The sequence below is a fragment of the Bradyrhizobium sp. ORS 86 genome (assembly GCF_045571475.1).
Taxonomy (GTDB): domain Bacteria; phylum Pseudomonadota; class Alphaproteobacteria; order Rhizobiales; family Xanthobacteraceae; genus Bradyrhizobium.
Window position 1 is genome coordinate 115,344 of sequence record NZ_CP120699.1, and the last position, 224,573, is coordinate 339,916.

Below are 224,573 nucleotides of genomic sequence, written 5' to 3' on the forward strand. Positions count from 1 at the left end.
CGGTGGCCGCGACGGCCCGCTCCCATTGCGCGTCGTCGGTGACGTCGAGCTGGGCGAAGCCGGTCTTCACGCCGGCCTTGGCGATCTCGTTGGCGGTCGACCTGCCGGCCTCTTCGAGGATATCAGCGATCATGATCGCCGCCCCGGACTGCGCCAGGGCCTGCGCGATCGCAGCTCCAATTCCCCGGGCGCCGCCGGTGACCAGGGCCTTCCTGCCTTCAAGGCTCTTCCCACTCATGACGTACTCCTCCCTTGCTGTTGATTGTTGAGTGCTTGCTGCGATCGGCAGCGCATGCCCGACGACTGGTTACCTTGGCGGGGTGACAGTCAGATCCGGTGATCGGCGGAGCGCAGCTTTGGCTGCTCCGGCGGCGTAAATCCTCCCTGTTCGGCGTCTTGACGACTGTCCAAATTATTTCACCAAACCTCCGCCAGAAACTTGACACTTGTCAAGATGAAATTTGACAACTGTCTAAGAGAATGATTGTGAGGGGATGGAGCGCCATCGTCGGCGCGCTATAAGTCGTTGAAGGGACGGGAACGGAAGGAAGGCGGGAGATGGCGCGGCAGGCAACGGCCGAGCGGGTGGCGGTAGCGGCCGAAACGCTGCGCGACGAGAAGTTCAACGCGCGGCGGATCGAGCTTGCGGAAGCCGCGCTGGAAACGCTCGGCGAACTCGGCTTCGCGCGCACCAGCCTGCGTGAGATCGCGCAGAACTCCGCATTCACGCACGGCGTGTTTCATTACTACTTCAGCGACAAGCTCGACCTGATCTGCTGCTGCGTGCGGCACTACAAGGCAAAGTGCGTGACGCGCTATGACGAGGTCGTCGCGACCGCGAAGACGCGCAAGGAGCTGACGGACGGCTTTCTCGCCAAGCTTGCGGCCACACTGCGCGAGGACGCCCGCATGCACCGGCTGTGGTACGACCTGCGCTCGCAGGCGATGTTCGAGGCCGCGTTTCGCAAGGACGTGCTTGAGATCGACAAGAGCCTGGAAGCCATGATCTGGCGCGTCGCCTCGCGCTATGCCGAACTGGACGGCAAGCGGCTGGCAACATCGTCGGCCGCGCTGTACGCGCTGTTCGACGGCCTGTTCCAGAGCGCGCTGCTCAGGCATCTCGCCGACGACGAGACCGCGATCCCCGAATTCCTCGACGAGGTCAGGCGTGTGCTGCCGACGATTGCTTCGTGAGGATCGTTACGCCGCGCTTGCCGGCGGCAGCGCGAGCACCGAATAGATCGCTTGCGCGTCGCGCGAGGCGCGCAGCTTCTTGGCGACGTCCTGGTCGCGCAGCAGGCGGGCGATGCGCGCCAGCGCCTTGAGATGGTCGGCGCCGGCACCTTCGGGCGCCAGCAGCAGAAAGATCAGATCGACCGGCTGGCCGTCCATTGCCTCGAAATCGATCGGACGTTCGAGACGGGCGAACAAGCCGAACAGCTTCTCCAGCTTCGGCAGCTTGCCGTGCGGAATGGCGACGCCGTAGCCCACGGCGGTGGTGCCAAGCTTCTCGCGCTGCAGCAGCACCTCGAAGATCGCGCGTTCATTCTGCCCGGTCAGCGCCGAGGCACGCGCCGCGAGTTCCTGCAGCGCCTGCTTCTTGCTGATGACTTTCAAAGCCGGGAGAATCGCCTCGGGTGCGACCAAATCGGTAATCGGCATTGGGACGTTCCGAGGTGAATGAGACCGTCAGGTTGCGAAATAGGCGTTACAGCGGCGGCGTCAAGAAGGTGAGGTGGGATGCGGGCTTAGCCCCGGTCCTGGTTGGCAGGGCTTCTACTCCAACGCATCGGCGGTGCCAACACCTGCGGACCCTGTTCCGCCCCCTTATCCCTTGGGGCGGCGGACCATAAGCAGGGCTGGCTTCCGAGGTCAATGCCATCCCCCCAATATCTCAGGGCGTAACCGCCGGGGGATCGACCCAGCCGACATTGCCGTCCGTGCGGCGGTAAATGACGTTCACCCGCCCGCTGCCACCGTGCTGGAACACCAGGCAGGATGCGCCCGACAGGTCCAGCTCCATGACAGCTTCACTGACTGACAGCCGCTTCAAGGCGGTGGTTGCTTCCGCAATGATCACGGGGCTGTACTCGGCGACTTCGTCCTCGCTCTCGGGCGCCTCGATGACATAGCTCGGCGCATCGAGCCCTGCACCATTCAGCTCGGCGAGCGCGGCGGTGGCGGCATAGGCCTTGCGGGCCGAGCGGTCCTTCAATCGGCTCTTGTAGCGGCGCAGCCGCTTCTCGATCATCAGGAGCGCGGCATCGGCGCTGGCATAGGCATCGGCGGCGTTGGAATCGGCTTCAAGCGTAATGCCGGAATCCAGATGCAGCGCGCAATCGGTCCGGAATCCGAAGCCATCCTTGCTCAGCGTGATGTGACCGGAATAGTTGCCATCAAAGTACTTTCGCAGGACCTCGTCGGTGCGCTCGCTGACGCGCGCGCGAAGCGCTTCGCCGATGCTGATGCTCTTTCCCGAGATTCGAAGGGTCATTTGATGCCTCGATTGCTGGATGCCTCGATCACTCTGCCGGAGCATGATGGTTTTCTGGATTTCGGGCACCTTCCTTTCCGGGTTACGCCTGAAGGGGCAAGATGAGACTAGCGCGATTCGGCGCGAAGGCAATTATACTGCAGCCGTAGTATCGCGCGATCGATCGGAGGAGACGGGGGCCGAAAGGGCATTGCCGAGCATGCTCTGTTTGTCACGGCGGCGCTGGACCGAAGACGGTATCCGCATCGCCTCGCGGTACTTTGCGACGGTGCGGCGGGCAATATCAATGCCGGACGCGCGCAAACGTTCCACGATGGTGTCGTCGGACAGGATCGCCGATGGCGCCTCGCCGTCGATCAATTGCTTGATATGGTGACGCACCGCTTCCGCCGAATGCGCCTCGCCGCCGTCGGCGGATGCGATCGACGCGGTGAAGAAATACTTCAGTTCAAAACTGCCGCGATTGGTCGCCATGTACTTGTTGGCGGTGACGCGCGACACGGTGGATTCATGCATCTGGATCGCGTCGGCGACCGCCTTCAGGTTCAGCGGCCGCAAGTGCGCGACGCCATATGTGAAGAAGCCGTCCTGCTGGCGAACGATTTCGGTCGCGACCTTCAAGATGGTGCGGGCGCGTTGATCAAGCGCGCGCACCAGCCAGGTGGCGTTCTGCAGGCAATCGGAAAAGTACGACTTGTCGCCGTCCTTGCGGATCGTCTTCGACAGCTCAGCGTAGTAGGTCTGGTTGACCAGCACACGCGGCAGAGTGTCGCTGTTGAGCTCGACATGCCAGCCGCCGTCGGGCCCCGGCCGCACATAGACATCGGGCACCATGGTCTGCGCCCGCGACGTGCCGAACTTCAACCCCGGCTTCGGATCGAGCCTGCGGATCTCCGCGATCATGTCGGTGATGTCTTCGTCGTCGACGCCGCAGAGCTTCCGCAAGGCGGCGATGTCGCGCTTGGCGAGGAGGTCGAGATGCTCGACCAGCGCCTGCATCGCGGGATCGTAGCGGTTGAGCTCGCGCAACTGGATCGCCAGACACTCACTTAGGTTCCGCGCGCACACGCCTGGCGGATCGAACGTCTGCAGCGTCGCGACGATCTCGTCGACCGCGGCTTGCGAGGTGCCCAGTCGCTCGGCGGCCTGCCCGAGATCTGCCGGCAGGTAACCGGCCTCGTCGACCAGATCGATCAGGTACTGTCCGATCATGCGCTGCGCGGGCGCAGCGAAAGCCACCGCGAGCTGTTCGGCGAGGTGATCGGCCAGCGTCACCTCGGCGGCCACGAAGGCTTCAAGGTTATATTCGTCGTCACTGGAGGCGCCGCCGCCCCACTCGGTATAGACCGACGGCGGCGCGTCCTGCGCGGCGCGCGCGGCCGCTTCCGCAGGCTCCTCGGAAAATACGTTGTCGAGGCCGGTGTCCAGTGTCTGCTCGATCTCGGCGCGGGTGCCAAGATCGCGGTTCAGCCATTCCTCCTGGCCGGGCTCGAAAGCACCAGTGGAGCCCATGGCCATGTCGGCTGGGTCACTGCCATCATCGCCATCACTGCCGGAACCGTCGACGTCGCCATAGTCCGGCCGCTCGATGGCCGCCTCGCCGGCCACCGGCGGCTCAGGACCATCGCTCGCCCGCTCGAGCAACGGATTGCGTTCCAGCTCCTCCTCGACGAAGGCCGACAAGTCCAGGTTCGACAATTGCAGCAGCTTGATCGCCTGCATCAACTGCGGCGTCATGACCAGCGACTGCGACTGGCGGAACTCTAGTCTTTGGGTCAGTGCCATGGAGGCAAGAACAATCCAGAAAAGTTGGCTCGATTCTTGCTTATCTTAGACCGCTCAGGATGTACACGGCTTGACGCATTGGAATTTTGGAGTAAGCGCCGCCGGCGGACGGGGACGCTGCGATCTTGCGTCCGGCCGGCATCAAATTCCCTAAGCAGCGCATGACCTTAACATCAAATCGCTGCGCCGTCTGGCGGATCACAGGCTAAAGGCGGAATTCCTCGCCAAGGTAAAGCCGCCGTACATCGGGATCATTAACGATGTCTTCCGGACTGCCTTCGGTCAGGATTTCACCGGCATAGACGATATAGGCGCGGTCGGTGAGGCCGAGCGTCTCGCGGACATTGTGGTCGGTGATGAGAACACCGATGCCGCGATTGGTGAGATGACGCACGAGGTCCTGGATGTCGCCGACCGCGATCGGGTCGATGCCGGCGAACGGCTCGTCGAGCAGCATGTAATTGGGGCGCGTCGCCAGCGCCCGGGCGATTTCGACGCGGCGGCGCTCGCCGCCGGACAGCGCGATCGACGGGCTTTTCCGCAGGCGGGTGATGTTGAACTCGTCGAGCAGCGAATCCAGCTCGTGCTCGCGTTTCTTGCGCGACGGCTCGACCACCTCGAGCACCGCGCGGATGTTCTGCTCGACGGAGAGGCCGCGGAAGATAGAGGCTTCCTGCGGCAGATAGCCGATGCCGAGACGGGCGCGCTGGTACATCGGCAGCCTGGTGACGTCATGGCCATCGAGCTCGATCGCCCCGCGATCGGCCTTGATCAGCCCGGTGATCATGTAGAACACCGTGGTCTTGCCGGCGCCGTTCGGCCCCAGCAATCCGACCGCCTCGCCGCGACGGACATAGATGCTGACGCCGCGTACGACCTGCCGGCTGCCAAAACTCTTTTCCACGCTGTGCACAGCCAGATAGCCCGGCCGTTTGATCAGTTGCGGCGCGCCGGCAGCGCCGTTGCCCCGCGCAGGCCTGGCGCGCGGGGCCGCGGGTGCCGGCTGCGGCTGGGGCCGCGGCAGCTCCACGCCGGGCACCGGGGCGGCCCGCGCCATCGGCGGCGCGTCACGCACGGGGCTCGCCAGCATGTCGCCGAATGAATCGCCGAGCGCCGTGATGTCGTCGTGCGAGCGCGCGAATCCGCTGCTGCGCTTCGCAGGGCGCCGTCGGAACATGCCGAGAAAATCCACCATCCCCGCTTCGCTTCGGCCTCTTAGGGTGATCGCACGACTTCGCCGCAGATCAGTCGATTTGCACGCGAACCCGAGCATGGTCCGGACAACTGGGCACCGGCTTCCGGACGGTCCATGCTCAAACAACACGGCAAAGCGCGATGATCGCGCCTTGAATGATTGGATGCCCCGCGCCAAGCCAACGTCACCATCCCCCTCAAGCGCATGTCCGGGCCGGGCCGCTCCAGTAGATACAATCTCGCCCCGCGTGCTTCAACCTCAGGGGTCGAGAATATTATTTAACCTATTGATTTTACTTGGGCTTGCCTGGAAGGAGCTGGAGCGGCGACGGTGGTGCCGCACCGGGGGCGACCGGCGTCCCGCACTTGCCGTTCTGCCCACCCTGCGACTGGATGAACAGGCCCTGCACCTTGCCGTTGTCGGATTCCACCCGCGAGACGCCCGTGGTCATGTCGACCAGCAGGCGATCGCCGCGCAGCACATTCTGGCACTGGGTCAGCACCACCTGGCCGCCGCCGCCGCCGAGCATGGTGATCAGATTGGTCTTGGTGTCGAAGATCGCGGTCTCGCCGGTGACCACCTGATCCTTCTGGGTCACGACCACGTTGCCCCGCGCCTCCAGCCGCTTGATCGATGACGCGCCGCCGGGACCGGGGGTCGCCGACTGCATCGGCGCGGCCGAACCCTTCGCACCCTTGGCGCTGCCATTGGCCGGCGGCTGCTGCGATTGACCCGAGCTCGATTCGTAGAACACGACCAGAGTCTTCGAGGTCATGGTGGTGTCACCCTGCACCACCTTCACGTTGCCGGCGAAGGTCGCTTCCTTCTTCTTGTCGCGCATTTCGAGCGAGGCGGCTTCGATCTGGATCGGCTGATCGCGATTCTGCGAAAAGCCCTGCATGGCGTTTGGAACGCCGGTCATCGAGCCTTGCGCGCTCACAGCGCCCGCTGCGAAGAGCGAGAGCGCAAACGCCGCGATGGCCGTGCCGCGCGGAAAAAGTCTCATCATCAATGTCATTTCGGGTTGGCGGATCTGCGTGCCTTGGACGGCGGCGGCGGAGGTGGAGCGGGTTCAGCGGGCTGGCTCGCGGCATTGTTGTCGCCGAGCTTGTCGAGGTGCATCACGACGTTGCCCTCGAACCGCACAACTTCGCCGTTGTTGTAGATCCGCAGCTTGTCGGAGGTCAGCGTTCCGTCGAGCAGCTTGACGTCGACATGCTCGTCCGACGTCACGGTGCCCTTGTTCATGTCGACGAACGCCTGCGTCAGCCTCGCTTCATAGCCCGTCGACGATTGCAGGAAGATATCCTTGCGCAGGTCGAGGAGCTGCTGCTTGTTGTCGAAGAAACCGGTGCGCGCATCCATGGTCACCGTCGATTGGTCCTGCATCGCCACCTTGGCGCGGATCGTCTTCAGTTCGACGTGATCGGGATCGGTGACGTCCTGGATCGCGGCCTTGGCCCACATTTCGTAGGGCCGCCCATCGGTCGAGAAGCCGGACAGATGCGGCGATTCCATCGTGATCTTGGTCCCGGACACGACGAGATTATCCATCTCGAGGGGAACGTTGGGCATCAGGGCACGGAACGGATTGACGATCGAGACGAATATGATCGCGGCCATCGCCACCACCACCGTCGCGGGCACGGCGATGCGCAGGATCCGCACCATGCGGCTGTGCCGCGCGGCCGCGGCGAAGCGCGCCTCGAGGCTGGCACCATAGGCTGGATTCTGAACCGAACTCACCATTGCTCCAGAGGCGCGAAATTGCCGTCCATACTACCCGCGGCCGCGCAAATATGCAGCCCGGACCTCGCATCGCGCCCCCGAAAGCGACCTCGCGTGAACAGTTTGGCCGAAACGGGGCGGAACTGCCGTCCTCGGGGTGAAATTGTCGCCGTTCACGAATGGGCGAAGATGTCCTCGGCCTCCCAGCCATCGAGATCCAGCTTGGCGCGGGAGGGGAGGAATTCGAAGCAGGCCTTGGCGAGATCGGTCCGTCCCTCCCGCGCCAGCATGGCGTCGAGCTTGTCGCGCAATGCATGCAGGTGCAGCACGTCGGAGGCCGCGTAAGCGAGTTGCGCCTCGCTCAGGGTCGGCGCGCCCCAATCGCTCGACTGCTGCTGCTTCGACAGATCGACGTTCAGCACTTCGCGCACCAGATCCTTCAGGCCGTGGCGATCGGTGTAGGTGCGGGTGAGCCGCGAGGCGATCTTGGTGCAGTAGACCGGCTTCGGCATCACACCGAAGGTGTTGTAGAGCACGGCGACGTCGAACCGGGCAAAATGGAAAATCTTGGTGATGGCGGGATTGGCGAGCAGCGCCTTCAGATTCGGCGAATCGGTATGCCCCTTCGGAATCTGGATCACGTCGGCGGTGCCGTCGCCGTTCGACATCTGCACCACGCAGAGCCGGTCCCGATGCGGATGCAGCCCCATGGTCTCGGTATCGATCGCCACCGAATCGGTGTAGCGGGACAGATCGGGCAGATCGCCGCGGTGCAGGCGGATGGTCATGAAAACTTGCCTCAAGTTCCAAATGTCGATTCGGCGCGACACTACCCTCCAAAGGGCAGGGATGCGAGCGGATAGGCGATTGTCCGGCACCCCGCTCGCGCCTTCGACGGGGCGCTTGCCTGACCCCAATTAGAGCAGCGATCGCCACGAATCGAGCATTTTCCGCTCCAGTTCACCATTCGACAGCCGTTTGCCTTCGCCGGACTGGTGAAATTGCCCCGGCCCCACCCTATCTGTTGCCAACCCTTCGCCCGCTTGTGCTCCCAACGAAAAGAATGACATGACCGAACAGACCCTGGCAGCGCCGATCGACGACCCGAAGGAGCGCGGCTTCTCGCGCTACCAGTCGCTCCTGATCGCGCTGCTCGCGTTCACGCAATTCACCATCATCCTCGATTTCATCATCATGTCGCCGCTCGGCGCCATCCTGATGCCTTCGCTCAACATCACCGCCGGGCAATTCGGCGTGGCGGTTTCGGCCTATGCGTTCAGCGCCGGCATTTCCGGCATCCTCGCCGCCGGCTTTGCCGATCGCTTCGACCGCAAGCGCCTGCTGTTGTTCTTCTATGTCGGCTTCACGCTCGGCACCGCGCTTTGCGCGCTGGCGCAGGATTTCCACGTGCTGCTGCTCGGCCGGATCGTGACCGGATTATTCGGCGGCGTGATCGGCTCCGTGGTGCTCGCCATCATCACCGACCTGTTCCCGCTGCAGCAGCGCGGCCGCGTCATGGGGTTCGTGCAGACCGCGTTCGCTGCAAGCCAGGTGCTCGGCATTCCCGCCGGCCTGTTTCTCGCCAACCACTGGAATTGGCACGTCGCCTTCTTGGCGATAGTCGGCCTGTCGATCGCGGCGATCGCCGTCATCGCGCTCGTGATGCAGCCGGTCGATGAACATCTGCGGCTCAAGCAAGACACCAATCCGTTCAAGCACCTGGTCGCGACCGTCGGAGAGCCGCGCTATACGCTGGCCTTCTTGGTGACTACGCTGCTGGCGACCGGCGGCTTCATGCTGATGCCGTTCGGCAGCGCCTACACCGTGCACAATCTAGGCATCGACATCGTCCACCTTCCGACGATCTATCTCGTCTCCGGTCTGTTCAGCATCATCATGGGGCCGCTGGTCGGCCGTGCCAGCGACACCTTCGGCAAATATCCGACCTTCGTGTTCGGCAGCGTGGTGTCGGTCATCATGGTGCTGATCTACACCCATCTCGGTCAGGTCTCGCTGCTGACTGCGATCATTGTCAACGTGCTGATGTTCGTCGGCATCTTCTCGCGCATGATCCCCTCGCAGGCGCTGATGTCTGCGATCCCCGATGCGAGCCAGCGCGGCTCGTTCAGCGCGATCAGCGCTTCCGTGCAGCAGCTCTCGGGCGGGCTCGGCTCAGTCCTGGCGGCGGCGATCATCGCAGAGAGTCCGGACGGCTCGCTGCTGCACTTCGAGCGGATCGGATACGTCGTCGTGACGACCTCGTTCCTCTCGCTGATCGCAATGTATTTCGTGCAGAAGGCGGTCGCGAAGCGGAGCGGCAGGCACATGGTCTGAGGGCGGGCCACTTTCGTACGAGACCCAATCAAGGAGGCTTATCCATGCCGCTCGTCACCATCTCCCTGTTGAAGGGCAAGTCGAAGGACCACATCCGCGCCATCTCCGACGGCGTCCACCAGGCGCTGATCGACACCTACAACGTACCACCAGGCGATCGCTTCCAGTTCATCCGCCAGTATGAACCGGAGGAATTCATCTACGATCCCGACTATCTCGACATCCATCGCACCGACGACGTGGTGTTCATCCACATCGTCGCCGGCAACTGGCGCGACACCGCGACCAAGAAGGCGCTCTACAAGGCAATCGCCGACCGCCTCACCGAGAAGCCGGGCCTGCGGCGCGAGGATGTGCAGGTGATCCTGTCGCCCAATGCGCGCGACGAATGGTCATTCGGCAACGGGCTCGCCTCGTATCTGGAGGACACCGATCCGGCGTGAGGCGGCCCGTCGCGAACTGAGGCGTGTTACCTTCCGCAGCACGACGCCTGTCGAAACCGCGCCCGCAGGGCCTTTCAACGCCTCACAAACAGGCCGAGCCCGTTGCCGTTGAGATAGTCGATGGTCAATTCGCGCGCCGGCTCATCGCCGGCCCGTTTGAATGCGATCGACGACAGCGAACCGTCGGGCTGGTTCTCGCTGGAAGGGTTGACCGAAAACCGGTCACCGTCCCAGTGCGTCAGCGCGTATGGCCTGCCCAACGGGCCGATCTTCAGCTCCAGATGGCCCCTCACCTCGACGATCTCGGCGTCACCGAAGTAAGGATTGGCATAGGTCCCGACATAGGATGAAAGCTTTGCCGCCGGCGCTGGTGTGGCGGGCGGCGACTTGCCGACGAGATCGCCCGTCGGCGCCGTGAGCCCCGCCATCGCCGCGCTGTAGGCGGCAAACCAGTCCCGCGTGACGCTCCCGAACTGGACAATATCCATGAAAGAGGCGCCGAGCGCCTCCGCTGCACCGCCGGGCGTTGCGTTGGTCAGCACGACAATCCCGACACCGGCCGAAGGGATCATCGCGTAATGGGTCCCCGCACCCAACGCGAAGGCCCCGGAATGACTGATCATCGTCCGGCCCGCCGGCGTGATTCCAACGCCGAATCCGTATCCGTACAAGCTGGGCCTTGCGTCGGCCGAGAACGAGTGGATCGAAATGACCTCGGCCGTCACGGCCGGAAGCAGTGCATCGGCTGGAATGATCTGCCGACCTTCGAATTTGCCGCTTTGCAGAACCAACGCCAACCATCGCGCGACATCGTTTGCCGACGAACTGACGCCGCCTGCCGGCGACTGCGGGTCGGGCATACGTTGATATTTCGGCTGGAAGTCGTCGCCGACCCTCACATGTCCAACAGCACGATTGGACCGCTTTTCGAAATCGGCAAAACGTGAGCTGGTCGCAGTCATCCCGAGCGGCTTGTAAAGGACGTCCTCGGAAAGGGTCTCCCAGTCCTTGCCTGATGCGGCGGCGACCGCCTCCGCCGCCGCCGTCAGGCCGAAATTTGTGTAGGCATAGGTATCTCGGAAGCCGTGGAGCGGCAGTAGCCGCAGGCGCTCCAGCACGGTTCGCCTGTCATAGCCGAGGTCTTCCAGGTCGTCGCCGGCGTGCTCCGGTAAACCCGAGCGGTGGCTGAACATATCGGCGATGGTGACATGCTGCGTAACCCAGGGGTCCATCACCTTGAACCAGGGCAAGTGCGTTACGACGGGCGTATCCCACGCGACCACGCCCGCGCCGACCTGATGAGCCACGACACTGGCCGCGAGGGATTTCGAAAGCGACGCGAGCTGAAACACGGTGTCTGCATCGACAGGTTGGCTCTCGCCGATTTTCCGGACGCCAAAGCCCTTCGCATAGACCGTCTTGCCGTCCCGCACCACCGCGACCGCCATGCCCGGGATGCGGCTCCGCTTCATGATGTCGTTGGCGAGCGCGTCGAGGCTGGCGATAGCCTTGCCGATCTGGCCGTCGGATATCGGTACGCCGGCGGTCTGCGGCGGTGACGTGTCGGCAAGGACCGGCATCGGCGCGCTGGCCCAGACGAGACACAAGGCGACCAGCTTGGCGGGAATGATCCTCGTGATCGGGCGAAATGCTGCAACCGATTCCAGCAGGGACATGATGCGGCGGCACTCCGCTGTTGTAACGCCCAATTCAATGAACGGCGGTGACGACCCAATCGCTCCAGTGTAGTCGATCTCGCTAACAAACCTATAATTGCTGACCGGACAGGCGCGACCCTACCGGATGCGGGCGGCCGTCCTCGCGCGGACGCTGAAACTTAAGGAAACGGGAAGTCGGTTTTCCCTCGGAGGTGGGCCCATTCGACAGGTCATCGCGCGCCCTATCCCGGTTCTGAGACTGGCCGGCGGCCCGATCACGTAAGACCGAGCGATTTCAATCGCTTGAAAAGGGAGTGGTGCCCAGGAAAGGACTCGAACCTTCACGGCCGTGAAGCCACTGGCACCTGAAGCCAGCGCGTCTACCAATTCCGCCACCTGGGCACGTGGAGCGGCTTAGTAAGGATCGGTTGCGCGCTTGTCAAATTGCCAAATGCAAAATCAAATACTCTGTACAGGGTGGGCTCGATAGCGTATCGCCAAACGGCTAAATACCCCTAATAACTCTCGAATCCGGCAGGAACTGACCTCATGGCATCGAACCTCGACACGCTCGTCACTGTCTTCGGCGGATCGGGTTTTCTGGGGCGGAACGTGGTCCGGGCACTGTGCAAGCGCGACTATCGCGTCCGAGTCGCGGTGCGCCGGCCTGAGCTTGCCGGCCATTTGCAGCCGCTCGGCCGGGTCGGCCAGATTCACGCGGTTCAGACCAATGTACGCTACCCCGCCTCGGTCGAGACGGCGATGCGTGATTCGCACGTCGCCATCAACCTTGTGGGCATCCTGGCCCAGGGCGGCGGGCAAACCTTCGACGCCGTCCAGACCAAGGGAGCCGAGACGATTGCCAAGGCGGCGGCCGCCAGCGGCGCCCGGATGGTCCATGTCTCGGCGATCGGCGCCGACGAGAATTCGGTCTCCGGCTATTATCGCTCCAAGGCCGCCGGCGAGCAGGCGGTGCTGGCGGCGGCTCCCGCCGCCACCATCATCCGGCCGTCGCTGATGTTCGGGCCCGAGGATCAGTTCACCAACCGCTTCGCGGCGCTGGCACGGCTGTCGCCGGCGCTGCCGCTGGTCGGCGGCGGCGTCAACAAGTTGCAGCCGGCCTATGTCGCCGATGTCGCGCGGGCCGTGGCCGACGCCGTGGACGGCAAGACCAAGCTTGGTGCGACCTACGAACTCGGCGGGCCGGAAGTGCTGACCATGCGCGAGGTGATGGAGATCATCCTTAAAATCACCGAGCGTGACCGCATGCTGGCGCCACTGCCCTTCGGCCTCGCCAGGCTGATGTCGGTGTTCCTGCAGTTCGCCCCCGGCGCGCTCAAGCTGACGCCGGACCAGGTCGCGATGCTGCGCTCCGACAACGTGGTGTCGGACGCCGCGACCACAGCCGGCCTGACCTTCGCCGGCCTCGGCATCAGGCCCGATTCGATCGAAGGCGTCGCCCCGCAATATCTCTGGCGCTTCCGCGCCACCGGGCAATTCCAGAAGAAGAACGCTTAAGCGGCGCATCCGCGAAAGCACTCCGCCCTCTCTCCCGCTTGCGGGGGAGGGCTGGGGTGGGGGTGTTGCCACGAGCGATAACCATCGTGTGGAGAGAACCCCCACCCGTATTGCATCTTCGATGCAATACGACCTCCCCCGCAAGCGGGAGAGGTGAAGACTCGGCGTATCGTCGAAAGACTTGACTTACCGGCCCATCGCCAGCGCGATCAGGCCGAGCGTGCCGACGATCACGCGCCACCATGCGAAGAACGTGAAGCCGTGGCGGGTGACATAGTTGAGGAACGTCTTCACCACGATCATCGCAGTGATGAAGGACACCACGAAACCGATTGCGATGATGCCGAGACCGTCCGTCGTGAAGTCGGCGCGGTTCTTGTAGAAATCATAGGCGAACGCACCGACCATGGTCGGGATCGCGAGGAAGAACGAGAACTCCGCCGACGACCTCTTGTCGGCGCCGAGCAACATCGCCGCCACGATGCTGGCACCCGAGCGCGACACGCCCGGGATCATCGCCATGCACTGGGCAACGCCGATCCAGAAATACATCAGCAGCGGGAATTTGGTCGCGTCGTCTTCATAGACCTTGAGATCGAGCTGATCGACCCACAGCAGGATGGCGCCGCCGACGATCAGCGAGAAGCAGACCACCCACGGATTGAACAGGAATTCCTTGATATATTTGCCTGCAATCAAGCCGATCACCACAGCCGGCAAGAACGCCACCAGCACGCCGATGACGAAGCGCCGGTCCTCGGCATTGGTGAACATGCCGAGCGCGATGCGCCACAATTTGACGAAATAAAGGGCGACAATCGCCAGAATCGCGCCGAGCTGAATCAGGATTGCGAAGCTCTTCCAGAAGTCGCCTTCGCCGAGATTGAAGAAGCGCTCAGCAAGCAGAAGGTGACCCGTCGAAGAAACCGGCAGGAACTCCGTGACGCCCTCGACAATGCCGAGAATCACCGCCCGCAGCGTATCCGTCATCATGATGTGGCCTGCCCTTGTCTGGAAGAACCGCGTTCTTCTCGCCTATTCACCCCTATGCTGCAATCGCAAAAAAACGGCAAAGAGTTGTTGCCTGACGGATTTGCTGAGCTATAGCGTTTTTGTGACCCGCCCCCTCCGCGGGCCTGGCTACCGGCTCGCGTGATGACGCGACATACAGATGATCGAGGTTGGTTCGGCCAAGCCCCTTAAGTTCAGGTCACACAGGTTGATGGTTTCTTAAGCGCCGCGACACTACCAGGGACTGCATGTACACGCTGTATCACCATCCGTTCTGTCCGCACTCGCGCTTCATCCGCCTCGTGCTCGGCGAGTACGGCCTCGACCTGCGCCTCGTGGAGGAGCGGGTGTGGGAGCGGCGCGAAGCATTCCTTGCGCTCAATCCGGCGGCGACCACGCCGGTGCTGATCGCCGAGGGCTTTCCGCCGGTTCCGGGCGCTGCGATCATCGCCGAATATGTCGACGAGGCGCACGGCCTCAAGGCCGGCGAGCGGCGGCTGTTGCCGACATCGACGGCCGAGCGTGTCGAGGTGCGCCGGCTGATGGCGTGGTTCAACGAGAAGTTCTTCGAGGAAGCTTCCAACCCGCTGGTGACCGAGCGCATCTACAAGCGGTTCATGAGCGAGGACAATGGCGGCGGTCCGCCGGCCCCCGACATCATGCGCGCGGCCAAGGTCAATGTGCGTTATCATCTGAGCTATATCGGCTGGCTCGCCAAGACGCGGAACTATCTCGCCGGCGACCGGCTGACTTACGCGGATCTCGCCGCCGCAGCGCATCTTTCGGCGATCGACTATCTGGGCGACGTGCCATGGAGCGAGGACGACGCTGCAAAGTCGTGGTACGCGCGGGTGAAATCCCGCCCGTCGTTCCGCCCGCTGCTCAGCGAATGGCTGGCGGGGGTGCCGGCGTCGCGCACCTATGTGGACCTCGACTTCTGAACCCGGCGATCAGGCTTTCTCCTGATGATCTGAAGGCGGCGCTGACGCGCGAGGCGCGTGCGCTCGGCTTCGACGGCATCGGCATCACCGGTCCCGATGCGATCGCATCGGCCGGCAAGCATTTCCTCGCATTCCTCGAAGATGGCAGCCATGGCGACATGGACTGGCTCGCCGCCAATCCTGCGCGCCGCACCGATCCGCGCGGGCTGTGGCCCGGCGTGCGCTCGATCATCATGCTCGGCGTCAACTATGGACCCGACGAGGACCCGCTGAAGATTCTCGAGCGCCGCAACCGCGGCGCGATCTCGGTCTATGCGCAAGGCGACGACTATCACGACGTGATCAAGAAGCGCCTGAAAACGCTGGCGCGATGGCTCGCCGCCGAGACCGGCGACGAGGTGAAGGTGTTCATCGACACCGCCGCCGTGATGGAGAAGCCGTTGGCGCAGGCCGCCGGGATCGGCTGGCAGGGCAAGCACACCAATCTCGTCTCGCGCCAATTCGGCTCGTGGCTGTTTCTGGGCGCGATCTATTCCGCCACCGAGCTGCCGCGCGACGAGCCCGACACCGATCATTGCGGCAGTTGCCGCGCCTGCCAGGACATCTGCCCGACCGCGGCGTTTCCGGCTCCCTACAAGCTCGATGCGCGGCGCTGCATCTCGTATCTCACCATCGAGAACAAGGGGCCGATCCCGCACGAATTCCGCAAGAGCATCGGCAACCGCATCTATGGCTGCGACGATTGCCTCGCCGTGTGTCCGTGGAACAAGTTCGCGCAAGCCGGCCGCGAACAGAAGCTCGCCGCTCGTGATGCGCTGCGCGCGGCAAAGCTTGCCGATCTCGCGCGGCTCGACGATGCCGCCTTCCGGGCGCTGTTTGCGAAATCGCCGGTCAAGCGCATCGGCCGCGACCGCTTCATCCGCAATGTGCTGATCGCGATCGGCAATTCCGGCGAAGCTGCGCTGGCCGAGGAGGCGAGACGACTGCTCGACGATGCAAGCCCGCTGGTGCGCGGCGCGGCGGTGTGGGCGTTGTCGCAACTGATCGCGCGGGACGAGTTCGCGGCACTGGCATCACGTGCCGGCGGCGAGCCCGACGTCACTGTGCAGCAGGAGTGGCGTGCGGCTCGCGCTGCCTCTTGATTTCATCGCGCCGTTCCCGTCATGGTCGCGCGCCATGACAAACCAGCCCTTCTTCACCAGGTACGGTGCCGGCTTCATGCCGACATCAGTTGCGAACGGACCGTGGAGTCCGGAATCCCTGCACGGCCGCGTCGTGATCGGCCTGCTCGCTTTCGTCATCGAGGAGCGCCACGGCTCCGATGATTTCGTGCCGGCGCGGTTGACCGTCGACATGTTCCGGCTGCCCAACATCACGACACCGATCGAGGTGACGACAAGGCTGGTGCGCGACGGCCTGCGCATCAAGGTGATCGAGGCCGAATTTGTCTCCGGCGGCACCAGCATGGCGTGTGCTTCCTGCCAGTTGTTGCGCAGAACCGAAAATGCGCCCGGCAACGTCTGGTCGCCGCCGAACTGGGAGGTGCCGGCACCGTCGGACATTCCGAAGCCGACCGATCCGCGGCTCGGCATGAACGGCAAATGGGAAACCCGCCCGATCACAGGCCATATGGGTTCGCTCGGTGCGCGCCGGCTGTGGATGAGCGAAGTGCGCGAACTGGTCGAGGGCGTGCCGATGACGCCGTTCGTCCATGTCGCCACGGGCGCGGATTTCGCCAGCCCATTCGCCAATGCCGGCGACCAGGGGCTCGGCTACATCAACAGCGACGTCACGATCTATCTGCATCGCCTGCCGGTGACGCGGTGGATCGGCTTCGAGGTGGTGAACCACCACGCCACCGACGGCATCGCGATGGGCGAATGCTGGCTCTACGACGAGAAGGGACCGATCGGCACCTCCACGGTCGCGGCACTGGCACAGCGCCGGCCGATGACCAATCCGCCGCCGCCGTAAGTCTCTCTATCGTCAATCCGGGGCGATGCGCAGCATCGAACCCGGAATCTCGCGCCGCAATCTCCAGATTCCGGGTTCATCGCTGCGCGATGCCCCGGAATGACGGCATCAGGCCAAATGCCGCTTCATCTCCGGCCGCGCCTTGAGCGCGGCGCCCTGCTTGGCCACGATCTTGGCGATCCGCTCCGGCGCGAAATTCAGGTCGACGAAGGCCGGCGCGGTGTTGGCGACCTCGTGGTATTCAGCAATCTTGCCGTCGCGCAGCGTCATGATCGAGACGCCCTCGAACATCGCGCGGGCGCCGTTGGCTTCCGGCAAGCTCGATCGGTAGCTGAACGTGTAGCGCGCATAGAGCGTCTTGCCATCAGAGACGGGGTCGTGCGTGTCCCAGCGGAAATCGGTCGCGGTCCGGTAGAAGCAATCGTCGATCATCTCGGCGATCGCAGCGTGGCCCATGAACGCGCCGTAGAACACGTCGTGATAGACGCCGTCCTCGGTGAAGAGGCTTGCAAACGCGTTGCCGTCGCGCTGCTCGACCGCGCCGCAGAACGCGCGCAGCATTGTCGTCGTATCCATTGGCATCCCTCCCGGCCTTTTCGTCATGCCCGCGCAGGCGGGCATCCAGTATTCCAGAGCATTCGAAATGAATCGATAGGCCGCGGCGTACTGGATCATCCGCTTTCGCGGATGATGACAGCGGGATACGCCGGTGCGCTAGCCGATCTCCGCCACCGCGGCGATGATCCGCGCGATGTCCTGCGGCCGCGACAGACGATGGTCGCCGTCCTGGATCATGGTCAGCACCACGTCCTCCGCCGGCAGTCGGTGCACCAGCGCGAAGGCGTGCTTCCACGGCACGTCCGGATCCTGCGCGCCCTGCAGGATGCGCACCGGGCAGCCGACATCGATCTTGCTTCCCAGCAGCAGGTGGTTGCGGCCTTCCTCAATCAGATTGCGCGTGATCGGATAGGGCGTGCCGTCGCCATATTCTGACGGCCGGAGCCAGACGCCCTTGGTTTCGATCTCGGCGCGGATCTCGGGCGAAAACCCCTTCCACATCAGCTCCTCGGTGAAATCCGGCGCCGGCGCGATCAGCACGAGACCCGCGAGTTGTGCCTTTTCATTGCCGCGCCGGGCGATCTCGCGCGCCAGCAGAAGCGCCATCCAGCCGCCCATCGAGGAACCGATCACCACCTGCGGCCCGCGGCAGAATTCAGTGAACACCGCGACGCTCTCCTCGAGCCAGCGGCCGATCGTGCCATCGACGAATTGCCCCCCGGATTCGCCGTGGCCGGAATAATCGAACCTGACGCAACCGCGGCCGTGCTCGGTGGCCCACGCATCGAGCGCGATCGCCTTGGTGCCCTTCATGTCGGAATTGAAACCGCCGAGCCAGAACAGCCCTGGACTGCCCCCGGTGCGGGCGCGCACCGCGATCCGGCGCCGGCCACCGCCCTCGCCGACCTCGATAAAAGCGGGTTCCTGTTCGGGGGCGTCGGCTTGGCTCATGGTTCGGTCACTCACGTGTCAGATAGTTGGTTTTCAATGAGCAGACGGCATCGGTCAACGGCTGCGGTCCGCGCCTTGCGGAGCAGATGCAGCGGCCTTATGTGCCGGGCGTGGCTAAAATGCCTCGCAATTGGCAGTTTTGCCGGGTAGATGGCGAGTTCGCTTGCCCGTTGCAGCGTCTTGCTTCAAAATATCGGCCTTCCCTTTCACAACTTTGGAGAGTTACCCATTCGCCGTCCCAATAGAGCCCCGCCGACAGTCGCCAAAGACGGGCCGCGCACCAATGACGAGATCCGCAACGCACAGATCCAGCTAATTGATCAGGATGGTGTCAACAAAGGCACCGTCGAAACCGTGGTGGCCGTGCGCATGGCCATGGATGCCGGGATGGATCTGGTCGAGATTTCGCCGAATACCAATCCCCCCGTCTGCAAGATCATGGACTACGGGAAGTACAAGTATTCCGCGCAGAAGAAGGCCGCCGAAGCCCGCAAGAAGCAGAAGGTCGTCGAGATCAAGGAGATCAAGCTCCGCCCGATGATCGACGATCACGATTACGACGTGAAGATGCGCGCGATGCAGCGCTTCTTCGAGGAGGGCGACAAGGTCAAGATCACCTTGCGCTATCGCGGTCGTGAAATGGCGCACCAGGAGATCGGCACCAAGCTTCTCGACAAGGTGAAGGCCGACGTCGCCGAGTTCGCCAAGGTCGAGCAGGACGCGAAGTTCGAGGGCCGCCAGGTCGTGATGGTGCTGGCGCCGCGCTAATTCAAGTCAGTCGATTTCGGCGTTTGGAACGGCCCGCCAGGCGATCTGACGGGCTGTTTCATTTTCGTGGCCCGGATGGAGCGAAGCGCAATCCGGGGCCGCCCCTTTGCGCAATCCTGCCAACTTCCCCTTGAAGAGGAGAGATCGCTTTGCTCGCCAGAGCACAGCGGGCGGGGATCTTCTCTCCGCATCCGCCGGCGCCCGTGGCTGACCCCCCATCCCGTCCTTCCCCCTTTCAGGGGGAAGGGAAGATAGGTCGATCTATCGCCGGTTCCGCCGCTTCAAACGTTGCAAAATGGCCGATCCTCTGCCATAAGCCGGGCCTTCGCCGCCCGGCTGATCAAGGGCTGCCGTGGCGACGTGTCGTGCAGGGTCTTTCAATTCGGAAAGAATCCTAGCACTTTCAACGCTCTAACGAGCATTTTAGCCGGCAGAACGCCTCCTCGGGGCGGATTTCGTGCTTGGCCTGAAGGAGAGCCAAATGCCCAAGTTGAAGACCAAATCGGGCGCCAAAAAGCGCTTCAAGGTGACTGCCACCGGCAAAGTCGTGCATGCCCAGCGCGGCAAGCGCCACGGCATGATCAAGCGGACGAAGAAGCAGATCCGTCAGCTCCGCGGCACCCGCGTGCTGTTCAAGACCGACGGCGACAACGTCAAGAAGTACTTCTTGCCGAACGCCTGATCGCGCATCCGCTTGAACCCCGCCGCGCCCGGCGCGGCGAACCGTCACCTCTTCTAGATCTCAAGGATTTCCGTCATGTCTCGCGTCAAACGCGGTGTGACCGCTCACGCCAAGCACAAGAAAGTCTACAAGGCCGCCAAGGGCTATTACGGCCGCCGCAAGAACACGATTCGCATCGCCAAGCAGGCCGTCGAAAAGGCCGGCCAATACGCGTTCCGCGACCGCAAGCGCAAGAAGCGCACCTTCCGCGCGCTCTGGATCCAGCGCATCAATGCCGCCGTCCGTCCGTTTGGCATGACCTACAGCGTCTTTATCAACGGTCTCTCCAAGTCGGGCATCACGGTCGATCGCAAGGTGCTGTCGGATCTCGCGATCCACGAGCCCGCGGCGTTCCAGGCGATCGCCGAGAAGGCCAAGGCGGCGCTGGCTGCCTGATCCTAGCGGGCCTTCGGGCCCGCGGTCTTCAGCGCTTTCTGCGAGTAACGCTGGGCGACCTCCGCCCGGCAGAACGCTGTGAACGACATGTACATGGTACCGGATTCGTTCAGGTACTTGCGATCACAGGCGCGCAGCTCGCGCTGGTAGGCCTTTTTCCGCGACGCTCCGAGGCCGGACAGGAAGTCCGCCTCGCACCTCTGCTCGACCACGGCGCCGAACTGGACGTCTCCGCTGGCGCCGTATTCGCACGCCTCGAAGATCGTCATCGCGCGATTGCAGCTCGGCGCCGCCTTCAGCGCCGCGATGATGTCATCCATCTGGGTCGATTTGGCCGGACAGTCCGCCGTGGCGGCCCCTGCCGCGCCAAGAGCGATCAGCACCGTCAAGGCGGCCAGACAGGATCGCAAGAACATCGCGTGGTCTCCTCGTTACCCCCTTGGTGCCGCCCTCGCGCGAAGGGGTTCAATGCAGCCCGTCATCTGCCCGAAATGACCGGCTTTTTGCTTGACGTTACGGCCTTCGGGCGGCGACAACCCAGCCGAATTTTGCGGCGTGATCCGGAAAAGTGGATACCGGTTTTCCGACCAGATCATGCTCCGGCCAAAGTGCAGGGAATTGACCGTGTCCGACCTCGCTACGCTCGAAAAATCCATTCTCGACCAGATCGCCGCGGCGAACGACGAAGCCGCTCTCGAGGCGGTACGCGTCTCAGCCCTCGGCAAGAAGGGCTCGATCTCCGCGCTGCTCGCCACCCTCGGCAAGATGTCGCCGGAGGAGCGCAAGACGCAAGGTGCAGCCATCAACCTTGCCAAGGATGCGGTGACGCAGGCGCTCGCAACAAAGCGCGACGTACTGAAAGAGGCCGCGCTCGATGCACGCCTCGCCTCCGAGACCATCGATGTCACGCTGCCGCTGCGCGAGGCGCCGGCCGAGGCCGGCCGCATCCATCCGCTGACCCAGGTTTGGGACGAGCTCACCACCATTTTCGCCGACATGGGATTCTCGGTCGCCGAAGGGCCGGACATCGAGACCGACGACTACAACTTCACCAAGCTGAACTTCCCCGAAGGTCATCCGGCGCGGGAGATGCACGACACCTTCTTCTTCAATCCGAAGGAGGACGGCTCGCGCATGCTGTTGCGCACCCACACCTCGCCGGTGCAGGTGCGTACCATGCTGACGCAGAAGCCGCCGATCCGCGTGATCTGCCCCGGCCGCACCTACCGCATCGACTCGGACGCGACACATACGCCGCAATTCCACCAGGTCGAGGGCCTCGTCATCGACAAGGGCTCGCATCTCGGCCACCTCAAATGGATCCTGCACGAGTTCTGCAAGGCGTTCTTCGAGGTCGACCACATCAACATGCGGTTCCGGCCGTCGTTCTTCCCGTTCACCGAGCCGTCGCTCGAGGTCGACATCCAATGCCGCCGCGACAAGGGCGAGATCCGCTTCGGCGAGGGCGAGGACTGGCTGGAGATTCTCGGCTGCGGCATGGTGCATCCGAACGTGCTGCGTGCCTGCGGCCTCGATCCCGACGTCTACCAGGGCTTCGCCTGGGGCATGGGCATCGACCGCATCGCGATGCTGAAATACGGCATCGCCGATTTGCGCCAACTGTTCGACAGCGACGTCCGCTGGCTCAACCACTACGGCTTCAAGCCGCTCGACATCCCGGCGATCGCGGGAGGGTTGAGTTCGTGAGCACGGTTCTCCGATCCAGACCGACGGGGACTCCTTCCGCTCCCTCCCCCCTTGTGGGGGAGGGTCAGGGAGGGGGGTAGCCCCGGATGCCGCACGCAGTTGTCAGCGAACGTCAGCGCAACAGGGCGAAACGGCTTCGCCAGGCGATGACGCGCGCCGAAACGTTGCTCTGGCGCCACTTGAAGGCCAATCGAATGGACGGCATCGGATTTCGCCGTCAGACGCCGATCGGAAACTACATCGCGGACTTCGTCTGTTTCTCAGCAAACCTCATCATCGAGCTCGATGGCGAATCTCATGACTTCGAGGAGCGTCAGAAGGCCGATCATCGCCGCGATACTTTCTTCACTTCCGAAGGCTTTCGCGTTCTGCGCTTCACCAATGAGCAGGTGATGGCGAATCTTGAAGGCGTCGTGGAAGCAATCCGCGAGGCAACTCGGGTCGGAGCAAGCGGCTCACCCCCCTCCCTGCCCCTCCCCCACAAGGGGGGAGGGAACGGAGAGAGCGAACCAAATAGATCAGTGAACACCAATAAGAATCGAGGCATGCGGCCATGAAGTTCACCCTCTCCTGGCTGAAGGATCATCTCGAGACCGACGAGCCGCTGGAAAAGCTTGCTGACAGGCTCACCATGATCGGGCTCGAGGTCGAGAGCATCGAGGACAAGGCGAAGCAACTGGCACCGTTTACGATCGCGCGGGTGATCTCGGCCGAGCAGCATCCCAATGCGGATCGCCTGCGGGTGTGCATGGTCGACACCGGTGACGGGAGTGCGCCGGTACAGGTGGTGTGCGGCGCGCCGAATGCACGTGCCGGGCTGATCAGCGTGTTTTCGCCGCCCGGCACCTACATCCCCGGCAAGAACATCACGCTCGGCGTCGGCACGATCCGCGGCGTCGAGAGCCGCGGCATGCTGTGCTCGGCGGCCGAGTTGCAGATCTCTGAGGATCACGACGGCATCATGGAGCTGCCGGCCGACGCTCCCATCGGCAAGGGCTTTGCCGAATGGGCCGCGCTCGGCGATCCCGTCATCGAGATCAATCTGACGCCGAACCGGCAGGATTGCGCCGGCGTGCACGGCATCGCACGCGACCTCTCCGCCGCCGACATGGGCAAGCTCAAGGAGCCCGCGATCAAGCCGATCAAGGGTGAATTCCCCTGTCCGGTGCAGGTGACGGTAAAAGATCCCGATCTCTGCCCGGGCTTCGCGCTGCGCCTGGTGCGCGGGGTGAAGAACGGCCCGTCGCCGGAATGGTTGCAGAAGCGGCTGACCGCGATCGGGCTGCGCCCGATCAACGCGCTGGTCGACATCACCAACTTCATGACCTACGACCGCGCCCGTCCGCTGCACGTGTTCGATGCCAAGAAGGTGAAGGGCAATCTCACCGTCCGCCGCGCCAGGGACGGCGAGACCCTGCTCGCGCTCGACGGCCGCACCTATACGCTCGACAGCAATGTGTGCGTGATCGCCGACGAGCACGGCGTCGAATCGCTCGCCGGCATCATGGGCGGCGAAGCCTCGGGCTGCGATGAGAACACCACCGACGTGCTGATCGAATCGGCGCTGTGGAACGAGATCAACATCGCCCAGAGCGGCCGCAAGCTCGGCATCAATTCGGACGCACGCTATCGCTTCGAGCGCGGCGTCGATCCGGCCTTCATGGTGCCGGGGCTCGAGCTCGCGACCAGGATGGTGATGGATCTCTGCGGCGGCGCGCCGTCCGAGAACGTCGTGGTCGGCAATCGCTTCGGCGAAGATCGCGTGATCGATTTCCCTCTTAGCGAAGTCAAGCGCCTCGCGGGCATCGAGGTGCCGCTGGTCGAGGTGAAGCTGATCCTGAGCCGGCTCGGCTTCATGCTAGCCGGCAACGGCCCGGTCGTGAAGATCGCGATCCCGTCCTGGCGAACCGACGTTCACGGCAAGGCCGACATCGTCGAGGAGATCGTGCGCATCGTCGGCGTCGACAAGGTGCCGATGACGCCGTTCGATCGCGGCGAGGAGCCGCGCAAGCCGGTGCTGACGCCGATTCAGCTCCGCACCCGCCGCGCCAAGCGTGCGCTGGCCGCGCGCGGCATGGTGGAAGCCGTGACCTGGTCGTTCATCACCAACGACGCGGCCAGGATGTTCGGCGGCGGGCAGCCCGAGCTCGTGCTCGCCAACCCGATCGCGGCCGACCTCTCCGACATGCGGCCGAGCCTGCTGCCCGGCCTCGTCGCCGCGGCGCAATCCAACATCAATCGCGGCTATCCCGATGTCGCGTTGTTCGAGGTCGGCCAGGTGTTCCGCGGCGACCGTCCGGAGGACCAGTTTGTCGCCGCCTCCGGCGTACGCCACGGCTATGCCTCGGCGAAGGGCATCGGCCGCCACTGGACCGGCTCGTCGACTGCGGATACGTTCGACGCCAAAGCCGACGCCTTCGCCGTGCTGGCGGCCGCCGGTGCGCCGGTGCAGGCGCTGCAGATCGTGCCCGGCGGCCCGGCCTGGCTGCATCCGGGACGTTCCGGCACCATCCAGATGGGTCCGCAGAACGTGCTCGGCACTTTCGGCGAACTGCATCCGCGGGCTGCCGAGGCGCTCGGCGCCGACGGCCCGATGATCGTGTTCGAGGTGATCCTGGAGCGCATCCCGGAAGGCAAGCAGCGGACGACCCGCGCCAAGCCGCAGATCGAGCTGTCGGCATTCCAGCCGGTATCGCGCGACTTCGCCTTCATCGTTGATCGCAGCGTCAAGGCGGGCGACATCGTGCGGTCAGCACAGAACGTCGACAAGAAGCTGATCGCTGCTGTCACCGTGTTCGACGTCTATGAGGGCAAGGGCATCGATCCCGACAAGAAGTCGATCGCCATCGCCGTGACGATCCAGCCGCGCGAGAAGACGATGACCGATCAGGAGATCGACGCCGTCGCGGCGAAGGTCGTCGCCGAGGTGACCAAGAAGACCGGCGGCACGCTGCGGGGGTAATCGAACCGCGGGCGCCGCTTCGCCCCCTCTCCCGCTTGCGGGGGAGGGTTGGGGTGGGGGTCTCTCCGCGACGGGAATTTCAGTAAGAAGGTCGATCGCCTCAGCGATTGCACGCGCGAAGAAGCCGACGGTGCATCACCTTGAAGCCACCATTGTGGCGCGAGCCCCCACCCTAACCCTCCCCCGCAAGCGGGGGAGGGAATGGATGGATCGGAGCGCTCGCGTCGTTCACGCCGACCCTCCTTTCCCACGCTTCCCATGACTCCCCTCTCCCTGATCCCGTCCGACGTCAGCACCGCGGTCGCGCTCGCAATCTGTGCCATCGCGTTCGTCTCCGGCACGGCGCGCGGCTTTTCCGGCTTCGGCTCGGCGCTGATCTTCATGCCGCTGGCGAGCAGCATCGCGGCGCCGCGGCTGGTCGCGGCGCTGCTGCTCGTGATCGATTTCGTCGCAGCCACGCCGCTATTGCCGAATGCCTGGAAACATGCCGACCGAAGAGCGACCGCGGTGATGGTCGCGGGCGCGCTGGTCGGCGTTCCCATCGGCACTTATTTCCTCACCGTGCTCGATCCCGTCACCACGCGCTGGATCATCTCCTGCTTCGTCACCACCCTGCTGGTGCTGCTGCTGTCCGGCTGGCGCTATCGTGGCAAGGATCACGTCACGCTGTCGGTCGGCATTGGCGGCCTGTCCGGCTTCTGCAGCGGGCTCGCGCAGACCGGCGGTCCGCCGATCGTCGGCTACTGGCTCGGACGTCCGATCCCGTCGGCGATCTCGCGCGCCAACATCCTGCTGTTCTTCGGCGCCTCCGATTTCTTCTCGCTGGTCAGCTACTGGCTCTCCGGTCTCATCACTTTCGAATCGGTCAAGTTCTCGCTGATCGTCGGTCCGGTCTACGGTGTCGGCGTCTGGTTCGGCGCGTCGCTGTTCGGCAAGGCGAGCGAAGCCATGTTTCGTGCGATCTGCTACGCGCTGATCGCCGCCGCCGTCATCGCCGGCCTGCCGGCGCTTGATGGCATTTTGCGCGGCGGCTAGGCTCGGCTCAATCGAAGATGAGATTCAGGGAGGGACCCATGATCGACCGCCGCAACGCATTGAAGCTGGCGCTCGGCAGCGCCGCCGTGCTGGCCGCACCCGCCGTCCGCGCGCAAAACGCAAAGCCGCGGACGCGTATCGTTTTCCTCGGCACCAAGGGCGGGCCCCGCGTCGGCATCGGCGCCTCCAATCCCGCCAATCTTGTCGTCGTCGGCGACACGCCGTTCGTGATCGATTGCGGCATGGGCGTCAGCCGTCAGCTCGTCAACGCCGGCGTGCCGATCCCCTCGGTGAAGTACATCTTCATCAGCCACCACCATTCCGATCACAATCTCGAATACGGCAATCTGTTCTACAACGCCTGGGCCGCCGGCCTCACGACGCCGATCCATTCGTTCGGACCCAAGGGCATCGAGGCGATGACGAAGGAATATTGGGAGCTCAACAAGTTCGACGTCGAGACGCGGATCGTGGATGAGGGCCGTCCCGACCCGCGTAAGCTTCTGATCGCAAAAGACATCACCGAAGACGGCGTGGTGCTGAAGACGCCAGAGGTGGCCGTCACCGCGTTCCGCACGCCGCATCCGCCGATCACCGACAATTTCGCCTACAAATTCGAGACACCCGACGGCGTGATCGTGTTCTCCAGCGACACCAACTACAATCCGAAGCTCGCCGAGTTCGCCAAGGGCGCCGACGTGCTGGTGCATGAGTGCCTCTACATTCCCGCGGTCGATCGCTTGGTTGCGAAGACCAAGAACGGCGCAACGCTGAAGAAGCATCTGCTCGACAGCCACACCTCGACCGAAGATGTCGGCCGTATCGCCGCCGCCGCCAATGTGAAGGTGCTCGCGCTCAGCCACTTCGTGCCCGGCGACGATCCGCTCGTCACCGATGACGACTGGGCCAGGGACGTGAAGAAGCACTACTCCGGCCGCATCGTGGTCGCGAAGGATCTGATGGAGCTGAAGCTGCCGGTGTGAGCGTCGTCTCTCGTTCAGAGCGGAGACAGACAAACCTCGGACACGTCGTGTCGCGAGAACGCAGACGCGTGATCTGCGACGTATGATCGCAATGCCAGAACAAATTCGATGTCGTCCCTGCGAAAGCAGGGACCCATAACCACGAATGGTTGTTGTTGAACGATGCTGGAACGACGAGTCCGGCCTACAACTCCCGCCGCGGGGTATGGGTCCCTGCTTTCGCAGGGACGACGGCCGTGTGCGGTGGACCGCACGAGGCCGGGACGACATTGGATATGCGGCGCTTGCTGCAGCAAATCTACCTGTCACGTTCGAACGCGCTGGATTGATGGCCGCGGCTCAGCGCATCGGCGCGCGGCGCGACCGGCGCTTTGCCGCAGGTGTTGGCTGTTCCAGTGGCGTCTCCCTCGCCCCGCCGATCCGGCGCAAGGCGGCATCAGCGGCCCGCTCGCCACTCTCCCAGGCGCCATCGACGGTGCCCCACAGCGTCTCATGCGTGGCCTCGCCGGCAAGATAGAGGCAGCCGATCGGGTCGCTCAGGACCCTACGCGCGAACTGCGCGCCGGGCGCGGCAGCCGACATCGCGCCGAGCACGAAAGGCTGTGCGTTCCAGCGCGTGACAGCCGTCTTCTTCACGGCCGCCCCCACTTCGCTGCCATAGAGCTTGGTCAGCCATTCCACCGCGAAGGCCGACATCGCCTTCTCGCCCTGCGCGGACAGATCGCGTCCGAAGGAGCCCGCGACATCGACGGTGCACAAAGACGAGCCGCCAATGCTGCCGTAGAACAACGCCGTCCTGGTCGAATTGCTCTGCTCGATGATGGCGTCGTCGCGCGACAGCCCAAGCGGATTGCCGGGCATCTGCAGCGCGATACGATCGTAGCTGCCGAGACTGAGCTTTGCCGCGGCATCGAGCGCGCGTTTCGGGATGTCCGGGGCGAACCTGATGACGCCGCTCGTGAGCACGTTGCTCGACACGGTGATGATAGCGGCACGCGCGGTGATCTTGCCGGCGGGCGTCTCGATCATCACGTCGCGATTGCTCCACAAGATGCGCTGTGCCGGGGTCGACAGCGCCAGCGGAAGCTGCTCGCCAAGCTTTGCGACCAACGCACCCAGCCCCTGCCGGCAAGCGATCGCGGCATTGCGATCCTGCGCCCGGGCCTTGTCGACGACGGAGACCTCCTTGAGGTCCTTGCCGCTGAAGCTTGGGCCAAGCAGGAACTCCACGGCGCCGGCCCAATCGCCAAGGTCCTTCGGCAGCACCGCAGCGCAGGCGACATCGGCCTTGCGTGCGGCATCGTCGATGGCGCGGTTGGTGCGCACCTGCGCTGCAAGAAACTCCTCGGTCTCGCCGGGTCGGGCATAGCGCCGGCCGATGCGAATCTTCGGGCCCACGGGCGCGGTGATCATGTCGAGGCCGGCAGAGCGCGCCAGCCGGACCATCGGATTGGTCTCGGGATTATGCATCCAGCGCGCACCGCGATCGAACGGCACGTCGAAGGTCGACGCATCGGTCTGGCAGCGCCCGCCGATCCGGCCGGCGGCTTCGAGCACGATCACCTTGCGGTTTGCGGCGACGATCCGCCGCGCCGCGGCAATGCCCGCCGCGCCTGCGCCGATCACGACGATGTCGGCGTCGCGCGGCAGCGGCGCCGCAAGGACCCGGCCGCCCAGCGCAGGCGCCACTGCGAGCCCTGCGGACGCCGACAGGAAATCGCGGCGGGTCATTGTCATGGCATGGTTTCCGGGGACTTGCAGCAAAGGGGAACGCTTCGCGAACTGTGCCGCATCTCACCGACCGCAGCAACCATCATGGTGAATCAATCATGATTGATCCGCGCCATGCATGAACTAAATTGAAACGGCTGGCGACCATGATTATGTCGCAGCAAGCGGTCGCAGAACCGCTCGGGGGAGTTGATGGGCTTAATGCTCGATACGGTCGGCAAATGGATCGCGGGGTACCTGCAAAAGGAAATCCCGGGTTACGAGCCGTTCACGCCGAGCGAGCCGGATCAGTTGCGCGGCATCATCCAGCCCGGTGATGTGCTGCTGGTCGAAGGCAACAACCGGATTTCCGGCATCATCAAATACCTCACGCAGTCGACCTGGTCGCATGCCGCGCTCTATGTCGGCCCCGTCGATGGCGCGACTGAGCCGAATGGCGAGCAGCACGTGCTGATCGAGGCCAATGTCGGCGAAGGCGTGACGTCCGCACCGCTGTCGAAATATTTCACCTATCATACCCGCATCTGCCGGCCGGTCGGCTTGTCCTACGAGGACCGCACCACGGTGTGCCGTTACGCGATCAACCGCATCGGGTTCGGCTACGACACCAAGAACATCGTCGATCTCGCGCGCTACCTGTTTCCGCTGCCGGTCCCGCAGCGCTGGCGGCGGCGCATGATCGCGTTCGGCTCCGGCGATCCGACCAAGATCATCTGCTCGGCGCTGATCGCGCAGGCCTTCGACGCCGTGCGCTACCCGATCCTGCCCAAAATCACGCGCGCCGCCAGCCGCAAGGCGCGCCGCGAGATCCTGCATATCCGCGATTCCTCGCTCTACATGCCGCGCGACTTCGACATCTCGCCCTATTTCGAAATCGTCAAACCAACCATCGTGCACGGATTCGACTACACGGCCCTGCACTGGGCCGACAAGCAGAAGCCGCTCCAGGAGGTAGCGGGCGAATTCAGTGTGTTTCCAGAAGGCAGGTCGCCGCCGCTTACTCCTGAAGAGATTGACGAAGAGGCACCGGTTGCAGTTGCGGCTGCGCAAGTGACGATCTCGGCCGTGGAGCCGGTGTCGGGCTGAGAGGGTGTGCGCCTCTACGGGTCCGTCATTGCGAGTTCGGACCAGCGTGTCATGGCCCGCGCAGGCGGGCCATCCAGTACGCCGCGGCCTCTCGGTTCAAGCATCGGCCTCTCTGGAATACTGGATCACCCGCATGCGCGGGTGATGACACCGCGCTGCTTGACACGTGAGCTTGGAACTGCCCCTGTCATTGAAAAGGCTACGCCGCCTTCGCCTTGGTGCCACAGGGCAGGCCGGCGCGGGCGAGACCGCCGTACAGCGGCTCGTTCGGCATCTCGGATTTGAGGATCGTACGCACCGCGATCAGCCGGTCGAGATCGATGCCGGTCGGAAATCCCTTGCTTTCGCAGAGGAAGACGAGATCCTCGAACACGACATTGCCGGTCGCGCCCGGCGCGAACGGGCAGCCACCGAGCCCGCCGAGCGAGCCGTCGAGCGCGCGGGCGCCTTCGTCGAGCGCGGCGGAGGCGTTGGCGATGCCCATGCCGCGGGTGTCGTGCAGGTGAACGCAGACCGGCTTTGCGCCCGCGATCCTCACGGCCCCCTTGGTGAGCTCGCCGACTTGCCTCGGACCCGCATAGCCGACGGTGTCGGCGATCGCGACCATGTCGACGCCGATCTCGTAGAGCCTCTCGGTGAGCCGCAGCACCTCCTTTGGATCGACGGCACCGACGATCGAGCAGCCCAGGGCCATCGAGATCGCGGCATTCACCACCGGCTTGTGCGCGCTGGCATCGCGCAATTCGCAGAGGCGCTTGACGTTCTCGATCGCGGATTCGCGCGAGCGGTTGGCGTTGGCCTGGCTGTGCTCCTCGGTAGCAGATACCACCGAGGCGATCTCGGCCACGCCGGAGGCCAGCGCTTCGTTGACGCCGCGCTCGTTCAGCGCCAGCGCGACCCCGTGCGCGCCGGGCAGCGCGGCGACGGTCGCGGCGACGTCGCGGACATCGACGAACTGCGGGAAGGTCTTGGCGGGCAGGAACGAACCGACCTCGAAATGCCTGACGCCGGCGGCATATTCATCGCGCACCCAGCGCTGCTTCGCCGCCGTCGACGGGAACGTCTTCACCAGTTGCAGGCCGTCGCGCAGGCCGACTTCGCGCAGGCTCACTCTGTCATTGGGATAGATATCGTGGATACGGGTCATGACAGCCTCACGCAGCGTTTCCGGTTGATGAGAGTTTCTGTTGCTCGAGCTCGGCGCGCACGTCATCGGTATCGGCGCCGAGTACCGGCACTTTCAGGCCTTCGCCGATATTGCCACCATTCCACTCCACGGGGAGCGCGGGCACGCGGAACGGCTTGCCGTCGGCGTTGACGTTGCTGACGAGACCGCCGGGGCGCAGCACGTGCGGGTCCTGCAACAGATCCTCGGGCCGATTGATCGGCGAGAAGCAGATGTTGAGCGCATCGAGCTTCGCCGACAGGTCCGCGACGTTCCAGCGTTTGATCTCCTCGGCAACGCGCGGAATGATCCGGTCGCGGGCCATGATGCGGTCGGTGGTCGTGCGTAGCGTCGGATCCTCGGCAAATTCCTCGAGGCCGAACTCGCGGCAAAAGCTCTGCCAATGACCTTCGGTGACGACGCCGATGAAGATGCGATCGCCCCCCGCGGCATCGAAGATGTCGTAGATCGGCCAGGCATGCTCGCGCTCGGGCATCGAGCGCGGCTTGCGTCCGGTCATTTCGTACTCGACCATGTGCTGGGCGACCAGAAACAGGCAGTTCTCGAACAAGCCGATGCGGATGTCCGCGCCGCCTCCGTTGCCGCCGCGCTTCTGGTAGAGCGCGGCGAGGATCGCGATCACGCCGAACATGCCGCCCATGATGTCGTTGGCGGAAGAGCCGACCCGCTGCGGCTTGTCGCGCGTGCCGGTCATCGCCGCGAGCCCCGACATCATCTGCACGACTTCATCCAGCGCGGGACGATGGTCGTAGGGACCGGACAGAAAGCCCTTGTGGCCTGCAAGGATCAGATGCGGATGCTTCTTGCGCAGCTCGTCGACGCCGAGCCCCTGCTTCGCGAGCTGGCCGTCACGAAAATTCTCCAGGAACACGTCGGCGCTGGCGAGCAGCCGATCCATGGTCTCGCGGTCTTCAGGCTTCTCGAAGTCGAGAACCACGCTGCGCTTGCCGCGGTTGAACAGCGGGAAGAACGAGACGCCCATGCCGCCAAGGCTGCGGGTCTTGTCGCCGGCCGGCGGCTCGACCTTGATCACCTCGGCGCCGAGCTGGGCCAGGATCATGCCGCAGGTCGGGCCCATCACCATGTGGGTCATCTCGACAACCCTCACGCCGTCCAGCGGCAGCCCGCTTCCTGTCATCGGTTTGCTCCGTGCTCGTTTTGGTTACTTAAGGCAAACTAGGCTTCCGCACGCTATCTGAAAAATATAATCTGTCGAATAGTGTATTCGTGGTTCCAGAACGCAAGATCCGATGGACTCGCGCCAGCTCCGCTATTTCATCGCAGTTTACGAGCAGCGCAACCTGTCGCGGGCGGCGGATCAGGCCAACGTCGCGCAGTCCGCGTTGAGCCATCATATCGCGAACCTCGAGTCCGAATTCGCCACGCCGCTGTTCGAGCGCAAGCCGCGCGGCATGGAACCGACTGCGGCCGGCGAACGGCTCTACGAGCACGCCCGCATCATCCTCCGCGCGATGGCGGCGGCCGAGCGCGAGATCAAGGAAGGCGGCAGCGAAATCGCCGGCGACATCTCGATCGGCATGGCGAATTCGGGAATGAAGGCGATCGGCGTGCCTCTGATGCGCACCGTGCTGACGAAATATCCGAACCTGAAACTGTCACTGACCGAAAGCCTCTCCGGGGCAACGCTGCTGCATCTGATGAGCTCCGAAGTCGATCTCGCGCTGGTCTACAATCCGCCGTCGGACAAGGACCTGATCGCCGAGCCTGTGCTGGAAGAGCAGATGTTCTGCGTCGGCACGGAAAAGCTGGTCGGCAAGAAGGCACCGATCACCTTCGAAGAGGTGGCGCAGTTGCCATTGATCCTGCTCCGGCACGGGCTGTCGGCCCGGGCGCTGCTGGACGATCCCGTGCCGCTGAAACGGCTGGAGGCCGGTGCAATCCTCCATCTCAACTCGACCAGCGGCATGATCGGCGCCCTGACCGCGGGCTTGGGCTGCACCATCGCGACGACCCACTTCGTGAGCGAGCCGCTGAAGGCAAAGGCGCTGATCGCACGCGAGGTGATCGAACCTCAGCTCACGCGCACACTCTATCTCTGCCGCCTGCGCAACCGACCGATGACCTATGTCATGGAGGAAATGTGCCGGCTGATCCGCTCCCTGGTCGCTGAGCAAGTGGGGCGCGGCGCCTGGGAGGCGACCCTCCTGATCTGAAGCCCATTCGTGTGTCCCGCGCCATCGAAAATCTCGAACGATTCCTTCGATATGTTCGTCTGGATTTCTGGCTCCCGGCTGCCAAACATGGCGTCGATCGGCACGCCTGCGCAAGAGAGGCGGCCGTTGCACCATTTGGGGAGGACCAGCATGAGCGCCGTCGACGTCGGCTCAGTGACCGATCGTGCCAGCACGACAAGCGAGCCCGACGAGATCTCGCGGCGGCTCGAGGCGCTGCCCGCCTCCGCCTATGTCTGGCGGCTGGTGATCCTGCTGTCGCTCGGCGGCTGCTTCGAAATCTACGATCTGTTCTTTACCGGCTACATCGCGCCCGGCCTCAGCCGCAGCGGCTTGATGACCACGACGACCCAGGCCTTCTTCGGCTTCTCCGGCATCGGCGCCTTCGTCGCCGCGACCTTTGCCGGTTTGTTCGTCGGCACCTTCTTCCTCGGCTTCCTCGCCGATCGGTTCGGACGCAAGGCGGTCTTCACCTATTCGCTGCTGTTCTACAGCCTCGCTTCGGTGATCATGGCGTGCCAGACCACGCCCGGCGGCCTGCTGCTGTGGCGCTTCATCGCCGGAATCGGGATCGGCATCGAGGTCATCACCATCGACGCCTACATCACCGAGCTGGTGCCGAGCTGGATGCGCGGCCGCGCTTTTGCGATCAACCAGGCCGTGATGCTGTCGGCGGTGCCGATCGTCGCGGCGCTGTCGTGGTGGCTGGTGCCGCTTACGCCTTACGGTATCGACGGCTGGCGCTGGGTCGTGCTGATCGGCGCCGCCGCAAGCATGGTGATCTGGGTGCTGCGGCTCTATGTGCCGGAAAGTCCGCTCTGGCTGTCCCGCCATGGACGCGCCGGTGAGGCCGACAAGATCATGCAGACGCTCGAGGCCGCCGCAGGCGTAACTGCCGCGCGTCCCGCCGCAAGGGCTGCGATCGTGCCGGCGCGCGCGCCGATCAAGCCGGCCGGCTTTGCCGAGCTGTTCCGGCCGCCCTATGGCGCGCTGGTCGTGCTGTTCATGATCTTCAATCTCTGCCAGGCGTTCGGCGTCTACGGCTTCGCCAACTGGGTGCCCGCGCTGCTGGTCCAGAAGGGCATCACCGTCACCAAGAGCCTGCAATACTCCTTCATCATCGCCGTCGCCTACCCACTCGCGCCGCTGCTGGCCGCGACCTTCGCCGATCGCTTCGAGCGCAAGTGGATCATCTGCGGCGCCGCCGCGGCGATCTCAGTGTTCGGTCTCGCATTTTCGCTACTCACCGAGCCGGCGCTGTTGATTGCAAGCGGCGTGCTGGTGACCGGCGCCAACATGACGCTGTCTTACGCCTATCACGCCTATCAGACCGAGGTGTTCCCGACCGCGATCCGGGCCCGCGCGGCCGGCCTCGTCTATTCGATGAGCCGGCTCAGCGCGACCTTCTCCGGCTTCATCGTGGCTTTCATGCTGCGCGAAACCGGCGTCGGCGGCGTGTTCGGGCTGATCACCGCGGCAATGGTCATCGTGATCGTCGCGATCGGCGTCTGGGGACCCACGGTGCGCGGCAAGCCGCTCGATGCCTGAAGCTTCGCTCGAAAGTGCCCTAACCGCGACACAGCCGGCACTTGCCGAAGCCTGATCGGGTGTCTACCTCTCGCGAGAACTTCCGGAGAGGTAACCCAGTCATGTTGGACGCCGCCGTCAAGGCGCTTTCGCAGATCCTGTCACCGCCGATGCGCTCGATCTTGTGGCGCTCGATCGGGCTTGCGCTCGTGCTCATCACGGTGCTGGCAATCGGCTTGCAGCGTCTGCTGAGCTGGTTTGCCGACTATGGCGAAGTCTGGGCCGAGAGCATGCTCGGCCCGAACTTCCATTCCACGCTGCACGTGCTGTCCTGGATCATCTCGATCGCGGCGGGCCTTGGCGTCGTGCTTGGCGGCATCTTCCTGATGCCCGCAATCACCTCGCTGGTGGCGAGCCTGTTCGTCGACGACGTCGCCGACATCGTCGAGCGCGAACATTATCCGGCCGAGCGGCCCGGTGCGGCATTGCCGTTCGCGCTGGCGATGACCGAAGGCACCAAGACCGCGCTGCTGACGATCCTGGTCTACCTGGTCGCGCTGCCCTTCGTGCTGTTCGCGGGTGCCGGCTTCATCGTGTTCTTCATCGCAACCGCCTGGCTGCTGGGCCGGGAATATTTCGAGCTCGCCGCGATGCGCTTCCGTTCGCCGGCGGACGCCAAGGCGATGCGCCGCGACCACGCATCGACCATATTTGCCGCGGGCCTGTTCATCGCGGCCTTCGTCTCGATCCCGATCGTCAATCTGGCGACGCCGCTGTTCGGCATGGCCTTCATGGTCCACATGCACAAGCGGCTGTCCGGTTCACGGCCCGAATTGATCGAGCCGGCGCGGCAACGCAACGTGCCCATGGCTTAGGTGACATTGGCTTAGGTCAGATCCGACGGCGCCGCCACCAGTACGGGTGCCGGTTCGCGCGCGAAGGGCACCAGCAGAAGTCCCACGATCGCCACGCAGGCAAGCATCGCCCAGGCCTCGTTGACGCTGAGCGCGAGCGATGCCCGCTCGACCAATGGCCGGACGAACGCCACAGCGGCCTTGTCGGGCGGCCCCGGTGGCCGGTCGATCAGCAGCTTCGGATCGAGCCCGATCGCCTGCGCCGCCGTGACGTCGCCAGCCAGCAGACGGGCACGAAGCACCTCGCCATGGATCAAGCTTCGGCCGTAAAGAATCGTATCGATCAGGGCGATCCCGATCGCGCCGCCGAGATTACGCATCAGGTTGAACAGCGCACTGGCATCAGCCACCTCCGCTTCCGGCAGGGCGCCCAGCGCAATTCGCGTCGGCGGCAGCAGACAGAACATGATCCCGACCCCGCGCGCGATCTGCGGCCAGAACATCTCGTCGAAATCGGCGGTGCGCGGCTGGTGCGCGCTCAGGCCCAGGCCGAGCGCGAACAGCGCGAAGCCGGCACCTGTCAGCATCCGAGCGCCAAGGCGGCGCTCGAGAATCGCCGCAAGCGGCGCGGCCGCGAGCTGCGCGCTTCCCGTGACCAGCATAATGCTGCCGATCTCAAAGGCATCGTGACGCCGCACGAAGCCGAGAAACACCGGCATCAGATAGGTCGATCCATACAGGCCGATGCCGAGGCAGAAGCTGAGCGCGCAGCCGACCGCGAACGAACGCCGTCCGAACGTCGAAAGCCGCGCGATCGGGTGCGCCGCGCGCAGCGTGCGCCGGACGACGATCGCCATGCCGCCGGCGCTTCCGATCAGCAGGCTCACGCAAAGCGGCGATGTCCAGCCGCGCTGCGGCGCCTCCTTCAACCCGATCTCAAAGCTTGCGAGCGCGGCTGCGAGCAAGACAAGCGAGCATCTGTCGAGCTTTGCGAGGGCACGCAAATGAGTAACCTCGCGCGGCAGCAGGAATGGCGTAACGGAAGCGGCGATGAGTCCCGGAACGACATTGATCAAGAACAGCCACGGCCACGACCAGGTCTGCGTGATCCAGCCGCCGACGACGGGTCCCAGCGTGGGCGCCAACACCGCGACGGCGCCACCGATCGTGGTTGCCACCACATGACACCGCGGCGGGTACAGCATGAACACAGCAGAGAACACCGCCGGGATCAGGACGCCGCCGGAAAATCCCTGCAACACGCGGAAGATCAGCAGCACGGAAAAGCCGCCGCTGAAGGCGCAGCCGATCGACGCGATGCTGAACAGACTCACGGCCGTCACGAACAGCCACCGCAGCGACAGCGCTTGCGTCAGCAGCCCGGTCAGCGGGATCGTGATCACTTCCGCGATCAGATAGGCGGTCTGGATCCAGCTCATCGCGGCCGGCGAGATCGCCAGCGCACGCTGGATCGTCGGCAGCGAAGTCGCGACGATCTGGATGTCGAGGATCGCCATGAACATGCCGGAGCACATCAGGAGAAATCCGGCCCAGGTCGCAATCGATGGGCTGTCGGTTCGCTGCTCCGCCGGGCCGTTCATGGGCTCCTCTTAGGCAGCCGGCCGAAAGTGGAGAGCGCCCGCCCCTCGACACGAATGCGCAGTGCGAGCACCGCGAGGTTGAGGATGGTGAAGCTCAGCGCCGTCAGCGGCAGACCCAACGCGAGAGGAAGCAGCGCGATCTCACTGATCACGACCGCATAGTTCGGATGCGAGCAGAACCGGTAAGGCCCTGCAGCGACCAGCGGTTTGCCCGGCAGCACGATGATCCGCGTGGTCCAGCGCGGCCCGAGTGTGATGAGGGTCCACAGCCGAAGGCCCTGCAGCACCAGATAGGCCGCAAGCGCTGCGGGATTGACGTCTTGATCGCGGCCCCACACCCACAGTGCGAGCAGCCAAGCGGTATGGAGTGATACGATCAGTGGATAGTGACTTGCGCCGACTTCGACAGCGCCACACGCAAGAAGCCGCCGCGTGTTGTAACGCGACAGCATGAGCTCGCCCAGACGCTGCAGCGTGACCAGCGCGAGTATGATCGATGCGACGCTCACGCCGCGTGCCTCAGCGCGACGCAGCTCACTGTGAAACCGGGCCCCAGCGCCGTCAGCAGCGAACGCGGCGGCAGGCCCTTGGCCCAGGCGCGTTCGAGGACGAAGAGAACGGTCGGGGCCGACATGTTCCCGCAATCGGCGATGACGTCGCGCTCGTGATCGAGCGTCCCCTGCTCGAGCGCCAGCGCCCGCTCCAGCGCCGCGATGACCTTGGCGCCGCCGGGATGGCAAAGGAAGCGATCGATGTCATCGACCGTGAGCTGCATCCGCGCGAGGATTTCGGCAACGGCCGGCCCAAGATGATCGCGGACAAAATCGGGAATGGTACGTTGAAAAACCACGCCGAAGCCTTCCGGATCGACGGTCCACCCCATGATGTCGAGCGTATCCGGCCAGAGCTTTTCGCCGCTCGCCTCGACCCGCGTCGCACCGCCGTCGCCGGCGCGCAGCACGATTGCCGCAGCACCGTCGCCGAACAGACTGGCAGCAACGATGTTCGCCTTGGTGAGCTCGTCGTGCCGGACCGCGAGCGTGCAGAGCTCGAGTGAGACCAGCAGAACATTGGCGCCGGGCCGTGCTTCCGCGAGCTTTGATGCGATCGACAGGCCCGACACGCCGCCGGCGCAGCCGAGGCCGAACACCGGCACCCGCGACACGTCCGCCCGCAGGCCGAGCTGGCCGGCCACCCGCGCTTCCAGCGTCGGCGTCGCAATTCCGGTCGAGCACACCGTGACCACGACATCGATGTCGCTCCCGGAAAGGTCCGCGCGCGCAATCGCCTTGCGCGCGACATCGACATACAGCGACTCGGCGCCTTCAAGGAAAGCCTGCGTCCGCTCGGGCCAGCCGCGCCGCTCGATGTACCATTCGATCGGCTTGACCCCGTAACGGCGATGGATGCCAGTATTGGCGAACAGGCTCGAAAGCGTTTCGAATTGCGGATAGCGGTCGGCGAAGAGCTTACGCGCGGCCTGCAAAATCTGCTCCTGATGGAACAGATGCGGCGGAACCGAGGTCGCCACCGACACCAGCGCGGCCGTCTTCGTCATCCCAACTCACCCTCGTTCCGGTCCCCTGCTATGGAACCGCGCGATGAGCGAAATATTTCCAGGCGTGCCAGGGACCGGGCACACCGGAACCTTCACTATAAGTTGAAGGCTCTGACTAGCCGCGAGCCGAGGCGACCGTGACGCCGCATTTAAGTGCCCCCGCGCCAGGCGTGGCTCAATTGCGGGCCCGAGAGGTCGAACGAGTTACAACCTGATGATGTCGATCATGCCTCAGACGGTCTTTTCCGGCCACCGGCACAGGTCGTTGATCAGGCATACGTCGCAACGCGGCGAGCGCGCGAGGCAGGTGTAGCGGCCATGCAGGATCAGCCAATGATGCGCGTGTAGCATGAACTCCGGCGGGATCACTCGCTCCAGCGCCAGCTCAACCTCGAGCGGGTTCTTGCCGGGCGCCAGCCCCGTGCGATTTCCGACGCGAAACACATGGGTATCGACCGCCATCGTGTGCTCGCCGAATGCCATGTTGAGCACGACATTCGCGGTCTTGCGGCCGGCGCCGGGTAGCGACTCGATCTCGGCGCGGGTGCGCGGCACCTCGCCACCGAATTCGGCGATCAGCTTCTCGGATAGCGCAATGACGTTCTTCGCCTTGTTGCGATACAGCCCGACGGTCTTGATGTAGTCGCGCACCTTGTCCTCGCCGAGCGCTAGCATCTTCTCGGGCGTATCGGCGACCGCGAACAGCGCCCGCGTCGCCTTGTTGACGCCGGCGTCGGTCGCCTGCGCCGACAGCACCACCGCCACCAACAGGGTGTAGGGGTTGAGGTGCTCGAGCTCACCCTTGGGCTCGGGATTGGTTTTGCGGAACCGGCTGAAGGCCTCATAGACTTCCGCTTCGGTCCAGGGCTTCGATTTCACCGCCGTCTTGGCCGCGCGCTTAGGCAGCGGCTTTGCCGTTTTCGCGGGCTTCTTCCTCGGCCTCTCGGGCGCGGATCGAACGCTTGATGTCTTGGCGCGTTGAGAGCGGATGATTTTGGCCATGACCGGGATATACTGATACGTCATGACTGCAGGCAATGATTTTGATCCCGGGGATGATCTTGAGGCGATCGGCCGAGATACCGAGCCGACGCTGTTCTCGGCGTTGCTGACACCGCACCGTTCACTCAACCGGACCGGCTTCGCGGTGCTGATGACATCGGTCACCGCGATCAGCTTCGTCGCCGGCGCGGTGTTCTGGTGGATGGGTGCCTGGCCGATCTTCGGCTTCTTCGGCCTCGACGTGCTGGTGATTTATTGGGCGTTCAAGGTCAACTTCCGCACCGCCAAGGCGAGCGAGGAGATCACCGTGACATCATCGGAATTGCGGGTGCGCCGGATCAGCCATCGTGGCCACGTGGTGGAATGGGTGCTCAATCCGCTCTGGGTCCAGTTCGAGCAGAAATCGCATGAGGAGTTCGGCATCGAACGGCTTTACCTGATCTCCAGGGGTCGCCGGGTGAGCGTCGGGAGCTTTCTGAGCCCGGACGAAAAGGCCAGTTTTTCCAAAGCTTTGATGGCCGCGCTGAACGCCGCGAAGCGAGGCCCGACCTATAATCCCATTCATTAATTGGCTTGTCAGAAATCGGGTGGTTTGGATGCGCCATGGCTCCTAAATCAGAGACCATGATGACACTCGCTATACATGACCAGCGCCTGGCCAAGCCGGGCCTCCAGAACGCAGCGCTGCGCGACTATGATTCCGTGCGGCGCGCGATCGCGTTCATCTCGGAGCACTGGCGCACGCAGCCGACCATTGAGGCGGTCGCGGATGCCGCCGGTGCCACGCCGGATGAGCTCCATCATCTGTTCCGCCGCTGGGCGGGGCTGACGCCGAAAGCGTTCATGCAGGCGCTGACCCTGGACCACGCCAAGGGCCTGCTGCGCGACTCCGCCAGCGTGCTCGATGCGGCGCTGGACTCCGGCCTTTCGGGGCCGGGCCGGCTGCACGACCTGTTCGTGACTCACGAGGCCATGTCGCCCGGTGAATGGAAGAACGGCGGCGCCGGCATGACGCTGCGCTACGGCTTCCACCCCTCGCCGTTCGGCACCGCGATCGTGATCGCAACGGGCCGGGGGCTGGCGGGCCTCGCCTTCGCCGACCCCGGCGACGAGCCGATCGCCTTCGCCGATATGAAGCGGCGCTGGCCGAATGCGACCTATGTCGAGGACACCGACGGCACCACCATGCTGGCGCAGCGCATCTTCGACACGCGGTTGTGGCGGCCGGACCAGCCGCTGCGCGTGGTCCTGATCGGCACCGATTTCGAGGTGCGGGTCTGGGAGACGCTGTTGAAGATCCCGATGGGCCGCGCGGTCAGCTATTCCGACATCGCCAACAAGATCAGCAACCCGAAGGCGTCACGCGCCGTCGGTGCCGCGGTCGGCCGCAATCCGGTGTCGTTCGTCGTGCCGTGCCACCGCGCACTGGGCAAGAGCGGCGCGCTGACCGGCTATCACTGGGGCGTCACCCGCAAGCAGGCGATGCTGGGTTGGGAGGCCGGGCAGGTCGGATTGCATTGATCCATGGATCGCTGCCGTTCGCCCAGGAAGTAAGGTGGGCATAGGCGCAGCGCGCCGTGCCCAGCATCGCAAGCCGTGCATGAAGTGGTGGGCATGCTGCGCTTTGCCCACGCTGCCGGCACCAACTTCCGGTGACCACGCCGCTCAGTCGGCCAAATCAACCTTTGACGCCACGGTCGAATCGGCATTGAGCCGGTAGACCACCGGCGCGCCGGTCGCGAGTTCGCGCTTGAGGATCTGCTCGGGCGTCAACTTTTCCAGCACCATGATCAGCGCGCGTAGCGAATTGCCGTGGGCGGCAACCAGCGTGCGCTGGCCGCGCAGCACGCCGGGCAGAATCTCCTGCACATAGTAGGGCAAGGCGCGCGCCAATGTATCCTTCAGGCTTTCACCGCCAGGCGGCGGCACGTCGTAGGAGCGGCGCCAGATCAGCACCTGATCCTCACCCCATTTCTTGCGCGCATCGTCCTTGTTGAGCCCGGAAAGATCGCCGTAGTCGCGTTCGTTGAGCGCGAGATTCCTGGTCGTCGGCAGGCCGGTCTGGCCGATCTCGGCGAGCATCAGCTTCAGCGTGTGCTGGGCACGCGTCAGATCGGAGGTGAAGGCGACGTCGAACGACAGGTCCCGCGCCTTCAGCTTGCGGCCGGCTTCCTTGGCTTCGTTGATGCCCTGCTCGGTGAGGTCAGGATCCTTCCACCCGGTGAAGAGATTCTTCAGGTTCCAATCGCTCTGGCCGTGCCGCACGAGCACAAGAAGACGTTCGCTCATTCCAAGTTTCCGTTGTTGTTGCAGCTTGACTATTCACTCAGGCCGAGCACGTCAGCCATCGAGTACATGCCGGGCTTCTTGCCGTGTGCCCACAGCGCCGCCTTCAACGCGCCCTGTGCGAACAGCGCGCGATCCTCGGCATGATGCGAGAGCGTGATGCGCTCCGACGGACCGGCAAAGATCACGCTGTGATCGCCGGCGACCGTGCCACCGCGCAGCGAGGCAAAGCCGATGTCGCCGGCACGCCGTGCGCCGGTCAGACCATCGCGGCCTCGCGCTGAATGCTGCTCCAACGCGATCTTGCGGCCGGCGGCCGCGGCTTCGCCGAGCATCAAGGCCGTGCCCGATGGTGCATCGATCTTGGACTTGTGGTGCATCTCCAGAATTTCGATGTCGTAGTTCTGGTCGAGCGATTGCGCGACGCGCTTGACCAGCGCGGCGAGCAGATTGACGCCCAGGCTCATATTGCCCGACTTCACAACAACGGCGCGATTGGTGACGCTCCTGATCACGGCATCGTCAGATTGCGACAGGCCGGTGGTGCCGATGACGTGAACGAGGCCGCGCTCGGCCGCGATCGCGACATTGGCGATGGTCGCAGCCGGCACGGTGAAATCCAGGATGCCGTCGGCGTTGGCCGACATCGACCACAGATCGGCCGACAGCGCGACGCCGTTGGCCGGCAGGCCGGCCAGCACGCCGGCGTCCTTGCCCAGCAGATCCGAGCCCGGCGCTTCGAGCGCGCCCACCAGAACCGCCCCCGGGGTTTCGGAAATTACCCGCGTCAGTGTGCGGCCCATCCGGCCGCCGGCTCCCGCAACGATCAGACGCATATCAGCCATGGCTCACCTCTGAGGGCCGTATAAAGCATGATCCGGCAAAGTGGAAACCGGTTTTCCCGGCGCGACAAGCGCGGACGCGTTGGCGCCGGGATCATGCTCAACGGAGGCTATCGGAGGCTGTTCCGACCGCTGAATGGGGCGTCCGACACCCGGGAACTAGGGCCCGGCGAAACCTTCAATAATGATCAGGTCGGCGATCGAATGCGGTTGCCGTACCTTGATGTTGGCCTGGTATTCCGGCGAATTGTAACAGGCGAGCGCGGTCTCATAGTCGGGGAATTCGATCACGACATTGCGTGAGCGGCTCTGGCCCTCGACGCTGGTAAACTTGCCGCCGCGCACGACAAACTTGCCGCCGAATTTCTGGAAGATGGCCGGGTTGGCGGCCATGTAGGGCTTGTAGCCTTCCTCATTGTGAACGTCAACGCGTCCGATCCAGTAGCCCTTCGCCATTGCTTTCTCCCTTGTTGCCGTTCAGGCAAGCGCCTGCGCGATCTCAGCTTGAATGGCCTCTGCGGCGGCCTTGGGGTCGGCAGCTTCCATCACCGGCCGTCCCACCACCAGATAATCGGCGCCGGCGGCAATCGCACGGGCCGGGGTCATGATGCGCTTCTGGTCGCCGGTGGCCGATCCCGCCGGGCGGATCCCAGGCGTCACCAGGTGCATCTGAGAGCCGACGATCTTACGCAAGGCGGCTGCTTCTTCAGGTGAGCTCACCAGACCATCGACGCCAAGCGCCTGCGCCTGCCTGGCGCGCGCTTCGACGAGATCGGAGACGTTGAGGCGATAGCCCGCGGCATGAAGATCGTTGTCGTCGTAGGACGTCAGCACGGTGACGGCGAGGATCTTCAGGCCGGAGCCGGCGCGCGCCTCGACCGCGGCTTTCATGGTCTGCGGATAGGCATGCACGGTGAGGAAGGTTGCGCCGAGGCTCGCGATGCTCTCGACGCCGCGCGCCACGGTGTTGCCGATGTCATGCAGCTTGAGATCGATGAAGACCTTCTTGCCGCGGCTCGATAGCTGCTTGGCCAGCGACAGGCCGCCTGCATAGCCGAGTTGATAGCCGATCTTGTAGAACGTCACGCTGTCGCCGAGCCCGTCGATCATCGCCTCCGCCGCAGCGACGGACGGCAGATCGAGCGCTACAATCAACCGATCTCTCGAAGCGATCTTGGCTGCCTGCATGTCACCTCACATCATGCGTTGGGAATGGTCGATCAACTGCCGCGCCAGCGCCCGCATCGCCTCGATATCGGCGTGGTGCTTCAGACGATCCATGTCGTCATAAGCCTGCTCCGCGAATGACAGCGCAAGCTGGTTTGGAATCACGGTCGCGTGGCACGCCGTGAGGATCAGCCGCAGCGCCGCCAGCGCGCGCGTGCCGCCGAGCCGGTTCGGAGGCCGCGGCGATCGCGAAGACGCGGTCGCGGAACACCGCGCCGCGGGCCTCGTGCGGGTCCTGCACCCGGCTGACCCAGTCGATCGTGTTCTTCACCAGCGCCGGCACCGAGGAATTGTATTCGGGCGTGACGATCAGCACGCCATGATGGGCGCCGATCATCCGCTTGAGGTTGACCGCATTCAGCGGCACGCCAGACTTGGCCTGCAGGTCGCCGTCATAGATCGGCAACGGAAAATCGGCGAGCGAGATGCGGGTGACGTCGGCGCCCAGTTGCACCAGTTCAAGCGCGGCGACCGCTGCCAGCTTAACGTTGAGCGAGCCGGTGCGAAGCGATCCCGGGATCACGAGGATTTTCAGCGCGGACATTTTGAAATCGCAGGTCGGGCGAGCGCCGCGCGACGGCGCAGGTGAGCATTTTCTCTGAAAATGCTCTTAGCTAACATTCTGCGCGTATTCCATGCGCAAAACCGGTACCCGTTTTGGCGGAAATACCGCCTCAGCCCTTGCGGTACACCCAGACCCGCGCGGGCGGGATGTTCATCCAGATTCGCTCGGAAGCTTCCGTGGACACACCCGGCAGCGATTTCGGAATCGGGGGCACGACCGAATAGGTGAACTGGATGAAGGGAGCGCCCGGTGCGAGCGCTACGAAGGCCTCGCGGATCAGCTTAAGGCGCGTCAGCATCGGCTTGGTGACGAGCGGCAGGCCGGAGACCACCGCGGAGGCAGGAGACTTCAGAACCTCCCAGAGCGCGTCGCGCAGCGCATAGGCATCACCCTGGACGACCTTGGCCTGCGGATAGCGCTCCCGCAGCAATGCGCAGAAGCCCGGATTGTATTCGACCAGTACGAGCCGCTTCTGATCGACGCCTTGCTCGATCAGCGCGTTGGTGATCGCACCGGTCCCGGGTCCAAGTTCGACGACGGGACCTTCGGCATTCGCGTCAACGTATTGCGCCATCGTGCGGGCCAGCAGCCGTCCCGACGGCATCACCGCGCCCATATGCAGCGGCTTCTCAATCCATGAACGGAGAAAACGGACCTCGTCATCGAGACGGAGGGGCTTCTTCAACGCACGCGCGGACGATTGCAAGGGCATGTCGCTACCAGGCGGGACCGCACAATCGAGCGGTGTCAGAAAACAGTCACAAAGACGTATATGTCGAAGCCGTTACGGTCAAGCACGACGACTACTGCTGGGTGGCGCGGTTTCCGAAGAAGTCCTTGACCTTAGAGAAGAAACCCGCAGCCTCCGGCTGGGTTGCACCGGACGACAGCTTTTCGAACTCGGCCAGCAATTCTTGCTGCTTCTTGGTCAGATTTTGCGGCGTTTCGACCATAACCTGGACATACATGTCGCCGGTTTGGCGCGAGCGCAGCACCGGCATGCCCTTTGATGCGATGCGGAATCGCCGTCCGGACTGCGTGCCCGCGGGCACCTTCACCTTGGTCTTGCTCTTGTCGATGGTCGGCACCTCGAACTCGCCGCCGAGCGCAGCCGTCACCATTGAGATCGGCACGCGACAGTGCAGGTCGGCGCCGTCGCGCTGGAAGAACTGGTGGGTGGTGAGGGACAGGAAAATGTAGAGGTCTCCGGGCGGGCCACCGCGGATGCCGGCCTCGCCCTCGCCGGCGAGACGGATGCGCGTGCCGTCCTCGACGCCCGGCGGGATGTTGACCGACAGCGTCCGGTCGCGGGTCACCCGACCAGAGCCGCCGCAGGACGTGCAGGCGTCCTCGATCATCTGGCCGCGGCCCTGACAGCCGGGGCAAGTCCGCTCCAGTGTAAAGAAGCCCTGCGCCTGCCTGACGCGGCCGGCGCCGCCACAGGTCGAGCAGGTCTTCGGCTTGGTGCCGGCCTTGGCGCCGGTGCCCGAGCAGGATTCGCAGGTCACGGAGACCGGTATCTCGATCTGCGCGGTCTTGCCCTGGAAGGCTTCCTCGAGCGTGATCTCCATGTTGTAGCGCAGGTCGGCGCCGCGCTCGCGGCCGCCGCCGCGGCGTTGCCCGGCCATGCCGAACAGGTCCTCGAAGATGTCGGAGAAGGAGGAGGCGAAGCCTGCGCCGAAGCCGGGCGAGCTGCCGCCGCCCATACCGTGCTCGAACGCCGCGTGGCCGAAGCGGTCATAGGCGGCGCGTTTCTCGCCGTCCTTCAACACTTCATAGGCTTCGTTGATTTCCTTGAACCGGAGTTCGCTCGAGGCATCGCCTGGATTGCGGTCCGGATGCCACTTCATCGCGAGCTTGCGGAAAGCCGCTTTCAGCTTGGTCTCGTCCGCGTTCCGATCGACCTCGAGGGTCTCGTAGTAGCAGCGCTTAGTGGACATCCGTCAGTTCCGTTGGAAGTTCGTCGCCAGGGACCGCGCCTGTCGAAAAAAATGCCGCGATCGGCTTAACGAAAAATGACCCCCACCCCATCGAGACGCTCGGCGTGCTCTTTGGTGTGAGGGTCATCATCTCAAGCCCGCGCGTTAAGCAGACTTCTTGTTGTTCTTGTCGTCGTCGACCTCGGTGAACTCCGCGTCGACGACGTCATCCTTCGCAGCGTCCTTGGCCGCGTCGGCCTCGGCCTGCTGCTTGTACATGGCCTCGCCGAGCTTCATCGAAGCCTGCGCCAGTGTGTTGGTCTTGGCCTTGATCGCCTCGGCGTCATCGCCCTTCAGCGCTTCCTTCAGGTCGCTGACGGCATCCTCGATCGCGCGGCGCTCGGTGTCCGCAATCTTCGAGCCGTGCTCGGCCAAAGCCTTCTCGGTCGAGTGAACCAGGCCATCGGCATGATTCTTGGCGTCGACCGCCTCGCGGCGCTTCTTGTCCTCGGCCGCATTGGCCTCGGCGTCCTTCACCATCTTCTCGATGTCGGCATCGGACAGACCGCCGGACGCCTGGATCCGGATCTGCTGTTCCTTGCCGGTCGCCTTGTCCTTGGCCGAGACGTTGACGATGCCGTTGGCGTCGATGTCGAACGTCACCTCGATCTGCGGCATGCCGCGCGGAGCCGGCGGAATGCCCATCAGGTCGAACTGACCGAGCATCTTGTTGTCCGCCGCCATCTCACGCTCGCCCTGGAAGACCCGGATGGTAACGGCGTTCTGATTATCCTCGGCCGTCGAGAACACCTGGCTCTTCTTGGTCGGGATCGTGGTGTTGCGGTCGATGATGCGGGTGAACACGCCGCCCAGCGTCTCGATGCCCAGCGACAGCGGCGTCACGTCGAGCAGCAGCACGTCCTTGACGTCGCCCTGCAGCACGCCAGCCTGGATCGCAGCGCCGATCGCGACGACTTCGTCGGGATTGACGCCCTTGTGCGGCTCCTTGCCGAAGAACTGCTTCACGACCTCCTGGATCTTCGGCATGCGGGTCATGCCGCCGACCAGCACCACTTCGCCGACTTCACCGGCGGTGAGACCGGCATCCTTCAGCGCCTTGCGGCACGGCTCGATGGTCTTCTCGACGAGATCGGCCACCAGCGCCTCGAACTTGGCGCGGGTCAGCTTCATCGTCAGATGCTTCGGACCGGTCTGGTCAGCCGTGATGAACGGCAGGTTGATCTCGGTCTGCGTGGTCGACGACAGTTCGATCTTGGCCTTTTCGGCAGCTTCCTTCAGACGCTGCAAGGCCAGCTTGTCGTTGCGCAGGTTGATGCCCTGCTCCTTCTGGAACTCGTCGGCGAGATATCCGACCAAACGCATGTCGAAATCTTCACCGCCGAGGAAGGTGTCACCGTTGGTCGACTTCACCTCGAACACGCCGTCGCCGATCTCAAGGATCGAGACGTCGAAGGTGCCACCACCGAGGTCGTACACCGCGATCGTGCCGGCCTTCGACTTGTCGAGGCCGTAGGCGAGCGCGGCAGCCGTCGGCTCGTTGATGATGCGCAGCACTTCGAGGCCGGCGATCTTGCCGGCGTCCTTGGTGGCCTGACGCTGTGCGTCATTGAAATAAGCGGGAACCGTGATGACGGCCTGTTCGACCTTCTGGCCGAGATGCGCCTCAGCGGTCTCCTTCATCTTCTGCAGGATGAAGGCCGAGACCTGCGAGGGCGAATAGGTCTTGCCGTCGGCTTCGACCCAGGCGTCGCCGTTCGATGCCTTGACGATCTTGTAGGGAACGAGCTTCTTGTCCTTCTCGACCATTGGGTCGTCATAGCGGCGGCCGATGAGGCGCTTGACCGCAAAAAACGTACGCTCGGGATTGGTCACCGCCTGGCGCTTCGCCGGCTGGCCGACAAGCCGCTCACCATCATCAGTGAAGGCAACGATCGACGGCGTCGTCCGCATGCCTTCCGCGTTCTCGATCACCTTGGCGTTTTTGCCATCCATTACGGCAACGCACGAATTCGTGGTGCCGAGGTCGATCCCAATGACCTTACCCATGGTTTTCATATCCTTCTTGCTACGGCAGGTTGGTTGGGCCCTGACGGCGCTCCGTACCGAACCCCCAGACGTTCACATACTCGCGATATTGCGACGGTGAGCCTGATATAGGAGAGAGGGTCTGGCCCGCAAGGACTGGACGCAACGTTGAGGCCTGAAAAGACTGACGTTTGAAAGATTGTGTCAGCCCCGCCTTCGTGCTGGTTCAGCCCACGAAACATGTTAACAAATCGGCAATGATTGCGAGCGCAACCGACGGCGCCGCGGCGCTCTGCCAGTGGTCCGTTTGTTGAGTGAACGCTCACAACGGGCGCGCGCCGAAGAGCGGGAGGCGCGCTATTTGGCCGCTGACGGCATGCCGCTCGCGGGGCCTCTCCCTTGAAGGCGCCGGGAAAGGCGCAAAAGTGCCCGCTTATCCGGCAAAACGCGGCCGGAATCGGGGCCGTACCGCCGGAATGGCTAGATAGCGACCCTGTTGCAGAGCCATCAAAACCGCTAAAAGCGGGCCGACTGGGTGAGCTCCACCCAGCCCTGCATCGGGCCGTCGAGCGGCCGCCGAGCAAACCGGTAGATCCCCCATGACGCCTTTTCGCCTCCTCGCTGCGGTTGCCTTGCTGATCGCTGCCACGTGTTCTGCCTTCGCAGCCGACGTGGTGTTTCCGCCGGGCGCTCATGTCGGAATGAAGCCACTGGTCGGCCTTGTCCGCGCGAAGACCTTCATCGGTTTCGAGACCGAGGACCAGAGCGTGAGGGTGCTGATCGCGGATCTGCCCGCGGACGCCTATGGCGAGGTGGTCAGCGCTTTCAAGGCCAACCCCGGCGGCAGCGGCGGAATCAAGCCGGAAAGCCTCGAGACGCCGGCCGGGCTCGGCTACTACACCATCGAGAGTGCGCGGGACGGCGCGACCAATGTGCGGCGCTACTCCATGATCCTACCGGGCCCGACCTTCTCCGGCTATATCGCGGTGCAGGTGCCCGAGAATGCGGCCAAGATCTACACCGATGATGCCGTTCGGCAGATGTTCGCATCTGCCGTGATCCGCAACGAGGTGCCGGTCGACGAGCAGCTCGGCCTGATGCCGTTCAAGGTCACCGAGCTTGCCGACTTCAAGAACGTCCGCATGGTGGCACCGGGCGCGGCGCTGATCCTGGCCGACGGCGACGAGAAGAGCGGCTTTGAGGCCAAGCCCTTCATGATCCTTGGCGTCGTCGCCTCGACCGCGGCCTCGCCCGACGATCGCGGCCGGTTCGCCCAGCAGGTCGCCACCACGATCCCCGGCGTCCGCGACGGACGCATCACGATGTCCGAGCCCATCCGGATCGATGGCCAGCCCGGCTACGAGACACGGATCGACGCGACCAGCGGCAAGGACAATACGCCGGTGACCATCGTACAGTGGCTGCGGTTCGGTTCGCAGTCGTCCGTGCGCATCATCGGCAGCTCACCGCGCACGGACTGGGGGACGGCGTTCCCACGCTTCCGCGCGGTGCGCGACGGCATTGAGCCGCGCGGCTGATCCCGCGTCCCGCAAGACGCGCCGAAGAAAATCGGACTTTCGCCGGCAGACAGACGGAACTAGCCTCCTCGCGCGGGTTCACGCGAGCGGGGAGAGGAACGATGTTGGATCGACGACAGGTTGTTGCGGGTCTCGGCGCGGCGGCCCTGGCAGCCCTGGTTCCAGGCCGGCTTTGGGCGGCGACGATCCGGCCCGATGATGCCTCGGCGCTGCTGGTGATTGACGTCCAGAACTGCTTCCTGCCCGGCGGCAGTCTTGCGGTGAAGGACGGTGAGCAGGTGGTGCCTGTGATCAACAGGATCGCCAAGAGCTTCGCCAATGTGGTGATGACCCAGGATTGGCACACGCCTGGGCACGTCTCCTTCGCCTCAACCCATTCCGGCAAGAAGCCATTCGAGGTGATCGATCTTGCCTATGGCAAGCAAGTGCTGTGGCCGGACCATTGCGTGCAGGGCACCGATGGCGCCGCACTGTCGAAGGATCTCGCAATCCCGCAGGCCGAGCTGATCATCCGCAAGGGCTTCCACAGGGATGTCGACAGCTACTCCGCCTTCACCGAGGCCGACGGCAAGACCACCACCGGACTTGCCGCCTATCTGAAGGCACGCAACGTCACGCGCGTGTTCGTGGCCGGCCTCGCCACGGATTTCTGCGTGGCCTGGACGGCGCTCGACGCCCGTAAGGCCGGCTTCGAAACCTATGTGGTGGACGACGCCTGCCGCGGCATCGACACCCAGGGCTCGCTCGCCAAGGCGTGGGCCGACATGGACAAGGCCGGCGTCAAGCGCATCCAGTCGTCGGATATCGCCTAAGCAGATTGCGAGGTCGGACCCTCAGGCCGTGAAATCGGCAGCCGGGGCGGCCTTGGCGCCGCCCTTGGAAACGCCGACCAGCGCCGGACGCAGCACGCGCTCGCCGATCATGTAGCCGGCCTGCACGACCTGGACGACGGTGCCTGACGGCACCGACGGGTCCGGCACTTCGAACATCGCCTGCTGGAAGTTCGGATCGAACTTCTCGCCCATCGGATCGAATTTCTTCACGCCGTTCTTTTCCAGCGCGCTGAGCAGCGAGCGCTCGGTCAATTCGACGCCTTCGATCAGCGCCTTCAGGCCGGGATCGGCGGCTTCCTTGGCCTCGGCCGGAACGGCGTCGAGCGCGCGCTGCAGATTGTCGGCGATCTCGAGCACATCGCGGGCAAAGCCGGTAATGCCGTAGGTCTTGGCATCGGCGACCTCGCGGCGGGTGCGCTGACGGAGGTTCTCCATCTCGGCCAAGGTGCGCAGCGTCTTGTCGCGCGCCTCCGCCAGTTCCTTGGCCAACGCCTCGGCCGACCCGACCTCGGGATCATCAGGCATGACGTAGGGTTTGGAGACCACAGGCTCACCCGTCGGCGCCGGATTGTCGGTATTGTCATTCGTCCGGTTCGGATCGGTCATGGCTTGCCTTCTCGAAAACTCGCGTCGGTTCAAATCTTGGGGATTGGTCAGGCGGGATATCGTGCTTTGGCGGCGAAAATCAAGCGGTCCCTCCGGCTTCCGGTCAGCCGCCCAGGATCTTGCTCACGATGCGCGCGGCGTAATCGACCGTCGGGATCACCCTGGCGTAATTGAGCCGCGTCGGTCCGATCACGCCGAGAACGCCGACGACCCGGCCCTGGGCATCGCTGTAAGGCGCCATGATGGTTGAGGAACCCGACAACGAGAACAGCTTGTTCTCCGAACCGATGAAGATCCGCACCCCCTCGCCGCGTTCGGCACGGCCGAGCAGATCAATCACGCCCCGTTTGGTCTCGAGGTCGTCGAACAACGACTTGATGCGCTCGAGATCGTCGAGCGCATGCAGATTCTCGAGCAAATTGGCATGGCCGCGCACGATGAGCTGCCGATCCTCGTGCTCGCCGCCGGACCAGCTCGCGATTCCGGCCGCGACGACCTTCTGGGTGAGCTGGTCCAGTTCGGCCCGGCTCTGCGTCAACGCGGTCTCGAGCTCGAGGCGCGCTTCGGCCAGCGTCCGGCCACGAATCCGTGCATTGAGGAAATTGCTCGCTTCGGTCAGCGCCGAGGAGGGAACACCTGGTGGCAGCGCCAGAACGCGATTTTCGACCTGACCGTCTTCGCCGACCAGCACGACCAACGCCTTCTCGGGCTCCAGCCGGACGAATTCGATGTGCTTCAAGCGCGCGTTCGACTTCGGCGTCAGCACCACTGCCGCAGCGCGGGTCAGGCCCGACAGTCGCATCAGCGCTTCCTCGAGCGCAGCCTCGACCGTTTGCGCGCGACCGACCGAGGCAAGCTGGGTCCGGATCGACTGCCGCTCGTCCTCGGTGAGATCGCCGACTTGCATCAAGGCATCGACGAAGAAGCGCAGACCGAGCTCGGTCGGCAGCCGGCCGGCCGAGGTGTGCGGGGCATAGATCAGGCCGAGTTGCTCGAGGTCCGACATCACGTTGCGGACCGACGCCGGCGACAGCGGCAGGGCGATCAGGCGCGAAATGTTGCGCGAGCCGACCGGCTCGCCGGTCGCCAGATAGCTCTCGACGATTTGACGAAAAATGTCGCGCGAACGCTCATTGAGCTGAGCCAGCCCCGCATGCGGTGCGATCAAGCCTATCGGATCGTGGTGAGCCACACTCCAGTCCCTCACATTGCCCCTAATTTGTCGATCCGGGAGGCCGGTGACAAGCATGCATTCGGCCCCCAGAACCAGGGCCGAAAACCCTTGCCGCTGCTCCTTCCCCCTCCTACAAGCACGGCCAGCCACTTCTCTCGGATTTTTGGAGGACTTCATGCGGCCAAGCCGCCGTGCGCCCGATGAACTGCGTCCCGTGTCGCTGGAACGCGGCGTCGTCAAATATGCCGAGGGTTCCTGCATGGTGAAGTTCGGCGACACCCATGTGCTGGTGACGGCGACGCTGGAGGAGCGGTTGCCTCCCTGGCTCAAGGGTCAGGGCCGGGGCTGGGTCACCGCCGAATACGGCATGTTGCCGCGCGCCACCCTGGAGCGCACCCGACGCGAGGCCTCGGCCGGCAAGCAGGGCGGTCGCACAGTTGAAATCCAGCGGCTGATCGGCCGTTCGCTGCGCGCGGCCATCGATCTCGAAGCATTGGGCGAGCGCCAGATCACCGTCGATTGCGACGTGATCCAGGCCGATGGCGGCACCCGCACCGCCTCGATCACCGGCGCCTGGGTGGCGCTGGCCGACTGCATCAACTGGATGAAGACCCGCAACATGCTGAAGACCAACGTGCTGCGCGACAATGTGGCGGCGATCTCCTGCGGCATCTACCAGGGCACACCGGTGCTCGATCTCGATTATGCCGAGGATTCCGAAGCCGAGACCGACGCCAATTTCGTCATGACCGGCGATGGCCGCATCATCGAGGTGCAGGGCACCGCCGAGAAGACGCCGTTCTCGCAGGACGAATTCCTGGCGCTGATGGCACTGGCACGCAAAGGTGTCGCGCGTCTGGTCGACTTGCAAAAGATCGCGGTGGCGTAGTCAGATTGGTTATGCATCGCCGAATCACCGGAAGGCTCGTGATCGCCACCCACAATCCCGGCAAGCTTGCCGAGATGCGGGAGCTGCTGGCACCGTACGGTGTCGAAGCGGTATCCGCCGGTGAGCTCGGCCTCGCCGAGCCCGAAGAGACCGGCGATAACTTTCGCGCCAATGCGGCAATCAAGGCGATCGCGGCGGCCAAGGCGACGGGATTGCCAGCCTTTGCGGATGACTCCGGACTCGTGGTCGACGCGTTGGACGGGGCGCCGGGCATCTATTCGGCGCGCTGGGCCGGCGAGGGCAAGGACTTCATGGCCGCGATGACGCGGATCGAGCGCCTGCTGCAGGAGCGCGGCGCTACCACGCCGGACCGCCGAAGTGCACATTTCGTTTCCGCGCTGTGCGTGGCATGGCCGGACGATCATCTCGACGAGGTCGAGGCCCGCGTCGATGGAACCTTGGTCTGGCCGCCGCGCGGCACGGCCGGCTTCGGCTACGATCCGGCCTTCCTGCCTGACGGCCACGCGCGGACATTTGGCGAGATGACCAGCATCGAGAAACACGGCCTGCCGCCGCTCGGCCTTGGCCTGTCGCATCGCGCGCGCGCCTTCGTGAAGCTCGCGGAGATCTGCCTTGAGCCGCACTGAACGAGCAGCCTTCGGCGTCTACGTGCACTGGCCGTTCTGCCTGTCGAAATGCCCGTATTGCGATTTCAACAGTCATGTGCGGCATGCGCCGGTCGACGAAGAGCGCTTCGTGCGCGCGTTTGCTCGCGAGATCGAGACGACGGCGGCGCGCGTTCCGGGCCGCGAGGTCTCCTCGATCTTCCTCGGCGGCGGCACGCCCTCGTTGATGCAGCCGCAGACCGTCGGGGCGGTGCTCGACGCGATCGGCAAGCACTGGTCGGTGGCGCGCGATGTCGAGATCACGCTCGAGGCCAATCCGACCAGCGTGGAGGCGACGCGCTTTCGCGGCTATCGCGCAGCCGGCGTCAACCGCGTCTCGCTCGGCGTGCAGGCGCTCGACGACGCATCGCTGAAGGCGCTGGGGCGCCTGCACACGGCCCGCGAGGCGCTCGATGCGGTGGCGATCGCGCGCTCAGCGTTCGATCGTTATTCCTTCGACCTGATCTATGCCCGGCCCGAGCAGACGCCACAGATGTGGGCGAGCGAATTGAAGCAGGCGATCTCGGAGGCGGCCGAGCATTTGTCGCTCTATCAGCTCACGATCGAGGAAGGCACGCCGTTCTTCGGGCTGCATGCCGCCGGAAAGCTGCAGACGCCCGATGAAGCGGCCGCGCGCGCGCTCTACGACGTGACGCAGGAGGTCTGCGCGCGCGAGGGCTTGCCGGCCTACGAAATCTCCAATCACGCCCGCATCGGCGCCGAGTGCAGGCACAACCTCGTCTACTGGCGCGGCGAGGAATATGCCGGCATCGGCCCCGGCGCGCATGGCCGACTCGACATCGACGGTGTCAGGCACGCGACCGCCACGGAGCGACGCCCCGAGGCATGGCTGCTGAATGTCGAGGAGCGCGGTCACGGCGTCGTCACCGATGACAGCCTCAACAGCGAGGAGCGCGCCGACGAATTCCTGTTGATGGGGCTGCGGCTCGCCGAGGGCATCGATCCCGAACGCTATGCGGCGCTGTCGGGTCGCCAGCTCGACCCGCACCGCATCGCCGTGCTGCGCGAGGAAGGCGCCATCGCCGTCGATGCCGACGGTCGGCTGCGGGTGACGAAGTCGGGCTTCCCGGTGCTCGACGCGGTCGTTGCGGATTTGGCGGCTTAGGCGCACGCTGCCAAAATATCGAAAACAACCCCATGCAAAGGAGCTGGCGGGTGCCGGCGCTCGACCCGTCGGGCAAATCAGGGATGGCCAGCGCCTGACGAGAATTAGAGCGTTTTCGAGCGAAGTGGATACCGGTTCGCGTGAAGAAAACGCGTCAAAACAAGAATCTAGAGCTTCGGTTCTGATTCAATCAGAACCGAAATTTGCTCTAGGCGCCGAAGCTCTTTGGTGAGCCGGCGACGGCTGTGCTGCCACCCGATGCCACCTTCATGACGGCAAGGCCGCGTTCGTTGGTTCCGTCCGAGCGAAAGCGGAACAGGCCGTCAATGCCGGCAAAGCCGGAAGGGTTGGTCAGCGTTTCCGGTGCAAAGCGCTGCGCACCCTGCGTGCGCGCCAGCGCCGCGACCAGCGCAACGGCGTCATAGGCAAGTGTCGCGGTGCGTACCGGCTCGCCGCCGAACTTGGCGCGGTAGCGACCCGCAAAGCCGCGGAAGCCGGCCGGATCGGGCGCGGCATAGAGGCCGCCTTGCAAGACAGGGCTCGCGAACACGCGCGGATTGTCCCACAGCCCTGTACCAAGGAGCTGGATGTTGTGCAGATTGGCGCCGGCCGCGGTCAGCGCATCGGCGGTGGCGACGACCGAATCGCCGTCGTCGGCAAGCAGGAGTGCATCGGCCTGGCCGAGTGTCTGCGCCACATTCCGCGCCGGCGTTGCACGATCGGCGCCGTATTTCTCGAACACGACGAGGCGGCCGTTCTTGCGACTGACCACCTGCTTGAAGGCGGCCTCGACCACATTACCGTAGGCGTTATCAGGGACCATCGCTGCAAAGGAGCGCTTGCCGATACCGGACGCATAGTCGACGATGCGATTGATATCGGACTCCGGCAGGAAGCTCAGGAGATAGACGCCGCGTCCGGCGACGCTCGAGTCGGTCGAGAACGCGATCACGGAGATTCCGCGTTGCCGCGTCAGTTGCGCCGCGGCCGGCACTGAGCCCGCGAACAGCGGCCCCAGAATGATCTCGGCTCCCTCGGACAGCGCCTGCTGGGTTCCCTGCGCCGCGCCCTGTGCGCTGCCGCCATCGTCCTTGATCAGGAGCTGAATGTTCGGATTCTGAAATTCGGCGAGCGCCATTTCGGCGGCATTCCGCATCGACTGCGCGGCGACGCCCGCATTCCCCGCTGCCGACAGCGGTAGGACCAGCCCGACCTTGACCTGCCCCGTTCCGATCGCTTGCGGCTGTTGCGGCGGTCCTGAAGGGCCGGCCTCCGGGGTGGAGAATTGATTGAGCGTTTGCTGCACGCCCGAGCAGGCCGCCAGCAGTGGCGCGCCCACGATAAGGCCAAGCGCGGTCCGCCGGGTCGCGCCCGACAGCGGGGACTTGCGGTGATGGGGGCCTGTCATCGTCTCTCTTCTCTTGACCGACCATGATCGGCCAGGATTCCATCCAGCCCTGATCAGGCCGGTGGATTCAGGCATATTGTCGGCGAATAGTTAACCAAAACAAAAGGATTATGGCCGTGCCGGACGCTTGCCGGCAGGCTCTGGTTTCTTGGTTCGGCTGCGCTCAGCCAACACCGCTGCCGGTGTAGCGCAAGCACGGCCGTCCCTCTAGATTGTCATTATGCGCACAAAAGCCAGTTCCTTGTACGGCCCCGAGGCCACTGCGGGTACTTCGACCAGGACCTATTCCGTCGGTGGCCAGATACTGGCGGCCCCCAAGGCGGCGCCGGGGCTATATCTGGTAGCGACCCCGATCGGCAATCTCGCCGACATCACCCTGCGCGCGCTGGAAACGCTGGCCGGTGTCGACCTCATCGCCTGCGAGGACACCAGGATTACGCGCCGCCTGACCGAGCGTTACGCGATCGGCGCCGAACTGCAACCCTATCACGAGCACAACGCTGCGCAGGCGCGGCCGAGGATGCTGGCGCAATTGGCGCAAGGTGTCTCGATCGCACTGGTTTCGGATGCCGGCACTCCCTTGATATCAGATCCTGGCTTCAAGCTGGTGCGCGAGGTCTGCGCCGCCGGGCATCGGGTGATCGCAGTCCCCGGACCGTCGTCGGTGCTGACGGCATTGTCGGTCGCGGCGCTGCCGACCGACCGGTTTTTCTTTGAAGGATTCCTTCCAGCCAAAGAGCATGCGCGCCGATCGCGGCTCGGCGAGCTCGCCAGGATCGATTCGACCCTGGTGATGTTCGAATCCGGCAATCGCGTGCAGGAGAGCTTGCGCGATCTCGCCGCGGTCATGCCCGGGCGCGATGCTGCGATCTGCCGCGAGCTGACCAAGCTGCATGAGGACATCACGCGCGCACCACTCGCCGAGCTTGCAGCGGCCACCGATACTCTGGAAACGCGCGGCGAGTTCGTGCTGGTCGTCGGACCGCCGCCAGACGATGCCGGGGTGATGGATCAGGACGCGTTGGATGAGTTGTTGCGCGCCCAGCTCGCGCGCGGCAGCGTCAAGGATGCGGTTGCTCATGCCGTCGAACTTTCGGGCCGGCCGCGCCGCGAGGTCTATGCCCGCGCGCTCGAGCTCGCGAAGGACAACAGGGACGGCGATGGCGAAGACTGAAGGCGCTTCCCCCGAACGTGTCGTGGCATTCCGCACCGGCATCACCGCCGAAAGCCGCGCCGCCGCCTATCTGATGGCCAAGGGTTATCGCATCCTCGCCAAGCGCTTCCGGACCCCCTACGGCGAAATCGATCTGGTGGCGCGCCGGCGCAGCCTGTTGGCCTTCGTTGAGGTCAAGGCCCGCCCCAGCCTCGACGAGGCCGCCTACGCGGTGACGCCGCGCCAGCAGCAGCGCATCATCAATGCCGCCCAGGCCTGGCTGATGGCGCATCCCGAACATGCGGAATTTGACCTCAGATTCGATGCCGTGCTGATTGCGCCAAAGAGCCTGCCGCGCCATCTGTTAGCGGCATTCGACGCAAGCCCATAACGACCTCCAGACTCGCGGGATAAGCCCCATGAAATTGAACGTCGCCGTCCAGATGGATCCTATCGCGCGCATCAACGTCCGCGGCGATTCCACCTTTGCGCTGCTGCTCGAGGCGCAGAAGCGCGGCCACGGCATCTCCTATTACACGCCGGACAAGCTGTCGCTGCGCGGCGACGAGCTGGTGGCGCCGGTGCAGCTTCTCACCGTGCGTGACGAGGTCGGCAACCACTTCACGCTGGGCGAGCCGAAGCGGGAGCCGCTCAACGCTTTCGACGTGGTGCTGCTGCGGCAGGATCCGCCCTTCGACCTCGCTTACATCACCTCGACCCATCTGCTCGAGCGCATCCATCCGAAGACCCTGGTCGTCAACGACCCGGCGGCCGTGCGTAACGCACCGGAGAAGCTGTTTGTGATGAATTTCCCGCAGCTTATGCCGCCGACCCTAATCTCGCGCGACCTCGACGAGATCAATGCGTTCCGCGATCAGCACGGTGCCGTCGTCATGAAGCCGCTGCACGGCCATGGCGGCGCCGCGGTGTTCCGTGTCATGCCGCAGGATATGAATTTCGGGTCGCTGTTCGACATGTTCTCGGTCACCTTCAAGGAGCCGTGGGTAATCCAGCGCTTCCTTCCCGAGGTGAAGCATGGCGACAAGCGCATTATCCTGGTCGATGGCGAATTCGCCGGCGCCGTCAACCGCGTGCCGGCGACCGACGATCTGCGCTCGAACATGGTGCGCGGCGGCGCGGCTACGGCGACCGAGCTCTCGGACCGCGAGCGCGAGATCTGCACGACGCTGGGGCCTGCGCTCCGCAAGCACGGGCTGATGTTCGTCGGGATCGATGTGATCGACGGCAATCTCACCGAGATCAACGTTACGTCCCCGACCGGTATCCGCGCGATTCAGCGGCTCAACGGCCCCGACATCGCGGCAAAGATCTGGGATGTCATCGAGGCCAGGCGCGCCGCCAAATAAGCCTTCCTTATTAGATGCAAAATCCGGTTGCGCTTCGGACCGATCCCTGACGCGCACTCCATCGCCTTATTCTTCTTGCCAGCTTGCGCGGGCGAGCGCAGCATCCTGTTGCCTGCGTCAGGTCAAGCGGCGGGCCGTTGCGGGCGACAACGCGAAAATAATCATAAAGATTGTGGAGGAAGACGTATGACGCTCAATGTCTCACGACGATCCTTGCTCGCGCTCGGTGCCGGTCTTGGCGCCAGCACCATGCTCGGCGGCACCGCGATCGCGCGCGCGCCGAAGCTCGGCACCCAGACGCCCTATTGGCACCGCTTCGAGCTCGGCGATGCCGAGATCACCGTCGTATCGGACGGTCCGCTCCCGCTTGGCGATCCGTCCGGCACCTTCACCGGCGTGCCGAAGGAGCAAGTGAAGCAGATGCTCTCCGACAACTTCCTGTCGCCCGACAATGTCGTGCTCGAGCAGAACTCGCCGATCGTCAACACCGGCGACAAACTGATCCTGTTCGACACCGGCATGGGTACCTCGCATCTGTTCGGCCCAACCACCGGCCGGCAGCAGAAGAGCATGCAGGAAGCCGGCATCAAGCCGGAGGACATCGATGCTGTCGTGCTCTCGCACGCGCATATCGACCATATCGGTGGCATCGTCGATGCCAACAACAAGCCGCTGTTCCCCAACGCGCAGTACTATATCGCGCAAAGCGATCTCGATTTCTGGACCGACGAAGGCAAGCTGGGCGGCGCGCTGAAGGACTTCATCGTCCACGCCCGCAAGAACCTGCTGCCGGTGAGGGACCGCCTGGTGTTCTTCAAGGACGGCCAGGAATTCCTGCCCGGCGTGCAGGCGATCGCAGCGCCCGGCCACACCGTGGGCCACACCATCTTCATGGTGAGCTCGGGCGGCAAGTCCTTCGCCTTCCTCGGCGACCTCTCGCATCACGCGGTGCTGTTGCTGGAGAAGCCGCGGATGGAATTCTCCTACGACACCGATCCGAAACAGGCGGCGCAATCGCGGGTGAGGCTGTTGGAGATGCTGGCGGCCAACAAGACGCCGGTGATGTCCTATCACTTCGCCTGGCCGGGCTACGGCCACGTGGCCAAGGCCGGCGATGGCTTCCGGTACTATCCGGAGCCGATGCAGATGACACTGTAACGAACCTCTCGAGGATACATTCGGGGGCGATGATCGCCCCCGAATGGTCCCGTCGAACGAGGGTGCTCCAGATCGAGGCGTCCTGGTCTATTCGGCTGGCGCGAGGCGTTCTCCGGCGGGCGGCGCGACCTCTCGTCGCGAAGCGACGCGCGCTCGGCGTTTGCGCCACCAGATCACGACACCGGTCACCGACAGCGCCGCGACAACGAGCCCCATCAGCGAAATCAGGATGCGTCCGGGCAAGCCAGCGATGCGGCCGGAATGCAACGGAAACTGCATCTGCACGAAGACATCGGCTGCGGTGCCGACCCATGGCAGCCGCTCACCCAGCGGACGGCCGTCCTCGCTGTCGTAGTAAAGCTGGGCCGGGCCGACGCCCGCGGCGCCATGCTCGTCACCGGGCTCGAAGAACGCGACGGCATAGACCCCGTGCGCCGGGCCGTAATTGATCGAACCGATCGGCGTCGCCCAACCCCGCGCCTTGCCGTCGGCGGCGGCGCGCGCGGCGATCTCAGCATAGGTCATCTTCGGCTCGATCGGATCGTCGAGATGGCGGTACGGCCGCTGCTCATAGGGAGTCGGCGTATAGCTGGATACGGTCTTCATCAGCGGCGAGAACACCTCGAAATAGAGATTCAGCGAGAATGCCGTGAACGCGATCACGAACAACAGCGCCCAGGTCCACAGGCTGAAAGCGCGATGGATGTCGAAATTGATTCGATACGCGCTGCCCGAGGTCTTGATCTTCCAGGCCGGCGCCCAGCGAGCCCAGAAGCTCTTGCCGCGGCCCGCTGCCGCCGCGGCCTGTTGCAGCCTTACGCGACGGCGCGACGGCAGCGTCAGGTAGAAGCCGACGAAGCAATCGATGGTCCAGATCACCGCGATGATGCCGAGGAAGCGCATGCCCCAGCGATCGCTGCCCCAAAATTCGGGGATGTGCATCGTATAATGCAGCTTGTAGAGAAACGAGACGAAGTTCTCGCGGCTGATCGGCCAGACCGCGCCCCAGTAGCGTCGCCCCAGCTCGGCGCCGGTGTTCGGATCGAGGAACACCTGGTTGTAGTCGAGGGTGTAGCGCTTGCCGGTCGCCGGATCGATCCGGGGCAGCACGAAAAACCACAAGGATTCGCCCTTCTCGGCCGTCATGAACATATGGACGACGCGGGCACGCGGATCGCGCTGCTCGATCAGCTTGACCAGCTCGACCGATGGGATGGCCGGTCCCGAACTCGTCACCTCGAACAGCTTCCTGTTGAGGACGTCGTCGATCTCGTGATCCCACGAGATGATCGCACCCGTGACGCCCGAAAAAAACAGGAAGGCCGCCGTGAGGAGCCCCGCCCAGCGATGCAGCCGTCCGAGCATCGGTCTCATGACGATCACCATCGATAGGTCAGCTTCGCGATCGCCTTGCGGCCCTCGGCGTAGAAGCAGCTTGTGTCGCCGTAACAGGCGGCGACGTAGCGCGTATCGGCAAGGTTGGTGACGTTAAGCGAGAGGCGGTAATTGTCCCTGGTGTAGGCAACCAGCACATCGGCGACCGTGGAGGCCGGGACCTTGAAGGTGTTCGCGTCGTCGCCGAACGTCGATCCGACATAGCGGACACCGGCGCCAAACTGCACGCCGGCGAGCGGTCCACCCTGAACCGTGTAATCTCCCCACAGCGAGAAACGGTTAAGCGGCACGGTGGGCGGTGCCTTGCCGACGTTGACGGGATCCCTGGTGACGACCGCGTCGATGTAAGCGTAGCCGCCGCGGATATTGACGCCCTCAGCGAGCGTCGCGGTGCCTTCGAGCTCAATGCCGCGCGATCTGACTTCGCCGGTCTGCTCCGCGAAGTAGGATGGCGGCGCGTAGGTAACGACGTTCGATCGGGTCAAATCGAAGGCCGCCAACGTGATCAGCGCGTTGACGCCGACCGGCTGATATTTGACGCCGACTTCGTACTGCACTCCGGTTTCCGGCTTCAGCAGCTCGCCGGCGGCGTTGATGCTCAGCACCGGCAAGAACGATTCCGAATAGCTGAAATAGGGCGCGATCCCGTTGTCGAAATTGTACATGACGGCGGCTCGGCCGGTGAACGCTGACGCGTCCGTCGACGTCGACGTCCGCGCAAGGTTGTTGTCGAGGCCGGTGGTGACGAAATCCTGCCGCCCGCCGAGCAGAAAGGATAGCCGCCCAAGCTTGATCTGGTCCTGCAGATACAGGCCCGCCTGCGACTGCTTGATGCCGGTGTCGTCGTATGGACCGTTGTTGGTCCAGCTATTGGTGTAAACGGGCGCGAAGACGTTGATCTTGCCGGTGCTGAAGCTCGAGGCCATGTCGCGGAACGACGTGTTGCGATAGTCGATGCCGAACAGCGTCGTGTGACTCAGGATGCCGGTGACGAATTTGCCTTGCAACTGATTGTCGACCGCGAAGGAATTGATCGTCGAGGCGCCACCGGCACCACCGCGCGACAACAGGCCGGCGGCTTCGTCGGCGGCCGAGGCATAGCCGGTGCCGTAAAAGCTCTTCTGCTCGTTGTGCATCCACGAATAGCGCAGGTTCTGGCGGAAGGTCAGCGCGGCGTTGATGTCGTGCGACAGCATGTAGCCAGCGGAAGATTGCTCGGTATCGAACTGGTTGAAGCCAGGCTCGCCGACGAAACGCGTGTTCGGAATGAAGCGGCCGTTATTGGCCCAGACGGTGCCGGACGGCGGCAAGAACTGCAGACCCCAGCCCGTCCGCTCCTTCTGGTAGTTCGCCAGGAAGGTGATGGTGGTATCGTCGTTCGGCTTCACCGTGACGGCCGGCGCGACGAAGACGCGGCTGTCCTTGGTGTAGTCGACCTGGGTCTCGCCGTCGCGCGCCACACCGGTCAGGCGCCACAACACCGTACCTTCCTTGTTGGCGGGGCCGCCGACGTCGAATTCGCCCTGGTAGCGATTGAAGCTGCCGCCGGACAGCGACACTTCACCGAACTCGCGCGCGGTCGGAAGCTTGCTCACATAGTTGAGGATGCCGCCGGTGCCGCTGCCGCCGAACATCGCGGAGGATGGTCCCTTCAACACTTCGAGGCGCTCGGCGCCGTAAGGATCGAGCCCGAGGAAGTGCACGTAGTTGCTGCTGGGCAGCCGCAAGCCGTCGAGATAAAGGCCGGGCATCGTCATGTCGAAGCCGCGAATCTGCAAGCCGCCGAAGCGGATGTCCGAGCCGCCGTTGACGTCTCCACTGACTCCGGCGGTGTAACGCAATGCGGCGCCCACCGACTCTGCGCCCTGGTTCCTGATCTGGTCTGTCGTGACGACCGAGATCGATTGCGGCGTTTCGAGCAGCGGCGTGTCGGTCTTGGTCGCAGTCGCCGAACGCGTGGCGACGAAACCGACCACCGGACCGCCGGCGCGCTCTCCCGCGCCAGACCCGGCAACGGACGCAGGCGAGTTCGTCTCGCGCGGTGGCTGCGGTGCGCGATTGGGACGGCTCGCGCGCGCGGCCGCCGCGCGACGGCCGGGCTTTGCAGCGGTCGTGTTCGTGCGCGTCTGAGGCGCATCCACTGTCACCGGCGGCAATGCCGATTGCGCGTCGGCTTCTTCGATCGCCGCGCCGGTTACAAACGCGGCGGCGGTGCATAGACCGATCGTTCGCAAGACTGGATGTTGACGAATGGAATGCGAAACGAGTCTGTCGATCACGCGAAGGCGCCCCTGATGTCAGTCCGGATGTGAATTTGTGATCCGGCTCTACAGCGGAGAGCGCGCGAGTACAGATGTCGGTCATTGGAATAGGTCGAGACTGCGCGGCGCCAAACGTGGTGATTGCTGAAACAGAAGGGAAATCGGCGGCGCGCTGCGACAATGTGCCCGCGACGCGGCGGATGTTGTGGAGCGACTCCTGCGGACCTTCGTCGATGCGATCGATGGTCAGGGTCACACGTCGTTTGCATGACGATGCCGACACCATCGGCTCCGATCCGGAGTTGGTGTGACGGCGACGCATGGCGGCACCGGGCAGCAAACAGCAAACACTCCAGTCGTTCCCGTAATGTTCTTGCACTTGGTGCCGGGTTCCGCTACCTTCGATTGCGGAAGACAGGGGCAGCATGGTCCAACGCGTTTCTACCGTCGCTTTCGAGGGGATCGAGGCCCGCGCGGTCGACGTGCAGGTGCAGGTCGCGCCTGGTCTGCCGGCGTTCGCGATCGTCGGCCTGCCTGACAAGGCGGTCTCGGAGGCGCGCGAGAGGGTGCGCTCGGCGCTGATCGCCTCGGGCCTGGCGCTGCCGGCGCGCCGCATCACCGTCAACCTCGCGCCGGCCGACCTGCCCAAGGAAGGCAGCCACTACGACCTGCCGATCGCGCTCGGGCTGATGGCCGCGATCGGGGCGATCCCGCCGGACGCCCTCAACGGCTTTACCGTGCTTGGCGAACTCGGGCTCGATGGATCGATCGCGCCGGTCGCAGGAGTGCTGCCCGCCGCGATCGGCGCCAATTCGCGCGACGAGGGGCTGATCTGCCCGGCCGCTTGCGGCTCGGAAGCAGCATGGGCGAGCCCTGACATCCAGATCATCGCAGCGAACTCGCTGATTCAGATCGCCAATCATTTCAAGGGCACGCAGCTTCTGTCGCGTCCCCAGCCGAAAGTGCATGAGCGCGAGGAAGCGCTGCTCGACCTGCGTGATATCAAGGGCCAGGAGAGCGCCAAACGCGCGCTCGAGATTGCGGCCGCCGGCGGACATCACTTGTTGATGATGGGCTCGCCGGGCGCCGGCAAGTCGATGCTGGCGGCACGGCTGCCCTCGATTCTGCCGCCGCTGTCGCCGTCGGAGCTGCTTGAAGTCTCGATGATCGCCTCGGTCGCGGGCGAGATCCGCGACGGCGCGTTGACGGCGCGGCGTCCGTTCCGCAGTCCGCATCATTCCGCCAGCATGGCTGCGCTGACCGGCGGCGGCATGCGCGCAAAGCCCGGCGAGATCTCGCTCGCGCATCAGGGCGTGCTGTTCCTCGACGAACTGCCGGAGTTTGATCCGCGGGTGCTGGATTCGCTGCGCCAGCCGCTGGAAAACGGCGAGGTCGCGGTGAGCAGAGCCAATCATCGTGTCACCTATCCAGCGCGATTCATGCTGGTGGCGGCAATGAACCCGTGCCGTTGCGGCCATGCCTATGAGCCCGGCTATTCCTGCAAGCGCGGCCGGCTCGACCGCTGCACCGCGGACTACCAGATGCGGATCTCGGGTCCGCTGATGGATCGCATCGATCTGCGGATCGAGGTGCCGGCCGTGACCGCAGCGGATCTGATCCTGCCGCCGCCATCCGAAGGATCGGCCGAGGTTGCCGCACGCGTCGCGGCCGCACGCGACATCCAGCGCGCACGCTACGCCGCGGCCGGCATGCCGCACCTCCGCACCAATGCAGAGGCGCCGAGCTCGCTGCTCGATATCATCGCGCAACCCGATGCACACGGGCAGAAGCTGTTGCGGGAGGCCGCCGATAACATGCACCTCACGGCGCGAGGCTATCACCGCGTGTTGCGGGTGGCGCGCACGCTGGCCGACCTCGACGGCGCCGAGACGATCGGCCGCCTGCATCTCGCCGAAGCGCTGTCCTACCGGGCGCTCGCCGACGATCTGCGCCGCGCCGCCTGAGCTGTCCCGTTTCGCGCCGGACACCGCTCCGCGTCAACGCGGTGGTAACGAGTTTTATTTACGCTCCGCAAACCATAAGTCCCCGCAACCTGCGGGAGCTCCGGTCGAGCGAGTAGCGTCATGTTGCGTTTCAAGGTTCTGGCCTCGGTGGTCCCCCTGGCCGCGGCCGCAGTGTTTGCCCGCGCCGAGATCTTGCCCGGCTCTCGGCCCTGCATCGAAGTCGGCAGCGCCGCGCTGCAGATCGCTTCGATCCCTTGGCTGGCCCAGCTTCACGTCAGCTTTACCGACGATCCCCGCCTTGCCACCGTCAGGGTCCGGATCGCCGACAGTGCCGAGAATGCCGATTTCACCGTGATCGACGACGTCGACGACAGCGAGGCCGGCGCCTGCGCGAGCAGCGCCGTGCCGCAGTTGATTGCGATTTCCAGCGATCCGTCGCCGAGCGATCCGGTCATCTATCTTGCGCATGACGGCCCGTCCGACTATCGCGTCTTCGTGCAGTCGAAGACCTTCTCGGCGCGCGACGCCGCAGCGTTGATCGTCAGCGCGCACGGCAGCCACCGCAGCCTCGAGGCGGCGTCGCTCTGACGCGCCCCGAATTAACCCTTCGCTAACCCTGTTCGCGGGGCGGCAAGAAACCCTCGACGGCCTCAAGCACTTTGCAACGTCGCCGACGCATCGTGCCCGACGGATCAAGCTATCTCAGGGCCACCATTGATGGGGCGTTTCCTCAGGATCAAGTTGCGCCTGCGTCGTTTCCTGCGACGCCATTCCTGGATCACGTTGATCGTCCGCTCGTTTATGATTTTCTCCGCGGCGTTCGGCGGCGCCTTTGGATTCATCACCGGCATTCTTTCGGATAAAAGCTACGATCCTCACCTGTTCGCCATCGGCGTCAGCTTCCTGTTCGCGCTCGCCTGCCTCTGGATCGTCACGCAGGGCATCCGGCTGCGCCTCATGCGCAAGAAGCTGCGCACGATCGCCTTGCACAATGAGGCAATGGCCGATCGCAATTGGGAACTGCAGGAGGCGGAGCAGCGCGTCAGCAATCTGTTCGAGGCTCAGGGCGACCTGATCGTGCTGCGCGACTACGAGGGCCGCATTACCTACGCCAACGACGCCTATTGCGAGTTGGCGCAGGTTCCGCGCGACAGCCTGATCGGGAGCACGGTCTCGCTGAAGGTGCTCGAACAAGGCGACGTCGCGCTCGAACCCAACGGCACGCGCGTCTACGATCAGAGGATCGAGGGACCGCTCGGTGCGCGCTGGATCGCGTGGCGCGAAGGTTTCGTTCGCAACAACGCCGGAATGCCGGCGGAGGTGCAGAGCGTCGGCCGCGACGTCACCGATCGCACCGAGACCGAGCGCGCGCTCGGCGAAGCACGCGACCAGGCCGATGCCGCCAACCGGGCCAAGTCACGTTTCCTGGCGATGGCCAGCCACGAGATCCGCACGCCGCTGAACGGAATCATCGGCATGAGCGGACTGTTGATGGATACATCGCTGACGCAGGAGCAGACGACCTATGTCAAGGCGGTCAAGACGTCGGGCGACGCGCTGCTCGCGCTGATCGAGGAGTTGCTCGATTATTCCAAGGTCGAGGCCGGCAAAATCGATCTCGAGCATCGGCCCTTCGCGCTATCCGGCCTGATCGAGGACATCACCGAGTTGCTGGCGCCACGCGCGCAAGCCAAGGGCATCGAGATCGCGGCCTATGTCGATGAACGTCTGCCGCTGCAGGTGATCGGCGACGCCGCGCGGCTGCGGCAGGTGCTGCTCAACCTCGCCGGCAACGCCATCAAGTTCACTGCAACAGGTGGAGTTGCCCTGATCGTCGAGCCCGGCATCTCGCCGAGCGAGATCAGCTTCCTGGTGCGCGACACCGGAATCGGCATCGCGCCGGAAGCCCAGCAGCGGATTTTCCGCGAGTTCGAGCAAGCCGACGAACGCATTGCGCGCAGCTATGGCGGCACCGGCCTCGGCCTCTCCATCAGCGACCGCATCGTCAAGCGGATGGGCGGGCGGATCGGACTCGCGAGCACGCCCGGTTCCGGCTCGACATTCGAGGTGTCGATCCCGCTTGCCGCGGCCGAGACCGACGAGGCAAACACGTTCACTGCGCCAGATCTCTCGAACCAGTCGATCATGCTGATCGCGCCGCAGAGCATCGAGGTCGCGCTGATCTCGCGGCGGCTGCAGCGCTGGGGTGCACAGACCTCGATCGTATCCGATGCCGAGGTGGCCGAGGCGTTGTTGCCAGAGCGGAGCTGGCACGCGATCCTGATCGACCACGCGCTCGGTACCCCCGCGATGGAGGCGCTTGCCAATGCTGCCCGCAACCATGCGGTCCACCGGATCGTGATGTTCACGCCTGCGACGCGGCAGGAACTGCTGGCATCCTCGACGCCCGCCTTCACCGGCTACCTGGTCAAGCCGCTGCGTGCGTCGTCGCTCGTCGCGCGCCTGACCGCATCGCCTGAAGTCGCGGCGCCGAGCCTTGCGATGGAAGCGCTGGCCGAGCCTGCAGCCGCGGCGGCCCAACTGCCCGACAAGGGACTCTCGATCCTTGTCGCCGAAGACAATGAGATCAACGCGCTGTTGATGCGCTCGCTGCTCAGCCGTCTCGGCCACACCGCGCTCATCACCACCAACGGCGAGCAGGCCATGGAATCCTGGTTGTCGGCCAAGTCGGCCGGCACGCCATATGATCTCGTGCTGATGGATATCCAGATGCCGCGCCTCAACGGCATCGAAACCACCAAGCGCATCCGCGCGCACGAAGCCGGCGAGCCCGGGCGCCGGACGCCGATTCTGGCGCTCACCGCCAACACGCTGGTGGAAGACCGTTACGCCTGCTTCGAGGCCGGCATGGATGGCTTCCTGATCAAGCCGCTCGATCGCGACAAGCTGCAAGAGGCACTTGCGGGACTGGCCGCGTCGCGGCATCTCGCGGCGTAGACTTACCGAACCGCAGTGTCGTCCCGGCGAAGGCCGGGACCCATTACCACCGAATTTTGTTTTACGACGCGCTGAAGCCACAACCGCGCGAACCACAGACGCCTGTGGTTATGGGTCCCGGCTTTCGCCGGGACGACACCGATGATGTGGCAGCCTTGGCGATGCACTACAACCGCCGCAGCGCTACCGATTGCACCACGTGGTCGGCGCCCTTCTTCAGGATCAGCGTCGCGCGCGGCCGCGTCGGAAGAATGTTGTCCTCGAGGTTGGCGAGGTTGGTGCGCTCCCAGATCGCGATCGCGGTTGCCGTCGCTTCCTCGTCCGACAGCGGCGCATAACGGTGGAAGTAAGATCTGGGATCGGTGAACGCGGTGTCTCGCAGCGCGAGAAAGCGCGTGATGTACCATTGCCGCAATGCCGATTCATCGGCATCGATGTAGACAGAGAAATCGAAGAAGTCGGAGACGAACGGCACCGCCTTGCCGTCGCGCGGCAGCCTTCCGGTCTGCAGCACGTTGACGCCCTCGACGATCAGGATGTCGGGCTGGTCGATCTCGACCCACTTGTTCGGCACGATGTCGTAAGTCAGATGCGAATAGACCGGCGCACGCACACGACGCCGTCCGGCCTTGATGTCGCTGAGGAAGGACAGCAGCGTCGGCAGATCGTAGCTTTCCGGAAAGCCCTTCTTCTGCATGATGCCCTGCCGCTCGAGCACGGCATTCGGATAGAGAAAACCGTCGGTCGTGATCAGGTCGACCTTCGGCCGCGGCGACCAGCGCGCCAGCAGCGCCTGCAGCACGCGGGCGGTGGTGGATTTGCCGACGGCCACCGAACCGGCGACGCCGATGATGTAGGGCATCTTGCGATCGCGGATGCCGAGGAACTGACGCTGTGCGTAGTACAGCCGCTGCGTGGAATCGACGTAGATGGATAGCAGCCGCGAGAGCGGCAGGTAGATGTCTTCGACCTCCTGCAAATCGAGGCGATCGTGCATCGACCGCAGGCGATCGAATTCGCCGGGCTCCAGCGTCATCGGCGTGTCGTCGCGCAGACGCGCCCACTGCTCGCGCGTGAAGATACGATAGGGATTGTATTGCTGATCTGGTGCCCGGATATCCATGAGACCGTTCCTCGATCAATCGCGCTTGCGCGACGCCTTTTCTTCCAATCCGGACATCGACGTGCGCTTCTCCAGCGCCGCCTCGACATCCTCCAGCTTCACGCCACGGGACTTCAACAGAACCAGCAGGTGAAACACCAGATCGGCGCTCTCGGCGATGAGATGATCGCGATCGTTTTCGATCGCGGCGATCACGGTCTCGACTGCCTCCTCGCCTAGCTTCTTGGCGCAATGCGCCGTGCCCTTGTCGAGCAGCTTACGGGTATAGGACGCCTCGCCGCCCGCTGCAGCACGGGCATCAATGGTGGCGGCCAGATCGTGGACCGTGAAACGCGACATTGACTCAACTCAACCGTGAGCACTCGGCACCGTCCGAGGTGCACGCCCCAACTGGGCTTAGCATTTTTGTGACAAGGAGTCCTAGCTCATGCGCTAGGGATCGAGCCGCATCGGCAGCCCGGCGCGCATCATGTGATCCTTGGCTTGGCGGATGGTAAATTCCCCGAAGTGGAAGATCGAGGCAGCCAGCACGCCGGTGGCATGACCCTCACGGACGCCATCGACCAGATGGTCGAGATTGCCGACGCCGCCGGACGCGATGACCGGTACGGGAACACTGTCGGCAATCGCTCGGGTCAAAGGCAGGTCAAAGCCCTGCCGGGTGCCGTCCCGATCCATTGACGTCAGCAGGATTTCGCCGGCGCCGAGCGCGACGACCTCTTGGGCATATTCGATGGCGTCGATCCCGGTGGCATTGCGTCCACCATGGGTGAAGATCTCCCAACGGTCCGATCCGCCGGCGCGCTTGACCCGCTTGGCATCGATCGCGACCACGATGCACTGCTCGCCGAACTTCTCGGCCGCTTCCTTCACGAACTCACGCCGGCTGACGGCGGCCGAATTGATCGAGACCTTGTCGGCGCCGGATCGCAGCAGCGTCTTGATGTCGTCGACGGTGCGCACGCCGCCGCCGACGGTCAGCGGCATGAAGCAGGCTTCCGCCGTCCGCCGCACCACGTCCAGCATGATGCCGCGGTTCTCGTGGGTCGCCGTGATGTCAAGGAAAGTGAGCTCGTCGGCGCCGGCGGCGTCATAGGCGATCGCGGCCTCGACCGGATCGCCGGCATCGCGCAGGTCAACAAAATTGACGCCCTTCACCACGCGCCCGTCCTTGACGTCGAGGCAGGGGATCACGCGAACCTTGAACATGGTCTTCTCCTAGGCCGCAGTCCGAGCGCTCTTGATCAGCTCAAGCGCGGCGGCCGGATCGAGCCGTCCGTCGTAGAGCGCGCGGCCGACGATGGCGCCCGCGAGCTTTTTGGCGCGCGGCGCGAGCAGCGCCTTGACGTCGTCGATCGAGGCAAAGCCGCCGGAGGCAATCACTGGAATCGAAATGCGATCGGCGAGTGCGATCGTGGCGTCGAGGTTGAGCCCCTTGAGCAGGCCGTCGCGGGCGATGTCGGTGAAGATGATGGCGGCGACGCCGGCATCCTCGAAGCGCTGCGCGATCTCGAGCGCCGTCACATGCGAGGTCTCTGCCCAGCCTTCGACCGCGACCTTGCCGTCGCGCGCATCGAGGCCGACGGCCACGCGGCCGGGGAATTTCTTCGCCGCGCCCTTCACGAGCTCGGGATCGCGCACCGCGGCGGTGCCGATGATCACCCGGGTGATGCCCTTGTCGAGCCAGGCTTCGATAGTCTTGAGGTCGCGGATGCCACCGCCGAGCTGCACCGGCATGGTGACGGCCTTCAGCATTGCCTCCACGGCGTGCGCATTCATCGGCTTGCCGGCAAACGCACCGTCGAGATCGACGACATGCAAATATTCAAAGCCCTGCGCGGCAAAGGCGCGAGCCTGCGCCGCCGGATCAAGATTGAACACCGTGGCGCGCGCCATGTCGCCCTGCTCCAGGCGCACGCACTGGCCGTTCTTCAGATCAACCGCGGGAAAGAGGATCATGCTCTGTTGCCTGCTCCCTCCCCCCTTGTGGGGGAGGGTTGGGGTGGGGGGTAGCCGCGGACACGGTGCTTGTGGCTTACCCCCCTCCCGAATGCTTCGCATTCGACCTCCCCCACAAGGGGGGAGGTAGCTAGAGGTACGGCCATCACGGCTTCCACTTCAAGAAATTCGAGATCAAGGCGAGGCCGAAGCGCTGGCTCTTCTCGGGGTGAAACTGAGTGCCAATGGCGGTGTCCTTGGCCACGATCGCGGTGACCGGCCCGCCATAGTCGGCGCACGCCAGCACGTCGACTTCGTCGGCGGCGGCAAGGTGGTAAGAGTGCACGAAATAGGCGTGACGGCCCTTCGGACCAAGCGGTAATCGCTCCAGCACCGGGTGCTCGCGAGCGAGGTCGAGCGTGTTCCAGCCCATGTGCGGCACCTTGAGGCTTTCATCACGCGGCTCGATCTTGACGACGTCGCCGGCAATCCAGTTGAAGCCCTCGGTCGTGACATGCTCCTTGCCGCGCGTCGCCATGAGCTGCATGCCGACGCAAATGCCGAAGAACGGCCGCGCCTTGACCCGGACCGCCTCGGTGAGCGCTTCCAGCATGCCGTCGACAGCGTCGACGCCATGCCGGCAGTCGGCAAAGGCGCCGACACCAGGCAGCACGATACGATCAGCGCGATACACCGCATCGGGATCGCGCGTCACCTTGATCGCTTGCGGATCCTCCATGCTGCGCGCGGCGCGCTCGAACGCCTTTGCCGCGGAATGCAGATTCCCGGAGCCGTAGTCGATGATTGCAACGGTCATCGCGATCCTCCTGGCTCTGGAAATAATCCGATAATGCTGCCTTGCGGCGGCAGTGGTGGTTTTGAGAACGGCTGGCCCGGAATAGTCCGTGTCGGTGGCGGGCCGCCGCGGTCGACCGACCATTGATCGTTGACGATGCCGCGATGGCGAGCGGCCCAGCGCTCGAAGAAACGGCGCTCGGCGGCTTCCTCATCATCGGCCACGACGATGTCAAGCTGCCGCCATTTGCCCCGCGACAATGTCCAGCGTCGCAGGCTGGCCGCCTCGAATCCCATCAGCAGCATCAGCACCAGGTCGACGAAGAAGATCGCGCCGCGCCCAACGCCGAGCCTGGCCAGCCCGAAATCGATAGCGAAGCTGAGGATGATCCAGCCAACCAGCGCCAGCCACAGCCGGTTCCAGGCAAGCCAGATCACGCTCGCGACGGCGGCCCAGAAATGGAAACCATCGCGCACAAAAGTGAACTTGTCGGTCGCCGCAAGATCGGCGCTGTCAGCCACGGGGGCATGCACTGTGTAGACCGGCATCGAAAGCTCCGCCGAGGATAGTCCGTCTTCTTGAGCATGAACTGCCGGAAAACCGGTACCTGGTTTTTCCGGACTATGCTCCAGTATCAGCCGCCGAGCTGACCCTTCGTGGAGGGCACCTCGCCCTGATTGCGCGGATCGACCGCGACCGCCGTTCGCAGCGCCCTGGCCAAACCCTTGAAGCAGGATTCGGCGATATGGTGGCTGTTCTCGCCATATAAGGTCTCGACGTGCAGAGTCACACCGGCGTTCATCGCGAACGCGTTGAACCACTCGCGGACCAGCTCGGTGTCGAACTCGCCGATCTTGTCGCGCGGGAATTCGACCCTGAACACCAGCATCGGGCGGCCGGAAATGTCGATCACGACGCGCGACAGCGTCTCGTCCATCGGCATATGGATCGAGGCATAGCGGGTGATACCGGCCATGTTGCCGAGCGCCTGCTTCATGGCCTGTCCGAGCGCGATCCCGACGTCTTCGGTGGTGTGGTGGTAATCGACATGGAGATCGCCATCCGCCTTCACCGTGATGTCGATGCGCGAATGCCGGGCCAGGAGGTCGAGCATATGGTCGAAGAAGCCGATCCCGGTCGAAACCGTGGATACGCCTGCTCCGTCGAGGTTGACCGTCACCTCGATGTCGGTCTCCTTGGTCTTGCGCTTGATGGTTGCCGTGCGCATGAAAATGAGCTTTCCCGTGCCGAAAACGCCGGTCTTTTAACAGGCCGATGTCACCTTCGCTACTGCGGGATGACGTCGAATTGACCCGACTTCCGACCATGATGACCGGAATTTCTTGCCAAATCGTCCGATTGTAACCCCCTGTCCGACCGCCTAAATCTGCCCCAGAGAGAGGTAACCTATGCAACCATCCCCAAACGAGCTGCCGGTCTGGCATGGCACCACGATTTGCACGGTCCGCAAGGGCGGCAAGGTGGTGATCGGCGGCGACGGGCAGGTCTCGATCGGCCAGACCGTGATCAAGGCCAACGCCAAGAAGGTCCGGCGGATCGGCAAAGGCGACGTGATCGGCGGCTTTGCCGGCGCGACCGCCGATGCCTTCACCCTGTTCGAGCGGCTCGAGGGCAAGCTGGAACAATATCCGGGCCAATTGACCCGGGCGGCCGTCGAGCTCGCCAAGGATTGGCGCACCGACCGCTACCTGCGCCGCCTCGAAGCGATGATGATCGTCGCCGACAAGGACGTCTCCCTGGTGCTGACTGGCACCGGCGACGTGCTGGAGCCGGAGGCCGGAATCATGGCGATCGGCTCGGGCGGCAATTATGCGCTCGCTGCTGCGCGCGCCCTGATCGACACCGACAAGGACGCCGAGAGCATCGTGCGCCGCGCTCTCGATATCGCCGCCGACATCTGCGTCTTCACCAACCGGAACGTGACAATCGAAACTGTAGGCGGCTGAGCGTGGCCGGCGTCTACCACTTTCGCCCCATGACCTCGGCCGACCTGCCGCAGCTCGAGCGGTGGCTTGCGTTGCCGCACGTCCGGGAGTGGTGGGGCGACCCGGCCGAGCAATTCGCCCTGGTCAGCGGTGACCTCGACGAGCCCGCGATGGACCAGTTCATCGTCTCGGCCGACGATGGCGAATTCGGCTACATCCAGTGCTACGACGTGACGGCCTGGGAGTCCGGCTTCGGCCGGCAGCCGGACGGCACCCGCGGCATCGACCTCTTCATCGGCGAGCCGGGCATGATCGCGTGCGGCCATGGCTCGGCCTTGATTCGTGCCTTTGTCGACGAACGGCTGGCGCGGGAGACGCCGCGGGTGGTGACCGACCCCAGCCCGGCCAATGCACGCGCAGTACGCGCCTATGAAAAGGCGGGTTTCCGCAAGACGACCTTGATCAACACGCCCGACGGACCGGCACTGCTGATGATCCGCGACAGATGACGCCGACGTCGCAGCTCCTGAGCAGTGCTTGCCGAGAGAGTTCTTTCAACCTAGCTAGAGCCAATGACCGACTTCTCCCCCCGTGAAATTGTTTCTGAACTCGATCGCTTCATCGTCGGCCAGGCCGATGCCAAGCGTGCGGTGTCGATTGCACTGCGCAACCGCTGGCGGCGGCTACAGCTCGACGGTTCCCTGCGCGAGGAGGTTCTGCCGAAGAACATCCTGATGATCGGGCCGACCGGCGTCGGCAAGACGGAGATCGCACGGCGGCTGGCCAAGCTCGCCGGCGCGCCGTTCCTCAAGGTCGAGGCCACCAAGTTCACCGAGGTCGGCTATGTCGGCCGCGACGTCGAGCAGATCATCCGCGACCTGGTCGAGGTGGCGATCGCGCAAACCCGCGAGCGCAAGCGCAAGGATGTCCACGCCCGCGCCCAGCTCGCCGCCGAGGAACGCGTGCTGGATGCGCTGGTGGGTCCGGCCGCCAGTGCCGGAACGCGCGAGTCGTTCCGCAAGAAGCTGCGCGCCGGCGAGCTCAACGACAAGGAGATCGAGATCGAGGTACAGTCCAGCGGCGGCATGCCCATGTTCGAGATTCCCGGCATGCCCGGCGCCCAGATGGGCGCGATCTCGCTCGGCGATATCTTCGGCAAGATGGGCGGACGCAGCAAGACGCGCCGCCTGACCGTCGAAGGCTCGCACGAAATCCTGGTCAACGAGGAATCCGACAAGCTGCTCGACACCGACCAGTTGGTGCAGGAAGCGATCAGCGCGGTCGAGAACAACGGCATCGTCTTCCTCGACGAGATCGACAAGATCTGCGTGCGCGAGAACCGCGCCGGCGGCGGCGACGTGTCGCGCGAGGGCGTGCAGCGCGACCTGCTGCCGCTGATCGAAGGCACCACGGTCTCGACCAAGCACGGCGCGGTCAAGACCGACCACGTCCTGTTCATCGCCTCCGGCGCGTTCCACATCGCGAAGCCGTCCGACCTGCTGCCCGAGTTGCAGGGCCGCCTGCCGATCCGCGTCGAGCTGCAGGCACTCACCCGCGACGACATGCGCCGCATCCTGACCGAGCCCGAGGCGTCGCTGATCAAGCAGTATGTCGCGCTGATGAAGACCGAGGGTGTGACTCTGGACATCACCGACGCTGCGATCGACGCGCTGGCCGACGTCGCGGTCGCGGTCAACTCGACAGTCGAGAACATCGGCGCGCGGCGACTGCAGACCGTGATGGAGCGGGTGCTGGATGATATCTCCTTCACCGCGCCCGACCGCCACGGCGACACCATCCAGGTCGACGCCGACTACGTGACCAGGCACGTCGGCGATCTCGCCAAGAACGCGGATCTCAGCCGGTTTATTTTGTAGGCGTTACCGTTAAGATCGTCGTCCCTGCGAAAGCAGGGACCCATAACCACCGGCGACCATTGTCGAAACGAGTAGCAGCTCCAGCCCACCGCCAAGCGCATGGCTGTGGTTACGGGTCCCGGCTCGCGCTTCGCTTGGCCGGGACGACGATGAACCTGAATTCGGGACTGACGAAAAACCCCTGGCGCGTGATGCTTGGCGCCAACGCCGCCCTGCTGATCGGGCTATTCTTTTACAAGATCACGCTGCGGCCGTTCGTCCCCTACATCCACCTGCTGGTCGACTACCACTACGGCTTCACTAAGCGTGCGCTGATCGGCGCGATGGTCTCGCTGTTCACCGACAAGGTGCCGGTGTGGCTGGTGTTTGCGCTGGGTGGCGCGATCTGGCTGGTGACGCTTGGCCTGTTCGTCGAGCTGTTCCGCCGCACCTTCAGGCTCGACGACGCGCATTGGCCGCTGTTCGTCTTCACCGCGGGATCGCCGTTCTTCCTAAAGAACTTCATGTTCTCGCTCGGCCATTTCGACATCTATGGCTGCGCACTAACCATCGTGCTGCTGCTGATCCCGGCGCGCTCGATTTCCTATGTGCTGCTCGCCGCGCTGTTCTCGATCGTGCTGATCCTGATCCACCACATCTTCGTCCTGATGTATGTGCCGACCATCGCGGCCATCGTGGTGCTGCGCTTCTATCTGGTGCAGGGCGTGACATCGCGGAACGCAGCGACGGGCATCGCGGCGTTGGCCGCGGTCGGCATTCTCTTCCTGGCCGCGCAGTTTCTCGGCACCGTCGACGTGCCCTATGACGAATTCCTCCATCACCTGCGGAGCCGGATGGCCGATCCGTCACGAACCGACCTGCTTGAGTTCGGCTATATCTGGTACCAGCCGCTGGCCAAGGAGATTACCGATACCTGGGCGCGCATGCCCTCGAACATCCTGGGCGTTCCGGTGTTCGCGCTGCTGATCTGGCTGCACGCGCCGCTCTGGCGTTATTTCGCGCGCCTGATCGACGCGCTTGCAAGCGAGCTGCACCGCCGCATCGTGATCGCCGCGATCATCATGATCAGCGCCGGCTTCTTCGTCATGTTCGTGATGGTGTTCGATTACTCGCGCTGGATCTCGAACTGGGCGGTCTGCATGTTCCTGATGCTGCACGCCGTGAAGACGCTGCCCGCCTCGAAGGAGGTGCCGGTGATCGCCTCAGACGATCGCAGGACCACGACGCTCGGCTGGATCGTCACGGTAATCCCGCGCGTCGGGATCATCAGGCCGTTTTAGCCATCTTGGATCGAGCATGATCTCGGGCACACGCGTTCCGGGTCACGCCCTCGCGCGACGGACGCGGACATAGAGCGCGCCCTCGCCGCCATGGCCGATATGGGCCTCTTCGAAGCCGACGACCAGCGAGCGGAATTCCGGCAGGCTGAGCCATTCCGGCACGTGGCGCCGCAGCACGCCGCGCTCGGAGTCCGGGCCGCCGACCTTGCCCTTACCGGTGATGACCAGAACGAAGGTCAGCCCGTCGCTGTGAGCGCGCTGCAGGAAGGCGAGCAGCACCCGATGCGCGCGCATCTGCGTCATGCCGTGCAGGTCGAGCCGCGCGTCGATCTCCTGCTTGCCGCGCGACAGCTTTGCGCGCTCGCGGCGGCCGATTGGCGCGAGCGGCGGCAAATGCGGGCGCGGCGCCGGTGCGGCCTTCGCGGGCGCCGGCTTGACCGGAACAGGCTTTGCCGGAACGTGATGCGCGCCCGGGTCAGCGGCGACCGTGGGCGCTTTGGCGACGACCGGCCGCTTGCGCAGCGGCTTGACCTGTTTCGCCACGCTCTCCCAGAGCGCACGCTCCTCCTCGCTCAACGCGCGCTTGCGCCGCGACGGAGCGGAGAGGTCGAGGATCGGCGCGGGACGCTTCATTGATCGTCGCGATGGCGAGGGCGCCGCTTCTCCGGTTGCTGCGAGTTTCCAGACCGGGCTGCCGACAACGGCACCGGTTCTGCCACAGGCGCGGATTGCACGACGGGCGCTGTCACGCCCGTCGTCGCCGGAGGCGCAGTGGTTCTCATCGCAGCCGGACCCTTCGCCGGGTTGCTCGTGGCATTGCCAGTCGGGTCCTTCGCCGCACCCTTGGTCGCATCCTTGGCAACAGCCGCGTTCGCCGGTTTTGCGGCCGGTCTATCCTTCAGCGGATCGGTCTGTGGGAACTGCTTTGCGATCCGCGCCGACGGCCGAGCGTCGGGAACCGGCAGCTTGCGGCCGCGGGCGACCGGGTCAAGGCCCTTCGGGACCAGCATGACGAACTGCATGTTATTCCGCAGCCGACCCGACACCTTCCCGGCATCCGCGCCGGCGCCGAAATACAGATCGGCACGCGCGGGACCCACAATCGCAGAACCGGTATCCTGCGCGATCATCAGCCGATGGAACGGCGTTTTCGACTGCTCGGATTCGATCGGCAGCACGCCCTCGATGAAGAACGGCGTGCCGTAGACGTGCAACGCCTTGTCGACCGCGATCGAACGGCCCGGCGTCAGTGGGACACCCTGCGCACCGACCGCTTCATCCTTGTCGGAAAGCGGGACTTCGCGGAAGAAGATGTAGGAGCGATTCTGCCGGCGCAGCTCCTTGGCGCCATCGGGGTTCTGCTCCATCCATTCCCTGATCTTCTGCATCGACATCTGGTCCTTCGGGATGATGCCGCGATCGATCAGGATGCGTCCGACCGGCGTATAAGGATAACCGTTATGCGCATCATAATTGATGCGCAGCGTGGTGCCATCGGCCAGCTTGATCCGCGCCGAGCCCTGGATCTGCGCGAACAGAAGGTCGGTCTGGCTCTTCAGCCAGCAGATCTCCAGGCCGCGGCCGGCAATCGCGCCGTCCTCGATCTGGCCGCGATCGTAATAGGGCACGAGCTTGCGCCGGCCGATCTTGCGGTACACCGGGCCGCTGTTGGGCAGGCCGACCGAATCCTGCGTCTTGCCGCGCACGAACAGGTTGGATGGCCGGCGATAGACTGGAACGTTGTACACGTCGGTCTGCGTGCGGGAGCCCTCGAGCACCGGCTCGTAATAGCCGGTGACGAAGCCTGCGTCTTCGCCGAGCCGCGAGATGCGCAGCGGCACGAAGTTCTGCTCGAAGAACTCCTTTGCTCTGATGCTGTCGGTGGGCTCGAGCCGCTTGGCGATCCGGCAGGGATCGCGCAGCGAGCTGCCGAGCGCCTTCGATTCCGCAGGCAGCCCCTGCTGCGCCGCGATCGGCTTGCAACTCGTCCGAAATGCCTTGTAGGCGGCAAGATGGTCGTCGTCGTTCCAGCCGGGGATCGTGGCCCAGGTGAGCGGCTCATACTGGCTGCCGCTGACCTGGAGCGGCAATTCAAGCTTCGGATAGGGAATTTGGCGCGCCGGCTCGTGCCGCGGCGGCACGCGCCATTTCGATCTGTAGTGTGCGGCTATCGCTGCCGTGGAGCACAGAACCGCGAGCGCGCAGCTCGCAACGGCAAGGCGCCCATAGCCGAGATGTTTAGTGAGCGCTTCCAGTGCCAACCAGCTTCCAGTTCGGATCGCGGGACGTCGAGTCACGGGCGAAAGTCCAGACATCGGTGATGTCGGCCACCTTGTCCGGGCTGCCGTCGACAATCGTGCCCACCTTGTCACGCGTGACCGAAATCATCTGCGACACGAAGCGGACGGTCAGTTGCGCCGTACGATCGCGCGTTTCTGCGCTGACGATCTCGGCTTTGTCGATCGACACGAACCGCGTCTCGGTCTTTTGCTCGTGCTTCTCACGGTCCTTGATCGCGGCCTCGAAGCTTTCATAGACCTCGGTCGATAATAAATCCTTGAGGGCGCGCCGGTCGCCATTGGCGAAGGCCAGCACGATCATCTCGTAAGCCGAGCGGGCGCCCGAGAGGAAATGTCGCGGATCGAATGAGGAGTCCTGGGCAACGACCGCATCGAGACCCTGCGCCAGCGGCGTGCCGGGCTCGGCGATTCCCTTCCAGCGGTCGGTCGGTTCAGACGGCTCCACGCGCGCCGTGCTGGGCTGATCGATCACCGATCCCGGGATCGGAACGACGTTGTTATTGTCCTGGCCGCGTTGCACGACGTTGGGCGCGGCGCGATCATAGGGCGGCCGCTCGCTTCCGGTGCGCTGTCCAAGGACACTGCGCAGGCGCAGGAAGATGAACACAGCCAGCGCCAGGAAGATGATGGTGTAGATATCCACGTCGATTTCGCTTTCTGGTCTCTGCCGGCAACGGGCCGGCCGTAGAGCGTTCCCGATGCGGGAACGGCAGAGATTACATCACCGATTGAGTCCGCAGCATGTAGGCACGAAACTGTGCCCGGCCAATGGCGCTTTTTGGCACGGGCAATTGTAGCGCGTTTTACCGCCGGGGGGAAACCCGTTCCTGCCCAGAAATCACGCATATTCAATAATTTAGGAAGCCGTTAAGAGATTGGTGGATCGAATTCGCGGGCCGCGGCAGACAAATCGGCCGCAAGCGACGCGTCCTTTGCCTCGTCGTCCTTGTCGAGCGCGCCGGGCCTATGATAGCCACTCGCGCGGCATCGGATTTCCAACACTTTGACGCGTGCCGTCGGACATCCTGTCCATCGAGCGCCGCTTCAGGAGACATTTCATGACCAACGGCAACGGCGCACCCGTCGAGCAGGCCCCTCCCCAGCTCAACGTGCTGGCGCAATACACCAAGGATCTCTCGTTCGAAAACCCGAACGCGCCAGCCTCGCTCGGCCCGCAGCAGCAGCAGCCGGCGATCAACATTCAGATCAACGTCGCCGCCAATAACATCGCGGACAACGACTTCGAGGTGATCCTGTCGATCGAGGGCAAGGCTGAGAGCGCCGGCAAGGTGATGTTCAGCTTCGATCTGGCCTATGCCGGCGTGTTCCGTATCGTGAATGTTCCGCAGGAGAACCTGCACCCGCTGGTAATGATCGAGTGTCCGCGGCTGCTGTTCCCGTTCGCGCGCGAGATTGTCGCGACCTCCGTCCGCGACGGCGGCTTCCCGCCACTGATGCTCGATCCGGTTGATTTCGTCGGCCTCTACCGCCAGAACATGGAACGACAGGCCGCCGCACAGGCGGCGTCCGGCGTCAAGCCGAGCTGAGCCTGGCTTTCAGGCAAACCTAGCAGCCAGCAAATTCGGCTCTGATCCCAATCAGAGCCCAATTGCTTTCAGGCGGCCGGGGCAGCCACGGGTACGGGCGGCAAATAGTCGTTCCAGATCGGCTTGTCGCCCAGGGTGGCGACAAAGGCCCGGTGGATCTCGCGATCGGCATCACTGACCCGGGGTACAAGCGGAATCTCACGCTGCCGCCGTGGCGTATCGCCATAGCTGCCGACGCGTACATCCGACGTCTCCGACGCCAGGATGAGCTGCGACTGCCGCGCCCCGATCAGGTCGATATAGACTTCGGCAAGCAACTCGGCGTCGAGCAACGCACCGTGCTTGGTGCGGTGGGAATTGTCGATCGAGTAGCGTGAGCAGAGATCGTCGAGCCGGTTCGACACACCCGGATGCTTGCGCCGCGCCAGCAGCAAGGTGTCGACCAAGCGATCCTTCGGAATCGTTGCCCGTTTGATGCGATCGAGCTCGGCGTTGATGAAGCTGACGTCGAATGAGGCGTTGTGGATCACGAGCGGCGTGTCGCCGATGAACGCCAGGAACTCGTCAACCACCTCGGCAAACAGCGGCTTGCTGGCCAGGAACTCGGTCGAGAGGCCGTGCACGGCGAATGCCTCTGCCGGCATGTCGCGCTCGGGATTGATATAGACGTGGTAGGTCTGCCCGGTCGGCATGCGATTGAAGATCTCGACGCAGCCGATCTCGACCAGCCGGTCACCGCGCAGCGGATCGAGGCCAGTGGTTTCGGTATCGAGAACGATTTCGCGCATGACGTGAGGAATTCCGAAAAGCGGGCGAATCAGGCGCGCCGCTTCGGCATCTTAGCAACCTCGGCCAGAATGTCGCGGATGCGCCCCCGCACCGGGTCGAGCCCGTGCGAGGTATCCACCACGAAATCCGCCCGCCTGCGCTTTTCGGCGTCCGGCATCTGTTTGGCGATGATGGCATCGAGCTTGGCCGCATCCATCGTGCCGCGCGCCAGCACGCGCTCGCGCTGCAGCTCCGGCGATGTGGACACGACCACCACGGCATCGACGCGCTTTTCACCGCCGGTCTCGAACAACAGCGGCACATCAACGACCACCACGGGAGCGTCGGCGGCCTCCGCGTCGGCGAAGAATTTCTGCCGGGACGCACCGAGCATCGGATGCACGATCTGCTCGAGCTGCTTCATCGCCGCGGCATCGTGCACCACGCGTGCGGAGAGTTTTGCGCGGTCGACCTTGCCGTTGAAGGTGGTGCCGGGAAAGGCAGCCTCGATCGCCGGCGCCGCTTCCCCTTCGTACAACTGGTGCACGGCCGCATCGGCGTCGTATACCGGCACACCGGCTTCCGCGAACAGCTTTGCGGTTGTGGATTTTCCCATCCCGATCGAGCCGGTCAGTCCAAGGATCAACATCGGATCAGCATCTTTCCGTCGCCATGCCTGTCAACAGCGTCTCAGACCGCGAGCAGTCTCTCGCCGCGCAGGAACGCAAGCAACGACAATAGCGGCAGGCCGAGAATGGTGAAATGGTCACCCTCGATGCGCTCGAACAGATGCACGCCCAGACCCTCGAGCTGATAGGCACCGACGCTGGTCGTCACCGCGGTTCCGGCATGGTCGAGATAAGCATCGATCTCGCCTTCGCTGAGCCGCCGCATCGACATGCGCGCGACGCTCACATCGGCAAACAAGGTTTTTCCGTCACGCGCAACCGAGACAGCCGAGTGCAGTTCATGGACCTTGCCCGCCAGCAAGCCCAGTTGCTCGGCGGCCTGCGCCCGGCCAGCCGGTTTGCTGAACATCCGCTGTCCCAGCGCCAGCGTCTGGTCGGCGCCGACGACATAGCGTCCGGGCCTTTGGCGGGAGATGAACAAGGCCTTTTCGCGCGCCAGCAGCGAGGCGATCTCGCCCGGTGCTGACAGACCGGACTTCTTCTGCACCGCGCGCTCGTCGATATCGGCCGGCAAGGTCTCGACGTCGAGGCCGGCATTTTCGAGCAGCATTTTGCGCGCGCGGCTTTGCGAGGCCAGGATCAGCTTCTGTTGTCCGCGCCAGATGGTCATGACCTAACGATCATTCCGGCGGCCGTGCGCGCTGGCGGTCGGCATAGAGCTTCATCACCGCGGCCGCGGTCTCTTCGATCGAGCGGCGCGTCACGTCGAGCAAAGCCCAGTTGAACTTCGCGCTCAAGCGCCGCGCGAAAGCAACCTCATCGGCCACCGCCTGCTTGTCGATGTAGGTGTCGTTGTCGTGATCACCCATGCTGAGCAGGCGGTTCTGCCGCACCTGAATCAATCGCTCCGGCGTTGCGTGCAGGCTGACGACCAGCGGCTTCTTGATGGTTTCGAGTTGATGCGGCAGCGGAATGCCTGGCACCAGCGGTATGTTCGCCGTGCGAATGCCGCGATTGGCAAGATAGATCGAGGTCGGCGTCTTCGACGTGCGAGACACGCCGACGAGCACGACGTCAGCCTCCTCGAGGCCTTCGACATGCTGACCGTCGTCATGCATCATGGTGTAGTTCAGCGCATCGATCCGCCGGAAATATTCCGCGTTGAGCACGTGCTGCGCGCCGACCCGCCCCGTCGTTGCGGCACCTAGATACGCCTCGAACAATTGCATCACCGGCCCGATGATCGACAAGCTTGGAACATTGATCTCCTTGCACTTGTCTTCGAGACGGCCGACCAGATCCTTTTCCAGAAGTGTGAACAGCACGATGCCCGGCGATTCCTCGATCTCGTCGAGCACGCGATCAAGCTGCTTCTGGCTGCGCACCAGCGGATAGACATGCTCGACCGCGGTCACGTTGGCGTATTGCGCAGCGACCGCGCGCGCCACGGTGATCAGCGTCTCGCCGGTCGAATCGGACACCAGATGAAGATGGAAATAGTTGGAGTTCGTCGGCACCAAAACTCCTGTCTACTTTGTGAATCGCTGTGGAGACCGAGGAGGAGATTCCGGAGCCGCCGGCCGGCCTCGGGATATCTCATCCCTTTCTTCACAGCACCTCGCGAAAGGATAAGTCGATGTCATGGGAGTGATGATAGTGGGTAGGTGTGGATTTGTCTCTTCATAAGCTGACCACAGGTCCGCGCAAGCGATTGAGCCGGACCACCGAATCCCGGTGAGCATGCCGGCGCGCCAGAATGTTGAGGGATGTGAACAAGCCTGCAAGAACGACTGGATCGCGTTGCGTGAGTCAAATCCACCGTCATTCAGACTCAAACCTTAGATTCTAAAATTAATAGGTTTAGGAGAGGCGAGCTTGCGGATATGTATCCGTCCCTCGTTCGCAGAGCTTTGCTCGCAACGCTAAGACCACCCGAGCCGTTCCTTGAAAGGCAGCCCCGCCATGTATGAGTGGATCAAGGCCCTGCATATCATTGCCGTCATCTCGTGGATGGCGGGCATGCTCTATCTGCCGCGGCTGTTCGTCTACCATTGCGAAGCCCAGCCCGGCTCGAAGCAATCCGAGACGTTCAAGGTCATGGAGCGGCGGCTTTTGAAAGCGATCATCAACCCTGCGATGATCGTGACCTGGCTCGCCGGGCTTTATCTGGTCTGGTCCGGACATTGGTACCTTTCGGGTTGGTTTCAGGTCAAATTTACGCTGGTGCTGATCATGTCCGGCGTCCACGGCTTTTTGGCCCGCTGCGTCAAGGATTTCGCCGCGGACCGGAATCACCGCAGTCAGAAATTCTATCGTATTATCAATGAGGTACCGACGATCCTGATGATCTTCATCGTCATCATGGTGGTCGTCAAGCCGTTCTAGGGGCCGCAATGCCCAAGAAGCCGCTTCAGTCCTTCTTGCGGAGCTCGAATCGATTTTCTATATAGGCTTTATCCCACCCTACGCAGGCGGATGTGGTCGCGTTTCGGTTCGTTTTGGGCCGGCGCCGCATCAGGTTTGAAGCCCCAACGGCACTTTCCTGGCTGAGACCTGCGGACCTTCCTTTGGCGTCCGCTTTTTCCAAAGCCACCTCGCACCCCTTCCCCACTTACTTCCTCACAGGACGACCCCCATGCGGGAAATCAAACTCCAGGACCTCAAATCGAAAACGCCGGCTGAGCTCGTCTCGTTTGCGGAAGAGAACGGGGTCGAAAACGCCAGCACCATGCGCAAGCAGGAGCTGATGTTCGCCATCCTCAAGCAACTCGCGATCGCGGAGACCGATATCATCGGTGAAGGCGTCGTCGAGGTGCTGTCCGACGGCTTCGGCTTCCTTCGTTCGCCTGACGCGAACTATCTGCCGGGTCCCGACGACATCTATGTCTCGCCCTCGCAGATCCGCCGTTTCGGCCTGCGCACCGGTGACACCATCGAAGGCCACATCCGCAGCCCGAAGGAAGGCGAACGCTACTTCGCGCTCCTGAAGGTCAACACGCTGAATTTCGAAGACCCCGAGAAATCCAAGCACAAGGTCAATTTCGACAACCTCACGCCGCTGTTTCCCAATCAGCGCTTCCGCATGGAGCTCGAGGACTCCACCAAGAAGGACCTTTCTGCCCGTGTGATCGACATCGTCGCGCCGATCGGCAAGGGCCAGCGCGCCCTGATCGTGGCGCCGCCGCGTACCGGCAAGACGGTGCTGATGCAGAACATCGCGCACTCCATCACCGCCAATCATCCCGACTGCTATCTGATCGTGCTCCTGATCGACGAGCGTCCGGAAGAAGTCACCGACATGCAGCGCTCGGTAAAGGGCGAGGTGGTGTCGTCGACCTTCGACGAACCGGCAGTTCGTCACGTTCAGGTCGCCGAGATGGTGATCGAGAAGGCCAAGCGGCTCGTCGAGCACGGTCGCGACGTGGTCATCCTGCTGGACTCGATCACGCGCCTCGGCCGTGCCTACAACACGGTGGTGCCGTCATCCGGCAAGGTCTTGACCGGCGGTGTCGATGCCAATGCGTTGCAGCGTCCGAAGCGCTTCTTTGGCGCCGCCCGTAACATCGAGGAGGGCGGTTCGCTGACCATCATCGCGACCGCGCTGGTCGATACCGGCAGCCGCATGGACGAAGTCATTTTCGAAGAGTTCAAGGGCACCGGTAACTCCGAACTGATCCTGGACCGCAAGGTCTCGGACAAGCGGACGTTCCCCGCGATCGACATTGCCCGCTCCGGCACCCGCAAGGAGGAGCTCATCACCGATCCGCAAGTGCTCAAGAAGATGTACGTCCTGCGCCGCATCCTCAATCCGATGGGCACCATGGACGCGATCGACTTCCTGCTCGACAAACTCCGGAACACGAAGAACAACGCGGAGTTCTTCGACTCGATGAACACCTGAGGCTGCGGCCCGGAATGCAGAAAGGCGCTCCGTCCAAGCGGGGCGCCTTTTTCATGTTGCGGTCATGTTGCAACAAGCGTGCAGCACGAGCCAACAGGCGTTAGTGCTTCATTGACTATATAACATATTGATTTTATTTAATAATTTATAGCGCTAGGCGTTGCCGCGCTGTGGAAAGGCTGCTTTGCAGCAGAATTGCTGCGCGAATGCTGCAAGCGATATCGCAGTGCAGCATTTACTGATCAACATTGCCGAACGAAATCGCATTGGCTTTATAAGAGCCCGGGAACAAACAGGCGATGCATCTACGCGACCAAACCATTTTCGCGCTATCGTCGGGCCGAGCACCGAGTGCGATCGCGATCATCCGGGTCTCTGGGCCAATGGCCGAGTCGGTCATTGCAGGTCTTGTGGGCAAGACACCGACGCCGCGGATGGCGACCTGTGCGCTGCTCCGTGATTCCGACCGTCAGCCGATCGATGACGCGGTCGTGCTGTGGTTTCCGGCTCCGTCGAGCGCGACCGGCGAGGATGTCGCCGAATTTCACGTTCATGGTGGACGTGCGGTGCTGGCCGCGATGTTCGGCGCGCTGGCGGCCTTTGATGACGTCCGCCCGGCCGAGCCGGGCGAGTTTACGCGGCGGGCCTTTGAGAACGGCAAGCTCGATCTGACCGAAGCCGAAGGTCTCGATGATCTGATCCACGCCGACACGGACCGCCAGCGACGCCAGGCGCTGCGCCAGTTGAAGGGGCTGCTTGGCGATCGTGCACGCGACTGGCGTGAGCAGATCATTGCGGCGTCCGCACTGATCGAAGCCGGCATCGATTTCTCCGACGAAGGCGACGTGCCCGACGAGCTGATCGCGCCGGCGCTGGCGAAGATCAGATCGCTTTACGGCGAGATTCAGGAAGTCCTTGCGGCGCAGGGGCAGGGTGAACGGCTGCGTGACGGCCTGGTGGTGGCGATCGCTGGTCCGCCGAATGTCGGCAAGTCGACGCTGATCAACCAACTCGCACGGCGCGAGGTTGCGATCGTCTCGCCGCATGCCGGCACCACGCGCGATGTCATCGAGGTTCAGCTCGATCTCGACGGCTATCCGGTGACGGTCATCGATACGGCCGGCATCCGTGAGACCGAGGACCCGGTGGAGCAGGAGGGCGTCCGCCGCGCGCGGGCGCGAGCCGCGGAAGCCGATCTCGTCCTCTGGCTGACCGATGGCGCTGACAAGGCGGGGGCGCACGAAGATGCGACGCCGGTCTGGCTCGTACGCAACAAGGTCGATCTCGATGGTGCGCGATCAGGCGGACCGGGCGGGAGCCGACATCCGCAGTTCAGGATTTCCGCAGCTCGTGGCGATGGGATCCCCGAGCTGATCGCGGCGCTGGTTGGCTTCGCGCACGACTATTTCGGCACCAGCGAAGGCGGTTTGATCAGCCGGGCACGGCAACGCAAGTTGCTAGAGGAGACAACGCAGTCGCTTCGCCGCAGCCTCGAGGTGATCGGGCAGGGCGAAGAGTTGGCGGCCGAGGAGCTCCGCAGCGCGGCATTTTCCCTCGGCCGGCTGCTTGGTCGGGTCGATGTCGAAGACATTCTCGACTTCATCTTCCGCGACTTTTGCATTGGAAAGTAGGGCGGCCAGCCGGGTTGCGAGTAAATCGTTTCACGTGAAACGGCACTGACGCTGGTCGGCCGCCTCTAACGTTTCACGTGAAACAGACCACGCGCTGGAACCGTTTCGTTTCACGTGAAACAACGGGTCACGCAACTTCGTTCTTCCGGCATTCATGACTCCGCGATAGAAGTCCCGCCATGATTTCTCGGGCGGATACATTTGACGTCATCGTCATCGGCGGCGGCCATGCCGGCTGCGAGGCTGCAAGCGCGGCTGCCCGGATGGGCGCCAAGACTGCTCTGGTGACGCACCGCTTTTCGACTATCGGTGCAATGTCTTGCAATCCCGCCATCGGAGGCCTCGGTAAGGGGCACCTGGTGCGCGAGGTCGATGCGCTCGATGGTCTGATGGGCCGTGTCGCCGATGCCGGCGGCATCCAGTTCCGGATGCTCAATCGCCGCAAGGGGCCGGCGGTCCGTGGGCCGCGGGCTCAGGCGGATCGGAAGCTTTACGCTGCTGCGATGCAGGCTGCGATCACCGAGACCGCAAACCTGAGCGTGATTGAAGGTGAAGCTGACGAACTAATTACTTCCGACGGGCGCGTGACCGGCATTCGGCTGGCTGACGGCCGGACGTTTTCGACCGGCGCCGTTGTGATTACGACCGGAACCTTTCTGCGCGGTCTGATCCACCTCGGCGAAAAGAACTGGCCCGCCGGCCGAGTCGGTGAGGCGCCGGCGATGGGGCTCTCCGCGTCCTTCGAACGGATCGGCTTTACCCTCGGACGGCTCAAGACCGGAACCCCGCCACGGCTGGATGGCAGCACGATCGACTGGTCCGCGGTCGAAATGCAGCCCGGAGACGACCCACCCGAGCCGTTTTCGGTGATGACCGACCGGATCACGACGCCGCAGATCCAGTGCGGCATCACCCGGACCACGCCGGCGACTCACGAGGTGATCCGGGCCAATGTCCATCGCTCGCCGATGTATTCCGGCCAGATCAAGAGCACCGGACCACGTTATTGTCCCTCCATCGAGGACAAGATTGTCCGTTTTGGCGATCGCGACGGCCACCAGGTCTTCCTGGAACCGGAAGGGCTCGACGACAGCACGGTCTATCCTAATGGTATTTCCACCTCGCTGCCGGAAGAGGTCCAACTCGCGATCCTCGCTAGCATTCCGGGTCTCGAGCGGGTGAAGATGGTCCGGCCCGGCTATGCGATCGAGTACGATCATGTCGATCCGCGTGAGCTCGATCCGACTTTGCAGACCAAGCGTCTTCAGGGACTGTTTCTGGCCGGTCAGATCAACGGCACCACGGGCTACGAAGAGGCGGCCGGGCAGGGCATTGTTGCCGGGCTCAACGCCGCATTGGCCGCTGGTGGCGCTGATCCGATCGTGTTCGACCGCGCTGACGGCTATCTCGGTGTCATGATTGATGACCTCGTCACCCGCGGGATCACTGAGCCCTATCGGATGTTCACCTCGCGCGCCGAATATCGGCTGACGCTGCGGGCCGATAACGCCGACCAGCGGCTCACCGACAAGGGCATCGCACTCGGATGTGTCGGGGCGGCCCGCGCGGAACGTCATCAGAGGAAGATGGCGGCGCTGGAGGCCGCGAAGGCCTTGGCGAAGTCGCTTGCGATCACGCCGAATGAAGCCGCCAAGCACGGGCTGTCGCTCAATCGCGACGGGAACCGCCGCTCCGCCTTTGAACTGCTGGCCTATCCGGAGGTCGAATGGCCTGCGGTCCGGGCGATCTGGCCCGAATTGTCGGCCATTGAGCCAGCCATCGCCGTGCATCTCGAAATCGACGCCAAATACGACGTCTATCTGAAGCGCCAGACCGCCGACGTCGACGCCTTCAGGCGCGACGAAGGGCTGGTGCTGACCGACGTCGATTATGCCGATGTGCCGGGCCTCTCGAATGAAGCGCGTGCCAAGCTGCAGAAGGCGCAGCCGCGGACGATCGGACAGGCGGGCCGGATCGACGGCATGACCCCGGCCGCATTGGGGATCCTGGCCGCCTATTTGCGTCGCGAGGCGCGTCGCAAGGCCGCGAAGGTATCCGCGTAGCCGGGCAATCTATCGCTTCCCCAGGGTGGTTTCTGGATTGCTGGGTAAGCACGACCGACATTCAAGGTATGGCTTCAGCTTCGCAATCTTCAGAGCTCCACGTCTCCTCCGGCGACAAGGCTGCGGCGCTCGCGCTGACCCCCGTTTCACGTGAAACGGAAGCTCGGCTCGATCGCTATGTCGCGCTCCTGCTGGAATGGCAGGCCAAGACCAATCTCGTCGCGCCATCGACGCTCCCCAATCTCTGGACCCGCCACATCTCTGATTCACTGCAGCTCCTGAGCTTGGCGCCATCGGCGAAGTCATGGGTCGATCTCGGCAGCGGCGGGGGCTTTCCCGGCGTGGTGCTGGCCTGCGCGCTCGCCGAGACGCCGGGGGCGTCGATTCATCTGGTTGAGCGAATCGCCAAGAAGGCGGCATTCTTGCGCGAGGCGATTCGCGTGACGGCGTCACCAGGCACAGTGCATCTCGCTGATATCGGGGATACTGTGGATAGAATCTCCGGTCCGATCGATTGCGTCACCGCGCGGGCGCTGGCTCCGTTACATCAACTCATCGGCTTTGCGGAGCCGTGGATCAAAAAGGGCGCGACGGCGCTGTTTTTGAAGGGGCAAGATGTAGAGGCCGAATTGACCGAGGCCACTAAATATTGGAATATTGAACCAAAGCTTCATTCCAGCCGTACCGGCGGACACGGCTGGATCGTCGAACTCAGGTCAATCGAGCGGCGCTAGGGGTCTCCGCGGCAGCAAGTGGTATTTTGGTATGACTGTGATGGATGAGGTTTATCAAGAGGATAGGGCGCCGCAGCCGGCCGGCCATCCACGCATCCTGTCGCTCGCCAACCAGAAGGGCGGGGTCGGCAAGACAACCACAGCGATCAACCTTGGTACGGCACTCGCGGCGATCGGTGAGCGGGTTCTGGTCGTCGATCTCGATCCGCAGGGCAACGCCTCGACCGGCCTCGGCATCGATCGCCGCAACCGCAGTTGCTCGACCTATGACGTGCTGGTCGGCGAAGCACCGCTGCGCGATGCGGTGGTTGCGACCGCGGTGCCGCGGCTGCATATCGCGCCTTCCACGATGGATCTTTCCGGCCTCGAGCTCGAGCTCGGCACCACGCCGGGCCGCGCGTTCCGGTTGCGCGACGCGATCGCGGGGCTCAACAACAACGTCTCGCCGGACGCCGACTACACCTACGTGCTGATCGACTGCCCGCCGTCGCTCAATCTGCTCACCGTGAATGCGATGGCGGCGTCGGATGCGATCCTGGTGCCGTTGCAGTGCGAGTTCTTCGCGCTCGAGGGTCTGTCGCAGTTGCTGCAGACCGTGGAGCAGGTGCGCTCGACGCTCAATCCGAACCTGTCGATCCACGGCATCGTGCTGACCATGTTCGACTCGCGCAACAACCTCTCCAACCAGGTCGTCGCCGACGTGCGCCAGTTCATGGGCAGCAAAGTCTACGACACGATGATCCCGCGCAACGTGCGCATTTCGGAGGCGCCGTCCTACGGCAAGCCGGTGCTGGTCTACGATCTCAAATGCGCCGGCAGCGAAGCCTATCTCAAGCTCGCCACCGAAGTGATCCAGCGCGAGCGCGAGCTGCGCACGCATTGAGCCATCGTTCGTAGGGTGGGCAAAGCGAAGCGTGCCCACCACCGCGAGCACGGCAAGGATTGGTGGGCACGGCGCATGCGCGCCTTTGCCCACCCTACGAGCCGATACAACTGAAGTTCTATGTCCGGAGTACTGCGCGTGAATCCAAGGGAGTCCGCTACAATGGCCGATGAAGCGCGTTCGCGACTGGGGCGCGGGCTTGCAAGCCTGATCGGGGATGTCGGCGGCGAGGCCGCGCATGTCGAGCGGCCGCGCGCGCAGCGCAAGGTGCCGATCGAATTTCTCAAGGCCAACCCGCGCAATCCGCGCCGCACCTTTGCCGATACCGAGCTCGGCGAGCTCGCCGATTCGATCAAGCAGCGCGGCGTGATCCAGCCGATCGTGGTGCGCGCGATCAAGGGCGTGCAGGACCGCTACGAGATCATCGCCGGCGAGCGCCGCTGGCGCGCCTCGCAACTCGCCGGCCTGCACGAAGTGCCGATCGTTCCGGTCGAGGTCAACGATTCCGATGCGCTCGAGATCATGATCATCGAGAACGTCCAGCGCGAGGATCTCAACGCGATGGAGGAGGCGCAGGGCTATCACGCGCTCGCCGACGAGTTCAAACGCAGCCAGGAAGATATCGCCAAGATCGTCGGCAAGAGCCGTAGCCACGTCGCCAACATGATGCGGCTGACCAAGCTGCCTGCCGAGGTGCAGGCGCTGATCGCCAAGGGCGATCTCTCCGCCGGCCACGCCCGCGCGCTGATCGGCGTGCCCGATCCGCTCACGGCGGCGAAGCGCATCGTCGCCGAAGGTCTCAACGTCCGCCAGGCCGAGGCGCTGGCGCATGAGGAGGGCGTGCCGGAGCGCAAGCCGCAAAAGCCGCGTGCCAGCGCGGCCGCCAAGGCCAGCAAGGATGCCGACACCCTGGCGCTGGAGAAGCGTGTCAGCGACGCGCTCGGCCTTGCCGTCACCGTCAATCATCGCGATCCCGGCGGCACCGTCCAGATCAACTACCGCAATCTCGAACAGCTCGACGAGGTGGTGCGGCGGCTGGAAGGCGGTTAGTCGCATAAAGCTCTTTCCGTCATTGCGAGCGGAGCGAAGCAATCCATGGTCCCGCGTAGGCGGATCGATGGATTGCTTCGTCGCTTCAGCGCAAAATTGCTTTGCAATTTTGTCGCGAGCTCCTCGCAATGACAATCACCCCCGCCGCTTCGCGTTTGCCGCGATCGACAGCAGCGCGCGTTGTCCGATCACGGCGGCAAGAGTAGCCTGCTTGCGCATCTCGAGCGCGGCGGTCGCAAGCTGCTCGATCACCGTCACCAGCCGCGGCGGGCTGAAATTGCGCAGCGCGATCTCGACCGCAGCCTTGCGCGAGAAGTGCAGCCGCGGAAATCCGCCTTCGAGCACAGCGCTGACAGGCGTGCCCTCGGCAACCGCGAGCGCGGACTTGTGCAGCCACGCCGCATGGCGCTGCGCGGCCGAGATGATCACGCCGGGATAGGTACCGGCGACCATCGCCTTGGCGAACTCGCTCTCGACCAGCGCGGCATTGCCGGCAAACGCGCCGTCGACGATCGGATCGAGCTTCAGCTCGGAGGCGTCGGAGACGACGGTCATCACGTCGTCGAGCGTGATCTCACCCTTGCCGTGCGCGAACAGAGCGAGCTTGCGCAGCTCGTTGCGCGAGGCCTGGCGGTCGCCGCCGAGCAGCGACATCAGCACCGCGCGTGCATCCGGCGCCAGCCGCAAACTGGAGATGCGCAGCTCGTCCTCGATCAGCTTGGTCAGATCGCGCTCGGTGTCGGGATAGCAGGCGATCGCGACCGCGTTCTTGGCGCGCTCGCAGGCCTTGCGCAGCGGCGACTCCGGCCGCAGCTCGCCGGCCTCGATCACGATGCGGCAATCTTTCAGCGGCGAATCGGCCAGCGTATCGACGCCGCTGGCAAAATTGCGCGAGCCGGCCCGGACGCGGATGGCGCGGCGGCCGCCGAACAGCGGCACCGTCATCGCTTCGTCGACCAGCCGCGACGGCTCGGCGGCGAGCTCGTCGCCATCGAGCCGCACCAGCGAGAACGGATCGTTGGGATCGTCGACCGCCGACGCCATCAGTGCGTCGGCGCGCTCGCGCACCAGGCCCGCGTCCGGCCCGTACAGCAGGATGATCGGGCGGCCGGCGTCGGGCCGGGCGAGAAAGCTATCGATCTCTTTTCCGCGAAGCGCGACCAATGCGGTGATCAGGTTCCGGCCGAGAAGAACGACGCCAGCCGGGTCTGGATGTTGTCGGCGATCTCCTGCGCGGCGCGATCCTCGGCGTCGCGGAAGGCGCGCGAGCGGGCGAAGCGCTGATAGGAACCGGGCATATCATAGGACACGCGCGAGAACGTCGTGCCGGTCATCACCGACTTGTTGGAGGCGATCTCGATCAGGTTGAACTGCGCGTCGATGCCGTAGTTCTCGCTGGTCGGCAGCGCGGTGGCCGGGTCGATCATCAGCGAGGAGCGGCTGGTGGTGAACCTCAGGACAAGCCGATGGGTCGGCGGCATGCCGGTGGCGTTGCCATAAAGCTTGAAGGCGAGCGCGTTGCGGATCTCGACGCCGACCCGCGCCTCGCGCGAGGCGTTCGGCTTGTCGACCGGCGGAATCTCGACGCCCATCAGCTTTTCGCGCAGGTCCGGCGTCCCGTCGGAATGCTCGGCATACATCGGGCGAAAGCAGCCGGCCGTCAGCGCGGCCAACGCAGCCACGGCAATCAACCGGGCAGCGATTCTGATCCTAGCCGACGACATTCACGATCCTCATGGGCACTACGATCACCTTGCGGACGGGTTTGCCGCCCAGGGCGACTTTTACCGCATCGAGCGCCAAAACGGCAGCCTCTATATCCGCATTTTGGGCGGTGCGTGGCACAGTAACATCACCCCGCTTCTTGCCGTTGACCTGGACGACCAGGGTCACGCTGTCTTCAACCAGCAAATCGCGCTCGATTTGAGGCCAACCGGCCTCCGATACCAGCCCGCTCTGGCCCAATACCGCCCAGCACTCCTCGGCCAGATGCGGCATCATCGGCGAGAACAGATGGACCAGGATTGTGGCGGCCTCCTTGACGGCCCAGGCAAGGTCAGGCGCCGGCTTGCCCCCCTTCGCCAATACCTCGGACAGCGCATTGGCGAATTCTCGGATATGGGCGAGGCAGACGTTGAAGTGCAGCCGCTCGATGCCCGACGAGACCTTGTCGAGCGCACCATGCGCCGCCTTGCGCAAGCCGAGCGCTTCGGGCCCGAAGGTCGCCGGCCGCGCCGCCGGCGCGGACTTCGCGATCTCGGCCGATTCGTTCACCAGCCGCCACAGCCGCTGCACGAAGCGCGAGGCGCCCTGCACGCGCTCGTCGCTCCAGATCACATCGCGGTCCGGCGGCGAGTCCGACAGCATGAACCAGCGGGCGACGTCGGCGCCGTAGCTTGCGATAATGTCGTCGGGGTCGACGGTGTTCTTCTTCGACTTCGACATCTTCTCGATCGGACCGATCTCGATGTCCTCGCCGGTCGCCATCAATACCGCGCGGCGGCCGTTGCCGCCGATCTCGACCTTCACCTCGGCCGGCGTGACATAGGTGCCGTCGGCCTTCTGGTAGGTCTCGTGCACCACCATGCCCTGGGTGAACATGCCGGCAAACGGCTCCTTCATGTCGATGTGGCCGGTCGCCTTCATCGCGCGGGTGAAGAAGCGGCTATAGAGCAGATGCAGGATCGCGTGCTCGACGCCGCCGATATACTGGTCGACCGGCATCATCCGGTTGGCGACTGCCGGCGTGGTCGGCGCGGTCTCATTCCAGGGATCGGTGAAGCGCGCGAAGTACCAGGACGAGTCGACGAAGGTGTCCATCGTGTCGGTTTCGCGCACCGCCTTGCCGCCGCATTGCGGGCAGGTGACGTGCTTCCAGGTCGGGTGATGGTCGAGCGCGTTGCCCGGCTTGTCGAAGGTCACATCCTCCGGCAGCGTCACCGGCAACTGGTCGTCGGGCACCGGCACCACGTCGCACTTGGGACAATGGATCACCGGGATCGGACAGCCCCAGTAGCGCTGCCGTGATATGCCCCAGTCGCGCAGGCGGAAGTTGACCTGCCGCTCGCCGACTGGTGCGTTGCCGCGCACTTCGCCTTCCAGGCGCTTGGCAACCTCTTCCTTGGCCTCTTCGATGGTCATGCCGTCGAGGAAGCGCGAATTGATCATGCGGCCATCGCCGTCATAGGCGGTGTCGGTGATGACAAATGTCTTCGGGTCCTGGCCCTCGGGGCAGACCACCGGCGTGTTGCCGAGGTTGTACTTGTTGACGAAGTCGAGGTCGCGCTGGTCGTGCGCCGGGCAGCCGAAGATCGCGCCGGTGCCGTATTCCATCAGCACGAAGTTCGCGACATAGACGGGCAGCTTCCAGTTCGGATCGAACGGATGGACCGCCTTGATGCCGGTGTCGAAACCCTGCTTCTCGGCGGTGTCGATGATCTCCTGCGCGGTGCCGATCTTCTTGATCTCGGAAATGAACTCGGCAAGCTTCGGGTTCTTCGCGGCCGCGGCCTGCGCCAGCGGATGATCGGCGGAGATCGCCATGAACTTGGCGCCGAACAGCGTGTCCGGCCGCGTGGTGAAAATCTTCAGCTCGGTCTCGCCGGCCGGCGTGGTTGCCGCATCCAGCGCAAAGCGGATCAAGAGGCCCTCGGAGCGGCCGATCCAGTTGCGCTGCATCAGCCGCACCTTGTCGGGCCAGCGGTCCAGCCCGTCGAGCGCGTCCAGCAGCTCTTGCGAGTATTTGGTGATCTTGAAGACCCACTGGCTCATCTCGCGCTGCTCGACGATGGCGCCGGAGCGCCAGCCGCGGCCGTCGATCACCTGCTCGTTGGCGAGCACGGTCATGTCGACCGGATCCCAATTGAGCTTGCGCTTCTCGCGCTCGGCGAGGCCGGCGCGGAGCATGTCCAGGAACATCTTCTGCTGATGCTTGTAGTAAGAGGGATCGCAGGTCGCGAACTCCCGGTTCCAGTCGAGCGACAGCCCGATCGACTTGAGCTGCTTCTTCATCGCGGCGATGTTGTCGTAGGTCCAGGCCTTCGGCGCCACCTTGCGCTCGATCGCGGCGTTCTCGGCCGGCAGGCCGAACGCATCCCAGCCCATCGGGTGCAGTACATTGAAGCCCTTGGCGCGCATGTAGCGCGCCAGCACGTCGCCCAGCGTGTAGTTCCTGACGTGTCCGATATGGATGCGCCCGGATGGATAGGGAAACATCTCGAGCACGTAGTATTTCGGCCGCGTATCGTCGTTCTTCGAGGCGAAGATCGCCTTCTCATCCCAGGTGGCTTGCCAGCGGGGTTCGGATTCACGGGCGTTGTAGCGTTCAGAGGTCATGAAATCGCAGGGCTTTGGGTGGTTTTCGGGTCCCATCGAAGGACGGCGGACTAGGCCACAAAAACGCCCACGGGGTCAACGGTTTGGGTCCTGTCAAATGCTCATCCCTCGCGGCCTGGCCCTGCCGTCGCCGCGGGGGAGGATGGGGGTTAGTTGCGGCATCCCGCAATTGCGTGCCTTGGGCACCCTCAAGGAACTTGCTCGGTGTCGTCACCCGCGAAGGCGGGTGATCCAGTATGCCAGAAACGCCGGTGCTGGAGCCGAGAGGCCGCGGCTTGCTCCATCGCGTCGTCCCGGCCTGGTGCTCCGAGGCACAGCTCAACTCGCCAGCGCCATCCCAGCCTCGTCGAGCTTCTGTAAGAAGCCATGCTCGACCACCGCGTTGCGGCCGCCGCGCTTCGCGGCATAGAGCGCGGCGTCGGCGGCTTCGATCAGATCGCCGGGACGGAGGGTGTCGTTCGGCTTCGTCGTCGCGACGCCGACACTGACGGTGACGATGGCATGGCTTGAGGTCGAGTGCGGCACCGCAAGCCCGAGAATGGCTGTGCGCACGGTCTCGCCGACCGCGAGCGCACGCGCGGCATCGGTGTTCGGCAGCAGCAGGCAGAATTCCTCGCCGCCGTAGCGGCCGGCAAAGCCCATCGTGTCGGCGGCGATGCCGGACAGCGTTTCGCCGATCCTGGTGAGGCAGGTGTCGCCTTCGGGATGACCGTAGGTGTCGTTGTAGAGCTTGAAGTGATCGACATCGATCATCAGGAGCGAGAGCGCGCAGTCATATTGCTGCGACTTCATCCACTCGAAGTCGAGCCGGCTCTGGAAGCCGCGCCGGTTGGCAAGGCCCGACAAGGCGTCGATCGAGGCCATCACCGTGAGGCGATCGTTGGATGCAAGGAGCTCGCGCTCGCGCTGGCTGAGCTGCGCGGCCATCGCATTGAAGGCGCGCGCCAGTGGAACGAACTCCGACGGCAGCTTGTGCTTGGCGACGCGCGCCGACCAATCGCCCTCCCCGAACCGGCGCGCCATGCTGGTCATCACTTCGATCGGCTTGATGATCAGCTTTTCTGCGCCGACGAGAGCACCCAACAAAACGAACAGGCAGACGAAGCCGAGCTGCAGATAGGCGGTGCGAATCTCGCGGTTGATCGCCGCCGTCACCTTGGCTTCATCCATGCTCACAATCAGCCGTGACTGCGTTCCGGCGATGCGAGCGAAGCTCAGCGTGCGCTGCGCGCCGTCAGACGCCGTGAACGACACCGAGCCCGAAGGCTCGTCGTAGCTCAGCGCCTTCTCCGCGATCGCTGACATCAGTGGAACGGTGTCGAGCGAGCGGCCGACCAGGCTCGCATGGTCCGGTGGTGCGGCGATCACGACGCCGGTGCTGTCGACCAGCACCGCCGACATGCCCGGCTGTCCGCCGAGATTGCCCATGATTTGCGACAGCCAGTCGATGTTGATGCCGGCGACGACGACGGCATCCTCCTCTGGGTTGATCGCGGCGACCGGATAGGCGGCCATCATCATCGCACGGCCGTTGGTCTTGCCGAACAAATAATCGCTGAAGACGAAGCCGCGTGTGTCCTGCGCCTTCTTGAAATAGTCGCGGTCGCCGAGATTGATCCCGACCTGGGCATTGAGCGTGGAACATTGCACGACGCCGTCACGGGACGCGAACATGATGCTGCGGATCCATGGCAGGACCGTCGGCAGGCTGGCGCGCAGCACCTCGCAGCTCCGCGCGATGCCGCCGGAAGCTCGGATATAGGCGGCCGACTTCAGCATGGTCTCGACAGAGGAAACCACCTCGCGCTGGGTTTCGGCGGCATGGCTGGTCAGATTGGCGTAGACTTGCGCCGCCTGCGCGATCTGCTTGGTGCGGAATGCGTTCAGCGTACCGACTCGATCGAGCATCAGGGGAACGACCAGGAGCATCGCAAGCAAAGCCAGCCGGGCACGAATGCCCAGAAGCTTCTTGAGTTTCACCCGGTTGCGGTTGAAAATCGTGCGCGACATTTTTCCCTTGCCCGGCGCCAAGGTAGAATGAAGGGCTTCAAAAAGCCTTTCCCGAATTTGGTAAAATTCGACCCAACCCCCCGGTCCGTCAGAAAACGATACAAACATGCCGCAAAGCCCGACCACGCCGTTAACAGCTCATTCACCAAACGGCCTCGCCGCCGTCGAGCAGGAGGTCGTGCGCGCGTGCAAAGAAGCGCGCCGTGATCGCGCCTCGGTGACGCTGATCGCGGTGTCGAAGACGTTCGCGGCCGACGCCATTTCACCCATCATCGATGCGGGACAGCGTGTGTTCGGCGAAAATCGCGTGCAGGAGGCGAAGGGCAAGTGGCCGGCATTGATGCAGTCCAATCCCGGACTGGCGCTGCATCTGATCGGACCCTTGCAGTCGAACAAGGCCAAGGAGGCCGTTGCGCTGTTCGATGCGATCCACTCGGTCGATCGCGTGAGCATTTGCGAAGCATTAGCCAAGGAAATCAAATCCCAGCACAAGCAGCCGGCATTGTTCGTGCAGATCAACACCGGCGAGGAGCCGCAGAAAGCCGGTGTCGCACCGCACGACGCCGATGCGTTCATCGCCGCGTGCCGCGAGAAGTACGGTTTGCAGATCTCGGGGCTGATGTGCATTCCGCCGGTCGACCAGGCGCCGGCGCCGCATTTCGCGCTCTGCGCCAAGATCGCCGCGCGCAACGGGTTGAAGAATCTCTCGATGGGAATGAGCGCAGATTTCGCGGTGGCAATCCAGATGGGCGCCACCCATGTGCGCGTGGGCTCGGCGATTTTTGGGGCGCGGACGGTGCCGCATCCATAGCCGTCGTCCCTGCGAAAGCAGGGACCCATACTCCGCGGCCATCGCAAAGGGCACGCGATTAGATCAGCGCGCAACAATCAAGTTCGGTGGTTATGGGTCCCTGCTTTCGCAGGGACGACGTCGTGTGTGCGGTGAGCGCCTTGGCCTACGCGAACTTCACCGATACTTTTCCGAGCACACCAAAATCTGCCGCGAAGACATCACCGGCTGCAATCGGCAGCGGCGAGTGGCAGGTGCCGGTGGTGACCACCTCCCCTGCCCGCAACGTCAGCCCGAGGCCGCGCAGTTCGTTGGCGCACCATGCCAGCGCCACGCGGGGATCGCCGAGCACGTTCTTGCCGTGCCCGGTGTAGTGCTGACCACGCAGCGTGATGGTCGGCCGCTCCTCGATCAGATCCATCGCGCGCCAGTTGGCTAACGTAGCAGGTCCGAGCACGAATAGATGCGCGCAGGCATTGTCGGCGATCAACTGCGCCTCGCTGGCTATGGTGAAATCGGCGAAGCGCGAATCCGGAATCTCGATTGCGGGATGCAGCGTGCCGACCGCGTCGAGCACCTCCTGCACGCTGTAGGGCGCCGCACGCGGCGGCAGATCGCGCGCCATCCGGAAGGCGAATTCAGGCTCGCCGACGCGCATCTCGTTGCCCGTCATCGATGCCGTGCCGCCATCGGCGATTACAGTCTCGGCGAGGATGCGCCCGGCCAAGGGGCCCGCGACGTTGATGTGCTTCTGGCCGGCCTCGCTGGTTGCCGCGATCTTCCAGCCGAACAGTTTTTCGCGCGAGGTCTTCTCCAGCGCGGCCTGCACGGCGTAACCCTCGGCACGGTCGCGCGGCCGGATCGCGCTGTCGAGCGCGCCGAGCTTGGTGCCGGCGCGCCAGCGTTGGTGCAGCATCCTTGATGCGGTGGCGATTTGATCGGCGTCGAGCATTGTCGAATTCCTGAGTAGAGCAATCGTGTTGGCTGCTACCCCTCATCCTGAGGAGCCGCGGAGCGGCGTCTCGAAGGATGTAGGCCGCAGACGGGGCCTCATGGTTCGAGACGCGCTGCGCGCTCCTCACCATGAGGATAGATGGTAGACTACCCAATGATGATCTTCGTCCGCGGACTCATCCGCCGCAACAGACGCAGCATCGATGACTTCGTCATCGAGACGCAGCCGGCGGTCGGTGAGAAATTGGGGCGCGCCAGGTGCAGGAACACCGCGCTGCCACGGCCGGCGATGCGCGGCGCGGCGTTATGGTCGATTTCGACAATGAAGTCGTAGAGGTGATCCGCGCGGGTCAGGCGGTCGCCGGGCTCCGCGCCGTCGAGGCGGATCGGCTGGTTGTAGTGACGATCCCGGGGATCCTCGCACCAGGCATCCTCGGGGCGGATCGCCCGGGTCGGCAGAAAGGTCTTCGGCCGCCCGTGGCGGTCGGCGCGCCACCACAGCCGCCGGGGATGAAAGACGCCGCGCGGCGTGCCGCCGTCGCCCTCGCGCTTGTTGGCCAGAATGCCGCCGCGTCCGAGCGCGACCGGCACCGTCCAGCCATCCGCGCTCAGCCAGCCCCGGCGCGGGTCTCCGGCGCCGCGATGGACGTGAATGGCGGAGAGTGGGCGATCACGTGCGTCTGTCATATAAGTGATTGAAATAGCTCGCCTTCCCTTAAGAATCATTCCAATCCAAACTTGCCTTGGCAGCCCCAATTGATCTATCTGGCAGGGTTACAGGACATTCACCTCCCGCTTGCCGGTTTTGCGATAAACTACCCTTGCCTTGTGAATCGGTAACAATCGCCTACCTGAACCCATATCTACCCCAAGTCTCGGCCATGAGCTCCCCCGCTTCTGTCCGCCCCGCCGCCCCCGAAGGATTGTACCAATGGCCAATGCCCGCAAGATCTTGATCGTGGATGACGATACCGATCTGCGCGATACGCTGGTCGAGCAACTGTCGCTGCACGAGGAATTCGAGGCCTCCGCAGTCGATACCGGCGCCAAGGGCGCCAGCGCCGCCAAAGCCAATTCCCCCGATCTGGTCCTGATGGATGTCGGCCTGCCGGACACGGACGGCCGCGAGGTGGTGCGCTCGTTACGCAAGGGCGGCTTCAAGGCCCCGATCATCATGCTGACCGGCCACGACACCGATTCGGACACCATCCTGGGCCTGGAATCCGGCGCCAATGATTACGTGGCAAAGCCGTTTCGATTTGCGGTGCTGCTGGCCCGGATCCGGGCGCAGCTTCGCCAGCACGAGGCCAGCGAGGACGCGGTGTTCTCGGTCGGCCCCTACTCGTTCCGGCCCGGCTCCAAGATGCTCACCGGCGCCAATGCCAAGAAGGTGCGGCTGACCGAGAAGGAGACCGCGATCCTCCGCTTCCTCTACCGCGCCGGCCAGATGCCGGTGTCGCGCGAAACCCTGCTGCAGGAGGTCTGGGGCTACAATTCCGGTGTCACCACCCACACGCTGGAAACCCACATCTACCGCCTGCGCCAGAAGATCGAGAAGGATGCTGCCAATCCTGAAATCCTGGTCACCGAAGCCGGTGGCTACAAGCTGGTGCCGTGATACGCTTTGCGCTTGACGATTCGTGAAATCGAGGCGCACTCCGGTTCCCGTCCCTGAATGTCGATCGATGATGATGTAGCCCTGCTCGAGCGGGTCCCGACGATGCGTCTGTTGGGTGGCACCTCCTTGCGCATGCTCGCGATCGGCTCCGAGCAACGCGATTTCGAAGACGGTGACGTGCTGTTCAAGGCAGGCGATGCGGCCGATGCCGGCTATGTCGTGCAGAGCGGGACGTTCCGCGTCGAAGAAGGCGGTGCCGAGATCGTCGCCGGCCCCGGCGCGCTGATCGGCGAGCTCGCGCTGATTGTGGCGATGAAGCGACCTTCGACCGCAACCGCGCGCGAACGCGCTTCCGTGATTCGTATTGCACGCAGCCTGTTCCAGCGCGTGCTGGAAAGCGACCCTGCCGCCGCGCGACGGCTGCGCGACGACCTCGCCGCACGCACCAGCCAGCTCGCGAGCGATATCCTGATGGCGGGCGCCAAGCTGAATACGTAGCTGGTGAAATTGAACGACGGCCGTGCCGTATGCTCCACCTCTCCCCTTGCGGGAGAGGTCGGATTGCATCGTGAGATGCAATCCGGGTGAGGGGTTCAGGTCTGTCGGCGAGCGCGCGTCCCTCGATAGACCGCGACGCCTCACCCGGATCACATGTCGCTTCGCTCCATGCGATCCGGCCCCTCCTACAAGGGGAGAGGCGAACCGGGTGTGCGGCCGCAGCCTCGCCTCAAACCTCCAGCACCGCGGTCACCGGCACGTGGTCGGACGGCCGCTCCCAGCCGCGGGCGTCGCGGGTGATCTTGAAATCACTGACCTGGTCCTTCAGCGCGCGCGAGACCCAGATGTGATCCAGCCTGCGGCCGCGGTCGCCCACGGTCCAGTCGGCGGCGCGGTAGCTCCACCAGGTGTAGACCTTTTCCGACATCGGAATCCGCTCGCGCGCGACGTCGAACCATTCGCCATGCATCTGCGCGGCGAGCAGCTTCTCGGTCTCGATGGGCGTATGCGAGACGATCTTCAGGAGCTGCTTGTGCGACCACACGTCGTTCTCATGCGGCGCGACGTTGAGGTCGCCGACCAGGATGTGGCGGTCGTCGCCGCGCGGATGCAGCGGCTCGCAGGCTTTCATCTCGTCGAGGAATTGCAGCTTGTGCTCGAACTTCGGATTGAGTGCGGGATCGGGGATGTCGCCGCCGGCCGGCACGTAGAAATTATGCAGCACCAGCGGCTTTGCGAGCTGTGCCTTCTCGCCGAACGACACCGAGATGTGGCGCGAATCGATCTTGTCGCAGAAGGTCCTGATGTCGGTGCTGTCGAACGGCAGCTTCGAGATGATGGCGACGCCGTGATAGCCCTTCTGCCCGTTCAGCGCGACGTGCTCATAGCCGAGCCGCTTGAAGCGCTTCAGGGGAAACGCATCGTCGATGCATTTGGTCTCCTGCAGGCACAGCACGTCCGGCCGCGCCGCCTTGATGAACTTGGCGACGGTATCGATGCGGAGCCGCACCGAATTGATGTTCCAGGTTGTGACGGTGAAACGCATGGGAGCCGCGTCTTAGCACGGTTCGCGCTGCGGATTTCAATTGTCCACAGGCCGGGAGCCGTGGTGCGTGACGAGCGTAGGATGGGTAGAGCGAAGCGAAACCCATCATTGCCGTACCGCGACACGATTGCGATGGGTTTCGCTGACGCTCTACCCATCCTACGCGAATCGGCTACCCCGGCGAGGTGCCCGGGTAGGTCGTGAAATCGATCTTGAACAGCGACGGATCGGGCTTCTGCGTCGCGTCGAGATTGTAGACGGCGACCGTGGTGTCGTAGCCCTGCGGATCGGTGACGGTCCACTGCTTCAGCTTGCCGTCCTTGGCGCCGACCATCAGCATCAGGCGCGAGGTGCCGACCAGTGCCTGCTTCTCCTCGATGGTGACGCTGACGTACACGTCGTCGGCGGTGACGCTGACGACGTTGGTATCCTTCATCAGATCGATGCGGTCGGACAGCAGGTAACGCAGCGGGGTCTGCGAGAGCGGATAGATGTCCTGGGTCGCGAGCCTGCGGTCGCGCACTGCGACCGACGAGCCGTCGGCGATGATCTCGACCGGGCTCGGATCGTCATATTCGAAACGCACCTTGCCGGGCTTCTGAATGTAGAAATCGCCCTTGGTCTTGGTGCCGTCGGGCCCGACCTGGACGAAATTTCCGACCAGCGTTTGCAGCGACGACAGGTAAGCCGAGACCTTCGCAGCTTGCGCTTTCTGGTTGGCGTCGAAGGTCTGGAAGATGCTGGCGGGCACGTTGCGGCGCGGATCGGGGATGATCGGCGTCGGCTCCTGGGTCGTGCCTGTGGTCTGCGGGCCCTTGTCCTGCGCGCTCATCTGCGTGCCGGCGTCCCGGCCCTTCTTGGGCGCTGGCTTCGGTGTCGGGACGTTCTGGGCGTCCACCGCGGTCATGGTGGTACCGGCAATCGCGGCGGAGACGAGGAGCGCCAGCGCGTAGCGCATGCCGCGGTGAGTGAGATGCTTTTCCATCAGATATGTCAGGTCTCTGTTCGACGCTCGTCCCGCTTGAGCGATCCTATAGCGCCTCATCCGAGGGAGATATGGTTTTTCCGTGATGATCTCAGATCAGAACTGGCCTTCTTCCTCGCCGACCAGAATTTCGCGCTTTCCGGCGTGATTCGCCGGCCCGACGATGCCCTCAAGTTCCATCCGCTCCATGAGCGATGCGGCGCGGTTATAGCCGATTTGCAGGCGGCGCTGAATGTAGGAGGTTGACGCCTTGCGGTCGCGCTTGACGATCGCAACCGCCTGCGTGAACAGGTCGCCGCCGCCGTCCCCACCCATGCCGGTGGAATCGAACACCGCGCCGTCCTCGTCGGTCGGCTCTTCCGCGGTCACCGCTTCCAGATATTCCGGCTGTCCCTGCGTCTTCAGGTGGCGCACCACCTTCTCGACTTCTTCATCCGAGGCGAACGGGCCGTGCACGCGGCTGATGCGGCCGCCGCCCGCCATGTAGAGCATGTCGCCCTGGCCGAGCAGTTGCTCGGCACCCATTTCACCCAAGATGGTGCGGCTGTCGATCTTCGACGTCACCTGGAAGGCGATGCGGGTCGGGAAGTTCGCCTTGATGGTCCCGGTGATGACGTCGACCGAGGGACGCTGCGTGGCGAGGATGACGTGCAGACCGGCGGCGCGTGCCATCTGCGCGAGGCGCTGCACCGCGCCTTCAATGTCCTTGCCGGCGACCATCATCAGGTCGGCCATCTCGTCGACGATGATGACGATGTACGGCAGCGGCTCGAGGTCGAGCTTTTCTTCCTCGTAAATCGCCTTGCCGGTTTCCTTGTCGAAGCCGGTGTGCACGGTGCGCGTCAGCTCTTCGCCCTTGGCCTTGGCCTCGACGAGGCGCGCATTGTAGCCGTCGATGTTGCGCACGCCGAGCTTGGCCATGCGCTTGTAGCGCTCTTCCATCTCGCGCACGGCCCATTTCAGCGCCACCACCGCCTTCTTCGGATCGGTGACGACAGGCGTGAGCAGATGCGGGATGCCGTCATAGACGGAGAGTTCGAGCATCTTCGGATCGACCATGATCAGGCGGCACTGATCCGGCCGCAGTCGGTAGACCAAGCTGAGGATCATGGTGTTGATCGCGACCGATTTACCAGAGCCGGTGGTGCCGGCGATCAGCATATGCGGCGTACGCGCGAGATCGATGATGACGGGATCGCCGCCGATCGTCTTGCCGAGACACAGCGGCAGCTTGGCGACCGACTCGGTGCTCTCCTTCGCGACCAGCAGCTCGCGCAGATACACCTTCTCGCGATGCGCGTTCGGCAGCTCGATGCCGATCGCGTTGCGCCCGGCGACCACGGCGACGCGGGCCGACAGCGCGCTCATCGAGCGAGCGATGTCGTCGGACAGGCCGATCACGCGCGACGACTTGATGCCGGGCGCAGGCTCGAGCTCGTACAGCGTGACGACCGGACCGGGATTGGCTTTGACGATTTCGCCGCGCACGCCGAAATCCTGCAGCACGCCTTCCAGCGCGCGCGAATTATTTTCCAGCTCGGCCTTGCTGAGCGGCTGGCGATCACTCGCCTTCGGCGCGGTGAGCACGGAGACGGACGGCAATTCGAACTTGTCGGAGGACTTCTTCTTGACGCGCGGCTCGGCCTTCTTGCGCGGGGCGCGGGCAACGGGAGCTTCCTCCTCTTCCTCCTCGTCGTCGAAAGATTCCGTGTCGTGCTCGACATCCTCGTCGTCGTCCTCGGCCACGGGCGCGATCGACGGCGCGGCGCGGCCTCCGCCGCCGAGATTGGGCTCCTGACGCTCGAAGGCCGCAGCGCGGCCCTGCGGCGCGCTCGAGACCAGCGATTTATAGGCTTTCGTGAACAGCCAGCCGAGTCGCGCCTTGGCGCTCATCATCGCGTGGAACAGCCAGCCGAGCGAGATCGAGCTGCGATCGTTCTCCTCTTCCTCCTCGACAAACGGCTCGTCGTCGTCGGTGATCTCGGTCAGCTCCGGATCGCTTTCCTTGGCGCCCCAGCCGCAGGCGAACAGGAAGCAGCCCGCCATCGCGATAAACAGGATCAGGCCGAGCACGACGCGATAGACGAAGCCGGGCGGCCCGAACACCACGGCAGGCGCGCGCACCAGCGCATCGCCGACCACGCCGCCGAGCCCGGTCGGTAGCGGCCATGCAGTGTTGTGCGGCCAGCAGCTCGCAAACCCCGCCGCGATCGCCGTGCACAGCACCCAGCAGCCGAGCCGCAGCGCTTCGCGGTCGAACGGACGATGCGTCAGCATCCGCCAGCCCCACACCGCGACCGGCAGCATCAGCATGATCGCGCCGAGCCCGAGGATCTGCATCAGCAGATCGGCGCCGATCGCGCCGGGGTAGCCGACGACGTTGCGGATCGCGCGCGAGGTGGCGTGGCTCAGAGAGGGATCCTGCACCGACCACGTCATCAGCGCCGCGGCGACGACGCCGGCGAGCGCGATCAACCCCAGCCCGGTCAGCTCACGCAACCGCCGCGCCAGCGACTCGCGGATGGAGTGCGGCAAATGGCCGACCAGGGGGATGACACGTTCGATCGCTGGCATGCTCAATCTTCGCGCTTCGCGATTAACCCAGGGTTTCGACCAGCCGGTGCAACGCCTCGGCCGTGGATTCACTGTCGGAGACGAGCGCGAGCCGGATATAGCCCGCGCCCGGATTGGAACCGTCGCTCTGCTCGCGCGCCAGATAACTGCCGGGAATCACGCGGACGCCGGCGTCGCGATAGAGTCTGACCGCCGCGGCCTCGTCGCCGCCGCGCTGCGAGACGTCGAGCCAGACGCAGAAGCCGCCCGCGGGGCGCTTGTAGCCGTAGCGGTTGCCGAGGATCTGGTCGGCGAGATCGAACTTGATGCGATAGAGCCTGCGGTTCTCCTCGACATGCGCCTCGTCGCTATAGGCCGCGACGGCGACATGCTGTAGCGGCACCGGCACTTGTGGCGCGGCGACGTTGCGTAGCTCATGGAACGCGGCCAAAAACTTTTTATCGCCGGCGGCGAAGCCGACCCGCATGCCCGGCAGGTTGGAGCGTTTCGACAGCGACTGGAACGCGACGACGTTGGTGAAGTCGGGCCCGGCACATTCCAGCGCGCTGCCCGGCGCCTCCCGGGTGTAGATCTCCGAGTAGCACTCGTCGCTGAGGATCATGAAGCCGAAGCGGTCGGCGAGCTGCTTCAGGCGGGTGAAGTAGGTGCGCGAGGCGACCGAGCCTTGCGGGTTGGCGGGCGAGGCGATGAAGAATGCCACGGTGCGCGCCAGCGTCGCCTCGTCGATCGAATCGAGATCGGGCAGGAAGCCGTTGGCGAGCGTGGTCGGCAGATAGATCTGCTCGCAGCCGGCGGCGCGGGCGCCGGCGCCATAGGCGGGATAAAATGGGTTCGGCATCAGGATCGCCGGCCGACCTTTTCGCGGGGCGACATAGCGTGCCGCGGTGATCGCGGCGAAAAACAGCCCCTCGCGGCTGCCGTTCAGCACCAGAACCTCGCTCTCGGGATCAACCGGGCGCGGCAGCCGGAATCGGCTCGACAGCCAAGTCGCGACCGCGCGGCGGAACGGCTCGATGCCCTTGGCGATCGGGTAGCGGCCGAACTCGGCGGTATGCTTTGCCAGCACTGGCCCGACGAAATCCGGAACCGGGTGCTGCGGTTCGCCCAATGACAGCGTAATCAATGGCTTAGCCGGCTGGTAGGGCGCCAGCAGCTCGGTCGTGCGTAGGAACGGGGAACGCTCGGCCTGGCCGGCGGAAGCGACATTGCCGGCGCCCTGCGCCGCGCCGAATGAGGCGGTCATTGCCATGTTTGAAGCGCCAGCACTTTCACTGCGGTCGGGAATGGGAAGGGCCGACCGTAAACTGATCCAATCACCATAGATAGGGCGAGGTTAAGACGCGATTAACCATCGGCGGTGGGCCGTGATCTGCGAGGCGCGACCGATGAAAGTTGGAAGCGAGCATGCATTTGCGTGTCCCGCTTTACCCGCCATTAAGGCCGTATCGCGCTGCACAAGTTCCTTCAGCAATTGGCAAGATGCCTCGGACGAATGATCCGCCATTCGGAAGTCGCAGGGGGGCATGGCCATCAAGATCGAGACACACGGCGATGTGGTGCGCCGCACCGGCAAGGTCATGGCGGTCGCAGCAGTGGCGAGCGCGGTGATGTCGTTCACCATGGTCGCGCTGGCGTTCGGCTTTGACTTCGCTGCGCCGATGACGGTCGGGCAGATGCAACTCTTCGGACTCACGGCGGGCGTCTTCATCGCGTTGTCGCTGAGCGGCGGCATGTCCTATCGTTCGGGGCGTTTGATGCTGGAGCTGGCGCAGACCCGCCGCGAGCTCGCGCAGATCTCCCAAACCGATCAGTTGACCGGCCTGTTGAACCGGCGCGGCTTCGACGCCGCGGCCGCGAGCGCGCTCGATCAGGCGGAAGCCGATGGCGCATCGGCGGCGGTGCTGATGTGCGACATCGATCATTTCAAGTCGATCAATGACCGCTACGGGCACGACATCGGCGACAGGGTGCTGGTCGAGATCGCCGATGTGCTGCGCCAGTTCGCGATCCGGCGCGGCGCTCTGGTGGCGCGGTACGGCGGCGAGGAATTCGCCGTCGTTCTCACCGGGCTCAGTGGTGAGCAGGCCGCGCACCGCGCTGAGGAAATCCGCCGCGACTGCGCAGGCCGAACGATCCTCGATGACGTTACGCCGCTCCCGGTGACGATCAGCATCGGCTTCACCGTCAAGGCGAGCGGGTTCGAGCTGGGCGAGCTGATGCGCACGGCCGACCAGGCCCTCTACACCGCCAAGCGTCACGGCCGCGATCGCGTCGAGCACGCCCGCGACGCGGCGTGACCTGGTTGTTCGGTCGGTCCATCCGCGGCTCGTCAAGCCCGGCCATGACGGGCCACAGCGGCTCAGTGCGCCGGCAGCTTGTCGAATGCCGGCATGCCGTCGGGCACGTGGTGGTAGGCCTGCTTGTCGCAGGTGTAGATCGCGAGCTGCGGATTGAAGAGGCTTGGATCGTCGAAGGTGCCAACCTTCAGGATCGCGGCGGGCAGGCCGGGCGCTTTGGTCGCCAGATGGGTGCCGCACTCGGGACAGAACTCGCGCGTCACGGCGCGGCTGAGATCCTTGCGCGTGAACTGCTTGGGCTCGCTCGCGGTGTATTTGAATCCGCCGATTGGCATTGCCATGAACATGTTCGGCCCGCCGCCGGTGATGTACTGGCATTCCCGGCAATGGCATTGCGCTGCCATCATCGGCTCGCCCTCGGCCTCGTAGCGCACCTTACCGCAATAGCAGCCGCCTTCGACCCTCATGACGTCCTCCCTGTGTTTGTTGTTCTGTTGTCCTCTTGACTGCCGTTCCACAATGGTAGTCGATTTCGACAATAGTTTCTCAAGGGAATGAAAAAAGAAAGGGGCTCCAACTTGCGCTGGAGCCCCTCAACGGTCCGGGCATTGCCGGGTATGTGCCCGGACCGTAGTTCTGGGAACGACCGCTTGGGAGGTCGCGTCCCGGGAGAACTCACATATTGTAGGCGCGCTCCGTGTGCTCGGTGATGTCGAGGCCTTCGCGCTCGGTCTCGACGTTGGCGCGCAGGCCGACGATCACGTCGACGATCTTGTAGAGGATCGCCGAACCGATGCCCGACCACACCAGCGTGGTGCAGACGCCCCAAACCTGCGAGAGCATCTGCGCGGCGAAGTCGTAGTCAGCGACCTTCGGCGGAATGGCGGTGTAGTCGATGATGCCGGCGCCGCCGAGCGCCGGGTTGACCAAGATGCCGGTGCCGAGCGCACCGACGATGCCGCCGACGCAGTGGACGCCGAACACGTCGAGCGAGTCGTCGTAGCCGAGCGCGTTCTTCACGACGGTGCAGAAGAACAGGCAGACCACACCGACCACGAGGCCAAGCACGATCGCGCCCATCGGACCGGAGAAACCGGCCGCCGGCGTCACCGCGACGAGGCCTGCGACCGCGCCGGACAGCGCGCCGAGCAGCGAGGGATGGCCCTTGATGATCCACTCCGCGAACATCCAGGACAGCGCCGCCGCGGCCGTGGCCACGAAGGAGTTGGTCATGGCGAGCGCGGCGCCGCCATTGGCTTCAAGGTTCGAACCGGCATTGAAGCCGAACCAGCCGACCCAGAGCAGCGAGGCGCCGATCATGGTCATGGTCAGCGAGTGCGGAGCCATCAGCTCCTTGCCGTAGCCGGTGCGCTTGCCGATCAGCAGCGCGCCGACGAGACCGGCGATGCCGGCGTTGATGTGCACCACGGTGCCGCCTGCGAAGTCGATCGCACCCTTCTTGAAGATCCAGCCGGCATCGGCGTTGATCTCGTCGAGCTTGGCCTGCGCCGCGGTCTTCGCCGCGCCGTCAGCAGCCGCGGCGAGCGCCTTGGCGGCATCCTGGATCGCGTCCGGACCGGGCCAGTACCAGACCATGTGCGCGATCGGGAAGTAGATCAGCGTCACCCAAAGCGGGATGAACAGCGCGATCGCCGAGAACTTCATGCGCTCGGCAAAGGCGCCGACGATGAGGGCGGGCGTGATCGCCGCGAAGGTCATCTGGAAGCAGACATAGACCAGTTCCGAGATGTTGGCGTCCACCGAGAAGGTCGCCGCCTTGGAGTCCGTGGTCACGCCCATCAGGAAGGCCTTGGAGAAGCCGCCGATGAAGTCGGAACCGCCGGTGAAGGCGAGGCTGTAGCCGTAGAGGGCCCAGAGCACGGTGACGACGCAGACCGTGTAGAACACCTGCGCCAGCACCGAGAGCATGTTCTTGGAGCGGACCAGACCGCCGTAGAACAGCGCGAGGCCCGGGATGGTCATCAACAGCACCAGCACCGTCGAGGTGAGCATCCAGGCGTTGTCGCCCTTGTTGATGGTTGGCTCGGCGTGAGCGGCAGTCGCGGCGAACAGGCCGACTGCGAGGGCCGCCAGTCCCGCGCCTGAGGGACGCTTGAACGTCATGTTGTCTTACTCCTGAGGTCTTTATGGTTTGAGCGCGAAATCAGAGGGCCGCGGCATCGGCCTCGCCGGTGCGGATGCGCACCGCATGCTCGAGGCTGATGACGAAGATCTTGCCGTCGCCGATCTGTCCGGTCTTGGCGGCTGAAGTGATGGCCTCGATGGTCTTGTCGACCTGGTCGGAGCCGATCGCGACCTCGATCTTGATCTTGGGCAGGAAGCTCACCGCATATTCGGCGCCGCGATAGATTTCCGTGTGGCCCTTCTGACGTCCGTAACCTTTGACTTCCGTCACCGTGAGACCGTGAACGCCAATGGCGGTCAGGGCATCACGGACCTCTTCGAGCTTGAATGGCTTAATGATCGCCATAACAATTTTCATGAGTCCTATCCCCGCTTGGGCCCGGCGCGAAACACCGGGAGAATTGTGACTGAGGTTCACCACGCGGAGAGCATCCACTACGCGGGCACAGCCGGGACCTTTAGAATCAAATGCCGTGCCAGATCGGACGGCTCAGCTAATGGATTATGAATCCGGACCTTTTCCCGCTTTGCGGGAGGTGTTCGGCACTGCGCCATTCCGCCGCGCCTAAAATATCATCAGCACTGTTCAAAACGCGGGCACGACAGACTCCGGACACAATTCTGCCCAGCTGTGGAGCAGTCCGCCGAAGTGCTGGCGGAACTTTCATCTTGATTGCAGAAGGGCCCAGAACCTCCCCTTGAAAGGGGAGGTCGCTTTGCTCGCCAGAGCAAAGCGGGTGGGGATCTTCTCTCTCCGCATGCACCGCGTCGCCTGCGGCAGACCCCCATCCCGACCTTCCCCCTTTCAGGGGAAGGGGAAGATGGAGCTGTCGCCCGAGCCAACGACTGCGCGAAGTGCCGATGAGAGGTTCTGCGAGATCGCGTTTCAGGTCGCCTCGCGTTCCGCAAGAACCCTGTCGATCAATCCCCAGTCGAGCGCCTGCTGTGCGGTCATGAAGTGATCGCGGTCCAGCGTCCGCTCCACCTCCGCTTCGCCGCGCCTGCAATGCTGCGCGTAGAGCCGGATGATGCGCCGTTTGGTCTCCTGCATCTCGGTGGCGTGGATCAAGATGTCGGAGGCCTGGCCTTGGAAGCCGCCGAGCGGCTGGTGCATGTGCAGGCTGGCATTCGGCAAGGCGGCGCGGTGACCGGGCTCGCCGGCCATCAGCAGGAACGAGCCCATCGAGCGCGCGGTGCCCATGCACAGCGTATGCACCGGCGCCTTGATGAACTGCATGGTGTCGTACATCGCAAGCCCGCTGGTGATCACGCCGCCATAGGAGTTGATGTAGAGATTGATCGGCTTGTTCGGATTCTCCGCCTCCAGGAACAGGAGCTGCGCGCAGACCAGGCCGGACATGGCGTCATTGACCTCGCCGTTCAGGAAGATGATGCGCTCGCGCAGCAGCCTGGAATAGATGTCGAAGGACCGTTCGCCGCGGGTGGATTGTTCGACAACCATAGGGACGAGTTGCAGCATGTCGCGCATCGGCGACCTCCCTTTCAGCAGGTGATGAAGTCGTTTGCCGTCAGGCCGCGCGCATCAGCCAGCGGCCGTTGCTGTTGGCTGCCCGCGGCAGCGGTCGTCTGGCGTCGCAGGCCACCTGAATGATGCGAAACCGGGTGCCGCCGGCCTCGTTCGGCTCGATCCGGAAGGTGACGTGGCTCTCGCGAAACGGCGGCTCGGACTCGCGGAGCCGGTAGCGCACCTCCTCGCCCGCGACCGACGATTCCGGCTCGGCTCCGGCAAGGTCGGCATCGGGCAACCAGCGCTGGCGCAGCGCGGGAATGGTCACGGCGCGCCAGACCTTTTCCGGCGGCGCATCGAGCTCATATTCGAGCACCAGGGCGGCGTCGGCGTGATCGGCCTCAACTGCATCGCTCATTGATCCATGTCCTTCAGCAAGTCGGTGAGTGCTTCGATGCGCTTCGGCCAGTAGGCGCGATAGCGCGCAAGCCATGTCCCGATGGTGGCGATCCCGTCCGGGTCGACTTCATAATTGACGAAGCGGCCCTGCCGCTGCTCGCGCACCAGGCCGGCCGCGCGGAGCACCGCGAGATGCTGCGACATCGCCGGTTGGCTGATCTCCAGCCCGTCGCGCAAGGCGCTGGCATTCAGGCTTCCGCCAGCGAGTTTTTCAAAGACCTTTCGGCGCGTGGGATCGGCCAGCGCCTTGAAGATGTCGGCTTCGATCATGCCGACACATAAGCATACACTTATGTGTCGCGCAAGGCCAAAGATCTCAAGAGATTCGATGGCGACCCGCTTCCCGGGGAACCGCAATCGCGTCAGCGGGCTTACTGCAGCGCCTCGCCGTGCTGGGTGATGTCGAGGCCCTCCAGCTCCTGCTGCACCGAGACGCGCAGCGGGACGAAGGCGCTGACCAGCTTGAGCAGCACGAAGGTTATGCCGCCGCACCAGACAAGCGTGACGGCGACGCCGTAGAGCTGGATCAGGAGCTGCTTCGGGTTGCCCTCGAGCAGCCCCGACGTGCCGCAGATCGCCGACGCCGCGAACACGCCCGCCAGCAGCGTGCCGGTCAGGCCGCCGATGCCGTGGACGCCGAACACGTCGAGCGAGTCGTCATACTTGAAGCGGTGCTTCAGCCAGGTGCAAGCCCAATAGCAGACCAGGCCGGCAATGATGCCGATGATCACGCCGTGCCACGGCGCGACGTAGCCGGAGGCCGGCGTGATGGTACCAAGGCCGGCGACCGCGCCGGAGATCATGCCGAGCACCGACGGCTTGCGGCGCGTCGCCCATTCGATGCCGCCCCAGGTCAGCGCCCCCGCGCAGGCTGCGAGATGGGTGGCGGTGATCGCCATCACCGCGCGCGAATTGGCCGCAAGCGCCGAGCCACCGTTGAAGCCGAACCAGCCAACCCACAGCAGGCCGGTGCCCATCACGGCGAGCGACAGATCGAACGGCGACAGGTTGTCGTGGCCATAGCCGTGGCGATTGCCCATCACCTTGGCCGCCACCAGTCCGCTCACGCCGGCGGAGAGGTGCACGACGAGGCCGCCAGCGAAATCGAGCACGCCGGTCGAGGCGAGGAAACCGCCGCCCCACACCCAATGCGCCAGCGGCACATAGGCGAAGATGAACCAGCCGATCGAGAACAACACATAGGCAGAGAAACGCATGCGGTCGGCGACCGAGCCCGCGACCAGCGCCACCGTGATGATCGCGAACGTCATCTGGTACAGCATGAACAGCGCTTCGGGGATCGTCTTGGCTGCCGGATTGATGCTGTCCATCGTCAGGCCCGCGAGGAACCAGCGGTCGAGCGAGCCGAGCCAGGGACCGTCGCCGACAAAGGCCAGCGAATAGCCGAAGGTGACCCAGAGGATCGAGACGATCGCCACCGCCGTGAGGCTCTGCGCCATCGTCGCCAGCACGTTCTTCTTGCGCACCATGCCGGAGTAGAACAGCGCAAGCCCGGGGATCGTCATCATCAGCACCAGCGCGGTGGCGACGATCATCCAGGCGGTGTCGGCGGCGCTGACGGTCGAATTGGCCGCGTCCTGCGCGAAGGCCGGCGAGCCCAGCGCAAGCAGGATTGCGGCATTGATCGGCGCAGCGATTTTCGCTGCACGAAGAGCCCGTGCCCTCATCATCATTCCTCGGCGTGGGGTGATTTTTGCGCGCCGGCGTCGTTGCCGGCGGCGATCATGAACTGAAGTCTCAGAGCGCGTCGTTGTCGGTCTCGCCGGTGCGGATGCGCAGGGCGTGGTCGATCGGCGTCACGAAGATCTTGCCGTCGCCGATCTGGCCGGTGCGCGCGTGCTGGGTGATGACGCTGACCGCCTTTTCGGCGAGGTCGGAATCGACCGCGATCTCGATCCTGAGCTTGGGCAGGAAGTTCACGACATATTCGGCGCCGCGATAGATCTCCGTATGGCCTTTCTGGCGGCCATAGCCCTTCACCTCGGTCACCGTCATACCGTGGACGCCGATCGCTGTCAGCGCCTGGCGTACCTCGTCCAGCTTGAACGGCTTGATGATCGCGACGACGAGTTTCATGGTCAGGCCTTCATTCCCTTGAGGTTTTCCGCATGCGCCCCGTTCCCTGGGCGTCACCCGCCGACCAGGCGGCCAGCGTCCTGCGTCCACCAAATCTGGCATCTTTCTGGGCACATGGCACAAAAAACTTGCAGGTTGAAGGGGAAAACGTGCCCAGCGCGTGGGCTCCGTCACTATACGGGATCAGAACCCTCGGCCAGAATGGGGCTTTCCCGCTGGCCGGCGGCCTCGCTGGCTCATTCTCCGCTGCGTTCCCGCCCCGAGGACGACAAACATGCCGAACCGAACCTGGTTTTATGCATCGGAAGGCCAGCAGAGAGGTCCCCTGCCGGAGGCGCAGCTCCGCGACCTGATCGCCCGCGGGACGGTGCGGGCCGATACGCTGGTCTGGACCGAAGGGATGGCCGGCTGGCAGAAGGCGGGTGACGTTCCGGGCCTCATGCCAGGCGCCGCCGCGTCGCCAGCATTCCCGCAGGCCGGCGGTCCGGCGGTGGCCTCGGCAAGCTCCGGCGGCGGACAATTGTCGATCGATTTCGGCATCTGGCAATTCATCTGGCGCACGGTGGTGTTCGCGATCGCAAGTGCCTTCGTCATTCCGCTGCCATGGATGCTGGTCTGGTACCTCAAATGGCTGATCCCGTGCGTGCACGTGCCCTCGCGGCCAAATCTCAGTTTTGAGGGGAGCGCAATGACGGTCGTGCCCTGGTTCTTCGGCGCGGTTTTGCTCATCCTCGCGGTGTCGATGCTCGAGGGTCAGTTGCTCAATCTTCTGATCGCCCTGGTCGAGATCGCCTTGTACTGGCTGTTCCTGAAATGGCTGGTCGCCAATATCGCCTCCAACGGGCAACTGCTCGGGCTGACCTTCACCGGCTCGTTCTGGGCCTATCTCGGCTGGACCCTGCTGGCGGCGATCTCGTTCATCACGATCATCGGCTGGGCGTGGGTCTATGCCGCCTGGACGCGCTGGTTCTGCCAGAACATTCAGGGCACGCGCCACGACGTCACCTTCAACGGCACCGGGCTGGAGTTCCTGTGGCGCGGCATCGTGACCTTTATCGGCATCGCCTTCGTCATCCCGATCCCATGGGTGTATCGCTGGATGATGCGCTGGATCGCGTCGCAGACCGCGCTGGTGCAGCGAGGCACGCAGCCGGGCGTGTAACCGGTGTGAGTATGACCTCCGCACAAACGCTGACCGTTTGCGCTGGGATGAGGTTCCTGTTTGACGCGTTTTCTTCGCGCGAACCGGGGCCTACTTCGCTCGAAAGTGATCTACGCCTTGCGTTCGCGCACCGAGCCTTCCTGCGCGACCGAGGCGACCAGCGTGCCGTCGGGCTTGAAGATCAGGCCGCGCGTCAAACCGCGACCTGATTGCGCGCTCGGCGAATCCTGCGCGTAGAGCAGCCATTCGTCGGCGCGGAACGGGCGGTGAAACCACATCGCGTGGTCGAGGCTCGCCGGCATCATGCGCTTGTCGAACAGCGTGCGGCCGTAGCGCGCCATGACAGCATCGAGCAGCGAGAAGTCCGATGCATAGGCAAGCGCGCACATGTGCAGCGCCGGATCGTCGGGCAGCTTGGCGGCGGTGCGGATCCAGACATGGATGCGGCCATCGTCGATCTTTTGGCCGAAGTAGCGGCCGAGCTCGACCGGGCGCAGCTCGATCGGCCGATCGGATTCGTAGTAGCGACGGATGAACTCCGGCATCTCCTTGAACATCGGCTGCTTCGACACTTCCTCCGCTGTCAGCTTCTCCGGCGGCGGCACCTCGGGCATCTTCTCCTGATGATCGAACGCGCCCTGCTCCTCGGCGTGGAACGACACCATGATCGAGAAGATCGCATTGCCGTGCTGGATCGCGGTGACGCGGCGGGTGGTGTAGCTCTTGCCGTCGCGCAGGCGCTCGACCTGGTAGATGATCGGAATCTGCGGATCGCCGGGCAGAATGAAATAGCAATGGATCGAGTGCGGCAGGCGGCCCTCGACGGTGCGGCACGCCGCGACCATTGCCTGTCCGATCACCTGGCCGCCGAACACGCGCTGCCAGCTTGTCTTCGGGCTGTTGCCGCGGAACAGATTCACCTCGAGTTGCTCGAGATCGAGGATGGACAGCAGGTCGATCAGGCTCTTGGACATGTTGAAGCTTTCGGCCGTCATTCCGGGCGATGCGTTAGCATCGAACCCGGAATCCAGAGGTTGGGGCGCGAGATTCCGGGTTCGCGCTGCGCGCGCCCCAGAATGACAGTCGCCAGGTTAGACACCTTGTTTCTGTCCTCTGTTTCGCCCAGCTATTATCAGGTAGCAAGCACAGTCTGAGAGCGCCAAACGCGTAAAGGAAGGGCATGGCGGGACAGCGAAGTATTGTCATCTGCGGGGGCGCGTTTGCCGGGCTGGCGCTGGCCGTGGCGCTCCGCCAAGGGCTCGGGCCAGACGTGGCCGTCATCGTCGCCGATCCGGCACTGGGCATGCGGCCAAGCCGCGACCCGCGCGCGACCGCGATCGTGGCCGCCTGCCGGCGGCTGTTCGAGACGCTCGGCGTCTGGGGCCAGGTCGCGCCGACCGCGCAGCCGATCACGGACATGGTGGTCACCGATTCCAAGCTGCAGGACGCCACCCGCCCGGTGTTCCTGACCTTCGCCGGCAATGTCGCGCCCGGTGAGCCGTTCGCGCATATGGTCGAGAACCGCCATCTGATCGATGCGCTCGCGGCGCGCGCCGAGGCCGAGGGCGTCGAGCTGCGCGCCACCGCGGTGTCGAGCTATGACGCCCGGACCGACGGCATCAGCGTGACCTTGGCCGACGGCACCATGGTCGATGCGAGCCTGCTGGTGGCGGCCGACGGCGCGCGCTCGAAGCTGCGCGAACGCGCCGGCATCGCGACCCATGGCTGGGAGTACGATCAATCCGGCATCGTCGTCACGGTCGGACATGAGCGGGAGCACAACGGCCGCGCCGAGGAGCATTTCCTGCCCGCAGGTCCGTTCGCAATCCTGCCGCTGACCGGCAATCGCTCCTCGCTGGTGTGGACCGAGACGCGCAAGGATGCTGCGCGCATCGTGGCGTTGAGTGATGAGGAATTCCACGCCGAGCTCGAGCAGCGCTTCGGGCTGCGTCTCGGCGAGGTCAAGGCGCTCGACAAGCCGCGCGCGTTTCCGCTCGGCTATTTCGTCGCGCGCTCTTTCATCGCCGAGCGGCTGGCGCTGATCGGCGACGCCGCGCATGTGATCCACCCGATCGCGGGGCAGGGCCTCAACATGGGCCTGAAGGATGTCGCGGCGCTGGCCGAGGTCGTCGTCGACGCTGCGCGGCTCGGCATGGATCCCGGTCAAGCCGATGTGCTCGAGCGCTATCAGCGCTGGCGGCGCTTCGACACCATGGCGATGGGCGTTGCCACCAACTCGCTGAACGTCCTGTTCTCCAACGAATCGACGTTGCTGCGCACCGTGCGCGACATCGGATTGGGCCTTGTCGACCGCGCGCCGCCGCTGAAGGAGATGTTCATCCGGCAGGCAGCGGGACTGTCGGGTGAAGTGCCGCGGCTGTTGAAGGGCGAGGCGCTGTAAGCTCTCGTAGCCCGGATGCAGCGAAGCGAAATCCGGGGAAGCATCTCCAGGGAGGGGCTGTCCCGGATTGCGCTTCGCTCCATCCGGGCTACGAACGTGCGACGACAATCAACTCAGTCCTGCGCGACAAAATTCGCCACCGCATCGATCATGGCAGCATCGAGCGGCCGGTCGGGCTGGTTGTAGCTGGCAAGGTCGTCCGCCGCGTCGGTGACATCGACCAGCACATGGTTCATGTCGGGCAGCCACAATGACTTGGCTGCGATGTCGGCGGCGGTGAGCGCGAGGAAGTTGACGCGCGCCAGTTGATGGTCGCGGCCGCCCGCAATGATCAGCGTCGGCCCGGTGATCTTCCGCATCGGATCGATCGGATCCTCGTTGAAGGCGGAGGCCATGCCGGGTTGCATCGACGGCGCGATCGCAAGCCCTGTCGGCGGTGGATCGACGATCTGCCCGGCCATGATGTCGTCGATCGCCTTGGCGAGCGGCGCGTACTTGTCCGCAGGTAGCTGCTTTTCGAGCTGCGCCTTCAGGAGGTCACCCTGCTTGCGCGCCGCCGTCGCCAGCAGCACCAGCCGGTCGACCGGCGCGCGCTGCACGGCGAGCAGTGCGACGAGGCCGCCTTCGCTGTGCCCGGCCACCGCGAGCCGCGAGAATTTGCCGCTTGCGCGCAGGTATTCAATCAGCGACACGGCGTCGTCGACGAAATCCTTGAAGCGAAAATCCTCCGGGCGGCCGAATTCCTTCTTCCAGCCGCCCGCGCCGCGCTTGTCGTAGCGCAGCGTCGCGATGCCGCGCGCCACCAGTTGCTCGGAGAGCTTCTTCAGCGTCGCCGGCTTGAGCTGTGGCCCGTTGCCGTCATGATCGGTTGAGCCGGAGCCGGCGATCAGCAACACGACCGGCGGCTTCACAACGCCGGGCGGAACCGTCAGCACCGCGTCGATCGGGCCGACGCGGATACTGCTCTCGTCGGCTGCCGCGCTCGCCAGCGAAGCGAGCAACAGCAGCAATGAGACGATCGCCGCCCGCATGTCGTGCTAATCGATCTTCCTGGCCTCTTCCGGCAGCATGATCGGGATGCCGTCGCGGATCGGATAGGCGAGCTTGGCGGAACGCGAGATCAGCTCCTGCCGCGCCGCGTCGAATTCCAGCGGCCCTTTGGTGATCGGGCACACCAGGATCTCCAGCAGTTTTGGGTCGGCAGTGCTTTCGAGATGGTCGGGCGTTGAATTCATCGGTGTCTCCGGCTGAGTGTCATCTAGCATATTGGACCACGTGGTGTCATGACGGCGACCTGGTCGCCATCCGCAACAGCTCCTCGAGGACGGCCTGCTGCTTGTCCTGCGGCAGCGCCTGATCGGACAGCGCGTAACCGAGAAACGTCCAGTAAAGAATCTGGGCGCGTGCGCAAGCCACGGCGTCGGGCAGGCCCACCTTCTTCAGCAGGCTCTCGATATAGTCGAGCCGGCGGCGGTCGATCGCCTGCACCGCGGAACGCGCGGCGCCGTCATGTGCAGCCCAGCTCCGCACCGCCCGCTCCAGCGCGAGCTTGCTGATGAAGGTCAGCCGCAGCAGCACCGCGACCGGGTCCTCGCCCTTGGCCGCTTCGATGCCGGCGATGATCTGTTCCGCAGCGACGTCGCGCCAGCGCTTCAGCACCGCGGCGTGGAAGGCGCCGATGTCGGCGAAGTGCCAGTAGAAGCTGCCGCGTGACACGCCCATCGTCTTGGCCAGCGGATCGGCCTTCAGCGCGGTGAAGCCATTCTTCGCCAGGGTCTTCAGACCCAGATCGAGCCAATCCTGCGCCGAGAGCTGATCGGCCATGGTTCCCCCTGTCGTGCCGGCTCGACACCATACACAAGTGTATTGACAGCGGCTAGCGTCGAGACCATAACCATACACTACTGTATGGAGGCCGTCCGATGCGTGATACTCTACTGCAAGGTGCCGGTGTCATCGCGATCATCATCAGCCTGATCCATGGCGTGCTTGGAGAGACGAAGGTCTTCGCCCGCGCCACCGTGGAGCCACCGCGGCTGCGTCTGCTGCTCCGCCTGGTGTGGCAGGCCGGCACGGTCGCGTGGATTGGCGGCGGCGTGCTTCTGGTCGCAGCGTCTGCGATGGCTGACGACGCCGCGCGGCACTGGATCGTGGCCACGCTCGCCGTGGTGTTCGCCTGCGCCGCATTGGCCAACGCCATCGCCACGCGCGGCCGCCATTTCGGCTGGATCGGGATGAGCGCCGTAGTAGCGCTCGCCACCGCCGGCTATTAACGCCATGGAGCCGATCATGGATGATCGTGTCCATCTCAGCATCGCCAACGGCATCGCCGAGGTTCGCCTCAATCGCCCGGCCAAGCTGAACGCCCTCGATCCCGCGATGTTCAGCGCGATCGCGGACGCCGGCGCTCGACTCAAGAACGATCGCAGCATCCGCGCCGTGGTGCTGTCGGGCGAAGGCGAGGCGTTCTGCGCCGGGCTCGACATGGAGCGTCTGGTCGCAACAACCGAAGGCGAATCCATTCTGCCGTTCGCCGACCTTGGCCAGCGCACGCACGGCATCGCCAATTGGGCGCAGCACCTGGTGTGGCTGTGGCGGGAGTTGCCGGTGCCGGTCATCGCCGCGGTTCACGGCATCGCGTACGGCGGCGGCTTCCAGCTCACGCTGGGCGCCGACATCAGATATCTCGCGCCCGATACGCGGCTCGCCATTGTCGAAGCCAAATGGGGCTTGGTGCCGGACATGGCCGGCACGCAGCTAATGCGCCATCTCGCCGGCGAAGATGTCGTCCGCGAGCTGACCTATACCGCCCGCATCTTCTCGGCGCAGGAAGCGCTCGCCTTCGGCCTCGCCACGCGAGTCATGGAGGATCCGCGAGACGCGGCGCTCGCGACCGCACGCATGATCGCAGACCGCAGTCCGGATGCGATCCGCGCCGCCAAGCGGCTGCTCAACCTCGCGGTCGGATGCGATGCGGCGACCGGGCTCGCGGCCGAGACCGCCGCCCAGGCCACGCTGCTCGGCACGCCGAATCATGTCGAGGCCGTCAGGGCCAATCTCGAACATCGCACACCGCAATGGAGCTTCACATGACCGCCGGTCCTGGATTCGATCTGCCACGTCTCATCGCCACCAACGCGTCGGCCGCCCTTAATCGCCTGATCGGGCTCGATGTCGTCGCGGCCGATGACGGCGCGGCTGAGCTGCACATGCCGTGGCGCGACGACTTGACCCAATATGCCGGCCATTTGCACGCCGGGATGATCGCGGCCTTGCTCGATACCGCCTGCGGCTTCGCGGCGGCGACGGTCGTAGGCGCGGTGACGGCATCGCATTTCTCGATGAACTGCCTGAGGCCGGCCGCGGGCCGCCGCTTTGTCGCGAGGGGCCGAACGGTACGCGCCGGGCGCAAGCAAGTATTCGCCCGGGCGGAGCTGTTTGCAGAAAACGACCAGGGTGAACTATCGCTCGTCGCGACCGGCGAGACCGTGCTCGTTCCGCTCGGCGGGTGAGACGATCGGCGCGCCGTATGCGCGCAATCGATGGAGCACTGGACATGACGCTCGTTCTCGTCACAGGAGGCACCGGCCATCTCGGTCGTGACGTCGTCAGCCGGCTGCTTCACGCCGGGCACCGGGTGCGGGTGCTCGCGCGTTCGCCGCGGCCAGGGATGGAGGTCGAATGGGCGATCGGCGATCTCGCGACCGGGGAGGGCGTACAGGCCGCCTTGGAGGGCGTGCACACGGTGATCAATGCGGCGACCTTTTCGCCGATCGCGCGGCGGGGCGGCTTCAGGCCGGTCGATTTCTTCATGTCTCCCTCGGCCGTCGATGTCGAGGGAACCGGTCGGCTGCTGGCGCTGTGCCGCAGCGCAGCGGTGCAGCATTTCCTTCACGTCTCGATCGTTGGCCTGGATGACGCGTCGTTGCCCTATGCCCGCGTGAAGCTCGCGGGCGAGCGCCTGGTCCGCAGCTCGGATCTGCCGTGGTCGGTGGTCCGCGCGATGCCTTTCTACTATCTGCTGGCGAACATGCTCGCCGGACTGTCATGGCTACCGCTCTGGCCGGTGCCCGCGACGATGTTCAATCCGGTCGATACGTCTGACGTCGCCGAGTATCTCGTCAGATGCGCGTTCGACGGACAGCGCGGTGTGCGCGCCGAGATCGGTGGTCCGGATGATCGCGACGGCAGCGCGCTCGCGCGCGACTACCAGAAAGTTCGCGGCATACGCCGGCCCATCCTGCCGATCAGGCTTTCGGAGAAGACGGCGCGCGGCATGGGTTTTGTCGTGAGCCGAGGCGTGCGCGGAACGTTGTCCTGGATGGATTGGTTGAACCAGCGATCGGCCGTGCGTCAAAGCGCGTGAAAAACGCGGTCGCACCGCGATGATACAACGCCGCACCGCCGTCTGGTGCCGGCCATCACCAAATTTATGGGGTCATCAATTTCGCGGCGGATTCGGCTTACGCGCGGATAACCATGCCGCAGAAAGCCCGGAAAAATTATCGAGACGAAAACGCGATCGGACTATCTGTGGAAGCAGACAATCATGAGCCGACCCGATGTACCGTATTTTTACGTGCATATCCGGTGAGCATGACTGGCGGCTGGTTCTGCTTGCCTGCCTCGTGTGCTTCGTCGCCAGCGTTGTTGCCGTCAACATTTTCCACCGGGCGATCGCATCGCAAGCGAGGACGCGTCTGATCTGGATCGCGATCGCGGGTGCGGCAATCGGTTACGGAATCTGGGCGACGCATTTCATCGCCATGCTCGCCTATGAGCCGGGAATCCCGACCGGCTACAGCATCGCGCTGACCGCGCTGTCGCTCGCCGCGGCGATGCTGCTGACGTCCGGCGGCCTCGGCTTTGCCGTCAGCGGGTCGAGCAGTTGGCATGCGCCGATCGGCGGCGCGATTATCGGCGCCGGCATCGCCAGCATGCACTATCTCGGCATGTGGGCGCTCGAAGTGCCGGGCCACGTGGCCTGGTCGATCGACCTCGTCGTCGCCTCGATCGGGTTCGGCGTGCTGTTCGGCTATACCGCGCTGGCGATCGCGGTTCGCTACCAGGATCGTTGGATGACGACCGCCGCCGCGCTGCTGCTGACGCTTGCGATCGTGTCTCATCATTTCACGGCGATGGGCGCCGTCGAGATCGTTCCCGATCCGCGGTTGGCTCCGGACGCGCTGTCGCTCTCTCCCGCTTTCCTTGCCGCGACGATCGCCGGCGTGGCGCTGTCGGTGCTCGGGATGAGCCTGGTTGGCGTGCTCGCGGATCGTCGTCTTGCGCTGCGCACGCACCGTTTCGAGGAAATCATCAACCAGCTCTCGCTCGCACGCCAGCAAGTCGAGGCCTCGCAGCGTGAGTTGCAGGAACAGAAGCTGCGGCTCGATACGGCGATCAACCACATGGGCGAGGGCCTCTGCATGTTCGATGCGGAAAAGCGCCTTGTCGTGTGCAACGAGCGCTATGCCAATATGTACCGGCTACCGCCCGAACTGCTCCGGCCCGGGACGCTCCACCGCGACATCATCACGCATCGCATCGTGAGCGGCATCCTCAAGGGCGAGACCAGCGACAGCGCCGCGACGCAGCGCCTCGCGACGTTGAATGCACTGCCGGCCAACGAGATCAACAGCCGGGTCGACGAGCTTGCCGATGGCCGGCTGATCTGCGTCACCCGCCAGCCGATGATTGGCGGCGGCTGGGTGGCGACACATCTCGACGTCACCGAGCAGCGCCGCTCCGAGGCCAAGATCACCCACATGGCGCAGCACGATGCGCTGACCGACCTGCCCAACCGCGTGCTGCTCAAGGAGCGGATGGCGCAGGCCTTGTCGGTGACGGGTCAGGGCGGGCCGGGCCTTGCGGTGCTGATGCTGGATCTTGATCGCTTCAAGGACATCAACGACACGCTCGGGCATCCCGCCGGTGACGCGCTGCTGCAGGCGGTGGCTGCGCGGCTGCGCCGGTGCGTCAGCGAAACGGCGCTGATCGCCCGTCTCGGCGGCGACGAGTTCGCCGTGATCGACTTCGTGACCGATCCGGTTGCGGACGCAGGCCAACTCGCCGAGAAGATCAGAACGGCGCTCAGTGAAGCCCTCGATCTCGGCCATCATCGGGTGCTCACCACGACCAGTATCGGCATTGCGATCGCACCGCGCGATGGCGCCGATTCGGACGAGATTCTCAGGAGCGCCGATCTCGCGCTCTATTCAGCGAAAAGCCGCGGGCGTGGCTCATACCGCTTCTTCGAACCAGAGCTCGATCAGTTGTTGCAGGCGCGGCGCGGCCTCGAGCGCGACCTGCGCCACGCGCTGCTGAACGGAGAGTTCGAGCTGCACTATCAGCCGTTTATCAACGTCGCGAGCGGCGAGACCAGTGGTTTCGAGGCGCTGCTGCGATGGAATCATCCGCAGCGCGGCATGATCCCGCCGGCAAAGTTCATCCCGCTGGCAGAAGAGACCGGTTTGATCGTGCCGCTCGGGGAATGGGTGTTGCGAACGGCCTGCGCCGAGGCGGCGAAATGGCCCGACGATCTCAAGATCGCGGTCAATCTGTCACCCGCCCAGTTTCGGAGCCATGAGCTGGTCCCGGTCGTGATGCGGGCGCTGGCGAGCGCCGGAATTGCTCCGCAGCGGCTCGAGCTCGAAGTCACCGAGACCGCCATCATCCACGACAGCGAGGCGGTGTTCACGGCGCTCGGCCAGTTGCACGATCTGGGGGTGCGGATCGCGCTCGATGACTTCGGCACGGGGTATTCGTCACTGAGCTTCCTGCAGCGATTTCCATTCGACAAGGTTAAGATCGACCGCAGCTTCGTCTCCGAATTGTCCGCGGCGACAGACGAATCGCGCCGGATTGCGCGTGCGGTGGTCCGGTTCGCCGTCAGCCTCGGCAAGACGACGACAGCCGAGGGCGTCGAAACCCGGGAGCAGTTCGACATCCTCCGCGACGATGCCTGCGCGGAGGTGCAGGGCTTCCACTTCAGTCCGCCGGTGCAGGGCGCCAGGGTCGCGCAGATGATCGCTGAACGGGCGCCGGCGACGGTGGAATACCCCATCGTTCCTCGCCGTGTCGTCGCGGGCGCTGCGTCCTGACCGCGGGCCAAACGGCAAATCGGGCCGCGTGAGGCGTAAGGCCGCATCGGACCGCCAGATGCTGGTTTGCATGCGGAGACTACTGCGGTTTTCGCAGCGACTAGAATCTCTCTAATGCACGCGAAGCCGCGCGCCACATTGACTTCGTCGTCACCTCCGCGTCCTTCGGTTTCCGCGCCGTGCGCGGCGCATGTCGCGCGTCATTGAAACCGGGAGGAGTTGTCCGTGAAGGTCATTCGAAGTGCAGTGCTCGCCGTGTCTGTGCTGGGGCTAATGGGATCGGCGGCGTTTGCCGACGGCTACAAGAACTGCACGAAGCTCGACAAGTCCTCATGGAAGCCGGCGAGCGAAGCTGAAGCCAAGGCCAAGGCGATGGGCTACGAGGTGCGCCGCTCCAAGATCGAGGGCTCCTGCTACGAAGTGTACGGTGTCAAGGATGGCAAGCTGTACGAGTTGTTCTACAGCCCCGAAGATCTCAGCCTGAAGCACACGATCGCGAAGTGAATTGAGGTTGATGCCAGAGACGGCGCCAGGACCGCACGATCCGTCCGCGCAGCGCACCGCGTCGCGGACGGTGCAGGTCTGGGATCTGCCGCTGCGGCTCTGGCATTGGGCCCTCGCGGCTCTTGTCCTGATCGCGTGGTTCACGCCGAACAGCCACGACCGGCTGCACCGGCTGGCCGGCTACAGCGTGATCGCTCTGCTGGCGTTCCGGCTGATCTGGGGCTTCGCCGGCACGCGGTATTCGCGGTTCACGATGCTGGCCGCGAGACTACGCGCGGCGCCACGCTACATCTGGAATCTGCGCCGCGGCGTCACCGGCCGCTATATCGGGCTCAATCCTGCCGGCTCTGCAATGCTGGTGGCGTTGCTGACGCTGCTCGCGATTTCGGCGATCACGGGTGCGATGCAGGTCACCGTGACCTTCTTCGGCGTCTGGTGGGTCGAGGACACCCATGCCTATGCCTCGGATGCGGTCGCCATCCTGGTTGTGTTGCACGTCTTGGGTGTAGCCGTGATGGGCATTCTTCAGCGCCAGAACCTGGTGCGAGCGATGATCACAGGACGGAAGCTGATCCGCAGCCGCTAAGAAGCGGCGCCGCTCCGCGAGCCTCCGATTAGTTTTTTCTTATTCTAATTCCAAAGTGGAGAAATTCTAACCGTCGTCTGCCTCTTGGATGGTCTGAAACGTACCGAAATACTTCTCAGTGGTGTTAGGTGCGCCCAATTGTCGCGGACTTTCGTGTCCGCGGACCAGGAGGGGCGCGCATGCTGTCACAGCCTTACACGGACTTGGAAGCGTCGAAATTCGGGCCGGGCTTTCGAACGCGAGCCGCGCTGCTCGCGGCGACCGCGCTGTCAATCTTCACCAGCAGCAGCGCTTTTGCGGCAGACGATGGTGCGAACGAGGCGCTGCTCAAAAAGCTCGACAAGATGGAGCGGCGCATCGAAGCGCTCGAAGCCGAGCTGAAGCAGAAGGACAGCCGCCTGCAAGCCGACGCCCGCACCAAGTCCTCAGCGCGGCCGGCCTCGGTTCGCAGCGCCAACGCCACGGCATCGTCGACTGACGCAAAGCAGGCGCCGGGCGCCAAGCAGGAAGCGAACGGAGCCAAGGGCAAGCCCGTGGCCCAATCCGGGGAGACGCCGGCCAAGCCGATGCTGAATCTCCCGCCGCTGCCGGCGGCGGGAGACAAGCCGATTCTCGGGGTGGCGGACTCACCTGTGCCTGGCCTCAGCATAGGCGCGTATGGCGAGGTCAAGTTCGGTTCGGTGCAAAATCCGGCTGCCAACGGCCAGTGGCAGAACGGCTTCGATGCGCAACGCCTCGTCCTGTTGCCGACCTACGCGATTACGCCGAACATCATCTTCAACGCTGAGATCGAGTTCGAGCATGCCGGTTCGGGTTTTGACAACGACGACAAGCTGCACGGCACCGCCGAGATCGAGCAGCTCTGGGTCGATTTCAAGATCCTCGACCAATTCAATTGGCGCGCGCCCGGCATCGATCTCGTGCCGATCGGCTACATCAATCAGCATCACGAGCCGACGCAATTCTACAGCGTGAACCGGCCCGAACTGTACAACGGCCTCATTCCATCGACATGGAAGGTGCCGTCGAGCAGTGTCTACGGCACCATCAGCGAGGATCTGAAGTATCAGGTGATGGTCAGCACCAGCAACGAGGACTTCGGCGATTCCTTCGACAACCGTACCGACGCCAGGACGGTGCCGCCTCCCGGAACGCCCTACATCGCAGGGATCGACGGCCTGAACGGGCTTGGGTTCTCCAGGCCTCCGCTCGGAGACTTCCAGCAACTCAACAACGCTGTGGCCGTCTCCGGACGCCTCGACGTCACGCCGACGGTCCTGCCCGGCTTCGCCGGAAGCGTGAGCGCGTACTACTCGCCGAACACGACTCCGCGCGGGGCTCATGACGATTTCGGCAATTTCCTCGGCCACTCGAGCCTGACGATATTCGACGCCGAATTCCGCTACCGTGTCCCCGACACCGGGCTCGAGCTGCGCGGCGAATATGTCCGCGCGGAATTCGGGCATCCGGAGAATTTGCGTGCCAACAACGATTCCGACCCGACCAACAATGTCGGCAGGACGATGTACGGCTATTCCGGCGAGATCGCCTATCATGTGCCGCTCGGCACCATTCTGAACAGCGAATGGGAGGCGGTGCCGTTCTATCGCTATACCTACCAGAACCTGCAGACCGGCGGCTTTGCCGGTACCGATGCCAACCTGCCGACCGGCGCCGGTCAGCGACAGTTCCACACTGCCGGATTTGCGCTCTTCCCATCACCGAAGATCGCACTGAAGGCGACCTATCAGCACGTGATTGACAAGAGCATCACCGGTGCGATGTCGGATTCATTCCTCGGTGGTGTCGGCTTCTTCTTCTGAGATCGGTGCAGCGCCCGGGACGGGCGCCACTGCAAGGCAACAAACGATGGGAGTCGCGTGAAAGATGACGTGGGTTCGATATACGCTGCCGGCGGCGGCACTCGTGTCGATTGCTTCGCCCGCCTATGCCGTTCAATACCTGTCGATCGAGGAGGCGCAAAAGCAGGCATTTCCATCGGCGACGCACTTTACTGAAGTCCAGGCGGGACGCGTCTGGAAGGCCGAAGCCGGCGGCAAGGTCGCGGGCTTCTTCGTCTTCGACCGGGTCATCGGCAAGCACCTGTACATCGATTATGCGGTGGCGCTGACGCCGGGCGGCGCAGTGCACAAGGTCGAAATCCTGCAGTACCGGGAATCCTATGGCGGCGAGATCAGAAGTCCGAGCTGGCTGGCGCAATTCGTCGGGAAGACCAGTGGCAGCGCACTGAAGATCAACGGCGACATCAGGAATATCTCCGGCGCGACGCTGTCATCGACGCATGTGACCGATGGTGTGAAGAGGATCCTGACCGCCTATGCCAATCGCCTTCGATAGAATTCGCCGCGCGCGGCCGCTGCTGGGCACCTTCGTCGAGATCGAGGTCGCGGCCGGACCGGATAGGGCTGCCGCCATCGACGCCGCATTCGATGCGGTCGCCGAAGTTCATCGGCTGATGAGTTTTCACCAGCGCGACAGCGACGTCAGCCGCATCAATCGGAACGCTGGCATTCGCCCGACGCGCGTCCATGCCTGGACGTTCCAGGTGCTGGAGGCAGCGCTTAGGATGCATCGATGCTCCAAGGGTGTTTTCGATGTTGCCGTCGCGCCTGCGCTGCAGGCCATGGGTCTGCTCCCTGGATTGGACGACGCGCCGATCACCGTGCCCGAGGGTCGCCTCACCGAGGCGATCGAGCTTTCGCCCGACCACACCGTGCGCCTTCTATCACCGGCAATCGCGATCGACCTCGGTGGGATCGCCAAGGGCTTTGCCGTCGATCGTGCAATCGAGGTGTTGCGCGGCTTCGATATTCCGGGCGGGCTGGTCAATGCCGGCGGCGATCTTCGGGTGTTCGGACAAGGGTCGCACACGGTCCATCTGCGCCATCCGGGCGACCCGCTCCGCTTGCTCGCCCGCATCGAGTTGACCAATGAGGCGCTGGCGTCGACGGCGCGTCGATTCGATCTGATTGATGGAGCGGCTCCGGGAGTATCGGCGATCATCGATCCCTTGACCGGCAAGCCGCCGGGCGACATTGCCGGTGCCACGGTCCGGGCGCCGTCATGCATGATCGCCGATGCGCTCACGAAAGTCGTCATGATCTCCGGAACCGGCGCTGGCGACGTGCTCACGCATTACGGAGCGAGCGCCTTGTTGATCTCGGCCGACGGGGAGATGCAGATCACGTCCGACTGGCCCCAGGCGGTGCACCTTGCGGCTTAAGCGTCCATTTCGCTATTCCATCTACGCGACGTTCGCGGTGCTGCTGCTGACAGGCGCCTGCTGGCTCGTGGCGGATTGGCAAAAGAACATCGCGGGCGACGAGATCTGGCAGCAGACCGCGGCCACTATGCTGATGGTGCACGGCGGGGCCGCCATGCTGGCGTTATTGCTACTGGGCGCTCTCATTCCCGTGCACTTGCTGCGCGCCTGGCGGAGCCGGAAGAATCGCATTTCCGGATCGATGATGGCGACGTTCAACGCCGTCCTGATCGTGACGGCCTTTGGGTTGTATTACCTTGGATCGGAGGAGGTGCGGCCCTGGATAAGCTGGATCCACCTCACAGCGGGATTTGCCCTCTCCCTGATGCTTCCGCTCCACATCTGGCTGGGTCGACGGGAGTTGTGGTGAGAGGCCTCACTGCACCGGCGGGTCGCCGCTGGTGCGCTTCTTGGCGAGATCCATCTCGGTGACCGCGATCAGGATCTCGGCGCGGGTCTTCAGGTCGGGCGCCTCGAGCATCGCCTGCTTCTCGGCGGGACCATAGGGCGACATCATCGCCAGCGCGTTGACCAGCGCCTCGTTGGGTGCGGCCTCGATGCCTTCCCAGTCGACCTTCAGATTGTTGGCTTCCAGAAAATCTGCGAGCACCTCGAGCAGCGCCTTGCGGTCGACCGCCTCCTCGCCCTTGCGCGCAGTGAAGTCGTTCGTGAAGGAGAAGAAATCGACCTTGCACTGCCGGTAGGGCGTCTGCACGGTCAGCTCCTCGATCACCTTGAAGCGTGCGACACCAGTCAGCTCGAGGATGTAGCGGCCGTCGCCGGATTCGGCGAGCTGAGTGATCCGGCCGGCGCAGCCGACGCGGAACAGCACCGGGTTGGCCTCATTCGGCGAATGCGTGACGTCGGGTTGAATCATCCCGATCAGGCGGTGGCCGTCGCGCAGCGCGTCGTCAACCATCGCGAGATAGCGCGGTTCGAAGATATTCAGCGGCATCTGGCCACGCGGCAGCAACAGCGCGCCGGGCAACGGGAATACCGGGATCACTTCGGGAAGCTCGGCGGGCCCGCGGTATTCGGCGTTGATCGGCATCTGCAGTTCCGCTGTTACAGGCGCGGCCTGGGCATGATCCGGAGCGGGTTATCGCGGCTTTCCGACAGGATCACGCCCACACAACAATCCCAACCGCGCGTCGACCTGCGCTCTAGGAGAACAGGATGGTCGACAACCGCTTGCGGCCCTCGACCGTTGCCTCGTCGGCGCCGCCCCACGCCTCGAACAACTGCACGAGCTGCTTGCGCGCGCCGTCGTCGTTCCACTTGCGGTCACGCTTGACGATGGCGAGCAGTTGCTCGGTCGCCTCAGCGCGCTTGCCCATCGCGTTCAGCGCGGTCGCGAGATCGAACCGGGCCTGATGATCGAGCGGGTTTGCGGCGACTTTCTGTTCGAGCTCGGCGATCGGGCCGACTGACTGCGCTTGCTCGGCGAGATCGATCGCGGCCTGCACCGCCTTCACCGCGGCGTCGTTGCGCTTGGATTCCGGAACCATGGCGAGGGTCTGCTTGGCCTGCTCCATGGCCCCCGTCGTGACATAGCACTTGGCGAGGCCGGCCAGCGCCGCGATGTTGGTGGCGTCGTGCGCCAGCACTTCGGCGTAGATCTGCGCGGCCGCGGCGGCGTCACCGTCGGCGAGCACGGCTTCGGCTTCCTTCAGGATCTCGGCGAGATCGGGTTCGCCCGCGGCAGGCACGCCCTTGGTGATCTTCTCGATGAAGGCATTGACCTGGCTTTCCGGTACCGCCCCCATAAAGCCGTCGGCCGGCTGGCCGTTGACGAAGGCGATCACGGCCGGGATCGACTGGATGCCCATCTGGCCGGGGATCGCCGGGTGGTCGTCGATGTTCATCTTGACCAGCTTGACCCGGCCCTTGGCATTGCGGACCGCTTTCTCCAGCATCGGCGTAAGCTGACGGCACGGACCGCACCAAGGCGCCCAGAAGTCGATCAGGACCGGCTGACGGCGCGATTCCTCGATGACATCCTTGACGAAGGTCTGGGTCGTCGTTTCCTTGATCAGATCTGGCGCTGCCTGGGGCGTTGAGCCGCCCTGCTCCATTATCGTCACGTTGTCCTCGCCTGGTCTTGAATGAGGTCAGAAAATCCGGGGGCGTTCTAGCACGCTCCGCGTGGCCGGTTCAGCCGTTCTGTCTGGCTAAATGGCGGCCGGACGACAAATTTCAATCGTTTGCCGGACGCCCCGTTCCCTCGGAGATCGGGTGGGTTTTGGCCACGCGGCGGTCGAACATCGCGCTGTCGAGGCAATCCGGGAAGAGCACCATGGCCAAGGCCTATTACAGCACCGTGTTCGAGCAGCCAGCCGGCGAGGTATGGAAAATCATCCGCGATTTCAACAACTACGCGGTCTGGGTCCAGGGCGAGGGAACGAGCGAAATCGAGGACGGCAAGTCCGGCGACACCATTGGAGCGGTGCGCAACGTGGTCTACCAGGGGCGGCGGATTCGGCAGCGGCTGCTGGCGCAATCCGATATCGACTGCTTTCAATCTTACGAATTCGCCGGCCCGCCGACCCTGCCGCTGACCGATTTTTCCGCCACCTTGCGGGTCACCCCGGTCGTCGACGGCAACCGCGCCTTCGTCGAATGGTGGGCGATCTTTGATTGCGAGCCGGAGCGCCGCGCCGAACTGACCCGGACCTTGGCGGGCTGGTTCGAGACCTGGCTCGAATTGCTCCGCGATGCGATGGCGGTCTGAGGCCGGTTCCCGGTCCAAAAGCAAAGAAATCATGATGAGGAGCGGTTTCGGGCCGATTCGAGCTCAATTTTTAAGGAAACCGAGCGATTTCATCGCGTCTTGACCGCGCTCTTGTGTTGCATTCGCCCAAAGCATTTGGCATAGGTCTGCCGTTGCCGGCGAGCAATCGCCGCCATCTCGGACGCGGGTGTAGCTCAGTGGTAGAGCACGACCTTGCCAAGGTCGGGGTCGAGGGTTCGAGCCCCTTCGCCCGCTCCAGAGTTTCTCGCTGACCGAGCTGACAGTCTGATGAAGGCCCGCCACCGCAGCGGGCTTTTTTGTTTCCGAGCGAGAGCTCCGATCTCTGCCTGGAGCGGACACGGAGCCCATGAATAAATGAAAGCTCGATAAGCGAGGCGCAGACTCATCGCTCGCGTCCCGGCTGGCTTGCTTTCGGAGACACGACGATGGCGCCAGCACTGAGGTGATGATCGTCGGCGAGCGCTCCCTGCCGGACGCCATCACCTCGCATTCGTCCATCAAATAGGAACGGCCGCACGCCACTCGTGCTGGCAGCGGCGGACGTCTGCGATTGTCCGAGCTTGGTATCTTGCGCATTGGCCGCGGTCGCCGCCAGTGCCAATCCAAACGCGATTGCCAGTTTCGACATGGCGGGTTTCTCCCCTTGAGAGTTGGAGTAACGCGCGGCGACACGACACGGTTTCGGTGAGCGTGGGTGACGAACTGGGCGCCAGGATGGCGGGCAGATCGTCGTGGCCGCCAGCGGCCGGCGAGTGGCTTTCCTTCTGGCGGCGAATCTCAGTCGCGGCCGCCTCATACGCGCAACCGCTGCTCCGCGGTTGCGCAGGCGATCCGTGCGCTACAGACGTTAGCTTCATCAGCATATTGCGTTGCAGCGCGCGTGCCTCTTCGCGAGCACATCGCGCGCGCAAATTTCGCCTCAACCTGTTTTGACTACGGTGCACCCGATGCATCCGCTTCTCAGCGTCGTCGGATGTGCTACCATTTTGCCGTCTGACCTACCTTCCAGACCGCCACAATCATCTCACAGGGCGTTCAAAACCAATAACAGGGCAAGCTGCAACGGCTTGCATAGGGGAGTGACGCGATGAAATCGGCTTTCAATCGATCAATACTTGCGTTCGCGGCGATCGCGCTGCTGGCGGGGACGACCTTCGCCACTGCGCAGCAACAGACAGACAAGAATCGTCCGTTGAAGAAATACGAATCCGGCACCAAGGAATTCTGGACGCATCCGCCGGATGACTGGTTCCTCGGCGATGAGACCGAGGCGCAGAAGGGCCTTGCGCCGCCCTCCGGTCCGCCCACCGGCTCCTCCGACTCCGAGCTCGCGGCGACGATCAAGAAGATCAAGCTGCCGCCCGGCTTCAAGATCGAGGTCTATGCGTCGAACGTGCTCGCCGCCCGCCAGATGGCGTGGGGCGACAAGGGCACGCTGTTTGTCGGCTCGTTCGGTCTCGGCAACGTCTATGCGATCAAGGACAACAACGGCAAGAAAGAGGTCAAGACGATCCTCAAGGGCCTCAACATGCCGACCGGGCTCGCCTTCAAGGACGGCGCGCTCTACGTCATCGCGGTCGACAAGCTGATCAAGTACGACAACGCCGAGGCCAATCTCGACAATCTCGGCCAGGGTAAGGTGGTGTATGACGACATGCCGTCCTATGCGGCGCATGGCTGGAAATACATCGCCGTCGACAAGGATGGCTGGTTCTACATTCCGTTCGGCCCGCCCTTCAACATCGGCATTCCACCGACCAGCGTGTCGCAGATCCGCCGCGTCGATCCGAAGACCGGCAACGCGGAGATCTGGGCGCTCGGCGTACGCAACTCCGTCGGTGGCGACGTCGATCCGCGCACCGGCAAATACTGGTTCACCGAAAATGCGCGCGACTGGATCAGCGACGATCTGCCGAGCGACAAGCTCAACATGATCGACAAGATCGGCGAGCACTTCGGCTATCCCTATTGCCACCAGGGCAATCTGCCGGATCCGAAGTTCGCGATGGGCCACAAGTGCTCGGAGTTCACGCCGCCGGCGCTCAATCTCGGCGCTCACGTGGCTCCGCTCGGCATGAAGTTCTATACCGGCAGCCAATTCCCGGCCGACTACAAGAACAACATCCTGATCGCCGAGCACGGCTCCTGGAATCGGCACAAGTACCAGGGCGCCCGCATCGTGCGCGTGATCGTCGGGCCTGACGGCAAGAACGCCAAGCAGGAGGTGTTCGCCTCCGGCTGGATCGAGGGCGATCAGGGCTATCTCGGCCGTCCCGCCGACATCCTGCTTGACAAGGACGGCTCGATCCTCGTCGCCGACGACTGGGCCGGTGCGATCTATCGCATCAGCTACAGCAAGAAGTAACGGCTGAACTGGTGTGAGGCTGCGGCCGCCGCATAGGCAGCCGCGGCCTCTCTTGTCGCCGCGGAACCACCTCGTCACGCCCGGACTTGATCCGGGCATCCATCCAAAAAATCCTTGAGCAAGCCCGATGGATTGCCGGGTCAAACCCGGCAATGACAGCCGGAGAAACTGACAATGCGAGTGACGTCGTTTGCAATGCTAACCGCGGCAATTCTCCTCGGCTCGTCAGCCCACGCCGCCGATGTTGCCGCCGGCAAGCAGAAGGCCGAACTCTGTGTCGGCTGTCACGGCGAGAACGGCATCTCGCAAATGGAGAACATTCCCTCGCTCGCGGGTCAGCTCGACCAGTATATCCAGTGGCAGCTCGTGTTCTTCCGCGCCGGCGCGCGCAAGAACGAGCAGATGCAGCCGATCGTCGAGCAGCTTAACAACGAGGACATCCGCAACCTCGGCGCCTATTTCGCCTCGCTCACGCCGTTCAAGGGCGGCAAGGACGACAATCCGGACTTGTCGGAGAAGGGAAAGCAGGCGGCCGCCGGCCGCCGCTGCGCCTCATGCCACACCGACACGTTCGTCGGCACCAAGGCGGTCGCTCGCATCGCCGGGCAGCGCGAGGACTATCTCGTGAAGGCGCTGCACGACTACAAGTCCGGCCAGCGTTCCGGCGGCGCCCAGGCTGTGATGGCCGACGTGGCGTATCCGTTGAGCGATGAGGAGATCACCGCGCTGGCGCATTATCTGGCGCATCTCTAGCCACGACAATGGTGTTGTCCCTGCGAAAGCAGGGACCCATAACCACAGGCGCCATTTGTTTCGAAAAATGGCAACCCATACTTCCTCAAACCGATAGGCCGCGGCGTATGGGTCCCGGCTTTCGCCGGGACGACGCGGGGGAAGTCATCCCCGCTGCTTCTCATACGCCTTCAGATGCGTGTACGCCGTGCGCAGCTTCGGCACCGGGATCTTGGCCGCATCCGCGCGCACGATCAGGTCGCCGATCACGTGGTCGGCCTCGACCGGCAGCCCGGCCTTGATGTCGCGGAACATCGACGCGGTCATCGGCGAGCCCTCGGTGGTGAGCAGTCCGCGGGTGCGCTGGAAGAACGGGCCGCCCGGCATATGGCCGGCGTCGGCCGCGATCGCGCTGCATTCGTCGAGGATGCCGAGCAGGAAGTCCTTGCCCCCGGGCGCGGCGAGGATGTTGCCGACCGAAGTTCGCATCAGGCATGTGGAGGCGGCGAGTGAGGCGAGGAACACCCACTTCTCCCACATGTCCTGCATGATGTGGTCGCTGGCGGCCGCACCGTTGATGACCGAGAAGGTATCCGCGATCGCGCGCACCCGATCCGATATCCCACCGGCGCGCTCGCTGAAATTCAGCGACTGCATCGGTTGAAGCTGCACCACCTCGCGCGCCTCGTTCAGCGTAGCCGCGATCGCGCAGAGCCCGCCGAGCACATGGGATGCACCGAATCGCTCGTCGAGCGCGTCAAGGTGCAGCAGGCCGTTAAGCAGCGGAATGATCGCGGTCTTGTCGCCGACTGCCGGCGCAAAGGACTTGATCGCATCGTCGAGATCGAATGCCTTGCAGCTCAGCAGCACCACGTCGAATGTCTCGGAGAGCTTGTCGGCCTGCACGGTCGGCGGATTCTTCAGCGTGACGTCGCCGTTCGGGCTCTTGATCACCAGTCCAGCCGAGGCCAGCTCGGACGCGCGCTTGGGGCGCACCAGGAAGGTGACGTCGCGGCCGGCTTCAAGCATCCGGCCGCCGAAATATCCGCCGATCGCACCGGCGCCGACCACGAGAACGCGCATGGGATTTAGTCCTTCTTTGTTGTCGCCCAGGGAGGCGGGCGAATAGCGAATGGGAGTGGCGAATAGAAAGGGATATTAGTCGGCTCTACTCGCTATTCGCCATTCGCTCATCTCACTTTCCCGACACCATTTCCTCGACTTCGCGGAGCTGCTCCTTGCCGAAGAACATCTCGTTGCCGACGAAGAAGGTCGGTGAGCCAAACGCGCCGTGCTCGACCGCCGACTGCGTGTTGGCGATCAGCTTCGCCTTCACGTCCGCCTCTTGCGCGCGGGCGAACAGCTTGGCGGCGTCGAGGCCGGACGAGGCGATGGCTTTGCCGGCGATGTCGGGATCGTCCATCTTCTTCGGCTCGACCCACATGTGATGGAAGGCGGCCTCGATATATGTCTCGTACACGCCCTCGAGCTGGGCGGCGACCGCCGCGCGCATCAGGTTCAGCGTGTTGACCGGGAAGAACGGGTTCCAGGTGTAGGGCTTGACGTTGAAGCGCTTGAGAAAGCGTTCTGTCTCGATCTTCTGGAATTCGGGCTTGTTCTTGACGCCGGCGAGCGTCTCGGCCGGCGACTTGTTGTTGGTGGCCTTGAAGATGCCGCCGAGCAGGATCGGCACATATTCGAATTTGACGCCGGTGCGCTGCTCGATCGCCGGGATCGCCTCATGGCTGAGGAAGGCGTTGGGACTGCCGAAATCGAACAGGAATTGCGGGTTCTGGCTCACGGCGTTTCTCCCTCGGCCCGTGGTAGCATGGACCTGCTGTCGCAGGCAGCATCAGCAGAATATGATAGTCATCATGTGAGTCGCGGCGTGCGATGTCAAATCAGACGCTTGATCGTCTGCTTGCGCCATACCAGGCCGTAATAGGCCATCTGCAGCACAAACATGGTCGCAAACGTGACCGGATAGGCGATCCAGACGCCCCGGACGCCGATCGCGCGGCTAAGCAGGGTGGCAACCGGCACCTCCACGAGGGCAATCGCGACGACCGAGATGAGCAGCGGCATCCACACCGTGCCGCCGGCACGCATCGCCCCGGAAAACGCCGTCGCCATGCCGAACAGCACGATGCTCCAGAGCACGATGTGAAGCAGCTCCTCGGCGAGGACGAGCACCGCGGCGTCGACGATGAAGAACCCCATCAAGGGCCGCGCGAACAAGTAGCCGAGCACGACCAGTCCGCCGGTGAGGGCAAGGTTCATCTCGAGACCGGTCCTGACGATGGCGCCGACCCGCTCGGGGGTGCCGCGGCCGATCGCCTGCGCGCCAAAGATCGACACGGTGATCGCGATCGAGATCGCCGGAAACTGCACATAGCCGATCACCTGGTTGACCGCGCCATAGGCGGCGGTGGCGTCCGAGCCGAAGCCGTTGACGAGGCCGAGCAGCACGAGCTCGGCGAGCGAGATCACGACCATGCCGATCGCGGTCGGAATGCCGAGCCGCAGCACGATGCGCAGCAATGTGCCGTTGGGCCGCATCGCGCGCAGAAATGCGACGTCGAACGCCAGCGCATGGCGCCGCCGCAGCATGTGGATGTGCAGCCACAGCAGCGTGACCACCCCCGAGACCGCGGAGGCAACCGCGGCGCTAGCGACGCCGAGCATCGGCAGGCCGAGCCAGCCGCGGATCAGCGCCGGCGTCACCACGAGACCCATGATGGTTGAGACCGTCAGCGCGAGCAGCGGCGTCACGGTGTCGCCGACGGCGCGCATCATTGCCGTCAGCAGCAGGAACGCGAAGGTCGCGGGCATGAAGATCATCATGATCCGCGCGTAGGACACCGCGGCGTCAAGGATGTCGGGCGGCGTGGCGAGCGCGATCAGAAGCGGCCGGGTGAAGACGCCGCCGAGCATCGCGATCGCAGCCGCCAGCAGCAGCGTCACCGTCATGGTCGTCCCGGCGACTGCCTTGACGCGATCAGGCTCGCCGGCGCCCCAGGCCTGGCCGATCATCACTGACGCGCCCGCACTCAGGCCGATGACGAAGGCGATGAAGAAGAACATCACCGGGAAGAACACGGATACCGCCGCGAGCGCGTCGACGCCGATCATCTGGCCGAGATAGACGCCGTTGATGGTGCCGAACAACGATTGCAGCACGTTGCTCAGCAACATCGGTGCGAGGAAGAACAGGAAGGCTTTGCGCAGCGACGGAGGCTTGGACACGTTCAGTTTCCGGGACAGGAGTTCGTCGCGTTAGAGCAGAAGGACATTGCGTTGAATTGGTCTATCAGCAGGTGCGTCGCACCTAGTCGGCTTGATCGCTGTAGGCGAGGGCGACCGCATGGTCGCGGATATCGGCCGGCCAGTCTGCGATCAACGTCACAAAGCGCCGTCGGTCATGCGCGAACAGGGCGCGGATCGCATCCTCGTAATGCGGGCGGTTGCCGGCCATCGCGGTCATGAAGCGATAGGCTGCGTCCTGGGCGAGCCGTGTGCGGTCCTTGTCACCGCTCGCGCGCCGCGCCTCGTCGATCAGCTTGCGGATCGCGACAGATGCGCCGCCTTTCTGCTGCGCCAGCCAGTCCCAGTGTCGCGGCAGCAGCGTGATCTCGCGCGCGACGACGCCGAGCCTGGGGCGGCCGGGCCCGCGTGGGCCCGCCGGCGTGGACTGTTCGTCCGCCGCGGGAGCCTCGAGCTTCGGCAGGCGCGCCAGCACGTCGTCGATCGAGCCGCGGAAATCGATGTCGACAGGTGCGGAAGTGCGGCCGTCGAACACCAGGATCGCGGCGTCCTTGCGCCGGTCGTGCACTTGCTTGGCGGTGCGGGCGACCTCGGGAAGGCCGCCAGCCGCGATGCGGCGATCTCCATCGAAGGCGACATAGGCTGGATTCATTGGCGGTCTCTCCGATTGCGCGACATACTGCCTGGGCCATTCGCGGCAGTCACGATGCGTGCAGCTCGACTTTGCTGCGCCAGACTGGCACCAAGCGCCGCTTGCCGGCGCTGACATCGGAGGGGACGCCCATGCTGACGGTTCATCATCTCAACAATTCCCGCTCGCAGCGCGTGCTCTGGCTGCTCGAGGAACTGGGCGTGCCCTACGACATCGTCCGCTATCAGCGGCAGCCCGACATGCGCGCGCCCAAGGCGCTGCTCGCAGTGCATCCGCTCGGCAAGTCGCCTGTCATCACCGACAACGGCAACACCATCGCGGAATCCGGCGCGATCCTCGAATACATCATCGGCACCTACGGCAATGGCCGCCTGATTCCTCCCGCGAATACGCCGGAGCGGCTGCGCTACGCCTATTGGCTGCATTACGCCGAAGGCTCGGCGATGCCGCCGCTGCTGCTGAAGCTGCTGTTCACGCTGATGCCGAAGCGCGCGCCGGCGCTGCTGCGCCCATTGGTGCGCAAGGTCTCCAATCAGGCCCTCACCACGCTGGTCAATCCGCAACTCAAGCAGCACATGGCGTATTGGGAAGGCGAGCTCGGCAACAGCGAATGGTTCGCCGGCAATGAATTTACCGGCGCCGATATCCAGATGAGCTTTCCGCTCGAAGCAGCGGCCGCGCGCGGCGGGCTCGAGGACGGCCATCCCAGGTGCGTCGCATTCCTCGAACGCATTCACGCCCGCCCGGCCTATGCGCGGGCGCTGGAGAAAGGTGGGCCGTACCAGGTCGGCCGATAGCGCCTTCGTCATCGCGGCAGCTCGACCAGTGGCAGCAGCCGCGAATCCGACAGCGCCGCGGTGCGATGGCCGATGCCGGCGAGATAGGCCTCCGCTACCGCAAAGGCGAGAAACGCCCCGCGGCTCTTCTGGCGGACCAGCATCGCGCGGTCCCAGCGCTCGCCTTCAGGCCCGATCAGGAACGGACCGCCTTCGCCCATGAACAAGAGATCGCCGCCGCTCTTCCGTAGCAAGGGCAGCGTGTGCGCGATGTAGCGGTCGTAGGCCGCAGCACCCGTGATCGGCTGGGGCGGAGCCAGCTCGGGGCTCGTCGAATAGTCGGCGATCTCGCGGAAGCGCAACAGGTTCAACATCACCAGCTCGCCTGCGATGTCTCGCTGGGCAAAGGCGCGGCCGGCATCCCAGGTCGGCTCCAGATAGCAGGCAGTATCCATGTTCGGTCGTCCGGTCGGTTTCCAACTGACGCGGTTTTACCCGGGTGTAATCGCGTTGTCAATAATACCCGGATATAAATGATTGGCTGATCCGAGCGAGCGCCGAGCTCCTGCTATTCCTTGGTCGCCGACAGCACCTCGGCGATCAGCCTTTCGACGCCGCCACCGGATGGACCGGTCGAATCCCCGAGGCGCACGATCACCAGGTTTCGCGACGGAATGATCGCAATGCGCTGGTCGAGGAAACCCGCGGCAAAGAAGGCGTCGGGCGGAATGCCGTCCCTGAGCCGTTTCGCTGCGCCTTTGGCCGCGCTGCGATTGGTCCAGAACCCGGCGCCGTAATCCGTATCGAGCGTCGCGCTGGCGGAGAAATCCACCCAGTCCTCGTTGAACAGACGCGCGCCGCCGATCTGGCCTTTGTTGAGATAGAGCATGCCGAACCGCGCCCAATCGCGCGCGCTGGCAAGCATGTTGGACGCGCCTTGCAGCGTACCGGTCGCGTCGAATTCCAGCGTCACGTGGCGCATGCCGAGCGGATTGAACAGTTCACGCCATGCAAAGGCGAGCGTCTGTTCCGGCCCGCCCACGACATCGCGAATGATCCCTGCCAGGAGCTGGAATGACCCGCTGGAATAGTGCCATCGCCTTCCCGGCGGCGCGATCAGGGGCGCTTTTGCAGCGTAGCCGGTCATGTCTTCGTCCAGGTACATCCGGCTCGCCTCGTCGAAGCCGAGGTAAGTTTCGTCCAGCGCGAGCCCGGAGGTCATCCGCATCAGATGCTCGATCGTGATCTCACGACGCAAATCATTTGCGCCCTGCCATTGCGGGATCGGCGCGGCCATCGCGGGTTGGATGAGATCCTTGCGTTGAAGAATGCCGATCAACGCATTCACGACCGACTTGCTCAGCGAAAATCCGAGCAGTTGCGTGTCGATGCCAACTCCCGGCGCATAGCGCTCGGCGATGACCCGTCCGTTGTGCACCACCACCACGGCCTTGGTCCTACGCGACACCTCCCCTGCGGGCTCCTCGAACGCGTGATCGAGCGCAGCCACGAGCGCGGCATCCGACGGCGCGACAACGGTCGGAGGAGCGATGTCCGGCAGCAAAGGTGGCGACGGCGGAGTTCTCAGCGCGTCGAAGTCGCTCCGGAGCAGGTAGGGCGGTCTTGAGCCGAGCCGCAAGGTGCAACCAAAGTCCGGGTGAAATGTGGCCTGCCCATGTACCAGCCCCATCACCGATGTCTCGACCACTTTGGCCGTCGGATCGATCCGGTAGCTCAGCACGTGCCGCCACGGCCGAACGTTTGAGATGTCGGCAATCGCCGCAAAGTTGGCATCCGCGTCGAGCCCGGACACGAAGGTCCTGATGCAGACATTGTGCGCGACGAAGTCGGCCATGAAGCGCGCCGCCTTGTCGGCACGAAAATAGCTGCCGGCAATAACAACAACCGTGACCGGCAGCAGCGCCGCCAAGGCGATCCAGATCCGAGCGCGCACGAGGCACCTCTTGGGAAGCTCCGCGCTCCCACAGCACGGCGATGATGTCTTAGCGGGATGTCTGTGCGCCGCCGGCCGTGGGCAAGTGCTGCACGGTGACACCGGGCGGCGGCAGATCGTCGTCGGGCACGAAGAAATCCGACATCAGCGGCACCGACGCGTCGACGCGATAGCGCTCGAAGTCACGCACGCCGTTGGCGTAGAGCACCTTGTCGTCGATGCAGAAATGGCCGGTGAACTCGCGCGACGGCCGGGTGACGATCGCATAGGCCGCATCGCCCATGATCTCCGGAGTACGGCTCGCGCGCATCATGGCGTCGCCGCCGAGCAAGTTGCCGACCGCGGCGGTTGCGATCGTGGTGCGCGGCCACAGCGCGTTGACGGCGATGCCGGCGGATTTCAACTCGCCCGCCAGCCCGAGCACGCACATGCTCATGCCGTATTTCGCCATCGTATAGGCGGTGGAACGCTCGAACCATTTCGTCTTCATGTCGAGCGGCGGCGACAGCATCAGGATGTGCGGATTCTCCGCCTTCGTCAGATGCGGGATGCAGTATTTCGACACCATGAAGGTGCCGCGCGTGTTGATGCCCATCATCAGGTCGAACCGCTTCATGTCGGTCGCCTGCGAGGTGGTCAGGCTGATGGCGCTGGCATTGTTGACGCAGATGTCGATGCCGCCGAACTCCGTGACGGTGCGCTCGATCGCCGCCATCACCTGCGCCTCGTCCCTGATATCGCAGATCAGCGGCAGCGCGTTGCCGCCGGCGGCGCGGACCTCGTCGGCGGCGGTGTAGATCGTGCCCTTCAGCTTGGGGTGCGGCTCGGCGGTCTTCGCCGCGATCGCGACATTGGCGCCGTCACGCGCAGCCCGAAGCGCAATCGCCAGCCCGATGCCGCGACTCGCGCCCGAGATGAACAGCGTCTTGCCTTTGAGGGACGTCATGGCGTGGATCTCCAGTTAGGGACGCACGAACCGACGGCTCCCTCTCCCCTTGTGGGAGAGGGTTGGGGGTGAGGGGTGTCCCTCCACACGGCGTCTTGCATGAAGAGACCGCAAACCATCACCCGGATTGCATCTACCGATGCAATCCGGCCTCTCCCACAAGGGGAGAGGCAAAGCGGTGCAAGCGGCGCGCTCATCGCGCTAGGCATCCGCATGCAGCACGCGGCCGCGCGTCTCCGGCAGCGCGTAGGCGGCGAGGAAGAATACGCCATAGGCCGCTACTGCGAAGATCGCGATCGCGTTGGCAAGTGATGTCGTGGTCGACAGCGCGCCGACAAGATAGGGAAACAGCGCACCGACGCCGCGGCCGAAATTGTAGCAGAAGCCCTGGCCCGAGCCGCGCAGCCGCGTCGGGTAGAGTTCGGTGAGGAATGCGCCCATGCCGGAGAAATAGCCGGAGGCGAAGAAGCCGAGCGGAAAGCCGAGGATCCACAGCACTTCATTGGACAGCGGAAGCTGGGTGTAGAGCAGCACCACCGCGATCGCGCCGAGCGAGAAGATCAGGAACAGGTTGCGCCGGCCAATGCGGTCGGCGAGCCAGGCGCCGACCAGATAACCGATGAACGAGCCGATGATCAGGGTCGCGAGATAGCCGGTGGAGCCGACCACCGAGAGCTTGCGCTCGGTGGTGAGGAAGCGCGGCACCCAGAAGGTGATGGCGTAGTAACCGCCCTGCATGCCGGTGCCGACCAGCGAGGCCAGGATCGTGGTCTTCAGGATCGGCCCGTGAAAGATCTCCCACAATGCCGCCGGTCCGCTGCCGGACGCGCGCTGTTGCGCCAATGTCGCCGCGGAAATCTCGGGCTCGGTGACATAACGGCGGAGATAAAACACGAGCAGCGCCGGCAGCGCGCCGATCACGAACATCCAGCGCCACGCCGTCTCCGCAGGCAGAGCCGAGAACAGCACGGCTTGCGCCAGCACGGCAAAGCCCCAGCCGATCGCCCATCCGGATTGCACCGAACCGACCGCGCGTCCGCGATATTGCGGCCGGATCGCTTCGCCCATCAGCACGGCGCCCGCCGCCCATTCGCCGCCGAAGCCCAGCCCGAGCAGTGCGCGTGCGATCAGGAGCTGATCGAAATTCTGCACGACGGCGCAGACCAGCGAGAAGAAGGAGAACCAGAGGATGGTGAATTGCAGCGTCCTCACTCGCCCGATGCGGTCGGAGAGATAGCCGCCGAGCCAGCCGCCGACCGCCGAGGACAGCAGCGTCACCGTGCCGGCGAGCCCTGCGGTGCCGGCATCGACCTTCCACAGCGCGATGATGGTGCCGATGACCAGCGGATAGATCATGAAATCCATGCCGTCGAGCGCCCAGCCCGCGGCGCAGGCCCAGAACGTGCGCCGTTCCTGCACATTCATGTCGCGATAGAAGGCAAGAAGACTGCTGTCCTGGATCTCCGCGATCTCTATCGAATCGGATTCAGCTCGGCTCATACGTGTTCCCTTTGGGGGCAATTGTCGCCGGCAATTCCGAAATCCGCGGCCGGCTCGCGCGGAGGCGGCAATTTACCGCGATGCAGTAGGGTGGGCAAAGGCGCATTTGCGCCGTGCCCACCATCTGATGCCGTGCTCGCGATGGTGGGCACGCTGTCGCTTTGCCCACCCTACAATTGACGGTTTCACTGTCCCGCCGCCTCCGCGCCTCGCGTGCGCGGATCGGGCGCGCCGAGCAGGCCGTTGGGTGTCACCAGTATCGAGTTGGCCGAGGAGTAGCCGAGCGGTTCGACCAGTCTGTGGCCCTTGGCCTTCAGCTCCTCGAGCACCTGCTCGGGAAAGCCGCGCTCGATCCTGACCTCGTCGGGCAGCCATTGATGATGCACGCGCGGCGCCGCAACGGCGGCGGCGATGTCCATCTTGTAGTCGATCACGTCGACGATGATCTGCGTCACCGCGGAGATGATGCGGCTGCCGCCCGGCGATCCCGTTACCAGCACCGGCTTGCCATCCTTCAGCACGATGGTCGGCGACATCGACGACAGCGGGCGCTTGCCGGGGCCGGGCAGGTTGGCCTCGAAGCCGACCAGGCCAAAGGCGTTGGCGGCGCCCGGCGCTGCAGTGAAATCGTCAAGCTCGTTGTTGAGCAGCACGCCGGTGCCCTCCGCGACGAGGCCGACGCCGTAAGGGAAGTTCAGCGTGTAGGTATTGCTGACGGCGTTGCCGCCGGCATCGACGACGGAATAGTGCGTGGTGTTGTCGCCCTCGTGCGGCGGCTTCGCATTCCGCACGTCGGTCCAGGGTGTGGCACGGGCGAGATTGATGGTCGCGCGCTGTTTCGCGGCGTAGTCTTTCGAGATCAACAGTTGCGTCGGCGCATCGACGAAGGCGGGATCGCCGAGATAGCGCGCACGATCGGCATAGGCGCGCTTCATCGCCTCGATCATCACATGCAGCGACGCCGCCGAGCCCTGCTTCATCTCGGACATCGGAAAGCCTTCGAGGATGTTCAGGATCTCCAGCAGCACCACGCCTCCCGAAGAGGGCTGCGGCATCGAGACGATGTCATAGCCCCGATAGGTGCCGCGGATCGGCGGGCGGATGACCGGATGATAAGATTTCAGGTCGTCGAGGCTGATGATGCCGCCGGCATCACGGATGCCCTTGACGAGCTTCTCGGCGACCGCGCCTTCGTAGAAGCCGCGCGGGCCCTGCTCCGCAACCGCCGTCAGTGTCGCGGCGAGATCGCTCTGGATCAGCCGGTCGCCCTCGTGCAACGGGCTGCCGTCGGGATGCGAGAAAGTCCTGGCCGAATTCGGCCAGCGCGACATGCGGCGATACATGTCGTTGAGCGTGTCCGATGTATCGTCGGTGACGATGAAGCCGTCGCGCGCGAGCTCGATCGCGGGTTGAATGATCTGCGCCAGCGTGAACTTGCCGGAGCCGTATTTCTCCAGCGCAAGCGCAAGTCCGGCAACAGTGCCGGGCACGCCGATGCCGAGTGCGGAATAGCGCGATTTGTTGGGGTCCGGCTTGCCGTCGGCACGCAGGAACATGTCGCGCGTTGCCGCCAGCGGTGCGGTCTCGCGGTAGTCGATGGTGACGTCCTCGTTGCGTCCGGCTAGATGGATCACCATGAAGCCGCCGCCGCCGATATTGCCGGCGCGCGGATAGGTGACCGCCATCGCAAAACCGGTGGCGACCGCGGCATCGACCGCATTGCCGCCTTGCCGCAGGATGTCGGCGCCGACCCGCGCGGCGATTTTCTCCTGCGCCACCACCATGCCGCTTTCGGCCGGAATGCTGCGAATTCCGTCAGCGGCCGGCGGCATGTAGAAGCGGCGCTGCTCCTGGCTGAGCGCCGGCGCAGCAACACCGATCAACAGGAGAGCGGCAAACAACCGTCGCGATATCGTTGCGGTCCGCGTCATCGGAGCCCCCTGCTTTTTCATTCGACGTGACATTCGCAAAACAAGCCCATGCTATATGGGGACGGCTTCGCGAGGCAAAACGCCTGTTCGTGACTCGATTTGAGGAATCTTTATGACGATGGCGGTGACGGCACAGACAGGCATTGACGAGGTGAAGACTTATCCGGGGCGCGCCGCAGTCATTAGCTGGATCTTCTTCGACTGGGCTGCGCAGCCATACTTTACGCTGATCACGACCTTCGTCTTTGCGCCCTATTTCGCGAGCTTTGTCGCATCCGATCCGGCGAGCGGTCAGGCGATGTGGGGCTTTGCCACGGCGGCCGCGGGGCTCGCGATCGCGTTGCTGTCGCCGGTGCTGGGCGCGATTGCCGATGCCAGCGGCCGCCGCAAGCCGTGGATCGCGGGCTTTGGTGCGCTGCTCGTGATCGGCGCGAGCGCGATGTGGATCGGCAAGCCCGGCAATCCCGACGTCATTCCCGTGCTGCTGCTCGCCTATGCGATCGCAAGCGTCGGCGTCGAGTTCGCGACCGTCTTCAACAATGCGATGATGCCGACGCTGGTACCGCCGGACAGGATCGGCCGGTTGTCGGGCACCGGCTGGGCCACCGGCTATGTCGGCGGCATCCTGAGCCTCGTGCTGGTGCTCGGCTTCCTCGCCGCCAACGCCGAGACCGGCCGCACGCTGTTCGGCTTCACCCCGCTATTCGGTCTCGATCCCGTCACCCATGAGGGCGATCGCATCACCGGACCACTGACCGGGCTGTGGTTCATCATCTTCGTGGCGCCGATGTTCCTGTTCACGCCGGACTATCCGGCCAAGCGTCCGTTGCGCGATGCGGTCGGCGAAGGTCTGCGCGAGTTGCGGGAGTCACTGGCGAGCCTGCCGAAGCAGACATCGATGGCGCGATTTCTGCTCGCGAACATGATCTACACCGATGGCTTGGTGTCGCTGTTTGCCTTCGGTGGGATCTATGCGGCCGGCACCTTCGGCTGGGACACGATCCGCATCGGCACGTTCGGCATCATCCTGGCGATCGCCGGTACGTTCGGGGGCTGGATCGGCGGCAAGCTCGACGATGCGTTCGGGCCGAGACGGGTCATCACGGGCAGCCTGCTGATCCTGCTGTTTGCGATCGTCGCGATCCTCACCGTGAACAAGGATTCCGTCCTGTTCATCGCGGTCGCGCCTCCAGTACCCGGCGGTCCGTTGTTTGCCGGCGCTGCCGAACGCGCCTATCTCGTGCTGGGTTGCTTGATCGGCGCCACCGGCGCGCCGCTGCAAGCCGCCTCGCGCTCGCTTCTGATCCGCCTCGCGCCGAAGGATCGCATCGCGCAGTATTTCGGCCTGTTCGCCCTGACCGGGAAAGTGACGTCGTTCATCGGTCCGCTCCTGATCGGCGCGATCACCGCGGCGACCGCGAGTCAGAAAGCCGGCATGGCGGTGCTGGTGGTGTTTTTCGTCGTGGGTCTGACGCTGCTGGCGAAGGTGCGGGAGTAGTAAACACTGTCGTCCCGGGCAAGCCAACGGGTCGGCGCGAAGCGCCGCCCGATGACAGGCTCCACGCGACCCGGGACCCATAACCACCGCTGCTCAAGATAAGTACGCTGGAGCCCCAGCTTGCTCTAACAATGCACGCCTGTGGTTATGGGTCCCTGCTTTCGCAGGGACGACAGGTTAATGCCGGAAGTGGCGCACGCCGGTGAACACCATCGCGATGCCGTGCTCGTCGGCGGCCTTGATCACCTCGTCGTCGCGCATCGAGCCGCCAGGCTGGATCACCGCGGTGGCGCCGGCCTCGATGCAGGCGAGCATGCCGTCGGCAAACGGGAAGAACGCGTCGGAGGCGACCACCGAGCCTTTGGTCAGAGGCTCCGCCAGCTTCAATTCCGCCGCTGCGTCCAGCGCCTTGCGTGCGGCGATGCGCGCGGAATCGACCCGGCTCATCTGGCCGGCGCCGATGCCGACGGTGGCGAGATCCTTGGCGTAGATGATGGTGTTCGACTTGACGTGCTTTGCGACGCGGAAGGCGAATTTGAGATCGCGCAGCTCGGCATCGGTCGGCGCGCGCTTGGTCGCGACCTTGAGGTTCATGTCCTCGACCACGGCATTGTCGCGGCTCTGCACCAAAAGGCCGCCGGCGACCGTTTTGGCGGTGAGGCCGACCGCGCGCGGATTCGGCAGGCCGCCGGCGAGCAGCAGGCGCAGGTTGCGCCGGCTCGCGATGATCGAGATCGCTTCCTCGGTCGCGTCGGGCGCGATGATCACCTCGGTGAAGATGCCGATGATGGCGCGCGCGGCATCCGCGTCCAGCGTGCGGTTGACCGCGATGATGCCGCCATAGGCCGAGGTCGAGTCACAGGCGAGCGCGCGGCGGTACGCAGTGGCGAGGTCGGGGCCCTCGGCGACGCCACAGGGGTTGGCGTGCTTGACGATCACACAAGCCGCGGTGCGGCCCGGATCGAACTCGCCGATGCATTCATAGGCCGCATCGGTGTCGTTGATGTTGTTGTAGGACAGTTCCTTGCCCTGAAGCTGGCGCGCGGTGGCGACGCCCGGCCGCTTGTCCGGCGTGGCGTAGAATGCCGCGGTCTGATGCGGATTCTCGCCATAGCGCAGCGACTGGATCAGTCGGCCGCCGAAGGCACGGAAGTCCGGCGCCTTGGTGTCGAGCTGCACGGCAAACCAGTTCGAGATCGCGGCATCATAAGCCGCGGTGCGCGCATAGGCCTTGGCGGCCAGCCGCCGGCGCAGGCCAAGCGAGGTCGCGCCCTTGTGCGCGGCGAGCTCGTCGAGCACCGCAGAATAGTCCTGCGCTTCGACCACGACAGTGACGTCGTCATGGTTCTTGGCCGCGGCGCGGATCATCGCGGGGCCGCCGATGTCGATGTTCTCGATGCACTCCTCGAAGCCGGCGCCTTTGTCGACAGTCGCCTCGAACGGATAGAGGTTGACCACCAGAAGATCGATCGGCGCGATGCCGTGCGCGGCCATCGCCGCCGCGTGCTCCTTGTTGTCGCGGATCGCGAGCAGGCCGCCATGCACCTTCGGATGCAGCGTCTTGACCCGGCCGTCCATCATTTCGGGGAAGCCGGTGAGATCGGAAACGTCCTTGACCTTCAAGCCCGCGGCGGCGATGGCCTTGGCCGTGCCGCCGGTCGAGACCAGTTCGACGCCATGGTCGGCCAGCGTCTTGGCGAAGTCGATCAGGCCGGTCTTGTCGGAAACGGACAACAGAGCGCGGGTCACGCGGCGAAGCTGTTCGGTCATGCTGGAAATCCCTGGCTGTTAAGGCAGCCGGGTAGCATGGTTTAGTGCGGTACGAAACCGATACATGGGCCTGATTCCCGGGAAATTGAGGCTCCTTCCCCGTCATCCCCGCGCAAAGGCTTCGCCTTTGTCGCTGGAGCCGCGAGCGGAGCGAGCCTCGAAGGGTGCACGGCCCGGCTGGTGGCCGTCGACCCTTCGAAACGCGCGCGAGTGCGCGCTCCTCAGGGTGACGGTTCAAATCGCACGGAATGGAAGCAATACGCCCGGCCGCTTACAGCGGCAGTTCCGGCTCGCGGCGGGCATTGCGCCGCGCGTTGGTGGCGGAGGCCGAGGTCGAGGAGCGCACGAAGCTCCAGCGCACCGTGGACGCCTGCCGGGCGTCCTGCCGGATCACGATCTGGGAGGTGCGGCGCGGGCCGTCATTGCCGGCCAGGAACACGCTGTCCTCGAGATCGACCTTGTCGTCGAAGGCCTCGAAGGTCCAGACGTCGCGATTGGGCAGCACCAGCATCACGCCGCGTGCGTCCGACAGGCGGCTGGCCTTCACCGACGGATGCAGATGGAAGCGCAGCGCAAAGTCGGCCTCGCTGCCCTTGATGCGGCCGCCCTGTGCCGGCGCAACCGAATCCTCGCCCTCCAGGCGTGTGCCGTCGTGAGCCAGGATCAGCACGCGGCGATGGATCACGCCGAAGCGGGACCGATATCCGTCATGCGATATGGTCAGCATGTCGCCTTCGGTGATGGTCTCGCGGAAGTTCTCGATATGGCTGGGGCCGCTGGTGATCGGCGCGCCGCGCAGCAACCGCTTCATCGCCGACAACTCGACGAATTGGCATGACGAGGTCTCGCGATAGGTCAGTGTCGAATGCGCTGCGGTGGAGCGCGCGAACGGTCGCCAATTCTCGCGCCCGGTGGACGGCATGCCGCAATTGACGACGATGCGGCTCGGACCGGACGAGAATTCGAAGGAGAGGCAGCCGGCATGTGCGTCCTGGCTGACGCTGGGTGGCGGCGGCGGGCCGGTGTCGACGATCACGGTCGCCGCGCCGGCATCGATCCGCTGGAAGCCCGAATGCGGCATGCTCGACATCGGCACGCCGCGCGTGTCGTCATAGGCGAGCAGTGTCGCGACGAGATCGGACGGTGCGGTGCTCATGCCGTTGAATAGTGCGAAACTGCCGTCGCCGTGCCGGAAGAAGCGAAGCATCGGCATCATGCGATCGATCGCATTGAGCAGCGCCGGCGGCGGCGCGATGTTCCGCGCGGCAAAGGTCTGCCGCAGCGGCAGCAGATCGCTGAGCAACTCGACCAGTGCGCCGGGATTGCGCGAGATGTGGCCGCCATCGGGCAGGATCTGGCGCTGCAACTCCTCCGACAGCTTGCGTGAGGTCGCCTTGATGTTGCGCGCCTGGTTGGCGAGGCAGAGCGAGGCGTAGCACAGCGCGATCAGCACCTGCAGCCGCGGCACGCCGTCATTGTCGAGCGCGGAGTAGCGCAGATAGCGAATCTCGCGCGCCAGCCCGCGCAGATATTTGCGGTAAAACTTGCCGTCGCTGTCACCAAGCACCAATGGTGCCTGCGACAACAGCGAGATCACGCGGCGCGCGCGCACATCAGCGCGGCTCTCCAGCGGCCGCTTGCGCGCCTGGTTGGAGATCCAGTCGTCGACCAGCGAGCGGGCATTGGCGCGGGTCAGCGCGGTGTCGGCGGCGCGCAGATGGCGCAGCCAGCCGAAGCCGAGCAGCGCGGCTTCCCAATCTTCCGACGGCGGCTCGAGATCGAAGATCGAGCGTCCATGGCAGGTGACGATCTTGCCGGCGAAGACGAATCGGCCGGCGTAGATTTCCGCAGCGCGGGTGGCGTCCGCCGTGCGGAGGTCGTGCGGAGCAATCATCAGCCGGTCGGTGCGGCCGGGCCACAGCCGTGACAGCGCGACGGTTCCACCGCTGACGCGTGCGACGATGCTGCGGGCGAAGCGGCCAGCAACCAGCGTCGAGATGCGTCTGCTTTGAGCGACCGACACGCCTAACCTTGTGGAAGGGGATCTTGAACGAATCCTTTATTAATCCGGAAACGCGGCCAAGACACCCTCTTGAAACCGCGCGAATCACCCGGAGCCTAGAAGACACAGGTTTAAAATCAGGATTTAACCAGCCTGGCCGCGTAAAATCCATCCAGCCCGCCCAATCGTGCGTCGGCATGGGGCAAATGACACGGCAGAGTGCGCAAATCGCCGTCGGCGGTGATGATTTCGTCGAGGTCCGCGACCTCGCCCCTCTCGACCGGCGCACGCCGCAAGCCTGATTCGTCCGCCAGCAGCGCGGCAATCGCCTGTTCGCCCTCCTCGGGCTCCAGCGAGCAGGTGCAGTACACCAGCGTACCGCCAGGCTTCAGCAGTCCGACGGCCTTTTGCAGCAGCCGTTTCTGCAGTCCCGACAGCGTGGCGATATCGGCCTCTTGGCGCAGCCAGGCGACGTCGGGATGGCGGCGAATCGTTCCGGTCGAGGTGCAGGGCGCATCGACCAGGATGCCGTCGAAGCTTTCGGCCTGCGCTGGCCATTCGACCGTGTCGCTGACGACGTTCTCAGCCTGCAGCGCGAGCCGCGTGAGGTTGTCGCGCAGCCGCGCCATCCGCGCCGGCGAGCGGTCGACTGCGGTGACCCGTGCACCGGCAAAGGCGAGCTGGGCGGTCTTGCCGCCTGGCGCGGCGCAGAGGTCGGCGATCGCCTTGTCCTTGATGTCGCCGAACAGGCGCGCCGGCAGCGCAGCCGCTGCGTCCTGCACCCACCATTGACCTTCCGCGAAACCCGGCAGCATGGTCACGGAACCCTGCAGCAGGGTGCGCACGGTTCCCGTCGGCAGCGTCTCGCCATGCAGGCGGCTCGCCCATTGTGGCGCATCCGACTTCACCGTGAGATCGAGCGACGGTTCATGGCTTAGTGCGAGCGCCATGTCGCGCGCGGTCGATTCGCCATAATGCGCGATCCAGCGCGTCAGCATCCATTGCGGCAGATCGAGGGTCTGCATCTTGATCTCGTCGATCAGGCCATGGCCCTCGCGCGCGCAACGGCGCAGCACGGCGTTGACAAGCCCGGCATATTTCGCCGCGCGCCGGTCCGACTGGACAAGGCGCACCGAGAGATCGACCGCGGCATGATCGGGCACATCCATCCAGAGGATCTGCGCGGCGCCGATCAGGAGCGCGCTTTGCGCGCGCGGCGCATCGGTCGGGATGCCGCGGTCGAGCAGGCGCGACAGCAGATGGCCGAGCGTGCCGAGACGGCGCAGGATGGTCGACACCAGCCGCCGCATCAGCGCGCGGTCGCGATCGGCGAGTGATTTCAGGCCGGGATGTGCGCCCGCGCCGTCGAGCTGGTCGTCGAGCGTGCGATGCTTGTGCAGCACGCCGTCGAGAATGTCGGCCGCGATTCGTCGTGCCGCGAGACCGGGTACTTCGGAAGGAACTGCAAATCTTGAAGGAGGCATGAAGCGGAGATATCTCGGAAGGTGCTAAGTTACATTCGGCTCATGCCTATGAACTGGAAAACCTCTCTGGCACGCGAATATGCCAAATGTAAGAATCGCTCCGAGATATCTTGTGATCGTCATGTCGTCGCTGCGCCGACGGGAAGATGCGCGACGCGCAGCCGGAAAGTCTTGCCATGCCTGATAATTCTTCACCGCCGCTCGAAGCGGCGCCGCGCAAGCCGCTGACGCCGGCTGCGCAGCGTGCGCTCGCCGAGGCCGAAGCGCGGCGCAAGGCCGCCGAGCAGACCGCAGCCACGCGGCCGAAGGAGCTCCAGGGGCCGAAGGGTCCGGAACCAACACGTTACGGCGACTGGGAAACCAAGGGCATCGCCTCCGATTTCTGACATCCTTGCCGGACAGGCCGACTCAGGCCTAGTCAGGGGAATATGTCCCCATACGAGAGAATAAATGCTCATCGTGCGCCGGGACGCCCGCCCTTTGGCCGGTCGCGCTGGGGCCGGCGCTTCTCGGCGGCGCTGCCGTGGGTGTTCGTTCTCGGCATGGCGGCCGGCTCCATGTTGCCGATCCGCCAATGGGTGCATGTGCCGCTCCCGCATTGGTCCGACAGCTGGCCTCGAGATGGCGATGCGATCTGGCGGCGCGCCGGCGTACCGGATGCCCGGCATCCCGCCGACGTCATCAGGACGATCGACGGCGACACCTTCGCGGCGCGGGTGCATGTATCGCCCGGTCTCGACCTGACCACGCATGTCCGCCTGCGCGGCATCGATGCGCCGGAGCTGAAGGCGTCCTGCCCGCAGGAATTGCGAATGGCGGAGGCGGCGACCTCAGCGCTGCGCGAACTGCTCCGTCAGGGCGATGTCGTGATCTACAATGTCGGTCCCGACAAATATCAGGGACGTGTCGTCGCCGACGTCGCGACAAGAAAGACCGACGACGTTTCGGCGGCGCTGCTCGCGGGCGGCTACGCGCGAGCCTACAATGGCGGGCATCGCAGCGGCTGGTGCGCCAACGCCATTCGTTGAAGCAAGATGGTCTTCCGCAGCGCGCTCCGAAGCGATCTCTCCTGGTGCCGCAATAAACAAAAGCCGCGCCGATGCGCGGCCTTTGTTCCGCCGGCTCCGATCGATGTCAGCGGGTGACGACGACGGTCGTGCCGACCGAGACGCGCTGATAGAGATCGGTGATGTCGGAATTGAGCATGCGGATGCAGCCGTAGGACACGAAGCCGCCGACCGAGCCCGGCACGTTGGTGCCGTGGATCGCATATTCGCCGCCGGCAAGCGTCATCGCGGCCACGCCCATCGGATTCTGCGGCGAGCCGCCCGGGATCACGTTCGGGATGCTCGGCTTGTCGCGCTTCAATTCGGCGGGCGGCGACCAGGCCGGGTTGCGATACTTGCCGTCGATCTGGGTGGTGCCGGCCCACTGCTTGCCGGCCTTGCCGACGCCGACCGGGTAACGCATCGCGTGGCCGGAATCGAGGATGAGATAGAGCCGCCGCTCGGCCGTCTTCACCACGATGGTGCCCGGCGAATAGTTCTCGGCGCGCATGCCGACCATTTCGGGTCGCGCTTCGGCGGCTGACGACATCAAGGCGCCCGCCCCGATGGTGGCGGCCAACGCCACCGCAATCTTCAACGACATCACCTTCTCCACTGCCCAACAAGCCCCTCGCGGGGCCTCAAAACCAGCAGCAGGGCCCAACAGCGGGGCCTGCCGGTCTCACATACGCAATGTTAGCCGCGTGGCTTTAACCGGATGGTTGCCGCGCGAGTCGCAAGACACGTCATAGTGGCAAAAGGAAAGGAAATGTTCGGATCAAAGTAAATGACCTGGAAACAACACTCCGCCGCAAATCCGCGTCGGGGGCGCCGGGTCTCTGACAATTGCGTGAAACCGCCGACCCACGAAGCGGAAGGGCCGCGGCGATGATCGCGCGGCCCTGCACTCTTTGTTTTCCGATGTTGGCGGCGTCAGCCTAGATTGTTGTTTGACGCGTTTTCTTCACGCGAACCGGTGTCCACTTCGCTCGAAAACGCTCTATGCCGGCGCGCCCTTCTTGTTCTGGCGGTTCTTGACGAGATCGTCGACCACGGCCGGGTCGGCGAGCGTCGAGGTGTCGCCGAGGCTCGACGACTCGTCCTCCGCGATCTTGCGCAGGATGCGGCGCATGATCTTGCCCGAGCGCGTCTTCGGCAGTCCGGGCGCGAATTGGATCAGGTCGGGGGAGGCGATCGGGCCGATGTCCTTGCGGACCCAGGCCACCAGCTCCTTGCGCAGCGCCTCCGTCGGCTCAGTGCCTTTCATCAAGGTGACGTAGGCGTAGATGCCTTGGCCCTTGATGTCGTGAGGATAGCCGACGACCGCGGCTTCGGACACGGCCTCATGCGCGACCAGCGAGCTTTCGACCTCTGCGGTGCCCATGCGGTGGCCGGAAACGTTGATCACATCATCGACGCGGCCGGTGATCCAGTAGTAGCTGTCGGCGTCGCGGCGGCAGCCGTCGCCGGTGAAGTACTTGCCCTTGTAGGTCGAGAAGTAAGTCTGCTCGAAGCGGGCGTGATCGCCATACACCGTGCGCATCTGGCCGGGCCAGGAGCGCGTCAGGCAGAGGTTGCCCGAGGTCTCGCCCTCCAGCGTCTTGCCGTCGGCATCGACGATCTCGGGCACCACGCCGAAGAACGGCCGCGTCGCCGATCCCGGCTTCAGCTTGGTCGCGCCGGGCAGCGGCGTGATCAGGATGCCGCCGGTCTCGGTCTGCCACCAGGTGTCGACGATCGGGCAGCGGTCGTCGCCAACCACGCGATGATACCATTCCCAGGCTTCCGGGTTGATCGGCTCGCCGACCGAGCCGAGCAACCGCAGCGACTTGCGTGACGTCTTCTTCACCGGCTCGTCGCCACCCTGCATCAGCGCGCGGATCGCGGTCGGCGCGGTGTAGAAGATGTTGACCTTGTGCTTGTCGACGACGTTCCAGAAGCGGGAGTTGTCGGGGTAGTTCGGTACGCCCTCGAACATCAGCGTGGTCGCGCCGTTGGCGAGCGGCCCGTAGAGGATATAGCTGTGGCCGGTGACCCAGCCGACGTCGGCGGTGCACCAGTAGATGTCGCCATCGTGATAGTCGAAGACGTATTGATGCGTCATCGCCGCGAACACGAGATAGCCGGCGGAGGTGTGCAGCACACCCTTCGGCGTTCCGGTCGAGCCCGACGTGTAGAGGATGAACAACGGGTCCTCCGCATTCATCGGCTCGCACGGGCATTCCGCGGTGACCATCTTGGCGGCGTCGTGGTACCAGAGGTCGCGCGTCGGGTTCATGTCGACGGCACCGCCGGTGCGCTTCACCACCACAACCCAATCGACGCCTCCGGTCTTGGCGATGGCCGCGTCGACATTGGCCTTCAGCGGCACCTTCCTGCCGCCGCGCAAACCTTCATCGGCGGTGATGATCACCTTCGAATCGCAGTCCTTGATGCGCTGGGCGAGGCTGTCGGGGGAGAAGCCGCCGAACACCACCGAATGGATCGCGCCGATCCGCGCGCAAGCCAGCATGGCGTAGGCCGCTTCCGGAATCATCGGCAGGTAGATCGTGACACGATCGCCCTTCTTGACGTTCCGCGTGCGCAGGATATTGGCCATCTTGCAGACTTCGTCGTGAAGCTGGCGGTAGGTGATGTGCTTCGACTCGGAGGGATCGTCGCCCTCCCAGATGATCGCGGTCTGGTCGCCGCGCTTCTCCAGATGACGGTCGATGCAATTCCAGGCGACGTTCAACTCGCCGTCCTCGAACCATTTGATCGAGATGTTGCCCGGCGCAAAGGAGACGTTCTCGACCTTGGTGAACGGCTTGATCCAGTCGACCCGCTTGCCGTGCTCGGCCCAGAAGCCGCTGGGGTCCGATACCGACCGCGCATACATCTCGCGATATTTGGCATCATCGATATAAGCGCGCTTGGCCCAGTCAGCCGGCACGTCATAAATCTTCTCGGACATCATTTCCTCCACTCATTGCCGATCGCAAACGACGCGGTGGCAAGCCGTCTTCATCATTGCCGGGAGTATGCGTGGCCGCGTTCTGGCCGGGCAAGGAAAAAGGACTGTCACCTTTGTCGCGCAGTAGCCGTCAGGCGCGCCCTCCGGCTGTTGCATGTGCTAAGACGGCTTTACCGCAATCCATCGACGAGAGAAACCTATGCTCCATCGCGTGGCCCGGGTCACTGGTCTCTTGGTCGTAGCCATGTCACTGGCCGCGCCACTTGCGCGCGGCTAAACGGCAGCACCGGCGCCGACACCGGAGGCGCTCGCCGTCGCAAGGGAATTGGTGACAACGATCCACCTGATGGATCAGTTCAAGGCGCTGATGCCGGCCATCATGAAGAGCATGAAGCCCGCGATCGTCCAGGGCCGCAGCGACGTCGACCATGACTACGATACCCTGACGCCGATCTTGCTCGCCGGCTTCCAGGCGCGGTTCAACGAATTGTCGGAAGCCGTCGCCATCGTCTATGCCAGCAACTTCACGCCGGACGATCTGCGCGACCTGATTGCCTTCTACAAAACCCCGGTGGGCCAGACGTGAGGCAGCAATCCCTGCTGGCCGGCCAGAAGTTCGGCCAGTCCGTGGCTGCGGACATGCGGCAGCGGATCATCGAGGAGCTGCGCAAGAAGGGGCATGACCTCTGACCTGGTTTCAGGCGCTGTCACCCCGCCACCCCGCAAGCAGGCGGAACCAGCCGTCAATTTCGCGTGTCGCGGCAGCCTGACATCAACGTTAGCGGCCGAATGGCACCCATGAAAGGTAATTAGAGACCGTTTTGAGTGATTCGCGACTCGCAATATGGGTCAGGACCCCCTAAATCGCTTTCCCGGGGCCGATGGCCCGGCCGGAACGAAGCCCAAAAAACGGCATTACCGGCAGCACAGGCAGAAGAAGGCGTCTTGGACAGATGGTGGATCAGCAGAATATCGCGGCTGTGCGGCCCGTTTCCGCCGATCCCGCTGTCGCCCTGGCGAAGGCACTGGGCCAGTGGCCGCCCAAGCCACAAGCAAAGCTCTCGCCGCGCGCAAAGCTGCAGTCGCCGAAGCTGAAGTTCGACGCGCCCGCCGTCCTTAAGACCTCGGTGGAAGATCTCGCCCGTGACCTGGGCCTCAGGCTCGGCGATCAGAACGAACTGACCATCCGCCGCATCAAGCGCGGAAGTAGCTATTCATTCATTCGCGCCAACGGCACCCGCATCCGCGATGCCCGCACCATCCGCCGGCTGCATGCGATGGCGGTGCCGCCGGCCTATCGCCAGGTGCGCTATTCCAGCGACCCGAGCTCCCATCTGCAGGCGGTCGGCCGCGATGCCGCCGGCCGGCTGCAATACCGCTACCATGCCGATTGGGAAAAGGTGCGCGAGCAGCGCAAGGCGCATCGCCTTGCTAAGCTGGTCGCGGCGCTGCCGAAGATCCGGCGCAAGGTCTCGGCGTTTCTGTCCGGCGACGAGCCGACGCGTGAATTCGCGCTGTCGGCGGTGATCGAGCTGATCGCGCGCACCGCGATCCGGCCCGGCAATGAATCCTATGCCCGCCTCAACGGCACCCGCGGCGCCACCACCCTCTTGAAGTCCAACGTCACGCTGGAGGACGATTCCCTGGTGCTGACCTTCAAGGCCAAGGGCGGCAAGGCGGTGCGCAAGGAATGCGATGCGGCCAAGCTCGTGCGCGCCGTCGGCATTTTGCGCACGGTGCCGGGCAAGCGCATGTTCCAGTATTACGACCGGTCCGGCGTCGTGCGCGCGGCGTCGACCACGGCGGTGAACGCATTCCTGCGCGAAATCGCGGGCATCAAGATTTCGCTGAAGGATTTCCGCACGCTGATGGCGTCTGCGGTCGTCGTGGAATCGCTGTCGCGGATCACGCCGGCCACCAGCGAGCGCGGCCGCAAGCGCCAAGTGCTGGAAGCGATCCGCGCCGCGGCCGACCAGCTCTCCAACACGCCGGCAATCTGCCGCCGCAGCTACGTCCACGACACCATCGTCACCGCATTCGAGGATGGCATCCTCGAGCGCTTCGCCGCGACGATGAAGGGCTACCGCACCCAGTCCAAGCGTGAGCAGTTGCTGGCCCAGGTCGTGATGGCGGCGGGAGCGTAGGCTCAGCATAACCCTCTCGTCGTCCCGGCCTAGTGCGCAATTGCGCACGGGGGGCCGGGACCCATTACCCCAAATGTCGATTGCTGGAATGCGCTGTGGCCCCAGCGCGGCGCCACAACTGCGCCCTGTGGTTATGGGTCCCTGCCTTCGCAGGGACGACGGCGGAGTTCGTCGAACGTTACAGGCCGCCCATCTTGCAGACGTACTTCCACTCCTCCGCCGTCACAGGCTGCACTGAAAGCCGCGAATATTTCACCAGCGCCATGTCGGCGAGCTTCTTGTCGGCCTTGATCGCGGCCATCGTCACCGGCGTCTTCAACGGCTTGTCGGCCTTGATGTCGACGCAGACGAACTTACCGGTCTTGTCGGTCGGATCGGGATAGGCCTCCTTGATGACCTCGGCGATGCCGACGATCTCCTTGCCCTCGTTGGAGTGATAGAAAAACGCCTTGTCGCCCTTCTTCATGTTCACGAGATTCTGCCGTGCCGTGAAGTTGCGCACGCCGGTCCATGCCTCGCCCTTCGCGCCCTTGGCCACCTGCTGGTCCCACGACCAGACCGAAGGTTCGGATTTCACCAGCCAGTACGCCATTGTCATTCCTCCGCCTTGAACGGCCGCGTCAGCAGGCCCTCAATCGCCGCATCGATCGTCAGCGTGTTGCTCAGGATCGCCGCGACGGCTTTTGATACCGGCATATCGACATTTTGCGAAGCGGCGAGTTCGATCAGCACGGGCGCGGTGAACGCGCCTTCGGCGAGCTTGCCTACGGGAGGAGCTTCGCCGCGGCCGAGCGCGCGGCCGAGCGCGAAATTGCGCGATTGCGCGGTCGAGCAGCTCAGCAGCAGGTCGCCCAGTCCCGACAGGCCGGCAAGCGTTTCTGTGCGCGCGCCGCAGGCGCGCCCGAGGCGGGCGAGCTCGCTGAAGCCGCGCGTGGTCAGCGCGGCGAGCGCGGAGGCGCCGAGCTCACGGCCGACCACGATGCCGGCCGCGATCGCCAGCACGTTCTTCGCCGCGCCGCCGATCTCGACGCCGCGCACGTCGGTCGTGTGATAGGGCCGGAATGTCGCCGAGCCGAGCGCCTGCACCAGGCGACTTGCCAGCGTCTCATCCTTCGCCGCTAGCGTCACCGCGGTCGGCAGTCCGCGCGCGACGTCGTCGGCAAAGCTCGGTCCGGACAGGATGGCGGGCACCGCCTGGGGCGCGGCTTCCGCGATCACTTCGGTCATGAATTTGTGAGTGCCGTGCTCGATGCCCTTGGCGCAGGCGATCACCGGCGTGCCGGGTTTCAGATGAGGCGCAAGATGACTGACGGCCGCGCGCAGATGCTGCGCCGGGGTCACGGCGAGGATGATGTCGGCGCGCGCCGCAGCCGCGACATCAGACGTCACGGCGATCGCTGGACCGAGCCGGAGGCCGGCGAGCCTCGGATTGATCCGCGACGTCTCAATCTGCGCTGCGTGCTCGGCATTGCGTGCGTACAGCGTCACCTTGCGTCCGGCGCGTGCCGCGACATCGGCCAACGCCGTGCCCCAGGCGCCGGCCCCGATCACGCTGACTGAGCTGTGTGCGGGCATCACGTCGGCCGGTCAAAGCTCCCTCTCCCCGCTCTTGCGGGGAGAGGGTTGGGGTGAGGGGCTCCATCCACGAGCGAGCCGAGTGTTGAGGCCTGTACCCCCTCACCCGGATCGCATCTTCGATGCAACATAGCCGAAGCTGCGCTTCGGCGTTGGTCAGGACGGCCGCCTAAGGCGGCCTCTGCCTCTCCCCGCAAGCGGGGAGAGGTGAAACAGTGCCGGCTGCGCGCTTCGTGGGGCATCACTCAATATCCGGCGCGGCTGTTGGCGTAGCCGGCCGGCGCCTTCGCATTGGCGTCGAGCAGCCAGCGGGCGCGGGGCGGCGCCTCCATCGTGTCGGTCAGTCCGATCGCCATCCGCTCGGCGCCGGCCCAGGCGATCATGGCGCCGTTGTCGGTGCAGAGCGCCGGCGGCGGAATGATCAATGTGGTCTGCGCGCGTGCCGCGACATCCTGCAAGGCGTCGCGGATGGCGTGATTGGCGGCGACGCCGCCGGCGGCGACCAATGCCCGCGGCGTGCCGAACCGCTCCTGAAAAAGTTTCAAGCCGACGCTCAGCCGGTCCGCGGTGGATTCCAGCACCGCGGCCTGGAAGCTCGCGCAGAGATCGCTGATGTCCTGCGGCTCCAGCGGCGCCAGCCGGCTGGCTTCGTTGCGCACCGCCGTCTTCAACCCCGACAGCGAGAAGTTCGCGTCGGGACGTCCGAGCATCGGGCGCGGGAAAGCGAAGCGCTTGGGATCGCCGCCTTCGGCCGCGCGCTCGACCTGCGGCCCGCCGGGATAGGGCAGCGACAGCATTTTCGCCACTTTGTCGAAAGCCTCGCCCATGGCGTCATCGACGGTGGTGCCGAGCCGCACATATTCGCCGACGCCGACCACGGCGACGATCTGGGTGTGCCCGCCCGAGGCCAGGAACAGGCAATAGGGAAACGCCAGCGCGCAGGTGAGCCGCGGAGTCAGCGCATGCGCCTCGAGGTGGTTCACCGCGATCAGCGGGGTGTCGTGCACCATCGCGATCGCCTTCGCGGTGGTCAGCCCGACGATCACGCCGCCGATCAGGCCGGGGCCGGCCGCGGCCGCGACCGCCGACAGTTGCGGGTAGCCGACGCCGGCCTGTTTCATCGCGCTATCGACGATCCCGTCGAGCAAATCGACATGGGCGCGCGCGGCGATCTCCGGAACCACGCCGCCGAAGCGGGCGTGCTCCTCGGTCTGCGAGCGCACGACGTTGGACAGGATCCGCCCCGAGCCGTCGGCCTGGCGCGCGACCACGGCGGCTGCGGTTTCATCGCAGGTGGTCTCTATACCCAGCACCAGCATCGGTCGATCGTTACTCAATTGTGGCCCTTGTGCTACGAGCATGATCCGGAAAAACCGGAACTGGTGCTCCGATCAAATCCTGCTCAATCAAAGAGAAATGTCCCTTCCGGGGTAGCATTGCGAGGTCTTGAAGTGCAATCGCTGGTGAACGTCCATTTCGCGCGGCTGGAGCGCTGAGTCGTGGCCGTCCTCGTCACGCGCCCGCATCCCGACAACGAGGCGACGCTCGCCAGCCTGCGGGCGCGTGGCTTCGACGCGCTGGCGGCGCCGATGCTGCGCTTCGAACCGTTGCCGTTTCATGACGATGACGGGACGCATTATGACGCAGTCATGCTGACCAGCGCCAATGCACTGCGGGCGATCGATCTCACAGGTAGTCGGCTGTTGCGGCTGCCGCTGTTCGCGGTCGGAGCCCACACCGCCGATGCCGCCCGCGCCGCCGGCTTCGGTGAGGTGCTGGTGGCAAAGGGCGATGCCATTGCGCTGCGCGATCTCGTGCTGGCGCGTGTCGATGCCGGAGCGTTGGCGAAGGCCGCAAGATTGCTCTATCTCGCCGGCGCCGACCTCTCGCGCGATCTCGCTGGCGAACTCGGCCAGAAGGGATTGACCGTCGTCACTCGCACCACCTACCGGATGGCGCCGGTCGCAAGCTTCCCGCGTGAGGTCACCGAGGCGTTCCTGGCGAACCGGATCACGGCAGTGCTGCACTATTCGCGGCGCAGTGCGCTGGCCTTCCTGGACGCGGTTCGCGCGCGCGGGCTCGAAATCTCGGCCCTGGCGCTGCCGCAATGCTGCATCTCGGCCGCCGTCGCCTCTGTGCTCCGCGACGCCGGTGCCACCCAGGTGGCGGTGGCGGCACGGCCGGACGAGAGCGCGCTGCTGGACGCGCTGGACCGCGTCTTGCGGCCCTGACCCGGTCTAATTCTTTCGTCTGGTCATGACGTTAGCCATTTCCCAGTTTTTCGGATCGTGCTCTGAGAACGCCGGCCGATTCTGCTAGAATGCGCCGTCATTGGTTTTGAGGACCCTGCGATGGCTGAAGAGAGGCCCGAGGATACAGCACCGTCGCCGGATTCCGCCCGGCCCAGGCGCGCGCCGCCGACCATTGAGCTCGAGGCGACCGAGGTCTCCAGTGCGGCGCCGAAGGCGGAGCAGCCCGGGGCATCCGCTGATACGGCCGCGCCCGAAGCCGCTGCCGAGCCCGAGCAGCCAGATCCCGAGACCGCTTCGGAAGCGCCGGCGTCCGAGCCGTCGCGACCGGTTTCGCCCTGGGTGGTCGCGCCGGTCTCCGGCGCGGTGGCCGCGGCGCTGGTGATCGCGGTCGGCTGGCTGCTCGGCTGGCCACAGGTGCAGCCCGTGCCCCAGCTCAACGTCGCGGCGATCGACGATCTCGGCGCGCGCCTCGCCGGGCTGGAAGCCAAAGTCGGCCGGCCGCCGGCGGCCGATCCGCGCCTGGACGCGCTGGATAAGTCGATCGCGGCGCTGCGCAGCGAACTCGCCGCCACACGCGCGCAATCCGACAAGCTGGCGGCCGCCGCCACCGGCGCGAAGGCGCTGCCCGATCTGTCGGCGATCACCGCGCGCATCGACCGGATCGAGGGCGCGGTGAAAGCGCAGAACGCCGAGATCGCCAAGCAGGACAGCAAGATCGCCGACACCAAGGCGGAAGCGAAGCCGGCCGACGACACGCCGTTGCGGCGGCTCGTCGCCGCATCTCTGCTCGACGTCGCGGTCCGCCATGGCGATCCCTTCGTCACTTCGCTTGCGGCCGCGAAGGCGCTCGCCGACGATCCGGATGTCCTGAAGCCGCTCGACGCCTTCGCGGCATCCGGAGTCCCCAACGCGAACAAGCTCTGCCGCGAACTGATCGAAATCGTCCCCAAGCTCGCGCCGCCGCAGCAGGATGCGACGACAGGCACGGGGCTGGTCGATCGCCTGCAAGCCGGAGCCTCCAAGCTAATCCACATCGAGCGGACCGACGACGCCGGCACCGGCACGGATCGCGGCAGCATCGTCGCGCGGATGACCTCGGCCGCCGTGCACAACGATCTGGCCCGTGCCGAACGTGAATTGAGGTCGCTGCCGCCGGCCGATCGCAGCGCCGCGCAAGCCTGGATCGAGCGGGTGGACGCGCGGCGTGCCGCGCTCGACGCATCGCGCAAGTTCGCCGACAACGCGATGGCGGCGCTCGCCTCGGTCAATCAATAGGCCCCCCATGATCCGGATCATCCTGTTTCTGCTGTTGATCGCGCTTGCTGCGGCGGGCGCGGCCTGGGTGGCCGACCAGACCGGCGAGGTCGTGTTGTCTTGGGGCGGCTGGCGTGTCGTGACGACGCTGCCGGTGTTGGTGCTCGGCCTCGGCATCGTCGTGGTGGCCGCGATGGCGGCGTGGACGATCCTGCGCGCGCTCTGGAACATGCCGGAAGGCATTCGCCGCGCCGGCCGCGAGCGCCGCCGTGCCCGCGGCCGCCACGCCATCACGCAGGGATTGCTCGCGATCGGCCACGGCGATTCCGCCTCGGCCCGTGCGCATGCCGAAGTGGCGCGCCGTCATGCCGAACACGATCCGCTGACGCTGCTGTTGCACGCGCAGTCGGCGCAGCTCGACGGCGACCGCGCCGGCGCTGAGCGCGCCTTCCGCGCGATGGCCGAGCGCGAGGATACGCGGCTGCTCGGCCTGCGGGGCCTCTTCATCGAGGCGCAGCGCGCCGACGATCCGGTCGCAGCGGTGATGCTCGCGGAGGAGGCGCTGAAGGTGTCGCCTTCGTCGTCATGGGCGTCGCATGCGGTGCTCGGCTTCTGCTGCGCCAAAGGCGATTGGGCCGGCGCGCTGAAGATCCTCGACAACAATCAGTCATCGGGCCTGATCGACAAGGCGACCTACCGGCGGCAGCGCGGCGTCTTGCTGACGGCGCGCGCGCTGGAGCTGGAGACGGCCGATCGCGATCTGTCGCGCGACAGCGTGATGGAGGCGGTCAAGCTCGCGCCGACGCTGATTCCGGCCGCGGTACTCGCGGCCAAGTTCGACAGCGAGGCGCATCAGGTGCGCCGCGCCATGCGTCTCGTCGAGGCGGCGTGGCTGGCGCAGCCGCATCCCGATCTCGCCGACGCCTATGCGCATGTGCGGCTCGGCGATTCCGCACGCCAGCGCCTGGTTCGGGTCGAGACGCTGGCGGCCAAGACGCCGGGTCATATCGAAGGCGCGCTGGCGGTCGCCCGCGCGGCGATCGACGCCTCCGAATTCGCCAAGGCGCGCGCCGCGCTGGAGCCGTTCACCGCGGCGCCGACCCAGCGCGTCGCGCTGCTGATGGCCGAGATCGAGCGCACCGAGCATGGCGACAGCGGCCGGGCGCGGGCCTGGACCTTGCGGGCGGTGCGGGCGCTGCACGATCCGGTCTGGACCGCCGACGGCTACGTCTCGGACCGCTGGCGTCCGGTCTCGCCGGTCACCGGCCGGCTCGACGCCTTCCAGTGGCAGACGCCGGTGGCGGCGCTGCCGTCCGACAAACGCGATCCGGTCGACACGTCGGCCTTCGAGGAGGCGATGCTGGCCCCGCGCCGGGTCGAGCCGCCGAAGCAGGCAGGCAACGAGGCCGCGGCGCCAGAACTGGCCGAGCCGATCGAGATGAAACCCGCCGCGCCGGCCACGCCTGCCGCACAGGACAACACCCCGCCGCCAGAGGTCATCGAGGCCGAACCAGCCCCGGCCGAGCCGGCGCCGCCCCCCGAATCAGCCGCCCCGGCGCCCGCCCCATTGTTCCGCTCGCGGACCGACCTGCCCAAGGCCGCCCCGGCGCCGATTCCAGCCGTGATCCCCATCGTCCGCGCCCCCGACGACCCCGGGGTCGACGAGGACGGCGCCAGAGACGAATTTGCCGAGCAAATCGGCCCGCCCAAGGCCCAGATGGGCGGCTGGCGCGGATTTCTGTCACGTTTGGGGAGTTAAATCCGCAAGCCGGGGGCCCGGCTTGTCCTTGCCAATCGAGGCCATGCCCGATATCAGGTGGCTGCCCTTCAAGGCCGTTGCCGAACGGTCCGCCGCAATAGCTCAGTCGGTAGAGCACGTCATTCGTAATGACGGGGTCGGGGGTTCGAATCCCTCTTGCGGCACCATTTGAGTATTTCAGTATCTCCGTTACCCTCCCTTTCATCGATAGAAGCCGCTGAAACAAAGCGGCTTTTCGTCCTCTGACCTCCGCCTCTCTCCCATAGCCTCCTCGCTCTCTGTTGGTAGGGCTGCTGGTAGACCGGAAACCGGATGTTGGTAGGACCGCGAATGGGGGACACCGATGCCGTTGGCTGACATGGCCGTCCGGAGCGCAAGTCCGAGGGACAAGACGTACAAGCTATCTTGACCTTCCAGAAGACCGCGTTCGCGCCGCCGACTGTCAGTTCGACAAATTCCGGATTTCCTTTTGTCGCCGCGTCGCTGGCCGTCCGACCACGCTGGTCGTCGAGTTCGAGGGCGAAAGGTCCTGGTCGCGTCGTGGACCGTCGACGGCTTCGCGCGGCGATCTTACTCGCCGGACCGGTGGGAAGGCGCGCTACGGCGATACGATCGGACGTCGGCTGCGGGTGAACGGTCCGACCGCTTCGTCACCAATCAATAGCTTCTGACTTTTGAGTCTGAGGCAGCTTCATCCACTTCGGGATGATCATGATTTCGCTGCCGCTGCGTCTCTCGGAAGCCGCATAGCGCAGCCCGAAAGGCCTTATGGTGGCCCACCCTCTATACAGTTGCCTGATCTCTCTGCAATCGTCGTAAGTCAACACCCAAGCGTTGTTGGCCATTGAACGGAGCTGATACGCCAGACGCTTATGGTACTCCTTGTCGAGGGCGTTGAGGTAGAGCGTCTTGCCTTTCTCGAAATAGGGCGGGTCGATGAAATAAAATGTGCGCGAAGCGTCCTGATCCTTCACGAAATCGATGCCGTCTTTGTCGGTGACGAATATTCGGTCTCGATACTCTGCGATCTTTTGACAGCGGCGGTGAAGTTCCTCCTTGTTGAACCGGGCATCGATTAACCAGTCGCCGGTTTGGTGTATGCCGCCAATCGGTCCGCCGTTCATGATGATGCCGGATCGATTGCAGCGATTTAGGTAAAAGGCGGAAAACCCGCGGGTCAGTCGGGACAATCGACCATCGTTTGATCGATAAGTATCGCGCTGGCGCCGCCACTCGGCCATACTAACGCGCGTTTTCTTCAACAGCTTCGAAAACTGTTCCGGTCGGTTCGTCAGCGACCACCAAAAATCGTAGATCGCCACATCAGCGTCGTTGATGTGTATTTCGGACGTTTCCTCTCGGAAAAGAAGCGAGAGCGACGCGCCGGCACCACCAGCGAAAGGCTCTGCAACCGAGTACGAACCAAGGCCGTTCAGTTTGCGGATTTGGCCTAGAAGCCCGGCCATGGCCGCCTTGCCGCCGGGGTATCGAAGTGGGCTCGCTTGGTTCATTTGCCTAGGTCTTCTTCGTCATCGGCTTCTAACATCAACCGGAAAAGTGGCTCGGTTCGCAGCCAGAATTGCCAGATGTCGCGTTCGCTAGGCAAGTCTCCCGACTGATGAATGAATGCGTGAAGCTCGCTCAAGGAGAACGGCGCGGCGGCGTCGTAGCGCAGCGCCTTCTCCACCTTGTTTGCGTCCGACGCGTCCAGCTTTTCCTTAGCGATCTTGGTGATCGCTGGGGCCATTTGCTTCATTTGGGGCACGCCATAGGGAAGCTTGCCCTTGCCGCCGAGCTTTTCGATCAACGGCTTCATCTGCCCCGTTCTTTCCAGATAGCTGGTTACGGCAAGCTCAAAGAAAACGCGCATCAGCACGGCGCCGGCGTTCGGGAATTCGCTGCGCTTCAGGCGAACCAGCTCGGATCGTATGTCGACAAGGCGCTCTGACCCATGCCGAACCTTGAAGTCACGAGGCAGCACGGTTGTTGTGACCGACTTCGCTTTCTTCGCAGCGGGCGCCGGGGCCGCCCTGGCCGGCGATGCGACCGACTTCCCTTCTATGATTTCGGCGGGGACGAATGTGGCCTTCTTCTTCGCCGGTCTCTCGCTTGGCTTCCAACTCTTGAAGTAGTTTTCGATATCCTCGCTTGTGTTCAAGGTACGGGACGATTGCGAGCCTAGCGCGACGTCCGAAACAAGCTTGCTGAAGGCTTTGACGAATTCCGGCTTTGTGGTTGTGATCCGAATGCCGTGATCGGCGTCCTTCTCAACATGCAGGTGCTGACGACCGACGGAACTGTCGATCACCCGGCCGAGCGTTGTAAAGATTTTCGCCCGCGGGCTGTCCAGCTTGGCCTTGATTTCCTCCGGCAGCGGCAGCGATCTGGCCATGTCAGCAATTGCTCTGGTCTGTCGCGCGCTCTGAATGTCGGCGAGCGAAAATCCGAGTTCATCACGCAGTTCGTCGTTATCGTACCCCTCGGCCAATTTTTCGAGGATAAAGCTTGCTCTGTTCTCAGCCTGCCAAGCGAGCACCGGCGTTCCGATATGCCGACCAGCGATCTGCCGATCGGTGGCACGGCGATTAGGCGCAATCGTTACGGGTACGGACGCTAGCGATTGAGGGTCTATGATTTTCCGGGCGATCTTTTCGATCTGGCGCTGCTGTGCCCCATCGAGAAGTCCGGGTTCTCGCAATGCCTTGAGCGCGGCCAGCCGACGGTTGCCTTCGACGACGACAAGTCGGTCATTCTCGTTGACGGCCAAAAGGGGTTCGTTGGGAAAGAACCCTCTGGTCGCGATGCTCTCCGCGACTTCTAGGGCCTTGTCGTGCTCAAAGAGGTACTGGATGATTTCACGCGGCGCCTGCGCCAGCGTCTCCCGTCCTAAACGCGGGTTCTTCGGATCGAGATGAAGGCTCGCGACGCTCACGCGCCTCGTTGTCCAATCTGCGCCAGCCATGTTTGCAATTCCCCAGACCTATCGGATCATGCTGCAACTGATGGGCGCGGTGCAATTGACCAAAGGACGGTAGGCCGGGAATTCTCCCGTTTTCCCCGAAAAAAGTCCGCCAGCCTCCGCGAACTGTTGGTAATCCTGTTGGTAGGACTTCCAGTCGTTGTTGAAATTTCTATGAATTATCAGGTGCTTGTCGCCAGTTTTAGGCGCCCTCGCGGCACCAGGCTACTTTGCATGGGGTTGTTTTTCGATATTTTGCCGGGAGCCGCATCCGGCGGGCGCGATGGCGTCTGTCTTGAAGGCGCATAGGCTTTTCCAGGCTATCGCTCACGTCGTGGGTTTGGTCCCGGCAGGTCGACAATTCCGCTTTCGGTGAAGATGGGCTGACACGCTCTCGAAGGGCGGAATTTTCCGCCGACGTGTGTGCTACTTCACATTGCATTCCTGTCGCTTGACCTACTTTGCTGGATGGCTTGGGGCACGTGTGCGAGCGAAGCGCATCGTATGCCTGGCTCGCACCCTCCCCTTGAAATTGCGTTGCCCGAACGAGGGCAGCACCAGTATTTCAAACGCCGTTTGTTGCGTGGGAGCGCGTGACATGAACATTTTCCAAGAGATCGTTATGAAGAGCGAATGGATTATTGCGGTCCTCGCACTTTTCCTGGTCGCATGGACGCGCTTCAATTCTCCACCCACCAATCGCTCCGGTACGACCTTCGCACTGTTCTTCTGCGGCGTGGTGTTTTACTGCGCCTTGATCGTACCGCTTTGGCTGGTCATCATGATCGGGCTTGTCCAGGGCAGCATCGGATTCGATTGGATCGGCAACAAGCTCACTCAGGTCGATCCCGAGGCGCAAGCTGAACTCGCTCAATACGCTCCGATCGTAGCCACGCTCGTCATTGTTGTCGCCTCGCAATTTCGCCAGGTGTCGCGGATCGACACCGCGGCGCGCACATTCTGCTTCAAGCTGGCGGCGATTCCGCGTGAGGCCGACCGGCTCGCAGTCGAACTCTCGCAAGGCGCCGATTTTGAACCTACGGAGAGCCTTCGACGCCGGGTCACCAAGATCATTTCGGAGAATATCAGCCCGCAAGCGCTGGATTTCCGCAGAGACGGTACGCTTCCCGCTCGCTTCACCAGGGCTGTTGCTCTGTACAATCTATTCGTTGCGCCCAGGAGCACGGGGGCCGCACCTGAATTCGTCGGAAACAGACATGGTCGATCCGCCTACGCGATCATCATGCAAATGGGTGAAGCGGCAGCTTCTCGTGCAGACGTCCGTTACGAAGAACTGATGCACAGTGGCCTTGCTTTTTTCACATCTCCGCAACCCACTCACGAACTAAAGGAGATGTTGAATTGCAATATTGCAGAGGTCACGAACCTCACTTGCGGCCTCGTTGCGCGTTACGTCCTGTTCTCCGAAATAACCCAGAACGGGCGGCTGCAGCGACTGTCGGGGATGGGATTTGATGCCCGTCCAACGCCGACGTTCGGACTGGACCAGTGGGCGACGACCATCCTCCTCGTCACTTTACTGAGCATCGCCATGTTGGCGTTCATGCCGGGGACGCATCCGGTCTCGGTCGGCCAGGCCTTGACCATTGCAACCACGTTCGGTGTCTCGATCGGCTTCGCCGTCCTGGGTGCAATCGTGGTGGCACAGCGCTTCATTGCGCGTCATGAAGACGACAGTTCTGCATACCCGCCTGTTGCGGAGTTGGTCATCGCGGGCCTGATCGTCGCGGGACTGTCGATCGCCTTGCGCATCGGTATCCCCCTCGTGGCGGCGTTGATGCAGGGACAGGGGCTTCAGGATGTACTGCAGCAGTTTTCCGAGCGACTGCCCGGAACGGTTACGCCCTTTATTTGCACGATCTCGCTCGGGCTCCTTTGTTGCTATGTGGGCTCCTTGCACTGGAAGTGGTACCGCTTGGCCGGCATCGGCGCAGTCGGAAACGGGCTTGCCCTTGCCGGGGCGGGATGGCTGGTCGGGTCCTTGCTTAGCGACTCGCTGCTCGCTCAGTTCTATTTGCATCCGGAACACGCAGTCCTCACCATCGCACTGAGCACGGGGCTAATTGGCCTTGTGGTTGGTGCCGTGGTTCTCGCGGTATTCAATAAGTCCGAACGGATACGCGAGGATGGCGTCGAGCGCGCAGCCAGGGATCCGCACATCACTATTTCCTCGCATGACACGCCGACAACAGCCGAGGATATCGACGTCCCGCAGCCATCCAGGTCCGTGGCGATGGACGATCTCGGCGGTTACACGCGCGCAAGCGTCGAAGGTTTGGAGGGCCGCTATGTCTGCTTCCGGCCGGCGTTCTCGGCAGCCGACACCATCAATGCCTACCTCCTGACCCTTCATTGGGACGAAGCGGAATCCTGCCTCGCGTTCGAGGAGCGGGAACGCATTGATACGGGCCACACCCAAAAGGGCCGAGTGTACATTCCGCACGGGCGGCCGTTCATGAGCTTCGTGACCCTCGAAGGGGGTGCGATACGGCTGATCATGGTGTCGCGCCCCGAACAGAACACCGAGCCGTTGCGCGGTCTGATTACGACACTGTCAAATCCCGGTGGCGCGCACTTTACTCCCGCGAGCGCCCCGATCGTCCTCAGGCGCATGGTCGACCAAGCGCCACAACTCGGTTTCGTCCGCCCGGGGGCGCCAGACTACGAAGCCTACCGCGGTGACCTTGAAACGGTGATGCCGATCTTCGGTTGCTTTGCGACGGCTCCGCGCGTGGATTCCAGCGCCGAGCCCGTCCCCGATCCGTCCGAGCGGGACGTTCGGCTGGCCGTCGTAAAGTGACGGCTCAAAAAAAGCGCCCCTGGATCGGAATCCAGGGGCGCTGTTGCGTTGAGCGGATGATCCCGGCGAAGCGGTCGCTTTACTCAGCGACCGTCTGCACGACGTTGCCGATCGGGCGGCCCGATGCGGTCGGCTTCTCGAGCTTGGTCATCATCGCATCGTATTCGGGCAGCGTCTCGAGCTGGGTCTTGGGCTTCATCCAGACCACCTTGTAGCCGCCCGCCTTCAGCCGGCGCAGCAGCGTCGGCAGCGCCTGCGCGGTGTGCTTCTGCAAATCGTGCATCAGGATGATGCCCTTGCCCTGCTTCTCGAGCTTGGTCATCACGTTGGTGATCACCTCGTCAGCACTCTTGGACTTGAAGTCGTTGGAGTCGACGTCGACCGAGAACATCGCGATGTTGCGGGAGCCGAGATAGGCCGTCGTCGCCGGCGTGTGCGCCAGGGCCGGGAAGCGGAAGAACGGCGCGGGGTCGGTGCCGAGTGCGATCTTCACGGCGCTGAAGCCCTTCTCGATCTCGTCCTTGGCCTGCTGCTCGGTGATCTTCTTGCTCGCCAGATGCGCGTGCGACCAGGTGTGGGCGCCGATGGTGTGGCCCGCGGCGAGGACCTGGCGGAGGATGTCCGGGTGATAGGTGGTGTGCAGGCCGATCGGGAAGAACACGGCCTTGGTGCATTCATCCGCCAGCGCCTTGAGCACGGCCGGCGTGGTCGGCCACGGACCGTCGTCGAAGGTCAGCACGACCTCCTTGTCGGTCAGGAAGTCGTACTGCTTGTACTGCAGGAAGCCGAAACCCGGACCGCCTGAGGTGTCGACCACGACGGTGCGGCTGACGCCGAGCGCATCTGGATTGGCGCAGGCCTGCTTGGGTGCGGCCGCGACGGGAGCGGGTGCTGGCGCCGGGGCAGGAGCTGCCGCGGGCTGCGCCGTGGCGGTGGTCGCGTCGGCGCGCTTCGACAGCGCGGCAGTGGTCTCGACATCGTCCTTGGCCGCCGCCTTTGCCGCCGCGGGCAGCGGATCGGGCGTGCGGGCGGCCACGGTTTGTGGGGGAGAGGCATCAGCGCGCGGGGAGGAGGTCCAGAACCACACTCCGGCGATCGCAACCGCCGCTACAAGACTGGCCAGCATCAGGCCCAACGCATTACGCATCGCTATTCACTTCCTCAGGACTCGGGATACGCCACAGCCGTAACGAGCGATTAATGCCAACAAGGTCTTAACGCGGTCCCAACAAGTCGCCGGGAGCGCAAGAAAAAGAACGCCTTGGCTTTGCGTGACGATCGTCACAGTCAGGTGGCTGCCGCCTGCGCCGCTTCAAGCTTCTTCGCTGGGTCGGAACGCTATAGAACCAAGGCGTCGTATTCCTTAGAGGCTTTTGAGATGACGAGATTCCTGCTTGCTTTCCTTCCGCTGGCACTGATTGCGTCCGCGGCGTCCGCGCAGCAGGGGCATGACGCCTGCACGCGCGATGCCACGCGGTTTTGCCGCGCTCATCTCAATGACGGCGATCAGGTCGTGCTGGCCTGCCTGAAGGAGCATCGCGGCCGCCTGAGCAAAGCGTGCCAGCGGACGCTGGCCGAGCACGGGCAGTAGGTCTCTGCGTTGATATAATTGTGTGAATGACGGCAGAGGGCTACGTGCTGCTTCCGGCCGCGGTCGCAACCACCGGGATCACCTCGTTGGCGGCGCGATCCGGCGTCTCCTCCCTCCATCGCACCGACCCGAACGGGCGCTCCAGCATCCGGCGCACCCGGATCGGCTCGGCGCCGATGTGGAAGCTGGCCGCCTTCTGATGCAATTCGCGCTCGATCTGGGTGGCGCGGTTGCGCTGGCGCAGGAAGTCGAGCCAGGTCGGGCAGTGATAGCGCTCGGTCCAGAGCTCTGGATCGGCGATGTCGCGCGCGATCGACCAGCCATAGGCGCCGTTGCGCTGCCGGCTGAGCTGCACGTCCTGCATCACATTGTGGAAGGCGCGGGCGTTGTCCTGCGCCACGCGATATTCGATCTCGACCACCAGCGGCCCGCTGCGTCCGGTCAATTGCAGCCGCACCTCGGGATCGGCGAGCGCCTCGGTGGCGTCCTCGTTGCGGGCGCCGACCGGCGGCATCCTGAGCCAGCGGCCGAGCAGGGGCGACAGCAGCATCAGAGCGGCGGAGATCAACAGCGCGGTCTCGACGCCGGCGACGTCGGTGATGCGGCCCCAGCCCCAGCTTCCGATCGCGATGCCGCCGGCGATCGCGGCCTGGAAGGCGGCCAGGGAGCGGCCCGCCACCCAGCGCGGCGCCGAAAGCTGCACGCCGATATTGAACAGCGCCACCGCGAGCATCCAGGCCGCGCCGGCGATCACCAGCGCCGCGGCCGTGATCACCGGCTCCTTGCTGAGCGCAACGCCTGCAATGGCGCCGCCCATCATCAGCGTGCAGGCGCGGATCGCGGCCTCGCCGCTGAGACGGCGCCTGATTTCGCTGATGTTGAGGGCGCCGATCACCGCGCCCATGCCGAACGCGCCGAGCATGATGCCGTAGGTCTGGGCGCCGCCATGCAGGAGATCACGCGCCACCAGCGGCATCAGCGCCGAGACCGAGCCGCCGATGATGCCGGTGACCATGGTGCGGGTCAGCACGATCTTGATCGAGGGCGAATTGGTGATGTAGCGCACGCCCGAGACGATGGCGCGGTTCAGCCGCTCGCGCGGCAGCCGCGACGGCTCGCTGACGCGCTTCCACAGGAACAGCACGACCAGCAGCGGCAAATACAGCACGGCGTTGGCTGCGAATGCCGCCACGGCGCCGGCGGCCGCCACCACGATGCCGCCGATCGCAGGGCCGAAGCTGCGCGCGATGTTGTAGCTGATGCCGTTGAGCGCGACGGCGGCGGGCAGCGTCTCCGCCGGCACCTGCTCGCTGACCGAGGATTGCCAGGCCGGGCCGAACAGCGCCATGCCGCTGCCGACGACGAAGCACAGCGCCAGCAGGATGTTCGGCGTCACCATGTTGAGCCACGCCAGCACGGTCAGCGTGGTGGCGCCGGTGAGCGCGATCGCCAATGACACCAGCGCGACGATCCGGCGGTCGTGCATGTCGGCGATGGCGCCGGCGGGCATCGAGATCAGCATCACCGGCAGCATCAGCGCGGTCTGCACCAGAGCGACCTTGTCGGCCTCCGGCGTCATCTGCGTCATGGCCCAGGCCGCGCCGACGCCCTGGATCAGGATGCCGAGATTGGAGAGAAGACTGGCGAGCCAGATCCGCCTGAAGATTGAGTGCCGTAACGGCGCAGTGATACTGTCAGTACGATCAGGCGCTGCGGTCATATCCGGTTCCGTTTGCCCTGCTATGGCTTGCTGAATGATTCCGGCAGCATCAACTGATGCCTGCGAAAAGCGCGTCCTGTCCAGCAATTACGGTATCCATTGCGGATGTAAGACACAGCTAAAGGACTGAAAGGCTTGGGGAAGGGGACAATGGATCTGTCGCGGCGGACGATACTGAAGGGGGCCGGCGCCCTGTCTCTGCTGGGGAGCCGCCTCGGCGGCTCGGCAATGGCGCAGGCCGCGCCCGATGCGCCGGGAGGCGATATTCCGCCGATCCTGTTCGTGCACGGCAATGGCGACCAGGCGCCGCTCTGGATGACGACGATCTGGCGGATGGAATCCAATGGCGTGCCACACCAGCGGCTGCTCGCGGTCAACTTCACCGATCCGCTGGCGCGCGCCGACGACAAGGTCGAGCAGGCGGGCCGCTCCTCGACGGACGACCAGCGCCGCGAGCTCGGTGAGGCGATCAAGGAGCTGAAGCAGGCGACCGGCGCCGCACGCATCGCCTTGGTCGGCAGTTCGCGCGGTGGCTACGCGATCCGCAACTACATCAAGAACGGCGGTGGCGACGATGTCAGCCATGCCGTGCTGTGCGGCACGCCGAACCACGGCGTCTATGCCTGGGACGAGGGGCTCGGCAACGAGTTCAACGGCCGCGGCCCGTTCCTGCGCGGCCTCAACGATGGCGATAGCGAGGTGACGCCAGGCACCGCGTTCCTGACGCTGCGCAGCGACGGTCTCGACAAATACGCCCAAGCCGACGGTCGTTTTGTTGGCAAGCCGGGCATGCCCACCAACGTCACTGCCGACGGCCCGGCCCTGAAGGGCGCCACCAACCTGGTGCTCGGCGCGCTCGATCATCGCGAGACCGCGTTCCATCCGCACGCCTTCCGCGAGATCTACAAATTCATCGCAGGGCGTGAGCCGTCGCGGATCGGCATCACGCCGGAGACGACGGTGAGGCTGAGCGGCCTCGTCACGGGCACCCCCGGCGGCGTGCCGACCAACCGTCCGGTGTCGGGCGCATCGGTCGACATCTATCGTGTCTCGGCAGAAACCGGTGAGCGCATCGGCACGCCGCTGCACAGCTCGCAGACGGGTTCAGACGGACGCTGGGGGCCGGCGCAGGTCGATCCCACCTGGCCGCTCGAATTCGTGCTGACCGCGCCTAATGCAGTGACGACGCATATCTATCGCTCGCCGTTTCCGCGCTCCTCGGACATCGTGCATCTGCGCGCGGCGCGGCCGCTGCTGCCCGCAGATGCAGGCGCCGGCGCCGTCATCATGATGTCGCGGCCACGCGGCTATTTCGGTTTGCCGCGCGATGTCGTGCTGCTCGATGGCAAGGAGCCGGCCGACGTGAAGCCCGGCGTGCCGACGGATTCGGTGACGACGCTGCGGCTTTCGGCAGCCGAGGTCGGCCGTCCCGTGGTCGGCCTCTTCAATGAGGAGCGGATCGTGGCGCGGGCTTGGCCGGCATCGGAGAACCGGATTGCGATCGCTGAGCTGACCTATTAGCTCTTGTTATGGTCGGCGCCTTCACGGTGCCGGGATTGCGTGTCTGGATCTGACGTCGCGATAGACTGGACCGACAACCATGAGCATAGCCGAAGTCTCCGACGTGACGGTCACGCGGCGGCCGCTGGTGCCGCCGGCGCCTCCGCGTGCGCCCGACAACATGACCGCGTTCGGGCGGATGCGCGCGATGTGCAACTCGCCGATCGAGACCTGGGGCCGTCGCGCCTATCAGGACGACATCATCCAGGGCCGCTTCTTCGGCCACAGCAGCTTCATCCTCAACGCGCCCGATGCGATCCGCCACGTGCTGGTCGACAATTACGAAAACTACACCCGCACGCCGGCCGGCATTCGTGTACTGCGCCCGATGCTGGGCGAAGGACTTCTGATCGCCGAAGGCCGGGCGTGGAAACATCAGCGCCGCACGCTGGCGCCGGCGTTCACGCCGCGTGCGGTGATGACGCTCGTGCCCACGATGGTCGCGGTGACCGACGAGACCGTCACAAAGCTGAAGGCCGCGAGCAATGGGCCGGTTGATCTGCGCGAGGCCATGCAGCGCATGACGCTCGAGATCGCCGGTCGCACCATGTTCTCCTTTGGCATGGACCGTCACGGCGCCGCGTTGCGCGACTTCGTAATGGAATACGGCGAGACGCTGGCCCGGCCGCACATGCTCGATCTGCTGCTGCCGCTCGGCTGGCCGAGCCCGCAAGATTTCAAGCGCGCCCGCTTCCGCAAGCGCTGGACAGCGTTTGTCGGCCAGTTGATGGCCGAGCGCCGGGCGGCCGGGAAGAATGACAGTGCACCGGCGCGCGACCTGTTCGACCTGATGGAGGCCGCTCGTGATCCCGAAACCGGCGAGGCCTTCACCGACGCGCAGCTCGGCGATCAGGTCGCGACCATGATTCTGGCCGGCCACGAAACGACGGCGACCACGCTGTTCTGGGCGCTCTATCTGCTGGCGCTGGATCTTCCGACGCAGGAGCAGTTGGCGGCAGAAGTCAGCAGCGTGGCAGGAGCTGGCACGCTCGACATCGAGCGGCTGAAATTCACCCGCGCGGTGATCGACGAAACCATGCGGCTCTATCCGCCGGCCTTCCTGATCGCACGCGCCGCCGGAGGTCCGGACACCATCGCGGGCCTGCCGGTCAGGAAGCGTGACGTAATCATGATCGCGCCGTGGCTGTTGCACCGACACGAAAGGCTGTGGCGTGATCCAAACGCGTTCGTGCCGGCGCGATTCATGACCGGCACGCCGCCCGATCGCTTCGCCTATCTGCCGTTCGGCGTCGGTGCGCGGGTCTGCATCGGCGCGCACTTCGCGCTGGTCGAGGCGACGCTCGCGCTCGCCAGGATCATTGGCACGTTCCGCGTCGCATTGGCTGACAAGGAGCCGGTGATGCCGGTCGGCGTGGTGACGACGCAGCCCGACCGCTCGCCGATGTTCGCGATCACGCCGCGTTAGCCCTTGCGCGGCTACCTCCGCATGCTCATCTAAACGAGACGCGATCAGGTTGAAATTCGTTGCACGTCGGTTTCGTGACGGGGCGTGACCCCTATGCGAACGCCTTGCGTCGCACGCAAGGTCACACGGCTTCACATTTTTGCGCTAGAATGACGCGGCCCTTCCGGTCCGGATCATGCTTGAGGTCCCACCATGAGTGATACGCAGGCCCAGTTCGCAGTCCTCAGGCAGACGGCCGATGGCGCCGTCGTCGACGCCATGCAGCAGTTGATCGCGGATGGTCATGATCGCGATCTCAATCGTATCAACCTGCTGGATTTCTCCTACCGCACCGGACTTGATCAGGAGAAGGTGATCTCCAGCTTCCTGCATGCTTCGCGACTCGGCCTGTTCGACATGAGCTGGAACGTGCTGTGTCCGGGCTGTGGCGGCGTGCTCGACGCCCACGCGACGCTGAAGTCGCTGCGTCATGACGACTACAATTGCGCGCTGTGCGCGGCGGGTTATGAGGCTTCGGTCGATGACCTCGTCGAAGTGGCCTTTACCGTCAGCCCGCGAGTCCGCCACATTGCCGCGCATGATCCCAATTCGCTGCCGATCTGGGAATACTTCCGGCAAATATTCTGGAGCTCGGGCATCGAGCTCGACGAGAGTTCGGTTTCGACGTTGATCAACGAGGTGGCGCTGGAGGGGCTGGAAATGCCGCCCGGCGAGAAGGCGATTCTATCGCTCAATCTGCCGAACGAATTCGTCATTGTGTTTGAGCCGGTGACGCATTCGGCGCACTTCTTTGCCATTGAGGGCGAGCCCACCACCGAGCGTCAGCAGTTTTCGATCGCGTTCAACAAGCTGCACGCACCGACCGGCACCTCGACGATGCGCCCCGGGCCGCTGCGGCTCTCGCTGGACAATCAGGCTGGCGTCCGCGTGCTGCCCTCGGTCTGGATCGCGGGCGATCCGCTGCACAAGTTGCTGGGCAAGCGCAAGCCGATCCTCACGGCGAAGCGGATGTTGTCGAACCAGACTTTCCGCGACGTGTTCAAGGCCGACAATCTCAACGTCGATCAGCGGCTCAAGATCACCGCGCTGACCTTCCTGTTCACCGATCTGAAGGGTTCGACCGCACTCTATGAGCGCGTCGGCGATCTCGTCGCATTCGATCTGGTGCGCGCGCATTTCCATGCGCTGCTCGAGATCATCGCCTCCGAGCACGGCGCGGTGGTGAAGACGATCGGCGATGCCGTGATGGCGACGTTCATCAAGCCCGAGGACGCGCTGTCGGCAGGCCTGCGCATGCGCGCCGCGATGAAGAAGCTCAACGCCGAGCGCGGCAGGGAAGACCTGATCGTCAAGATCGGCATTCATGAGGGCCCGTGTCTCGCGGTGATGCTGAACGAACGGCAGGATTATTTCGGGCAGACCGTGAACATCGCCGCACGGGTGCAGAGCTTGTCGACGTCGCAGGAAATTCATCTGACCCAGCCGGTGATGGAATCACCTGAAGTTGCAGGCATTCTGGATCGCGCAGCGATCAGGCCGATCCAGAAGGAGGCGGCACTGCGCGGGATCGCCGACAAGCTCGTGGTGTACGAGATACCGTAGCTGAGATTGCCGAAACGTAATGCTGGTGCGGGAACCGGCGCCGATTGCACCGGTTCTGTTTCCACGCCATATAGCTTTTCATCAAGCCCATTCGACAGAGAGAACGATGCTCGACGGACTCCGCCAATTCATTGCCGATATCGTGTCCCCCGACGCGCAGACCGACCGGACGTTCGGCGACAGCGACTACCGTCTGGCGGCAACCGCGCTGCTGGTTCACGTTGTGTCGCTGGACGGCGAGCCGACCGCAGTCGAGAAGCGCAAGCTGCATAGCCTGATCGAGAGCCGTTTCCAGCTCGATCCCGGCAGCGCCGACAAGCTGATCGCCTCCGCGATGCGGGTCGAGGGCGAGGCCGTCGATCTCTATCACTTTACCAGCGTGATCATGCGTTCGGTGAACGAGGAAGGCCGGCTGCGCATCGTCGAGATGATGTGGGAATTGGTCTATGCCGATGGTGAGGTCAGCGAGTTCGAGGACAACGTGGTCTGGCGCGCGGCCGACCTGCTCGGCATTTCCTCGCGCGACCGCATCGATCTCAAGCATCGCGTGGCCGAGAAACAGGCGTCGCTGCCGAAGGGCCCGTGGGGCACCGCGGACGCGGCAATCTGACACGCCCTGATCGACAGGCCTATTGTGTCAACTCGGACATCATCGCATCAACATCACAGATGACGAAACTTTAATGTCCGATGTGATTTGCCGCGATCATGGGCGATCCGCCTGAAAATCCGGCGTTTCGCTTGAAAGCTGTGCAGAGCAGCTTGTCGATATGCCGAGGGGTGGCTTGCTCACACCGCATGCCTATGCTCTCGTCGCCGCCGTTCGAGAACTCTCTGGAATTTTGAAATAAGAGTTTGGATCGTGACCGAGCGTGTGACGCTGATAACCGGGGCATCGGCGGGCATAGGCACCGAACTGGCGCGTGTGTTTGCATCGAACGGTCACCGGGTGGCGCTGGTGGCGCGGCGGGCCGATCGCCTGAAAACGCTTACCGACGAGCTCGGCGGCAAGGGCGGCCCGACGCCGATCGTGATTCCCTGTGACCTGCAGGCGAGCGATGCCGGCGACAAGATCGCGGCAGCTCTGTCCGAGGCCGGTGTGGAGATCGAATATCTCGTCAACAATGCGGGCTTCGGTTTGTTCGGCCACGCCACGAAGCTTGACCGCACGGAGCAGCTCAACATCATCGCGGTCAATGTCCGCGCGCTGACCGATCTGTCGTTGCGCTTCGCCGACCAGCTCATCCGCAATCGCGGCGGCATCCTCAATCTCGGCTCGATTGCCGGCTTCCTGCCGGGACCCGGCATGGCCGTGTACTACGCCACCAAGGCCTATGTGCTGTCGTTCTCCGAGGCGCTGCGCTGCGAGCTGGCGCCGCATGGCGTGCGTGTCACCGTGGTGTGCCCGGGCCCCGTGCCGTCGGAATTTCAGGCGCGCGCCGGGTTTGCGCCGGGCTTCGATTCAGCCATCCTCAACGTCTCGTCGGCAGAGGTCGCGAGGCAGGCCTATCGTGGACTCATGGCCAACAAGCGCGCCGTGTTGCCCGGGCCGTTCATCAAGCTCGTGCCGTTCCTGCTGCGCCTCTTCCCGCGCTCATTCATCCTGGCGGCGGTCGGCGGCTTTCAGCTCCGCAAGCGCTGAACCGTTATCTGTCGAATTGTTTCTGGCCTGCGATTTGCTTCGCGTGGGTGTGCGCAAACTCACGCGATATTAAGAACTGCTTAGCTATGATCCCGCCCTACGTGCCGCATTCTCAAGCAGAGACGATGTCGTTCCGGTCGGACCAAGCCTGTGCCGTGCTGCCCTTCGCAGATCGAAGGCCGGCCGCGGCCACGCCGGAAGCGGCTCCGACGCGGCCGATCCTGATCGTTCTGCATCAGGAAACATCGACCCCCGGCCGGATCGGCAACGCCCTGCGCACGCTGGGCTACAAGCTGGACATCCGCCGCCCGCGGTTCGGCGATACGTTGCCCGAGACGCTCGACGAGCACGCCGGCGCGGTGATCTTCGGTGGTCCGATGAGTGCCAACGATTCCGACGACTATGTGCGGCGCGAGATCGACTGGATCGCGGTGCCGCTGCGCGAGCAGCGGCCGTTCCTGGGTATCTGCCTGGGCGCCCAGATGCTGGCGCGGCAGCTTGGTGCTGAGGTCGCGCCGCATCCGCAAGGGCGCGTCGAGGTCGGCTACTACCCGATCAGGCCGACGGCCGCCGGCCACGCGCTTTGCCCGAACTGGCCGGCGCGCGTCTATCACTGGCACGGCGAGGGATTTCAATTGCCCGATGGCGCGGAGCTGCTGGCCGCGGGCGATGACTTCCCGATCCAGGCGTTCCAGTTCGACAATGCGTTCGGTCTCCAATTCCATCCCGATGTGACCTACGCCATGATGCATCGCTGGACCGCGCGCGGTTGCGTGCGCATGGAGTCACCAGGCGCGCAGCCGCGCCATCTGCACTTCGCCGAACGCGCCGTCCACGATGCTGTCGAGCGTGCGTGGCTGAAGCATTTCATCGATGGCTGGATCGTGCGCACGCCGCGCACCATGATGCTGCAAGCCGCGGAATAGCCGCAGCGCGGAATATTGCTCGCGGCATTGCCCGCGGTTTCATCTCGACAGATGTGTTAGAGCGTTTTCGAGCGAAGTGGATACCGGTTCGCGTGAAGAAAACGCGTCAAAACAAGAATCTAGAGCTTCGGTTCTGATTCATTCAGAACCGAAATTGCTCTAGTATCGCGTGCAGCGGCCGACGACGCGGCAAAGACGCGCGCGCCGATAACAATGAACCATAGGGAGATCGCCGTGAGCTACCAACACATCCTCTATGACGTCAGCGACAGGATCGCGACAATCACGCTCAACCGCCCCGATCGCATGAACGCGTGGACGGCGATCATGGAGCGCGATGTTCGCCGCGCGATGGAAGCCGCGGCCGGCGACGAAAACGTCCGCGTCATCGTGATGACAGGTGCGGGCCGCGCGTTTTGCGCCGGCGCCGACATGGAGGCGCTGAAGGGCATCGACCCCAACGAGGTCAGGCGTGGCGAGAGCATTCCTTTCGACATGAACCGACGTGCCGACTGGCAAACGCGCTACGCTTACTATCCCGCAATCAAGAAGCCTGTGATCGCGATGCTCAACGGCGCCACCGCCGGCATCGGCCTCGTGCACGCGCTGTACTGCGATCTGCGCTTTGCGGCTGACAATGCAGTGTTCACGACGGCGTTCGCACGGCGCGGCCTGATCGCCGAGCACGGCATCAGTTGGATGCTGCCGCAGATCGTCGGCCACGCCAACGCGCTCGATCTCTTGATGTCCGCGCGGCGCGTATCAGCCGAGGAGGCCTTGCGTATCGGCCTCGTCAATCGGCTCTGCGCGCCGGAGAGGCTGCGCGAGGAAACCTACGCCTATGCCCGCGACCTCGCCGATTTCGTCTCGCCGAGCGCGATGGCCACCATCAAGCGCCAGCTCTACGACGTGCCGTTCCAGACGCTGGCTGAAGCCACCATCGACGCCAACCGCGAGATGCAGATCGCGCTCAAGAGCAACGATTTCAGGGAGGGCGTCGCGAGCTTCGTGGAGAAGCGGCCGCCGCGGTTTACGGGGACGTGAGGGGAGGGATTTGGTCTGAGTTTGCCGGGCCCGCCGTCGCCCTTCGGGCTGTGGCGGGGCAGCGCTACGTGTGAGCGGATAAGAGGGGGTGTTGAACCGGTCCGTCTTCGCCCTTTGGGCTTCGCCGGACACCACGCTTCGCCCTTCAGGCTCTTGCGTGGCTGCGCCACGCGTAGCCCGAAGGGCGAAGCGTGGTGGAGCCAGGCGGGATCGAACCGCCGACCTCATCATTGCGAACGATGCGCTCTCCCAGCTGAGCTATGGCCCCATCGCAACCGGGTTGTGCTGAGTATCCCGGCCGACAGTCGGGCGCCATTTACAGTCCGGCCCAAGGCCAAGTCAAGAACGCTGAAACAGCGGTTTTCGGGCCCGCCGACCGGGAACTTCCCTTGTTTGCGGGGGGATGAACCGATATCTAGGGCATGGTCCGGAAACTGCGTAGCTGGTTTCCGGAAGATCATGCTCAAAAGAAGCGCGATGACGGTTCATTCTGGTCTCGTCGTGCTGACCTAGCTGTCCCACCCGCGAGCTCCCACCACATGCGTGCCGTCCTCGACATCGTCATCATCGTCCTTGACCTCTATGTCTGGCTCCTGATCGCCTCCGCCATCTTGTCGTGGCTGGTGGCGTTCAACGTCGTCAACACGCGCAACCAGTTCGTCTCGGCGGTGGCCGAGTTCCTGTACCGGATCACCGAGCCGGTGCTGCGGCCGATTCGGAACGTGATGCCGAATCTGGGTGGGCTCGATATCTCGCCGATCATCGTGATCCTGATCATCATGTTTATCGAGCGGGTGATCATGTATTACATCTACCCGAACGTCATCTGACCCTTCTCGAGGGGCCTCGTCGATGGACCCTTGGCGCTATTCCACCGAGGGCATCAGCATCGCGGTGCGCGTGACGCCGCGCGGCGGCCGCGATGGCGTCGACGGGATCGAAACCCTGGCGAACGGCCGCTCTGTGGTGAAGGTCAGGGTGCGCGCCATTGCCGAGGGCGGGGAAGCTAACCGCGCAGTGAGCGAGCTGCTTGCCAAGGCGCTTGGCGTGCCCAAGGCCAGGGTGAGGATCCTCTCCGGCGCCACCTCGCGGCTCAAGCAGGTGGCGGTCGACGGGGATCCGAAGGGCCTGGGTGAGACGTTGCGGAGGCTGACCGCCACCAAAGCACGATCCGGACCCGGATGATTTCGGAGACAAAGGACTGACATGACTGCCCGTATCATCGACGGAAAGACCATCGCCGCCGAGCTTCGCGCCCGCGTGGCCGGCGAAGTTGCCCGAGTGAAGCGCGACCATCAGCTCACGCCGGGGCTCGCCGTTGTCCTGGTCGGCAACGATCCCGCAAGCGAGGTCTATGTCCGCAGCAAGCACACCCAGACCCAGGCCGCCGGCATGGCCTCGTTCGAGCACAAGCTGCCGGCGGATGTCTCGCAGGCCGACCTGCTGGCTCTGATCGAGCGTCTCAATCGCGACCCGCTGGTGCACGGCATCCTGGTCCAACTGCCGCTGCCGAAATCGCTGCACACCGAAACCATCATCAATGCGATCGATCCCGCCAAGGATGTCGACGGCCTGCATCCGAACAACGCCGGACGGCTCGCCGGCGGCCTCGCGGCGCTGTCGCCCTGCACGCCGCTCGGTTGCATCATTCTGACCAAGAGCGTGCATCCCTCGATCGAGGGCATGAACGCGATCGTGATCGGCCGCTCCAATCTGGTCGGCCGCCCGCTGGTGCAATTGCTGTTGAACGAGAACGCGACGGTGACGATCGCGCATTCGCGCTCGCGCGACCTGCCCAAGCTGGTGGCCCAGGCTGACCTCGTCTATGCCGCGGTCGGCCGGCCCGAGATGGTGCGCGGCGACTGGCTGAAGCCGGGCGCGACCGTGATCGATGTCGGCATCAACCGGATTCCGGTGCCGGGCGGTAAGCCGAAGCTGGTCGGCGACGTCGCTTTCCAGGAAGCGCTCGATGTCGCCGGCGCAATCACGCCGGTGCCGGGCGGCGTCGGGCAGATGACGGTGGCGTGCCTGCTGGTGAACACGCTGCGCGCGGCTTGCGCCATTCAGGGGCTGCCGGCGCCGGCGGTGTAGTTCTTGCCTCGCCCCGCTTGCGGGGAGAGACCGACATTCAAGCTGTGCTTGAATGTCGGGTGAGGGGGAGTCTCCGCGCATTGGCCTCGGCGTTGGAGTTCGCCGAGAAAAGCCCCTCACCCCAGCCCTCTCCCCGCAAGAGCGGAGCGAGGGAGCTTTGGCAGCCAGCCGTCACTTCTTCTTCGCCCGGTCGATTCCTTCCAGGATCAGCTTGCAGGCTTCCTCGGCGTCGCCCCAGCGCAGCACCTTCACCCACTTGCCTTTCTCGAGATCCTTGTAGTGCTCGAAGAAGTGCTGGATCTGCTGCAGCGTGATGTCGGGAAGGTCGCTGTAGCTCTTCACCTTGTCGTAGCGCTGGGTCAGCTTCGATGACGGCACCGCGATAATCTTCTCGTCGCCGCCAGCCTCGTCCTCCATCAACAGCACGCCGACCGGGCGCACGCTCATCACCGCGCCGGGGATGATCGCGCGGGTGTTGACGACGAGCACGTCACAGGGGTCGCCGTCGTTGGACAGGGTGTGCGGGATGAAGCCGTAATTGCCGGGGTAGCGCATCGGCGTATAGAGGAAGCGGTCCACCACCAGCGTGCCGGCCTCCTTGTCCATCTCGTATTTGATCGGCTCGCCGCCCACCGGCACTTCGATGATGACGTTGACGTCGTGGGGCGGGTTCTTGCCGGTCGATATGGCGTCGATACGCATGGATTGCTCCGCGTGGCCTTTGGAAGTTGAGGACGATGTGATTTTTTGTTTGGCGCTATCAGGGTGCGAAAGCAGCATGACCCCCGGCTTGTCACGGGGCAGGCCTTCGCGCGAAGCGCTGCGGCTGGTTTAGCCTTGCTGCGGCTGCGAGAGAAGCAGGATTTTCAGTTGGCCCAGGCGAAAGCCACCTTGTCGAGCGATTTGGGCCCGAACCGCTCCGAGGAGCGCGCCACCATGCGGCCGCCCAGCGCACGATAAAACTCGGTCGCCGGCTCGTTGTCGGAAAGCGCCCAGATCACCATGCTCTTCAGGCCGCTCTGGATCAGGTCGCGGCGCGCCGCGGCGAACAGCCGCCGGCCGAAGCCAAGGCCCTGAAATTCCGGCCGCAAATAGAGCTCATAGATCTCGCCTTCGAACTGCAGGCTGCGGGCGCGGTTGCGGCCGTAATTGGCGTAGCCGGCAACCTTGTCGCCGAACACCAGCACGCTGACGCGGCTGCCTTTGCGGATCGCGCTGTCCCACCATTGCGGGCCGCGGCGATTGATCAGCTTTTCGAGTTCGGCGCCGGGGATGATGCCCTGATACGCCGAGCGCCAGGCTTCGTCATGCGCAGACGCCACCGCGGCTGCGTCTGCAGCTTTGGCCGCCCGGACCTCGATCAGCGTTGTGCTCATGGACGCAATCAAAGCAAGTCGGACGGCCGCCTTCAAGGTCCATCCTTAATTATCGGTTAACCTGTGCGCTTTTTGCATCAGTATCGCGAAAACCTGTACCGAAAACGGACAGGCCTCGGCCTCCGGCGACGGATTCGTGATCCATAAGCGACAAGTGGTGGCAGCATCGCCTTTTGGCAGGGCCGACGCCGGGGAAACTCGGTCTGGATCGATTCGTTGCCGGGTCTTCTGTGATGAAATCCACGTGCATTCTGGATAGCCGATGACCGGTTGGCCCGACGATGACGTGATCCTCTACGACGGCGTCTGCGTGTTCTGCTCGCGCTGGGTCCGCTTCGTCATCGCCCGCGACGCTGCACGCCGTTTCCGCTTCACGCCGATCCAGTCCGACTACGGCACGCGGCTCGCCAGGGCCTTCGGCATCGACCCCGGCGATCCCGACACCAACGCCGTGGTCCACGGCGGTATCGCTTACATGAAGTCGGACGCGGCGCTGACCGTGCTGAGCATGCTGCCGCGATGGGGTTGGACCCGTATGCTGTTTGCTGTCCCCAAGCCGCTGCGTGACGCGGTCTACAACCTCGTAGCGCGCAATCGCTACAAGATCTTCGGGAAGTACGAGACGTGCTTCGTGCCCGACGCAGACATGCGGGCGCGGGTGCTGGAGTAGCCCAGATCGTCATTGCGAGCCAACGGGTCGCGCGAACGCGCGCCCGATGACAGGCTCCGCGAAGCAATCCATTTTGCCGCTTGCAGGGCATGGATTGCTTCGTCGCTTCAGCGCAAAATTGCTTCGCAATTTTGTCGCGAGCTCCTCGCAATGGCGATGGAGCTATTTGCGCGTCGCCGCTGCCAATATTTCTCTCGCCGCTCGCTCTCCCGAATCCCGTGCCCCATGCGCAGTCGAGAAGAAGTGTGGCGAGGTCGCTTCTCCGGCGAAGAACAGCCGGCCATCGACCGGCGCGGCGAGCACGGCGCGCTTGTCGGCGTGGCCGGGCAAAGCGTGTGAGTAGGAGCCGCGGGCAAACGGGTCGTGTGACCAGCGGGATTCGCTGAGCGGCTTCAGCTTGCGGCGAAAGTCATTGCCGAGGAACGAGACGATCTCGTCGATGCTGTACGCGGCGAAGGCGCCGTCGCCTGCGTCCTCGAGCGTTTGTGCGAGGCGGCCGCCGAAGAAGCCTTCGATGCAGGGCTGGCCGAACGGGCGGATATGATAGGTGCCCATCTCGGTGCGCATGGTGGCGCCGCGCAGATTGCCTTCCTTCGGCAGCGCCTCGGCGTTATCGAGCGCCAGTGTCACCTTGTCGGCGAGGCCGAGTGGCAGGCCGCGCGCGGCTTCGACCTTGCCGGGCAGCGCGGGCGAGAAGCGGATTGCTTCGTCGGCGATCAGATTGGTTGGCACGGTGACGATCACCTTGCCGGCGTCGAGCGTGCCGCGCGAGGTCTCGATGCGTACGCGCTTGCCCGCGTGATCGATCAGCCTGACCGCGCAGTTCAGCGCCACCGGAACCTGCGCGCCGTAGGCCGCGATCAGCGCGCCATAGCCGCGCCGCACCCGCCAATTGATGTTGGTGTCTTCGTAGGCGTCGACGTCGAGGATCGAGACCCGGTCGAGCTCGCAGCCGTTCACATAGGTCGAAATCGCATCGATCATCGGGTTCCAGCGGTTGCCGGGTTCGAGATAGACGTCGGCTGGATAGTCCTTGCCCTGCTGCGCCGCTTGTTCGATGCGGTCGTAGAATTCATCGAGCGCAAGCGTGAACGCATCGCGATCGGCCTGCGGAAACGCGTCGCCATAGGCTCGCTGGCCCCAGGGCGGCAGCTCCCTGTTGACCTCGAATTTGAGCTGCTCGGCGATGCCAACGAAGCTGTTCTGATCAGCCGAATGCAGCCAGCCGCAGCCGACATCGAACACCACGTCGGGCGCGGCCTGGATCGTATACGCCCGCCCGCCGACGCGGTCGCGGGCTTCCAGCACGACGATCGAGAGGCCCCAGTTCTTCAGCGCATGCGCGGCGCCGAGGCCGGCGGCGCCTGCGCCGATGATGGCGACGTCGACTGTGGAGGGAAGGGAACTCATGTCCCGGCTCTAGCACGTCCGGAAGCGCGTCTAAAGTCGCAACGCGCATGACTGTCATCACCCGCGAATGCGGGTGATCCAGTATTCCAGAGACAGTGATGATTGAGCTGACGGGCCGCGGCGTACTGGATGCCCCGGTCAAGCCGGGGCATGACAGATGGGCTCACGCCACCGCTTCCTTGGCCTTTTCGGCGCGCTTGCGCTCGTTCGGATCGAGGTGCTTCTTGCGCAGCCGGATCGACTTCGGCGTCACTTCGACGAGCTCGTCGTCCTCGATATAGGCGAGCGCCTTCTCCAGCGTCATCTTGATCGGCGGCGTCAGGCGCACCGCTTCGTCCTTCGAGGTGGTGCGGATGTTGGTGAGCTGCTTGCCCTTCAGCACGTTGATCTCGAGATCGTTGTCGCGGGTGTGCTCGCCGACAATCATGCCCTTGTAGACCTTCCAGCCCGGCTCGATCATCATCGGGCCGCGGTCTTCCAGCTTGAACATCGCATAGGCCACCGCCTCGCCCTGATCGTTGGAGATCAAGACGCCGTTGCGGCGGCCCTGGATCTCGCCCTTGTAGGGGGCATAGCCGTGGAAGATGCGGTTCATGATCGCGGTGCCGCGGGTGTCGGTCAGCAGTTCGCCCTGGTAGCCGATCAGGCCGCGGGTCGGCGCGTAGAACACCAGCCGCAGGCGGTTGCCGCCGGAGGGGCGCATCTCGATCATCTCGGCCTTGCGCTCGCTCATCTTCTGCACCACGACGCCCGAATGCTCCTCGTCGACGTCGATCACGACCTCCTCGATCGGCTCCTGCCAGCCGCCGGTGGCCTCGTCCTTCTGCAGCACGACGCGCGGGCGCGACACCGAAAGCTCGAAGCCCTCGCGGCGCATGGTCTCGATCAGGATCGCGAGCTGCAATTCGCCGCGCCCTGAAACCTCCATGGAATCCTTGTCGGCGGCCTCGACGACGCGCAGCGCCACATTGCCCTCGGCCTCGCGCAGCAGGCGGTCGCGGATCATGCGGCTCGTCACCTTGTCGCCTTCGGTGCCGGCGAGCGGCGAGTTGTTGACGATGAACGACATCGACACGGTCGGCGGATCGATCGGCTGTGCCGGTAGCGGCGTCTCGACCGAGGGATCGCAGAAGGTGTCGGCGACGGTGCCCTTGGTGAGGCCTGCGATCGCGACGATGTCGCCCGCCTCGGCTTCATCGAGCGGCGTACGCTCGAGGCCGCGGAACGCGAGGATCTTGGTCAGGCGGCCCTGCTCGATCAGCTTGCCGTCGGCGGCCAGCACCTTCACCTGCTGGTTCGGCTTGATCGAGCCGGAGGAGATGCGGCCGGTGATGATGCGGCCGAGATAGGGGTTGGCCTCGAGGATGGTGCCGATCATGCGGAACGGACCTTGCTCGACCTTCGGCGGCTCGACATGGCGCACGATCAGGTCGAACAGCGGCTGCATGCCGAGGTCCTTCGGACCGTCCGGGCTGTCGGCCATCCAGCCCTGCTTGGCCGACCCGTAGAGGATCGGAAAGTCGAGCTGCTCCTCGCTGGCATCGAGCGCCGCGAACAGGTCGAACACCTCGTTGATGACTTCGGTCGGGCGTGCGTCGGGGCGGTCGACCTTGTTGATCACGACGATCGGCTTCAGGCCGATCTTCAGTGCCTTCGAGACCACGAATTTGGTCTGCGGCAGCGGACCCTCGGCGGCGTCGACCAGCACCAGCGCGCCGTCCACCATGTTCAGGATGCGCTCGACCTCGCCGCCGAAATCGGCGTGGCCGGGAGTGTCGACGATGTTGATGCGGATATCTTTCCACTGCACCGAGGCGGCTTTCGCCAGGATGGTGATGCCGCGCTCGCGCTCCAGGTCGTTGGAATCCATCGCGCGCTCGGTCACCTTCTGGTTTTCGCGGAAGGTGCCGGATTGCTGCAGCAGGCGGTCGACGAGGGTGGTCTTGCCGTGGTCGACGTGGGCGATGATGGCGACGTTACGAAGGTTCATGGCTCGTCTTCTGGTCGTGCAAAGGATCGTGAGCGCGGTCTCGCCGGACAACTCGGGCCGGCCGCTCGCAGACATGGCCCGTCGGGGCCCGGATCACGCTCATACCTAAGAAATTTGACGGGGACGCATCGCCCCAAAAAGGAAGCCCGGCCAATGGACCGGGCACCTACCGCGTTGCGTCGCAATATAGTCAGAAAACGTCAAAAAACAACGATTTGTTGGCGCTTCGAGTGACCGAATTTCGGGTCGGGACCGCGGATTTTGCAGACTTTCCGGTGAATTTTGGTGCGATCTGGCCGCGCTGGGAAACGGAACACTGACGGCTTGCGGGGCTTCTGCCTCGCAGCCGGCGTGTTCGTCGTCTACGATCCGAGGTGCCGGATCCGGCGAAGCTCAGCCATCGGGAAGCCGTTATGGCGATCAGGACATCCGCCGCTGCACTCGCGGCTGCGCTTTCTGTCGCGCTGCTCCTCACGCCGCAGCTCGCAACGCATATGATCTTCGGTGCGGCCGGGTCGCTGGCCTCGGCCGCGATCGGTGGTTTCGTGTCTCCGGCCATGGGCCAGCCGGGCGGACTGACGAGCAAGCAATCGGCCGCGCGCGAGACCTACGACAAGGCCGTGAAGGATTTCGAATCGATCCTGCGCCAGCGTCGCACACAGATCGATTCCAACCAGCCGCTGCCCAACCTGCCCGGCCAAGCCCTCTACCTCGCCCGCGTCGAAATGATGAGCGCCTATAAGGATCTCACCGACGCGCTTCCGTCCAGGATCGGCCGGCCCAACAAATTCGGAATCCCTCCGGCCTATTTCGACGCCGACAACGAGCCGCTGTTCGATGAGTACAGGAAGCTGTTCGATATCATGGAGGCTCCGCCCGCCAGCGCGCAAAGATCGGATACGCCATTCAAGGACGTCGTCGATCTGGCGACCGCGATCGCGCGAGCCAAGGGCCTGAATGCCACGAATGCCGCTGCCGCGGGCCGCATAAGCCTCGGCCTTTTCTATGCCGAGACGGGCGGCAAGCAGAACGCGGGAAATGCGCGGTCGAACACCTACAAAGGGAGTCTGCAGACCGGTCCGTCCGAGGATCGAAACGGTCGAAGGAAGTGGGCAGCGATCAAGGGATCAATCGCAGCCCTCGATCCTGCACTGAGCCGTCGCGACGACAGGGAAGAGGCCCGGGCGGGCAATCTGGATCATCGGTTCAATCATTGGACTGCCGTGCGAGACGCCCTGATGAACGCACACGCCGATATTTTCCCGGAGGTCCCGGCGATCCTGAAAGCGTTGCCGAATCCCATCGATCAAATGAAGCTGTTTGAGCTGATCCAGATCGTTCCGACGCCGACCAGGGCCGCACTCAGCTCCGGCAACCTCGTCGGTTACAGAATTTCCGATCCCAGGATCATGCGATATCTGCGGAACAACAGCATCTTCGCGTTCGGCCAGGCCGACAGGGCACGAACGTCTGCAACGTTTCGCGAAATCCTCGATGCGATGTGGCTCTTCAACGGCAAGTTCGAACAAGCGCTCGCCAAATTCGAGGAGATCAAGACCGGCAAGCGGGGATGACAGCAGCGCGATCAGGGCGGACCGAGGATGTCCCATCGCGGCTCGCAGAATTCCTTGACGGCCGTCGCGACGGCGCCCGCGATCATGTTCTGCCGTTCCGGTGAGTCCATCTCGAGCTCCTCGTCCCGGTTGATGATCGAGCCCGCCTCAAGCAGCACCGCGGGCATCCGGGTCTTTCGCAGCACGATCAGCTCATCATAGCTGTAGACGCCGGTTTCCTTGTTCAGCAGCGGATGCTGGTAGCGGCCCATGATCGGCTGCGTGTACTGGTCGGCATAATGAAGCCCCTGGGCCTTCAATTCCTTGCCGATCAGTTCGGCGAATGAGAGGCTCGCCGCGAAGTCCGGATTGTCGTGCGAGACGAAGACGGAGTACCCGCTGAACCGATCGCTGTAATGGCTTTTCCTGCCCTCGAAGTCCCAGTCCTCGAGCATCTTGTTGGGCACGGAGTCATGGTGGATCGACAGGAAGAGATCCGCGCTCAGATCATTGGCGGCCGCCACGCGCTTGAAGAGGCTGGGCCTGGCCTTACCCTCGGTCAGAAGCAGTCTGGTTTCGGCAAAGCCGTCGTCCTTCAGCTTCTCCGTGATCAGCTTCGCAAGGCGCAGGTTGAAGGTGTATTCGGCAACATTGCGCGCGCTGATCGCGCCTTCCGATTCCGCCGTATGCCCCACATCGACAACCACCCGGAATGTCGCGGGATTGCAGGTTGGCGAGGCCGGCTTCAGCGCGGAATGAGGCAGGACGACCGGCCCGAGGGCGGCAAGCCGCGTGCCGTGGGGCTTTGGTGCGACGCTGCGCCTTGCCAACTTCGCCGGCCTTGCCGCCTTCACGCGCTTTGACGAGCCGGCGTGCTTTGACGAGTCCTTGAAGATCTTTGGCCGCCAGCCAGCATCGCTGGCTTCGATCGGCAGCAGCACGAGCGCTGCTATGGTGATGGCAATGAGGCGGCAAGGTCGAGACCTCGCAACGATGCCGCCGAGCACACGATTGGATTCGCAGCGCCTCATGCTCCGCCCCTTCGGGCCCCCAGCACAATGGCTCCGCTATCGATAGCGGAAGAGGTCGGTGGCGTCCATCCCGGTCAATTGCGGAGCCCCGGCCGTGCCAAGGGCGTCCAGCACAGCGGCGGTTCCGCAGCGGGTGCGAGCGGACTACGCCTGCTTCGGATCGAGCGTGATCGACCACAATTCGGCGTCGGCGCGATCGCGCAAGCTCACCGTCATCTGTCCGCTCCTGCCGTCGATCTTGACGTGACCGAAGAACTGCATGCCGGCGGAGGGCGGCAGATTCTGGCTCGCTTCGCCCGGCGCCTTCACGAACTTCACTTCCGGGCCAAACGTGTTGTCGAGCTCGTTCGGGCCGAACGTGCCGGCATGCAGCGGACCGGAAACGAATTCCCAGAACGGATCGAACTCCTGGAACTGGGCCTTGTTCGGGTTGTAATAGTGCGCGGCAGCGTAATGCACGTCGGCGGTCAGCCACACCGTGTTGACGATTCCGGCGGTCTTGATGAAACGGAGGAGGTCGGCGATCTCGAATTCGCGACCACGTGCCGGGCCGTCGCCCTGGGCGAAGGCTTCCGAGCCCTTTTTGTTCGCCGCATCGTCGTAGACGATGAGCGACAGCGGCATGTCGGAGGCGATCACCTTCCAGGTGGCGCGCGAGTTGAGCAGTGCGCGCTTCAGCCAGGCGAGCTGGTCGGGCCCGAGGAAATAGGCGTCGGGACCGTAGGCCTCCTGCAGGTTCGGGCCATTGGGGCCGCGATAGCTGCGCTCATCGAGCATGAAGACGTCGAGCAGCGGACCGTAGCTCAGCGTGCGGTAGACGCGGCCCGGCTCGACGATGCTCTCGCGCATCGGATACATTTCGTGGAAGGCGCGGGCCGCGCGCGCGGCGAGCAGCGTGATGTCGCGCTCCTTGTAGGTCGCGGGCAGTTGCTTCGACAGCGACCAGTTGTTGGTCACCTCGTGATCGTCCCACTGCACGAAGATCGGCACTTCGGCATTGAAGGCGCGCAGATTGTCGTCGAGGAAATTGTATTTGTGGGCGGCGCGGAATTCGTTGAGCGTCTCGGCGACCTTGGCCTTTTCCGGGATCGTGATGTTCTTCCAGATCTTGCCGTCGGGCTGCTTCTGCTCGGCCGAGATGATGCCGTCGGCATAGATGGTGTCGCCGGAATGCAGGAAGAAATCCGGACTGTGCTTCTTCATGGCGGAAAAGGTGAACATGCCGCCGTCGTCGGGATTGATGCCCCAGCCCTGGCCGGCGACATCGCCGCCCCACACGAAGGACACGTCACGGCGATCGCTCGGCGCGGTCCGGAAGCGGCCGACCACGGGCTCGCCGGCGACGTCGATGTGGGAGAGATCGCGGAAGCGGACGCGATAGAAGATGTCCTGGCCGGAGGGCAGGTTCTCCAGCAGCATCTTGGCGGTGAAGTCGCTTTCCGGCAGCGCCGCGATCGGCGGCAGCGCGCGGGCATCCCTAAACGATTCCGTGGTCGCGACCTCGACCATCATCTGCGACGGGCGGTCGGCCCTGGCCCACACTACGCCGCCATCGACACCGACGTCGCCGGATTGCACACCGTGGGTGATCGCCGGTCGGTCGGCGGCGCGGGAAAGGTAAGGCATCGCAATGACGCCGGCCCCCGTTGCTGCCACGGTCGACAGGAAGCGTCGGCGGGTGATCTTGTGCGAAAACCGGATCGTCATGGGGGCCTCCAGGGACAGGACGCAACACTGCGCCGCAAGCTGGCAAAGACCTAGAAAAATTCCATGACGGAGAGATTACAGGGCGAAGGCAGAGCGTTGGACGAGCGGGCTCCCGAATGTATCGGTCCTGTGAGGCGACCACGTTCGTCAGGCTCCCTCTCCCGCTTGCGGGGGAGGCGAAGAGAAGCTACGGATGGAGAAGAGGTCGGACTCGCGCTGCTATGCCGAGCCCGCCGCCCTGAACTGTGCCGCCGTGCGCTGCAGGTTCTGCGGCATGCTCATCAACAGCGCCTTGCGGTCGGCGACCGCGTTGTGGAACTGCTCCAGCGCGATATTGAACGCGGTCAGTGTGCCCTGTTCGATCGTGCCGTGCTCGAAGCACAGCAGCGTGTCGCGCAGGATGTCGTCGGCCTCCGCCTGCATCTGGTCGAGCTCGTCGGTCGAATCGCTGCGCCGCGCGGCCTTCAACATCTCCAGCAGGCGATCGCGCTGCGAGGTGTTGGTGTTGCGTTCGTCCTGCTTGAGATAGCCGGCGAACCACGCGCCGGCCGAGCCCATCGCCGAGAGCGCCATCAGGCCCCACCAGATGTAATCGCTGTAGCGATCGAGGAAGGTCTTTTCCTCGCCGTCGACGAAGGCGGCGGCGCCTGGATGCGCCGGGATGACGGCGTCTTTGTCGGTGTCGGGGGTCTCGATCTTGGCGGCGAGCGGGAAATCGCTCTTCAGCGACTGCCGGATCTGGAACAATTGCCGCGTGAACGCCGCCACCGTCGATTCCGAGAGGCCTTTGCGGGCGACGATGTGATGCGAGAAGCTGATGGTCTTGACCTCGTCCTCGGGCCGGTCGGCGGAGCCGAGCGAGCCGGCGGGGATTTCCGAGGCCTCATAGGCCGGGTGGTTCTGCGCAATCGCCTCGGAGGCGTCGATCGCGAGGAAGGTCGGCTCGTTGCCGTCATGGCTTGAAGCCGCGATCGCGTCGATGGTGATCTTGCTGTTGGCGGGCCCTGCCGCGAGATAGGCGTCGGCCTTCTGGTTGCGGATCGCCTCGACCGCCTCATTGACCGGGAACTGGACGATGTCGACCTTCATCGGATCGACGCCATATTGCACCAGGATCATCTTCAGCAGATTGACGTTGGCCTGGGTGCGGCCGACGACGCCGATCTTGTGGCCGGTCAGTTGCGCGATCTTGGTGATCTTCGGGCCCTTCCGCCGCTTGCCTTTCGCTGCCGGCGGAACCCACATCACCACGACATTCTTGCGCAACGTCGCAACCGCCTGCGCGTTCTTCGGCACTTCGAGATCGCCGCGGATGATGGCGAGATCGGACTTGCCGTCGGCAAGCACCTGCGCGCTCGCGGTAGCGCCATCGGTCTGCACCGGGCGCAGCTTGACCTGGCTATTGGGCTGGTTGTTGAAGGCCTGGGCCAGCGTCTGCACCAGCTTGACGTCGTCGCTGTTGGGCGGGCCGACCGCGATGCGCAGTGTCACCGGCCGCACCGCGAAATAGTAGCCTGCGGCCAGCGTGCCGATGATCGCGAGCACCCCCGCGATCAGCACGAAAATCAGCCGCTGCCGCGCAGAACGGGGCGGCTTGGGCAGTGTGTCGGCGGGGCCAGGGCCGTCGGTCATCGATCTCGCAAACAAAAGCTTGGGGCTCAAACTCGAAAGGGCCGGCGCGCATACATCTTATGTATGTAGCAAATTCCGGGGCCGGCCGATGTTACAACTCCGTCATGGTTAGCGGCGATAGGCCGCGATTTCGGCCTTAATTTCGGCATGGATCCCTCCCGCAGGCCGGCCGTTAGGCTAAGGTTGGGGCCCCAAAGAGGAGGGCTGTCATGGTGGAATTGCTGTCGGCGGAAGCCAGGAAAGCCGCGCTCTGGGAGTTGGCCGGCTGGGCGGAGATGCCCGGCCGTGCGGCCATCACGAAGACCTTCGTGTTCAAGGACTTCAACGAAGCGTTTGGCTTCATGTGTCGCACCGCCCTGGTCGCGGAGAAGAATGACCATCACCCCGAATGGAAGAACGTCTACAAGACCGTCGAGGTCGTGCTGGCGACGCATGAGGTCGGCGGCGTGACCAAGCGTGACATCGAGCTCGCCAAGGCCATGAACGCGATCGCACGGCAGCTCGGGGTCAATTGACCCAGCGACATCGCATGCTCCTCGAGGCTGCCGTTCGCGCGTCGGCGTCGCGGCAAGCGCGCCTTGCGGCGGCCGTCTTACATCACCAGATTCGCTGCAACGCCGCCCGACTGCTGCGCGGCGTCGGGGAACCCTGCGATGGCATCGACCGAACACAGCGTGGGATTCGAGCCGGCCGACCGGCTGGCCCAGGATCGCGAAAGCGTGCGCCGCCGCTTCTGGATCAAGTTCAAGAAGGTGGTGGCGCGACTGCCGTTCGCCGAGGATCTGCTCGCCGCCTATTACTGCGCCTTCGATCGCGAGACGCCGCGCCATGTGCAGGCGGCGCTGCTCGGCGCCATCGCCTATTTCATCCTGCCGTTCGACTTCATTCCCGACATGATGCCGGTCCTCGGCTTCACCGACGATGCCGCAGTGCTCGCAACCGCGATCCGCATGGTGGCAAGCCACATCACACCGGACCATCGCGAAGCCGCACGTGCTGCGCTGAAGCGCGCCACGCTGAGCGAGCAGTGAGCGGCGCGTAGCGAGCTCCGGCTGCCTCTTCTCCTTCCCCCCTGAAAGGGGGAAGGTCGGGATGGGGGTCAGCCGCAGGCGATACTGTGCATGCGGAGAGAGCAGATCCCCACCCGCTTTGCTCTGACGAGCAAAGCGACCTCCCCTTTTCAGGGGGAGGTTGGAGCCATGCACGGTCTGGTCTGGGCCGTCGTGCTTCGAGATGCGCGCTCCTCAGCACGACGGTGAAGAGCGCGCGTAGCCCGGATGAAGCGAAGCGCAATCCGGGATTGTCTCGCCAGCGGATAGATCGCCCCGGATCTCGCTGTGCTTCATCCGGGCCACAAATCCCGTCTTCTCCTTCCCCCTGAAAGGGGGAAGGTCGGGATGGGGGTCAGCCGCAGGCGATGCTGCATGCGGAGAGAGCAGATCCTCACCCGCTTTGCTCTGGCGAGCAAAGCGACCTCCCCTTTTCAAGGGGAGGTTGGAGCCATGCACGGTCTGGTCTGGGCCGTCGTGCTTCGAGATGCGCGCTCCCCAGCATGACGGTGAGGAGCGCTGTTGTTCGTCTTCAGCTTCCGGGATGCAGGATCACCTTGCCCATCGCCTTGCGGCCGGCCAGCACCTTCAGCGCTTCGGCGGTCTGCGACAGCGGGAAGGTGCGGTCGACATGCGATGAGATTTTGCCTTCCGCGGTCCACTGCACGAGCTTCTCGAGATTCTTGCGGTTCTTCTCCGGATTCTGCCGCGCCCAGGCGCCCCAGAACACGCCTCTGATGTCGCAGCCCTTCAGCAGCGCGAGGTTGAGCGGGATCTTCGGGATCTCGCCGGCAGCAAAGCCGATCACGAGGAACCGGCCTTCCCATGCGGTCGAGCGCAGCGCGGCCTCGGCATAGGCGCCGCCGACCGGATCGAACACGATGTCGGCGCCCTTGCCGCCGGTCAGCTTGCGCAGGCCTTCCTTGAGGTCTTCCTTGGCATAGTTCAGCGTCAGCTCGGCGCCGTGCTGCTTGGCGAATTCGAGCTTCTCGTCGGATGAGGCGCAGGCGATCACCTTCAGGCCCATCAGCTTGCCGAGCTCGCACGCGGCAAGTCCGGTGCCGCCGGCGGCCCCTAACACCGCGAGCGTCTCGCCCGGCTTCGGGCTCGCGCGATCTTCCAGCGCGTGCAGCGCGGTGCCGTAGATGATGATGATGCCGGCGGCGCGGTCGTAGTCGAGATTGTCGGGGATCTTCACGATCGCATTCGCAGGCAGCGCGATCTTGTCGCGCGCGCCGTTGTGACCGCAGGACGCGACGACGCGATCGCCCACCTTCAAGTCGGTGACGCCTTGGCCGACGCTCTCGATGACGCCTGCGACCTCCGCCGCCGGTGAGAACGGGAACGGCGGCTTGATCTGGTACTTGCCCTGGATCATCAGGATGTCGAAGAAGTTCAGCGCCGCCGCCTTGATCGCGATCACGGCCTCGCCGGGACCTGCCACGGGATCCGGCACGTCAGCCAGCACGAGATCGTCGGGTTGACAGTATTGCGAACAGAGGATGGCTTTCATGGACACACCTGATTTTCGGACGCACAAAGGGCTCAGCATTCTGGGCTGAAAGCTTCATGCCGGATTTACGGCGGAGCGACAATACAAGCGGAGGATCAAACTATGTTTGAAAAAGGCCTGCTGGCGAACAAGCGTATCCTGATCACCGGCGGCGGCTCCGGCCTTGGCGCTGCGATGGGGCGTCGCTTTGCCGAGCTTGGCGCCGAACTGGTCATTTGCGGGCGGCGGCAGGAATTGCTGGAAGAAACCGCAGAAAAATTCCGCAGCGAATTGGGCGCGAAAGTCTCCACCGCACGATGCGATATTCGCGATGGCGCGGCAGTTGAAGCGATGATGGATCAGGTCTGGCACGAGGCGCCGATCGACGTTCTCGTCAACAATGCTGCCGCAACCTTCATCGCGCAAACCGAACATCTGTCATTCCGTGCAGCGGACGCGATCCTCGGGCCGACGCTGCACGGCACGCTGTATTGCACGCTCGCCGCCGGCCGCCGCTGGATCGAGGGCAAGCACAAGGGCGTGGTGCTCTCGATCCTCTCGACCTCGACCATCACCGGCCGCGCGTTCACCGTGCCGTCGTCGATGGCCAAGACCGCGGTGCTGGCGATGACCAAGAGCCTTGCGGTCGAATGGGGGCCGAAGGGCATCCGCACGGTGGCAATTGCGCCCGGTGCGTTCCCCACACCTGGCGCGACCGGACAGTTGCGTCCCGAAGGCCGTGGCGAGACGTGGTCGCATCGCAATCCGCTCGGCCGTGCCGGCGAGCATTCCGAACTTGCCAATCTCGCGACCTTCCTGATCTCCGATCAGGCCGGCTACATCAACGGCGAGATGGTGGTGCAAGATGGCGGCTCCCACTTGCGCAGTTCCGGCGCCGAGGACCTGCTGCAATGGACCGACGAGCAGTGGGCGAAGCAGCGCGCAGCCCGCGCCAAGGGATAACGCGCGGCTTCTGTGCCGTACGCTCGGCTTCGGGCCTAACTGCCTTCCCAAAAAGACGTTTCCCGGTTATCCATCCGAGCCGGCGGAGGGGAATCGCCGGGCCATCTTCCAGTCACAATGATGGGGGAACCAGTTGGCCGTGCGGCAAATACTGACATCGCTGATCGCGGGTAGCCTGGTGTGCGGGATCGTCTCGCTTGCGCCGGTGCACGCTGCGCCGAAACAAACTGCGCCGAAGAAGGAAGCAGCCAAGCCCGCATCACCGGCGGCGGCTGCGGCTGGTGGTGCAGAGCCGACGTTGATCGGCCAATACGGCACCTGGGGCGCCTACACGGCGTCGCCGAATGGCAAGAAGGTCTGCTTCGCGCTCGCCAAGCCGTCGGCGTCGAAGACCAATCCGCCGAACAGGCCGCGCGATCCGGCCTATGCCTTCATCTCGACCCGCCCGGCGGAAAAGGTCGTCAACGAAGTCTCGGTCATGATCGGTTACACACTGAAGCCCGGCTCCGAATCGACGATCCAGGTCGGCGGCGGCACCTACGCGATGTACACGCAGGGTGACGGCCTCTGGATAAAGAACGCGGCCGAGGAGGAGCGCATGGTGGAAGCCATGCGCAAAGCCGGCGAGGCGACCGTGAAAGCGATCTCGGCCAAAGGCACCGAGACGACCGATACGTTTTCGCTGAAGGGCCTGTCGCAGGCGCTCGACCGGCTGGCCCACGACTGTCGGCGCTAAGGCCCGAATCGGCGTTGTTTATGGGCCGCAGAAGGCCTATTTGAAGACTGGTTCCCCTCATGGTGAGGAGGCGCGTCAGCGCCGTCTCGAACCATGCGGCCGGCTAGAGCGTTTTCGAGCGAAGTGGACACCGGTTCGCGTGAAGAAAACGCGTCAAAACTAGTATCTAGTGGCCTCATCCTTCGAGACGCGGCGCAGGCGCCGCTCCTCAGGATGAGGAATCAAAGACTCCCGCAAAGATCAGACAGGCGATGACCGCAGACTCGATCGTTCAACATGCCACGGCCAATACGCTGGTCGAAAAGGTTCCGCTCGAAACCTATGTGCCGCCGGCGAAGCCGTCGCTGATCGGGCTGTCGCGTGCCGAGATCGCCGATCGCCTCGGCGAGGTCGGGGTTCCGCCGTCGCAGCGCAAGATGCGCACGCAGCAGCTCTGGCACTGGATGTATTTCCGCGGCGCCAAGAATTTCGCCGAGATGACCAACGTGTCGAAGGAGATGCGCGCCGAGCTCGAGAAGCATTTTACGGTCGATCGTCCCGAAGTGGTTGCCGAGCAGATCTCCAATGACGGCACCCGCAAATGGCTGCTCAGGCTGCCAAGCGGCGACAAGCTCGAGAAGCCGCATGAGGTCGAGTGCGTCTATATCCCCGAGACCGATCGCGGCACGCTGTGCGTCTCCTCCCAGGTCGGCTGCACGCTGAACTGCGCGTTCTGCCACACCGGCACGCAGCGGCTGGTGCGCAATCTCACCGCCGGCGAGATCGTCGGCCAGGTGATGGTGGCGCGCGACCGCCTGAACGACTGGGCTGATCGCGAGAACGGCTCGCGCCTCGTCACCAACATCGTGATGATGGGGATGGGCGAGCCGCTGTACAATTTCGATGCGGTGCGCGATGCGCTGCTGATCGTCGCCGACAATGAGGGCATCGGCATTTCCCGCCGCCGCATCACACTGTCGACCTCGGGCGTGGTGCCGAACATCAAGCGCACCGGCGAGGAGATCGGCGTGATGCTCGCGATCTCGCTGCACGCGGTGCGCGACGAATTGCGCAACGAGCTGGTGCCGCTGAACCGCAAATATCCGATTGCCGAGCTGCTGCAGGCCTGCCGCGACTATCCCGGCGCCTCGAACGCGCGGCGCATCACCTTCGAATATGTGATGCTCAAGGGCGTCAACGATTCGCTCGATGACGCCAGGCTATTGGTGAGGCTGCTCAAGGGCATTCCGGCCAAGATCAATCTCATCCCGTTCAATCCGTGGCCGGGCACCGCCTACGAATGCTCGGACTGGGAGCAGATCGAGAAATTCTCCGAATACATCTTCAACGCCGGCTATTCCTCGCCGGTGCGCACGCCGCGCGGCCGCGACATCCTCGCCGCCTGCGGCCAGCTCAAGTCGGAAACCGAAAAACTCTCCGCGCGCGAGCGCCAGGCGCTCCGTGCGATGGCGATGACGGATTGAGCGTGTCCGTGTGCGGTTCGCCATTTCGAGCGAAGCGAAGCAATCCACTTGCACGCTCGCTGAGGCATGGATTGCTTCGTCGCTTCAGCGCAAAATTGCTTTGCAATTTTGTCGCGAGCTCCTCGCAATGACGGGGAGCTAGCATGGCCCTGATCGGCCGCCTGTTCGTCGTTGCCTTCGCCTTCCTCGTGGCCTGCCTTGTTGCCGGGATCATCGTGGTCGGCGCGGTGCTGTATCCCGAGATCAGCGATTTCGGCGCGGAGATCGACCAGAACGCGATCAACATCGTGCTCGGCTTCGGCTTCATCTTCATTTCCGGCTTCGCGCTGCTGCCGGCGCTGATCATCGTGCTGATTACGGAGGCGTTCTCTATCAGGAGCGTGCTGGCCTATGCGGTCGGCGGTGCGCTGGTCGGCGCGGCCTGCTATCTCGGCCTGGTCCCGTTCGATCCCGACACCATGCAATTCCACGGCATCGTGCACCGGCACATGGAGATCATGACCGGCGCCGGCATCGTCGCGGGCCTGGTCTACTGGCTGATCGCCGGCCGCACCGCCGGCGCCTGGCGCGAGCCACCGCGCCCGCTCCGGCCACCGCCGCCGCTGCCGTCGCAAACACCGCCGCAATCACCGCCGTCATCCTGAGGAGCCGTGCGCAGCGCGGCGTCTCGAAGGATGGACCGCAGCAAGATCGCATCCTTCGAGGCTCGCTCCGCTCGCGCCTCAGGATGACGACAAGCTCGTACTTCCCATGCCCATCCGCCTCGGCTAAACCGCGCGCCATGAACCGGACCGGACTTGTCATCGCGCTCGGGCTTGCGCTCGTCATCGGCCTGTTGTTCGGGATCTATCCCGAGCTCGACCTGAAGCTGGCCGCGCTGTTCTACGACGGCGCCCACAAAGCCTTCCCGCTGAAGGCCGACGCGCTCGCGGCATTCGCGCGGGACGCGGCGATGTGGATCGCCTGGGCCATGGTGCTGCCGGCGATCGTGGCGATCGTGATGAAATTCATCCGGCCGAACCGGCCGATGTTGATGTCGCCGCGCGCGGCGGTGTTCCTGCTCACCACGATGCTGCTTTCGGCAGGCGTCCTCACCAACCTCACCTTCAAGAGCTATTGGGGCCGGCCGCGCCCGGTGGCGGTCGCCCAGTTCGGCGGCGAGCTTCCGTTCGTCGCGTGGTGGGATCCGCGCGGCGCCTGCCCGCGCAACTGCTCGTTCTTCTCGGGCGAGGGCGCGACCGCGTTCTGGACCTTTGCACCGGCGGCGCTGGCGCCGCCTGCCTGGCGGCCGCTCGCCTATGCCGGGGCCACCGTGTTCGGCGTGGTCACCAGCGGCTTGCGAATGGCCTTTGGCGGCCATTTCTTCACCGACGTCGCGATCGCCGGCCTGGTGTCCTTTTTCGTGGTCTGGCTGTTCTATGCCCTGTTCTACCGCTGGGCGGCGACGCGGCTGACCGACGAGCAGGTCGATGCGGCGCTGACCCGGCTCGCCATGCCCGGCTACCGGCTGATGCAGCGCTGGCGCGACCGCGACAGCCGCGATTAAAGGCGTGCTCCGCCTTCCGAAATTTGATATTCGCCAGCTCAAACATCCCTGATTTCGACCGATTGGACCGTTCCATGAGTACGATTCTGAAAAACCTGCCCAAGGGAGAGAAAGTCGGCATCGCGTTCTCGGGCGGGCTCGACACCAGCGCGGCATTGCTCTGGATGAAGCAGAAGGGCGCCCGCGTGTTCGCCTATACCGCCAATCTCGGCCAGCCCGACGAGGCCGATTACGACGCGATCCCGCGCAAGGCGATGGACTTCGGCGCCGAGAAGGCGCGCCTGGTGGATTGCCGCATGCAATTGGTCCATGAGGGCATCGCCGCGATCCAGTCCGGCGCTTTCCACATCTCGACCGGCGGCATCACCTATTTCAACACCACCCCGCTCGGCCGCGCCGTGACCGGCACGATGCTGGTCGCCGCGATGCAGGAGGACGGCGTCAACATCTGGGGCGACGGCTCGACCTTCAAGGGCAACGACATCGAGCGCTTCTATCGTTATGGCCTGCTCACCAATCCGTCCTTGCGCATCTACAAGCCCTGGCTCGACCAGCAGTTCATCGACGAGCTCGGCGGCCGCGCTGAGATGTCGGCGTTCATGACTGCGCACGGCGTCGCCTACAAGATGAGCGCCGAGAAGGCCTATTCGACCGACAGCAATCTGCTCGGCGCCACGCACGAGGCAAAGGATCTCGAGCAGCTCGACAGCGGCATCACCATCGTCAATCCGATCATGGGCGTGCCGTTCTGGCGCGCCGATTGCGAGGTGAAGCCCGAGACGATCGTGGTGCGTTTCGAGGAGGGCCAGCCGGTCGCGCTGAACGGCAAGACGTTTGCCGATTCGGTCGCGCTGTTCCTCGAGGCCAATGCGATCGGCGGCCGCCACGGTCTCGGCATGAGCGACCAGATCGAGAACCGCATCATCGAGGCCAAGAGCCGCGGCATCTACGAGGCGCCCGGTATGGCGCTGCTGCATATTGCCTATGAGCGTCTCGTCACCGGCATCCACAATGAGGATACGATCGAGCAGTATCGCATCAGCGGCATGCGGCTTGGCCGCCTGCTCTATCAGGGACGCTGGTTCGATTCGCAGGCCCTGATGCTGCGCGAAACCGCGCAGCGCTGGGTGGCGCGCGCCGTCACCGGCGAGGTGACGCTCGAGCTGCGCCGCGGCAACGACTATTCGATCCTGAACACCGAGAGCCCGAACCTGACCTATGCGCCGGAGCGGCTCAGCATGGAGAAGGTCGAGGACGCGCCGTTCACGCCGGCCGACCGCATCGGCCAGCTCACCATGCGCAACCTCGATATCGCCGACACCCGCGCCAAGCTCGGGCTCTACGGCAAGACCGGTCTGCTCTCCAGCGGCGAGGGCTCGCAGATCTTCCAGCTCGAGAGCGACAAGGGCTGAGCCGCGGGCACAAATGTTTCCGTCGTCCCGGGCAAGCGAAGCGCGACCCGGGACCCATAACCACAGGATCGCGTTGTCAAAGCGAGCTGTGGCCCCAGTGTTACGCAACAATTGACGGCCGTGGTTATGGGTCCCTGCTTTCGCAGGGACGACGCGCGGAGAGATGTTGCCTACTTCACCCTGAGCGCATCGAGCAGCGAACGGAACGCGCGCGCGTAATCCGTGCCGGTCTTGCCGATGTCGGGCCCCGCGGAGACGGCCACCGCCGCCTCCGTCACCGCGCCGAGCAGCAGCCGCGCCAGCGGCTCGATCGGCTGCTTGGCGATCACGCCGGCTTCCATCGCAGCAGTGAGCGCGCGCGGAAACTTGCCGCCGAAGTGTTTCGCGTCGATCTCGCGCCAGCGCTCCCAGCCGAGCACCGCGGGGCCGTCGCGCAGGATGATCTGGCCGGTCGGGCCCTTCGAGCACGCCGCGAAATAGCCTTGCGTGCCGGCCGCCATCGCGGCGAGCGGATCGTTCTCGGCGCGCGAGAGGCGATCGAGATCGGCGACGAGGTCGAGCGAGACCTGCTCGAACACCGCCTCGAACACCGCCTCCTTGGTCGCGAAGTGATGATAGACCGCGCCTTTGGCGACGCGTGCGCCGGTGGCGATGTCGTCCATCGTGGTCGCCGCAAAGCCGCGCTCGCCGAAGATGCGCCGCGCCGCCTTGATGATCGAAGCCCTGGTTTTCTCGCGCCGTTCGGCCTGGGTTGCCATCCTCCTTGTCTAGCCCAGTTCCATCGCCAAGCCAATTGACTTACAGACTATCAGTCGGTAAATACCGACTATTAGTCGGTAACATGAATCTTCGCGATAAGTGAGACGTGCTTGCGCGAAGACCATGCCCGGACAAACAGGGAGATCTCCCATGCCCTCGCTCAAGACCTTGCAGGCGTTCGCCGATACCGTGGAATCCAATGACCATGTCGGCGCGATCACGAATTTCTACGCCGCCGATGCCCGCACCCAGGAGAACGACGGCGAATGGCGCGTCGGCCGCGAGGCGCTGGCGGCGCGCGAGGCCGCGGTGCTGGCGCAGGTCGCCGGCGTCAAGACCACGCGGCTCGGTCCGCTGCTGGTCGATGGCGACCACTCCGCGATCTGCTGGCGGTTCGAGTTCACCGGCAAGGACGGCAAGGTCCGCAGCATGGAAGAGGTTGCCTGGCAGACCTGGCGCGGCAACGAGTTGATCGAGGAGCGCTTCTTCTACGATCCGCAGCAGATGGCGCGGTGAGGGGGCCAAGCCCGCTAATTCCAACCTCCCCTTGAAAAGGGGAGGTCGCTTTGCTCGCCAGAGCAAAGCGGGTGGGGATCTGCTCTATCCCCGTGCACCGTCACCTGTGGCCGACCCCCATCCCGACCTTCCCCCTTTCAGGGGGAAGGGGAAGACGGAGCTCTAGCTTGGATGGAGCGCAAGGTTTTCGCTGCGCGAGTGGCGCAGACTGGAGAACCTTTTCGCGTCCCCGAAACAAACAAAAATGGCCGGGATCGCTCCCGGCCATTTCGCTTCGTGCTTCAGGTCGGCTCAGCGCGGCGGTGCCGCGGCCGACTGGTCGCCGTTGAGCAGCGGGGTGATGCGGCGGACGGTGACGCGCCGGTTGATGCGGCTCGGTCCGTCGGTCTGCTCCTTCAGATACTGCTTGCCGTAGCCCTGCGAGGTCAGGTTCTCCGCCGGCACGCCGAACTGCTGGGTCAGCAATTCGGCCGCGGCCTGCGCGCGGCGATCCGACAGCGACAGATTGTCGACGTCGTTGCCGACCGCGTCGGTGTGACCCTCGATCAGGAACACCTCGCGCGGGTTGCGCTGGATCGCCCGGTTGAGGCCGTCGGCAATCACCTGCAGCTTCGCAGCCTGGTCCGGCGGGATCGCCCAGGATCCGGTGTCGAAGTTGATGGTGTTGATGTCGATCGACGGCATCAACATGCGCACGTTCGGGCTGTAGCGGATCTCGTCGAGCGAATAACGTCGCTGGATCCGGTCCACCGGCGGCGCCTCCATGGTCTCATAGATCACGTCGGGCGAGGCATCCTCCGCGCTGACGATGTAGCGGTCATAGGGAATGCTGACCACCGGCGGCGGTGCGTCGACATAGAAGCCGCCGACCGCCTGCGGATCGCGGTAGGTGTTGTCGATGATGACGAGCTCACGCCCGCCACGATCCCTGCGGATTCGCCGCAGCAACTGGCCGTCGGGGCCGACCACGGTGATGATCTCGCTGCCGTCGGGACGGATCACGACGGTGCGGGTTTCGCCGCCGACGGTCTCGGTGCGGATGTCGCGGGCACCGTAGCGGAAGCGATACAGATCGTTGCCGCGCACGTACTCCTGCCCGCTCGGATCGCGGATGATGATGCGGTCGGGCTCGGTGTAGATCGTGCGGCCGCCTTCGACGACCTCCTGTCGCTGGTTGTGCAGGTCGGCGATGGTCGCGCCGATCACGGCGCCGGCCACCACGCCTGCGCCGATCGCAAGCGGCGTCAGGTCACGCCGCGGCGGTGCCGGGGGCGGCGGCAGCGGAGCTGCAACCGCAGGCGCGGCCCGGAAGGCCGGCGCGACCGTCGGCGGGGCGTATTGCGCCCGGCCGGGCGGCGGCGCAGCGGCCGGAGAACCTGGGACGACGGTCGGCGCCGCGGCGCCCGCCGGAAGCGGCGGCCGGGCCGGTGCGCCTGCCTGCGGGCTGGCCGGCGCCGTCGGCAATGCACCGGGACGCGCCGGCGGCGTTGCACCGCCCGCGGCCGGAGGCTGCGTGGGTAGCGTGCCCGGTCGCGCCGGAGGCTGTCCGCCGGCGGCCGGAGGTGTCGTCGCCGAAGGAGCAGGCGCAGGTGTGGCGGCCGCGGGCGGTGTGCCCGGAGCTGGCCTTGCGCCGCCGGCGGGAGGAGGTGCGGCTTGCGGGCGTGCACCGGGAGCCGGCGTTGGCGGCGTCTGCGCGGCGGGCGGTGAGGTCGGCAAGGCATTGGGCCGCGCACCAGGAGTGGCGCTCGGAGCTGGGCTTGGCGCCGGGCTCGGCGGTGCATGCGTCGGGCCAGCGGCGGGCCTCGTTGCCGGGCGCGCGGGGGCCGCTGCCGGCGGAGGCGTTGGAGTGGGACGGCTGGGCGCGGCCGCAGGGGGCGCGGGCGGGGTCGGGTGCGCCGGTGCTGCTGCCGGTGGAGGTGTCGGCGACGGCCGCGCAGGTGCGGCAGCGGGCGGCGCCGGAGGTGTCGGATGTGCGGGCGCAGCCGCCGGCGGCGGGGTCGGAGCCGGCCGTGCCGGGGCGGCTGCCGGCGGAGTGGGGTGGGCCGGTGCGGGCGCCGGCGGGGCAGGCCGCGCGGCCGGAGGTGCCGGCGGCGTCGGATGGGCCGGTGCGGCGGCAGGTGGTGGAGCCGGCGGTGTCGGCCGGGCGGGGGCCGCGGGCGGAGGCGGCGCGGGGTGCGGCGCCGCGGCTGGAGGCTGTGCCGGACGCGGTGCCCCGGCGGGCGGCGCCGGATGCGCCGGCGCGCCCGGCGTGGGGCGTGCCTTCGGCTTTCCGTCCGGTCCGAGTTCTTCCTTCTGCGCCTGCGCGACCACAAGCGGCGAGGTTTGTGCGTGCGATGCTGTGGCGGCCAACTGCGTGAGCGTGAGCCCAGTCGTGGCGAGCAGCACGAGACGAAGCTTTGTCATGTAGTGGAATCCCCGGCGAAAGGTCTGGGCAGGAAGGACACGTCAGAACCGAACAATTCGGCGGGACGATGAACAGTCAGCCGTTAGGCCGGATTGTGGCGGGCCACGAATCAAAGCCGAATTTTATTTCGACATCATAACGGGTTGCACGCCCGCTTGTTCATGGCGCATTCAGAAGAAACGCTCAGACAAACGAATATCCGCAGCGGAACCTGGTCGGACAGTCGCTGCGCGATGCCGCGGATCGATCGGCCGCAGGTGGCGGGGTGATCGGGCCGGGCGGCCCGGGCGGCGTCGGAACCGGCACTTCCTCCGGCAAATTACCGGGAAGTTCGTTCGGCCGCGACGGCTCGCCGGGCTCATGCACGGGGTCCGGCACCTCCGGGCGAGGGGTGCCCGGAGGGATCCCCGGCGGCGGTTCGCTTGGCGTGCCCGGCGTCGTCGGTGGCACCTCGGGCGGCTCGATCGGCGTCGACGTCGAGAGCTTGCGGGGATCGAGGGTGCCCGGTCGGCTCGCACTCATTGATCGCTCCATACCTGTTGAAGCGACAACGGGCCGCGTGCAGCGACGTTCCTGCCTTGCGCAGCGGCTCACTCCGGCGTGTGACAGACCGCCTCGATGTTGTGGCCGTCGGGATCGCGCACGAAGGCGCCGTAATAGTTGGGGTGGTAATGCGCGCGGAGGCCGGGCGGGCCGTTATCCGTACCGCCGGCCGATATCGCGGCCTTGTAGAAGGCATCGACCGTGGCGCGGTCCTTGGCTGAGATTGCGATATGCACCGGCTTGTTCATCGCGCCTTCGCCGCCGATCCAGAAATCCGGCTTGCCGTCGGCGCCGAAGCCGGCGGCGGCATCGTGCCCGGTCTGCTCCGCCGTCACTTCCATGATCAGGCTGTAGCCAAGCGGCGCCAGCGCGGCCTGATAGAACGCCTTCGCGCGTTCGTAGTCGGATACTGAAAAGCCGATATGGTCGATCACGCGCGCCTCCCTTTGTTGTGATGCAATTGCATCCTCGCTCTTGCTTCACCTCCCCTTGGAAAGGGGAGGTCGCTTTGCTCGTCAGAGCAAAGCGGGTGGGGATCTGCTCTCTCCGCATACACAGTATCGCCTGGGGCTGACCCCCATCCCGACCTTCCCCCTTGCAGGGGGAAGGAGAAGAGGAATCTGTTGCCCGGAGGGGAGTCCTCTCGATCGGGCTACACTCACTCTCGCACCAGCAGCGTGTTGCTCCGCGTGCGGCCCTGCTCGGCGTAACCGCGGGCGCGCATGTCGGCAATGCAATCGCTGCTCCATTCGTCCTTCGACAGATGCTCGATCACCACGGCGCGCGGCCACAGCGCCTCCGGTGCATCCTGGAAGAAACCGATCAGCACGCGGTCCTCGAAACCTTCGACATCGATCTTGAGCGCGTCGACCTTGGTCGCGCCGGCCTCCTCGAGAATGCGTTGCAGCCGCAGCGACGGCACTTTGAACGCCTTGCCCGATGGAGTGCCGGTCACGATGTGGCTGGCGCCGAGATTGTCGCCGTCGGTCTCGATCATCAGCTCGCCGTCGGCAGGGCCGGCGGCCGCCGCGACCAGCCGCACCTGCGCATAGCCGGAAGCTTCTGTATTGAACTTGAGCCGTGCATGCGTCACCGGATGCGGCTCGATCGCGATCACCTTGCCCGCGGGCCCGACGTCGCCCGCCAGCGCCAGCGCGTAGGTGCCGACATTGGCGCCGAGATCGACGAAGGTGCCGCCCGCACCGACATGCCGGCGCAGGAATTCGAGTTCTTCCAAGTTATAGTTGGGATTGAACAACGCCCCGCGCTCGGTCGCGCTCGCCTGGTGATAAAAGCGGAACGATGCGCCCTGATAGGCCACGTCGAGCGGTCCCGAACCGAACAGATTGACCAGCCGCGACAGCCAGGGGCGGAATGCGCCGCGCTTCAGTCCGGTGCGATGCGCCAGACGGATGATCGCAGCCTGCGCTGCGTTCGGCGCGAAGGCGCCGAACGGCGCGGGTGAAGTATCGTTGCTGGGGATCACGCGTGGCTCTCGTCGAAAACGGCGCATGGATAGCCGGTTTTGGCCGCGACTCCAACGGCCGCTTTGCTCGCAACGTCGTTTGCCTGTCATCGTGACGAATGCGGAAAGAACACGTCGTGTGGCCACCCCTCTCCCTAGCCCTCCCCCGCAAGGGTAGGGCAATTGCATTTGGGAGAAAAACGCCCTGTGGCCCATCCTTCGAGACGCCCGCCTTTGGCGGGCTCCTCAGGATGAGGTCTTGTGTTGCGGCACAATAGTAGACCCTCATGGTGAGGAGCGCCGCTTGCGGCGCGTCTCGAACCACGAGGCCGAGTTCGTGCGCAGCCGCCCAAGGCGGCATATGCGATAGCCCTGCCCGCAAGGGGGAGGGAACCCATCTGCCGGTGCGTCCCTCACGAGCCAATCACTGAGTTGCCCATGGGTGCGATCGGCACTCGGCCTTCCGGCGCCCTCTAGAGAAGGCGAAACAAGATGCAAAGCTCGGACGGATCATGTCGCGAGAATGCGAACGTATGACTCACCAGCCATGCAACTTATTCGGTATCGTCCCTGCGAAAGCAGTGACCCATAACCACGAATGGGTTTTGTTGAACGATGCTGGAATGGCGCGTCCCGTTCACAACGTCCGCCGCGGAGTATGGGTCCCTGCTTTCGCAGGGACGACGGCAGACGATGGAGCGCGATATCGGCTAAGGGCCTCGCAGGCGCAACATCGAGTCGGTGGCGCAATCGCGCAATCCCTCACGGCGACACGGGTGCCTGATCGCGCCTCGCGGTCAGTGCTCGCCCGATCTTGTGCAGCATCTGCGCAAGCTGCTCGATCGAGTAGGGCTTTTGCAGCAGCTCGAAGCCGGAGCTGCCTTGCTGCGACAGCACGTGGCTGTAGCCGCTGGCGAGCACGATCGGCAAATCGAGTCCCTGCCGGCGGATTTCCTTCGCGAGTTCGATGCCGCTCATGCCGGGCATCACCACATCTGTGAACACCATGTCGAAGCGGCTCGCGCCGGCCGCGAGCTCCTCCAGCGCGTGGATGGCGTTGTCGACCAGCACGGCGCTACAGCCGAGTTGGGTCAGCGCGTCGGCGGCAAACTTCCCGACCTCGGGATTGTCCTCGACCACCAGCACCGAGGCGCCGGTTTGACCGACTGGCTGGGTGTCGTGCACAAGCCGCGCTGGCGGTGGACCGTCGTCGTTCACGCGCGGCAGATAGAGCGTAAACGTCGCGCCTTTGCCGACCTCGCTGACGACGTCCACCTCGCCGCCGGATTGCTTGGCGAAGCCGAACACCTGCGACAGGCCAAGCCCGGTACCCTGGCCGACCTCCTTGGTGGTGAAGAAGGGTTCGAAGATCCGTTCCAGTTGGTCCTGCGGAATTCCGACGCCGGTGTCGGCGACAGACACTGCGACATAGCCACGCGGACTGGCCGGATTCGCCGTCGCAGAAGGCGGCTTGTCCACCCGCCGGACCGTGACCGTGAGCCGGCCGGCGCCGCTCATGGCGTCGCGCGCGTTCACGGCGATGTTGATCATCGCGGTCTCGAACTGGCTGGGATCGGCGTTGACGAAATTGGGTCCGTCCGACACCTGCGTGACGATTTCGATGCGAGGCCCGATCAGGGTTGCGATCATCTCGCTCAGGGTCCGCACGCTCTGACCGACGTCGAACGTCTCGGGTTCGAGAGCTTGTCGGCGCGCGAAGGCGAGCAAGTGGCTGGTCAGCCTGGCCGCGCGATTCACGGTGTTGGAGATCGCATCGATGTAGTGCAGCCGCCGCGGATCCGGTAGGTCCGGCCGCCGCAACATGTCGACCGATCCACGGATGACGGTCAGCAGATTGTTGAAGTCGTGTGCGACGCCGCCGGTGAGCTGCCCCAGCGCCTCCAGCCGCTGGCTGTGCCGCAGCGCCACCTCGGCCTCGATTCGCCGGTTGGCCTCCTCGTACAGCCGCCGCGTGCGCCTCAAGGCGAGCCCGAACAGAGCGAACAGCAGCGCTGTGGCCGGGACGCCGAAGATCAGATGTGGAGCCATGGTCGCGATCCAGCGCGCCCGGATCGCCGATATTGCGAGGCCCGCACTGACATAGACCGGGTATTCGGCAAGCCGCTGATAGCGGAGGCGCCGCTCGATGCCGTCGGCCGGGGACTTGATCGTCATGGTGCCGAAGAGCGGGTGGGCGACGAGGTGCTGCCCGAGCGGCCCGTTCGGCTCGAACCGGAAGTCATGGTGGACGATGGGAAAATGGGCCAGCACGGTGCCATCGGTCCGGATCAGCGCGAGGAAGCTGCCGGGTTCGCGTCCGATCCGCGCATAGAAGTCCTCGAAGTATTCCGGAAGGATCGAGGCCTGGATGACGCCGGCAAAACTGCCGTCCTTGTTGTTGCGGCCTCGGCTGACGCCAAAGAACCGCGATCCCTGGTAGGGCGGCCGCGGCGTCAACACCTCGCCGATATAGCTGCCGGCGTCGCCATCGGCATGCATGCGGAAGTAGTCCCGGTCGGAGAAATCGATGTCGGGGGGCGCGGTGACGAGGCTGTTGACCAGGGCATGGCCCCTGGCATCGAACACCCAGACCGATTTCATCTGGGGCAGCGCATCGGCAAGCTGGCTCAGCCGCTGGTGCAGGCTCTGCTCATGCGCGACGATATCGGCATCGGACATGCCGCGGATGATCTCAGCGGTCTCTGACAGGCTGCGGTCGATGGTCTCGAACACCTTGAGCGCGTGCTCGTGGGCGACGTCGAGCATCTGCTCGATCTCCCGGTCGGCAGCCTCATTGGTCGAAACCCAGGTCACCGCGGAAGCAAAAACGAACAAGGCCAGCGGGAGGGCCAGCGACGCGGCCATCATCCATTGCAACAATCTCAGCGAATTGCGTTGTGCGGTCTGCAAGGGCGCTCCGGCTCCGCGCGAACCTTAACGCAAACCTTAGCGCGGGAGAACGTAAAACCCGACCTTTGGTTGCACCCGCGGCCAATTTGGTCGTCGCCGCGACCGCGGACGGACGCCGAACATCGGCCGGAATCGATCAATTGCTAACCAATTGGCATTTGCGTCGCCCGGGTGGTCGCGGAAGGCGGGCGGGGCACTCGCCCTCGCCGAGCCCGCACGGCGGGGCGTCGCGCGCGCGGTTCACGACCTCGTTAGCCGCGGCCGGCGGGCAAGCGGAAAATCGACCAGGACGACGCCCTCGGACGCTGTTTTTAGGGGTTCTAAAACCTGTCGCGGGCAAAGGCTTGACCCTGTAACTACCTGCTGGAAAACAGGCCCCATGACACGCGATATGACCCGCGATCCCACCCGCTCCCAGGACATCCGGCTTGGTCATGCGGATCGCGGTTTTGTCGGCACAATCATCGGGCTCGATGCGCCGCAGACCGGCTCGTCGCTGTCGCCGCTGGAGCTGGAGCAGCGCCTGGTCGAGATGGGATTTGTGGAAGGCGCGCGCGTGGAAATCCTGCACGAAGGCATGATCCGGCGCGATCCGATCGCGGTGCGCGTCGACAACATCACGATCGCGCTGCGCCGGAGCGAAGCCATGGCTGTGATCGTCGAATGACAACCGCGTCCCTGCGCCTGGCGCTGGTCGGTGCCCCGAACACCGGCAAGACGTCGCTGTTCAACAGCCTGACCGGCAGCCGCCAGAAGGTCGCCAACTATCCGGGCGTCACCGTCGAGCGCAAATCCGGCAGCTTCGTCACGCCGGAGGGCCGCAACGTCACCGTGCTCGATCTGCCGGGGACCTATTCGCTGCGGGGCCGCAGCCCGGATGAGGAAATCACCCGCGACATCGTGCTCGGGCGCTTCGAGGGAGAGGCGGTGCCCGATCTCGTGCTCTGCGTCGCTGATGCGACCAATCTCCGGCTGACGCTGCGGCTCGTGCTCGAGCTCAAGCGCATCGGCCGGCCGATGATCCTCGTGCTCAACATGATCGATATCGCCAAACGCCGCGGCGTCGATATCGATCTGGAGCGTCTGTCGCAGCAGCTCGGCCTGCCGATCGTGACCTCGGTCGCTGTCCGCAAAGGCGGCATCGCCGACCTGCTCAAGCGAACCGACGAGTTCCTGACCCGATCGCATGAGGCGCCCGCGGCCGGTCAATGGACGGCACCGACGATCGCCGATCTCAAGGCCGCGCAGCGCGAGGCCGACCGCATCATCGCCGCCAGCGTCAGCCTGCCGGCCAAGCCCGACACCTTGACCAACCGGATCGATGCCGTGGTGCTGCATCCGGTCTGGGGGATGATGATCCTGGCGCTGATCCTGTTCGTGATGTTCCAGGCGGTGTTCACCTGGGCCCAGCCGGCGATGGAGCTGCTGTCGGACGGTTTCTCCGCGCTCGGGCAACTGGTGCACGACGTGCTGCCCGAAAGCTGGCGCCTGCTGCAGAGCTTTCTGCAGAACGGCCTGATCTCCGGCGTCGGCAGCGTCATCGTGTTCCTGCCGCAGATCATCATCATCTTCCTGTTCATCCTGCTCTTGGAAGATTTCGGCTATATGGCGCGCGCCGCGTTCCTGATGGACCGCATCATGGGCGGTGCCGGACTGCACGGCCGCGCCTTCATTCCGCTGTTGTCGAGCTTTGCCTGCGCGATTCCCGGTATCATGGCGACGCGGGTGATCGACAATCGCCGCGACCGCCTCACCACGATCCTGATTGCGCCGCTGATGACCTGCTCGGCGCGGATTCCCGTCTACACCCTGATCATCTCCGCCTTCGTGCCGGCGAAGATGCTGTGGGGCTGGGTCAATCTGCAGGGGCTCGTGATGTTCGGCCTCTATGCCGCAGGCATCACCAGCGCGCTGACGGTGTCGGCGGTCGCGAAGTTCTTTCTGTGGCGCGACCATGCGCCGGCGCCGTTCATGCTGGAATTGCCCGACTACAAGGTGCCGCGGCTGAAGAGCATCGCGATCGGCGTGTTCACCCGTGCCAAGATGTTCCTGTATCGCGCCGGCACCACCATCCTCTCGATGATGGTGCTGATCTGGTTTTTGGCGTCGTTCCCGACCGCGCCCGCCGGCGCCGAGGGGCCGGCGATCAATTACAGCTTTGCGGCGATGATCGGCCACGCGCTCGAGCCGCTGCTGCGGCCGATCGGCTTCAACTGGCAAATCGCGGTGGCGTTGATCCCGGGCATGGCGGCGCGCGAGGTCGCGGTCGCAGCACTCGGCACGGTCTATTCGATCGAGGGCGGCAAGGAGGCGGCGGATGCGATCGGCCTGGTGCTGGCGCAAAAATGGACGCTGGCGACCGCGCTGTCGCTGCTGGTCTGGTACATCTTTGCGCCGCAATGCGCCTCGACGCTCGCAGTGATCCGCCGCGAGACCGGCAGCGCGAAGTGGATGGTGGTGACGTTCGTCTACATGCTCGCGCTGGCCTATGCCGCGAGCTTCCTCACCTTCAACCTGGCGCAGGCGCTGGGGCTGCACTAGGTGAACGATCGAGTTCCGTCGTCCGGGCCTGAGGGTGCAATGGGTGCAGGCAGCGAAGCGACGCACTAGGATGTCGTCGAGGGCGGAAGCTGCGGGCGCCTTCATGTTCCCTGCGAGACCATGCAATGTCGACGTTTGGCCTGGAACGGGTATTCTCGCCTCGAAATATCGCAGTCGTTGGCGGTAGCGCGCGCCCGTCGTCGCTCGGCGCGGCGGTGGTCAGGAACCTGAAGGCGAGCGGCTTTGCCGGCGGGATCGCCGTGGTCAATCCGCGGCATGCCGTCATCGACGGCGAGCATACGTGTCCTGATCTGAAGTCGATTCCGTTCGTTCCGGATCTCATCGTCGTCACGGCGCCGGCGGCGGCGATCCCCTCGATCATCGCGGATGCTGCGGCGGTCGGCGTCTCCGGCGCAGCGGTCCTGTCGGCGGGCCTCGGCCACGGCGCGGGCTCGGCTGCCGAGACGGTCGCGCAAACGGCGCGCATGAGCGGGATGCGCCTGATCGGACCGAACTGCCTTGGCGTCATGGTGCCGCGTGCGAAGCTCAATGCGAGCTTTGCGGCCCATCGCCCGGCCGAAGGCCATGTGGCGTTGATCTCGCAGTCCGGCGCCGTCGCGGCAGCGATGATCGAGTGGGCGGCCGAGCGGCGGCTCGGCTTTTCCGGCATCGTCTCGATCGGCGACCAGCTCGACGTCGACGTCGCCGACCTGCTCGATTATTTCGCGCTGGATGACCACACCAGCGCGATCCTGATCTATCTCGAAGCCGTCAAGGACGCGCGCAAGTTCATGTCGGCGGCGCGTGCCGCGGCGCGGCTGAAGCCGGTTATCGTCGTCAAGTCGGGCCGCATGGAGCATGGCGCGAAGGCCGCCGCAACCCACACCGGTGCGCTGGCCGGATCGGATGCCGTCTATGACGCCGCGTTCCGCCGCGCCGGCATGCTGCGCGTGTTCGACTTGCGCCAGTTGTTCGATTGCGCCGAGCTGCTTGGTCGCGGCTTCGTCCCGCGCGGTAACCGGCTAGCGATCCTGACCAATGGCGGCGGTCTCGGCATCCTCGCGATCGACCGGCTGGCCGAGCTCGGCGGCGTTCCCGCGACGCTGACGGCGGAAACGATCGCGCGGCTCGACGCGGCCCTGCCGCCAGGCTGGTCGGGCGCCAATCCGGTCGATATTTCGGGCGATGCCGATGCCGCCCGTTACGTGTCCGCGCTCGGCGCCTTGCTCGAGGATGCGAACAGCGATGCCGTCCTGGTCGCCAATGTGGAGACCGCGGTCGCGCCGGCCGAGGGAATTGCCGAGGCGGTGGCGCGGTGTGTTCGCGATCGCCGGGCGAAAAGAAGCGCAGTGGCCGCGTTGGTGCTTGCAGCGTGGGTCGGCGCCGATGAGCGCACCGGAGCGACCTTCGAGGCCGCGCGCATCCCGCATTTCCCGACCGAGGACGATGCGGTGCGCGCCTTCATGTATCTGGTGCGATATCGCGAGGCTTCCACGGCGCTCGCCGCGACCCCGCCGAGCGTTGCATCGGTGTTCACGCCCGACACCGCGGCGGCCAGGCACGTCGTCGCAAAGGCATTGTCGGAGCAGCGGGCTTGGCTTGATCCAGTCGAGATCGCGGCGTTGTTCGACGCCTACGACATTCCGATCGTTCCAGCGATCGCCGCGCGTGATGCCGGGGACGCGGCGGAGAAAGCAGCCCCTTTCCTCGCCAAGGGACTTTCGGTGGCGGTCAAGGTGTTCTCGCGCGACATCAGGCACAAGTCCGACGTCGGCGGGGTTATCCTCGGCTTGCATACGAAGGAAGCCGTCGCGGAGGCCGCCGCGACCGTGCTGGCGCGAGCGCGCAACGCGCGGCCGGACGCGAAGCTGGAAGGTCTCACGATCCAGCCGATGATGGTGCGGCGTGCGGCGCGCGAGCTGATTGTCGGCATCGCGGACGATCCGACCTTCGGTCCGGTGATCGTTTTTGGTCGCGGTGGTGCCGCGGTCGAGGTGATCAACGACAAGGCGCTGGCGCTGCCGCCGCTCGACATGAATCTCGCCCGCGACCTGGTCGGACGCACGCGGGTCTCGCGGCTGCTCGGCGCCTATCGCGATGTGCCGGCCGTCCCGCCCGACGTCGTGCCGCTCACCCTTGTCAAGCTGGCGCAGATGGCGGCCGACATTCCCGAGGTCGCCGAGCTCGAGATCAATCCGTTGTTGGCGGACGAGGCGGGCGTGCTCGCACTCGATGCACGCGTGGCGATCCGCAAGCCTGCGCGGCTGTTTGCCGGTCAGACCCGGCTGGCTGTCCGGCCCTATCCATCGCAATGGGAAGGTGAGCTCGTGCTCAAGGACGGCTCACGCGTCCTGGTGCGGCCGATGCGGCCGGAGGATGAACCCATGGTCCGGAGCTTCTTCAAGCGCGTGACCGCCGAGGACCTCAGGCTGCGCTTCTTCCACGCGATGAAGGAGTTCTCACATTCGTTCGTCGCGCGTCTCACCCAGCTCGATTACGCGCGCGCGATGGCCTTTGTGGCGCTTGATCCGAACACCGGCGAGATGATGGGGGCGGTCCGGCTGCATTCGGACTCGCTCTACGAGAACGCCGAATACGCCATCCTGCTGCAGTCCGATCTCAAGGGCAAAGGGCTCGGGTGGTCGCTGATGCAGCTTCTGATCCACTATGCGAGGTCGGAAGGACTGAAGCGTCTGTCCGGTCAGGTGCTGACCGAGAACACCACGATGCTGAGCATGTGTCGCGACCTCGGATTCACCGTCACGATGGATCCGACCGATCACAGTATCGTCGATGTCATGCTCGATCTCGATCGGCCCGGCGCCGATGGCGTCGGGACCGATATCCTGATCCGACCTGGGGCGGATCAAGGTGGTGTGACGGCAAGGTCTCTATAAGGGTGTGTTCGTCTTGAGCAGCGCGACGCTGCCTACGGGGCCTTCAACAGAACCGAGGAGCTTCGTCTCAGGGTCTCCTCGGGCGTGCCGGAGGCGTCGATCCGAGACCAGTCAAGTCGGCCGATCTTGTATTGTTCTTGCCGCGCGGCAACGTCGCGGGTCGCATCGGAAGCATCCCTGCCGCGTGACGCCACGCGGTCCAGGCGGGTCGACAAATTTGTGTGCAGGAAGATCGGTCGAAACTCGGCTGTCATCCCGCGCGCGTCCTGTTCGAGCGCGGACCGCTCGCTCTCGCGCAGGAAGGCTGCATCAAGGATAGCCGAGAAGCCCTGCGCCGTGATCTGCGCGGCACGTTCGAACATCGCCTTGTAGACGCGATCGCTCACTTGGTCGCTATAGGCATGGTCCGGCAACGCCGTGAGCGGATCAACCTCGAACAGCTCCTTACGGATCACGTCCGACCGCAGGATGATCGCGCCGGGTGGCGGTTGCAACAGGCAGGCGGCGTCGCGCGCCAGCACGCTCTTGCCCGTTCCGGACATTCCTCCGATCGGAACCAATGACGGTCTTGCCGGGGTGATCAGCCGCAGCGCCAACTCGAAATAGGAATTCGCCTCGGTCAACCCTGCGGCGTCGCGTGACTGCTCGTGTTTGGTGAACAGCACCAGGCTGCGAATCGCCGCCCGCATGGAAAGAAATAGCGACAGCAGCCGCAGCGCGCCGCCGTTGTCGCGCCAGGTTGGTTCGAGATAACGATTGAGCAGCCGGTTTGCCGCGCGCTGCGACCGAAAATGGATGAGATCCATCAGCGGGAAAGCAAGGTCGTAGAGAACATCCGTGGTCGCCATTGCCGGGTCGAATTCGATGGCATCGAACAACGCCGGCTTCTGGTCGATGAGCACGACATTGCCGAGGTGAGCGTCGCCATGGCAGCGTCGCACGCATCCGGCTGAAGCCCGCTGTTGGAGCAGGGGCCGGCAGCTTGCCAGCCATCCATGGCTCTGTTCGTGCAATAGCGCGATGGCGTTGCCCTCGATTGTGGGTTGGCCGCGGAATTTCTCCGTGTTGCGGTCGATGATGGTGGCGATGGAGGCAAGCCATGCGCGGCCATCGGCAATCTCGGCGTTCTTGTGCGATCGCAGGATCGTACCGGCCAGCGCGTCACCGATCTCCGGCTTGATCTCGCCGGCAGCGGCCAGGTGATCGAGCGTGCAGCGTTCGTCAAAGCGCGCCATCTCGACCGCCCACTCAAGGACTGGTCCGCCGCCGCCGATTTCGGGGCCGTGCGTTCCCTTGGTGATCGGGATGACTTGCCGGTAGAGCTCGGGGGTATAGCGCTTGTTGACGGCAAGCTCCGCCTCGCAGGCCTGCTTCCGCTTCTCCAGCGTCGAGAAGTCCAGGAACGGCAGGCGCACGGCCCGCTTGATCTTCAGAACGCGATCCGGCTCGAGGAAGACTATGGAGATATGAGTATCGACCCGTTTCGCCGCGCCGCTGCGAACGCGCTCGTCCATGAAGGCCAGCACCGCACGCTGGCCGTCCTCGTGGGCGTTTGTGCGGGACGGCGCCGTCATGGTCGCAGCACAGCCGCGCCCACCAGCGCGCCGTCGCGCAATCGCGCCAGTGCTTCGTTAGCCTGGTCGAGCGGAAACACGGTCGTGTGGATCTGGAGATTGGCGCCGGCCCAGGCGCCGAGAAAATCGATGCCGTCCTGCCGTGTCAGGTTGGCGACGGAGACAATCTGCCGCTCGCCCCAGAGAATATCGTAAGGGAACGCGGGAATGTCGGACATGTGGATTCCGGCGCAGACCACACGTCCACCCTTGCGTACCGCGCGCAACGCCTGCGGCACCAATGCTCCGACCGGCGCATATATGATGGCGGCGTCGAGTTCGACCGGAGGCTTGTCATCGGACGCTCCCGCCCAATCCGCCCCCAAGGAGCGGGCGAGCGACTGAGCGTCGTGGTCACCCTTGCGGGTGAATGCATAAACCGACCGGCCCTGCGACCGCGCGACTTGCGCGATGATGTGTCCGGCCGCACCGAAGCCGTAGATGCCGATGTTCTTGCCGTCGTTCTTGCCGTCGCCGGCCATCACCAGCGATCGCCAGCCGATCAGCCCGGCACAGAGCAGCGGGGCCAGAGCCACATCGTCGCCACTCAGTCCAAGGGGTAAGCAAAAGCGCGCGTCGGCAACGAGATGGGTGGCGAAGCCGCCATCGCGCGTGTAGCCGGTAAACTGCGGACGGTCGCAGAGATTTTCCCGACCCATGCGACAATAGGAGCAGACGCCGCACGTCTGGCCGAGCCAGGGCACGCCGACGCGCATGCCGATCGCTGGTTCGGTGACACCGTCTCCCAGCGCGTCGATCCGGCCGACGACCTCGTGGCCGGGGATGATCGGGTAGGAGAGATCAGGCAGTTCCCCATCGACGACATGGAGATCGGTGCGACAAACGCC

Annotated in this window: 208 protein-coding genes, 4 tRNA genes and 2 pseudogenes (2 of these 214 cut by a window edge); 103 read left to right on the forward strand and 111 right to left on the reverse strand. The window is 64.5% G+C overall.

Features of this window, described 5'->3' with window-relative positions; genetic code table 11:
* Positions 1 to 238 (reverse strand): annotated as a pseudogene (locus P6U25_RS00520) (SDR family NAD(P)-dependent oxidoreductase); its annotated part reaches 320 nt to the left of the window's first position; the annotation flags it as partial.
* Between the two features lie 320 nt (positions 239 to 558).
* Here P6U25_RS00520 and P6U25_RS00525 point away from each other — a divergent pair.
* Complete coding sequence (locus P6U25_RS00525) at positions 559 to 1,194, forward strand: TetR/AcrR family transcriptional regulator (RefSeq protein WP_407149500.1); 636 nt, start codon at positions 559 to 561, stop codon at positions 1,192 to 1,194.
* A 6-nt stretch (positions 1,195 to 1,200) separates the two neighbouring features.
* Here the strand turns inward: P6U25_RS00525 and ptsN are convergent, their stop codons facing one another.
* The 7 genes from ptsN to P6U25_RS00560 all read right to left on the reverse strand — a co-directional run bounded on the left by ptsN (position 1,201) and on the right by P6U25_RS00560 (position 7,990).
* Positions 1,201 to 1,662, reverse strand: a complete 462-nt coding sequence (ptsN, locus tag P6U25_RS00530; protein ID WP_066514759.1) for a PTS IIA-like nitrogen regulatory protein PtsN — start codon at positions 1,660 to 1,662, stop codon at positions 1,201 to 1,203.
* Positions 1,663 to 1,894: 232 nt separating this feature from the next.
* Positions 1,895 to 2,494, reverse strand: a complete 600-nt coding sequence (gene hpf, locus P6U25_RS00535; RefSeq protein WP_407149502.1) for a ribosome hibernation-promoting factor, HPF/YfiA family — start codon at positions 2,492 to 2,494, stop codon at positions 1,895 to 1,897.
* Positions 2,495 to 2,626: 132 nt separating this feature from the next.
* A complete protein-coding gene (rpoN, locus tag P6U25_RS00540) occupies positions 2,627 to 4,279 on the reverse strand; it encodes an RNA polymerase factor sigma-54 (protein WP_407149503.1) in 1,653 nt (550 codons plus the stop codon).
* Positions 4,280 to 4,484: 205 nt separating this feature from the next.
* Positions 4,485 to 5,474: an LPS export ABC transporter ATP-binding protein gene (gene lptB / locus P6U25_RS00545; RefSeq protein WP_407149504.1), complete on the reverse strand. Its 990-nt coding sequence runs from the start codon at positions 5,472 to 5,474 to the stop codon at positions 4,485 to 4,487.
* A 292-nt stretch (positions 5,475 to 5,766) separates the two neighbouring features.
* Complete coding sequence (locus P6U25_RS00550; RefSeq protein ID WP_407149505.1) at positions 5,767 to 6,483, reverse strand: LptA/OstA family protein; 717 nt, start codon at positions 6,481 to 6,483, stop codon at positions 5,767 to 5,769.
* 5 nt (positions 6,484 to 6,488) lie between these two features.
* On the reverse strand, positions 6,489 to 7,220 hold the full coding sequence (gene lptC, locus P6U25_RS00555; RefSeq protein ID WP_407149506.1) for an LPS export ABC transporter periplasmic protein LptC: 732 nt from the start codon (positions 7,218 to 7,220) through the stop codon (positions 6,489 to 6,491).
* Between the two features lie 155 nt (positions 7,221 to 7,375).
* Entirely contained in the window at positions 7,376 to 7,990 is a 615-nt protein-coding gene (locus P6U25_RS00560; protein ID WP_407149507.1) for a ribonuclease D, read from the reverse strand.
* Between the two features lie 280 nt (positions 7,991 to 8,270).
* Here P6U25_RS00560 and P6U25_RS00565 point away from each other — a divergent pair, with 280 nt between their 5' ends.
* Both P6U25_RS00565 and P6U25_RS00570 read left to right on the forward strand, forming a co-directional pair.
* A complete protein-coding gene (locus tag P6U25_RS00565) occupies positions 8,271 to 9,536 on the forward strand; it encodes an MFS transporter (protein WP_407149508.1) in 1,266 nt (421 codons plus the stop codon).
* 44 nt (positions 9,537 to 9,580) lie between these two features.
* Positions 9,581 to 9,979, forward strand: coding sequence for a tautomerase family protein (locus P6U25_RS00570; protein ID WP_407149509.1), 399 nt, complete (start codon positions 9,581 to 9,583; stop codon positions 9,977 to 9,979).
* A gap of 74 nt (positions 9,980 to 10,053) precedes the next feature.
* Here the strand turns inward: P6U25_RS00570 and P6U25_RS00575 are convergent, their stop codons facing one another.
* Entirely contained in the window at positions 10,054 to 11,427 is a 1,374-nt protein-coding gene (locus P6U25_RS00575; protein WP_407149510.1) for a serine hydrolase, read from the reverse strand.
* 525 nt (positions 11,428 to 11,952) lie between these two features.
* Positions 11,953 to 12,039: transfer RNA gene (locus P6U25_RS00580), tRNA-Leu, on the reverse strand.
* Positions 12,040 to 12,186: 147 nt separating this feature from the next.
* Between P6U25_RS00580 and P6U25_RS00585 the strand changes: the two genes are divergently transcribed.
* Positions 12,187 to 13,155, forward strand: coding sequence for a complex I NDUFA9 subunit family protein (locus tag P6U25_RS00585; protein WP_407149511.1), 969 nt, complete (start codon positions 12,187 to 12,189; stop codon positions 13,153 to 13,155).
* A gap of 186 nt (positions 13,156 to 13,341) precedes the next feature.
* Here P6U25_RS00585 and P6U25_RS00590 read toward each other — a convergent pair whose 3' ends face one another.
* Positions 13,342 to 14,148 carry an undecaprenyl-diphosphate phosphatase gene (locus P6U25_RS00590; protein ID WP_407149512.1) on the reverse strand — a complete coding sequence of 269 codons (807 nt, stop codon included), beginning with the start codon at positions 14,146 to 14,148 and terminating at the stop codon, positions 13,342 to 13,344.
* Positions 14,149 to 14,414: 266 nt separating this feature from the next.
* Between P6U25_RS00590 and P6U25_RS00595 the strand changes: the two genes are divergently transcribed.
* The 3 genes from P6U25_RS00595 to P6U25_RS00605 are packed head-to-tail and all read left to right on the forward strand — an operon-like array spanning position 14,415 to position 17,081.
* Positions 14,415 to 15,107, forward strand: coding sequence for a glutathione S-transferase family protein (locus tag P6U25_RS00595; RefSeq protein ID WP_407149513.1), 693 nt, complete (start codon positions 14,415 to 14,417; stop codon positions 15,105 to 15,107).
* Positions 15,056 to 16,249 carry a tRNA epoxyqueuosine(34) reductase QueG gene (gene queG / locus P6U25_RS00600; protein ID WP_407149514.1) on the forward strand — a complete coding sequence of 398 codons (1,194 nt, stop codon included), beginning with the start codon at positions 15,056 to 15,058 and terminating at the stop codon, positions 16,247 to 16,249. The genes P6U25_RS00595 and queG overlap by 52 nt, the downstream gene beginning before the upstream one ends.
* Positions 16,250 to 16,283: 34 nt before the next feature.
* Positions 16,284 to 17,081, forward strand: a complete 798-nt coding sequence (locus tag P6U25_RS00605; protein ID WP_407149515.1) for an acyl-CoA thioesterase domain-containing protein — start codon at positions 16,284 to 16,286, stop codon at positions 17,079 to 17,081.
* A 108-nt stretch (positions 17,082 to 17,189) separates the two neighbouring features.
* Here P6U25_RS00605 and P6U25_RS00610 read toward each other — a convergent pair whose 3' ends face one another.
* Positions 17,190 to 17,657 (reverse strand): nuclear transport factor 2 family protein, encoded by a 468-nt coding sequence (locus P6U25_RS00610; protein WP_407149516.1) that lies wholly within the window; start codon positions 17,655 to 17,657, stop codon positions 17,190 to 17,192.
* Between the two features lie 138 nt (positions 17,658 to 17,795).
* Positions 17,796 to 18,590 (reverse strand): alpha/beta hydrolase, encoded by a 795-nt coding sequence (locus P6U25_RS00615; RefSeq protein WP_407149517.1) that lies wholly within the window; start codon positions 18,588 to 18,590, stop codon positions 17,796 to 17,798.
* A gap of 228 nt (positions 18,591 to 18,818) precedes the next feature.
* Between P6U25_RS00615 and infC the strand changes: the two genes are divergently transcribed.
* The 3 genes from infC (at position 18,819) to rplT (ending at position 20,475) form a co-directional block, all read left to right on the forward strand.
* Complete coding sequence (gene infC / locus P6U25_RS00620; protein WP_407152714.1) at positions 18,819 to 19,358, forward strand: translation initiation factor IF-3; 540 nt, start codon at positions 18,819 to 18,821, stop codon at positions 19,356 to 19,358.
* Between the two features lie 481 nt (positions 19,359 to 19,839).
* Complete coding sequence (rpmI, locus tag P6U25_RS00625) at positions 19,840 to 20,040, forward strand: 50S ribosomal protein L35 (protein ID WP_008961613.1); 201 nt, start codon at positions 19,840 to 19,842, stop codon at positions 20,038 to 20,040.
* A 75-nt stretch (positions 20,041 to 20,115) separates the two neighbouring features.
* Positions 20,116 to 20,475: a 50S ribosomal protein L20 gene (gene rplT, locus P6U25_RS00630; RefSeq protein ID WP_407149518.1), complete on the forward strand. Its 360-nt coding sequence runs from the start codon at positions 20,116 to 20,118 to the stop codon at positions 20,473 to 20,475.
* 2 nt (positions 20,476 to 20,477) lie between these two features.
* Here the strand turns inward: rplT and P6U25_RS00635 are convergent, their stop codons facing one another.
* Complete coding sequence (locus P6U25_RS00635) at positions 20,478 to 20,891, reverse strand: hypothetical protein (protein WP_407149519.1); 414 nt, start codon at positions 20,889 to 20,891, stop codon at positions 20,478 to 20,480.
* A gap of 208 nt (positions 20,892 to 21,099) precedes the next feature.
* Here P6U25_RS00635 and pheS point away from each other — a divergent pair, with 208 nt between their 5' ends.
* From pheS to P6U25_RS00660, 5 genes are all read left to right on the forward strand, one after another.
* On the forward strand, positions 21,100 to 22,182 hold the full coding sequence (gene pheS, locus P6U25_RS00640) for a phenylalanine--tRNA ligase subunit alpha (RefSeq protein ID WP_407149520.1): 1,083 nt from the start codon (positions 21,100 to 21,102) through the stop codon (positions 22,180 to 22,182).
* Positions 22,183 to 22,268: 86 nt separating this feature from the next.
* Positions 22,269 to 22,739 (forward strand): endonuclease domain-containing protein, encoded by a 471-nt coding sequence (locus tag P6U25_RS00645; protein WP_407149521.1) that lies wholly within the window; start codon positions 22,269 to 22,271, stop codon positions 22,737 to 22,739.
* Positions 22,736 to 25,144, forward strand: coding sequence for a phenylalanine--tRNA ligase subunit beta (gene pheT / locus P6U25_RS00650; RefSeq protein ID WP_407149522.1), 2,409 nt, complete (start codon positions 22,736 to 22,738; stop codon positions 25,142 to 25,144). Before P6U25_RS00645 ends, pheT begins: the two co-directional genes overlap by 4 nt.
* Before the next feature lie 258 nt (positions 25,145 to 25,402).
* Complete coding sequence (locus P6U25_RS00655) at positions 25,403 to 26,179, forward strand: sulfite exporter TauE/SafE family protein (protein WP_407149523.1); 777 nt, start codon at positions 25,403 to 25,405, stop codon at positions 26,177 to 26,179.
* A gap of 38 nt (positions 26,180 to 26,217) precedes the next feature.
* Positions 26,218 to 27,162 (forward strand): MBL fold metallo-hydrolase, encoded by a 945-nt coding sequence (locus P6U25_RS00660; protein ID WP_407149524.1) that lies wholly within the window; start codon positions 26,218 to 26,220, stop codon positions 27,160 to 27,162.
* Between the two features lie 339 nt (positions 27,163 to 27,501).
* On the opposite strand, the gene P6U25_RS00665 is transcribed toward P6U25_RS00660, so the two are convergent.
* Complete coding sequence (locus P6U25_RS00665; RefSeq protein WP_407149525.1) at positions 27,502 to 28,899, reverse strand: flavin monoamine oxidase family protein; 1,398 nt, start codon at positions 28,897 to 28,899, stop codon at positions 27,502 to 27,504.
* 186 nt (positions 28,900 to 29,085) lie between these two features.
* On the opposite strand from P6U25_RS00665, the gene P6U25_RS00670 reads away from it, so the two are divergent.
* Positions 29,086 to 29,979 carry a YiiX/YebB-like N1pC/P60 family cysteine hydrolase gene (locus P6U25_RS00670; RefSeq protein ID WP_407149526.1) on the forward strand — a complete coding sequence of 298 codons (894 nt, stop codon included), beginning with the start codon at positions 29,086 to 29,088 and terminating at the stop codon, positions 29,977 to 29,979.
* Positions 29,980 to 30,178: 199 nt separating this feature from the next.
* Here the strand turns inward: P6U25_RS00670 and P6U25_RS00675 are convergent, their stop codons facing one another.
* Together P6U25_RS00675 and P6U25_RS00680 are read right to left on the reverse strand one after the other, a co-directional pair.
* Positions 30,179 to 31,126, reverse strand: a complete 948-nt coding sequence (locus tag P6U25_RS00675; protein WP_407149528.1) for a hydroxymethylglutaryl-CoA lyase — start codon at positions 31,124 to 31,126, stop codon at positions 30,179 to 30,181.
* A gap of 7 nt (positions 31,127 to 31,133) precedes the next feature.
* The gene (locus P6U25_RS00680) at positions 31,134 to 32,303 is read right to left on the reverse strand and encodes a CaiB/BaiF CoA transferase family protein (protein ID WP_407149529.1); all 1,170 of its coding nucleotides are present in this window, start codon (positions 32,301 to 32,303) and stop codon (positions 31,134 to 31,136) included.
* A gap of 112 nt (positions 32,304 to 32,415) precedes the next feature.
* Here P6U25_RS00680 and P6U25_RS00685 point away from each other — a divergent pair, with 112 nt between their 5' ends.
* From P6U25_RS00685 to P6U25_RS00695, 3 genes are all read left to right on the forward strand, one after another.
* On the forward strand, positions 32,416 to 33,339 hold the full coding sequence (locus P6U25_RS00685; RefSeq protein WP_407149530.1) for a LysR family transcriptional regulator: 924 nt from the start codon (positions 32,416 to 32,418) through the stop codon (positions 33,337 to 33,339).
* A gap of 150 nt (positions 33,340 to 33,489) precedes the next feature.
* Complete coding sequence (locus P6U25_RS00690) at positions 33,490 to 34,905, forward strand: MFS transporter (RefSeq protein WP_407149531.1); 1,416 nt, start codon at positions 33,490 to 33,492, stop codon at positions 34,903 to 34,905.
* 101 nt (positions 34,906 to 35,006) lie between these two features.
* Complete coding sequence (locus P6U25_RS00695) at positions 35,007 to 35,759, forward strand: sulfate transporter family protein (RefSeq protein WP_407149532.1); 753 nt, start codon at positions 35,007 to 35,009, stop codon at positions 35,757 to 35,759.
* An 11-nt stretch (positions 35,760 to 35,770) separates the two neighbouring features.
* On the opposite strand, the gene P6U25_RS00700 is transcribed toward P6U25_RS00695, so the two are convergent.
* The 4 genes from P6U25_RS00700 to nth all read right to left on the reverse strand — a co-directional run bounded on the left by P6U25_RS00700 (position 35,771) and on the right by nth (position 39,899).
* Positions 35,771 to 37,273, reverse strand: a complete 1,503-nt coding sequence (locus tag P6U25_RS00700; protein ID WP_407152715.1) for a DHA2 family efflux MFS transporter permease subunit — start codon at positions 37,271 to 37,273, stop codon at positions 35,771 to 35,773.
* 62 nt (positions 37,274 to 37,335) lie between these two features.
* Complete coding sequence (locus P6U25_RS00705) at positions 37,336 to 37,848, reverse strand: isoprenylcysteine carboxyl methyltransferase family protein (protein ID WP_407149533.1); 513 nt, start codon at positions 37,846 to 37,848, stop codon at positions 37,336 to 37,338.
* Complete coding sequence (locus tag P6U25_RS00710) at positions 37,845 to 38,897, reverse strand: type III polyketide synthase (protein ID WP_407149534.1); 1,053 nt, start codon at positions 38,895 to 38,897, stop codon at positions 37,845 to 37,847. Before P6U25_RS00710 ends, P6U25_RS00705 begins: the two co-directional genes overlap by 4 nt.
* 231 nt (positions 38,898 to 39,128) lie before the next feature.
* A complete protein-coding gene (gene nth, locus P6U25_RS00715) occupies positions 39,129 to 39,899 on the reverse strand; it encodes an endonuclease III (protein WP_407149535.1) in 771 nt (256 codons plus the stop codon).
* A gap of 22 nt (positions 39,900 to 39,921) precedes the next feature.
* Between nth and P6U25_RS00720 the strand changes: the two genes are divergently transcribed.
* Positions 39,922 to 40,467 carry a DUF2244 domain-containing protein gene (locus tag P6U25_RS00720; protein ID WP_407149536.1) on the forward strand — a complete coding sequence of 182 codons (546 nt, stop codon included), beginning with the start codon at positions 39,922 to 39,924 and terminating at the stop codon, positions 40,465 to 40,467.
* Positions 40,468 to 40,523: 56 nt separating this feature from the next.
* Positions 40,524 to 41,420, forward strand: a complete 897-nt coding sequence (locus tag P6U25_RS00725; RefSeq protein ID WP_407152716.1) for a methylated-DNA--[protein]-cysteine S-methyltransferase — start codon at positions 40,524 to 40,526, stop codon at positions 41,418 to 41,420.
* Positions 41,421 to 41,564: 144 nt separating this feature from the next.
* Here the strand turns inward: P6U25_RS00725 and P6U25_RS00730 are convergent, their stop codons facing one another.
* The 8 genes and pseudogenes from P6U25_RS00730 to dnaK form a co-directional block, all read right to left on the reverse strand.
* Positions 41,565 to 42,188 (reverse strand): 2,3-bisphosphoglycerate-dependent phosphoglycerate mutase, encoded by a 624-nt coding sequence (locus P6U25_RS00730; RefSeq protein WP_407149537.1) that lies wholly within the window; start codon positions 42,186 to 42,188, stop codon positions 41,565 to 41,567.
* A gap of 29 nt (positions 42,189 to 42,217) precedes the next feature.
* Positions 42,218 to 43,030 carry a 4-hydroxy-tetrahydrodipicolinate reductase gene (gene dapB / locus P6U25_RS00735; protein ID WP_407149538.1) on the reverse strand — a complete coding sequence of 271 codons (813 nt, stop codon included), beginning with the start codon at positions 43,028 to 43,030 and terminating at the stop codon, positions 42,218 to 42,220.
* 156 nt (positions 43,031 to 43,186) lie between these two features.
* Positions 43,187 to 43,483, reverse strand: coding sequence for a DUF1330 domain-containing protein (locus P6U25_RS00740; protein ID WP_407149539.1), 297 nt, complete (start codon positions 43,481 to 43,483; stop codon positions 43,187 to 43,189).
* 21 nt (positions 43,484 to 43,504) lie between these two features.
* Positions 43,505 to 44,215 carry an orotidine-5'-phosphate decarboxylase gene (gene pyrF, locus P6U25_RS00745; RefSeq protein ID WP_407149540.1) on the reverse strand — a complete coding sequence of 237 codons (711 nt, stop codon included), beginning with the start codon at positions 44,213 to 44,215 and terminating at the stop codon, positions 43,505 to 43,507.
* 6 nt (positions 44,216 to 44,221) lie between these two features.
* Positions 44,222 to 44,798: pseudogene (locus P6U25_RS00750) on the reverse strand (NADPH-dependent FMN reductase).
* A 130-nt stretch (positions 44,799 to 44,928) separates the two neighbouring features.
* Complete coding sequence (locus tag P6U25_RS00755; protein ID WP_407149541.1) at positions 44,929 to 45,531, reverse strand: class I SAM-dependent methyltransferase; 603 nt, start codon at positions 45,529 to 45,531, stop codon at positions 44,929 to 44,931.
* Positions 45,532 to 45,622: 91 nt separating this feature from the next.
* Entirely contained in the window at positions 45,623 to 46,759 is a 1,137-nt protein-coding gene (gene dnaJ, locus P6U25_RS00760; RefSeq protein WP_407149542.1) for a molecular chaperone DnaJ, read from the reverse strand.
* Positions 46,760 to 46,903: 144 nt separating this feature from the next.
* Entirely contained in the window at positions 46,904 to 48,805 is a 1,902-nt protein-coding gene (gene dnaK, locus P6U25_RS00765; protein WP_407149543.1) for a molecular chaperone DnaK, read from the reverse strand.
* 578 nt (positions 48,806 to 49,383) lie between these two features.
* Between dnaK and P6U25_RS00770 the strand changes: the two genes are divergently transcribed.
* Complete coding sequence (locus tag P6U25_RS00770) at positions 49,384 to 50,322, forward strand: hypothetical protein (protein ID WP_407149544.1); 939 nt, start codon at positions 49,384 to 49,386, stop codon at positions 50,320 to 50,322.
* 101 nt (positions 50,323 to 50,423) lie between these two features.
* Positions 50,424 to 51,134: a bifunctional nicotinamidase/pyrazinamidase gene (gene pncA, locus P6U25_RS00775; RefSeq protein ID WP_407149545.1), complete on the forward strand. Its 711-nt coding sequence runs from the start codon at positions 50,424 to 50,426 to the stop codon at positions 51,132 to 51,134.
* Between the two features lie 21 nt (positions 51,135 to 51,155).
* Here pncA and grpE read toward each other — a convergent pair whose 3' ends face one another.
* Positions 51,156 to 51,761 carry a nucleotide exchange factor GrpE gene (grpE, locus tag P6U25_RS00780; RefSeq protein ID WP_407149546.1) on the reverse strand — a complete coding sequence of 202 codons (606 nt, stop codon included), beginning with the start codon at positions 51,759 to 51,761 and terminating at the stop codon, positions 51,156 to 51,158.
* Positions 51,762 to 51,864: 103 nt separating this feature from the next.
* Positions 51,865 to 52,953 (reverse strand): heat-inducible transcriptional repressor HrcA, encoded by a 1,089-nt coding sequence (gene hrcA, locus P6U25_RS00785; RefSeq protein WP_407152717.1) that lies wholly within the window; start codon positions 52,951 to 52,953, stop codon positions 51,865 to 51,867.
* 157 nt (positions 52,954 to 53,110) lie between these two features.
* On the opposite strand from hrcA, the gene rph reads away from it, so the two are divergent.
* Genes rph through hemW form a run of 3 tightly spaced genes read left to right on the forward strand, consistent with a single transcriptional unit; the run spans position 53,111 to position 55,615 of the window.
* A complete protein-coding gene (gene rph, locus P6U25_RS00790) occupies positions 53,111 to 53,824 on the forward strand; it encodes a ribonuclease PH (RefSeq protein WP_407149547.1) in 714 nt (237 codons plus the stop codon).
* Positions 53,825 to 53,835: 11 nt separating this feature from the next.
* Positions 53,836 to 54,471, forward strand: a complete 636-nt coding sequence (gene rdgB, locus P6U25_RS00795) for an RdgB/HAM1 family non-canonical purine NTP pyrophosphatase (RefSeq protein WP_407149548.1) — start codon at positions 53,836 to 53,838, stop codon at positions 54,469 to 54,471.
* Entirely contained in the window at positions 54,458 to 55,615 is a 1,158-nt protein-coding gene (gene hemW, locus P6U25_RS00800) for a radical SAM family heme chaperone HemW (RefSeq protein ID WP_407149549.1), read from the forward strand. The genes rdgB and hemW overlap by 14 nt, the downstream gene beginning before the upstream one ends.
* A 208-nt stretch (positions 55,616 to 55,823) precedes the next feature.
* Here the strand turns inward: hemW and P6U25_RS00805 are convergent, their stop codons facing one another.
* Positions 55,824 to 57,023 (reverse strand): penicillin-binding protein activator, encoded by a 1,200-nt coding sequence (locus P6U25_RS00805; RefSeq protein ID WP_407149550.1) that lies wholly within the window; start codon positions 57,021 to 57,023, stop codon positions 55,824 to 55,826.
* A 220-nt stretch (positions 57,024 to 57,243) separates the two neighbouring features.
* On the opposite strand from P6U25_RS00805, the gene rsmI reads away from it, so the two are divergent.
* The 4 genes from rsmI to P6U25_RS00825 all read left to right on the forward strand — a co-directional run bounded on the left by rsmI (position 57,244) and on the right by P6U25_RS00825 (position 60,701).
* Positions 57,244 to 58,197, forward strand: a complete 954-nt coding sequence (gene rsmI, locus P6U25_RS00810; RefSeq protein ID WP_407149551.1) for a 16S rRNA (cytidine(1402)-2'-O)-methyltransferase — start codon at positions 57,244 to 57,246, stop codon at positions 58,195 to 58,197.
* Positions 58,184 to 58,567 carry a YraN family protein gene (locus tag P6U25_RS00815; protein ID WP_407149553.1) on the forward strand — a complete coding sequence of 128 codons (384 nt, stop codon included), beginning with the start codon at positions 58,184 to 58,186 and terminating at the stop codon, positions 58,565 to 58,567. The genes rsmI and P6U25_RS00815 overlap by 14 nt, the downstream gene beginning before the upstream one ends.
* 28 nt (positions 58,568 to 58,595) lie before the next feature.
* On the forward strand, positions 58,596 to 59,543 hold the full coding sequence (gshB, locus tag P6U25_RS00820) for a glutathione synthase (protein ID WP_407149554.1): 948 nt from the start codon (positions 58,596 to 58,598) through the stop codon (positions 59,541 to 59,543).
* Between the two features lie 186 nt (positions 59,544 to 59,729).
* The gene (locus P6U25_RS00825; protein WP_407149555.1) at positions 59,730 to 60,701 is read left to right on the forward strand and encodes an MBL fold metallo-hydrolase; all 972 of its coding nucleotides are present in this window, start codon (positions 59,730 to 59,732) and stop codon (positions 60,699 to 60,701) included.
* A gap of 87 nt (positions 60,702 to 60,788) precedes the next feature.
* Here the strand turns inward: P6U25_RS00825 and fsrB are convergent, their stop codons facing one another.
* Both fsrB and P6U25_RS00835 read right to left on the reverse strand, forming a co-directional pair.
* Positions 60,789 to 62,075 carry a siderophore utilization protein FsrB gene (gene fsrB / locus P6U25_RS00830; RefSeq protein ID WP_407149556.1) on the reverse strand — a complete coding sequence of 429 codons (1,287 nt, stop codon included), beginning with the start codon at positions 62,073 to 62,075 and terminating at the stop codon, positions 60,789 to 60,791.
* 5 nt (positions 62,076 to 62,080) lie between these two features.
* Positions 62,081 to 64,072 carry a TonB-dependent siderophore receptor gene (locus P6U25_RS00835; protein WP_407152718.1) on the reverse strand — a complete coding sequence of 664 codons (1,992 nt, stop codon included), beginning with the start codon at positions 64,070 to 64,072 and terminating at the stop codon, positions 62,081 to 62,083.
* 377 nt (positions 64,073 to 64,449) lie between these two features.
* Between P6U25_RS00835 and P6U25_RS00840 the strand changes: the two genes are divergently transcribed.
* From P6U25_RS00840 to P6U25_RS00855, 4 genes are all read left to right on the forward strand, one after another.
* Positions 64,450 to 64,668 (forward strand): hypothetical protein, encoded by a 219-nt coding sequence (locus P6U25_RS00840; protein ID WP_407149557.1) that lies wholly within the window; start codon positions 64,450 to 64,452, stop codon positions 64,666 to 64,668.
* Between the two features lie 114 nt (positions 64,669 to 64,782).
* Positions 64,783 to 66,321, forward strand: coding sequence for a YifB family Mg chelatase-like AAA ATPase (locus P6U25_RS00845; protein ID WP_407149558.1), 1,539 nt, complete (start codon positions 64,783 to 64,785; stop codon positions 66,319 to 66,321).
* A gap of 120 nt (positions 66,322 to 66,441) precedes the next feature.
* Positions 66,442 to 66,909: a hypothetical protein gene (locus P6U25_RS00850; protein ID WP_407149559.1), complete on the forward strand. Its 468-nt coding sequence runs from the start codon at positions 66,442 to 66,444 to the stop codon at positions 66,907 to 66,909.
* Between the two features lie 129 nt (positions 66,910 to 67,038).
* The gene (locus tag P6U25_RS00855; RefSeq protein WP_407149560.1) at positions 67,039 to 69,279 is read left to right on the forward strand and encodes a response regulator; all 2,241 of its coding nucleotides are present in this window, start codon (positions 67,039 to 67,041) and stop codon (positions 69,277 to 69,279) included.
* A 166-nt stretch (positions 69,280 to 69,445) separates the two neighbouring features.
* On the opposite strand, the gene coaA is transcribed toward P6U25_RS00855, so the two are convergent.
* The 7 genes from coaA to hisB form a co-directional block, all read right to left on the reverse strand.
* A complete protein-coding gene (coaA, locus tag P6U25_RS00860) occupies positions 69,446 to 70,402 on the reverse strand; it encodes a type I pantothenate kinase (RefSeq protein WP_407149561.1) in 957 nt (318 codons plus the stop codon).
* A gap of 15 nt (positions 70,403 to 70,417) precedes the next feature.
* A complete protein-coding gene (locus P6U25_RS00865; protein WP_407149562.1) occupies positions 70,418 to 70,741 on the reverse strand; it encodes a phosphoribosyl-ATP diphosphatase in 324 nt (107 codons plus the stop codon).
* A 93-nt stretch (positions 70,742 to 70,834) separates the two neighbouring features.
* Positions 70,835 to 71,611 carry an imidazole glycerol phosphate synthase subunit HisF gene (gene hisF, locus P6U25_RS00870; RefSeq protein ID WP_407149563.1) on the reverse strand — a complete coding sequence of 259 codons (777 nt, stop codon included), beginning with the start codon at positions 71,609 to 71,611 and terminating at the stop codon, positions 70,835 to 70,837.
* A 9-nt stretch (positions 71,612 to 71,620) separates the two neighbouring features.
* On the reverse strand, positions 71,621 to 72,361 hold the full coding sequence (gene hisA / locus P6U25_RS00875) for a 1-(5-phosphoribosyl)-5-[(5-phosphoribosylamino)methylideneamino]imidazole-4-carboxamide isomerase (RefSeq protein ID WP_407149564.1): 741 nt from the start codon (positions 72,359 to 72,361) through the stop codon (positions 71,621 to 71,623).
* Positions 72,362 to 72,506: 145 nt separating this feature from the next.
* Entirely contained in the window at positions 72,507 to 73,157 is a 651-nt protein-coding gene (gene hisH, locus P6U25_RS00880) for an imidazole glycerol phosphate synthase subunit HisH (protein ID WP_407149565.1), read from the reverse strand.
* Complete coding sequence (locus P6U25_RS00885) at positions 73,154 to 73,684, reverse strand: DUF2628 domain-containing protein (RefSeq protein WP_407149566.1); 531 nt, start codon at positions 73,682 to 73,684, stop codon at positions 73,154 to 73,156. The genes hisH and P6U25_RS00885 overlap by 4 nt, the downstream gene beginning before the upstream one ends.
* 86 nt (positions 73,685 to 73,770) lie before the next feature.
* Positions 73,771 to 74,364 carry an imidazoleglycerol-phosphate dehydratase HisB gene (gene hisB, locus P6U25_RS00890; protein ID WP_407149567.1) on the reverse strand — a complete coding sequence of 198 codons (594 nt, stop codon included), beginning with the start codon at positions 74,362 to 74,364 and terminating at the stop codon, positions 73,771 to 73,773.
* Positions 74,365 to 74,545: 181 nt separating this feature from the next.
* On the opposite strand from hisB, the gene hslV reads away from it, so the two are divergent.
* The 4 genes from hslV to P6U25_RS00910 all read left to right on the forward strand — a co-directional run bounded on the left by hslV (position 74,546) and on the right by P6U25_RS00910 (position 78,239).
* Complete coding sequence (gene hslV, locus P6U25_RS00895) at positions 74,546 to 75,103, forward strand: ATP-dependent protease subunit HslV (RefSeq protein WP_407149568.1); 558 nt, start codon at positions 74,546 to 74,548, stop codon at positions 75,101 to 75,103.
* 2 nt (positions 75,104 to 75,105) lie between these two features.
* Positions 75,106 to 75,591, forward strand: a complete 486-nt coding sequence (locus P6U25_RS00900; RefSeq protein ID WP_407149569.1) for a GNAT family N-acetyltransferase — start codon at positions 75,106 to 75,108, stop codon at positions 75,589 to 75,591.
* A 63-nt stretch (positions 75,592 to 75,654) separates the two neighbouring features.
* Positions 75,655 to 76,959, forward strand: coding sequence for an ATP-dependent protease ATPase subunit HslU (hslU, locus tag P6U25_RS00905; RefSeq protein ID WP_407149570.1), 1,305 nt, complete (start codon positions 75,655 to 75,657; stop codon positions 76,957 to 76,959).
* A gap of 155 nt (positions 76,960 to 77,114) precedes the next feature.
* On the forward strand, positions 77,115 to 78,239 hold the full coding sequence (locus P6U25_RS00910; RefSeq protein WP_407152719.1) for a hypothetical protein: 1,125 nt from the start codon (positions 77,115 to 77,117) through the stop codon (positions 78,237 to 78,239).
* Positions 78,240 to 78,281: 42 nt separating this feature from the next.
* On the opposite strand, the gene P6U25_RS00915 is transcribed toward P6U25_RS00910, so the two are convergent.
* From P6U25_RS00915 to P6U25_RS00925, 3 genes are all read right to left on the reverse strand, one after another.
* The gene (locus P6U25_RS00915; RefSeq protein WP_407149571.1) at positions 78,282 to 78,872 is read right to left on the reverse strand and encodes a Smr/MutS family protein; all 591 of its coding nucleotides are present in this window, start codon (positions 78,870 to 78,872) and stop codon (positions 78,282 to 78,284) included.
* Positions 78,869 to 80,329: a murein transglycosylase A gene (locus tag P6U25_RS00920; protein ID WP_407152720.1), complete on the reverse strand. Its 1,461-nt coding sequence runs from the start codon at positions 80,327 to 80,329 to the stop codon at positions 78,869 to 78,871. Before P6U25_RS00920 ends, P6U25_RS00915 begins: the two co-directional genes overlap by 4 nt.
* A gap of 148 nt (positions 80,330 to 80,477) precedes the next feature.
* The gene (locus P6U25_RS00925) at positions 80,478 to 81,182 is read right to left on the reverse strand and encodes a Tim44/TimA family putative adaptor protein (protein ID WP_407149572.1); all 705 of its coding nucleotides are present in this window, start codon (positions 81,180 to 81,182) and stop codon (positions 80,478 to 80,480) included.
* Positions 81,183 to 81,597: 415 nt separating this feature from the next.
* Here P6U25_RS00925 and secB point away from each other — a divergent pair, with 415 nt between their 5' ends.
* The gene (gene secB, locus P6U25_RS00930) at positions 81,598 to 82,086 is read left to right on the forward strand and encodes a protein-export chaperone SecB (RefSeq protein ID WP_407149573.1); all 489 of its coding nucleotides are present in this window, start codon (positions 81,598 to 81,600) and stop codon (positions 82,084 to 82,086) included.
* 68 nt (positions 82,087 to 82,154) lie between these two features.
* Here the strand turns inward: secB and dnaQ are convergent, their stop codons facing one another.
* The 4 genes from dnaQ to P6U25_RS00950 are packed head-to-tail and all read right to left on the reverse strand — an operon-like array spanning position 82,155 to position 85,000.
* A complete protein-coding gene (gene dnaQ, locus P6U25_RS00935) occupies positions 82,155 to 82,874 on the reverse strand; it encodes a DNA polymerase III subunit epsilon (RefSeq protein ID WP_407149574.1) in 720 nt (239 codons plus the stop codon).
* Positions 82,875 to 82,903: 29 nt separating this feature from the next.
* On the reverse strand, positions 82,904 to 83,503 hold the full coding sequence (gene coaE, locus P6U25_RS00940) for a dephospho-CoA kinase (RefSeq protein ID WP_407149575.1): 600 nt from the start codon (positions 83,501 to 83,503) through the stop codon (positions 82,904 to 82,906).
* Between the two features lie 41 nt (positions 83,504 to 83,544).
* On the reverse strand, positions 83,545 to 84,153 hold the full coding sequence (locus P6U25_RS00945; RefSeq protein ID WP_407149576.1) for a Maf family protein: 609 nt from the start codon (positions 84,151 to 84,153) through the stop codon (positions 83,545 to 83,547).
* A 10-nt stretch (positions 84,154 to 84,163) separates the two neighbouring features.
* Entirely contained in the window at positions 84,164 to 85,000 is an 837-nt protein-coding gene (locus tag P6U25_RS00950) for a pyruvate, water dikinase regulatory protein (RefSeq protein ID WP_407149577.1), read from the reverse strand.
* 445 nt (positions 85,001 to 85,445) lie between these two features.
* Between P6U25_RS00950 and hemJ the strand changes: the two genes are divergently transcribed.
* The 7 genes from hemJ to P6U25_RS00985 all read left to right on the forward strand — a co-directional run bounded on the left by hemJ (position 85,446) and on the right by P6U25_RS00985 (position 93,745).
* On the forward strand, positions 85,446 to 85,868 hold the full coding sequence (gene hemJ, locus P6U25_RS00955) for a protoporphyrinogen oxidase HemJ (protein ID WP_407152721.1): 423 nt from the start codon (positions 85,446 to 85,448) through the stop codon (positions 85,866 to 85,868).
* 250 nt (positions 85,869 to 86,118) lie between these two features.
* Complete coding sequence (gene rho / locus P6U25_RS00960; protein WP_407149578.1) at positions 86,119 to 87,384, forward strand: transcription termination factor Rho; 1,266 nt, start codon at positions 86,119 to 86,121, stop codon at positions 87,382 to 87,384.
* Positions 87,385 to 87,683: 299 nt separating this feature from the next.
* Positions 87,684 to 89,015 carry a tRNA uridine-5-carboxymethylaminomethyl(34) synthesis GTPase MnmE gene (mnmE, locus tag P6U25_RS00965; RefSeq protein ID WP_407149579.1) on the forward strand — a complete coding sequence of 444 codons (1,332 nt, stop codon included), beginning with the start codon at positions 87,684 to 87,686 and terminating at the stop codon, positions 89,013 to 89,015.
* A 179-nt stretch (positions 89,016 to 89,194) separates the two neighbouring features.
* On the forward strand, positions 89,195 to 91,078 hold the full coding sequence (mnmG, locus tag P6U25_RS00970) for a tRNA uridine-5-carboxymethylaminomethyl(34) synthesis enzyme MnmG (protein ID WP_407149580.1): 1,884 nt from the start codon (positions 89,195 to 89,197) through the stop codon (positions 91,076 to 91,078).
* 68 nt (positions 91,079 to 91,146) lie between these two features.
* Positions 91,147 to 91,812, forward strand: a complete 666-nt coding sequence (gene rsmG, locus P6U25_RS00975; protein ID WP_407149581.1) for a 16S rRNA (guanine(527)-N(7))-methyltransferase RsmG — start codon at positions 91,147 to 91,149, stop codon at positions 91,810 to 91,812.
* 31 nt (positions 91,813 to 91,843) lie between these two features.
* On the forward strand, positions 91,844 to 92,695 hold the full coding sequence (locus P6U25_RS00980) for a ParA family protein (RefSeq protein WP_407149582.1): 852 nt from the start codon (positions 91,844 to 91,846) through the stop codon (positions 92,693 to 92,695).
* Between the two features lie 162 nt (positions 92,696 to 92,857).
* Positions 92,858 to 93,745, forward strand: coding sequence for a ParB/RepB/Spo0J family partition protein (locus P6U25_RS00985; protein WP_407149583.1), 888 nt, complete (start codon positions 92,858 to 92,860; stop codon positions 93,743 to 93,745).
* A gap of 135 nt (positions 93,746 to 93,880) precedes the next feature.
* Here P6U25_RS00985 and holA read toward each other — a convergent pair whose 3' ends face one another.
* From holA to P6U25_RS01005, 4 genes are all read right to left on the reverse strand, one after another.
* Positions 93,881 to 94,909, reverse strand: a complete 1,029-nt coding sequence (holA, locus tag P6U25_RS00990; RefSeq protein WP_407149584.1) for a DNA polymerase III subunit delta — start codon at positions 94,907 to 94,909, stop codon at positions 93,881 to 93,883.
* An 8-nt stretch (positions 94,910 to 94,917) separates the two neighbouring features.
* Entirely contained in the window at positions 94,918 to 95,469 is a 552-nt protein-coding gene (gene lptE / locus P6U25_RS00995) for an LPS assembly lipoprotein LptE (RefSeq protein ID WP_407149585.1), read from the reverse strand.
* A complete protein-coding gene (leuS, locus tag P6U25_RS01000) occupies positions 95,456 to 98,080 on the reverse strand; it encodes a leucine--tRNA ligase (RefSeq protein ID WP_407149586.1) in 2,625 nt (874 codons plus the stop codon). The genes lptE and leuS overlap by 14 nt, the downstream gene beginning before the upstream one ends.
* 318 nt (positions 98,081 to 98,398) lie before the next feature.
* Entirely contained in the window at positions 98,399 to 100,090 is a 1,692-nt protein-coding gene (locus P6U25_RS01005) for a diguanylate cyclase domain-containing protein (RefSeq protein ID WP_407149587.1), read from the reverse strand.
* 106 nt (positions 100,091 to 100,196) lie between these two features.
* Here P6U25_RS01005 and P6U25_RS01010 point away from each other — a divergent pair, with 106 nt between their 5' ends.
* On the forward strand, positions 100,197 to 100,901 hold the full coding sequence (locus P6U25_RS01010) for a YggS family pyridoxal phosphate-dependent enzyme (RefSeq protein WP_407149588.1): 705 nt from the start codon (positions 100,197 to 100,199) through the stop codon (positions 100,899 to 100,901).
* Positions 100,902 to 101,046: 145 nt separating this feature from the next.
* On the opposite strand, the gene P6U25_RS01015 is transcribed toward P6U25_RS01010, so the two are convergent.
* Both P6U25_RS01015 and P6U25_RS01020 read right to left on the reverse strand, forming a co-directional pair.
* On the reverse strand, positions 101,047 to 101,832 hold the full coding sequence (locus P6U25_RS01015) for a 2-keto-4-pentenoate hydratase (RefSeq protein WP_407149589.1): 786 nt from the start codon (positions 101,830 to 101,832) through the stop codon (positions 101,047 to 101,049).
* Positions 101,833 to 101,981: 149 nt separating this feature from the next.
* Positions 101,982 to 102,521, reverse strand: a complete 540-nt coding sequence (locus P6U25_RS01020) for a L,D-transpeptidase (RefSeq protein WP_407149590.1) — start codon at positions 102,519 to 102,521, stop codon at positions 101,982 to 101,984.
* A 244-nt stretch (positions 102,522 to 102,765) separates the two neighbouring features.
* Between P6U25_RS01020 and P6U25_RS01025 the strand changes: the two genes are divergently transcribed.
* Together P6U25_RS01025 and P6U25_RS01030 are read left to right on the forward strand one after the other, a co-directional pair.
* A complete protein-coding gene (locus tag P6U25_RS01025; RefSeq protein ID WP_280974802.1) occupies positions 102,766 to 103,452 on the forward strand; it encodes a response regulator transcription factor in 687 nt (228 codons plus the stop codon).
* A gap of 57 nt (positions 103,453 to 103,509) precedes the next feature.
* Positions 103,510 to 103,950, forward strand: a complete 441-nt coding sequence (locus tag P6U25_RS01030) for a cyclic nucleotide-binding domain-containing protein (protein ID WP_407149591.1) — start codon at positions 103,510 to 103,512, stop codon at positions 103,948 to 103,950.
* A 229-nt stretch (positions 103,951 to 104,179) separates the two neighbouring features.
* On the opposite strand, the gene P6U25_RS01035 is transcribed toward P6U25_RS01030, so the two are convergent.
* The 4 genes from P6U25_RS01035 to P6U25_RS01050 all read right to left on the reverse strand — a co-directional run bounded on the left by P6U25_RS01035 (position 104,180) and on the right by P6U25_RS01050 (position 109,803).
* Complete coding sequence (locus tag P6U25_RS01035; RefSeq protein ID WP_407149592.1) at positions 104,180 to 104,995, reverse strand: exodeoxyribonuclease III; 816 nt, start codon at positions 104,993 to 104,995, stop codon at positions 104,180 to 104,182.
* A 172-nt stretch (positions 104,996 to 105,167) separates the two neighbouring features.
* A complete protein-coding gene (locus P6U25_RS01040; protein ID WP_407149593.1) occupies positions 105,168 to 105,980 on the reverse strand; it encodes an outer membrane lipoprotein carrier protein LolA in 813 nt (270 codons plus the stop codon).
* A gap of 96 nt (positions 105,981 to 106,076) precedes the next feature.
* Positions 106,077 to 108,560 (reverse strand): DNA translocase FtsK, encoded by a 2,484-nt coding sequence (locus P6U25_RS01045; RefSeq protein WP_407149594.1) that lies wholly within the window; start codon positions 108,558 to 108,560, stop codon positions 106,077 to 106,079.
* A gap of 16 nt (positions 108,561 to 108,576) precedes the next feature.
* The gene (locus tag P6U25_RS01050; protein ID WP_407149595.1) at positions 108,577 to 109,803 is read right to left on the reverse strand and encodes an aminotransferase class I/II-fold pyridoxal phosphate-dependent enzyme; all 1,227 of its coding nucleotides are present in this window, start codon (positions 109,801 to 109,803) and stop codon (positions 108,577 to 108,579) included.
* 307 nt (positions 109,804 to 110,110) lie between these two features.
* On the opposite strand from P6U25_RS01050, the gene P6U25_RS01055 reads away from it, so the two are divergent.
* Positions 110,111 to 110,851, forward strand: coding sequence for a GGDEF domain-containing protein (locus P6U25_RS01055; RefSeq protein WP_407149596.1), 741 nt, complete (start codon positions 110,111 to 110,113; stop codon positions 110,849 to 110,851).
* Positions 110,852 to 110,913: 62 nt separating this feature from the next.
* Here P6U25_RS01055 and P6U25_RS01060 read toward each other — a convergent pair whose 3' ends face one another.
* The 8 genes from P6U25_RS01060 to P6U25_RS01095 all read right to left on the reverse strand — a co-directional run bounded on the left by P6U25_RS01060 (position 110,914) and on the right by P6U25_RS01095 (position 117,020).
* Complete coding sequence (locus P6U25_RS01060) at positions 110,914 to 111,318, reverse strand: GFA family protein (RefSeq protein ID WP_407149597.1); 405 nt, start codon at positions 111,316 to 111,318, stop codon at positions 110,914 to 110,916.
* A 208-nt stretch (positions 111,319 to 111,526) separates the two neighbouring features.
* Positions 111,527 to 112,975, reverse strand: a complete 1,449-nt coding sequence (locus P6U25_RS01065) for an ammonium transporter (protein ID WP_407149598.1) — start codon at positions 112,973 to 112,975, stop codon at positions 111,527 to 111,529.
* A 40-nt stretch (positions 112,976 to 113,015) separates the two neighbouring features.
* A complete protein-coding gene (locus P6U25_RS01070) occupies positions 113,016 to 113,354 on the reverse strand; it encodes a P-II family nitrogen regulator (protein WP_407149599.1) in 339 nt (112 codons plus the stop codon).
* 528 nt (positions 113,355 to 113,882) lie between these two features.
* The gene (locus P6U25_RS01075; protein ID WP_407149601.1) at positions 113,883 to 114,485 is read right to left on the reverse strand and encodes an ATP-dependent Clp protease proteolytic subunit; all 603 of its coding nucleotides are present in this window, start codon (positions 114,483 to 114,485) and stop codon (positions 113,883 to 113,885) included.
* 40 nt (positions 114,486 to 114,525) lie between these two features.
* Entirely contained in the window at positions 114,526 to 114,882 is a 357-nt protein-coding gene (locus P6U25_RS01080) for an SRPBCC domain-containing protein (protein ID WP_407149602.1), read from the reverse strand.
* Positions 114,879 to 115,193, reverse strand: a complete 315-nt coding sequence (locus P6U25_RS01085; RefSeq protein WP_407149603.1) for an ArsR/SmtB family transcription factor — start codon at positions 115,191 to 115,193, stop codon at positions 114,879 to 114,881. The genes P6U25_RS01080 and P6U25_RS01085 overlap by 4 nt, the downstream gene beginning before the upstream one ends.
* A 101-nt stretch (positions 115,194 to 115,294) precedes the next feature.
* Positions 115,295 to 116,617, reverse strand: a complete 1,323-nt coding sequence (locus P6U25_RS01090) for an ammonium transporter (RefSeq protein WP_407149604.1) — start codon at positions 116,615 to 116,617, stop codon at positions 115,295 to 115,297.
* Between the two features lie 64 nt (positions 116,618 to 116,681).
* Positions 116,682 to 117,020: a P-II family nitrogen regulator gene (locus tag P6U25_RS01095; RefSeq protein ID WP_407149605.1), complete on the reverse strand. Its 339-nt coding sequence runs from the start codon at positions 117,018 to 117,020 to the stop codon at positions 116,682 to 116,684.
* 274 nt (positions 117,021 to 117,294) lie between these two features.
* Between P6U25_RS01095 and P6U25_RS01100 the strand changes: the two genes are divergently transcribed.
* The gene (locus tag P6U25_RS01100; RefSeq protein WP_407149606.1) at positions 117,295 to 118,182 is read left to right on the forward strand and encodes a DUF4339 domain-containing protein; all 888 of its coding nucleotides are present in this window, start codon (positions 117,295 to 117,297) and stop codon (positions 118,180 to 118,182) included.
* Positions 118,183 to 118,292: 110 nt separating this feature from the next.
* Here the strand turns inward: P6U25_RS01100 and tesB are convergent, their stop codons facing one another.
* A complete protein-coding gene (gene tesB, locus P6U25_RS01105) occupies positions 118,293 to 119,156 on the reverse strand; it encodes an acyl-CoA thioesterase II (RefSeq protein ID WP_407149607.1) in 864 nt (287 codons plus the stop codon).
* Positions 119,157 to 119,362: 206 nt separating this feature from the next.
* Between tesB and P6U25_RS01110 the strand changes: the two genes are divergently transcribed.
* Positions 119,363 to 120,583 (forward strand): ubiquinone biosynthesis hydroxylase, encoded by a 1,221-nt coding sequence (locus tag P6U25_RS01110; RefSeq protein WP_407149608.1) that lies wholly within the window; start codon positions 119,363 to 119,365, stop codon positions 120,581 to 120,583.
* A 113-nt stretch (positions 120,584 to 120,696) separates the two neighbouring features.
* Here the strand turns inward: P6U25_RS01110 and P6U25_RS01115 are convergent, their stop codons facing one another.
* From P6U25_RS01115 to P6U25_RS01125, 3 genes are read right to left on the reverse strand one after another with little or no spacing between them, the layout of a single operon-like run.
* Positions 120,697 to 121,614 carry an alpha/beta hydrolase family protein gene (locus P6U25_RS01115; RefSeq protein WP_407149609.1) on the reverse strand — a complete coding sequence of 306 codons (918 nt, stop codon included), beginning with the start codon at positions 121,612 to 121,614 and terminating at the stop codon, positions 120,697 to 120,699.
* Between the two features lie 6 nt (positions 121,615 to 121,620).
* Positions 121,621 to 121,818 carry a Trm112 family protein gene (locus P6U25_RS01120; RefSeq protein WP_407149610.1) on the reverse strand — a complete coding sequence of 66 codons (198 nt, stop codon included), beginning with the start codon at positions 121,816 to 121,818 and terminating at the stop codon, positions 121,621 to 121,623.
* 46 nt (positions 121,819 to 121,864) lie between these two features.
* On the reverse strand, positions 121,865 to 122,407 hold the full coding sequence (locus P6U25_RS01125; protein WP_407149611.1) for a TetR/AcrR family transcriptional regulator: 543 nt from the start codon (positions 122,405 to 122,407) through the stop codon (positions 121,865 to 121,867).
* 98 nt (positions 122,408 to 122,505) lie between these two features.
* Between P6U25_RS01125 and P6U25_RS01130 the strand changes: the two genes are divergently transcribed.
* The 11 genes from P6U25_RS01130 (at position 122,506) to P6U25_RS01180 (ending at position 132,426) form a co-directional block, all read left to right on the forward strand.
* Positions 122,506 to 122,856, forward strand: coding sequence for a hypothetical protein (locus tag P6U25_RS01130; protein WP_407149612.1), 351 nt, complete (start codon positions 122,506 to 122,508; stop codon positions 122,854 to 122,856).
* Between the two features lie 16 nt (positions 122,857 to 122,872).
* Positions 122,873 to 123,676 (forward strand): crotonase/enoyl-CoA hydratase family protein, encoded by an 804-nt coding sequence (locus P6U25_RS01135; RefSeq protein WP_407149613.1) that lies wholly within the window; start codon positions 122,873 to 122,875, stop codon positions 123,674 to 123,676.
* Positions 123,673 to 124,095, forward strand: coding sequence for a PaaI family thioesterase (locus P6U25_RS01140; protein WP_407149614.1), 423 nt, complete (start codon positions 123,673 to 123,675; stop codon positions 124,093 to 124,095). Before P6U25_RS01135 ends, P6U25_RS01140 begins: the two co-directional genes overlap by 4 nt.
* A 44-nt stretch (positions 124,096 to 124,139) precedes the next feature.
* A complete protein-coding gene (locus P6U25_RS01145) occupies positions 124,140 to 124,949 on the forward strand; it encodes an SDR family oxidoreductase (RefSeq protein ID WP_407149615.1) in 810 nt (269 codons plus the stop codon).
* Positions 124,950 to 125,145: 196 nt separating this feature from the next.
* The gene (locus tag P6U25_RS01150) at positions 125,146 to 127,683 is read left to right on the forward strand and encodes an EAL domain-containing protein (RefSeq protein ID WP_407149616.1); all 2,538 of its coding nucleotides are present in this window, start codon (positions 125,146 to 125,148) and stop codon (positions 127,681 to 127,683) included.
* A gap of 225 nt (positions 127,684 to 127,908) precedes the next feature.
* Complete coding sequence (locus P6U25_RS01155; RefSeq protein ID WP_407149617.1) at positions 127,909 to 128,187, forward strand: PepSY domain-containing protein; 279 nt, start codon at positions 127,909 to 127,911, stop codon at positions 128,185 to 128,187.
* Positions 128,188 to 128,197: 10 nt separating this feature from the next.
* The gene (locus tag P6U25_RS01160) at positions 128,198 to 128,773 is read left to right on the forward strand and encodes a cytochrome b/b6 domain-containing protein (RefSeq protein ID WP_407149618.1); all 576 of its coding nucleotides are present in this window, start codon (positions 128,198 to 128,200) and stop codon (positions 128,771 to 128,773) included.
* Positions 128,774 to 128,952: 179 nt separating this feature from the next.
* Entirely contained in the window at positions 128,953 to 130,596 is a 1,644-nt protein-coding gene (locus P6U25_RS01165; protein WP_407149619.1) for a hypothetical protein, read from the forward strand.
* A gap of 64 nt (positions 130,597 to 130,660) precedes the next feature.
* Complete coding sequence (locus tag P6U25_RS01170) at positions 130,661 to 131,131, forward strand: FMN-binding protein (RefSeq protein WP_407149620.1); 471 nt, start codon at positions 130,661 to 130,663, stop codon at positions 131,129 to 131,131.
* Positions 131,112 to 132,017, forward strand: coding sequence for an FAD:protein FMN transferase (locus P6U25_RS01175; protein WP_407149621.1), 906 nt, complete (start codon positions 131,112 to 131,114; stop codon positions 132,015 to 132,017). The genes P6U25_RS01170 and P6U25_RS01175 overlap by 20 nt, the downstream gene beginning before the upstream one ends.
* Positions 132,007 to 132,426 (forward strand): hypothetical protein, encoded by a 420-nt coding sequence (locus tag P6U25_RS01180; RefSeq protein WP_407149623.1) that lies wholly within the window; start codon positions 132,007 to 132,009, stop codon positions 132,424 to 132,426. Before P6U25_RS01175 ends, P6U25_RS01180 begins: the two co-directional genes overlap by 11 nt.
* 6 nt (positions 132,427 to 132,432) lie before the next feature.
* On the opposite strand, the gene P6U25_RS01185 is transcribed toward P6U25_RS01180, so the two are convergent.
* Positions 132,433 to 133,107, reverse strand: coding sequence for an LON peptidase substrate-binding domain-containing protein (locus P6U25_RS01185; protein WP_407149624.1), 675 nt, complete (start codon positions 133,105 to 133,107; stop codon positions 132,433 to 132,435).
* A 112-nt stretch (positions 133,108 to 133,219) separates the two neighbouring features.
* Positions 133,220 to 134,140 (reverse strand): thioredoxin, encoded by a 921-nt coding sequence (gene trxA / locus P6U25_RS01190; protein WP_407149625.1) that lies wholly within the window; start codon positions 134,138 to 134,140, stop codon positions 133,220 to 133,222.
* 212 nt (positions 134,141 to 134,352) lie between these two features.
* Here trxA and P6U25_RS01195 point away from each other — a divergent pair, with 212 nt between their 5' ends.
* Both P6U25_RS01195 and P6U25_RS01200 read left to right on the forward strand, forming a co-directional pair.
* Positions 134,353 to 134,787: an SRPBCC family protein gene (locus P6U25_RS01195; protein ID WP_407149626.1), complete on the forward strand. Its 435-nt coding sequence runs from the start codon at positions 134,353 to 134,355 to the stop codon at positions 134,785 to 134,787.
* A gap of 183 nt (positions 134,788 to 134,970) precedes the next feature.
* Positions 134,971 to 135,045: transfer RNA gene (locus tag P6U25_RS01200), tRNA-Gly, on the forward strand.
* A gap of 145 nt (positions 135,046 to 135,190) precedes the next feature.
* Here P6U25_RS01200 and P6U25_RS01205 read toward each other — a convergent pair.
* Positions 135,191 to 135,436 carry a hypothetical protein gene (locus P6U25_RS01205; protein WP_407149627.1) on the reverse strand — a complete coding sequence of 82 codons (246 nt, stop codon included), beginning with the start codon at positions 135,434 to 135,436 and terminating at the stop codon, positions 135,191 to 135,193.
* A gap of 459 nt (positions 135,437 to 135,895) precedes the next feature.
* On the opposite strand from P6U25_RS01205, the gene P6U25_RS01210 reads away from it, so the two are divergent.
* Both P6U25_RS01210 and P6U25_RS01215 read left to right on the forward strand, forming a co-directional pair.
* Positions 135,896 to 137,173 carry a PQQ-dependent sugar dehydrogenase gene (locus P6U25_RS01210; protein ID WP_407149628.1) on the forward strand — a complete coding sequence of 426 codons (1,278 nt, stop codon included), beginning with the start codon at positions 135,896 to 135,898 and terminating at the stop codon, positions 137,171 to 137,173.
* Positions 137,174 to 137,347: 174 nt separating this feature from the next.
* Positions 137,348 to 137,926: a c-type cytochrome gene (locus P6U25_RS01215; protein ID WP_407149629.1), complete on the forward strand. Its 579-nt coding sequence runs from the start codon at positions 137,348 to 137,350 to the stop codon at positions 137,924 to 137,926.
* 144 nt (positions 137,927 to 138,070) lie between these two features.
* Here the strand turns inward: P6U25_RS01215 and panE are convergent, their stop codons facing one another.
* From panE to P6U25_RS01235, 4 genes are all read right to left on the reverse strand, one after another.
* Positions 138,071 to 138,988 (reverse strand): 2-dehydropantoate 2-reductase, encoded by a 918-nt coding sequence (panE, locus tag P6U25_RS01220; protein ID WP_407149630.1) that lies wholly within the window; start codon positions 138,986 to 138,988, stop codon positions 138,071 to 138,073.
* Between the two features lie 112 nt (positions 138,989 to 139,100).
* The gene (locus P6U25_RS01225) at positions 139,101 to 139,706 is read right to left on the reverse strand and encodes a 2-hydroxychromene-2-carboxylate isomerase (RefSeq protein WP_407149631.1); all 606 of its coding nucleotides are present in this window, start codon (positions 139,704 to 139,706) and stop codon (positions 139,101 to 139,103) included.
* A gap of 95 nt (positions 139,707 to 139,801) precedes the next feature.
* Positions 139,802 to 141,157: an MATE family efflux transporter gene (locus P6U25_RS01230; RefSeq protein WP_407152722.1), complete on the reverse strand. Its 1,356-nt coding sequence runs from the start codon at positions 141,155 to 141,157 to the stop codon at positions 139,802 to 139,804.
* 76 nt (positions 141,158 to 141,233) lie between these two features.
* Positions 141,234 to 141,821, reverse strand: a complete 588-nt coding sequence (locus P6U25_RS01235) for a DUF2239 family protein (RefSeq protein WP_407149632.1) — start codon at positions 141,819 to 141,821, stop codon at positions 141,234 to 141,236.
* 131 nt (positions 141,822 to 141,952) lie between these two features.
* Between P6U25_RS01235 and P6U25_RS01240 the strand changes: the two genes are divergently transcribed.
* Complete coding sequence (locus P6U25_RS01240) at positions 141,953 to 142,618, forward strand: glutathione S-transferase family protein (RefSeq protein WP_407149633.1); 666 nt, start codon at positions 141,953 to 141,955, stop codon at positions 142,616 to 142,618.
* A gap of 8 nt (positions 142,619 to 142,626) precedes the next feature.
* Here the strand turns inward: P6U25_RS01240 and P6U25_RS01245 are convergent, their stop codons facing one another.
* The 5 genes from P6U25_RS01245 to ggt form a co-directional block, all read right to left on the reverse strand.
* On the reverse strand, positions 142,627 to 143,052 hold the full coding sequence (locus P6U25_RS01245) for a DUF1330 domain-containing protein (RefSeq protein ID WP_407149634.1): 426 nt from the start codon (positions 143,050 to 143,052) through the stop codon (positions 142,627 to 142,629).
* A gap of 113 nt (positions 143,053 to 143,165) precedes the next feature.
* Positions 143,166 to 144,551 carry a serine hydrolase domain-containing protein gene (locus tag P6U25_RS01250; protein ID WP_407149635.1) on the reverse strand — a complete coding sequence of 462 codons (1,386 nt, stop codon included), beginning with the start codon at positions 144,549 to 144,551 and terminating at the stop codon, positions 143,166 to 143,168.
* A 49-nt stretch (positions 144,552 to 144,600) separates the two neighbouring features.
* Positions 144,601 to 145,497: an SDR family oxidoreductase gene (locus P6U25_RS01255; RefSeq protein ID WP_407149636.1), complete on the reverse strand. Its 897-nt coding sequence runs from the start codon at positions 145,495 to 145,497 to the stop codon at positions 144,601 to 144,603.
* Positions 145,498 to 145,698: 201 nt separating this feature from the next.
* The gene (locus tag P6U25_RS01260) at positions 145,699 to 146,997 is read right to left on the reverse strand and encodes an MFS transporter (RefSeq protein WP_407149637.1); all 1,299 of its coding nucleotides are present in this window, start codon (positions 146,995 to 146,997) and stop codon (positions 145,699 to 145,701) included.
* 185 nt (positions 146,998 to 147,182) lie between these two features.
* Positions 147,183 to 148,928, reverse strand: a complete 1,746-nt coding sequence (gene ggt / locus P6U25_RS01265; protein WP_407149638.1) for a gamma-glutamyltransferase — start codon at positions 148,926 to 148,928, stop codon at positions 147,183 to 147,185.
* A 118-nt stretch (positions 148,929 to 149,046) separates the two neighbouring features.
* Between ggt and P6U25_RS01270 the strand changes: the two genes are divergently transcribed.
* A complete protein-coding gene (locus P6U25_RS01270; RefSeq protein ID WP_407152723.1) occupies positions 149,047 to 150,426 on the forward strand; it encodes an MFS transporter in 1,380 nt (459 codons plus the stop codon).
* A gap of 177 nt (positions 150,427 to 150,603) precedes the next feature.
* Here P6U25_RS01270 and purH read toward each other — a convergent pair whose 3' ends face one another.
* The 3 genes from purH to P6U25_RS01285 form a co-directional block, all read right to left on the reverse strand.
* Positions 150,604 to 152,196 (reverse strand): bifunctional phosphoribosylaminoimidazolecarboxamide formyltransferase/IMP cyclohydrolase, encoded by a 1,593-nt coding sequence (gene purH, locus P6U25_RS01275; protein ID WP_407149639.1) that lies wholly within the window; start codon positions 152,194 to 152,196, stop codon positions 150,604 to 150,606.
* Between the two features lie 271 nt (positions 152,197 to 152,467).
* On the reverse strand, positions 152,468 to 154,219 hold the full coding sequence (locus tag P6U25_RS01280) for a heparinase II/III family protein (protein WP_407149640.1): 1,752 nt from the start codon (positions 154,217 to 154,219) through the stop codon (positions 152,468 to 152,470).
* A 116-nt stretch (positions 154,220 to 154,335) separates the two neighbouring features.
* Positions 154,336 to 155,682, reverse strand: coding sequence for an RsmB/NOP family class I SAM-dependent RNA methyltransferase (locus P6U25_RS01285; protein WP_407149641.1), 1,347 nt, complete (start codon positions 155,680 to 155,682; stop codon positions 154,336 to 154,338).
* Positions 155,683 to 155,858: 176 nt separating this feature from the next.
* On the opposite strand from P6U25_RS01285, the gene P6U25_RS01290 reads away from it, so the two are divergent.
* Together P6U25_RS01290 and P6U25_RS01295 are read left to right on the forward strand one after the other, a co-directional pair.
* On the forward strand, positions 155,859 to 156,068 hold the full coding sequence (locus P6U25_RS01290) for a DUF1674 domain-containing protein (protein WP_407149642.1): 210 nt from the start codon (positions 155,859 to 155,861) through the stop codon (positions 156,066 to 156,068).
* A 42-nt stretch (positions 156,069 to 156,110) separates the two neighbouring features.
* Positions 156,111 to 156,710 (forward strand): thermonuclease family protein, encoded by a 600-nt coding sequence (locus P6U25_RS01295; RefSeq protein ID WP_407149643.1) that lies wholly within the window; start codon positions 156,111 to 156,113, stop codon positions 156,708 to 156,710.
* A 106-nt stretch (positions 156,711 to 156,816) separates the two neighbouring features.
* Here P6U25_RS01295 and P6U25_RS01300 read toward each other — a convergent pair whose 3' ends face one another.
* Together P6U25_RS01300 and acs are read right to left on the reverse strand one after the other, a co-directional pair.
* Positions 156,817 to 157,332 (reverse strand): L,D-transpeptidase, encoded by a 516-nt coding sequence (locus tag P6U25_RS01300; RefSeq protein ID WP_407149644.1) that lies wholly within the window; start codon positions 157,330 to 157,332, stop codon positions 156,817 to 156,819.
* A gap of 396 nt (positions 157,333 to 157,728) precedes the next feature.
* A complete protein-coding gene (gene acs / locus P6U25_RS01305) occupies positions 157,729 to 159,681 on the reverse strand; it encodes an acetate--CoA ligase (RefSeq protein WP_407149645.1) in 1,953 nt (650 codons plus the stop codon).
* 328 nt (positions 159,682 to 160,009) lie between these two features.
* On the opposite strand from acs, the gene P6U25_RS01310 reads away from it, so the two are divergent.
* Both P6U25_RS01310 and P6U25_RS01315 read left to right on the forward strand, forming a co-directional pair.
* Positions 160,010 to 160,267, forward strand: a complete 258-nt coding sequence (locus P6U25_RS01310; RefSeq protein WP_407149646.1) for a DUF2059 domain-containing protein — start codon at positions 160,010 to 160,012, stop codon at positions 160,265 to 160,267.
* A 367-nt stretch (positions 160,268 to 160,634) separates the two neighbouring features.
* Positions 160,635 to 161,825 (forward strand): DNA topoisomerase IB, encoded by a 1,191-nt coding sequence (locus P6U25_RS01315; protein WP_407149647.1) that lies wholly within the window; start codon positions 160,635 to 160,637, stop codon positions 161,823 to 161,825.
* Between the two features lie 178 nt (positions 161,826 to 162,003).
* Here P6U25_RS01315 and P6U25_RS01320 read toward each other — a convergent pair whose 3' ends face one another.
* The 3 genes from P6U25_RS01320 to tsaD all read right to left on the reverse strand — a co-directional run bounded on the left by P6U25_RS01320 (position 162,004) and on the right by tsaD (position 164,719).
* The gene (locus P6U25_RS01320; RefSeq protein WP_407149648.1) at positions 162,004 to 162,417 is read right to left on the reverse strand and encodes an EVE domain-containing protein; all 414 of its coding nucleotides are present in this window, start codon (positions 162,415 to 162,417) and stop codon (positions 162,004 to 162,006) included.
* A gap of 2 nt (positions 162,418 to 162,419) precedes the next feature.
* Positions 162,420 to 163,400, reverse strand: a complete 981-nt coding sequence (locus P6U25_RS01325; protein ID WP_407149649.1) for an NAD(P)H-dependent glycerol-3-phosphate dehydrogenase — start codon at positions 163,398 to 163,400, stop codon at positions 162,420 to 162,422.
* Between the two features lie 245 nt (positions 163,401 to 163,645).
* On the reverse strand, positions 163,646 to 164,719 hold the full coding sequence (gene tsaD / locus P6U25_RS01330; protein ID WP_407152724.1) for a tRNA (adenosine(37)-N6)-threonylcarbamoyltransferase complex transferase subunit TsaD: 1,074 nt from the start codon (positions 164,717 to 164,719) through the stop codon (positions 163,646 to 163,648).
* A 180-nt stretch (positions 164,720 to 164,899) separates the two neighbouring features.
* Between tsaD and P6U25_RS01335 the strand changes: the two genes are divergently transcribed.
* From P6U25_RS01335 to P6U25_RS01350, 4 genes are all read left to right on the forward strand, one after another.
* Positions 164,900 to 165,631 (forward strand): uroporphyrinogen-III synthase, encoded by a 732-nt coding sequence (locus tag P6U25_RS01335; RefSeq protein ID WP_407149650.1) that lies wholly within the window; start codon positions 164,900 to 164,902, stop codon positions 165,629 to 165,631.
* A gap of 384 nt (positions 165,632 to 166,015) precedes the next feature.
* A complete protein-coding gene (locus P6U25_RS01340) occupies positions 166,016 to 166,927 on the forward strand; it encodes a COG4223 family protein (RefSeq protein WP_407149651.1) in 912 nt (303 codons plus the stop codon).
* A 7-nt stretch (positions 166,928 to 166,934) separates the two neighbouring features.
* A complete protein-coding gene (locus tag P6U25_RS01345) occupies positions 166,935 to 168,665 on the forward strand; it encodes a heme biosynthesis protein HemY (RefSeq protein ID WP_407149652.1) in 1,731 nt (576 codons plus the stop codon).
* 91 nt (positions 168,666 to 168,756) lie between these two features.
* Positions 168,757 to 168,832 (forward strand) — tRNA-Thr (locus tag P6U25_RS01350).
* 483 nt (positions 168,833 to 169,315) lie between these two features.
* Here the strand turns inward: P6U25_RS01350 and P6U25_RS01355 are convergent.
* Both P6U25_RS01355 and P6U25_RS01360 read right to left on the reverse strand, forming a co-directional pair.
* Positions 169,316 to 170,176: a DNA adenine methylase gene (locus P6U25_RS01355; protein WP_407149653.1), complete on the reverse strand. Its 861-nt coding sequence runs from the start codon at positions 170,174 to 170,176 to the stop codon at positions 169,316 to 169,318.
* Positions 170,173 to 171,627, reverse strand: a complete 1,455-nt coding sequence (locus P6U25_RS01360) for a hypothetical protein (RefSeq protein WP_407149654.1) — start codon at positions 171,625 to 171,627, stop codon at positions 170,173 to 170,175. Before P6U25_RS01360 ends, P6U25_RS01355 begins: the two co-directional genes overlap by 4 nt.
* Before the next feature lie 595 nt (positions 171,628 to 172,222).
* On the opposite strand from P6U25_RS01360, the gene P6U25_RS01365 reads away from it, so the two are divergent.
* Positions 172,223 to 174,445 (forward strand): hypothetical protein, encoded by a 2,223-nt coding sequence (locus P6U25_RS01365; protein ID WP_407149655.1) that lies wholly within the window; start codon positions 172,223 to 172,225, stop codon positions 174,443 to 174,445.
* Between the two features lie 79 nt (positions 174,446 to 174,524).
* Here P6U25_RS01365 and P6U25_RS01370 read toward each other — a convergent pair whose 3' ends face one another.
* Positions 174,525 to 175,592 (reverse strand): polysaccharide deacetylase family protein, encoded by a 1,068-nt coding sequence (locus tag P6U25_RS01370; protein WP_407149656.1) that lies wholly within the window; start codon positions 175,590 to 175,592, stop codon positions 174,525 to 174,527.
* Between the two features lie 231 nt (positions 175,593 to 175,823).
* Between P6U25_RS01370 and P6U25_RS01375 the strand changes: the two genes are divergently transcribed.
* The gene (locus P6U25_RS01375) at positions 175,824 to 176,036 is read left to right on the forward strand and encodes a hypothetical protein (RefSeq protein ID WP_407152725.1); all 213 of its coding nucleotides are present in this window, start codon (positions 175,824 to 175,826) and stop codon (positions 176,034 to 176,036) included.
* 40 nt (positions 176,037 to 176,076) lie between these two features.
* Here P6U25_RS01375 and P6U25_RS01380 read toward each other — a convergent pair whose 3' ends face one another.
* A complete protein-coding gene (locus P6U25_RS01380; protein ID WP_407149657.1) occupies positions 176,077 to 177,756 on the reverse strand; it encodes an MFS transporter in 1,680 nt (559 codons plus the stop codon).
* Positions 177,757 to 177,906: 150 nt separating this feature from the next.
* Here P6U25_RS01380 and P6U25_RS01385 point away from each other — a divergent pair, with 150 nt between their 5' ends.
* The 7 genes from P6U25_RS01385 to P6U25_RS01415 all read left to right on the forward strand — a co-directional run bounded on the left by P6U25_RS01385 (position 177,907) and on the right by P6U25_RS01415 (position 185,956).
* Positions 177,907 to 179,277 (forward strand): hydrolase, encoded by a 1,371-nt coding sequence (locus P6U25_RS01385; protein ID WP_407149658.1) that lies wholly within the window; start codon positions 177,907 to 177,909, stop codon positions 179,275 to 179,277.
* 79 nt (positions 179,278 to 179,356) lie between these two features.
* Entirely contained in the window at positions 179,357 to 180,742 is a 1,386-nt protein-coding gene (locus tag P6U25_RS01390) for a cytochrome P450 (RefSeq protein ID WP_407149659.1), read from the forward strand.
* A 192-nt stretch (positions 180,743 to 180,934) separates the two neighbouring features.
* On the forward strand, positions 180,935 to 182,344 hold the full coding sequence (locus P6U25_RS01395; protein WP_407149660.1) for an adenylate/guanylate cyclase domain-containing protein: 1,410 nt from the start codon (positions 180,935 to 180,937) through the stop codon (positions 182,342 to 182,344).
* 106 nt (positions 182,345 to 182,450) lie between these two features.
* Positions 182,451 to 182,954 carry a TerB family tellurite resistance protein gene (locus tag P6U25_RS01400; protein WP_407149661.1) on the forward strand — a complete coding sequence of 168 codons (504 nt, stop codon included), beginning with the start codon at positions 182,451 to 182,453 and terminating at the stop codon, positions 182,952 to 182,954.
* 252 nt (positions 182,955 to 183,206) lie between these two features.
* Positions 183,207 to 183,986: an SDR family NAD(P)-dependent oxidoreductase gene (locus P6U25_RS01405; protein ID WP_407149662.1), complete on the forward strand. Its 780-nt coding sequence runs from the start codon at positions 183,207 to 183,209 to the stop codon at positions 183,984 to 183,986.
* Between the two features lie 125 nt (positions 183,987 to 184,111).
* Positions 184,112 to 184,912, forward strand: coding sequence for a glutamine amidotransferase (locus P6U25_RS01410; RefSeq protein ID WP_407149663.1), 801 nt, complete (start codon positions 184,112 to 184,114; stop codon positions 184,910 to 184,912).
* A 234-nt stretch (positions 184,913 to 185,146) separates the two neighbouring features.
* Entirely contained in the window at positions 185,147 to 185,956 is an 810-nt protein-coding gene (locus tag P6U25_RS01415) for an enoyl-CoA hydratase (RefSeq protein WP_407149664.1), read from the forward strand.
* Positions 185,957 to 186,148: 192 nt separating this feature from the next.
* On the opposite strand, the gene P6U25_RS01420 is transcribed toward P6U25_RS01415, so the two are convergent.
* Positions 186,149 to 186,224: transfer RNA gene (locus P6U25_RS01420), tRNA-Ala, on the reverse strand.
* A 271-nt stretch (positions 186,225 to 186,495) separates the two neighbouring features.
* Here P6U25_RS01420 and P6U25_RS01425 point away from each other — a divergent pair.
* Genes P6U25_RS01425 through P6U25_RS01435 form a run of 3 tightly spaced genes read left to right on the forward strand, consistent with a single transcriptional unit; the run spans position 186,496 to position 188,047 of the window.
* Complete coding sequence (locus tag P6U25_RS01425; protein ID WP_066515135.1) at positions 186,496 to 186,786, forward strand: YggT family protein; 291 nt, start codon at positions 186,496 to 186,498, stop codon at positions 186,784 to 186,786.
* 22 nt (positions 186,787 to 186,808) lie between these two features.
* On the forward strand, positions 186,809 to 187,141 hold the full coding sequence (locus P6U25_RS01430) for a DUF167 domain-containing protein (protein WP_407149665.1): 333 nt from the start codon (positions 186,809 to 186,811) through the stop codon (positions 187,139 to 187,141).
* 21 nt (positions 187,142 to 187,162) lie between these two features.
* The gene (locus P6U25_RS01435) at positions 187,163 to 188,047 is read left to right on the forward strand and encodes a bifunctional methylenetetrahydrofolate dehydrogenase/methenyltetrahydrofolate cyclohydrolase (protein WP_407149666.1); all 885 of its coding nucleotides are present in this window, start codon (positions 187,163 to 187,165) and stop codon (positions 188,045 to 188,047) included.
* A gap of 171 nt (positions 188,048 to 188,218) precedes the next feature.
* Here P6U25_RS01435 and ppa read toward each other — a convergent pair whose 3' ends face one another.
* Positions 188,219 to 188,749, reverse strand: coding sequence for an inorganic diphosphatase (gene ppa / locus P6U25_RS01440; protein ID WP_407149667.1), 531 nt, complete (start codon positions 188,747 to 188,749; stop codon positions 188,219 to 188,221).
* A 164-nt stretch (positions 188,750 to 188,913) separates the two neighbouring features.
* Positions 188,914 to 189,423 carry a GNAT family N-acetyltransferase gene (locus tag P6U25_RS01445; RefSeq protein WP_407149668.1) on the reverse strand — a complete coding sequence of 170 codons (510 nt, stop codon included), beginning with the start codon at positions 189,421 to 189,423 and terminating at the stop codon, positions 188,914 to 188,916.
* A 262-nt stretch (positions 189,424 to 189,685) separates the two neighbouring features.
* Between P6U25_RS01445 and P6U25_RS01450 the strand changes: the two genes are divergently transcribed.
* On the forward strand, positions 189,686 to 190,093 hold the full coding sequence (locus P6U25_RS01450; RefSeq protein ID WP_407149669.1) for a thiol-disulfide oxidoreductase DCC family protein: 408 nt from the start codon (positions 189,686 to 189,688) through the stop codon (positions 190,091 to 190,093).
* Between the two features lie 162 nt (positions 190,094 to 190,255).
* Here the strand turns inward: P6U25_RS01450 and P6U25_RS01455 are convergent, their stop codons facing one another.
* Entirely contained in the window at positions 190,256 to 191,503 is a 1,248-nt protein-coding gene (locus tag P6U25_RS01455) for a flavin monoamine oxidase family protein (RefSeq protein WP_407149670.1), read from the reverse strand.
* Between the two features lie 163 nt (positions 191,504 to 191,666).
* Positions 191,667 to 193,493, reverse strand: coding sequence for a translational GTPase TypA (gene typA / locus P6U25_RS01460; protein WP_407149671.1), 1,827 nt, complete (start codon positions 193,491 to 193,493; stop codon positions 191,667 to 191,669).
* A gap of 413 nt (positions 193,494 to 193,906) precedes the next feature.
* Between typA and P6U25_RS01465 the strand changes: the two genes are divergently transcribed.
* Positions 193,907 to 195,067 (forward strand): hypothetical protein, encoded by a 1,161-nt coding sequence (locus P6U25_RS01465; protein ID WP_407149672.1) that lies wholly within the window; start codon positions 193,907 to 193,909, stop codon positions 195,065 to 195,067.
* A gap of 11 nt (positions 195,068 to 195,078) precedes the next feature.
* On the opposite strand, the gene P6U25_RS01470 is transcribed toward P6U25_RS01465, so the two are convergent.
* The 3 genes from P6U25_RS01470 to P6U25_RS01480 all read right to left on the reverse strand — a co-directional run bounded on the left by P6U25_RS01470 (position 195,079) and on the right by P6U25_RS01480 (position 199,350).
* Positions 195,079 to 196,077, reverse strand: a complete 999-nt coding sequence (locus P6U25_RS01470) for an N-acetylmuramoyl-L-alanine amidase (RefSeq protein WP_407149673.1) — start codon at positions 196,075 to 196,077, stop codon at positions 195,079 to 195,081.
* Between the two features lie 144 nt (positions 196,078 to 196,221).
* Complete coding sequence (locus tag P6U25_RS01475; protein WP_407149674.1) at positions 196,222 to 197,784, reverse strand: alkaline phosphatase D family protein; 1,563 nt, start codon at positions 197,782 to 197,784, stop codon at positions 196,222 to 196,224.
* Between the two features lie 219 nt (positions 197,785 to 198,003).
* The gene (locus P6U25_RS01480) at positions 198,004 to 199,350 is read right to left on the reverse strand and encodes a TAXI family TRAP transporter solute-binding subunit (RefSeq protein ID WP_407152726.1); all 1,347 of its coding nucleotides are present in this window, start codon (positions 199,348 to 199,350) and stop codon (positions 198,004 to 198,006) included.
* A gap of 275 nt (positions 199,351 to 199,625) precedes the next feature.
* Between P6U25_RS01480 and P6U25_RS01485 the strand changes: the two genes are divergently transcribed.
* A complete protein-coding gene (locus P6U25_RS01485; RefSeq protein WP_407149675.1) occupies positions 199,626 to 199,931 on the forward strand; it encodes a 4a-hydroxytetrahydrobiopterin dehydratase in 306 nt (101 codons plus the stop codon).
* A gap of 138 nt (positions 199,932 to 200,069) precedes the next feature.
* Positions 200,070 to 200,447 (forward strand): YkvA family protein, encoded by a 378-nt coding sequence (locus P6U25_RS01490; protein ID WP_407149676.1) that lies wholly within the window; start codon positions 200,070 to 200,072, stop codon positions 200,445 to 200,447.
* A 550-nt stretch (positions 200,448 to 200,997) separates the two neighbouring features.
* On the opposite strand, the gene P6U25_RS01495 is transcribed toward P6U25_RS01490, so the two are convergent.
* Positions 200,998 to 201,978 (reverse strand): NADPH:quinone oxidoreductase family protein, encoded by a 981-nt coding sequence (locus P6U25_RS01495; RefSeq protein ID WP_407149677.1) that lies wholly within the window; start codon positions 201,976 to 201,978, stop codon positions 200,998 to 201,000.
* A 102-nt stretch (positions 201,979 to 202,080) separates the two neighbouring features.
* Between P6U25_RS01495 and P6U25_RS01500 the strand changes: the two genes are divergently transcribed.
* The 6 genes from P6U25_RS01500 (at position 202,081) to argG (ending at position 208,077) form a co-directional block, all read left to right on the forward strand.
* Complete coding sequence (locus P6U25_RS01500; protein ID WP_407149678.1) at positions 202,081 to 202,920, forward strand: SDR family oxidoreductase; 840 nt, start codon at positions 202,081 to 202,083, stop codon at positions 202,918 to 202,920.
* 133 nt (positions 202,921 to 203,053) lie between these two features.
* Positions 203,054 to 203,656, forward strand: coding sequence for an invasion associated locus B family protein (locus P6U25_RS01505; protein WP_407149679.1), 603 nt, complete (start codon positions 203,054 to 203,056; stop codon positions 203,654 to 203,656).
* Between the two features lie 251 nt (positions 203,657 to 203,907).
* A complete protein-coding gene (gene rlmN / locus P6U25_RS01510) occupies positions 203,908 to 205,119 on the forward strand; it encodes a 23S rRNA (adenine(2503)-C(2))-methyltransferase RlmN (protein WP_407149680.1) in 1,212 nt (403 codons plus the stop codon).
* Positions 205,120 to 205,262: 143 nt separating this feature from the next.
* Positions 205,263 to 205,763, forward strand: coding sequence for a hypothetical protein (locus tag P6U25_RS01515; RefSeq protein WP_407149681.1), 501 nt, complete (start codon positions 205,263 to 205,265; stop codon positions 205,761 to 205,763).
* Positions 205,764 to 205,900: 137 nt separating this feature from the next.
* Positions 205,901 to 206,665 carry a phosphatase PAP2 family protein gene (locus P6U25_RS01520; RefSeq protein ID WP_407149682.1) on the forward strand — a complete coding sequence of 255 codons (765 nt, stop codon included), beginning with the start codon at positions 205,901 to 205,903 and terminating at the stop codon, positions 206,663 to 206,665.
* A gap of 74 nt (positions 206,666 to 206,739) precedes the next feature.
* Positions 206,740 to 208,077, forward strand: coding sequence for an argininosuccinate synthase (argG, locus tag P6U25_RS01525; protein ID WP_407149683.1), 1,338 nt, complete (start codon positions 206,740 to 206,742; stop codon positions 208,075 to 208,077).
* 170 nt (positions 208,078 to 208,247) lie between these two features.
* Here argG and P6U25_RS01530 read toward each other — a convergent pair whose 3' ends face one another.
* The gene (locus P6U25_RS01530; protein ID WP_407149684.1) at positions 208,248 to 208,835 is read right to left on the reverse strand and encodes a TetR/AcrR family transcriptional regulator; all 588 of its coding nucleotides are present in this window, start codon (positions 208,833 to 208,835) and stop codon (positions 208,248 to 208,250) included.
* Between the two features lie 151 nt (positions 208,836 to 208,986).
* Between P6U25_RS01530 and P6U25_RS01535 the strand changes: the two genes are divergently transcribed.
* The gene (locus tag P6U25_RS01535) at positions 208,987 to 209,352 is read left to right on the forward strand and encodes a nuclear transport factor 2 family protein (protein ID WP_407149685.1); all 366 of its coding nucleotides are present in this window, start codon (positions 208,987 to 208,989) and stop codon (positions 209,350 to 209,352) included.
* Positions 209,353 to 209,643: 291 nt separating this feature from the next.
* Here P6U25_RS01535 and P6U25_RS01540 read toward each other — a convergent pair whose 3' ends face one another.
* From P6U25_RS01540 to P6U25_RS01560, 5 genes are all read right to left on the reverse strand, one after another.
* Entirely contained in the window at positions 209,644 to 211,755 is a 2,112-nt protein-coding gene (locus P6U25_RS01540) for an OmpA family protein (RefSeq protein ID WP_407149686.1), read from the reverse strand.
* A 184-nt stretch (positions 211,756 to 211,939) separates the two neighbouring features.
* The gene (locus P6U25_RS01545) at positions 211,940 to 212,278 is read right to left on the reverse strand and encodes a hypothetical protein (protein ID WP_407149687.1); all 339 of its coding nucleotides are present in this window, start codon (positions 212,276 to 212,278) and stop codon (positions 211,940 to 211,942) included.
* 68 nt (positions 212,279 to 212,346) lie between these two features.
* Positions 212,347 to 212,733: a VOC family protein gene (locus P6U25_RS01550; RefSeq protein WP_407149688.1), complete on the reverse strand. Its 387-nt coding sequence runs from the start codon at positions 212,731 to 212,733 to the stop codon at positions 212,347 to 212,349.
* A 224-nt stretch (positions 212,734 to 212,957) separates the two neighbouring features.
* Positions 212,958 to 213,785: an FkbM family methyltransferase gene (locus tag P6U25_RS01555; RefSeq protein WP_407149689.1), complete on the reverse strand. Its 828-nt coding sequence runs from the start codon at positions 213,783 to 213,785 to the stop codon at positions 212,958 to 212,960.
* Between the two features lie 741 nt (positions 213,786 to 214,526).
* Complete coding sequence (locus tag P6U25_RS01560; RefSeq protein ID WP_407149690.1) at positions 214,527 to 216,674, reverse strand: ATP-binding protein; 2,148 nt, start codon at positions 216,672 to 216,674, stop codon at positions 214,527 to 214,529.
* A gap of 391 nt (positions 216,675 to 217,065) precedes the next feature.
* On the opposite strand from P6U25_RS01560, the gene P6U25_RS01565 reads away from it, so the two are divergent.
* From P6U25_RS01565 to P6U25_RS01575, 3 genes are all read left to right on the forward strand, one after another.
* Positions 217,066 to 217,341, forward strand: coding sequence for a ferrous iron transport protein A (locus P6U25_RS01565; protein ID WP_407152727.1), 276 nt, complete (start codon positions 217,066 to 217,068; stop codon positions 217,339 to 217,341).
* Complete coding sequence (locus tag P6U25_RS01570) at positions 217,338 to 219,215, forward strand: ferrous iron transporter B (RefSeq protein ID WP_407149691.1); 1,878 nt, start codon at positions 217,338 to 217,340, stop codon at positions 219,213 to 219,215. The genes P6U25_RS01565 and P6U25_RS01570 overlap by 4 nt, the downstream gene beginning before the upstream one ends.
* A 125-nt stretch (positions 219,216 to 219,340) precedes the next feature.
* On the forward strand, positions 219,341 to 222,112 hold the full coding sequence (locus P6U25_RS01575; RefSeq protein WP_407149692.1) for a GNAT family N-acetyltransferase: 2,772 nt from the start codon (positions 219,341 to 219,343) through the stop codon (positions 222,110 to 222,112).
* Between the two features lie 32 nt (positions 222,113 to 222,144).
* On the opposite strand, the gene P6U25_RS01580 is transcribed toward P6U25_RS01575, so the two are convergent.
* Both P6U25_RS01580 and P6U25_RS01585 read right to left on the reverse strand, forming a co-directional pair.
* Positions 222,145 to 223,686: an AAA family ATPase gene (locus P6U25_RS01580; RefSeq protein ID WP_407149693.1), complete on the reverse strand. Its 1,542-nt coding sequence runs from the start codon at positions 223,684 to 223,686 to the stop codon at positions 222,145 to 222,147.
* A protein-coding gene (locus P6U25_RS01585; protein WP_407149694.1) for a zinc-dependent alcohol dehydrogenase family protein crosses the window boundary here: on the reverse strand, positions 223,683 to 224,573 show its 3' portion. Its footprint extends 105 nt past the window's final position; 891 of the gene's 996 nt are visible here — the last part of the coding sequence; its start codon lies beyond the right edge, outside the window; its stop codon occupies positions 223,683 to 223,685. The genes P6U25_RS01580 and P6U25_RS01585 overlap by 4 nt, the downstream gene beginning before the upstream one ends.

What these genes read in the sequence shown, in the direction of transcription:
- P6U25_RS00525 (WP_407149500.1), top strand. Translation starts at nt 559, where the DNA reads ATGGCGCGGCAGGCAACGGCCGAGCGGGTGGCGGTAGCGGCCGAAACG.
- ptsN (WP_066514759.1), bottom strand. Translation starts at nt 1,662, where the DNA reads ATGCCGATTACCGATTTGGTCGCACCCGAGGCGATTCTCCCGGCTTTG.
- hpf (WP_407149502.1), bottom strand. Translation starts at nt 2,494, where the DNA reads ATGACCCTTCGAATCTCGGGAAAGAGCATCAGCATCGGCGAAGCGCTT.
- rpoN (WP_407149503.1), bottom strand. Translation starts at nt 4,279, where the DNA reads ATGGCACTGACCCAAAGACTAGAGTTCCGCCAGTCGCAGTCGCTGGTC.
- lptB (WP_407149504.1), bottom strand. Translation starts at nt 5,474, where the DNA reads ATGGTGGATTTTCTCGGCATGTTCCGACGGCGCCCTGCGAAGCGCAGC.
- P6U25_RS00550 (WP_407149505.1), bottom strand. Translation starts at nt 6,483, where the DNA reads ATGATGAGACTTTTTCCGCGCGGCACGGCCATCGCGGCGTTTGCGCTC.
- P6U25_RS00560 (WP_407149507.1), bottom strand. Translation starts at nt 7,990, where the DNA reads ATGACCATCCGCCTGCACCGCGGCGATCTGCCCGATCTGTCCCGCTAC.
- P6U25_RS00565 (WP_407149508.1), top strand. Translation starts at nt 8,271, where the DNA reads ATGACCGAACAGACCCTGGCAGCGCCGATCGACGACCCGAAGGAGCGC.
- P6U25_RS00570 (WP_407149509.1), top strand. Translation starts at nt 9,581, where the DNA reads ATGCCGCTCGTCACCATCTCCCTGTTGAAGGGCAAGTCGAAGGACCAC.
- P6U25_RS00575 (WP_407149510.1), bottom strand. Translation starts at nt 11,427, where the DNA reads ATGGCGGTCGCGGTGGTGCGGGACGGCAAGACGGTCTATGCGAAGGGC.
- P6U25_RS00585 (WP_407149511.1), top strand. Translation starts at nt 12,187, where the DNA reads ATGGCATCGAACCTCGACACGCTCGTCACTGTCTTCGGCGGATCGGGT.
- P6U25_RS00590 (WP_407149512.1), bottom strand. Translation starts at nt 14,148, where the DNA reads ATGATGACGGATACGCTGCGGGCGGTGATTCTCGGCATTGTCGAGGGC.
- P6U25_RS00595 (WP_407149513.1), top strand. Translation starts at nt 14,415, where the DNA reads ATGTACACGCTGTATCACCATCCGTTCTGTCCGCACTCGCGCTTCATC.
- queG (WP_407149514.1), top strand. Translation starts at nt 15,056, where the DNA reads ATGGCTGGCGGGGGTGCCGGCGTCGCGCACCTATGTGGACCTCGACTT.
- P6U25_RS00605 (WP_407149515.1), top strand. Translation starts at nt 16,284, where the DNA reads ATGACAAACCAGCCCTTCTTCACCAGGTACGGTGCCGGCTTCATGCCG.
- P6U25_RS00610 (WP_407149516.1), bottom strand. Translation starts at nt 17,657, where the DNA reads ATGGATACGACGACAATGCTGCGCGCGTTCTGCGGCGCGGTCGAGCAG.
- P6U25_RS00615 (WP_407149517.1), bottom strand. Translation starts at nt 18,590, where the DNA reads ATGAGCCAAGCCGACGCCCCCGAACAGGAACCCGCTTTTATCGAGGTC.
- rpmI (WP_008961613.1), top strand. Translation starts at nt 19,840, where the DNA reads ATGCCCAAGTTGAAGACCAAATCGGGCGCCAAAAAGCGCTTCAAGGTG.
- rplT (WP_407149518.1), top strand. Translation starts at nt 20,116, where the DNA reads ATGTCTCGCGTCAAACGCGGTGTGACCGCTCACGCCAAGCACAAGAAA.
- P6U25_RS00635 (WP_407149519.1), bottom strand. Translation starts at nt 20,891, where the DNA reads ATGTTCTTGCGATCCTGTCTGGCCGCCTTGACGGTGCTGATCGCTCTT.
- P6U25_RS00645 (WP_407149521.1), top strand. Translation starts at nt 22,269, where the DNA reads ATGCCGCACGCAGTTGTCAGCGAACGTCAGCGCAACAGGGCGAAACGG.
- pheT (WP_407149522.1), top strand. Translation starts at nt 22,736, where the DNA reads ATGAAGTTCACCCTCTCCTGGCTGAAGGATCATCTCGAGACCGACGAG.
- P6U25_RS00655 (WP_407149523.1), top strand. Translation starts at nt 25,403, where the DNA reads ATGACTCCCCTCTCCCTGATCCCGTCCGACGTCAGCACCGCGGTCGCG.
- P6U25_RS00660 (WP_407149524.1), top strand. Translation starts at nt 26,218, where the DNA reads ATGATCGACCGCCGCAACGCATTGAAGCTGGCGCTCGGCAGCGCCGCC.
- P6U25_RS00665 (WP_407149525.1), bottom strand. Translation starts at nt 28,899, where the DNA reads ATGACAATGACCCGCCGCGATTTCCTGTCGGCGTCCGCAGGGCTCGCA.
- P6U25_RS00670 (WP_407149526.1), top strand. Translation starts at nt 29,086, where the DNA reads ATGGGCTTAATGCTCGATACGGTCGGCAAATGGATCGCGGGGTACCTG.
- P6U25_RS00675 (WP_407149528.1), bottom strand. Translation starts at nt 31,126, where the DNA reads ATGACCCGTATCCACGATATCTATCCCAATGACAGAGTGAGCCTGCGC.
- P6U25_RS00680 (WP_407149529.1), bottom strand. Translation starts at nt 32,303, where the DNA reads ATGACAGGAAGCGGGCTGCCGCTGGACGGCGTGAGGGTTGTCGAGATG.
- P6U25_RS00685 (WP_407149530.1), top strand. Translation starts at nt 32,416, where the DNA reads ATGGACTCGCGCCAGCTCCGCTATTTCATCGCAGTTTACGAGCAGCGC.
- P6U25_RS00690 (WP_407149531.1), top strand. Translation starts at nt 33,490, where the DNA reads ATGAGCGCCGTCGACGTCGGCTCAGTGACCGATCGTGCCAGCACGACA.
- P6U25_RS00695 (WP_407149532.1), top strand. Translation starts at nt 35,007, where the DNA reads ATGTTGGACGCCGCCGTCAAGGCGCTTTCGCAGATCCTGTCACCGCCG.
- P6U25_RS00700 (WP_407152715.1), bottom strand. Translation starts at nt 37,273, where the DNA reads ATGTGCTCCGGCATGTTCATGGCGATCCTCGACATCCAGATCGTCGCG.
- P6U25_RS00710 (WP_407149534.1), bottom strand. Translation starts at nt 38,897, where the DNA reads ATGACGAAGACGGCCGCGCTGGTGTCGGTGGCGACCTCGGTTCCGCCG.
- nth (WP_407149535.1), bottom strand. Translation starts at nt 39,899, where the DNA reads ATGGCCAAAATCATCCGCTCTCAACGCGCCAAGACATCAAGCGTTCGA.
- P6U25_RS00720 (WP_407149536.1), top strand. Translation starts at nt 39,922, where the DNA reads ATGACTGCAGGCAATGATTTTGATCCCGGGGATGATCTTGAGGCGATC.
- P6U25_RS00725 (WP_407152716.1), top strand. Translation starts at nt 40,524, where the DNA reads ATGATGACACTCGCTATACATGACCAGCGCCTGGCCAAGCCGGGCCTC.
- P6U25_RS00730 (WP_407149537.1), bottom strand. Translation starts at nt 42,188, where the DNA reads ATGAGCGAACGTCTTCTTGTGCTCGTGCGGCACGGCCAGAGCGATTGG.
- dapB (WP_407149538.1), bottom strand. Translation starts at nt 43,030, where the DNA reads ATGGCTGATATGCGTCTGATCGTTGCGGGAGCCGGCGGCCGGATGGGC.
- P6U25_RS00740 (WP_407149539.1), bottom strand. Translation starts at nt 43,483, where the DNA reads ATGGCGAAGGGCTACTGGATCGGACGCGTTGACGTTCACAATGAGGAA.
- pyrF (WP_407149540.1), bottom strand. Translation starts at nt 44,215, where the DNA reads ATGCAGGCAGCCAAGATCGCTTCGAGAGATCGGTTGATTGTAGCGCTC.
- P6U25_RS00755 (WP_407149541.1), bottom strand. Translation starts at nt 45,531, where the DNA reads ATGCCCTTGCAATCGTCCGCGCGTGCGTTGAAGAAGCCCCTCCGTCTC.
- dnaJ (WP_407149542.1), bottom strand. Translation starts at nt 46,759, where the DNA reads ATGTCCACTAAGCGCTGCTACTACGAGACCCTCGAGGTCGATCGGAAC.
- dnaK (WP_407149543.1), bottom strand. Translation starts at nt 48,805, where the DNA reads ATGGGTAAGGTCATTGGGATCGACCTCGGCACCACGAATTCGTGCGTT.
- P6U25_RS00770 (WP_407149544.1), top strand. Translation starts at nt 49,384, where the DNA reads ATGACGCCTTTTCGCCTCCTCGCTGCGGTTGCCTTGCTGATCGCTGCC.
- pncA (WP_407149545.1), top strand. Translation starts at nt 50,424, where the DNA reads ATGTTGGATCGACGACAGGTTGTTGCGGGTCTCGGCGCGGCGGCCCTG.
- grpE (WP_407149546.1), bottom strand. Translation starts at nt 51,761, where the DNA reads ATGACCGATCCGAACCGGACGAATGACAATACCGACAATCCGGCGCCG.
- rph (WP_407149547.1), top strand. Translation starts at nt 53,111, where the DNA reads ATGCGGCCAAGCCGCCGTGCGCCCGATGAACTGCGTCCCGTGTCGCTG.
- rdgB (WP_407149548.1), top strand. Translation starts at nt 53,836, where the DNA reads ATGCATCGCCGAATCACCGGAAGGCTCGTGATCGCCACCCACAATCCC.
- P6U25_RS00805 (WP_407149550.1), bottom strand. Translation starts at nt 57,023, where the DNA reads ATGACAGGCCCCCATCACCGCAAGTCCCCGCTGTCGGGCGCGACCCGG.
- rsmI (WP_407149551.1), top strand. Translation starts at nt 57,244, where the DNA reads ATGCGCACAAAAGCCAGTTCCTTGTACGGCCCCGAGGCCACTGCGGGT.
- P6U25_RS00815 (WP_407149553.1), top strand. Translation starts at nt 58,184, where the DNA reads ATGGCGAAGACTGAAGGCGCTTCCCCCGAACGTGTCGTGGCATTCCGC.
- gshB (WP_407149554.1), top strand. Translation starts at nt 58,596, where the DNA reads ATGAAATTGAACGTCGCCGTCCAGATGGATCCTATCGCGCGCATCAAC.
- P6U25_RS00825 (WP_407149555.1), top strand. Translation starts at nt 59,730, where the DNA reads ATGACGCTCAATGTCTCACGACGATCCTTGCTCGCGCTCGGTGCCGGT.
- fsrB (WP_407149556.1), bottom strand. Translation starts at nt 62,075, where the DNA reads ATGAGACCGATGCTCGGACGGCTGCATCGCTGGGCGGGGCTCCTCACG.
- P6U25_RS00840 (WP_407149557.1), top strand. Translation starts at nt 64,450, where the DNA reads ATGTCGGTCATTGGAATAGGTCGAGACTGCGCGGCGCCAAACGTGGTG.
- P6U25_RS00845 (WP_407149558.1), top strand. Translation starts at nt 64,783, where the DNA reads ATGGTCCAACGCGTTTCTACCGTCGCTTTCGAGGGGATCGAGGCCCGC.
- P6U25_RS00850 (WP_407149559.1), top strand. Translation starts at nt 66,442, where the DNA reads ATGTTGCGTTTCAAGGTTCTGGCCTCGGTGGTCCCCCTGGCCGCGGCC.
- P6U25_RS00855 (WP_407149560.1), top strand. Translation starts at nt 67,039, where the DNA reads ATGGGGCGTTTCCTCAGGATCAAGTTGCGCCTGCGTCGTTTCCTGCGA.
- coaA (WP_407149561.1), bottom strand. Translation starts at nt 70,402, where the DNA reads ATGGATATCCGGGCACCAGATCAGCAATACAATCCCTATCGTATCTTC.
- P6U25_RS00865 (WP_407149562.1), bottom strand. Translation starts at nt 70,741, where the DNA reads ATGTCGCGTTTCACGGTCCACGATCTGGCCGCCACCATTGATGCCCGT.
- hisF (WP_407149563.1), bottom strand. Translation starts at nt 71,611, where the DNA reads ATGTTCAAGGTTCGCGTGATCCCCTGCCTCGACGTCAAGGACGGGCGC.
- hisA (WP_407149564.1), bottom strand. Translation starts at nt 72,361, where the DNA reads ATGATCCTCTTTCCCGCGGTTGATCTGAAGAACGGCCAGTGCGTGCGC.
- hisH (WP_407149565.1), bottom strand. Translation starts at nt 73,157, where the DNA reads ATGACCGTTGCAATCATCGACTACGGCTCCGGGAATCTGCATTCCGCG.
- P6U25_RS00885 (WP_407149566.1), bottom strand. Translation starts at nt 73,684, where the DNA reads ATGCCGGTCTACACAGTGCATGCCCCCGTGGCTGACAGCGCCGATCTT.
- hisB (WP_407149567.1), bottom strand. Translation starts at nt 74,364, where the DNA reads ATGCGCACGGCAACCATCAAGCGCAAGACCAAGGAGACCGACATCGAG.
- hslV (WP_407149568.1), top strand. Translation starts at nt 74,546, where the DNA reads ATGCAACCATCCCCAAACGAGCTGCCGGTCTGGCATGGCACCACGATT.
- hslU (WP_407149570.1), top strand. Translation starts at nt 75,655, where the DNA reads ATGACCGACTTCTCCCCCCGTGAAATTGTTTCTGAACTCGATCGCTTC.
- P6U25_RS00915 (WP_407149571.1), bottom strand. Translation starts at nt 78,872, where the DNA reads ATGAAGCGTCCCGCGCCGATCCTCGACCTCTCCGCTCCGTCGCGGCGC.
- secB (WP_407149573.1), top strand. Translation starts at nt 81,598, where the DNA reads ATGACCAACGGCAACGGCGCACCCGTCGAGCAGGCCCCTCCCCAGCTC.
- dnaQ (WP_407149574.1), bottom strand. Translation starts at nt 82,874, where the DNA reads ATGCGCGAAATCGTTCTCGATACCGAAACCACTGGCCTCGATCCGCTG.
- coaE (WP_407149575.1), bottom strand. Translation starts at nt 83,503, where the DNA reads ATGTTGATCCTTGGACTGACCGGCTCGATCGGGATGGGAAAATCCACA.
- P6U25_RS00945 (WP_407149576.1), bottom strand. Translation starts at nt 84,153, where the DNA reads ATGACCATCTGGCGCGGACAACAGAAGCTGATCCTGGCCTCGCAAAGC.
- hemJ (WP_407152721.1), top strand. Translation starts at nt 85,446, where the DNA reads ATGTATGAGTGGATCAAGGCCCTGCATATCATTGCCGTCATCTCGTGG.
- rho (WP_407149578.1), top strand. Translation starts at nt 86,119, where the DNA reads ATGCGGGAAATCAAACTCCAGGACCTCAAATCGAAAACGCCGGCTGAG.
- mnmE (WP_407149579.1), top strand. Translation starts at nt 87,684, where the DNA reads ATGCATCTACGCGACCAAACCATTTTCGCGCTATCGTCGGGCCGAGCA.
- mnmG (WP_407149580.1), top strand. Translation starts at nt 89,195, where the DNA reads ATGATTTCTCGGGCGGATACATTTGACGTCATCGTCATCGGCGGCGGC.
- rsmG (WP_407149581.1), top strand. Translation starts at nt 91,147, where the DNA reads ATGGCTTCAGCTTCGCAATCTTCAGAGCTCCACGTCTCCTCCGGCGAC.
- P6U25_RS00980 (WP_407149582.1), top strand. Translation starts at nt 91,844, where the DNA reads ATGACTGTGATGGATGAGGTTTATCAAGAGGATAGGGCGCCGCAGCCG.
- P6U25_RS00985 (WP_407149583.1), top strand. Translation starts at nt 92,858, where the DNA reads ATGGCCGATGAAGCGCGTTCGCGACTGGGGCGCGGGCTTGCAAGCCTG.
- lptE (WP_407149585.1), bottom strand. Translation starts at nt 95,469, where the DNA reads ATGTCGTCGGCTAGGATCAGAATCGCTGCCCGGTTGATTGCCGTGGCT.
- leuS (WP_407149586.1), bottom strand. Translation starts at nt 98,080, where the DNA reads ATGACCTCTGAACGCTACAACGCCCGTGAATCCGAACCCCGCTGGCAA.
- P6U25_RS01005 (WP_407149587.1), bottom strand. Translation starts at nt 100,090, where the DNA reads ATGTCGCGCACGATTTTCAACCGCAACCGGGTGAAACTCAAGAAGCTT.
- P6U25_RS01010 (WP_407149588.1), top strand. Translation starts at nt 100,197, where the DNA reads ATGCCGCAAAGCCCGACCACGCCGTTAACAGCTCATTCACCAAACGGC.
- P6U25_RS01015 (WP_407149589.1), bottom strand. Translation starts at nt 101,832, where the DNA reads ATGCTCGACGCCGATCAAATCGCCACCGCATCAAGGATGCTGCACCAA.
- P6U25_RS01020 (WP_407149590.1), bottom strand. Translation starts at nt 102,521, where the DNA reads ATGACAGACGCACGTGATCGCCCACTCTCCGCCATTCACGTCCATCGC.
- P6U25_RS01025 (WP_280974802.1), top strand. Translation starts at nt 102,766, where the DNA reads ATGGCCAATGCCCGCAAGATCTTGATCGTGGATGACGATACCGATCTG.
- P6U25_RS01030 (WP_407149591.1), top strand. Translation starts at nt 103,510, where the DNA reads ATGTCGATCGATGATGATGTAGCCCTGCTCGAGCGGGTCCCGACGATG.
- P6U25_RS01035 (WP_407149592.1), bottom strand. Translation starts at nt 104,995, where the DNA reads ATGCGTTTCACCGTCACAACCTGGAACATCAATTCGGTGCGGCTCCGC.
- P6U25_RS01040 (WP_407149593.1), bottom strand. Translation starts at nt 105,980, where the DNA reads ATGGAAAAGCATCTCACTCACCGCGGCATGCGCTACGCGCTGGCGCTC.
- P6U25_RS01050 (WP_407149595.1), bottom strand. Translation starts at nt 109,803, where the DNA reads ATGGCAATGACCGCCTCATTCGGCGCGGCGCAGGGCGCCGGCAATGTC.
- P6U25_RS01060 (WP_407149597.1), bottom strand. Translation starts at nt 111,318, where the DNA reads ATGAGGGTCGAAGGCGGCTGCTATTGCGGTAAGGTGCGCTACGAGGCC.
- P6U25_RS01065 (WP_407149598.1), bottom strand. Translation starts at nt 112,975, where the DNA reads ATGACGTTCAAGCGTCCCTCAGGCGCGGGACTGGCGGCCCTCGCAGTC.
- P6U25_RS01070 (WP_407149599.1), bottom strand. Translation starts at nt 113,354, where the DNA reads ATGAAAATTGTTATGGCGATCATTAAGCCATTCAAGCTCGAAGAGGTC.
- P6U25_RS01075 (WP_407149601.1), bottom strand. Translation starts at nt 114,485, where the DNA reads ATGCGCGACATGCTGCAACTCGTCCCTATGGTTGTCGAACAATCCACC.
- P6U25_RS01080 (WP_407149602.1), bottom strand. Translation starts at nt 114,882, where the DNA reads ATGAGCGATGCAGTTGAGGCCGATCACGCCGACGCCGCCCTGGTGCTC.
- P6U25_RS01085 (WP_407149603.1), bottom strand. Translation starts at nt 115,193, where the DNA reads ATGATCGAAGCCGACATCTTCAAGGCGCTGGCCGATCCCACGCGCCGA.
- P6U25_RS01090 (WP_407149604.1), bottom strand. Translation starts at nt 116,617, where the DNA reads ATGATGATGAGGGCACGGGCTCTTCGTGCAGCGAAAATCGCTGCGCCG.
- P6U25_RS01095 (WP_407149605.1), bottom strand. Translation starts at nt 117,020, where the DNA reads ATGAAACTCGTCGTCGCGATCATCAAGCCGTTCAAGCTGGACGAGGTA.
- P6U25_RS01100 (WP_407149606.1), top strand. Translation starts at nt 117,295, where the DNA reads ATGCCGAACCGAACCTGGTTTTATGCATCGGAAGGCCAGCAGAGAGGT.
- tesB (WP_407149607.1), bottom strand. Translation starts at nt 119,156, where the DNA reads ATGTCCAAGAGCCTGATCGACCTGCTGTCCATCCTCGATCTCGAGCAA.
- P6U25_RS01110 (WP_407149608.1), top strand. Translation starts at nt 119,363, where the DNA reads ATGGCGGGACAGCGAAGTATTGTCATCTGCGGGGGCGCGTTTGCCGGG.
- P6U25_RS01115 (WP_407149609.1), bottom strand. Translation starts at nt 121,614, where the DNA reads ATGCGGGCGGCGATCGTCTCATTGCTGCTGTTGCTCGCTTCGCTGGCG.
- P6U25_RS01120 (WP_407149610.1), bottom strand. Translation starts at nt 121,818, where the DNA reads ATGAATTCAACGCCCGACCATCTCGAAAGCACTGCCGACCCAAAACTG.
- P6U25_RS01125 (WP_407149611.1), bottom strand. Translation starts at nt 122,407, where the DNA reads ATGGCCGATCAGCTCTCGGCGCAGGATTGGCTCGATCTGGGTCTGAAG.
- P6U25_RS01130 (WP_407149612.1), top strand. Translation starts at nt 122,506, where the DNA reads ATGCGTGATACTCTACTGCAAGGTGCCGGTGTCATCGCGATCATCATC.
- P6U25_RS01135 (WP_407149613.1), top strand. Translation starts at nt 122,873, where the DNA reads ATGGATGATCGTGTCCATCTCAGCATCGCCAACGGCATCGCCGAGGTT.
- P6U25_RS01140 (WP_407149614.1), top strand. Translation starts at nt 123,673, where the DNA reads ATGACCGCCGGTCCTGGATTCGATCTGCCACGTCTCATCGCCACCAAC.
- P6U25_RS01145 (WP_407149615.1), top strand. Translation starts at nt 124,140, where the DNA reads ATGACGCTCGTTCTCGTCACAGGAGGCACCGGCCATCTCGGTCGTGAC.
- P6U25_RS01150 (WP_407149616.1), top strand. Translation starts at nt 125,146, where the DNA reads ATGTACCGTATTTTTACGTGCATATCCGGTGAGCATGACTGGCGGCTG.
- P6U25_RS01160 (WP_407149618.1), top strand. Translation starts at nt 128,198, where the DNA reads ATGCCAGAGACGGCGCCAGGACCGCACGATCCGTCCGCGCAGCGCACC.
- P6U25_RS01165 (WP_407149619.1), top strand. Translation starts at nt 128,953, where the DNA reads ATGCTGTCACAGCCTTACACGGACTTGGAAGCGTCGAAATTCGGGCCG.
- P6U25_RS01170 (WP_407149620.1), top strand. Translation starts at nt 130,661, where the DNA reads ATGACGTGGGTTCGATATACGCTGCCGGCGGCGGCACTCGTGTCGATT.
- P6U25_RS01175 (WP_407149621.1), top strand. Translation starts at nt 131,112, where the DNA reads ATGCCAATCGCCTTCGATAGAATTCGCCGCGCGCGGCCGCTGCTGGGC.
- P6U25_RS01185 (WP_407149624.1), bottom strand. Translation starts at nt 133,107, where the DNA reads ATGCCGATCAACGCCGAATACCGCGGGCCCGCCGAGCTTCCCGAAGTG.
- P6U25_RS01195 (WP_407149626.1), top strand. Translation starts at nt 134,353, where the DNA reads ATGGCCAAGGCCTATTACAGCACCGTGTTCGAGCAGCCAGCCGGCGAG.
- P6U25_RS01205 (WP_407149627.1), bottom strand. Translation starts at nt 135,436, where the DNA reads ATGTCGAAACTGGCAATCGCGTTTGGATTGGCACTGGCGGCGACCGCG.
- P6U25_RS01210 (WP_407149628.1), top strand. Translation starts at nt 135,896, where the DNA reads ATGAAATCGGCTTTCAATCGATCAATACTTGCGTTCGCGGCGATCGCG.
- P6U25_RS01215 (WP_407149629.1), top strand. Translation starts at nt 137,348, where the DNA reads ATGCGAGTGACGTCGTTTGCAATGCTAACCGCGGCAATTCTCCTCGGC.
- panE (WP_407149630.1), bottom strand. Translation starts at nt 138,988, where the DNA reads ATGCGCGTTCTCGTGGTCGGCGCCGGTGCGATCGGCGGATATTTCGGC.
- P6U25_RS01235 (WP_407149632.1), bottom strand. Translation starts at nt 141,821, where the DNA reads ATGAATCCAGCCTATGTCGCCTTCGATGGAGATCGCCGCATCGCGGCT.
- P6U25_RS01240 (WP_407149633.1), top strand. Translation starts at nt 141,953, where the DNA reads ATGCTGACGGTTCATCATCTCAACAATTCCCGCTCGCAGCGCGTGCTC.
- P6U25_RS01245 (WP_407149634.1), bottom strand. Translation starts at nt 143,052, where the DNA reads ATGGATACTGCCTGCTATCTGGAGCCGACCTGGGATGCCGGCCGCGCC.
- P6U25_RS01255 (WP_407149636.1), bottom strand. Translation starts at nt 145,497, where the DNA reads ATGACGTCCCTCAAAGGCAAGACGCTGTTCATCTCGGGCGCGAGTCGC.
- P6U25_RS01260 (WP_407149637.1), bottom strand. Translation starts at nt 146,997, where the DNA reads ATGAGCCGAGCTGAATCCGATTCGATAGAGATCGCGGAGATCCAGGAC.
- ggt (WP_407149638.1), bottom strand. Translation starts at nt 148,928, where the DNA reads ATGACGCGGACCGCAACGATATCGCGACGGTTGTTTGCCGCTCTCCTG.
- P6U25_RS01270 (WP_407152723.1), top strand. Translation starts at nt 149,047, where the DNA reads ATGGCGGTGACGGCACAGACAGGCATTGACGAGGTGAAGACTTATCCG.
- purH (WP_407149639.1), bottom strand. Translation starts at nt 152,196, where the DNA reads ATGACCGAACAGCTTCGCCGCGTGACCCGCGCTCTGTTGTCCGTTTCC.
- P6U25_RS01285 (WP_407149641.1), bottom strand. Translation starts at nt 155,682, where the DNA reads ATGCCTCCTTCAAGATTTGCAGTTCCTTCCGAAGTACCCGGTCTCGCG.
- P6U25_RS01290 (WP_407149642.1), top strand. Translation starts at nt 155,859, where the DNA reads ATGCCTGATAATTCTTCACCGCCGCTCGAAGCGGCGCCGCGCAAGCCG.
- P6U25_RS01295 (WP_407149643.1), top strand. Translation starts at nt 156,111, where the DNA reads ATGTCCCCATACGAGAGAATAAATGCTCATCGTGCGCCGGGACGCCCG.
- P6U25_RS01300 (WP_407149644.1), bottom strand. Translation starts at nt 157,332, where the DNA reads ATGTCGTTGAAGATTGCGGTGGCGTTGGCCGCCACCATCGGGGCGGGC.
- acs (WP_407149645.1), bottom strand. Translation starts at nt 159,681, where the DNA reads ATGTCCGAGAAGATTTATGACGTGCCGGCTGACTGGGCCAAGCGCGCT.
- P6U25_RS01315 (WP_407149647.1), top strand. Translation starts at nt 160,635, where the DNA reads ATGGTGGATCAGCAGAATATCGCGGCTGTGCGGCCCGTTTCCGCCGAT.
- P6U25_RS01320 (WP_407149648.1), bottom strand. Translation starts at nt 162,417, where the DNA reads ATGGCGTACTGGCTGGTGAAATCCGAACCTTCGGTCTGGTCGTGGGAC.
- P6U25_RS01325 (WP_407149649.1), bottom strand. Translation starts at nt 163,400, where the DNA reads ATGCCCGCACACAGCTCAGTCAGCGTGATCGGGGCCGGCGCCTGGGGC.
- tsaD (WP_407152724.1), bottom strand. Translation starts at nt 164,719, where the DNA reads ATGCTGGTGCTGGGTATAGAGACCACCTGCGATGAAACCGCAGCCGCC.
- P6U25_RS01345 (WP_407149652.1), top strand. Translation starts at nt 166,935, where the DNA reads ATGATCCGGATCATCCTGTTTCTGCTGTTGATCGCGCTTGCTGCGGCG.
- P6U25_RS01355 (WP_407149653.1), bottom strand. Translation starts at nt 170,176, where the DNA reads ATGAACCAAGCGAGCCCACTTCGATACCCCGGCGGCAAGGCGGCCATG.
- P6U25_RS01360 (WP_407149654.1), bottom strand. Translation starts at nt 171,627, where the DNA reads ATGGCTGGCGCAGATTGGACAACGAGGCGCGTGAGCGTCGCGAGCCTT.
- P6U25_RS01365 (WP_407149655.1), top strand. Translation starts at nt 172,223, where the DNA reads ATGAACATTTTCCAAGAGATCGTTATGAAGAGCGAATGGATTATTGCG.
- P6U25_RS01370 (WP_407149656.1), bottom strand. Translation starts at nt 175,592, where the DNA reads ATGCGTAATGCGTTGGGCCTGATGCTGGCCAGTCTTGTAGCGGCGGTT.
- P6U25_RS01375 (WP_407152725.1), top strand. Translation starts at nt 175,824, where the DNA reads ATGACGAGATTCCTGCTTGCTTTCCTTCCGCTGGCACTGATTGCGTCC.
- P6U25_RS01380 (WP_407149657.1), bottom strand. Translation starts at nt 177,756, where the DNA reads ATGACCGCAGCGCCTGATCGTACTGACAGTATCACTGCGCCGTTACGG.
- P6U25_RS01385 (WP_407149658.1), top strand. Translation starts at nt 177,907, where the DNA reads ATGGATCTGTCGCGGCGGACGATACTGAAGGGGGCCGGCGCCCTGTCT.
- P6U25_RS01390 (WP_407149659.1), top strand. Translation starts at nt 179,357, where the DNA reads ATGAGCATAGCCGAAGTCTCCGACGTGACGGTCACGCGGCGGCCGCTG.
- P6U25_RS01395 (WP_407149660.1), top strand. Translation starts at nt 180,935, where the DNA reads ATGAGTGATACGCAGGCCCAGTTCGCAGTCCTCAGGCAGACGGCCGAT.
- P6U25_RS01400 (WP_407149661.1), top strand. Translation starts at nt 182,451, where the DNA reads ATGCTCGACGGACTCCGCCAATTCATTGCCGATATCGTGTCCCCCGAC.
- P6U25_RS01410 (WP_407149663.1), top strand. Translation starts at nt 184,112, where the DNA reads ATGTCGTTCCGGTCGGACCAAGCCTGTGCCGTGCTGCCCTTCGCAGAT.
- P6U25_RS01425 (WP_066515135.1), top strand. Translation starts at nt 186,496, where the DNA reads ATGCGTGCCGTCCTCGACATCGTCATCATCGTCCTTGACCTCTATGTC.
- P6U25_RS01430 (WP_407149665.1), top strand. Translation starts at nt 186,809, where the DNA reads ATGGACCCTTGGCGCTATTCCACCGAGGGCATCAGCATCGCGGTGCGC.
- P6U25_RS01435 (WP_407149666.1), top strand. Translation starts at nt 187,163, where the DNA reads ATGACTGCCCGTATCATCGACGGAAAGACCATCGCCGCCGAGCTTCGC.
- ppa (WP_407149667.1), bottom strand. Translation starts at nt 188,749, where the DNA reads ATGCGTATCGACGCCATATCGACCGGCAAGAACCCGCCCCACGACGTC.
- P6U25_RS01445 (WP_407149668.1), bottom strand. Translation starts at nt 189,423, where the DNA reads ATGAGCACAACGCTGATCGAGGTCCGGGCGGCCAAAGCTGCAGACGCA.
- P6U25_RS01450 (WP_407149669.1), top strand. Translation starts at nt 189,686, where the DNA reads ATGACCGGTTGGCCCGACGATGACGTGATCCTCTACGACGGCGTCTGC.
- P6U25_RS01455 (WP_407149670.1), bottom strand. Translation starts at nt 191,503, where the DNA reads ATGAGTTCCCTTCCCTCCACAGTCGACGTCGCCATCATCGGCGCAGGC.
- typA (WP_407149671.1), bottom strand. Translation starts at nt 193,493, where the DNA reads ATGAACCTTCGTAACGTCGCCATCATCGCCCACGTCGACCACGGCAAG.
- P6U25_RS01465 (WP_407149672.1), top strand. Translation starts at nt 193,907, where the DNA reads ATGGCGATCAGGACATCCGCCGCTGCACTCGCGGCTGCGCTTTCTGTC.
- P6U25_RS01470 (WP_407149673.1), bottom strand. Translation starts at nt 196,077, where the DNA reads ATGAGGCGCTGCGAATCCAATCGTGTGCTCGGCGGCATCGTTGCGAGG.
- P6U25_RS01475 (WP_407149674.1), bottom strand. Translation starts at nt 197,784, where the DNA reads ATGACGATCCGGTTTTCGCACAAGATCACCCGCCGACGCTTCCTGTCG.
- P6U25_RS01485 (WP_407149675.1), top strand. Translation starts at nt 199,626, where the DNA reads ATGGTGGAATTGCTGTCGGCGGAAGCCAGGAAAGCCGCGCTCTGGGAG.
- P6U25_RS01490 (WP_407149676.1), top strand. Translation starts at nt 200,070, where the DNA reads ATGGCATCGACCGAACACAGCGTGGGATTCGAGCCGGCCGACCGGCTG.
- P6U25_RS01495 (WP_407149677.1), bottom strand. Translation starts at nt 201,978, where the DNA reads ATGAAAGCCATCCTCTGTTCGCAATACTGTCAACCCGACGATCTCGTG.
- P6U25_RS01500 (WP_407149678.1), top strand. Translation starts at nt 202,081, where the DNA reads ATGTTTGAAAAAGGCCTGCTGGCGAACAAGCGTATCCTGATCACCGGC.
- rlmN (WP_407149680.1), top strand. Translation starts at nt 203,908, where the DNA reads ATGACCGCAGACTCGATCGTTCAACATGCCACGGCCAATACGCTGGTC.
- P6U25_RS01515 (WP_407149681.1), top strand. Translation starts at nt 205,263, where the DNA reads ATGGCCCTGATCGGCCGCCTGTTCGTCGTTGCCTTCGCCTTCCTCGTG.
- P6U25_RS01520 (WP_407149682.1), top strand. Translation starts at nt 205,901, where the DNA reads ATGAACCGGACCGGACTTGTCATCGCGCTCGGGCTTGCGCTCGTCATC.
- argG (WP_407149683.1), top strand. Translation starts at nt 206,740, where the DNA reads ATGAGTACGATTCTGAAAAACCTGCCCAAGGGAGAGAAAGTCGGCATC.
- P6U25_RS01530 (WP_407149684.1), bottom strand. Translation starts at nt 208,835, where the DNA reads ATGGCAACCCAGGCCGAACGGCGCGAGAAAACCAGGGCTTCGATCATC.
- P6U25_RS01535 (WP_407149685.1), top strand. Translation starts at nt 208,987, where the DNA reads ATGCCCTCGCTCAAGACCTTGCAGGCGTTCGCCGATACCGTGGAATCC.
- P6U25_RS01540 (WP_407149686.1), bottom strand. Translation starts at nt 211,755, where the DNA reads ATGACAAAGCTTCGTCTCGTGCTGCTCGCCACGACTGGGCTCACGCTC.
- P6U25_RS01545 (WP_407149687.1), bottom strand. Translation starts at nt 212,278, where the DNA reads ATGAGTGCGAGCCGACCGGGCACCCTCGATCCCCGCAAGCTCTCGACG.
- P6U25_RS01565 (WP_407152727.1), top strand. Translation starts at nt 217,066, where the DNA reads ATGACCCGCGATCCCACCCGCTCCCAGGACATCCGGCTTGGTCATGCG.
- P6U25_RS01570 (WP_407149691.1), top strand. Translation starts at nt 217,338, where the DNA reads ATGACAACCGCGTCCCTGCGCCTGGCGCTGGTCGGTGCCCCGAACACC.
- P6U25_RS01575 (WP_407149692.1), top strand. Translation starts at nt 219,341, where the DNA reads ATGTCGACGTTTGGCCTGGAACGGGTATTCTCGCCTCGAAATATCGCA.
- P6U25_RS01580 (WP_407149693.1), bottom strand. Translation starts at nt 223,686, where the DNA reads ATGACGGCGCCGTCCCGCACAAACGCCCACGAGGACGGCCAGCGTGCG.